Here is a 192,717-nt window from a genome sequence, read left to right on the forward strand (position 1 = left end):
AATTTGGCTTTGACCGAGACGTATAAAATCAATTCGAATTTAGTTAACGGACCACTTTACAAAGAAATTAAAATTGAAAAAAATACAGTAGAAGTTTCTTTTGACTATGCTGAAGGATTGTATTTTAAGAATAAAAATTCTAGACAATTTGAAGTTGCCGGAGCTGATGGAGTTTTCTATTTTGCCGAAGCATCAATTAAAAAGAGTCAAGTTGTTTTGATGTGCAAGAAAGTTGATAATCCTCTCAAAGTTAGATTTGCTTGGGGAAATATAATACAATCTGACTTGTTTAATGAAGCAAATCTGCCAGCTTCTTGTTTTATTACAGAGTAGAAGGGATTTTTTAAAGTTTTTTGCAGCTTTAAGTTGTTTTGTGTTTTTACCTGACAAGATAAAGCTGAAACTGGCAATGAATAATACTTTAAGTGTAAGTTTTTATTTATATCTTTGAAAGACAGCGGTATAAGAAGAGTTGAGAAGCGGTTTTTATAACGTTAGTTTTTAAAGGTAAGCTGAAAACTTTATAGAGTAGGCACGATTTTAAAAGTATACTTATGGAAAACTCTTTATTTAAAAAAGTAAAAAAAGCTATTGATTACTGGTATATTCCGTTGTTAGTGGGATTGCTGTTTGTTGGAATCGGAATTTGGTCTTTTATGACGCCGTTGGCAGCTTATTTAACTCTTGCTTTTCTTTTTAGTATTTCGTTTTTAGGAAGCGGGATTTTTGAAATCATTTTTGCTCTTTCAAACAGAAAGAAAATTGATAACTGGGGATGGACATTAGCATCAGGGATTATAGGTTTAGTAGTTGGAATAATGCTGGTTATTAACCCGCTGATCTCAATTACTCTACTTCCGCTTTATGTAGGTTTTGTAATTCTATTTCGCTCTATAATGGCTATAGTTATTGCTTTTAATTTAAAGAGTTATGCAGTTTCTGATTGGGGAAATCTTTTGATTTTAGGAATACTCGGAACTATATTTTCGTTTGTATTATTATGGAACCCAGTTTTTGCGGGACTTTCATTAGTATATTGGACAGCTTTTGCTTTTATTGCTCTTGGAATTTTTTATATTTATTTTTCTTTCAAATTAAAGAGAATACATGATATGCATTAAAATATAAAAAAGATGTTTTGTATTTTATAAAGTAAGCCCGATAGATTTTAAAATCTGTCGGGTTTGTTTTTGAGTCGAAAAAAAAAAATAGGTATCTTTCGATGGTTAAACTTAAAAAGGCTATTAAATCTTTTTAGGGTTATTTGGTAGAATATTTAATCTCAATTTTAGATAATGAAATACAACAGATGCGGAAAAAGCGGGTTATTACTGCCTGAAATTTCCTTAGGATTATGGCATAACTTTGGGTCGGTAGATAATTTTGAAAATGCTGAAAGTATTGCTGTAGAAGCTTTTGATAAAGGAATTACACATTATGATTTGGCTAATAATTATGGCCCGGTTCCGGGTTCTGCTGAAACAAATTTTGGTAAAATTTTATGGCATAATTTTCAAGGAAATTTACGTGATGAAATTATCATTTCAACCAAAGCAGGTTATACAATGTGGGATGGGCCTTATGGCGATTGGGGATCTAGAAAATATTTGCTGTCAAGTTTAGATCAAAGTCTAAAAAGAATGAAGGTGGATTATGTGGATATTTTTTATTCACATCGCCCTGATCCCGAAACACCAATTGAAGAAACAATGATGGCTCTGGATTATGCGGTAAGAAGCGGGAAAGCACTTTATGTTGGAATCAGTAATTACTCGGCAGAGCAAACTCGTGCAGCGGTTGATGTTTTAAAGCAATTAGGGACACCCTGTTTAATTCATCAAGCAAAATACTCTATGTTAGAACGCTGGGTAGAGGATGGTTTGTTGGATGTTTTAGAGGAGAAAGGAGTGGGCTGCATCGCATTTTCGCCTTTGGCACAAGGACTTTTAACGGACAAATATTTAAATGGAATTCCAGAAAATTCTAGAGCACATAATCCAAACGGGCATTTGAAGGAAGATGAGGTTACACAAGAACGCATTCAGAAATTGGTTCAATTAAATGAAATTGCTAAAAACAGAAATCAATCTTTGGCACAGATGGCACTGGCTTGGCTGCAAAAGGATAAACGAATTACGTCTGTTTTGATTGGCGCGAGCTCAGTAAAGCAATTAAACAATAATATAGATTGTTTGCAAAAATTAGAGTTTGCCCCCGATGAATTGAATGCCATTGAAAAGATATTAGCATAAAAGAATATTTGATTTAGATAAATGTTGAAAACGCACTGCAATAGCAGTGCGTTTTTTGTTATATGTATAGTAGTATAATCTGCGATACTTAATTGTGTCTCCATTGTTACTGTAAAAGTTTTTGAATACTAAGCGTTTTAAAGCTATTTCTGTTTTTTCGAGATACAAAGAGTATGGAATAAAAGTGCGTGAAATTTAAATAAGGTATAACTGTTAAGAATAGAATCGTTTTTTTGTGGTTTTGAAACCTGTTCAAATTTTGGACAGGTTTTTTGTTTTTAAAAGGTGATTGGTCGTTTAAAAAGAGACCTTTTTTAAAGTATTCAGGGCTTTTATTTTTGTAGGAATTTTTACGATCTGTTTTTGATAAACTCTGTTGTTTTGTAAAAAATATGTTTTTATTGATATTTTAGTATATTTTTTTATACCCTATTTTTTAGTGGGTATAGTTGTTTTTATGTGTTTAAAAATGTTATTTTTTACACTTTGCTGTTGTTTGTTTTGGTTTTTACCCTTGTTTTTGTGTTCTTGTTTGTTAAATTGAGTTGTTGAATTTTTAAAAACAAAACCTTATAAATGTCAAATAATGATTATTGATGTTTTAATTTTTGTAATCCGTAATTCTTCGTTTAAAAAGCCAAAAAAGTAGTTTTCAATTGTTCTACTCATGCAAAAGTTAATAAATTCGCTAATGAAAATGAGGAGGTTTTAGAGGCGGATTCAAGGTTTTAAAAATGACTTATACTATTAAATAGATATATAAAAGATTAACTAACCAAAATCAATTAATAACTAAAAACCAATTAACACATGAAAAAAGTATTTTACATTTTAGCCGCGACGTTAACGAGTTCTTTTGCTTTTGCCCAAGATGATGAAACAAAAACTTCGCCGGCAACAACTTGGGGAGGGTCTGCAGATGCTTACTATAAATATGATTTTTCGAAACAAATGAACGGATTAACGAGCTTTACCAACTCACAGGATTCGTTTGAATTAGGAATGGCGTCGATAGAGGCAGGACATACATTTGGAAAAGCTTCTGTTTTTGTAGACTTAGGATTTGGAAAAAGAGCAGGAGAGTTCTCCTATAATGAAACAACTGATAAAGATATAACAGCAAAATTTTTGATAAAACAATTGTTTTTTACTTATCAAATCACAGATAAATTTAAAGTCGTAGCAGGTAGTTTTGGAACTCATATTGGATACGAAGTTTTAGATGCTGTCGATAATAAAAACTATAGTATGTCTTATGCTTTTTCTTATGGTCCATTTTTTAATACTGGTGTAAAAGCACAATATACTTCAGGAAAGTTTACTGCAATGTTTGGTATAACAAATCCTACTGATTTTAAATCGGCTATGGATGCGGGTTCTACTCAAAAAACATATATAGGTCAATTAGGATATATTGGTGAAACTGGAAGTGCTTATTTGAATTTTACTTCAGGCAGCAGTAATCCATCTTCTTTAGAGAATAAAACACAGTTTGATTTTGTTGCATCAAAAACAATAAGCGACAGCTTTGGACTTGGATTTAATGCAACGTACGCTAAAACTAAAAATGATATTTCAAGCGTAGATGATGGTGAGTGGTTTTCTTTAGTAGGTTATGCAAACTATGCATTTTCTCCATCATTACTTTTAGCTTATAGAATGGAATATTTTGATGCAAAAAGTGCTGCTCCAAGTTTAGGAACTCTAACTGGATCAAATGTTTTTGCTAATACAGCCTCTTTAAATTATAAAGTTGGAAAACTGACTATTATTCCAGAGATAAGATACGATGCCGCATCAGAGGACATTTTTTTAGATAAAGATGCTGCTCCAACTGGCGGATCATTCTATGCTCTCCTTGCTACAACATACTCTTTCTAGAGATAAAGATTGATATTTTTTTTTTTTTTTGGAGCTGTCGAAACATATTAATGTTTTGGCAGCTTTTTTATTTGAATGTCTTGCTCTTTTGTTGCAGATAAAAAAAAAATGGAAAAAGATTTACGCACTTTATTTAGTGTTTTTGCCGTAGTATGTTAATTATAGGTAATTAAGGAAATGTCATAGTATGAGGATTTCTAATCTGCATTTAAACTCGTTTTTTAAGTTTTGATAATTGGTGTTTGTGCTGGCGGATTATGGAAACTAAAAGGAACAAAAAAAGCGCATTTCTAAAATTGTAGAAATGCGCTTTTTGTATTTTGTGAATACAATTTATTGAACTTGTTTTTTATAAATCGAATAAATAGTGTCTATTGTTTTTCGGTCTAAAGTGGCAGTCACATCAGTTTGAATGTAGTGCAGTTTAAATGCCATAATAGCTGCCGAAAGATTTTTGGTGTTATATCCTATTATTCTAAGTGCAGGTTCTATTTTAAAGTCAAAAGGAGCTTCTTCTAATACAACATCAGGCCAAATTCCAAAACCTTTTTCGGCTAAAGTTTTCCAAGGAAACAAAGCACTTGGGTCTTGTTTTCTACCAGGAGCAATATCAGCATGTCCTAATATGTTTTGTGTTGGAATATTGTAATCTTTTTTAAGCTTGGTTAAAAGTGCTACTAAGCTGCTGATTTGAGCTTCAGTAAAAGGCTTGAATCCATTGTTGTCAAGTTCAATACCAATTGAAGTAGAATTCAAATCAGTATTTTTTCCCCAAGTAGCATTTCCTGCGTGCCAAGCTCTTAGATAATCGTTTAGCATTTGAACTACTTTTCCATTTTCAGAAATGATATAGTGCGCGCTGACTTGCGTTTTAACTTTAGTAAAAGTATTAATCGTTTGCTGAAGTGAATCTTGAGCAGTGTGATGAATGATAATAAAGCTTGGTTTTCTTAAGTTAAAGTTTACTGTACCAACCCATTCTGTATTTATTCCATTTTGTAAAGCAGTAGATCCTGTTTTTGATAAAGTATCTTTAATAATGCCTAATTGAGCAGCATAAGAAGTATCAATGATTACTGGAGTTATTGGCGGAATTGATTGTGGTTCTTTGCTTGTAATCTGATTTTCCAGGGTTTTAAGCTGTTGATCATAAGCTTTTTCGGTATTCTTGTAAGGATTTGTTGAGCAAGAAGTAATTATAATTGCTAAAAATAGATAACAAAAATGTTTTTTTGCCATGGTTAGTTACATTTTATCGTGAAGTTTGAGCAATTATTCTTGCGCTTTTTCTACAGGTTTGTCTTCTTCTTTTTCTTTGTTATCTTTTGAATCTTTTTTCTTTTTTGATTTAGAAGGTTTTTTGATTTCTTTAAAGTTTTCCATGAAAGTCGTATACTTTGTAACTTGATCAGGATTTAAAAAAGCACCTATTTTTTTATTTGTACTTTCTCTTAGAGCTTTTATTTGTTCAATTTTTACTTCTTGACTGCTGCTTTCATTTTTTAAAAGAATGCCTTGTTCTCTCATACTGTCGGCCAAAACATTTGTTATTGCAATTACCTGCAATTCATCTAAGTTAACAGCTGGTTTCATTTGTTCAACAATTAGTGCGGCAGTTTCTTCTACAGGAACTTCTTTAGGTTTGCTTGGGGTGCTTTGTGGTCCTTGCATCATGCTTCTGTCCATGCCCATTCCGCCGCCTCGTCCGTAACCATTTCCATAACCGTTTCCGTAACCATTTCCATAGCCATTTCCATAACCATTTCCGTATTGAGCTGAAACAGAATTGAAGCAGAATATGGTGAAAACCAAAAGAAATAAAGATTGTGTAGCTTTCATATAAAAAGTTTTTATCTAAAATTGATAATTATTTAGGTAAATTTAAGCAGGTTCTCCGTATAAATCAAATTCTGTAGCTTCAATTATGCGTATGTTAACAAATTCTCCTGTTTTTACATAATGTTTAGAAGCGTCTATTAAAACTTCATTGTCAACATCAGGGCTGTCAAATTCTGTTCTTCCTACAAAATGTGCGCCTTCTTTTCTGTCGATAATGCATTTGTAAACTTGTCCTACTTTTTCTTGATTTAAATCCCATGAAATTTGCGACTGTAATTCCATAATTTCATTGGCTCTTGCTTGTTTTACATCATCTGGAACATCATCTTCAAGTAAGTAAGCATGTGTGTTTTCTTCATGAGAATAAGCAAAACATCCCATTCTGTCAAATTTCATTTCCTGAACAAAATCTTTCAAAATTTCAAAATCTTCCTGAGTTTCACCTGGATATCCAACAATTAAAGTGGTTCTGATTGCCATTCCAGGAACTGCAGCGCGGAAATCTTTTAATAATTGTGTTGTTTTAGCTTGTGTTGTACCACGACGCATTGATTTTAAAATAGAATCTGAAATATGCTGTAATGGAATATCAATGTAGTTACAAATTTTAGGTTCGCGTTTCATTAATTCCAAAACATCCATCGGGAAACCAGTAGGATAAGCATAATGCAGACGAATCCATTCAATGCCTTCAACTTTTGCTAATTCTTCTAATAATTCGGCAAGATTTCTCTTTTTGTAAAGGTCTAAACCGTAGTATGTTAAGTCTTGAGCAATTAGTATTAATTCTTTAACGCCGTTTTTTGCTAAACCTTGTGCTTCTTTAACTAATTTTTCAATTGGTTGTGAAATATGTGATCCACGCATCAACGGAATTGCGCAAAAACTGCAAGGTCTGTCGCAGCCTTCGGCAATTTTTAAATAAGCGTAATTTTTAGGAGTTGTCGTTAATCTTTCCCCTAATAATTCATGTTTATAATCGGCGCCTAAAGCTTTTAACAGCTGCGGTAATTCTGTTGTACCAAAGTATTGATCTACATTTGGGATTTCTTTTTCTAAGTCTGGTCTATAGCGTTCAGATAAACATCCAGTTACAAAAACTTTATCAACTAAACCTTTGTCTTTTTTGTCAGCATATTCCAAAATCATATTAACCGATTCTGCTTTTGCATTATCAATAAACCCGCAAGTGTTGATTACAATAATGTTTCCTTCATCCTTAGTGGCTTCATGAGTAACTTCTTTACCATTTGCACGAAGTTGTCCCATAAGGACTTCACTATCATATACATTTTTTGAACACCCAAGAGTGATTACGTTAATTTTGTTCTTTTTTAAAGACTTGGTTCTCATACTTTTATAAATTGGAGTGCAAAATTACACTTTTTTATTCAAACAGCGCTTGTTTCGATTCTATTTAGGTGTTTTTTGTGACGTAAATTGTGTTGTGCGCTGCGTTTTTTTTGCCTCGAGACAGGCTTTTTTTGTTGGGGATAAAAAAAATCCGTCAAGCAGGAACTTGACGGAAGTTTTGTTATTTAGTTTGTTTTCAAATTACAATTCAAATAATAAAGTCAAAGTAACATTGTTGAGTTTTGATGTGATATTGGCGCCGTCCGTAAAACCTTTGCTAAAGAAACCTTGGTTTGATTTTCTTTCAGCATAAGAATAAGCTAAGTCTAATTTTGTACCTCCAAAATTATAACCTAATCCTCCAGAGTAACTGTTTAGTTCTCCAATTGTAGTTTTGTTTTTATAAGGGCTTCCTTCGTATCTGTATCCGCCTCTTAAGCTCAATTGGTTTATTTTGTATTCTGCTCCAATTCTTAGTTCTCCATTATTAGTCAGCTGATTGCTGATGTCATTGTTTACACCTCTAAAACCTGGATCGTTAGTAGGTTTGTATTTAGTGTTTCCATAATCTTTAATAGCATAATCAACACTGATTAAACCTGATTTTCCAAATATATACGCTGCGCTAAAAGTTGTTTTTCCGGGAGTTTGCAAAGTGTACGACTCGTAAACATTAATAACGTTAGGGTTTATGTCTGCAAATTTCTCAGGTCCATTTGCGGCTTGTGTGGTTGTATGAAGACTTTGAGAAACTTCATCATAAAGTTCGTACCAAGTGTTTGATTCGTAAGCTAATCCAAGTCTGAAAGAGTCTGTTACTTTGGCAATTGCACCAAGCTGGAACGAAAATCCGTTTCCATAAGTATAAAGTTCGTTGTTAAAACGTAAATTAGAAATGGTTTCAGTAGGTTCTAATGGGTTTGAATTGTCTTCATAGAAACTGCTTGATCTTCTGTAATCAGTAATGTGAGCGTTTAAATTTGCTCCAAAATAAATACGATCTTTATAAGAAGTTGAAATATTAAAGCTTAATTTACTGTTGTATCCTCTCGCGTAAATTTCGTTTTCGTGATAGTAATTTCCGCCTGCAGGAACGTTAGAAGTGTATTGAGTATTGTTTTTGTCTAATGGATTTACTGGGTTTATGACAAAACCATAATATCCAAAATAAGCTTGCTGCTCATCGTAAAATTGATTTTTATAAGGTATTCCAGTAATGTCTCCTAATGGAATTCCGTTTGCATAAGTAAGGAAGTAGTTGTCTATAGAATTAGTTGGATTTGTTCCAGCTGAGAAAACATTGTTGTTGAAGTTGTTGGTGTTTTCGTAGGTTGCTCCAATCGCAATTTTTTTCCAATTGTTGTTTGGATTCCTGTCATTAAAAACAAAGATGGCGCCCACTTGATTTAGGATAAATGAATTGTCTTTATCGGAAGTTTGGGTTCCAAAGTAATTAGAATTATTTTTAATATTCTGATTGCTAAAAGTTACACCCATCTGATTGTTTATGAAAATTGCAGATCCTGCAGGATTTACGCTAATTGAGGATAAATCCCCGCCTAAAGCTCCAAATGCTCCGCTCATTGCTCTAAATCTCGCCGTTCCTGTTAAGTTGTCTTGCGAAAAGCGTAAAGCATCAGAAACTTCCTGAGAATGTGAGATGCTGACAGTTAGTCCTGTAATTAATAGGAAGAGTATTTTTTTCATTTTGGTATGTTTTTGTGTGATTTTAGATTGGTAAAAGGGAGGGGAAGGTTATCTTCTTCCTCCTCCGCCTCCACCGTAAGATCTTCCGCCACCGCCACCGCCGCCAGACGATCTCATGCTTCCTCCGCCGCTGTTCATTGAACGTGATGGGCTAGGAGAGTAAGTTCTAGACGGGCTGCTATTGGTATTGTTGTAGCTTCTATTAGTTGTAGAGCTTGATCTTCTATTTGAATAATCGTAGCTGTTACTTTGTCCTTGTGTTGTGCTTCTTCTGTTTGTAAATGTTGGGCTTGTTGTGTAGTTTCTGCCGTTTGCATTAGAACTTCTTCTGTAGTCAGAATAGCTGTTTGTTCTGTTCGTGTAGTTTCTATCTGTTGTATAGCTTCTGTTGTTATAGCTTCGGTTGTTGAAACTTCTGTCAGTATAATTTCTGTTTGAAGAGTAGTTTCTTCCAGAAGCAAAGTTTCTGTTTGAGCTGTAGTTTCTACCGCTTCCGTAGTATGCTGCAGAACCTCTTCTTCCGTAATTGTAAGAGTAGTTTCCATAATAACGTGGTCCCCAATATCCAGGATAGCCCCATCCAGGTCCCCAGTATCCAGGATATCCCCAAGCATAACCAGGGTATCCCCAGTATCCGCCGTAGCCCCATCCGTAGTATGGATATCCGAAACCAAAACCAAATCCAAGTGACCATGTTGGGTCAGAATATACATTTATAGAAACTTCAGATGGACTGCTTCCCCATGCTGGATAAGCGTTTGATGCAACTTGTGTACTGTCATTTTGAGAGTAGTTGCCGTAGCTGTCTACATCTGTAAAAATTTCCGTAGGCTGGTTGTCGTCTTGAAGAGATCTGAAATAATCTTTATATTGATTGTTTGTGTTAGATGTGTTTGTTTGAACGTATCTAGTGGTTGAATTACCATAGACTCCGTCATTATCATTATAAGATGTGTTTTGGTAAGAACCACACGAAGCAAGCAGAAAACTCAATAGTCCAATTAAGTAAAAATGACTTGAGTTTTGACGTAGAGTAATATAAGTTTTCATATCTGTGGTGTTTTTTATTGTTGCACATTACAAAAATAGTTAGTTTTGTCAAACTATTTAGTTAAAATAATTAAAACAAAATTTGTGCCAAACTATATAATATGAGTAAGAACCTCACTACAAGATCAGAAGATTATTCGAAATGGTATAACGAGCTGGTTGTGAAAGCGGATCTAGCTGAAAATTCAGGAGTTAGAGGCTGTATGGTAATTAAGCCATATGGTTATGCGATTTGGGAAAAAATGCAGGCTGAGTTAGATCGAATGTTTAAAGAAACAGGACATCAAAATGCTTATTTTCCTTTATTTGTTCCAAAAAGCATGTTTGAGGCTGAGGAAAAAAATGCAGAAGGATTTGCAAAAGAATGTGCTATTGTTACGCACTATAGATTAAAGAATGATCCTGATAAGCCGGGGAAATTAATGGTTGATCCAAATGCTAAACTAGAAGAAGAACTTATTGTTCGTCCAACAAGCGAGGCAATTATTTGGTCTACATATAAAGGGTGGGTACAGTCTTATAGAGATTTGCCATTGCTAATTAATCAGTGGGCAAATGTTGTTCGCTGGGAAATGCGTACGCGTTTGTTTTTAAGGACCGCAGAGTTTTTGTGGCAGGAAGGGCATACGGCTCATGCAACTAAAGAAGAAGCTTTGGAAGAATCTGAGAAAATGATGAACGTTTATGCTGATTTTGCTGAAAACTTCATGGCAATTCCAGTTGTAAAAGGTTTTAAAACCGAAACAGAGCGTTTTGCAGGTGCTGATGAAACTTATTGTATTGAAGCATTAATGCAGGATGGAAAAGCTTTGCAAGCAGGAACGTCTCACTTTTTGGGGCAGAATTTTGCAAAAGCATTTGATGTGAAGTTTGCAAATGCCGAAGGAAAGCAAGAACACGTGTGGGGAACTTCTTGGGGTGTTTCTACTCGTTTGATGGGGGCTTTGGTTATGACGCATTCAGATGATCAAGGATTAGTGCTTCCTCCTAATTTAGCGCCAATACAAGTAGTGATTGTTCCAATTCATAAAACAGATGAGCAATTGGCTCAAATTACAACAGCTGTTAATGAATTAACTGCTAAATTGAGAAAGCTTAAGATTTCTGTGAAATATGATGATAGAACAACTCAAAAACCTGGATTTAAATTTGCGGAGTGGGAGTTGAAAGGTGTTCCTGTTAGAATTGCAGTTGGTCCAAAAGATTTAGAAAACGGAACATTTGAAGTTGCCAGACGTGATACTTTGACAAAAGAGGTTGTTTCTGCTGAGGGAATCGTAAATTATGTAAATGATTTATTAGAGCAGATTCAAACGGATTTATTTAACAAGGCATTAGGGTATCGTAATACGCATATTACGGAAGTAAATAGTTTTGAGGAATTTAAAGAAGTCTTAGAAGGAAAAGGAGGGTTTATCTCTGCTCATTGGGATGGTACTGCTGCGACTGAAGAGAAGATAAAAGATTTGACAAAAGCAACGATTCGATGCATTCCTTTAGATGCTGTTGAAGAGGCTGGATCCTGTGTGTTTACTGGGAATCCATCTTCAAAAAGAGTGCTTTTTGCTAAGGCATATTAAAAAAAAATAAAAAATTTTGCATCAGCTATTGTACAGCTAAAAAATAGATGTATCTTTGCATCCGCATTAGAGAAATACATGGTCCGTTCGTCTATCGGTTAGGACGCCAGGTTTTCATCCTGGTAAGGGGGGTTCGATTCCCCCACGGACTACTTTTTTTTCTGCGAATAAGTTATTTAACTTGATGTAATGGTCCGTTCGTCTATCGGTTAGGACGCCAGGTTTTCATCCTGGTAAGGGGGGTTCGATTCCCCCACGGACTACAAATTCAATTTTATATAAATTGAAGAAAACTTAGAGGAAAATTGGTCTGTTCGTCTAGGGGTTAGGACTCCAGGCTTTCGTCCTGGTAACAGGGGTTCGATTCCCTTACAGACTACAAAAATTAGTTGTGAATAAGTTTTGTAAAATAAAAATTGGTGTCTCGGTTTTTGTTTTATTAGTTAAAACCAAAGTGATTGTTTTGCAATTGTGGGAGGTTTTTCTTTTTTAACTAGTACTTATAATAATTATTACATCTAAAAATTAAAACAAAATGGCAAATCATAAGTCAGCATTAAAAAGAATCAGAAGTAACGAAAAAAGAAGAGTTCTTAACAGATATCAACACAAAACTACTCGTAACGCTATTAAAGCATTAAGATTAGCTACTGATAAATCTGATGCTACTGCAAAATTATCAACTGTAATTTCTATGATTGATAAATTAGCTAAAAAGAACATCATTCATGATAATAAAGCTTCTAACTTGAAGTCTAAATTAACGAAACATGTTGCTAAATTGTAATTAATTACAATTTCCTAAATATTAAAAAGTCCTCTTTTAGAGGACTTTTTTGTTGTTTAAAAATGAAAATCTTAAATTCAGTTTTAGGAGAGTTTTGAGTTTAATATTCTCTAATTGTATCTTTTGTTCGATTTTAGGAGTTAGTAATATCTGGTTTTTAATCGATGTCTATTTTCTTTTTGAGATATTCTAACATGGCCAGCGTAATTGGTTTTGAAAGAAAATCTATTATTATAGGGTATTTTTTTGCTTTGGCTAAATCGTCAGGATCAATTGTAGAAGATAATACAATGACTTTTGCACTGTTGAACTCTTTGTAGTCAGGTGAAATAAAATGATCTAGAAATTCCCATCCACTCATAACGGGCATGTTTAAATCTAAAAAAATCAGCTCTGGTTTTTTGTTTACCTTATTTTTATTATTGGTGTATTTTAAGGTGTTGAAATGGAGTAGTGCTTCTTCACCATTTTGAGCAGTGATAATTTCATGTGAAAATGATGATCTTGAAATTACTTTTTTGCATAGCATTAATGTAATTGGGTCGTCGTCAATGCATAAAATTTGCTCAAGCATGGTGTTTAGTTTTTAAATGTTATCGTAAATGTTGTGCCTTTGTTGACTTCGCTCTCAATACTAATCGTTCCGCCCATGGTTTCTACTTGAGATTTTACAAGATATAAACCTAGTCCTTTGCTGTCTGGATAATTGTGGAATCTCTGATAAAGGCCGAAAACCTTATCGCGATTTCGGTCTAGATCTATTCCAATTCCGTTGTCTTTAAAGGTTAATGTAACTTGTTGGTCAATTTGTTCGGCGGTTATCGATATTTTTAATTTACGGTTTTCGGACTTGTATTTTATTGAGTTTGTAAGCAGGTTGAGTAAAATGCTTTCAATGTAAGCCTTGTTTGTATTTAATAAAGGGACTTTTTCGAATTTTAATTTAATAATTGGTTTATGTAGTTCAATTTGAAAAGAAAGCTGGCTGAAAACATTTTCAAAAACTTCTTTTAACGAAACTTCTTCTTTTTGCATAGAAGGATTGTCTTTTATAATTATGACTTTTACTAAATCATTAATTGTTTCATTTAATAAATGAGTTGATTTTGTAAAACCTCCTAAAATCTCTTGCAGTTCAGTATTCTCGATAGGAATATCTTCAATAAGATTTAAAAGTCCAATTAAGTTAGATAATGGAGCTCGTAAATTATGTGATGTGATGTATGAGAATTGTTTTAAGTCCTTATTGTTTTGTGTTAGTTCACGAATTAAATGCTCTTTTTCAGTTTCCAGTGTCTTTTCGTCAGTAATATCCCTTTGAATAGAAATCCAATGTGATATCAAACCTTCGTTATTAAAAATAGGAATCATAGAGAAGCGTACCCAGTATTCTTCTTTTTTCTTAGTGTAACTAATTGTTTCTATCAAGCATTCTTCTTCATTTTTGATGGCTCTTAAGAGTTTTTTTAGTTCATCTGAGTCTGATTTTGGTCCTTTGAAGATATTTGGAGATTTTCCGATTATTTCATTTGATCCATAGCCAGACATTTGAGAAAAAGCTGGGTTAACATAAACTATTTTTGGTATTTTACGATCGACAGAATTGGCTTCGGTAATTAAAATTGAATCTTTAGATTGTGTGATTACGGTTTCTAGTAGTTTTAATCGTTGTTCTTCTTCTTTTTGTTTGGTAATATCTTGAATTGCACCAATCATTCTGATGGCTCTTCCGTTTTCATCTTTTAGTAAAAAACCTCTGTCTAAAACATATTTGTAACTTCCATCCGCACATCTAAAACGGTATTGATCCTGCCATTTTTCTGTTTTTTGCTCAATAAAAGAGTACAGTTTAATAGACATTCTAATACTATCTTCTGGATGAATTTTGTCAAACCACCACTTTGAAGTTTTTCCAACTTCTTCAGGGTTGTATCCAAAAACGCTCTCAATTCCTTTGTTCCAATTTATTCGGTCTTCTTGTATTTTCCAATCCCAAATAGTATCACTTGTTGCTTTTGCAACGATGTCATATTTTTCGTTGGATTCTTTTATTTCTTCGTTTGTTTTTTTTAGTTTCTTAAAAATAGAAATATTTCTATTTTTATTTTTTGTGAGTATGTATTTGAAAATAAGTCCTGTAGTCAGGATAAGAAAAATGTCCTTTAAATAAAATAAATAAGAATATTTTGACTGAAAAAAGTATTTAATGAGTAGATTATGGCACACTGTTGCCATAATTAGTGATATGATAACGTAAACAAGAGTAATTAGGAGAGTTTTACTTTTCATTACTCAAATATAGTTAAATTAACCATAACTAAACAATAAGTAAAGTTCATTTTGATGCCTAATTTAACATTGATTTAATGAACTAATTACTTGTATATACGCAAACTATCACAGAAACGTTTTTTTTTAGAAAATAAAGTGTACTTTTGCACCCATTAAAAAACACAAATGGAATCTATTAGAAATATTGCAATTATTGCCCACGTCGATCACGGTAAGACCACTTTGGTTGATAAAATTATGTATCACTGTCAATTATTTCGTGACAACGAAAACACAGGTGATTTAATTCTTGATAATAACGATTTAGAGCGTGAGAGAGGTATTACTATTACTTCTAAAAACGTTTCTGTTCAATACAAAGGAACAAAAATCAACATTATCGATACTCCTGGCCACGCGGATTTTGGAGGTGAAGTAGAACGTGTATTGAACATGGCCGATGGTGTATGTTTATTAGTGGATGCCTTTGAAGGTCCTATGCCGCAAACTCGTTTTGTATTACAAAAAGCTATTGATTTAGGTTTGAAGCCTTGTGTAGTTATCAACAAAGTTGATAAAGAAAACTGTACTCCTGAAGAAGTTCATGAAAAAGTTTTTGACTTAATGTTTGAATTAGGTGCTACAGAAGAGCAGTTAGATTTTCCAACTGTTTATGGTTCTGCTAAAAACAACTGGATGTCTGACGATTGGAAAAACCAAACAGAAAACATTGAGCCTTTATTAGACATGGTTATTGCTAATGTACCAGCTCCTAAAGTTTCTGAAGGTACTCCGCAAATGTTAATTACATCTTTAGATTTCTCTGCTTTTACTGGGCGTATCGCAATTGGTCGTTTAGAGAGAGGTATTTTGAAAGAAGGTATGGCAATCTCTTTAGTAAAGAGAGATGGTACTATTACAAAATCAAGAATCAAAGAATTACATACTTTTGAAGGTCTTGGACGTAAAAAAGTAGCAGAAGTAATTGCTGGTGATATTTGTGCCGTAGTTGGTATTGATGGTTTTGAAATTGGTGATACTATTGCTGATAACGAAAACCCTGAAGGTTTAGCTTCTATTGCTATTGATGAGCCTACAATGAGTATGTTGTTTACAATTAATGATTCACCTTTCTTTGGTAAAGAAGGTAAATTTGTAACTTCTCGTCATATTAGAGAAAGATTGACAAAAGAATTAGAGAAAAACTTAGCAATGAAGTTAGGTGAAACTGATTCTGCAGATAAATTTATGGTTTTTGGTCGTGGTGTACTTCACTTATCTGTTCTTATTGAAACAATGAGAAGAGAAGGTTATGAGTTACAAATTGGTCAACCGCAAGTTATCATCAAAGAAATCGATGGTAAAAAATGTGAGCCAATTGAAGAATTAACAATCGATTTACCAGAAAACCTTTCAGGTAGAGCAGTTGAATTCGTAACAGTTCGTAAAGGTGAAATGTTAAGTATGGAGACTAAAGGTGAGCGTATGATCATTAAATTTAATATTCCTTCACGTGGAATTATTGGTTTAAGAAATCAATTGCTTACTGCTACGGCTGGTGAAGCTATTATGTCACACCGTTTCATTGGATATGAGCCTTACAAAGGAGAAATTTCTGGACGTAACAAAGGTTCATTAATTTCTATGGAAAAAGGAAAAGCTATTCCTTATTCTATCGATAAATTACAAGATCGTGGTAAGTTTTTTGTTGAACCAAATGCTGAAATTTACGAAGGTCAGGTAATTGGAGAAAACTCTCGTAGTGATGATATGTGTGTGAATGTAACTAAAGAGAAAAAACAATCTAACGTTCGTTCATCTGGAGCTGATGAAAAAGCTAGAATTATCCCTCCAATTATTTTCTCTCTTGAAGAAGCTTTAGAGTACATTCAAAAAGATGAGTATGTAGAGGTTACACCAAAATCTATTCGTCTAAGAAAAATCTATTTGACTGAAACTGATAGAAAAAGATTTAAAGTTTAATAATTTTAAATTTCAATATAAAAAATCCCAAATTCCAGTATGGAGTTTGGGATTTTTCTTTATGGTTTAAATTCGAATTTTATGTAATTTGAATTTAAAATTTAGGTGTTAGATTTAAATGTTTTATCTTTTTAAACTAAAATGGCCTTTTACGCTTTTACCATTTACAAAGGTCAAAGTAAACCAATAATCATCAGAGGGAAGCTGCTGACCATTAAAAATACCATTCCAGCCAATGCTGTTTTGATTCATTTCTTTCAGTAATTTTCCGTAGCGATCAAAAACATAAATTTTAAAATTTGGAAGATGTTCGATGTCATTGATAAACCATAAATCATTATAACCGTCTCCGTTTGGTGTGAAAAATCTTGGATAATCAAGTACATATATAGTAATGTTATTTGATAATCCGCAGCCATTTTTGTCTCTGGCAATAGCATTATAAGTGCCGGCAGCTACTCTGGTAAATAACGGATCATCTTGAAACGTAACACCGTCTAATGAAAATTCGTAGTCTCCAACTCCAGTATATTCTAACAAAACTGAATTATCGTTTCCTGAAAAATCTTTTACAGTCGACCCTGTCAATGTTGCAGGTTCTGATAAAATAACTTTGAAGGTTTTAGTTTTTTTACAGCCATTTGCATTTGTTACAGTTACAGCGTAATCTCCCGGTGCAGTAACAGTTAATGAATTTGTGGTATTTCCCGGTGCAGTATTCCAAGAATAACTGTTAAAACCAGAATCTACAGTTAGCGTTACATCACTATTTTTACATACAAAAACAGATTCATTTTCAAAATTTGGCGGGTCAAATGTGTTTATCACAAGAGGAACTGGAATAATGTCGTAGCAATCTGGTCCGTTTACAACTCTGCCATAAATAGTTTGATTGAATGCAGTTGTGTTTCTAAAAATATTTGGTAACTGATTTGTTTCTGTTACAGCATCATTTGCGGTTGCATAGTAATTAACAGTTAATCCAGTTGCAAGACCAAGCTGTTGTGTAACATCTCTATCCAAATCAAATTGATACAATCCGTCTTGAATTTGATCTTGGTCACAAGTACTTATCGGATTTGGGTCAGTAATAGATGTATTTGCAATTTCTAAAGTTACTTGAGCAATTTTAAAGCATCCAAATTGATTTTCAAGACGAGCGTAAACAATTTGATTAGGTGCATTATTAATATATCGGTTTGGAGATGCAATTCTATTTGTTTTGTTCTGAGCATCAGTCAGTGTTTCATAAAAGCCTTCATTTAAAATCGAAGCAACATTATTTTTTACGATATTGTTTACTTTGTTTAAATCAAAAATAGAAATGCCATCTGTATTATCATCACATTGTAGTAGAGAGGTATCTGTTGACTGTATTTCTAAAGCATAGTCTATTTTTATTTCTCCTGATAATATGCACGTTGTACTTATTACGGTGGCTTCAACTACATAATTTCCTGCGTCTGTAACTTCATAAGTTGGATTTGTACTTAATGTAATAGAAGGATCGTCTTTTTTATACCATTTAAAAGTATAATCTGCAGCTGATAGTTTACTGTCTAAAGTAATTCTTTCTCCAAAACAGGCAGGATTGTTATTTGCAATTGTTCGATCTTCTCCAAGAACAATTTTAGAAGCAAAACTTCCTGCTTCAAGAAAAATTGCTGAAGTTTGGTATCTAACGTCAGCATCGCCGATTACAAGTTTTACATGATATTTTTTTCCTGCAGTTACCGTGCTGCTAGCAGTCATTACGACAGTTTGTCCAGCAAAATTTATAGGACTTGTATTTGTATTTCGTCCGTTAAAGTAACTTTCATTTGAAGCTGCACAGCCAGGATAGCTAATGCCGCCAACACTTGATCCCGGATCAATTTTTGGATGAATATTTACTGAAGAAACAGGCGTATTTGTATTAGGGATTACTGCTAAATTTTTATAAGGGTCTGCAGTTCCAACTTCTTTGATTAAAAAAGCAAATCCATCAGAATATCTGCATGGAAAATCATATTGATATTCATTTGAAGCAAAAATATAATTAAAGCTCAAGGAACTTGTGTTTGCAATAAAATCGAATTCCAGCACCGTTGTATTTATTGAATTAATACCAAGTGTTTGATCCAGATCGGTGTCACGACCCCATGAAATACTATCATCAGAACCGTCATTTGGGTTACTAACAAAGGGGCCGATTGCACTTTGAGCTGTTGAAGTTGCCAAAACGATTCCTTCTCTAAAAGGAAAACTACTTCCGTTACTATTAAAATAAGCGAAACTCTGTTTTCCAGGTCTAAAATTATCGCCGCGACCTGTTGAATTTGAGGCATTGGCACATGAACTATTAACTAAAATATCTTCAATTAACTGTGTTGGTGTTTTTGTATCGTCAATAGTTATAACCTGCGCATTCATCTTTGCGGATAAACAGCATAAAAATAGAATAAATAAAAAACGTTTTGCTGGAATCATAGTATAACAAATATACTATAAATCTCGATTTTTTAATAGTTTGTAAGAAAAGTAAATAAACAAAAAAGTCCAGATTAAAACAATCAATATCGAAGTATAACTTACACTGTAATCTTTGACATCATTTACGCCCATTTGCGCTCCGATATTTTTAATAACTGAAAGTCTTGAAAAGGGTTCTATAATTAAGTTTGACATTGCTTCCAGTGGAAAAAACTTCATTATAGTATATCCAGTCGTGCTTTCAGGAAATATTTTGAAAACTAATAGACCTTTTGCAATACCTTCAAGGATACTCCAAACTAATAAAAATCCCAAAGCAAATGCAGATCGTTTTACCAAGATTCCTAAAAACAAACAGAAAGAAAAGAAACCAACCAATTTTACAAAAAAGGCAAGCAAATAATCTAAATCCATGAAAATGACATCAAATTCAGTGTACGATGAAAAGCTTAATCCAAGCAGTAAACTCATTACAAAAACAAAAATGGTAGAGCATAATGCAAAAAGCACAACCGTAAGAAACTTAGATAGAATAAACTCTTTTTTGCTTAAACCATCAATTAAATTTTGTTTTAATGTGCCGTAGCTGTATTCATTTGCCATCATTGAAACAATTACAATAGCAAGAAAAAATTTCAGCCATGCTGCGATATAGGTGTTAAAATGCCAGATAAAAGGAAAGTTAAAGATTCCCATTTCGGCCAAATGAAATTTAAAAACACCTAGATCAAATTTTATAGATGCAATTAATGCAATAAATGAAAGAAGGATAAAATAAGTTAAAGTAAGAATCTTGCTGGCTTTATTTTTCCAAATTTTCTGTAATTCTATAGAGACAAGTCTGTTCATGGCTTAGTTATTTTTGATGGTGGCTTTTTGAGTTAGTTCTAAAAATTGTGCTTCTAAACTATTTTTGCGTTTTACCAAATGGCTCAAAGCAATATTTTTAGAGAACAAATACAAATTCAGTTCAGAAGCTGATAAATCGGATTTCAGATTTACCAAAATTTTTCCATCTGATTCTTTGATTTTATCTACAGCTGGATGCTCTGTTAGAACTGATTTTAAAGCTAAATTATCATTTGCCTGTAATTCGAAGAAACTTTCATTAGCAGACATGCCATCAACTGATCCTGAATATAAAATTTCGCCTTTGCGAAGAACAACAACGTGCGAGCAAACTTTTTCGACTTCGTCTAGTAAATGCGAAGCCAATAAAATGGTTGTTCCGTGCGATGCAATTTCTTTAATAATATCTCTAATTTGATGAATTCCCTGTGGATCTAAACCATTTGTAGGTTCATCTAAAATTAGAATTTCTGGATCATTTAATAGTGCCGATGCAATTGCAAGACGTTGTTTCATTCCTAAAGAAAAAGTACTGAATTTGCTGTCTTTTCTTTCGGTTAAACCTACAAGAGTCAGTTTTTCATTTATTTTAGAATAATCAATGCTTTTTATTTTGCAAACCAGTTTCAGGTTTTCTTCAGCAGTCATGTACGGGTAAAAGTTGGGACGTTCTATAATAGCGCCAACCTTTTTTAAAGCTTCGTGCGTTTGCACTTTACCGTCAAACCATTTGTAATCGCCGGAAGTTTTATTTACAACATTCAAAACGATTCCTAAAGTGGTTGATTTTCCGCTTCCGTTTGGACCTAAAATTCCGTAAACATGTCCTTTTTTAATGCTAAAAGATACATTTTGAAGCGCATTAATGCGTCCGTACCTTTTGCTGAGATTCTCGATAGTTAATATGGTTTCCAAGTTAATTGTGGTTTTAGTTTTTTAGTAAGACGAAGCAAGTGGGATATTGTTACGCCAAATTTATTTTTATCATCTTATTCGTGTAAATTTGTAATAAAGATATTCAAAATGAGCGAACCATTAATGGTGCTAAAGAAACCTACTTACCCTTTAACACGTCCATTATTAAGTTATTTAGAACGATACGAACGAATTTCGAAAGTATCTGTGTTCTATGATGACTTATTGCGTTTTTCGGGCTCGGTCAATGTATATGATAAAAATGAAACGGATACTTTGTGGATTCGGGTTTATTACAGCGAGTTCGAAAGAAATGAAATCGATTTGAATCTGAAGAAAATTTATTCGCTTTTACATTCTGATGGAAATAGTGATATCATTCAGTTTTTAAATATTGATGCAATTGACTATTGTACTTTTGGAAACTCAAAACCGTTTCGAATTAAAGTTCGTAATATTTTGAATGACAATTATGTTCATTTTTATATCAAAAAAGCAGATGCTTCTAGGATTTACGGACTTGAATTGGAAGATATTCTTTCGCCTGATAAAATTAACTTTTTGGTTTATAAAGACACTTTAATCGAAGAGCATATTATAGGTATTCCGGGCGATGTTTTTATGGATACTTTATTGCACAATTGTACTGAAACCGAAAAATCTCAGATTGCAAAGGAGTTTGTAAAGTTTAATGAACGTTGTATGATTAGGCTTTTAGGCGATATGCGTGCTTATAATTATGTAATTGTGCCCATTCACGATTTTGATCAAGTAGTTTATAAAATTCGTCCAATCGATTTTGATCAGCAGTGTTACGAAGGAAATTTTAAAGTGTATCGTCCGCAGTTTTTTAAAGAAAATTATCCAATGATGCAGCTCATAAAAGAGAAATTAGAAGATCGATCCATTATTCAGTATAAAGATGAAGAAAGAGCGATTCTAGCAAAGCGTATACATTCAGCCGAAACGAGAATACATAAATTGCTGAATATAATGTGTCACGATACCATTTCGACCGAAGAACATTTGAATCAATTGAAAATGGAATTGTATCGATATACAAACGATATGAAATTTAAAAATGCTAAATCGATGGGGCATATTATGCATGCAGCATTCGAATTTATTACGCGTAATTTTAAAAACACAAACTTAGTTTAAAAGGATAAACCATATAAGTTATATAAGTTCATAAAGGCAAAATTTGAATTTCTCTATATGATTTTAAAAAATCAATTCAAGCTATATTCACAAAGCAAAACTTAAATTTTCTTATATTACTTATATGGGTCAAAAAAAAACTCAATCTTATGAAAAAATCTTTTTTAGTAGCCGCTTCTATTGTTTTATTAGCGTGTCAGCAACAAACAAATAGTGATTTAAAAACGCTTTATTCACTTCCAAAAAAGTTAAAAGAAGTTTCAGGAATAACTTATTTTCCTGAGACAAATTTACTTTATACTTTAGAAGACAGCGGAAACAAAAATGTAGTTTATGCATTAAATGCCGAAGGGAAATTAGCAAAAACGATTACGATTTCAAATGCCGTAAATGTGGATTGGGAAGACATAACAAAAGATAAAAAGGGGAATCTTTATATTGGTGATTTTGGAAATAACGATAACGAACGTAAAGATTTATGCATTTATAAAGTAGATAAAACTCAATTGGATAAAGATGTGGCTTCTGCCGAATATAAAATTTCGTTCTCTTATCCAGAACAAACTGAATTTCCTCCAAAGAAAAAAGAAATGTTTTATGATGTTGAAGGTTTTTTTGAACACGACGGTTACTTTTATCTTTTTACCAAAAATAGAAGCAAAGGTTTTGACGGAACTGCTTTTATCTATAAAATAAAAAATGCAAAAGGAACTCAAAAAGCGGTTAAAATAGGGGAGTTTAAAACCTGTGATAACTATAATCATTGTGTACTAACCAGTGCAACGATTAGCCCTGACGGAAAAAAAGTGGCTTTGTTAAGTCATGATAAGATTGTCTTATTTAAAGATTTTAAGGGAGATTTATTTCATAAAGGAACTCAGACTGAAATTGAACTCAATCATTTTTCTCAAAAAGAGGCCGTTGTTTTTAAAGACAACAATACTTTGCTTATTGCCGATGAAAAAGCGAACAAGACAGGAGGTAATGTTTATGAATTTAAACTAAAATAATTTGAATTTCTGAGATACATCTCAACGAATTGTATTTAAAAAGTCAGCCTCGAATTCACGAATTTTAATCATAATTAATTCGTGAATTCGAGGCTGTTTTTTGATTGGGATCTAGGAAAAAACTTAGCACCTTAGCATCTTAGAACCTTAGTGCCTTTTTTTAGAAACTATATGCAGCCCCAAAAATAACTCTTCCTACTTCGTCAGGAGATTTAAAATAAGAGATTCTGGCTGTTAAAACATTGATTGCATTCAACCAAAGACCGCCGCCGTAATCGTGATGCCATTTTCTTGAGTTTTCCCCATCAAGCCAGATTCTTCCGTAATCAAAACCGCCTAAAATTCCGTAAGTCAAGGGAGCAACCGTACGTTCGATTTTACCAAGACTTAATCGAAGATCAGAGCTTTGAGAGAAATACGAATTACCTAAAAAGCGATCGTTTCTATACCCTCTTAAATCAGTGTCACCTCCTAAAACTGCACCTTGATAGAATTCATAATTATTATTTAAAATGGCTTTTCCTTTAACATAAGTCGCTAAAACTAGTTTTCCATTATGATCAATTTTATGAGTGAAGCCTAAAAAACTTTCAAGTGTAGGGAAATTTTGTTTCGTGTCACTCAAATTTGTCGTCCAAGTAGCGGCAATCATAAACGCCATTCCTAAAGTTGGTTTTGCAGCAAAATCAGAATTTTTAAATTGATATTTCACTTTCAAACCTCCAAATGTCTGGCTGTCAAATACCATTGGGTTTACGATATTTGGAATGTCAATATATCTGTTTTCGGTTTCTTCAACTGTCATTTTCTGAAAAATAGGCTGAACACTGAATTCACTTCCGTATCGTCCTACGTGTCTAATAGCACCTGATACATTAAATTTTCGAATACGGACTCTGTTGTAATCCATTCCAAATTCTTCGTCATTGTTCTGACTTTCGTTTCCATATCCAAAATAGTTCATGGCAAAATTTGGAGTTGTGTACTGCGATTCAACATCAATAACCCATTTACCCAGTAATCCAGGGAAATGTGCGGCATAATTAAATTCTAAACCGCCGGTAGCAAAATAGTAAAAACCGTTTAATACATGTTTTTGAGTATAAGGATTCTGTTTAAAATTGTTCACGGTATAATTTACATTAAAACCTAATTTTACACCATCATCAGGGTTGTATCCAATGTTTGGCAAGCCTGAAATTACATTGTATTTTGGTTTTTCGTAATTGTATAAGTTAACATCGTAGTCATCAGTTAACTGAGTTTTAGTTTTTGAGTCTAAGTTATAGGTGTTTTCTTTTGATTTAAAATCGTAAACAATAACCTTTCGTCCGTTTTCAATAGTATAAACATCATTATTTTGACCGCCGATTAAACGAATTTTAATTTTCGATTTATGATCGCCTTTTACTTCAAAAACATCATTATCATCTAAACCATAAATCCATAAATTTTTGGTTTTAGCATCGTTTATCATTTTGGTGTATTGTAACTTGTCGCCATCTTTTTTCATTCTGATAACCTGAAGTTCAATTTTGTTTTCAGCAATATGATTCAATACAAATTTGTCTTTTTTGTCAGTTCCAGCAATCATAATTGTTTTGCTTAAAACATCAGAATAACGTACTGCATATTTTTGAAGTTCTTTTTTTCTGCTTTTTAGTTTCTGCTTAATTTCTTCAATCGTTTCATCTTGAACTTCTTTTGGTAAATTTTTAAAAGCATTTTCAATATCGCTGTCAGATAAGTTTTCTTGAATAAATTTTGCCTGCTCAATCCAGTCTTTTTCTTCAGCCGTTTTTAAAAATGCCAAATCTAAAGGATAAGGTTCTCTGTTAAGCCATTTTACATTATCGATTGAACTTTTAAAAGTACGCATATGACGCAGTGCTGGAATATTCATTAAAAGCGAAAGTAAAGTTCCGTCATATTTTACAAACGCCTGATCACGATCTCTCGGAATTGGTTTGTAAATTACTTTTCCGTCTTTTTTGTGCTCACCCCAACGCCATTGATCACTGTGTCTGTCCCAATCACCAATCAGCATATCAAACAAACGTGCTTTAATATATTCTTTTTCATCGACAGCATATTTTTCATCTTTATGAAGATTAGTCATCATGTCGCTTGTACTTATTATATCACTCGGATTTCCAAAGTTTTTGGCATCAATATGATTGTCAGCAGGTCTTTCTTCAACCATATATAAACCATCTCCAAAGCTTGCATTAAATTCTTTTAAGCCATTTTGCCTAGGAATATAGTATAAAACAGGATTGGTGTGCGATAATCCTATTTGGTCTGATAAATTGCCAATCGCAAAGCTTGTATACGGGTGAGATGTAGTGTAAAAATCTAATAAGAAATTCTCTGCATAAGTATCGGCAAAATCGTTTACAACATATTGATCTTTAAAAGCAACTGATTGTAAAAAAGCTGTTGCACTTTTTTTCATGGCGCGCATTACGTATTCGCGGCCTTTTGGATCTGACATTCTAAGTGAAACTGATTGATGTCCGCCGCCTTCTCGAATAGGTTTTAAGCCTCCCATTAAAGTATCAACTGTAGCCGTTTTTACTTCGATTGGCATACTGTAATATTTTCTATAATGCTGTCCGAACAAGAATTTATGAAAGATACTTTTTTCAGTCATTTTTGGCGGATAGATAGAAGTCGTAATTTTTGGCGGAAAGTTATTCGGAATATCTGCCGCCCAGTTAATCTCTTTAGCTTTAATTATTTCACGTTCAAAAAGCAGTTTTTCTTTATTGTTTTCATTTCCATAAAAAGAAACTTTTGCATCGCCGCTTTTAAACAAGGTTAAAGTTGCATAACCATTTCCGCCATACGAAAAATCGTAGGGATTTACAGCTCTCGCAGCTTCAGATTTTGATCCGGCTCCGCTTATAATCTGCTGAATATTTTCTTTGCTGATGTATTGCAGATTATGATCGTGTCCAGAAACAACAATCACATTTTTCTGTTTCTGTAACAGCGTTTTAATTCTTTTGGTGTAAATGGTATATTGCTTATTTTGAATATCCTGCGGACTTACACCAGATGTTTTTCGAAGTAAATTAATATATGATCCAATAACTGGAAGCGGAATTTTATTCTCAAGAGGAAATAATTGCTTTTCCATAGAAAATTGTCCGCCATGCGTTCCATTGCTTAACAAAGGATGATGAATTGCCAGAACAACTGTTTTTTCTTGATTTTTGTTTAAAATACTTTCCAGCTCATCAAAAAAATCTTCTCGTGTTTTTATAGAACAATTATCGTTGATAGTAGGATGATCGTCCCAGTTTTCAAGAAACCATTCACTATCAACGGTTATTAACGTTGTAGTGCTGTCAATTTTTACGCCTTCAATAGGGCATGATTTTCTTGGTAAAAAAGCTTTTTTGTCATTTAAATAATTAGTTACAAAATCAGCTTGTCGTTCTAATCCTTTTATACCGCTGTACCAATCGTGATTGCCGGGAATAAAAATAGTTTTTCCCTTAAATCCTTTAGTTAGTTTTAATTGATTGGTAAGTTTAGTTTCTGCAAGTGCTTTATCATCAGGGTTTTTATCACTCGGAAAACCTTTTGGATAAATATTGTCTCCTAAAAACAGTAAAGTTGATTTTTTACTGGCTTTTTTTAATTTTTGATGTAAAAGTTCCAGTGTTTGTTGTGCTTGTTTTTCATCAGCATTTCCAGCATCTCCAACAAGATAAAATGTTTGGGCAATTTTTATGGTATCAGTTGCGTTTTCTGTTTCGTTGGCGCTTACATTTTTTCCGTATTGAGGTTTATGCGTTGCGCAAGAGCTGATTAATATAAGAGTGGTAATTGCTAATAAATAGTTTTTAATCTTAGCAATGAAATGATTTTCCAAAAACAATTTCATAATTTAGTGGTATAAAAATATTCTTTATGAATCTAATAGATCAATCCGAAGATTTCGTCAGTAATTTACTCAAAGATAAACTTTCTAATTTATATTCTTACCATAATTTTAACCATACATTAACTGTTGTTACTGCAGTTAAAGAACTATGCAAGAAAGAAGAAGTAAGTGATAGTGATAAAGAAGTTCTTATAATTGCGGCTTGGTTTCACGATACAGGTTATGTACATGGTTATGATAATCATGAGAAAGAGAGTGTGAAAATTGCAACTGCTTTTTTGAAAGAAAAAGGGCAGTCAGAAGAGTTTATCGCAGCTGTTGCCGATTTGATTTTGGCAACACAGAAAGAATACGTTCCTAAAACGCACTTAGAAAAAATTATTAAAGATGCAGATTATGCGCATCTTATGGGAACAGAATACGTGACCACTTGCGAGCTGCTGCGTTTAGAACTAAAAAATACGGGAAAAATATCGTTCACAAATGCGGAATGGGCTAAAGAGAATTTGAATTTTTTATTGAATAAACACCGTTTTTACACGGATTATGCACTTAGAAAATGGCAGCCGCTTAAAGAGAAAAATTTAGTTCTTATTCGAAAAAAAATAGATAAACAAGAATTAAAAGCGGCCGAAGCAATAGAGGAGGAGATCAAAAAGAGAGAAAAACTCGAAAAACCAGATCGAGGCATTGATACTTTGTTTCGTGTTACTCTTGGAAATCATACACGTTTAAGCGGTATTGCCGATAGTAAAGCTAATATTCTGTTATCTGTTAATGCAATTATTATTTCGATTGCACTTTCGTCTATTATTCCAAAACTAGACAGTCCAAAAAATGCACATTTGGTATTGCCAACATTCATTATGTTGATTTCAAGTGTGGTTACCATTATTTTTGCGATACTTTCTACGCGGCCAAAAGTAACCTCTGGTTTTTTTACGCGCGCTGATGTTGAAGAGAAAAAAGTGAATTTAATGTTCTTTGGAAATTTCTATAAAATGCCTCTTGAGGATTACGATTGGGCCATGAATGAAATGATGAAAGACCGTGATTATTTGTACTCAACAATGATTAAAGATTTATATTACCTAGGATTGGTTTTACAGCGAAAGTACAATTTACTGCGCATTGCATACAACCTTTTTATGGTAGGAATTATTATTACAGTAATTGCGTTTGTAATCGCTTTTAAGTCTATTTAAATTTTAATCAATCTAAAGGTTCAAAAAAAAGCTCAACTAATTTAGTTGAGCTCATCTAATAAATCCTGATAGGTTATTTTTTTTACCTCTGAATTCGAAGTATTATTAATCACTTTCACTCGAATTGCTCGCAAGCCAGAAACGCCTTGAAGATCTTCGACTTCAAATTGTTCTATTGCGGGTTCAAGAACTTTCGTGTGCTGCAGGTATTTGATATATTTTAAATACTCAGCTTCTTCGCTGTTTTGCGAATACACGATTGTTATTTTTTCCTTTTCAGTAATACGTTCGTTAGTTCCTTTTATATTTGCTTTGTCAATTCGTTTTTTAACAACTTCATATCTGGCATTATAAGTTCCGTCAACATCAAAACGTTTTTCATCCATTCTAAAACGTATTGAAAGCGGAGAACTAAATACCAAGATCAACGAAGTAACATCTAATTCGTATGGCAATGATTCTTTTAACTGATGATGAGCCAATTCCATTTCGCATAAAGTTTGCAGCTGCCATAAACGCAAATTATGCAGATACATTATATCAAATGGTTTTGTTGGTGCAATTGAAGCTCCAATATATAAGTTATGTTCAACACCGTCAGTTTTAAAACGTTCGTAATAATGCGGATAAATTTGCTGTGCCTCGATTTGTTTTTTATCTAGAACAGAAGCTAATCTTTTATTGATAATCGACATAGCATTGTCGAACTTCTTTCTTTCCTGATAAAACATTCCTGTTTTTTCATCCAGAGTTTCAAAGTACAATTCTTCCAATTTTACATTTTTAGCATTGTCTTTTGTGTTTTTCAATATCGGATGAATTTCTTCTTCGATATAGCGCTGAATATGCTGTTCAGTATCTGCTTTCAAAGGAAATTCTAATTCGTCTCGAAGCGATTCTAGTTCAAATTTTCTCTGCTCTAAAAGAACTAAATTAGAGTTGGGTTTTTGATTATTAAAAATTTCTAATAGTGCTGTAAGTTGATTTTGAAGATCTATTTTTACAGTTTCATTTCGATGTTCAGATGAACTTTTAATATCAATTTGTCCGTATAACGGGAATACATTTTTAAACACAATTTCTTTAAAAATATAGTCTTTTGTATGATTTATATTTTGAAAGTAATTTTGCGATTCTTTTTTGAATTTCCAATAAACACTTGGGTGAATTGTTGTATACTCACGCTGAATAATAGCTTCAACCTGATGCTGCATATCGGTATTATAGCGATCGATAGTATCTGTTAAGTACGGTAAAACTAATTCCAGTTTTGTAGCATTTACGCTGTTTAGTTCTCTTGCATTTTCAGAAACTAATTCGACTACACCCAATAAATGACCATCTTTTATAACCGGAGCAAAAACACAGCTTTGAATTCCTTGTTTTAAAAGATGTTCACCAAGTTTTTTGTTTGAAGAATCTTCGATGAATTTTTTAACATTAGATATAACAAGCGGCTCTTTTTTGTCTAATAAATTTTCAAAAGAACATCCAAAAAAAGCATTTTTACAATCTACTTCCTGATCTGATTTTAATAAAAAACTGGTAAGTTGATTGTCAAACTTTATTGGCCTGATGAATTTTTCTTCTTCAGGATTATAGATTATAAAACCAACTTTTAAATTAGAAATTTTAAATATCGATTTAAAAATGTTTTCAATTATTTCTGTCGAAGCAACTCTTGTCGTTTCGGGTTTTAATAAATTACTTTTTAAGTTTGAAATAGCACTTTCGGTCGTTGCATCAAACAAAGAAACAATGCCAAAACCTTTAAGAATCCAGCTTCCTTTAGGGAATTTAGATTTCCATAAATCAATATCGTTATAATTATCAATAAGAAGATCGATATCGTCCTGTGTTAAATGTATTGCTTTTTCTGTTGGAGTAATTTCCATAAAATCGGCATTATATAAAATTCTATAATGCTTTTCTATGCCGTTTTCGTCTGGAATATCATAGAAAAAAGGTCTGTTGAAATCGAGATTTTGTTTGTAGTAATCGCCTAAAATCAAACAGCAATTGTTGATGTAAAATTGATGTTCATCAAAATCACGAATTTCCATATAAAATTCGTCGCCGGCGTTACGTAAAATTTTCTTGAATCGTTCGGTATAATTGAACGAAACGTTTTGAAAAGGAATTGTAATTGCCTTTATCTCGTTATGTGTAAGTGCAGTTGGAAATAAATCAGCAACTAAGTTTTTAATTAAACCTTCATTATTTTTAATAATAGAGTAGTCGTGAATTCCGGTTCTAAATTCCGGATATGCTTCAACCTCTTTTAAAATGGCTTTAGCGTAATTAGATCGATAATCAACATCAGATAAAGCAATTTCTTCAAAAGATTCAATCAGCTTATGAAATGAGATTATCGTTTCGAAAGGACTTTCGTTGTGTAAAAGACGATCCATCTGTTTTGGTTTTAAAACACAAAATTAAGCATAAATTAAGAATCTTTAGCATTTTGCGATTTCTTTCGTTTATAGTACTATCGAGTTTAATTGATATTTTGAAAAGAAAAACTTTTATAACGTAAAAAGGTCAATAAAAAACGGCAGTTACAAATTGCAACTGCCGTTTTTCGTTTTAAGTAAGTAATAGAAAATGAATAACTCTTAGCTTTTTTCTTCTTTATTGAAGTAAACTAAGTAGTAATACATTTGTTTTTCTTCATCCCAGCCTTTTTCAACAAATTTCTCTGCACTTTCAGGATTGATAAAATCCATTTTAATCTGGATATGCGTATCTAGATTAATAACGTTTTTAATCGATTTTCTAGCGTCAGAAACTGCTGCATTTGCAATTGGGAATGAGGTTACATCTTCGATGCTGTATTTTTCTCCTTTATCAACTTTATAGTTTTTGAATTCAGGAATTAAGTCAGGATTGTCAAGTACTTCATTCAAGAAATTTTGTTCTTCAAACTGATCGTTTTTAGCGAAGTAATTCACAGAACGGTTCATGAACATAACTTCTTCTTTTTTGTCTTCTGCTGGTAAAACAACATCTTTTGCGAAGTTTTGACAGAATTTCAAGTACTTTTTAGTGATGAAGTTTTCATCTTCAAAAGCATCAACAGATAAAAAGTGCTCTAACCAATAACGTGCATCATAACGATTGCTGTCTACAGTCAGGATTTTATATCCTTCTTCTTTTTTATAATTAAAAATTAAGCATCCTTTGTCTAATTTACTCAAGTTGATCCCTTGTTGTAAAATCATTTCAAGATTGCTGTCTTTTTCTTCAAATTGTAAAAAGTCAGCCTGTAACTCACTTTTAAAAATTCCGATAGCATCAACTACATTATTATCGATACTTAAATTGGTTAAGTACGTAACATAAACCTCTCCGTTTTTAATATGCGGATGGTTAGACTGCTCGTACAAATGCTTTGTGATTTTTTTTGAAACTTCCTGAACATTCCCAGGATTATCAAAAATTTCAGAAGCATACTTAAACATATCATTATAATCCAAATCTACTTCGTGCGCAAACTGATAATAGTTTTCTTCCTTTTCTCTAAAAGGTTTAAAGAAATACTCTTTTATCAAAGGCACAATTTCGTCATTTAAATTAAATGGCTGTTCTGATAAAAAAATAGCTTCGTTACGGCTTTTGTTCCCTACGCGGTGTATCGAAAGCGTCTCGATGTGAGTGTTGAATAAGTTGATCATATTTTTTTAAGGTGCTGAGGTTCTGAGATGCTAAGGTACTAAGGTTTAGTTCTGTCTTTTATTTTTTTTATAAAAGAAACTAACATTCTTTCTACTTCGCGACTGTCCTCATATAAGTTGTTAAAATCGTTTTCTTTTAAGTAATATATGTTTTTTGCAATTTCTAATTGAGTCTGCATTTCGAATAAAGAGCCAATAGAAATGTTTAAAAAGCGTAAAAGATCTTTATCACTTTCTCTGCCAAATCCTTCTGCAATATTACTAGGGATAGAAACCGAACTGCGTCTAATTTGTGAAGTTAATCCGAAGATTTCTTCTTTTGGAAAATTGTTTGTTGAAGAATAAATTTTGGTTGTTAAGGCCATTGATTTCTGCCAGATAAGCAGGTTTCTAAAATTACTCACGATTATATATTTTTAATTTGAAAAATTAAAAATAAGAAAAAACCTTCAAAATAAAAACCTTAGAACCTTAGCATCTCAGAACCTCAGAACCTCAAAAAAAACTAATTCCAATTCTCCTCAAATCCAAAATCTTCAAAGCTGTCATCGCCTTCAAACATATCTAGATCGTCTTCGTCTAGATCATCTTCAAATTCGCCGTAGATATCGTCGTGCATATCAGCTTCAAAATTTTTCTCGCCAGAATCATCAGGCATTTCTCCATGAGAGAATAAAGTTTCTGGGTAAACAGCTCCAACAGATTGCTCTTCAATAGCAGCCAATTCAACTAAGAAAGTCCACATATGAATGAAATCGTAAACATAAATGATTTTGGTGTTTTCTTTATCTAAGATAGAAGATAATGGATAATCGCCCATAGTTCTTTGCTCACCAGGAACATCGCCAGTATCAAAAAGCGGAATTTCATCTTCTTGATTCCAAGTTTCATCGCAGGTGTAGAACGAAGCCACTTCCATTCCGTCAAAACCAAAAGCGTTGAAGATTGCATTGTGTAAATCTTCAAGAGTATCTTCTTCAAGAATAGCAATGTCTCTAAAAATATCTTCTTCGGCGTCTAGAATTACTCTAAATTTATAAACCATAATCTTTGTTTTTATTGAGAGGTCAAAGGTAAAATATAAAAAACAAAATACGAATTGTGAATTACGATTTGTTGAAAAGATTTTAAGCTGTTGTTTTCCTGTGATTTAGTGTGTTTTGTGAATGTACTGAATCTTTAGAATCTTTTTAGTTTTCAATGTTTCCTAAAATTATAGCTGCAAGTTCATGAAAACAGTACTGGAACAGTTGAAGCAATTACTGCTTACCAGTTAATCTTTTTTTGATTTTATGATAATGTTTGTGGTATGTGCTGTGGCTGGGATAACTTCTGCTTGACGTCATATTGTTAAAAAGTAAAGCTGTCAAAAGCAAAATTAGTGTGCCTACAAGAACCGGTGAAACCACATAAAAATAACCCAAAGCCTTAATTTTATCTGAACCAATAATAGCAATCAAAGCTGTTGCGCCTCCTGGCGGGTGCAGAGTTTTAGTAATCTGCATGAAAATTATTGCCAGCGAAACTGCCAAAGGTGCCGCAATCCAAATAATATCTGGTGCTAGTTTATGAACTGTAACGCCTATAAAAGCTGAAATTACGTGTCCGCCAACTAAATTTCTAGGCTGCGAAAATGGACTTTGAATAATTCCGTAAACCAAAACGCTCGAAGCTCCAAAAGAACCAATCAAGTAAACGGCATCATTTCCTGTAAAATGTATCGATTGTACATAAGCTAAAATCCCAATACCAACAAATGATCCGAGAAATGACCAAAAATGTTCTTTGTAGTCAATTAAAGTTTCTTTATAAAGAATATAACGAGTTTTGCGATAGCTTCTTTTAATTCTTGGAGTGGGCATAATTATTTAATGTTTGTGTATTTTACTAAGAAAGGGTTAAAGATTAGTATTTAAATCTGTGAGATTTGTGAGTTGGTTTCTGAATTGTTATTTTGTTAAACTTGGAGCATACGTATAAACAGTATGTGGATAAATCATTTTTGCGGTGTATTTAGAAATTAGACACACTACAAGAATTGGTAAAAACAAGGTATAATCGTTTGTTAAACCGCATACTAAAAATATTGCTGTAAAAGGGGCATGAATACTTGCGCTTAATACCGCAGCCATACCAATAATCATAAAGTTTACTGGAATTACATGCAGATTGAAAAAGGTGTTTAAAACCGATGCAAGTAATAATCCTAAAAAGGCACCAATAAAAAGGCTCGGAGCAAAAACGCCGCCATCACCACCAGAAGCCAATGTAATTGAGGTAACTATTGGTTTTAGAATTAAAATACCAATAAATGTTAAAGCTAATGTCAGGGTTAAAGGGATTTCTGTCGAATTTCCAAAAATACCTTTTATAGCATGATAACCTTCTCCATATAATTGAGGAAAAATAAATAACGAAATACTTAAAACTACTGAACCGATAAGAATTTTATAATAATGTGTATCGATTTTTCCAAATTGAGATTTGAAAAATAATACACATCGTGTTAAATACACTGAATTCATTCCAGCTAAAATTCCCAAAAGAATAAAATACGGAATTGCTTTTAAATGCCAAGTTGTAATAGAAACGGCAAACAAAGGTTCTTCTTTTAAAATTGAAAGTAAACCGAATGCAATAGAAACAGCAATTACATTTGAAATAATAAACGCACGTGTTACTTTTCTCGAAATAACTTCAAAAGCAAACAAAATTCCTGCAATTGGACTGCTGAAAAGAGCAGTAACTCCAGCTGCGACACCAGCGCAAATTAATTCCGTTTTATATTGTCTGAAGACATTTTCTTTCTCATGAGCAACAGATCCAATTGTTGCTGTGGCTACAACTGTAGAAACTTCAATTCCTGTTGATCCACCGAAAATAACAGTGATTAAACCGTTTATAAAATGTGATGGAATTTTATAAGAAGGAAGATTCTTTTTCGTTTTTGTACTTTCAAAAACTTCTTTGATTCCTTTATTTTCCTTTTTCTTAAAAAGATACTGTCTCAAGAAATAAATTACAGACAATCCGAAAACAGGAAAAATAATATAGAATATTGGATGAACCGAAACTTCGTGAAAGAAGATTTCCTCGTAATATTCAGTGATTTTTTTAAGTGAAATTCCTAAAAAGGCTGATAGAAAGCCAATTAAAACAGATACAATAACTAATTTTCGGAATTTGATAAATTGATGATTTTTTTTGATTTTCGCCGTTTTGTTCATCAGAAGTAAGTCGCAGCTTTTTTATGCGGATTACAAAATTAAGCATCAAAATTGGTTTTTAATAGAAAATCTTCAATATAGTGTGTTAAAATGTGTATAAACAAGAAAATTCTTTCAGTGTGTTTTTCTTTGTATATCGCTTGTTTAGGGGCAAAGGTTCAAAGGTGCAGAGGGACATAGTTTTTAGTTTAACGGAATAAGTTTGTATGTAAAACCTTTGTTCCTTTGAGCCTCTGCATCTTTGCCTCTTTATTTCTATCTTTCATAAAACTCAATTGGCAATAAATCAGGATCAGCAATAAAAGTAAAACGTTTTTCAGTCGTTTCATCTATTCTGATAGGTTCCGCTTCTATATTTTTTGATGTTAAGAAAGCAATAGTTTCTTCTAAATTAATTACTTCAAATGCTAAGTGTCGTAAACCAACTGCCTCTGGTCTCGATGGACGCTGCGGCGGATTTGGAAAAGAGAATAATTCTACTACATAAATGCCATTTAATGCCAAATCAAGTTTGTATGACTGGCGTTCTTCACGATAGATTTCTCTAATAATAGTAAGTCCTAAAACTTCGGTATAAAAAGTTTTAGATTTTTGATAATCCGAGCATAAAATGGCAATATGATGGATTTTGTTTAGGGTAAGCATTAGTTTTTTTGTTGAGGTTCTTGATTTAATTTTCGAATTACTTTAGCAGGATTTCCAACTGCAAGAGAATTATCAGGAATATCTTTTGCAACAACAGATCCCGCGCCAATAACACAGCCTTTGCCAATTGTTACGCCGGGACAAATAACGGAGTTTCCGCCAATCCAGCAATCGTCACCAATTGTAATTGGTTCTGCATTTTCTAAAGATTTTCTCAATTCAGCATCAAGCGGATGAGTTGCGGTGTAAATTTGAACATTTGGTGCGAAAAAAACATTTGATCCAATACTTACAGGACAACTATCAAGAACAACACAGTTAACATTAAAATAAACATTGTCACCGCAAGTTATATTGTACCCATAATCGCAATGAAACGGAGGTTCGATATAAAAATTACTGCCAGAATTAGGAATTAACTCTTTTAAAATTTCTTTTGCTTTTTTGGTCAAGCGGTATTCTTTTACATTTAATGTATGTAATAATATTTTTGCTTTTCGGCGGTCTTTTACTAAAACAGGATCTCCTGGTAAGTAATATTCTCCCGCAATCATTTTTTCTTTTTCTGTTTTCATATAAAGAGATTACATTTTAGTCTTGGCAATTTTTTCGTGAATTTTTACCGTTTCCTGCAAAGCCGCACTCGAATACCACGGTGTTAATTCAGCTTCAAGCAAATTGGCTTTTATGGCAGGATCTGTCGCAACAAGAGCTTTTGCTTCGTCAACAGTTTCTACATTGAAAATATAAATACCGCGATAATTTCGATCGTTTTTCATAAAAGGGCCGGCAACAACTAGTTTTCCTTCTTTGGCTAGTTTATTGATATTTGCCATATGACCTTCAAACAGTTTTTTGGTTTCTTCTTTTGAAGCCGTTTTGTTTGTTCCAGATTTCAATAAACAAAAAACGTATTTTTTCATTCCATATTCATCTGCATTCAACGATTTTGCTAAATTTTCATCAAATTTAACTTCCGTTTCCTGTGCGAATCCAATTGCATTTATTAGTAAGAAAGCGAATAAAAAGAAAGAGTTTTTCATAACACTATTTTTAAAGAAGTTTTTTCAAAATAACAATCTGGCCTAAATGATAAACATCATGCTGAATAATTCCGTGAAGATGTTCGTAATAGGAATGACCGTTGTTGACATATATTTTGGCTAAATGCGCGTCATCAAAATCTTCAAAAAAAGCATTCCAAGATTCTTGTGATTTTGCCAATGTCTGAAGCGATTGTTCCCAAGCAGCCTCAGAAGGATCTAAAACGGGTACAAAATAATTATGATCGGGAGTTATGATAACCTCGCCGTTCATGCGCTCTAGAATATTTCGCCTCCACTGTATAAGGTGATTTACAATTTCCCAAATGGTGTTCAAATTAGGATTTATCTTTTTATAAGCCTGCTCAGCGGTTACATTTTGCAAAGTGCCGGCCAGAGTAACCTCCAGCCAAGGATTTCCATCATAAATGGATTGATATAGATTTGAAATTCTTTTGCTTTCTGACATAATTGATAGTTTTGCAATTCAAAGCTAATATACAAATAAAGTAAATTACAACTCAGGCATAAATTTCTACAGTTCAGTTATTATATATTTTTTAACGATAATTGATAAAATACATTTGCTTCAACAAAAACCAATGTTATGAAAACCAAGTTATTTTTTACAATTACTTTTTTACTTTTTACCGTTTTTATTTTTGCTCAAAATACGATTTCTGGAAAAGTGCTTGACCAAAAAGGAAGACCGGTTCAAGGCGCTAATATTTACCTAGACGGAACATACGACGGAGCAACAAGCTCTGCAACGGGTGAGTTTTCTTTTGAAACAAGTGCGATTGGAAATCAATTTCTTGTAGTGAGTTTTTTGCTTTTTGAAACCTACAAGAAAGAAATTGATGTTACTAATTATAAAGATCAAACGGTTAAACTTAGAGAAAATATAAATACGCTTGATGCTGTTGTAATTACGGCAGGAACTTTAGAATCTGGAGATAAAGCGAGAGTTTCGGTTTTAAAACCTTTAGATATTGTAACTACAGCTGGTTCAGCTGGAAATATAATTGCGGCTTTGCAGACTTTACCAGGAACACAATCTGTTGGTGAAGACGGGCGTTTGTTTGTTCGTGGTGGAGAAGCAAATGAAACGCAGACTTTTGTAGACGGAATTAGAGTTGCACAGCCTTATGGAGCGACAACAAATAATTTGCCAACTCGAAGCCGATTTTCTCCTTTTTTGTTTAGCGGAATCTCTTTTTCGACTGGAGGTTATTCTGCAGAATATGGCGAAGCATTATCGAGTGTTTTACTTTTAAATACACAGGATGAAGCAGATCATAATAAAACTGATATTGGCTTAATGACGGTAGGTTTGAGTTTAGGAAATACTCAAAAATGGAAAAAGAGTTCTTTAAGTGTAAATATGGCTTATATAAACTTAGCACCATATCAGGCGGTGATTCCTCAAAATGTAGATTGGAACAATCCGTATCAGTCTCTGGGAAGTGAAACGGTTTACAGGTATAATTTTACAAACGGAATCTTTAAACTTTACGCGGCTTTTGATTCGGAGAAATTCGATTTGAATCAGAAAAATATCAATTTCGAGAATCCTATTAGAACAGATTTGAATAACAATAATTTTTATTTGAATTCTTCTTATAAAGGAACTTTTGGAACTGGATGGCAGCTAACTACAGGAATTAGTTATGGATACAGTAAAAACAAAACAAAATATGATATAAATGATATTGATGCTGATGAAAATGCAGCACAATTGAAATTGAAGTTTGGTAAGAAAGTTTCGAACTATTTTAAAGTATCTTTTGGAGCGGATTATTTCATTACAAAATTCAATGAAAATTTTAATGACAATATTTCAATCGATGTTACAAACGGATATGATTCAAACATTTTTGCAGCTTATACAGAAGGAGATATTTTATTTTCTAAAAGGTTAGCAATGAAAGTTGGTTTAAGATATTCTAACAACAGTTTATTAAATGAAAATAATATTGCACCAAGAGCTTCAATAGCCTACAAGTTTTCTAAAACCAGCCAGCTTTCATTTGCTTATGGAGATTTTTCGCAGACACCAGTTGTAGATTATATTAAATATTCAAAATACCATCAGTTTGAAAGCGAAAAAGCAAGTCATTATATTTTGAATTATCAATTTACAAAACCGGGACAGATTTTTAGAGCAGATCTTTATTATAAAGATTATAGAAATTTAGTTCAATACGATACAAAAGATATAAAATACAATTCAGTTTTCAATAATAACGGTTCAGGTTATGCAAAAGGTTTAGAATTATATTGGAGAGACAGTAATTTGTACAAAAACTTAGAATATTGGATTTCGTATTCTTATATCGATTCTGAGCGACAATACAAGAATTTTCCAACAATGGCTGTGCCAAGTTTTATTGCAAATCATACTGTATCTGTAGTAACAAAATATTTTATTACAGATTGGAAATCACAAATAGGTTTTACAAACAACTATAGTTCAGGGCGCCCGTACAACGATCCAAATCAGACACAATTTATGAACGGAAAAACAAAATCATACAATAGTTTGAGTTTTAACTGGGCCTATTTACTGACTACACAAAAAATCCTTTATTTCTCCGTTTCAAATATTTTAGGAACACAGAATGTTTTTGGATATGATTATGCCAAATTGCCAGATCCAAGCGGAGTATATCAAAGACAAGCAATTACGCCAACAGCAGATCGATTTTTCTTTGTTGGTTTCTTCTGGACAATCAGCCAGAATAAAAATGAGAATCAGTTGAAGAATCTTTAGTTTGAGGTTCAGAGTTGCAAAGGCTCAAAGGTTCAGAGGCTTCTAAAATGTAAAAATCGTTGTTGCTTTGAGTTCAAAAAAGAAAAAACTTTGCCCCTTTGTAACTTTGCCTCTTTGAACCTCAAGAAAAAAAACAATTCAGCAGCAAAAATCAACAACTCAGTATCATTTAATTTTAAAACAGTAAAATCCGATATACTTTTGAAGTGTAATTAACAAGTTACTAAGCGGCTAAGGTTCTAAGGGACTAAGTTTTAAAAAAAAAACAGAAAAAAGAGTTTTAATCATCAATAAGAAAACCTAAGAACCTTAGCAGCTCAGCCCCGAAAGTTATCGGGGCAGAACCTAAAAAAACAACAACCTTAAAAAAAAGAAATCATGACCAAGATTATTACCATTATCACATTATTTATCTGCAGCTTATTATCTGCACAAACACAGTTTGAACAAGGAATGACAAAAGCTTTCGGACTTTGGAAAGAAGGAAAAAATGCTGATGCTTCGGCATTGTTTGAAAGAATTGCAGCGGCCGAAAAAAATAGTTATCTGCCTAATTATTATGTAGCTTTAATTAACACGACATCGGCTTTTGGTGAAAAAGATAAAACCAAAGTTGATTTGTTATTGACAAAAGCGCAAGATGCTGTTGATGCAGAAATGATAAAAGATTTAAACAATTCAGAGTTGTACGTAATGCAAGCTTTAATTTACACGGCTTATGTAGCTTCTGATCCAATGACAAACGGAATGAAGTATTCGGCTAAAGTGATGGAAGCTTATGCAACTGCTAAAGCATTAGATCCAAACAATCCGAGAGCTGTTTTTGGTGAGGCTGATTATCAACTGGGAGGAGCGAAATGGACAGGGGTTGATACAAAGCCACTTTGTGAACAAGTTAACAGATCTATCGAACTTTTTGGTACTTTTAAGCCTGAAACGCCTTTTTCTCCTAAATGGGGTTTAGAAAGAGCGTTGGAAATTCAAAAAACCTGTAAATAAAAAATAGTAATAAATTAAGTTAATTATAATGAAAGACCATAGAAATGCATTTGCTGATTTGAAAAGTGGAACCATAGTGTGTTTCAAGATTTCTATGATCTTTACAGTAATATTCTGCGCTCTTTTAGGTACTGATTTAAATGTAAAAAATGTTGTACTAACATTTCTTTTAAGTTGTCTTTATTCGTTTGGACTTGGTTTTGGAAATGGTTTTATCAGCGTTCTCTTAGATCGAAAATGGGATTGGCTGGAGCAGACTAATTTAAGAGTATATTACGGAATTTTAGTAACTGTTTTATATACAGTTCCTGCAGTGTTAGGAATTAATTATATCATTTTTGTTGTCGTTCAGAAGCTTCCTATAGATCAGTTTTTTGGCAATAGAATGATTTGGAATCACGTTTTTTATATTGTTTTATCGTTTGGAGTTTCTACTTTCATGCAAGCCAGAAGTTTTATGGTAAAATGGAAACAAGCTTCTAAAATTGAAATAACGCAGCAAAAAATTATTGCAGGAACGGCAAATGCACAATTTGAGAGTTTAAAAAATCAGATCGATCCGCATTTTCTTTTTAACAGCTTAAATGTTTTAAGTTCCTTGATCGAAGAAAATCCTGATAACGCACAGCGTTTTACGACTTCTTTGTCAAAAATTTACCGCTATGTTTTAGAGCAGAAAGATAAAGAATTGGTTTCTGTAGAAGATGAATTATCATTTGCAAAAACCTATATGAATCTGTTGAAAATGCGTTTTGAGAATAGTTTATTCTACGAATTGCCAGCCGAGAACATAAATCCGGATGCAAAGGTAGTTCCGCTTTCACTACAGCTTTTGCTTGAAAATACAGTAAAGCATAATGTTGTAAGTGAGCAAAAACCGCTTCATATTCGAATTTTTATTGACGGTGATTACTTAGCAATTCAAAATGATCTTCAGAAAAAAGAAGTTCTTCAGGATAGGCAGGGAGTTGGATTACAGAATATTGTAAATCGATATGCAATTGTGACCAACAGAAATGTGATGATTGAACAAGATGAGAAAAATTTCACGGTTAAGATTCCAATTTTAACAAAACAAATTAATGTTATGGAAACAAACGCAGATTATAACGATGAAACTAAAGCTTATTTTAGAGCTAAAAAAAGAGTAGAAGAATTAAAAGGGTTTTATGGCAATGTAATTTCATATTGCTGTGTAATTCCAATATTAGCTTTTGTTAATTTAAGATATTCTCCAGGGTTTCAATGGTTTTGGTTTTCAGCTTTGGGCTGGGGATTTGGAGTTGTAATGCATGCTTTTAAAGTATATGGCTACAGCACAGGTTGGGAGGAAAGAAAGATTAGAGAGATTTTAGAGAAAGAAAAAAACAAACAAACTTGGAAATAATCATGAAGCCAAATTATACAGAAGCGGAACGCTATTATCAGGCTCAGAAAAAAGTAAAAGAAATTAGAGGATTTTACGAGCATTTGGCTGTTTTTATTTTCGTAACCATAGTTTTAGTTGTTATCAACCTTGTGACTTCTCCAGAATATTTATGGTTTATTTGGTGTATTGGAGGCTGGGGGATAGGAGTGGTTTTTCATGGATTGAAAGTTTTTGGATATTCACCATTTTTTAATAAAGAATGGGAAGAACGAAAGATTCAAGAGATTTTAGAAAAAGAGAAAAATCAAAAAACTTCAAATTAAAGATGAAAACGAATTATAATAGTGATCAAGAAGAATATGAATTACAACAGTTAGCCAGCAAAAAGGTTGTAAAGCTTAAATCATTTTATATTCATTCATTTTTTTACATTATAGCGGTAGTGCTTTTTATTTTAAAAGAGTATTATAAATTGCCTTTGAATGTGTTTCCGGCTAAATTTTTAAATGGAGTTGTAATGATTGTTTGGTCAACCGTATTTTTTGGTTCAGCGATTGATTTATTTGTCTCTGCTAAAATTTTTGGAGATAAATGGGAGAAACGTAAAATGAAAAGGATTTTAGAAAAAAGAGAAAAAAAACAAAAATGGGAGTAATCATGGAAATGAAATACAGCGAAGAGGATAGATATTTTTTGGCTAAAAAGAAAGTCGGAGATATTAAAGGATTTTATGGAAACTTGGCATCTTATATATTTGTAAATGCAATTTTGATTTTCGTTAATTTGTACACATCACCAGAATATTTATGGTTTTTTTGGCCTTTATTGTGGTGGGGAATTGGAGTAGTTTTTCACGGATTAAGGGTTTTTGAAGTATTTCCGGCTTTAGGCAAAGACTGGGAAGAAAGAAAAATCAAAGAGTTTATGGAAAAGGAAAAATGGAATAAAAGTAAATGGCAATAATTTTTAAATCATAATAAAATGGGACGATTTAGAAGACGTATGTATGAAGAATACGGAGATGAATTTAGTACAGATGAAAGCTTTAATGCTGCCTATAGAAAGGTAAGAAGAATAAAAGGATTTTATTCGCATCTTAAGGTTTATATTATAGTAAATATTATTATCATTATTTCAAATTTGAATAATGGATTTATAGGCAATCGTATCGAAATTAGAGGTTTTCGAGATTGGGAAGTTTATTCAACCGCATTTTATTGGGGGATTGCTTTAGCTATTCATGCTTTTACTGTTTTTGGCCCGGATATTTTTTTTAATAAAGATTGGGAAGATAGAAAAATCCAAAAATATATGGAAAAAGAGGCTCAGAATAAGAAAAAATGGGAGTAATTTTAGCTTGTATATTTTAAACCTTGTATTGTATTAAATGACCACATTAATTATAGAAGACGAAAAACCAGCTGCACGTTTATTACAGCGAAAACTTGAAAAATTAGATATAACTGTAAAAACAATGCTGCATTCTGTAGAAGAATCACTTCATTGGTTTACAAATAATGAACATCCAGATTTGATTTTTTTAGACATTCAATTATCAGATGGTTTATCGTTTGAGATTTTTGAAAAAATAAATATTCAAAGTGCCATAATTTTTACGACGGCTTATGATGAGTATGCTTTGAAAGCTTTTAAATTGAATAGTATTGATTATCTTTTAAAACCAATTGATGAAGATGATCTAGAGGCCGCAGTAGTAAAGTATAAAGCACGAATTCCTAAAGCTGATGAGGTAAATCATAATCTGCAGCTAGACTTTGAGCAAATACGTCAAATGCTGTCAAATCCTTTTGAAAAGAGTTTCAAAAAAAGATTTACCGTTAAAATAGGACAGCACTTAAAAGTAATAACGACCGAAGAGATTGAATGTTTTTTTAGTGAAAATAAAGGAACGTATATACATACTTTTGATAATCGAAACTATTTAATCGATTCGACTTTAGAAATTTTAGAACAGGAACTAGATAAAAAGGATTTCTTTCGCGTAAGCAGAAAATTTATTGTACCACTGCAGGCAATTAAAGAAATTCAGGTATATACAAATTCTCGTTTGAAAGTTATTTTACCAACTTATAAAGAAGATGAGGTAATAGTAAGCCGAGAAAAAGTGCAGGATTTTAAGAGCTGGCTGGGGTAATAGATTTAAATTTTATCAAATGCTCCACCGGAACGTATGTGTTTATGATTAACATATCTGACGGATTGAAATCCGTCTCTACAATATAGATCGTTCCTTCGGAACTTTTCGTGACGTATGATTATTCCATATAAAGGGCCGCAGGCTCGATTCATTTTGTAGGGCCGGATTTTAATCCGGTTTAACGAAACGTAAATTTTCAAACGAATCTTAAGTAAAATACATAAAATAAAAAAAGAGCCGAAATTTTCAGCTCTTTTTTTATTTTATTCAAAACATTATTTACTCAATCGATGCAATGTAAAAGTCATAGCACTTAAAAGGAAAAATGCCATAATTTGATGAATTAATCCTAAAGCCAAAGGCACGCTGTATAATAACGTGAAAACTCCTAGAAGAAACTGTATAAATACAAATACTACCAAAGTTTTAATTCCGTTTGACTGCGTATTGGTAAGCGTATATTTTTTACTTTTAAAATATAGGAAAAGTATAATGGCAACTACTACGTAAGCAAAAGTTCTGTGTACAAACTGAACACCGCTTTTACCTTCAATTAAATTTTTTATTAAACTTGATTGCTCAATAAGAACAGATTCGTGCATAAATTCTCCATCGCTCATTAAAGGCCAGTGATTGTGAATTAATCCTGCGTTTAATCCTGCAACAAACCCGCCATAAATAATTTGTATTAATAAAGCGGCCAATGCATAACGTGCAATAGCGCGTAATGGTAATATTTTGTTGATATTTCTTTCTGGATAAATCAAATCCAGTGCTACCCAAAGTGTATAAGCAAAAGTTATAAAAGCAAAAGTTAAATGAAGCGAAAGTCTAAAATGACTTACATCTGGATTGTCAATTAACCCGCTTCTAACCATAAACCATCCAAGGAAACCTTGAAAACCACCCATTGCTAAAAGTACGATACATTTTTTAATCGTTGCTGTATCTAATTTCTTTTTGATTAAGAAATAAACAAAAGGAACAAAAAATACCAACCCAATAATACGACCGATGAAACGGTGAAACCATTCCCAGAAATAAATAAACTTATAATCTGAAAGCTGAAAATCGTTATGAATATTGATTTTTTGATACTCAGGAAACTTCTTGTACTGCTCAAAAGCCTCATTCCATTTTGCATCTGTTAAAGGCGGGAAAGTATCGGTTACCAAATGCCAATCGGTCATTGATAAACCTGAGTTGGTCAAACGAGTAATTCCTCCAACAACAACCATTAAAAATAATAAAACACAACCTGAAAGCAACCAAATGATTACTGATTTATTCTCTTTTTTCATTTTATTAAATACTTATTCTTATACTTTTTTTAAGCCCATTTTTTCGGCTCTTTTAATTACAAAATCATAAGCCGCCTGATATTCATTCGGAATATCACCTTCTAAAATTGCTTCTTTCACTGCTTCTTTTAGAACTCCAATTTCACGTGATGGCTGTAAATTGAAAATCGCCATAATTTCTTCACCAGAAATGGGCGGCTGAAAATTACGAACATGATCGCGCTCTTCCACTTCTACAATTTTCTTGCGAACGATTTCAAAGTTTTTATGATATTTCTTGAATTTCGATGGATTTTTGGTTGTAATATCAGCCTCGCACAAAGTCATTAAATTTTCAACATCTTCGCCAGCGTCAAAAACCAAACGACGAACTGCACTGTCGGTAACAATATCCTGTGCCAAAACAATTGGACGAGAACTCATAATAACCATTTTTTGAACAAATTTCATTTTATGATTTAAAGGCATATGCAGGCGTTCGAAGATTTTCTTCGCCATTTTTCCGCCCAAAAATTCATGTCCATGAAAAGTCCAGCCTTGCTTTTTGCTGAAACGTTTTGTTGGCGCTTTTCCAATATCATGTAATAATGCTGACCAGCGCAGCCAGACATCATCTGTATTTGGACAAATATTATCAACTACTTCAAGGGTATGATAAAAGTTGTTTTTATGTGTGTGACCTTCAATTTCTTCGACCTGATTCAGCGCTGTTAGTTCAGGTAAGATTAAATCTAAAAGTCCCGTTTTGTATAAAAGTAAAAATCCAGTTGAAGGTTTATCTGTAGAAAGAATTTTATTCAATTCATCTACGATTCTCTCACCAGAAATAATCTTGATGCGATCAGCATTTTTGGTAATTGCATTCAGTGAATTTTCTTCAATTTCAAAATTCAACTGTGTTGCAAAACGAATCGCACGAAGCATTCGAAGCGGATCATCAGAATAAGTAATGTCTGGATTCAGCGGTGTTTTTATCGTTTTATTTTCTAAATCATTCAAACCGTCAAAAGGGTCTAAAAGATCTCCAAAATTAGTTGAGTTTAAAGATAAAGCCAATGCATTGATTGTAAAATCACGACGGTTTTGATCATCCTGAAGCGTTCCGTTTTCTACAATCGGATTTCGACTGTCGAAATTATAAGATTCTTTTCGAGCGCCGACAAATTCAATATCGGTATCTTCAAAACGCAGCATCGCAGTTCCATAAGTTTTAAAAACCTGAACTTTTGGTTTGTTAGGAAGTAATTCAGAAACTTTTAAAGCCAATTCGATTCCGCTGCCAACAGCTACAACATCAATATCTTTTTTAGAACCTCGATTTAAAAGTAAATCTCTAACAAAACCACCAATAACATAACTGTCAACGTTTAGTTCCTGAGAAGCTTTCGAGATGATATCGAAAATTTTATTTTGTAAAGCTGTTTTATAATTTGTTTGTATAGCCACGAATTCACTAATTTTTGAATAAAAACACATTTCAAATTTCTAAGAAATGAAACGCATGCAAATTTACAACATAGAAAATGCCTATTACAATCTATCGCTCACTTTTTTGAAGAAATTAATAGTTTTTGATGTTGATTTTTATGAATTGGGAAAGGTTTGTCACTAATTACACTAATTTCCACGAATTACTTTTTTTTGAGCCACAGATTACAGGATTAAAAGGATTAAAAAAATCTGTGTAAGTCTTTTATCCTGATAGCTATCGGGAGTGGCAAAAAATCTTCGCAACCTGCATGAAAGAAAAATTTGTGGAAATTAGTGTAATTGCTTCGCCAGTTCGCTATCGCTCGGGTCGTGGCGAAAAAAACTATACCTCAATAAAACAAATCAATTGCGATAATCAATTTTTAGAAATGCAATTTGTATTTTTGAATCATACAAAAAAGTACAAATGAAAATAGTTATATCGCCAGCGAAGTCTTTAAATTTTGAAAAAGAATTGCCAACTTCTCAATATACAGAACCATTATTTTTAAAAGAAGCAAGAGTGGTTCATAAAGTTGTAAAACAAAAAAAGCCAGCTGAATTGTCTGAGTTAATGTCGATTTCAAGCAAACTTGCCGATTTAAACTGGAAACGAAATCAAGAATGGAAAACGCCTTTTACACCTGAAAATGCGCGTCCTGCGGTTTTTACTTTTGACGGAGATGTTTACACAGGTTTAGACGCTTATACAATTCCATTAGAAAAATTAGAGGTACTTCAAGATAAATTAAGAATCTTATCAGGACTGTACGGGCTTTTAAAACCTCTTGATTTAATGCAGGCATATCGTTTAGAAATGGGAACAAAAATGCCGGTTGGTGAATATAAAAGCCTTCATGAGTTTTGGAAACCTGTGGTTACAAAAGCTTTAAATAAAGAATTGAAAAAAGGCGAGTTGTTCGTGAATTTAGCGAGTAATGAATACTTCTCTGCAGTTGATGTAAAAGCTTTGAAAGTTCCAGTAATTACACCAGACTTTAAAGATTATAAAGATGGAAAATTAAAAATGATCAGTTTCTTTGCAAAAAAGGCGAGAGGCATGATGGTACGTTATATTCTTGACACCAATGCTGAAACTATCGAGGACTTGAAAGGATTTAATTACGAAGGATATCAGTTTGATGCTAATCTTTCTAAAGGGAATCATTTGGTTTTTACAAGATAGATTTTTTTAAGATGCTAAGGTTCAGAGTTGCTAAGATGCTAAGGTTCTAAGGTTTTTATTAGAGAGCCGTAGGCTCGGAACATATTGTAGGCAGGGATTTCAATCCCTGCAGATTTCAACAATATTGATGAAGATTTCAATCCCTGAAGATTTAGCACATTTAATTTATTTATTAATAAATATCAAAAAAAATAAACGCCGAATTCTAAATGATGAATTCGGCGTTTCTGCGTATTATAAAATTATTATTATTAATGCATTGCGTCGGCTGCACTAATTTTGTTCTTCCCTTTTTTGATAAAGAGAATAATCGGTATGCAACATAAAAACATGATTCCAAGATACAAGAAAATATCCATGTAAGCCATTACAGTACTTTGTTTCATTACTGAATATTCTATAGCTTGATAAGCTTTCTTTAAAGCAACATCTGCGCTGTATCCTTTTGCCATAAAAGCGTGCTGCATTCCTGCAATACGTTGTTGGACATCATATTTTGCAGGATCTAAATTGTTAATTAGATCTACTCTGTGTGTCTGACTAAAACGTGTGATGAAAGTCGTAATAATAGCAATACCAAAAGATCCGCCTAACTGACGCATCATTCCAGTAAATGCAGCTCCTTCACCAATTTGTTTTCCTTTTAAGGTAGAAAGCGAAAGTGTAGTAATAGGAACGAAAAGTAATCCTAAACCAATCCCTCTCAAAATTAAAGGCCAGTACATATGTTCAACACCAGTGTCTGGAGTCATACGGCTGTACATCATAAAGGTAAACAAGAAGAAAATAAAGAATCCAACTCCCACCATATAACCTTGCGGTACACCTTTCTGAATCATATTTCCAACAAACGGCATCATAAGAGCTGTGGTAATAGATCCTGGAATTAATAACAATCCTGCATCAGTAGCTGTCCATCCTAAAATCGACTGCGTGTAAATTGGGATAATTAAAGTTGAACCGTATAAACCGAAACCAAGAATAAAACACATTACAGTTCCAATTCTTAAATTTCCATCTTTTAAAACACTTAAGTTTACAATTGGGTGTTTGTATGTCAGCTCTCTCCATATAAAAAGAACCAATCCTAAAACTGTCACAACACTTAGAGTCACAATTGTTGAATCGTTAAACCAGTCATCTTGTTGTCCGTGTTCAAGTACGAATTGTAAAGAACCAATAAAGGCGCTCAACAAAATAATTCCCCACCAGTCAACCTGATTGGCTTTTAATTTTTCTCCATATTTCGGACTTCTCACAAAAGTTAAAGCCAAAATAGTTGCGATAATCCCTAATGGAATATTGATATAGAAAATATAAGGCCAAGAATAATTATCTACCAAATACCCCCCCAAAGGCGGTCCAAGAGTAGGTCCAACAATTACACCCATTCCGTAAATAGCTTGTGCCATTCCACGTTTTGCAACCGGGTAACTTTCAGTAATAATCGTTTGGGCTGTTACTAGTAATGCTCCTCCGCCCATACCTTGTACGAATCGGAAGGCTACAAGTTCCCAAATATTGGTGGCATTACCACACAAAAAAGAACAGACCGTAAATATAATGATAGAAGCCACAAAATAATTACGTCTTCCAAATTGCTGTGATAGCCAGCTTGTCATCGGTATTACAATAACATTCGCAATTGCGTATGCTGTAATTACCCATGCCACATCAGTCAAGGTAGCACCAAGACTTCCGCGCATGTCTGTCAGCGCTACGTTTACAATCGTCGTATCAACAATTTCCAGCAGTGCACAAAGTACTGCCGTAATCGTAATGATTACACGTCTATAACCGTATTCTACTAAATCGTCGTCTCCTTGTACTGCTCCTGCCATGTTTTATTTTAAATGTACGTCTACGTCAACATTCATTCCTGGTCTTAAAAGTTTTACTTTTTCAGGATCGTTTGATTCATCTAAACTAATTTTTACTGGTAATCTCTGAATTGTTTTTACGAAGTTTCCTGTTGCATTATCAGGAGGTAATAATGAAAAACGAGATCCTGTTGCTGGAGAGAAAGAAGTTACTGTACCTTTAAACTCATAGTTAGGGTAAGCATCAACTTTTAAACTTACTTTTTGACCTACAATCATTTTGTTTAATTGTGTTTCTTTAAAGTTTGCTACGACCCAAGCTTCGTTATTATTGATAATGTAAAACAAAGATTGTCCTGGTTGTACCAATTGTCCCGGCTGAATATCAACTTTTGAAACTTGACCGTCAATCGCTGCAGTAACTACAGTATAAGAAAGGTTTAAGTGAGCAACATCAAGCATTGTTTTTGCTTTTTTGATGTTTGCAGCAGCAACTTCTGTTTGTTTATCTGAAGCTTTAGATTTAGATTCAATTACCGATTTTTGGTAAGAACTTGCTCTTTGTTGTTGTTGTAAAACACGTACTTGATTTTCTGCTTCCTCCTTTGCAGTCAAAGCTTGCTCATATTGTTGTTTGGTAATAGTATGTGTTTTATACAAATTATTATAACGGTTATAATCGTTTGTAAGTTGTCTCAATCTAATTTTAGCACTTTCGATAGAACCGCTTGCCGATTTCATGTTGGCATCAGAAACAGAAATACTTGCATATGCACTTCCAATATCAGCTTTTGCAGCCTCGTATTGTCCTTCAGCTCCTAACAAAGCAGCATTTGCTTCGTCAATTTTTAATTGATAGTCTCTCTTATCGATAGTAAATAAAGTATCTCCTTTTTTTACATAATCATTATCTTTCACATAAACTTTACTGATGTATCCTGAAACTCTCGGAATAATCGGGTTCATTTTTTTCTCGATTTGAGCATCATCTGTTTCTTCGTGAGCTTGTGAGTGAATATATTTTGATATTCCATACGTTCCGCCCACTAAAACCAATACGGTTAGTATGATGATGAATTTTTTATTTGTCTTTTTCTTTTCCATGAGAGCTGTCGATTATATTTTAGAAAGATTGAATGATTGTGATAATTGTCCTGATACTGAAAGTAATTCGTAATATTTTTGAATAATTGCCGCTTTAGAAACAGCAGTATTTATTTTGGCACTTAATTGCTCAACATCAGCTTCAACCAAATCATTAGTATCAGCCAAACCATTGTCGAACTTATCTTTTACAAGTCTGTAGTTTTCCGCTGCCTGCTGTAATGCTTCATTATAAACCACACTTTGATTAATGGCTAAATCATAATCTTCGATAGATTTTTGAACCTCTACCTTAATACGATCAGTCATAATAGCTTCAGTGTTTTTTACTTCTAGAGCTCTGCTTTCAGCTTCTTTAACGTGTGCGCTGTTTTTTAAGATTCCTGATAAATCATACGATAAACCTAAACCAAAGTTCATAGCATATTTTACCGTTACAATATCTTTAAGATCAAAAGCGGTGTAACCTCCAAGTAAAGAAATAGAAGGATAGTATCCAGCTTTTGCTACTTTAATACTTGCTTCAGAAGCTTTTTGCTGTAAGCGAACAGCCTCAAGATCTTTTCTGCTCTCCAAAGCAATTGCATCAGATGTTGGTGCATTGTTTGTTTTTAAATTAAAGAAATCATCTTCATTAACCTGAAGTTTTGTTTCAGGAGCTAATTTCAATAAAGTGGTCAGATAAAAATTGATGTTGTTTAAGTTGTTCGTAGCTTCATCAATAGATAATTGTGTTTTTGAAACTAATAATTGTGCTTTCAACAAATCGTTTCTCGGAATAATTCCGTTTTTCTCCAATTCTATAAAATCAGTAACACGCTGTTTAGCACTTTTTTGATTCTCATTTAAAACATCAAGTGTTTTTTGAGCTTTGTATAGTGCCGTATAATAAGTAATTACTCTTAATGCAACATCTTCTTTAGTTTTTGCTGCATTGGCAGTTTCCGCTTCGTATAAGTTATCGTAAGCATCAATACTGCTTTGAATTTTGAATCCTGCAAAAATAGGTAAACTCAAATTTGCCATTCCAAGCATTGCACGATCAGGAGATGCTAAAGAAGCACTTTTATCCTGATTAGGCATATCAATAGATGCTTTTGTAAGACGCTGATATTGACCAGAAACTTTTAAATCAGGATATTGATTGTTTTTTACGGCTGTAAGCTCGTGTTTTTTTGTGTTTACCTTAGTATTGGCAAGCGTAACTTCGTTGCTTTTTTCCCAAGCCATTTTTACGGCTTCGTCTAAGGTTAAACTTGTTTTTTCTTGTGCTTCTATTGAAGATATTCCGATAAAGAATACTCCAAAGAGCATTAATTGACTAATTTTCATAAACAAGTAGCGCTTTTATAGTTTGTTGAATGTGCTTTGTGAGACTGGTTTTAATATAATCATTGTACAATGCTTCTGTATTTAAGTTCAGTAACTCTACGAAGAAAGGTTTATTCATATGAAAGTGAAAGTACGTTCCTATGATAGTTGGCGTAATTAGCGGAATAATTACATCTTTTCTAAAAACACCTTTTTCCTGACCTTGAGTAATAATACTCTCAACAGATTTTAGATTCCCTTTTTTTAATTCTGTAAATGCAATAAAACTTTTTTCTCTTTTTTTTGCGTTAATTTCAAAGTGTAAAACTCTGAAAATCCCTTTGTTACAACTGATTCTGTTAATGTAAATTTCGATTAATTTATTGACTTTTTCAATCGGTTCCAGATTTTCTTGTAATAAATTTTCGAGTTGTAATTTTAAATCAGAAGTTTTGTAAATGATCAAAGATTCCAGTAATCTTTCTTTGGAGCCAAAATAATACGAAATCATAGCAATGTTAATTTTTGCTTCTTTCGAAATATCCCGTATTGACGTCCCCTCAAATCCTTTTTCAGAAAACAACCTTTCGGCAACGTTTAGAATCTGAATTTTTTTATCGTTTAGTTCGATGTGTGACATGATGTTGTTTCTAATCGAATGCAAAATTAAACACTTGTTTAAATTAAACACTTGTTTAATTTTATTTTAACACAATATTAACATAAAATGTTTTCGGTAATTTATGTTAAATCGTGCAGTAATTAGTTAAAATAAAAAAGCCTGAAACTCTATTTTTTCAGGCTTAATATTTTAATTAATCTTTAGGCAGCTTTACTTGTTTGAAAATCCCTATATTAGAAAATGAGCTAATTTTAGTTTTGTTTTTTGGTGTTAGATCATATCGAATATTAGAAATAATTTCATTTTTTTGAGATAGTTTTAAATCTTCAATCAATATGGTAGAAACAATATTTGAGGCTTTAGTCCTAATGAAAATATTTGTCTTTTTGAATTTTAAAATATCCAAATGTTCAGGTTCTAAACTCTTAATGTCATTTAAATTATAAAAGAAAATACTATCGCGAGATTCTTTAAATGTTTCAAATTGATATTGTTTGTAACCTTGATTTCTAAGTGAAAAACCTTCATTTTGAAAAATCTTAGCTCTAATTTTAATTCCTTTTTCTTCACTATCCTTAATTTTTAAAGGTATAAAGATTTTGTTAGGAGTTATTTGATCATCAGGTTCTTCGGGGATAACACCAGAAATATTTTGTTTTGTCGGAATGCTTTCAAAATATTGAAAAGGTATTGACTCAATATTATTAATATCAAATACATCGGTTGAATCTAGAATAGCATATCCAAATTTGTATGAATCGCGTCCTCCCCAAGCGTCATATTTATAAATAACTTTAGAGGAATTTTCAATTTTTTGAACAAAAAGTTCTGAAATTTTCCAACTGAAATCACAACTCATATTTAAAAAGAGAACTGTTATAAATAAGAAACTTTTAAAATATTTCATTAATTTTTTAAAATCTAATTATCGAATCTCTCCAACAAATTCTGCAATTTTTCGACTGCCGTTTTCACTCAAATGTTTGATAAAAGCACTTCCAATAATAGCACCTTTTGCATATTTAGTAGCTTGATTGAAAGTTTCTTTATTCGAAATTCCAAAACCTACGATTTGAGGGTTTTTCAAATTCATGTTTGCAATTCTTTCAAAATAACTTTCCTGAACATTTCCAAAACCAGATTGAGAACCTGTAACGCTTGCAGAACTTACCATGTAAATAAATCCGTTTGAAACGCTGTCGATAAAACGAATGCGTTCCTCCGAAGTTTGTGGTGTAATCAAGAATACATTAAGCAATCCGTATTTTTCGAAAATTGCTTTGTATTCATCAGCATAAACATCAACAGGTAAATCTGGAATAATTAATCCGTCAATTCCAATTTCAGCACATTTTTTGCAAAAAGCTTCAACGCCGTATTGTAGCATCGGATTAAAATATCCCATAATAATCAACGGAATTTTTACGCTTTCGCGGATGTTTTGCAGCTGATCAAAAAGAATTTGAGTTGTCATTCCGTTATGAAGCGCCGTTGTAGAACTCGCCTGAATCGTTGGTCCGTCTGCCAAAGGATCACTAAACGGAAGTCCAATTTCGATTAAATCAACGCCGTTTTTTTCTAAATCCTGAATAATCTGCACGGTATCATTTAAGTTTGGATATCCAGCAGAAAAATAGATCGAAAGAATCTTTTTGTCTTCTTGTAATTTTTGTGTTATTCTATTCATTTTTATGTTTTTTATCCTGACAGGTTTTCAAAACCTATTAGGTGTTTTAAGTTTTCTCTGTTACAGATTAAGTGATTTTAAATGGTTTTTCTGTAAGAAGTAATCTGTGAAAATCTATTTAATCTGTGGCATTAATTTTTTATAATCTTACTTGTCCAATTTTTATTTTGCTTTTCTACGACTAATAAACCAGAATCTGAATCATTCATTTGCCCAACTAATTCTCCTTTACTATTCCAAAAAGCACTTTGACCTGCTGACGGGCTTCCCCAGGATTCTCCGCTGAAATTCGACATCAAAACATTCATTTTATGTTTCTCAGCATAATTTTGTAAATCCCGATACGCATTCGGAATTCCGTTTGGCGAAAAGAAAATACTGGCTATATAAATATCAGTTCCTTTTTTCTTAGCATTTTCCGGATGAAGAAGATTATCAATATCGGCACAAATGGCAAATGAAATCTTTTGATTTTCAATTTCAAGTATCGGATTGTAATCGAAAGAAGATTGAAAAAAATCATCTTCTCCTTCATGCAAAAACTGCTTGGTATAAATTGAAACCGAATTGTCTGGAGAAATTACAAATTCGCCAATAAACAATTTTGATTCAATTTCAATTGGTGCGCCCGCAATAATTGTAATGTTATTTTCAGAAGCTAATTTTTTTAAATGATTCAAACGCAAATCTTCTTTTTTAAAAGCCAGTTTTCGTGCATTTTCTCTTTCGTAGCCGGTAATCGACATTTCGGGAAAAGCGATTAATTGCGCTTTATTTTGCACAGCCAGCTCAATAAGGCGGTAATGATCCTGTAAATTAGTTTCAATATTTCCTCGAGTTGGTTTTGTTTGTGCGGCTGCTAGAATCATTTTCTGTTTTTACAACTGTTAGTTTTCTGTATAAACCCAAGCAGAAATTCCAGAGTTCAATGTTACTTTAACCCTTTTGTAAGCATTCGATTCAAATAAATCTACTTTAGCTAAATCTGCCAGAGTAACATTAAAAACAACGCCATGAATAACATCTGAAAGGCTTTCACTTGCTATTGCGACAACATAATCTGCCATTCCAAATTCTTCTTCAATTTTGAGGCTTTTTAATTTGTAGCCATTTAGCTGATCGGGAGTGCCAGTTAATAGTTTTCTAAAAACTCGCATCTGAATTTCTTTTGAACGTAATGTTCCGTAAGAGAATAACTGTTCCATAATTATTATTTTTCTCGTTGTTTGTCTGCGTTAAATATCTTTAAATCCGTTGCTGTAGAAAACGCTCCAAATTACGATTTTTATTACAATTTAAAATAATCAATATAATTATCTAAATCTTTATCGCCGCGGCCTGAAAGACTGATTACTACAATATCTGAGGGTTTAAATTTCTTTTGATCCAAAACTGCAAAGGCATGCGCGCTTTCAATTGCAGGAATGATTCCTTCTAATTTTGTCAGCTGTAAACCTGCATTCATAGCGTCGTCGTCAGTAACTGAGAAAAACTCGCCGCGTCCAGTTTGTGCTAAATGCGCGTGCATTGGGCCAACACCAGGATAATCTAAACCTGCAGAAATAGAATACGGTTCTGTAATTTGTCCGTCAGGAGTTTGCATTAAAAGTGTTTTACAGCCATGAATAACACCTACTTTTCCTAATTTGCTAGTTGCAGCACTATGACCACTGTCAACACCTTTTCCGGCAGCTTCAACAGCAATAATGCCTACTTCAGGTTCATGCAAAAAGTGATAGTATGTTCCTGCAGCATTACTTCCTCCGCCAATACAAGCTACCACATAATCAGGATTCTCACGACCTTCTTTTTCTTTTAACTGCCATTTTATTTCCTCAGAAATGACACTTTGAAAACGCGTCACCATATCAGGATAAGGATGAGGTCCAATAGCTGAACCAATAATATAATGTGTGTCAATCGGATTATTAATCCAATCACGAATGGCTTCGTTTGTAGCATCTTTTAAAGTTCTTGAACCCGAAAGTGCTGGACGAACTTCTGCGCCTAACATTTTCATACGAGCAACGTTTGGAGCTTGACGTGCGATGTCTATTTCGCCCATATAAACAATACATTCCATTCCCATTAAAGCACAAACTGTTGCTGTTGCAACTCCATGCTGACCAGCTCCCGTTTCGGCAATAATTCTTTTTTTGCCTAAACGTCTGGCAACTAATATCTGTCCAATCGTATTATTTACTTTATGAGCGCCAGTATGATTTAAGTCTTCTCTTTTTAAGTAAATTTTAGTGTTGTATTTTTCAGATAACCGATTTGCAAAATAAAGCGGACTAGGACGGCCAACATAATCTTTTAAAAGTTTATCAAACTCAGCTTTAAAATCAGGTTCGCTGGTTATTTTTAAGTAGTTTTGGCGTAATTCCTCTACATTTGGATATAGCATTTCTGGAATATAAGCTCCGCCAAATTCTCCGTAATATCCTTTTTCGTTAACGTTAAAATTCATTTTATTCCAATTTTAAAAGTTGGCAACATCAAATTTTCGTTTGAAATTGCTAAATAGATTTTTGTTTTTAAGCCCCGGTTCGATTTCAAATTTACTATTTACATCGACAGCGTAAATAGGTAAATTTGTTTTTGAAATTTCTTCAATGGCTTTTAATTCGTTAATCCCGATTCCGCCGCTCAAAAAGAATGGTTTATTCGAATTGTATTTTTTTAATATAGTCCAGTCGAATGTTGTTCCGTTTCCGCCCGGCAGTTTGCCTTTTGTGTCAAACAGAAAATAGTCAGCGACAGGTTCAAAAGGTTTTATAACTTCAAAATCGAAGTTTTCATCAGCCGAAAATACTTTTATGATTTCGATTTCTTTTGGCAGTTGTTTTTTTAGTTCTGATAAAAAATCAACCGATTCATTTCCATGTAACTGAACGGCTTGCAAATTATATGTTCTTACTTTTTCCAGAATTTCTTCCTGACTTTGATTGACAAAAACACCCACTTTTTTGACTGTTTTTATTAGTTCGGGAATGGCTCCGTTAAAATATCGCGCGGAGTTGTCCCAGAAAATAAATCCCATATAATCGGGCAGGAGCGCTCCAACTTCTAGAATGTTTTCGGGGTATTTCATACCGCATATTTTGAGTTTCATTTTATTGATGCTTTAAGCTTTAAGCTTTAGGCTTTAGGCTAAATTAGTAATATTATGAAGGCTTATTGCTTACAGCTTAAAGCCTATAGCTGTTTTATAAATTCAGTTGCCGCTTTTCCGGCGTTGTCGGTTTTCATGAAGTTTTCCCCAATTAAAAACCCTTTGTATCCGTAAGGTTTTAGTTCATGGATGGCTTCGATTGATGAAATTCCGCTTTCAGAAACTTTTACAAAATCATCCGGAATTTGCGATGCCAGTTGTTTGCTAAAATCTAAGCTTACTTCAAATGTTTTTAGATTTCTGTTGTTTACTCCAATCATATCTAAACTTGGCATAATTGATTTTTCTAATTCTTCTTGATTATGAACTTCAAGTAAAACTTCTAATCCTAGTTTTTTTGCAAATTCAGACAGCGATTTTATTTCTTCTCTCGTTAAAACCGCCGCGATCAAAAGAATTAAATCGGCACCAAAAGCTTTTGCTTCAAGAATCTGGTATTCATCGACAATAAATTCTTTTCGCAAAAGCGGAATATTCACACTCGCTCTTGCTAAAAGTAAATCGTCAAGTGAACCTCCAAAATATTTTCCGTCTGTTAAAACAGAAATTCCACAAGCCCCTGCGTTTTCGTATCCTTTAACGACTTCTTCAACTGTAAAACTTTGATTGATAATTGATTTTGAAGGAGAGCGACGTTTGTGTTCGGCAATAATTCCAGTTGAACTTTGTCTAAGCTTTTGACTTAATGAAATGGTTTCTTTTCCAAAAAAGACCGAAGCTTCTAACTGAGTAACCGGAATGATTGATTTTTTAAGAATGACTTCTCTTTGTTTATCGAAAATTATTTTATCTAGAATATTCATTTTGTAAGGTGCTAAGTTTCTGAGGTACTAAGTTTTTGATTTTAAAGAGATAGCTCTTGTAATTTTTTAAGCGCTTGATGTCCTTTTCCAGACAATAAACTTTCTTTTGCTAATTCAAAACCTTCTTGTGGAGAACATTTTGTAACAGTCGAAATTGCCATTGCAGCATTGGCACAAACTACATTATTTTGAGCTTCGTTTCCTTTTCCTGAAATAATATTTGTGAAAATTTCTGCTGATTCTTCGATCGTTTTTCCACCCTCGATCTCGTTTTGTAATAAAAGACGAACGTTAAAATCTTGTGGATTCAACATTCCTTCCATATGACTTGTTATAATTTTTGTCGGACCAGTCAAAGAAATTTCGTCGTAGCCGTCAAGCGAATGTAAAATGGTGAAATTCACATTGGTATTTTGATATAAATAGGCATACATTCTAGCTAATTCTAAATTGAAAACACCAACTAACTGATTTTGCGGGAATGACGGATTTACCATTGGTCCTAACATATTAAAGAATGTTTTTACTGCCAATTCTTTTCTAATTGGACCAACATTTTTCATTGCTGGGTGAAATAGGGGAGCATGCAAAACACAAATTCCAGCTTTATCGATACACTTTTCTAAAAAGGAAGGATCGTTGCTAAATTTAATTCCCATTTTTTCCATGACGTTGCTTGATCCTGAAATTGATGAAACACCATAATTTCCATGTTTGGCAACTTTAATTCCAGCTCCTGCTGAAACAAATGAAGCTAAAGTCGAAATATTAAAAGTGTCTTTTCCGTCACCGCCCGTTCCACATAAATCGATGGTGTTGTAAGCTGATAAATCAACACGAATACACAAGTCTAATAAAGCTTCACGAAAACCCGAAAGTTCATCGATTGTTATGCTTCGCATCATAAATACGGTCAAAAATGCCGAAATCTGACTTGGATTGTATTGACCGCTTGAGATATTAATCAATACGTTTTTTGCTTCTTCTTTAGTAAGAACTTCGTGATTGATTAATTTGTTTAATATAGTTTTCATTCTGTTTGAGTCTTAAAGTCATAAAGTCGAAAGTCTTAAAGTCTTCTTATTTTTGACGTTTATTTTTAAAATTGATTAATGTTTTTTAGTTTTAATAGGAAAGACTAAGTTTTTAATATTTGACTTTATGACTTTCGACTTTAAAACTTTTGACTAACTTCTAATCCAATTTTCTAAAATCCTTTTTCCTTTTGGTGTCAGCACACTTTCTGGGTGAAACTGAACGCCTCTTACATCAAATTTTTTGTGACGTAACGACATAATTTGTCCGTTTTCGTCAACAGAAGTAGCTTCAAGAACTTCTGGCAGATTGCTGTCTACAACCCATGAATGGTATCTTCCGACTTCAAATTCATTTCCTAAGCCTTCAAATAAAATCTCGTCTGAGACTACTGTTTTTACATTTGTAGCAACACCATGATATACTTTGTCAAGGTTTGAAAGTGTTCCGCCAAAAACTTCTCCAATTGCCTGTTGTCCTAAACAAACGCCAAGAATGCTTTTTGTAGGTGCGTATTTTTCAATTACAGCTTTTAATAAACCTGCTTCGTCTGGAATTCCAGGTCCCGGCGAAAGTAAAATTTTATCAAAAGAGGCGATTTCGTCAATTTCGAATTCATCATTTCGGTAAACGGTTACTTCGCAGTTTAAATCTTCCAAATAGTGCACTAAATTATAAGTGAAACTATCGTAATTGTCTATAACTAATATTTTTTTCATTTTTTTTGAGGTTCTAAGTTGCTAAGGTTCTGAGGTTCTAAGTTTCACTATCTTGAAACTTGAAACAAAGAAAACCTGAAACTAAATTTTCTTATTTTTCTCGAACGTATTTTTCGACTATAATTCGATCAACGCCTAATTTTTCTACTTTTTCAATTCCTTTTTGAATCAACGTGTCATTTTTGATTTTTACTGTAAATTCAAATTTGTTGTTTTCCCATTCTCTATTATTAAAAAACTCCAAGTTTTCAGTGTAAGTACTGTCTTTTAAGGTGTACTTTCCGCCGCCGCCGAAAAATAGTGCGGTACTGTCTTTTCCATTATTTAAATCATGATTGAAAAATGCAAAATGAGTGTCATTTATAATTTTAATCATTTTTGTTTTTGAATTGAAAGTAGAAAATGTAGAATCTTTTTCAGTTGTTTCTGCTGATATAAGACGCCAAGTTCCTGCTATCGGAATCGCATTTGATTCTTTTTTCGTTTCACAAGATGTAAATAATAAAACTGCAACAGCAAATGGAATTAATTTTTTCATAGTTTTTTGTTTATGGTTTTTAGGTTTGTTTTTTTATGGGATTTCAGGTTCTATCGATTTGAAATTAAATTTTCTCTGCCATTTCTAAAGCGGTGTTTAAAGCTCTTAATTTGTTGTAAACTTCCTGCATTTCACTTTCTTCGTCAGAACTTGCAACAATTCCAGCACCTGCCTGACAATGCAATTGATGATTTTTGCTTAGGAACGTTCTAATCATAATGGCATGATTAAAATTGCCTTCAAAATCCATGAAGCCAATTGCGCCTCCATAAAAATTACGGTTGGTTTTTTCGTAATCTTCGATTAATTGCATCGCTCTGTGTTTTGGTGCTCCGCTCAAAGTTCCTGCTGGAAAAGTATCTGCAACAACCTGCATTGTAGTTGCTTTGTCGTGTAAATGTCCAGTAACTTTTGAAACCAAGTGAATTACGTGCGAGAAAAACTGAACTTCTCTGTACTTCTCTACATTTACATCATGACCGTTGCGGCTCAAATCGTTTCTTGCCAAGTCAACTAACATTACGTGTTCGCTGTTTTCTTTTTTATCTTCAGATAGTTCTTTGGCTAAAAGTGCATCGCGTTCGTCATTTCCTGTTCTTTTAAAAGTTCCTGCAATTGGATGAATTTCAGCTTTTCTATTTTTTACAATAATTTGTGCTTCTGGTGAAGAACCAAATATTTTGAAATCTCCATAATCAAAAAAGAATAAATAAGGAGATGGATTAATACTTCTTAAGGCTCTATAAACATTAAATTCGTCACCTTTGAAACCTTGTGTAAAACGACGTGATAGAACCAATTGAAAAACGTCTCCGCGGAAACAATGTTTTTTAGCTAAAGCCACATTATGTTTAAATTCTTCATCGGTTAAGTTTGAGAAACCTTCACCTTCTTTAGTAAATTTATAAGAAGCAATATTTCTAGACTGAAGTAATTGCTCAATTTCTGAAATGTTATTTCTTCCATCAACACTGTGACAGAATATATAAGCTTCATTTTTAAAATGATTGATGGCAATTATATTTTGATAAACGGCATAAAAAACATCTGGAATTACAGTTGCATCGTCTTTTTTTGCAATCGAAACTTTCTCAAAATAACGAACAGCATCATAAGAAATGTATCCAAAAAGACCGTTATTGATGAATTTGAAATCATTTTTTTCTGATTTAAATTGACTTGAAAATTCCTGAATTACTTCGGGAATATTAGTTGTCGCATCAATAGAGATTTGTTTTGTGGTCCCGTCAGGAATAGTTTTTGAAATGATTTCGTTTTCAATTTTAATTGTTGCAATTGGGTTGCAGCAGATGTAAGAGAAACTGTTGTCATTTCCGTGATAATCACTACTTTCTAGTAATAAACTATTTGGGAATTTGTCTCTTATTTTAAAATAAATACTAACTGGCGTAATCGTGTCAGCCAGAATTTGTTTATAATGTGTATTGAGTATAAAAGGTTTCAAAGTATGTTGTTTTATAGTTTTTAATTTCGTTTTTGCTTGAGTTTTTATCAAAAAAAAAGGCTTGTCGTGATGACAAGCCTTTTATGTTTATAGTTTTACAGTACCATAGGAAGCTTCGTTCACGACGTTTGACGTAAATTCTTCCACCACCAAGTATTGTTCATTATTGTTTTCAATTTCTTATTTTGATGTCACAAAGATATAAATGTAATTTGGAATAGAACACATAAAAATTCAAAAAAAACTTTTCTAAATTTAGAAATTTGTTAAATTTTAAAATGTAAATTCTGTTTAATGCCTTAATTTCCAATAGCCAGAGTATTGTTTACGTTTGCTCTAAAATCTGGATTACTTTTAATATTTGGCAGCATAAAAAGCGCTGTATTTTTAGATTTTGTGTATTCTATGTTAGATTGAGCAGCATTAAAATAGTTTTGAATTATCGAATTACTGGCAGAAGATTCACTTGTAATTCCACCCGTGCAATTGTTTACAATTAGATTTTTAAACGTTAGTTTAGACAAATTTACTTCGCCATTTCCGATATTTCCTTCTAATAAAACAAAAGGAGAGAAGCCAGAAACAATGCTGTTGTTTAAATTGAAAAACGTGTTTTCTCTCACATAAATAGATTCTCTTACTAAACCTTGATTGTTTTCTTCAAGATTAACTAAGGTAATATTGTTTGCGTTTATTTTTGTCATCTTTTTTGTCATATCGGTATTTTCAACCTTATCATACGAATCGACTTCAAAACATCTTGATCCTGAAATGTCTGATGAAAACGGATGACGAATTGCGATACTGTTATTAATGTTGATTTGTGCACCTTGAGTAAAATCAAAATCATCATCAGTAGTTCGATAAGAAATAAGATTGTTTAGGTTTAAATCACCTCCATAACATTCAAAAGAATCATCATTTGAATAACTGACTTGAATATTGCTTAAAATAGTTTTTCGCCCAACACCAGCCAATGAAAGTCCGTTTAGTTCTTTTAAAGCACTTAATTTACGACCAGAATATTCGATACGCACATATTTTAAAATTCCAGAATTATCCTCGGCATCAGAACCGCCATAGTGATTTAACATAGGTTCTAAATTGAAAGGAAGAATGTGAACACCGCCAAGAGTATTTATTGGTGCTTTGCCCAGAATGATAATTCCGCCCCAATCGCCTGGACGTCTTTCCGAAATTTCTTTGTTTGATGTAAAAACGATAGGATCCGTTTCAAGACCTTCGGCTATAATTTTGGCTCCATTTGTTACGACAAGTGTACCACAAGTTTTATCATCTCCTCGAATAACGGTTCCAGGTTCGATAGTTAAAGTGGCATTATTTGTTACGTAAACAACTCCAACTAATTGATAAGTATTGCGTTTTACTAATTTAGTGTCTTTGTCAATATTTCCTGCAATAATATTGGTAGCTTCATTATATTCTGTATTCGCTGGTTTAAAGTTAGTCCAATTGTTCATCCAGTTTGAGCTGCCAATAATTCCTTTAGGCTGTTGTTGCGCTTGAAGAAGAAAAGCGTTTAGAAGCGTAAAAAGTACAATATGTATTTTTGTTTTCATAACTACGATTTTGATTTCTAGTTTTTGATTTTTAAGATGCTCAAAAGTAGAAGCCGAATGTTAATTAAAACGGCTGTAGTTATTATGAAAGCGTTATTCTAGTATTAAGAACGTTATGTTTTTGAAAAGTTAAAAATAAAAAACCCTAACAGAATCAATCTGTTAGGGTTTTTCTTATAGATGAATTAGTAAGGCTTAAATTAGAATTTTAAAGCTACAGCTAATTCGAAATCATCATTGATAGTTTTGTCTCCTAAGTTTTCGAAGAAGTTACCAGAGTTGTATTTGATATCGTATTTAGTTCTGTCAACTTTAAATGCAGTTGTTGCAGTGTTTCCTTTTACAGTGATATCAAAAGTTACTGGTTTAGTAATTCCTTTAATAGTTAAGTCTGCAGTTACAGTATAAACGTCAGTTGCTTTAGCTCCGATAGTTTTGAAAACTAATTTTGCAGTTGGGAATTTATCAGTTCCAAAGAAATCGTCAGCTTTCAAGTGACCGTTTAATTTTCCTTGGTATTCTCCAGTTAAGTCAGTTGCAGTTAATGAAGTCATATCAACTGTAAAGCTTCCTCCAGTTAATTTTTTTCCTTTGAAAACTACAGCTCCTTCTTTAAAGTTTACTGTTCCAGAGTGCTCTCCAGTTACTTTTTTACCTACCCATTTGATAGTAGATGCTTTTACGTCGATTTTTTTAGTTTGAGCATTTACTGAAATACTAGCCGCTGCTACGAATAATGCTATTGCAATTGTTTTTAAATTTTTCATGTTGTTAAAATTGATTTTGGATTAATAATAATTATATAGTGATAAATAACTCTTCTTGAGATTTTCTAACTTTTTTGTAATGTTGAGCTTCGTCCTCATCATGTCTGTAACCTACAGTTGCGATAACAGCAGCATTTAAGCCTAGTTTATCGAAACCTAAAATTTCATTGAATTGTGCTGGATTGAAACCTTCCATTGGTGTTGCATCGATTTTTAATTCAGCAGCAGCAGCCAATAAAGTTCCTAAAGCGATATAAGTTTGTTTTGAAGTCCAGATATTTTTAGCCTCTTGTGATAAGTTCGAGATCACTCCGTTCATCATATCTGCAAATCCGCCTAAAGCTTCAGTTGGAAGACCTCTTGTTTCGCTTATGTTTTTAATGTAAGCAGCTACAGATTCTGGTCCTGCATTTAAGTCATTTGCAAAAACAAATAAATGAGAAGCATCTGTGATTTGAGTTTGTCCCCAAGCCGCAGCTTTTAATTTTTCTCTAATTTCTGGATTTTCTACAAGAACAACTTTAAAAGGTTGTAATCCGTATGAAGAAGCAGCTAATCTAACAGCTTCTTTTAATGTATTTAAATCTGCTGGAGCTATTTTTTTGGTAGCATCAAACTTTTTTGTTGCATATCTCCAGTTCAAATTGTCTAATAATGTGCTCATAATATTAATTTTGTTGAGTTCTGTATTTTTCTAATAATTGATTTAATAATTCTAATTCTTCAGGATTTATATTCTCGGCAAACGCGCGTTCATGCTCATCTACTTTCGGATCTAATTCTTTTAAAACGTCTAATCCTTTCTGCGTAATTGAAACTTCAATTTTTCGTCTATTGTTCGGACAAACATTTCGAGTAACAAATTCCTTTAGCAGTAATTTGTCAACTAATCGTGTTGTGTTACTTGTTTTTGCCAGCATGCGTTCTTGTATGACACACATATTAGCAGGATTTCCTTTTTGTCCTCTTAGTATACGTAACACATTATATTGCTCTCCAGATAAATCATACGGTTTTATCAACTCGTTGAAATGATCCTGAATCACATTCTGTGTGTACATGATATTCAGAATAACTTTTTTCGCATTATCCATCTTAACTGTACTCTTAATAACCTCTTCAATTGTCATAGTCGTAAGTGTATAATTTGTATATACAAATGTATAACTTTTAATAGTTGTATATACAAATGTTGTGTTAATTTTTTGTTAATTGAAATAAAACGAAATAACAAGTTCATAAACTCGATATAATCAGTATAAAAATAGAGTAAAATTTTAGTTTAAAATGTTGCTGTATTGATATTTAACGATTGTTTAAAATTAAAGGGAAGAGGTAAGATTATTTTTTTTGGAGTTCTAAAGTTGTAACGTAAAGTAAACCCGACAGTCCCGAAGCTTCGGAATTAAACTTGTCGGGTTTGAATATCAAAGTGTGAAGGAGTTTACATTAAAAGGAATGATTAATTTAGAAGAAGATATAAAGCAGCAGCTAAACTAGATCCAATTATTGGTCCTACAATTGGAATCCAGGCGTATCCCCAATTGCTGCTTCCTTTTATAGGTAATATAGTGTGCATAATTCTTGGGCCTAAATCTCTTGCCGGATTTATGGCGTAACCCGTGGTTCCTCCAAGAGATAAACCAATTACCCATACCAATATTGCTACTGGAAGTGCTCCAATGGTTCCTAAACCAATTACAGCATTAGAATCAGTTGCAATTTTTAAACTTGGTCCGGCAATATAAAAGATTGTAAAAATTAAAACGAAAGTTGCAATTATCTCACTGATTAAGTTGGATACATTGTTTTTGATTGCTGGTGATGTAGAGAAACAGGCGAGTTTTGTTCCTTCATCTTCTGTTATTGCAAAATGATCTTTATGAGATAACCAGACTAAAAAGGCTCCTGCCATTGCACCAATCATTTGAGCCAGAACATAAGCAGGAACTAAATTCCAATCAAATTTGCCAATAAGAGCCAAACCGAGCGTAACAATAGGATTTAAATGAGCGCCGCTAATTGGTCTGGCAACAGTTACGCCTACAAAAACAGCAAATGCCCAAGCTGTTGTGATAACAATCCAACCTGAGTTATTTCCTTTAGTGTCTTTAAGTACAACGTTTGCAACAACGCCGTTTCCTAGTAAAATCATTAACATCGTGCCTAAAATTTCTGCTGTAAAAGGAGTCATATTTTTGTTTTTTAATTTTATTCTTCAATCCAGTCTGATGCACGTCCAATGGCCTTATTCCAGTTTTTTACCAATTTATTCACTTCTGGTTTTGGCATTTGTGGAGAAAATACGCGATCGATTGACCATTGTTCTTTTAGATCGTTTAAGCTTGACCAGTATCCTACAGCAAGTCCAGCTAAATATGCGGCACCCAAAGCTGTAGTTTCGAGTGTTTTTGGTCTTGTAACGGTTTTTCCATAAATGTCTGACTGAAATTGCATTAGTAAATTATTGGTTGCTGCACCGCCATCCACTCTTAATTCTTTTCCTTTTCCTCCATAATCTGCTTCCATAGCTTTTAGCAAATCATTAACCTGATAAGCAATTCCTTCTAAAGTAGCTCGGGCAATATGTGCACTGGTAGTTCCTCTTGTTATTCCAAAAATTGCACCTCTAGCATATTGATCCCAATGGGGAGCTCCTAAACCAGTTAGTGCTGGAACAAAATAAACACCTCCGTTATCAAGAACACTGGCTGCCAGAGTTTCTATTTCTTCTGATGTGTTAATCATTTTTGCACCATCTCTTAACCATTGCACAGCTGCACCTCCAACAAAAACACTTCCTTCTAAAGCATAGGTTGTTTTGCCTTTAATTTTCCAGGCTACAGTAGTCAATAAATGGTTTGTGGAACGAATTGGCTTTGTCCCCGTATTCATTAACACAAAACAGCCAGTTCCATAAGTATTCTTTATCATTCCTGAAGTTGTACACAACTGACCAAAAAGTGCTGCTTGTTGATCTCCTGCAACACCGGCAATAGGAATTTTTGTTGAAAATAGGGTAGTAGAGGTCTCGCCATAAATGGTACTGCTTTCTTTTACTTCAGGCAGCATGGCTCTTGGAATATCAAAAAGTTCTAATAACTCATCATCCCATTCTAAAGTGTGTATATTGAATAGTAAAGTTCTGCTGGCATTAGAAACATCCGTCATAAATAATTTACTTCGGGTTAATTTCCATATAAGCCAAGTGTCTACAGTTCCAAAACAAAGTTTTCCTTCTTCCGCTTTTTTTCGTGCTCCGGGAACGTTATCTAAAATCCATTTTACTTTAGTTCCAGAAAAATAGGCATCCAGAAGTAATCCGGTTTTTGTCTGAATCATTTCGGCATGTCCTTGTGCTTTTAGTTTGTCACAATATTTTGCAGTTCTGCGATCTTGCCAAACAATAGCATTGTATACAGGTTCACTGGTTTCCCTGTCCCAAACAATAGTAGTTTCTCGCTGATTGGTGATGCCAATTGCAGCTATTTCTCTGCCCGAAATTCCAACTTTAGCAATTACTTCTGCGGCTACACTAATTTGAGAAGACCAAATTTCGTTTGGGTTATGTTCAACCCATCCTGGTTTTGGAAAAATTTGCTTAAAAGTTTTTTGCGAAATGCTTACAATTTCTCCTCCATGATTAAAGACTATAGCTCTAGAAGAAGTTGTTCCTTGATCAAGCGCCAGAATTAGTTTATTTTGCATGACTTATATTTTCTTAAGTTAGTAAAAGTCTATTGAAATTCTTTTAAAAGAAAACCTTTCGAAATTCCTTTAAAATTTGAAATCTCTTTGTGTATCCAAGCTTCATCATGTCCGAGTTCTTTTGCTAATACTCTTGCCACTTTTTCTGAAGATTCAATTGCTGCTCTAGCATCTAAGAACAACAAGCGTACACGTCTTGCTAGAATATCATCAACAGTTCTTGCCATTTCATATCGAATTGCCCAAACGACTTCTGCCATTGTAAATTCATGATCAGAATGAAGTTTCTCTTTTAAGTCGGGTTCGTTTTTTTGCAATTCTAGTATTTCAGGAAGATCTGAGCCATAGATGTACATATGATTCATTCTGTTTAAAGTCGTAGTAGGTTTATTTCCATGAATAGAAAGATGTTCTGTAACACAAGGTTTATTGGGTAATTTGCCTTTTTTGATTGCTTTATTTATAATGTCTTCCGCAATTTTTCTGTATGTTGTCCATTTGCCTCCGGTAATTGTTATTAAACCGGTTTCAGAAACAATGATTTTATGACTTCGAGAAACTTCTTTGGTACTTTTTCCTTCCTCTTCTGGAGCAGCTAAAGGTCTGAGGCCTGCGAAAACAGATAAAACGTCAGCCCTTGTTGGTTTTTTGGCTAGAAAACGCTGTGCATTTTCCAATACAAATTCAATTTCGCTTTCAAGAGCAATAGGTTCCAGACTGTGTTTTCTAATTAAGGTATCAGTTGTACCCACTACAATTCTGTTGTGCCAAGGTACCGCAAATAAAACCCGTCCGTCACTTGTTTTAGGAATCATTAAAGCGTGATCGCTTGGCAAAAATGATTTGTCAAATACAAGATGAATTCCTTGACTAGGAACAATATATTTCTTGTAAACCGTATCGTTCAGTTTCATAATGGCATTTGTAAAAACGCCGGTTGCATTAATAATTGCTGTACCTTTTATTTCGTAATGATCACCAGTTTCATGATCTATTGCTTCAACACCAATAATTTGGTTATTATCATCTTTTAATAAGTTTACAACTTTAGAATAATTTAAAAGACAAGCTCCTTTTTCTACTGCAGTTTGAGCAATGTTTATAGCCAAACGTGAATCATCAAATTGTCCGTCATGGTAAATAACGCCATTTACCAAACCTTTTTCTTCTACTGTTGGCAGCATTTCGATTGTTTTTTTCTTCGAAATATATTTTGATCGGCCTAAGCTTAAGCGTCCCGCCAATAAATCATAAATAGTCAATCCAGTGGTATAAAACAGTCCGCCCCACCAATTATAATTCGGAATTACAAAAGATTGATTTTTAACTAAGTGACCAGCATTTTTGGCTAATAAACCTCTTTCTTTTAAGGCTTCTATAACTAAGTGTATATTTCCCTGTTCTAAATAGCGAACTCCGCCGTGAACTAATTTAGTACTTCTGCTTGAAGTTCCTTTTGCAAAATCGACTGCTTCAAGTAAGATTGTTTTATAACCTCTGCTTGCCGCATCAAGAGCAGTTCCAAGACCGCTTGCTCCACCACCAATTATAATTACATCCCACTGTTGGGTATTTTTTAATTTCGACAATTGCTCTGAACGTTTCATAATAGTATCGATTTATTGGAGTTTTTTGTAAGATAAAATCTTGTATAGTAAACTTAATAAAACTTAATGAAACAAAAATGCAGAAATACTCTTAATAAGAAAATTTGTCTTTATAGAAGCTGCGAACCTAAGTTCTGGAAAAAAGGAAACCCGACAAATTTCGAAATCTGCCGGGTTTATACTATGTGGAAAGAATTTTATTTAATGTGGAAGTTTGTCTTTAATCAAACCATAAAACCAAGTTCCAGCGATGGCACTTAATAAGGTTACTGCAATTACAGTTGCGCCAGTACCAATTTGAGCGAAAAGCGGCCCAGGACAAGCTCCAGTTATTGCCCATCCAAAACCAAATAATAAACCGCCGTAGATTTGTCCTTTACTGAAAGTCTTTGGCTGAATTTCGATTTTTTCGCCTTGAAGGGTTTTAATATTGAATTTTTTAATGATAAAAACAGATATTACGCCAACAACAACAGCACTTCCAATTACACCATACATGAAGAAAGATTGTAAGTGAAACATTTCCTGAATACGGAACCAGCTGATGATTTCGGCTTTTACGAATACAATTCCAAAAAGAATTCCAACAATAAGATATTTAAGGTTTGCAAATCCAGAATCTTTTATTTGACTTCCGTTGATTCCTTCTGTGTCTGTATTTTTATTTTCTAAATTGCTCATTTTTGAAATTTTAAAGTGAAAGAATATAAGGTAAAATCAAAAGTGACATTACAAAACCGCCAATCATAAAACAGATTGTTGCTACTAATGAAGGCCATTGTAAATTTGAAATTCCCATAATGGCGTGTCCGCTCGTGCATCCGCCGGCATAACGCGTTCCAAAGCCAACTAAAAATCCGCCTACAACAATCATTACAAATCCGCGAAGCGTTAATAAACTTTCCCAAGAAAATAATTGTGCAGGAACTAAACCAGAATGATCTGTGATTCCGTAAGTCGCTAATTGCTCTGAAAGTTCAGGAGTAATTTGAACAGGATTTGGATTTGAAAGGAAATTAGCTGTGATAACTCCGCCAAGAAAAATTCCAAAAACGAAGAATAAATTCCAGCTTTCTTTTTTCCAATCGTATTTAAAAAACGAAATATTTGCCGGAATACAAGCCGCACAAATATGACGAAGCGAAGAACTAATCCCGAAAGATTTATTTCCGATAATCAATAAAATAGGAACGGTTAAACCAATCAATGGGCCTGAAACGTACCAAGGCCAAGGTTCTTTTAAAATTTCTAACATATTTTTAAGGTTCAAAGGTTCAAAGGTTCAAAGGTTCATAGGGGCAGAGGTTCAAAGGTTCAGATTCAAAGAAATAACTTTGTTCCTTTGAACCTTTTCCTCTCTGTACCTCAAATTTATTTTAATATTTTACTCTGACAAACAAAATCTGACTTTGGAATATCTGTTTTTGAGATCGCTCCAAAACCGCCGTCAATTTCAGAAAAATTTCTAAATCCGCGTGCTTGTAAAATCGATGCTGCAATCATACTGCGGTAACCGCCGGCACAATGCAGATAAAAATGTTCATTTGGGTTAATGTCTTTTACCCAGTCATTAATATAGGCAAGAGGTTTGCTGTAAGCATCTTCAATATGTTCAGCTTCATATTCAGTTTCCTTTCGAACATCAATAACTTTATCTTCTTTAAGGTTGAATTCTTTTGAAAATTGTTCTGCTGAGATTCTGTTTACAGTATCAATTTCAAAACCAGCTTTCTGCCAAGCTTCAAAACCGCCTTCTAAATGTCCGATAATCGAATCGAAACCTACGCGGCTTAAACGCGTAACCGTTTCTTCTTCAAGACCTACTTCGGTTATCAATATAATAGGTTGTTTTACATCGCCAATTAAAGTTCCAACCCACGGCGCAAAATCGCCATTGATTCCAATATTAATAGACTGTGGAATAAATCCTTTTGCAAAATCACCGCTTTTGCGAGTATCTAAAATCAAAGCTCCAGTTTCTTCGGCAACAGCCTCAAATTCTTCGACTTTAATTGCTTTCATTCCGTTATGTAAAACCGTTTCAAAGCTTTCGTAACCGCCTTTGTTCATTGCCACATTCATGCTGAAATAAGCAGGAGGAGGCAATAAACCATCAGTAACTTCCTTAATAAACTCTTCTTCGGTCATATTGGCGCGCAAAGCATAATTGGTTGCTTTTTGATTTCCTATGGTCGAAACGGTTTCTTTGCTCATGTTTTTTCCGCAGGCACTTCCGGCACCATGCGCTGGATAAACAATTACATCATCTGCAAGAGTCATTATTTTATTTCTCAGCGAATGATACAAAATTCCTGCTAGCTGATCTTGAGTCATTCCTGCCGCTTTTTGAGCTAAATCAGGACGTCCAACATCACCTATAAACAAAGTGTCTCCAGAAAAAATAGCGTGATCTTTTCCGTTTTCGTCAATCAGTAAAAAAGTAGCGCTTTCCATAGTATGCCCAGGAGTGTGAAGTACTTTTATGGTTACTTTCCCAACTTTAAATTCCTGACCGTCTTTTGCAGAAATGCAGTCAAATTCGCAGGCAGCATTTGGTCCGTAAACAATTGGTGCTTTCGTTTCTTTGCTTAAATCAATATGTCCTGAAACAAAATCGGCGTGAAAATGCGTTTCGAAAATGTATTTCAATTTTACTTGATCGCGTTCAAGACGATCCAAATAAGGCTGGATTTCTCGTAACGGGTCAATAATCGCGGCTTCGCCGTTTGAAGTAATATAATAAGCACCTTGTGCAAGGCATCCGGTGTAAATTTGTTCTATTTTCATGATATGAATTCTAAAAATATAGGGAAGACAAAGGTAACCTAGTTTTTTCTTAAAATGGGTGACTAATGTTACAGAAATTTGATTTTAGCGAAAAAACTTAAAATTAAATTTGAGTATTAAATGCCGTGAAAGTCAATTTAATTAAGGAAAGCATTTTGTAATTTTACGGAATTACGAAAATTATTGATATGAACACATCAGCCTTATTAGATCAAATTGCTTTTATAAAAGAAATTGATAAAGTAAAATACATTCAGCGCAAGACAAAATTATTCAACAGCGATCGATGCGAAAATGATGCTGAACACAGCTGGCATTTAGCTTTAATGACGATTGTTTTGGCAGAACACTCAAATGAGCCAATTGATGTTTTAAAAGTAGTAAAAATGGTTTTGATACATGATATTGTAGAAATTGATGCAGGTGATGTTTTTATATATGATACGGTAAAAAGTCATGATAATACGGATGAGGAACGATTGGCGGCGAATCGCATTTTTGGTTTACTTCCAAAAAGTCAAGCAGAAGAATTAATTTCTATTTGGGAAGAATTTGAAGCTGGAGAAACCAACGAAGCGAAATTCGCAAGATCAATGGACAGATTAGAGCCTTTATTGCAGAACACATCTAATAACGGCGGAACATGGAAAGAGTTTGACGTGAATTATGATAAGGTTTACGAGAAAAAAAGTGTAATTAAAAATGGTTCAACTTCTTTATGGAATTACGCAGAAGGCTTAATTAATGAAAGTGTTGAAAAAGGAATTTTGAAGAAAGAATAAAATGCTTTACACAATCTTGTCATTTCGACGAAGGAGAAATCACACTAGTAACTCTGCAACGTAAACCCAATCTTTGTTGATTATCGCGTATGATTTCTCCTTCGTCGAAATGACAAACTTTGGTTAGATTGTAATAAATCATAAGTGTAATTCATACTTTTAAATTGTTGAAAAGTTTAACGAATATTGGGAGATAAACTTTTTTTTAAGAGGCTTTGTTCGGGTTGTAATGGTTAAATTTGTGGAACTTCATAAACAAATTACCAATTATGGAAGAAATGCTCTTTTATGACCGAATGCAATTTGCCTTCACCATTACTTTTCATTATCTTTTTCCACAGCTTACAATGGGACTTTCTTTGATCATTGTGTACTTCAAATGGAAATATTTAAAAACTAAAAACGAACAATACAATCACGCCACCCATTTTTGGATGAAAATCTTCGCCCTCAATTTTGCAATGGGTGTTGTAACGGGAATTCCAATGGAGTTTCAGTTTGGAACCAATTGGGCAAAATTCTCCGAATTAACGGGAGGAATTATTGGTCAGACGCTTGCGATGGAAGGAATGTTTTCATTCTTTTTAGAATCTTCTTTTCTAGGTATATTTTTATTTGGCGAAAAACTTCTTGGGCATAAATGGCATTTTGTAACCGGATTATTAATTTGTATTGGTTCATGGGCCAGCGGATTTTTAATTATCGCGACACATTCATGGATGCAGAATCCTGTAGGTTATGAAATTCTCGAAAACGGAAAATTTGTACTTAATAATTTTCAAGCTTTGTTTTTAAATCCTTGGCTTTGGCCTTCTTATCTTCACAATCAGGCGGCTTCTATGGTAACAAGTTCTTTTGTTGTTGCTGGAATTGGAGCTTTTTATATTTTAAGTAATAAGAATGCTTCTTTTGGAAAATTGTTCTTGAAAACAGGAGTGATTTTTGGATTGATTTCGAGTATAATTGTTGCAATACCAACAGGTGATTTACTGGCAAAAAATGTCGTGAAATATCAGCCCGTAACTTTTGCTGCAATGGAAGGAATTTTTCATACAGAAAAGAAAGGTTCTGAAATTGTTTTAATAGGTCAGCCTGATGTAAAAGACAAAAAATTGGATAATAAAATTGCAGTTCCTAATATTTTAAGTTTCCTGACTTATGGAAACTGGGAGCAGGAAATAAAAGGTTTGGATCAGTTTGAAGAAGATTTACATCCAACTAATATTTCTGGATTATATTATGCCTATCATATTATGGTGGGACTTGGAACGGTGTTTATTGGTTTAATGATGATTTCACTTTTTCAATTAATCAGAGGAAAATTGTTTGAAACCAAATGGATTTTGTGGTCGTTAATGTTTATGACGCCATTTCCGTACATTGCTAATACAACAGGCTGGTACACGGCCGAATTAGGAAGACAGCCTTGGCTTGTTTACAATTTAATGCGAACTGCAGCTGGTGCTTCGCCAACAGTTTCATCTGGTAATACTTTGTTTACATTGCTTGGTTTTATTGGTTTATATCTTTTACTTGGAATGTTGTTTTTGCTTTTGATTGGAAAAATTATCAATAAAGGCCCTCATCAAGAAGGCATAACTGAAAATATATAAGTATGGAATTTTTTTGGTACGTAGTTTTAATGGGAATTTTGGCTGTTTATCTGGTTTTAGACGGTTATGATTTTGGAGCAGGAATTATTCATTTATTTTTTGCAAAAACAGAAAAAGATAAAAAAGCAATTACAAGTGCTATTGGTCCGTTTTGGGATGCTAATGAAGTTTGGCTGATTGCGGCGGGAGGTGTTTTGTTTTTTGCTTTTCCAACTTTATATGCTTCTTCTTTCAGCGGATTTTATCTGCCTTTGATTATGATTTTGTGGCTTTTGATTTTTCGTGCAATCGGACTTGAAATGCGCGGGCAGATTCATCATCCAATGTGGGAAACAATTTGGGATAAAGCTTTCGGGATAGCAAGTTTACTTTTGGCGCTTTTCTTCGGGATTGCTTTAGGAAATATTGTTCGTGGTGTAAATCTCGGAATGGTGCAAAACGGTGTTTCTACACAAGAAGCACACTTTTTCTTTCTGCCTTTATGGAATCCAACTTTTAGTCCGCAGGCAAGTGAATTGGGAATTATAGATTGGTTTACACTTTTTCTGGGTATTGTGAGCGTCGTGGCGCTAACGATTCATGGTGCAAACTGGATTATTTACAAAACAAATTCAGTTTTGAATCCGCAGCTTAAAAATGTGGTATTTAAGTTGAATATTGTACTCTTGGTTTTAGTTTGCATCTCTTTGCAAATTTGGCATTTTATAGAACCTAAACCGTTTCATAATTTCATAGAAAATCCTATTCTTTGGTTTTTTCCGCTTTTGACTTTTGTTGGAATTCTAGGATTGTTTAAAGTGCGTTCGTTTAAAAAAGATGGTCACGGATTTCTGTTTTCAACCTTGTTTTTATTGGGCGGATTTGCTTCAACAGCGGTTTCAATTTTCCCGAATGTTTTACCTTCAACAAATAATGTAAATCCTTCGCTGACAATTTACAATACTGCAGCTCACGAATATGGATTAAATGTTGGATTGAGCTGGTTTTTTATTGCTTTGTTTTTAGTTATAATTTATTTTATTATTCAGTATAAGGTTTTTAGCGGGAAAATGGATGATATTGGATATGGAGAGCATTAAGATGTTTTTATAGCCACGACTCGAGCGATAGCGAATTGGCGAAGCAATTGCACGAATTTTCACGAATTAATTATATGTATAGCCTTCAGTTTTAGCTGGAGGTTTTTTTTATTCATATGTGACAGGCTTTAGCCAAAAAGCGCTAAAAACTATTTAAATTGAAAAAGATAATTGATTTTAAACATGAAGTTATTTTGTTCAGAAAGATAAAAGAGATTCAATTAAATGCTGGATGACCATGTTTTAAATAAACTGGACTATAAAGTTGTTTGATCTTTAAGATATTTTCGCTTTTTTAATTAAAACATTTTATAATAATGGATTACAAAATCAAAAAAGCAAGTCTTGAAGACCTCAACGAAGCAGCAGAACTTTTTAATCTTTATCGTGTTTTTTATCGTCAGGAATCTGATGTCGAAAAAGGAAAAGCATTTCTTAAAGAGCGATTGTTAAATAATGAATCAGACATTTTTCTAGCGGTCACAAACGGAAAAGCTGTAGGCTTTGTACAGCTTTATAAACTATTTCATTACACAAAATTGCAAAAACAATGGCTGCTTAGTGATCTTTTTGTACATCCTGATTATCGTGGTAAAGGATTATCTGTTGCATTAATTGACCGCAGCAAACAATGGTGCGAAGAAACAAATGCCTGCGGTTTGATGTTGGAAACAGAAAAAACAAATGATATAGGCAATCAGTTGTATCCACGTTGTGGGTTTGAATATGACGGATTACATAATTATTATCATTGGTGGCGAACAGATAAATAAACAATAAAGTTTAAGCTGTTGGTTTTGGTTGCTGCTTTAAAATTAAAAGTAATACTATCACGAATATATCAGCCTAAAAAGAATCCGTTTATTTGTCAAAATAAACGGATTTTTTAGTTTCATCTTTGTCAAAGTTTAAAACTTTGACAAAGATTACTCTACAAGTAAACTAAATTGGAAATATTTAAAAAGTTACACAAATCTGTTGAATTTGTGTGAAACTAATACACTTAAAATAAGACTTCTTTTGTAATAATATAAAACCCCATTACGAGAACAAACCAGCCAAAAAGCGGTTTTAATTTTGTTCCGTCTATTTTTTTAGAAAGCTGACTTCCGACAAACATCCCTAAAAGTGCCATTGCTGAAACACCTAATAAAAAAGTATAATCAATAGGAGTTCCAATGTATAAATCGCCACCAAAACCTATTGAAGAATTAATGGTAATAATCAATAATGAAGTTCCTACGGCTTGTTTCATGGGTAAATTGGCAAAGAATAAAAGTGCAGGAATGATTAAAAATCCACCGCCGGCTCCAAGAAATCCTGTTACAATTCCGACCAAAAAGCCAATGAAACTTAATTGCAGATAATTGGTTTCGGCATTTTTTATTTCTGGCTGCGGTTTTCGAATCATCGAAATCGCCGCTGTTATCATCAAAACCGAAAATACAATCATAATCAGAAAATCTTTTGAAACAGAATATGAGGCAATGGAAAATAGGGTAGAAGCAATTTTAGGAAAAATGACTTCACGAATAATCAAAATCGAAATTACAGAGGGTACTGCAAAATAGAATGCCGATTTGAGTTTTAGATTTCCCATTTTATAATGACTGTAACTGCCAAATAAAGCCGTTAAGCCAACAATAAATAAAGAGTACGAAGTTGCTTGTTCTGGATTTACTTTAAACAAATACACTAAAATAGGAATAGTCAAAATAGAACCACCGCCGCCAATTAAGCCTAGTGAAATTCCGATAATGATTGAAGCAAAATAGCCTAAATATTCCATTGTATTTATTTTTATGCAAAGTTGCTTCGGAAATTAGAGATCTACAGTAACATTTATCACAGAAGAATGTTTTTGTTTTTTGCCACTAATTACACGAATTTTCACGAATTTGATTTGTTGAAAAGATTGTCAGTTCGAGCGCCCCGAGGGTTCGGGTAAGAAGCCACAAAGCATTTCGACTTCGCTCAATGTGACAGTATAATTCGTGAAAATTCGTGTAATTGCTTCGCCAGTTCGCTATCGCTCGAGTCGCGGCAAACTTATTTCAAAAGTTCAATTTGATTTCGGTTGAGTTTGACTAAACCTCGCTGTTCCATTTTTTTTAGTAATCTCGAAACAACTTCACGAGATGTATTTAATTCTGTTGCTATTTCCTGATGTGAAAGATTAACTTGTGAACAGCCGCAGGCATCAGAATGTCTTTTTAAGTAAAATTCTAAACGTTCGTCCATAGAACGAAAAGCAATGTTGTCGACAACTTCCAGTACTTCCTCAAAGCGGCTTCTATAAGTTTCGATTACAAATTCGTACCAAGATCTGTGCTCCATCATCCATTTGTCCATCATTTGCAAGGGAATCATCATAACAGAAACGTCTTCGACTACTTTGGCCATAATCTGGCTTTTTTCGCTTTTAGCGGTACAAATCATCGAGATCGCGCAGGCTTGTCCAGGTTGAAGATAATACATTAAAAATTCACCTCCATCTTCGCCTTCGCGATAAATCTTGATTTTTCCTTTAGTGATCAAAACCGTGTTTTTAATGTACTGTCCGGTACGCATTAAAATAGTTCCGGCTTCAAAATCTTGAAGACTTCCGTTTTCTTCAATAGTAGTAATAAGTTCACTGGAGAAATTAGGAAAGGTATTTTTTAAGGAATGTTGCATTGTATCGTCTTTTTTCCTAAAATTTCACAAAATCACACTAATTAATTCGTGAGAATTTGTGAGATTTTAGGCTGGTATTATTGTCAAAATCGAATTAAAAATTATAATTTTTTACAAAGATAATGGATTCTGCTGGCATTAATTGTGGTAAAATTATAATTAACAGGTATTTTACTTAAATGAAAAAATCCTATTTTCTATCGATTTTATAGGTTATATTTTTAAAAATAGTGAGTAAATTTGCCTTTCACTGATTATAATAATTTCTCTAAAACGTTTTCTGAGAATAATAATCGAAATCGCATTTGGTACGTTTTTCATGAGTAGAAACGTCGTAATTTTACAAAAACACATTTATTATGAATTTATCACAAGAAGATTGGGTTAATCAGCTGGCTGCTGACGAGAATGCAGTTATACTGGACGTAAGAACTGAGGACGAATTTAATGATGGCTATATTGAAAATGCTTTAAACATTGATATCAATAAAGGTCAGGGTTTTATTTATGAAATTGAAGAATTAGATAAAAACAAAAATTACTATGTGTATTGTCGTTCTGGAGCTAGAAGTGCCAAAGCTTGTCAGATTATGAACGAATTGGGTATCGAAAATGCCTATAATCTGCTTGGTGGTATACTGGATTGGGAAGGCGAAACCGTACAACCATAAAAGAGAAGAAGAGGCAATTAAAGCCTCTTTTTTCATTATAATGCTATTAATAACCAAATAATAAACAACCAAATTATGAGTTTAATACCCGAAGAATTTGAAATTAAATCCCTGATAAATCAAGATACTTACCTTGTAAATGGAGAATTAAAACATTGGGCAGGACAAACTACGCCTGTGTTTTCAACGATTTCTTCTACAGAAAAATATACGCCTACTTTATTAGGTTCTATACCATTTATGGGAGAAGCTGAAGCTGCAGAAGTTGTTGAAGCTGCAAATAGTGCTTATGATAAAGGACAGGGTTTATGGCCAACAATGAAAGTGGCTGACCGTATTAAGTGTATGGAGAATTTCGTTAAACAAATGAAAGAAACCCGCGAAGAAGTCGTGAAATACTTGATGTGGGAAATTGGAAAATCATTGGGAGATTCTCAAAAGGAGTTTGACAGAACGGTTGAATATATTTACGATACTATAGCAAGTTATAAAGAATTAAACGGACGCAGTTCGCATTTTGAAAAAGTACAAGGTGTAAATGCAATGATTCGACGCGGGCCTCTTGGCGTTGTGTTGTGTCTTGGACCTTACAACTATCCTTTAAACGAAACTTTCTCTTTATTGATTCCAGCTTTAATTATGGGGAATACTGTGATCTTTAAGCCGGCTAAACATGGTGTTTTATGTATTTCGCCATTGTTAGAAGCTTTCAGAAGCAGTTTTCCAAAAGGCGTTATTAATATCGTTTACGGTCGTGGTCGTGAAGTGGCTTCTCCAATTATGAAATCGGGTAAAATTGATGTTCTAGCATTAATTGGAAACAGTAAATCAGCAATTGCTTTGCAGGATCAGCATCCAAATAAAAATAGACTGCGTTTGATTTTAGGTTTAGAAGCTAAAAATCCTGCTATTATTTTACCTGATGCCGATTTAGATTTGGCAATTCAGGAATGTATTACCGGAACTTTATCTTTTAACGGACAAAGATGTACAGCATTAAAAGTTCTATATGTTCATGAATCAATTAGAGAAGAGTTTAATAAAAGATTCTCTGAAAAAGTTGATGCATTGCAATTTGGAAATCCATGGGAAAAAGGAGTGTCGTTAACACCGCTTCCAGAAACAGATAAACCACATTACATTCAAGGATTAATCGACGATGCTGTTCATAAAGGAGCTGAGATCTTGAATGAAAAAGGAGGAAAACACGCAGATAATTTTATTTTTCCGGCCGTTTTATATCCAGTAAACAGCAAAATGCGTGTGTACCATGAAGAACAGTTTGGTCCAGTAGTTCCAATTATTTCTTTTAAAGATATTCAAGAACCTTTAGAAGATATGGCTGAATCAAATTACGGACAGCAGGTAAGTTTGTTCGGAAAAGATATTAAAACTCTTGCGCCGCTTATTGATGCTTTAGTAAACTTAGTTTGCAGAGTAAACCTCAACAGTTCTTGCCAAAGAGGACCAGATGCATTCCCTTTTACAGGTCGTAAAGATTCAGCTGTGGGTACTTTAAGTATTCCAGATGCTTTACGTTCTTTCTCCATTCGTACGTTTGTCGCTTCAAAAGATATCGCTTATAACAATGAAATTCTGCAGGAATTGCTAAACAGCAAAGAATCGAATTTTATAAATACCGATTATATTTTGTAGCATCAAGGTTATATATTAATTGTAGATACCGTCCTTTTCTTTCTAGAATTGGGCGGTTTTTATTTTTAATAGATTCGATAAGAACTAATTAGCTTTGGTGCTATGTATTTTTTAATTGTAATTTTATAAAGTTTTGTAACATTGTTTTGAAAAATGGGTCTTATATAAATCAATTTAAATTATCAAATCAAAAACCAGTTTATGAATAAAAGATTATTGCATTTTGCATTTATTGCTTTTTTGTTTTTGACGCAAACAGGCTTTGCACAAGAACTTTATATGCCTAGAAATATAAAAGAGGCTTACGAAAAAGGAACTCGTTCTATGGACGGAAAGCCTGGAAAAAACTATTGGCAGAATCACGGAAAATATACAATGGATATTACCGTAGATGCTAAAACAAAAGTAGTAAGCGGAACAGAAACTATTGTTTACGAGAATAACAGTGATAAATCATTAGATAATCTTGTTATTCGATTTGTAAATAATCTGCATAAACCAACTTCACCAAGAGGAGGTGATGTAAGCGATGACTTTTTAAGCAGCGGATTAACGATTACTTCTTTAAAAGTGGATAATGAAGTTTATAAAGAAGATGCTAGAAGTTGGGGAACTGTGGGGAATGTAAAACTAAAAAAAGCAATCGCACCAAAATCGAAAGTTATCATTAATATCGATTGGAATTATCCTTTATCAAAAGAAAGCGGAAGAGAAGGGCAAATTGACGAAACTACTTTTTTTGCAGCTTACAGCTATCCTCGAGTTTCGGTTTTTGATGATTATAATGGCTGGGACAGAATACCTCATACAGATCGTCAGGAATTTTACAATGACTTTAATGATTATACTTATTCGGTAAAAGCGCCTAAAAATTATGTGGTTTATGCGACTGGAGATTTTTTAAATCCCGATGAAGTTTTACAGCCTGAGTTTGCTGCACGCTTGAAAAAATCATATGTGACAGATGAAATTCTGCATATAGCAAATGAGCAGGAAATGAAAAGCGGAATCGTAACGAAACAAAACGATTGGAACATCTGGAAATTTGAAGCAAACAATATTACTGATGTTTGTTTTGGTTTAAGCGATCACTATTTATGGGATGCCAGCAGTGTTTTGGTTGATAAAAAAACAAATCGTCGTGCAAGTGTTCAAGCTGCTTATAATATTACAGGAACTGATTTTGTAAATTCGGTTAAAAATAATCAGTTTGCTTTAGATTGGTTTTCAAATAATTGGCCGGGAATTCCATATCCATATTCAAAAATGACAGCTTTTCAAGGTTTTGCAGATATGGAGTACCCAATGATGTGTAACGATTCGCACATGGGAGATCCTCTATTAGCACAATTGGTTCAAGATCATGAAGTAGCACATACTTATTTTCCGTTTTTTATGGGAATCAACGAAACGCGTTATGCTTTTATGGACGAAGGCTGGGCTACAACTTTTGAATATTTGATTAAAATTGCTGAACATGGAAAAGATGAGGCGGATAAATTTTATAAAGGGTTTAGAGTAAAAAAATACATTACCGATTTATCGACAGAAGAAGATCAGCCAATAATTTCAATGTCGACACAAGTTTCTGGAGCAGGATACGGAAACAATTCGTACGGAAAAGCATCTCTATCTTATTTAGCTTTAAAGGATTTGCTTGGAGATGATTTATTTAAAAAGTCGCTTCATCATTATATGGATACTTGGAATGGGAAACATCCAATTCCATGGGACTATTTTTATTCGATGAATACAGGTTCAGGAAAAAATTTGAATTGGTTTTTCAATAACTGGTTTTTTACAAACAATTATATTGATATTTCGATAAAAGAAGTTTCAAAAAATGTTGTTACTATAACAAATTCAGGAGGTTTTGCGATTCCGTTTGATGTAAATGTGATTTATGAAGATAACGCAGCAGAAACGTTTCATCAAACTCCTGCGGTTTGGGAGAAAAATCAAAAGACAGCAAGGATAACGATTAATACTAAAAAGCAAATTAAAAAAGTTACTCTAGACGGTGGCATTTTTATGGATGCGACGCCAATAAATAATAGCTGGTCCGCTAATTAATAAATAAAAACAAGTCGTCTTTCTAAATTTAAGACGGCTTTTTTTTTATTAATTTAGAATAATCTGTTGGGAGTAATTAATTTTAACACATAGAAAAATAGGCTCTTACTTATAAAAAAGGCGTTTCACTTAATTAAAATACACAGAGTATGTCTATGTGAAAGAAATGTGTTTCTTTTTGTATTCTTTTCTAGGCGTAAAATCTATGTTTCTATGTGTTTAAGTAAAATATTTAAGATCCGAGTGAAGCGAATAGACGAAATAATTAAATCTATCATCAGGATTAATGCAGAATTTTTTATTATTCAAAATAAACAAAATCAATTATGAAAATAAGTTTACAGAATATCTTAAGGAAAAAAGAAATCGTGGTATTTGTGCTTTTTATGCTGACCAATTTTGGTTTTGCTCAAAGCAAAACGAAAATTGAAATTGGAACAATTGATAGTGTTTTTTCTAAAGTTTTGAATGAGAATAGAAAAATTTGGATACATCTGCCTAGAAGTGCTCAAAGAACAGGATTTGCAAAACAAAAATATCCAGTTGTTTATCTGCTTGACGGCGATGCGCATTTTACCTCAACAGTTGGAATAATTGAGCAGTTAAGTGAGATTAACGGCAACACAAATTGCCCGGAAATGATTGTTGTCGGAATTACAAATACAAATCGAAATCGTGATTTAACTCCAACACATTCAGATATAGATCTTCCGTTTGTACCTAAAAATTTAAGCGAACAATCTGGTGGCGGAGAAAATTTTGCGGTATTTCTAGAAAAAGAGTTGATTCCATACATAGATAATAAATATCCAACCGCACCTTATAAAATCTTAATAGGACATTCGTTTGGAGGATTAACAGCTCTAAATATCTTAACCAATCATACTCGTTTATTCAATTCATATGTTGCTATTGATCCAAGTATGTGGTGGGATCATCAAAATTTTTTGGCAGTAACAACAAAAAAATTAGAAACTAAGAATTTATCGAATATTTCTCTGTTTATGGCAGCAGCTAACACAATGGATGAAAACATGAATATCGTAAAGGTAAGAAGAGATACTACGGTTTTTACGAGGCACATCAGATCGATTTTAGATTTTAATGATTTTTTAAATAAGAATAAAAAAGGCAATCTTAATTATGATTACAAATATTATAACGACGACAATCATGGTTCAGTGCCTTTAATTGCAACTTACGATGCTATTCGTTTTATATTTAAATTTAATCAATTAAAACTTTCTATACCAGAGCAAATCAATTTCAACAAAACTGTTTTTACTAAAATTGAGAAACATTTTACCGAAGTTTCAAAGCATTTAGGTTACACAGTAAGCGTACCAGAAAGCATGGTTAATACCTATGCGTATCAGTCGCTTGGTAAAAAAGATATGGAATTAGCTGGATATTTATTTAAACTTAATGTTGCCAATTATTCGCAAAGTCCAAATGTTTATGATTCTCTTGGAGATTTTTATACTGCAAACGGTGAGAAGGAAAATGCAATATCTAATTATAAAAAAGTGCTCGTTTTGGATAAAGATTTTCCAGAAACAAAAGAAAAAATAGATCGACTATTGAAATAATTAATCTTTAAAACTAAACTAAAATGTCAGGAGAAAAAGATTTACAGAAACTGCTTAAAAACATGAAGCCAGAACATAACTCTGGTGATTATGTTTTTTGTAAAATTGAAAAAGTTGAGAATATAAATCTAAATGAAATTGAAATGCTTTTTAAGGAGAAAGAGGCTTTTACGCTGATTCTTAAAAAAGAAAATGCTGAAAAATTAAATTTAGAATATTCGGTAGTAATGTCGTGGATAACGCTCTCTGTTCATTCCTCTTTAGAAGCAATTGGATTGACAGCAGCATTTTCTAATGCTCTTTCAGAACATGAAATAAGTTGTAATGTTGTTGCAGCATATTATCATGATCATATTTTTATTGATAAAAAAGATACTGTAAAAGCAATGGAGATTCTAAGTTCGTTTTCTGGGTAATTTTGAAAAAATATTTTCAAATTCATTTTTTTGGGAGTTATAAATATCAATAACGAAAAATTTGTTTTATTGTAAGCCTTTATATTGTTAAAAAGGTAATTAATTGATTGAAATCATAATCGGATACTAAATTAATTGTTACGTTTGCAAGAAAATAAAAAGTAACTTACCTCCCCAAATTAATGAAAAAATTATTACTCTTAGTCGTTCTGCTTATTTCGATGAAAAATGCAGCACAAAATGATGCCAAATGTAAATTTCAAAAAAACAAGTACGAACTGGCACTTTCATATTTGAAAAATTCAGATTACCCAAATGCATTAGATCAATTTTCGATAGCTTCAAAACTTAAGCCTGAAAATGAAATAGGGCAAGAGTCTTTAAAAAGAATTGATACTTTAAAAGAAATTCTTAGAAGTGATATTTTAGAAAAGGCATACGGAACTTGGGTAATGACAGGTGATAAACCAAGTTGGACTATTGAAGCTCAAAATAGTTTTAAAAATAAAACGGTCGATGAGCTGGTAGAAATAAATCAGAATGAAATTTTATTTTTTGAACAAGACCGTAAATCAAAAGTAAAAAAGCTTCTTAAAAAAGAGAATTTGGTTTATTATAATAAAGACAAATCAGATGCTTTGTTCTCTGCAATTATTTTATCAGATGGTACAATCTGGAGCTGTTCTGTTGATGAAAAATCTAAAGTACTGCATGTTGTAAATATTGGAAGACAGAATGAAAATGGTTTTGAAAAAATTACAGATGATAATTTAGAGAAATATTTTTCAAGAATGTAATGTAAATCAATAGTTTAAAAAGTATAAAAAAAGAGAATCTATTAAATGCAGATTCTCTTTTTTTTATTATAAAAACTTAAAGCCGAGCGAGAAGTTTGAAATACCAGTTTTTAAACTTGCACCAGAAGGGTCAAGATCTGATATTCCTGCCAGATAGCGATAATCTAAAGTAAGTTTCCATAAATCAACTCCAACGCCGCCAAGAATACTGCTGTTATTTTTTTCGATTGCAATTAAATTGAGGTTATTGTTTGTTTTAATGCTCGAATAATTTTTCCAGTTGTAACCTGCAAAAATGCGAATATTTCCTAATTTTCCTAATGGAACTACTTTAAAACCCGCAATAAGAGTAGCATCCGTTCCAGATAGTTCATAGTCAGTACTGCTGGCTCCGGTTTGTGAAAGGCTGAATTTAGATTGTGTGTATCCTATTTCTCCCTGACCATAAAAAAGCAGTAAATTTACTCTTGCAAATCCCGCAACACCCATTGCAGTTCCTGAGCTTTTTGAGCTGTAATCACTTGAAATAGGAGAAGTGATGTTGTAAGAAACCTGAGGTCCAAATTGTATCAATTGTGCAAAACTGTTCATACTAACGCATACAAATAATGCTAAAATGAATTTTTTCATAACTGGTTTTTATTTGTTTTTAGATACTATAAAAGTAGAGATTAATTAATTATACTAGAAGTTTTTTCTTTCTTTTTTTTATGAATCATGTTGGTAATTAAATCAATACATTTTAATTGCAGATCAAAAGAAAAGAAAATTGAAAATTCATTTAAATTTGTTTTTCAAATAATATGCAATGGAAATTAAAGAAATAACAGCTTCAGAAACTTGGGATATTAGACACAATGTAATGTGGCCAGATCAACCCTTTGAATTTGTACAACTTGAAGAAGATAATTCAGGATTTCATTTTGGAGTTTTTACAAATAATAAATTGGTTTCTATAGTTTCTTGTTTTATAGCTGGAGAAGAAATGCAGTTTCGAAAATTAGCGACTTTGCAAGAATATCAAGGAAGAGGAACTGCTTCTCAACTTTTGAAATATATTCTGCAGTTTGCAAAAGAAAAGAATATTAAGAAAGTTTGGTGCAATGCCAGAAGCAATAAAAAATCATTTTATGAGAAATTTGGAATGAAAGATACTTTTAAAACTTTTACTAAAGCCGGACAAAAATTTACAATAATGGAAATTACATTTTAATGTGTTTTTTAAGTATTTGATTTGCAGGTAACTAAAATTCGAGCTATCAGTAAAAGTAAGTTTTTTAATAAAACTCTTGAATATTAAAAGAATGAAAACGTTTTCGTCTTGTATAACTGTTAAACCTTGTTAAAAATTCTTTTTTTGTTTTAATACTTTTATTACTTTCGCACCCAAATGAGAAAGTTAATAGTATTTCTAGTATTCATGAATTTGCTTCTGCTGGGCGGAGGCCAATATCTTAATGCTAATACTTTTTCTCATCATCATCTTCAACAGAAACACAGAGTTAAATTTACAAGTCAAGATCGTGGAACTTCAATTATTGAAGATGCAGATATTGATCTTGAAGAAGATCTTCTGGGAAATGATGATACCAATTTACTTACGAACAAGTTTTTTGCTGTTTCGTACAGTTTGGTAGACACTTTGTATCTGGCACTTTCAGATCAGTCTGCTGCGAATGATTCCAATCGTTTAAAAATTTCTACGCCTCTCTTTGGGCATTCAAATCCTATCTATATTACTCAACGAGTATTAAGAATTTGATTTTAAAGTATACATCGGTTACCTAGTCGTGATCTGCATATCTCGTTGATGTATATTTATTTTTTACTTCTTCTTATATGAAAGTTAAGCTCTGACTTAGGCTGGCTGATGCATTTAATCATCCAAAAGGAATTTTTATTCCAAGCATTCAATCGCTTAATTTCCAAACTAAATCATGAAAAGAATTATCTTGTTCACAGGCTTTATGGCCTTAGTGTGCTTAACTAGCTGTACATCTAAAAAAGAAGAGAAAGAAGAAGCAGAAAAATTCACGGTTACAAATCCCGTTAGAATCGACACTTCATTTACTAAAGAATATGTTTCGCAGATTAAATCTGTTCGAAATATCGAAATCCGAGCCCAGGAAAAAGGGTTTTTACAAAACATTTATGTTGATGAAGGGCAATTTGTAAAAAAAGGGCAATTGTTGTTTAGAATTATGCCAAATATGTATCAGGCAGAGTTGCTTAAAGCGCAGGCAGAACAAAAATCAACTGAAATTGAATTACAGAATGCTAAACTTTTAGCAGATAAAAATATCGTTTCTAAAAACGAGTTAAGTGTTGCACAGGCTAAACTGCAATCAGCAAAAGCCGAAGTTTCACTGGCAAAACTTCATTTATCATTTACAGAAATCAGAGCTCCATTTGACGGAACTATCGATAGAATTCCTTTAAAATTAGGAAGTCTTATTGACGAAGGCGAATTATTGACAAGCCTTTCAGACAACAGTCAAATGTTTGCTTATTTCAATGTTACGGAACCAGAATATCTTCAATATCAGACTAACGTTAAAGACCGTGCTGATAATAAAGTAAATTTAGTTTTGGCAAATGGTGAAACATTTAAATATAAAGGAAATGTTGAGGTAATTGAAAGTGAATTTAACAATGAAACTGGAAATATCGCTTTTAGAGCAAGATTCCCAAATTCCGAAAAATTACTTAGAAATGGTGAAACAGGTCAAGTTCAAATGTTCCTGCCTCTTAAAAATGCCATTGTAATTCCTCAAAAAGCTACTTACGAAATTCAGGATAAAAAATATGTCTTTGTTGTAGATAAGAATAACAAAGTGACATCAAGAGAGATTACTATTACAGGTGAAGTTCCTGATTTGTATGTAGTAAGAACTGGTCTAACTGAAAATGATAAAATCTTGCTTGAAGGAGTTCAAAAAGTAAAAGAAAATGATAAAATCAAGTATGAACTCCAATCGCCTAAAGAAGTAATAAATCATTTGCGTACAAAAGCAGAATAGGTTTAATCATTAAAAAAGATATACAATGTTTAATAAGTTTATTCAAAGACCAGTACTGTCGATAGTAATATCGCTGATAATTGTCTTTTTAGGGGTTTTGTCGGTATTGAATTTACCAATTACTCAGTTCCCTACAATTTCACCTCCAATGGTGAATGTCACTGCAGATTATCCTGGATCTAATGGTGAATTAATGATCAAAGCGGTTGTTATTCCACTGGAAAGAGCTCTAAATGGAGTTCCAGGAATGAAATATATGGCTTCAGATGCCGGAAATGATGGTGAAGCTACGATTAAGGTAGTATTTAATTTAGGTACAGACCCAAATCAGGCGGCGATTAACGTTCAAAACCGTGTGGCTTCAGTTACCAATAAACTACCTCCTTTAGTAATTAGAGAAGGTATTAAAATTACCCGCGAAGTACCAAGTATGTTGATGTACGTGAATCTTTACAGTACAGATAAAAATACCGACATGAAGTTCTTGTACAACTATGCCGATATCAACGTACTTTCTGAATTGAAAAGGGTTAATGGTATTGGTGCTGGAGATATCTTAGGAACACGTGAATATGCAATGCGTATCTGGTTGAAACCAGATCGTATGTTAGCCTATAAAATTTCTGCAGATGAGATAATGGAAGCCTTATCAAGTCAGAGTTTGGAGGCTTCTCCTGGAAAAACGGGAGAAAGTTCTGGTAAACGTTCACAGGCATTTGAGTACGTATTGAAATATTCTGGGCGTTTTACAACTAAAGAACAATATGAGAACATTGTAGTAAAAGCAAATCCAAATGGAGAGCTTTTAAGATTAAAAGATGTTGCCAAAGTCGAATTTGGAAGTTCGATGTACGATATTTATTCGAACTTGAACGGAAAACCATCTGCTGCTATTGTATTAAAACAATCTTTTGGAAGTAACGCCAATCAAGTTATTGAAGAAGTTAAAGCTAAGCTGGAAAAAATTAAAACAAGATTTCCAAAAGGAATGGATTATGAAATTTCGTATGACGTTTCTAAATTCTTAGATGCCTCTATTGAAAAAGTAATTCATACTTTGGTTGAAGCATTTATTCTAGTAGGTTTAGTCGTTTTCCTTTTCTTAGGAGACTGGCGTTCAACAGTTATTCCGGCAATTGCGGTACCTGTATCGTTAATTGGAACTTTTGTGTTCATGACATTCTTTGATATTTCATTGAACTTAATCACATTATTTGCCTTAGTATTAGCAATTGGAGTCGTCGTCGATGATGCGATTGTAGTTATTGAGGCCGTTCACGCCAAGATGGAAGAGGAACATCTTTCGGCATTTAAAGCGACTAAAAAAGCAATGCACGAGATTGCAGGAGCAATTATCGCTATTACGTTCCTTATGGCTGCGGTATTTATTCCAGTTGCATTTATGTCTGGTCCTGTTGGAATATTTTACAGACAATTCTCTGTGACTATGGCAACTGCGATTATCCTTTCGGGTATTGTGGCTTTGACATTGACGCCAGCGCTTTGTGCAATGATGTTAAAAAATAATCACGGACAGCCTAAAAAGAAAACACCAGCAAATAGATTTATAGATGCTTTCAACGAAAAATTCAATTTAGCACAAGGCAAATATCAAAATCTGTTAGGTAAAATTGTCAACAGAAGAGTGGTTACTATAGTTGCACTTCTTGTTTTCTGTGCAGGAACATGGATTATAAGCAGTACTGTTCCTTCAGGATTTATTCCTAATGAAGATCAGGGAATGTTTTATGCCGTAATTCAGACACCGCCTGGTTCTTCTTTAGAAAGAACTAATAATATTGCAGAGAGAGTTCAAAAAATTGCCGAAGATATCGACGGTGTAAAATCAGTTTCCTCATTAGCAGGTTATGAGATTTTGTCTGAAGGTACAGGAGCTAACTCAGGAACGTGTTTGGTTAATTTGAAAGACTGGAGTGACAGAAAAGAATCTGTTGTTGAGATTATGCATGACATGGAGGAAAAATGTAAAGATATTGCGGGAGCTAATATCGAATTTTTCCAACCGCCTGCTGTACCAGGATATGGTGCTGCCGGAGGATTTGAGCTTCGATTGTTAGATAAAACCGGTTCTGTAGATTACAAAAAGATGGAACAGGTAAACAACGATTTTGTTGCTGAATTGAATAAGCAGCCAGAATTATCTAACGTGTTTAGTTTTTACAGTTCTAGTTTCCCTCAATACATGATGAAAGTTGACAATGACTTGGCACAGCAAAAAGGTGTTTCTATCGAAAACGCTATGAATACCTTGTCAACACTTGTGGGAAGTAATTACGAAATCAGTTTTATCAAATTTGGTATTAACTATAAAGTTATTGTTCAGGCTTCACCAGAATATCGTGCACAGCCAGATGATATCTTAAAATTGTACGTGAAAAATAATCGTGATGAAATGGTGCCTTTTTCTGCTTTTATGAAATTAGAAAAAGTGTACGGGCTTTCGGAAATTACACGTCATAATATGTATACCTCAACTCAGATTAGTGGTTCTCCGGCTGCAGGTTATAGTTCTGGTACAGCGATTAAAGTAATTCAAAAAGTGGCTGCCGAAAAACTGCCAAGAGGATATGATATTGACTGGGCAGGTATCTCTGCCGATGAGGTTGCTCAAGGAAATCAAGCTATTTGGGTATTCTTAATTTGTTTAGGATTCGTTTATTTAGTTTTAGCAGCTCAATATGAAAGTTTTATTCTGCCATTATCAGTGATTTTCTCATTGCCTGCAGGTATTTTTGGAGCATTCCTTTTATTAAAACTAACAGGATTAGAGAATAACATTTATGCGCAAGTTGCCATGGTAATGCTTATCGGTTTATTAGGTAAAAATGCCGTATTAATTGTAGAGTTTGCTATACAAAGGCATGCAGCAGGCAAATCAGTTTTAGATGCTGCAATGGAAGGTGCAAAAGCAAGGTTCCGTCCAATTTTGATGACCTCATTTGCTTTTATTGCGGGATTATTGCCGCTTACATTTGCAACAGGTCCGGGTAGAATTGGTAACAGAACAATTGGTACTGCTGCCGCTGGAGGTATGCTTATAGGAACCATTTGCGGTGTATTTGTAATTCCGGGCTTGTATTTCATTTTTGCCAAAATTGCCGAGAAACACAAATTGGTAAAACATGAAGAAGAAAATCCATTAACAGAAGAAATTGACAACAATCATGTATAAATTCAAATCATATCAATATGGTATTGCATTAGGTATTTGTCTTACGGTTGCAGGGTGTAAAGCCCCTGCGCCTGAGGCAGCAATAACTACAAGCACGCCAGTTCCTGAATCATTTGGAACAACAGCTCCAACTCAGGATGCAAATAATAATACAGCAGCTTTAGCTTGGAAAGATTACTTTAAAGATCAGAATCTTGTAGATTTAATTGATATTGCACTGAAGAACAATCAAGAGTTAAATATAACTTTACAGGAAATCGAAATCGCAAAGAACGATATTCGAGTAAAGAAAGGACTTTTATTACCAACAGTTGGGGTTCGCGCCGGAGCTGGAGTAGAAAAAGTGGGTAGATATACCAGTCAAGGTGCAGGTGATGCTTCTACAGAAATTAAACCTGGAAAAGAAACGCCGGATCCGCTTGGCGATTTTACCATTTCGGCGTATGCCAACTGGGAAGTAGATATTTGGAAAAAACTGCGTAATTCTAAAAAAGCAGCTTTAAACAGATATTTAGCTACTGTTGAAGGTAAAAACTTTGTAATTACAAACCTCATCGCTGAAGTTGCCGATTCTTATTATGAATTAATGGCCTTAGACAATCAGTTGGATATTGTAAAACAAACGATCAAATTGCAGACAAATGCTTTAGAAATTGTAAAGATTCAAAAGCAGGCGGCAAGAGCAACTGAGTTAGGAGTTAAGAAATTTGAAGCTGAGGTTTTAACTTCGCAAAGTATGGAGTTTGATATTTTACAGCAAATAAAAGAATCTGAAAACAAAATCAACTTTTTGCTGGGTAGATATCCACAAGAAATTAAAAGAACAAGCAATACTAATTTCTTAAGTTTATTGCCGGCTGCTGTAAGTTCTGGAATTCCATCGCAATTGTTAGCGAATCGTCCAGATGTGAAGCAAGCAGAATTAGAATTAGTAGCTGCAAAATTAGATGTAAAAGTAGCTCGTGCTGAGTTTTATCCTTCTTTAGATATTACTGCGGCAATTGGAGTAAATGCATTTAAACCTTCTTATTTGTTTACCATGCCAGAATCACTTTTGTATTCATTGGCTGGTGATCTTGTTGCGCCTTTGATTAACAGAAATGCAATTAAAGCCGAATTTGCGAGTGCAAATGCAAGACAGCTTCAAGCGCTATACAATTATGATAGAACAGTTTTAAATGCCTATTTAGAAGTTTCAAATCAATTGTCTAAAATTCAGAATCTTCAAAAAGGTTATGATCTTAAATCAAAACAAGTAGATGCTTTAAATACTTCAATAGATGTTTCAAACGATTTGTTTAAGTCAGCAAGAGTAGATTATTTCGAAGTTTTGATGACGCAGCGTGATGCACTAGAAGCTAAACTAGAATTGGTGGATACTAAAAAAGAACAATTAAATGCTGCAGTCCATGTTTACAGAGATTTGGGCGGCGGATGGAAATAATATTGCCTGTTAATTTGTAGAGAAAAAGCCTTTCTGGAGTGAAATCCTGAAAGGCTTTTTTGTTTTAAACAATTGTAATTCCTGCATTTTTGTATGCTTTCAAAGATTCTTCTTCTGGTGAAACATTGGTTACTAAAACATTAATATCTTTAATTGGACACACAAAATACGATTCTGCAGTTCCTACTTTTTCAATAGAACTTAAGGCGATAACAAAGTTGGAGTTCTGAATCATATTTTTTTTCAGCATAGAATCATCGTATAAAATTCCCGTAATGCCCCGTTCATGATGAATGCTGCAGATTCCTAAAATGAAGATGTCTGCTCTAAAATTCCTAAAGAAATCAATAGTTTCAATACTCGAAGTTGCGAAAGAAGTTTTGCACATTTTTCCTCCTGCAAAAATCAAATCAATGTTGGGCAAATCTTCAATCAAAGCCGCAACAGGAAAACTATTTGTTATAACCGTTAACTTTAAATCATAAGGAAAGCTAGCCACTAAAGCGAGCGAAGTTGTTCCTCCGTCTATAAATACAACCTGTCCGTCTTTTAATAAAGGAAGGGCTTTTTCTGCAATAATCTTTTTATTCTCAAGATCGTGTTTTTCTCTATTTCTAAAGTGAAGCGGAATTGGTGACGGCGCAACTGCACCACCTCGAACTGCTTTTAATAAACCTTGATCCGAAAGTTCTTTTACGTCTCGTCTAATTGTATCTTCTGAGACATTTAAATACTCGCTAAGTCCCTGTAAAGTAACGCGATGCTCTTTTGATAAGTATTCTAAAATTACTTTTTGACGTTCTTCTTTTTTCATCTATTGCAAATTTATATTGCAAAAATAAGTTAAAAATTGCAAAGTTTTGCAATTTTTGCATAATTTTACCGCAAAATTAAAACTATGAAAAAGAAAACTATTGCCGTTGACATGGATGGCGTACTTGCCGATATAGAATCACAAATGATTGAACAATTTAATAAAGAATACGGAATGAACCTTTCGAAAGAAGGAATTCAGGGATTAAGTGAAGAAGAAGCTTTTAAAGGAAGAGAGCTTTTACACGGAATTTTAAATAAAGGTAACTTTTTTAGAAGCCTGCCTGTTATGCCGGATGCTGTTGAAAGTTTGCAGAAGCTGCAAGAGAATTTTGAAATTTTTATAGTTTCGGCTGCGACCGAATTCCCAATTTCACTTGCTGAAAAAGTAGCTTGGCTTGGCGAACATTTTCCTTTTATTAAATGGGAAAATATTGTTTTGTGCGGCAGCAAACGAATCATCAATACAGATTATTTGATTGATGATCATAGCAAAAATTTAGATTACTGCATGGGTAAACCTATTATGTTTACGGCATTTCACAATATAAACCAAACGCATCACTTAAGAGTGAACAACTGGAAAGAAGCAGTTGCGGTTTTAAACGAAACATTATAAGCTTAAAAGGTTATAATAGTTGTTTTTTGAAGATAAAAGCCTTTCGGAAGAAATTCTGAAAGGCTTTTTATAAAACAGTACTATTTAGTTTATTTAGGTATCGATATTTTGACTTTAAACCCTTTGTCAGGCTCCGTTTCAAAATTAATAGTTCCTTTAACGGCTAGTATACGGCTTTCTACGTTTTGGAGACCATTTTTAGAAATCTTTGTTTTCTCGCAGCCTTTACCGTTGTCAGTATAGTTTATTAGAATTGATTTTGGATCATTTTCAAATTTTATTACAACCAAGCTTGCGTTGCTGTGTTTTTTCATATTCACCATTAATTCCTGTAAAATTCGGCTGATAGCGATCTTTTTTACATCATCAATACTTTCCCAGTTTATATTCTCTAAGTTAGTAGCAATGATATTTGTTGCGTTGGTATTATACATCGAAAGCATTTCTTTTATGCTGTTGGTAAAATTGGTCCCAGTATCAATTCGATTGTTTTCTTTAGAAATTCCTCTCACACGTCCGTAAATATCATCTAATTTTTGAAGCAGGTTTTCTTTGGTACTTTCGGCAGATAAAGGTTGAGACTCCGCAAAAGCAATCACATGAAATACATCGTTTGCTAATTCATCGTGGATTTTTTTAGCAATTCGAGTTTCAGTATTATACGAAGTCTTAAATTCTATCGCTTTATTTTTATTTTTATAATAGCGTATTAAGATGGCTATTAATAGGACTAGAAAAATAAAAAGAATTACAAATCCAATTCTCAGATAGTTGGCTTTTTGCAGTGCTAATTGGTTTTCTGCTTTTTCTAAACGGAGTGTTGCATTTTCATCTTTTTCCTTTTTAGCATCGTATTTAATTTTAGCAAACTTGTTTTTAAAATTATTTCGAACTTTAATTATACTGTCGTTTAATGTAAAATACTTTTGTACATATTTGCTGTTTGTGGCACCGTGATTATTAGAAATTAGAATTTGCAGTGCTTCTAATCTTTCATCGACACTATTTAATTTTGTGGCTGTATTATAAGCAGCTTGAGCATTTTCATTTGATTTTTGAATATCCTTTTTAGAATAATAATCGGCAAGGTGCAGATAACTTTCAATGCTTCCGTAGGTATCATTAACTTCGTTTCTTAGTTGAAGACCTTCATTCATTAATTGGAATCCTTTTTCATCGATGCCTTTTTTAAAATAGGCATAGCCTAAATTGTCAATAATTATAGACAGCTTAGCAGCTTCGGTTTTCTCATTTAATATTTTTTTTCTTAAAAGGGATTCTAGAAGAGCAATTGCTTTGTCATATTTTTTTTGATGAATATAAACAACGGCAATATTATTTAAAGCCATTTGCTTTCCAAGAAGACTTGTTCCGCTATTAACGGCTTCTTTATAGTTAAAAACGGCATCATTATAAAGAGAGAGTTCTTTGTCAGCAATACCTAGTAGATTATTTATCTCAGCTATATATTGTGCATTTTTTTTAGCATAAGGCAACGCTTCGGTTACAGTTTCCTTACTGCCATAATAATCTCCATTGACTTGTTGAATTAAAGCGATTTGAATAAGTATATACCCAATATTAGCACTGTCTTTTAATTTTTCATAAAGTTGTTTAGATGTATTAAACTCATAAAAAGCGGAATTGAAGTTTTGTTTCTTATAATTTTCAATTGCTTGATTTCTTAAAGTAAGTGCCTCTTTTCGTGTAGAGTCGGTATTGGTGGTAATGGTCTTTTTTTCTTCACAGGAAAAAAGAAAAAGGAGTATTATAAAATAAAAAAACGGGGACCGTAACATACAAGTTTACTTTCCCCGAAAATAGTAATTTATTAGATACTAAAAATATATTTTTATTATGGTTTTGGCGGTGTTGTACTACCTGTCCCATCTCCAGGACCATCAGCGTCATCTGGAGGAAGATCTTCACCAGGTCCTGCAGCAAAGCCATCTTTTTTTTCTATTTTTTTAGTTGGCTGCGTTTCATACTCGTCTGGAGTACAAGAAAATATAGTGAATAATAACGCAAAAGCGATAAATAGTATAAGTTTTTTCATTTTGATTTATTTTTAGAAATTAGACATAGGTAGGGCCGTCTGGAGTTGATCCAGAATTTTTTAAGGCAATACCAAATAGGTTTTGGGAAGTAAAGTGTGGAGAACAGTAAGACGTTGTTTATACTTCCCGAATAAACTTGGTCTTACAGTTTTTCACGCTGTAATTAGAACTAGTTTTTAATATTGTTTTAGTCTGCAGACAAAACTTGAACTAATTTCTTGGTGCAAAGTAAAGGCGCTTTAAAGCCTTTACTGGCAAGGGATTCCCAGAATTCCCGCGTATTCCTGAGATTCCCGAGAATTCCCAGAAAAAAAGTATACAAAGTCTAGTTTAAATTATTAAATGGTATTTAAGTTCAAATAAATCTATAATAGTATAGATGCAAAAAGTCCGATAAAAGTTGGTTTCGAACGATTAAAAAATGCAGAAATAATAGAGAGTTGAAACAAAAATTGAAAATGAGGATAAGAGTTTACTTGTAGAAGTCAAAAATAATGGCATATAAAAAAATATTTTGGTGAATAATAAAAATGAGGCGTCGAAAGAACATTCCCAAAAGGGAAATCTTTTCTAAATTGTACGTTTATATTTTCTAGAAAAATGAATCAGAAAATATATCCGAGAAAAAAAATTAAGGTTGAAAAAGGAGTAATCGCTCAGCTATTTTCTGCAAGTTTGAACTTTGTGCAGAAGAAAGATTAGGCAGCATATTTTCTAAAGGAAATCGAAAAGCATTTTGAAGAGTAAAATGCGTAAAAATGTAATTTTTTAAAGGGCAAATAAGGCGTGTAAATTGCTTGTTTTTTGGCATATATGATCTGTTATTTATACTATAAAGATAAGAAAAAATAATCAGTAAACCTAATAAAAACCAGTAAAATAAGTGATTTTTTTTGCTTTTTTAGCGATAAATTTTCTGGATTTTTCCCTTTTAGCAATTTTCTTTTTCAAAGAAGTAAAACTCGTTTTTATAGCGGATCGATTGTCATAAAATTATTTATATTTATAAAATAATAATAGAGATTTTAATTTCTAGTCTCTCTTAATTTAAAAACATCTTTTTATGAAAAAGCTTCTATTAGTATTAATTGTGTTATGCATGTTTGGCTGTAAAAAATATGTTGTTTCGTTCGAACAACCTACGAATAGTAAACTTGATAACGTAAAGCTGGAAATACTTCTGGACAAAGAGAAAGTTCAGGAAATTAACTTAAAAGCGGCAAGCGGAATTCCGGGTTATGAAACGGTAGAACTGCCAATATCAGAAGAAGGGAAACATCTGCTTCAGATTAAAGCAAAAGATACAACTTTTAGTTATGATATAAAATATCCCGAAGAGCAATATATTAGAGTAGTATCGCATTTAAAAGCGAATGGTAAGCTTCATGTTGGAATCTTAAAAAGGCAATACAATTTTTAGATTAGATCAATCGTTGAATTTGTTTAAAATAGAAAAAGCCTTTCGCAATTTAATTGTGAAAGGCTTTTTCTATTTTCGAACATGAGGTTTACGACAAAAAATCTTTAAACCATAAACCTGAGTTTTTAATGGTTCGTTTTTGAGTATTAAAATCCACATGAATTAATCCAAAGCGGGCATTGTAACCTTCAGCCCATTCGAAGTTATCTGTTAAACTCCAGACAAAGTAGCCTTCGACGTTTAAGCCTTCTTCTTTTGCTTTTAAGATTTGTTCTAAATGATCTTGAATATAATGCGTTCGTTTAATATCAAAAATTTTTCCGTTAGTGATCGTATCGGCAAAAGCAGCGCCATTTTCGGTAATAATTATTTTTTTGATGCCTTTGTATTCATTAAACTTTTTTAGGACATGATACAATGCAGGCGGATATACTTCCCAACCCATTTCGGTTGAAATGACATTTCGTTTATCAGCGCTTACCAATTCTGCACCAATGTAGGGAATCAATAAAGACGATTTTACAACTTCGCGCGTGTAACATTGAAGACCAATAAAATCAAAATGAAAATCGAGATTGTTTAAATCATCTTCCAGAATATAATTATTGAGTTTTTTAAGCACTGGAAGATCTTTCTGCGGATAACCAAGTCCTAAAATTGGCTCTATGAAAGTTCTGTTCAGTAAAGTATCTACACGTTTCGCGGCTTCAATATCTTTAGCATTTTGTGTAGCAGGTTCGATATGAGTACAGGAAAAAGTAGTTCCAATATTTGCGTCAGGAATTGCATTTCGCAATACTTTTGCACCTTTTGCAGTTGCCAGTGTTACGTGATGCATGGCTTTTAGGTAATTGGAAATTCCTTTTTTTCCTGGTGCGTGAATACCTAAAAAATATCCAGCTCCAGTAAACACTGAGGGTTCATTGATAACCATCCAGTTTTTTACACGATCTCCAAAATAATGAGCGCAAACAGCCGCATAATCCGAAAACCAAGTAACAGATTCTCGGTTCGTCCAGCCTCCCTTTACTTCTAAAACATGGGGTAAATCCCAGTGATAAAGCGTAATCCAAGGTTCGATTCCAGATGCAAGCAGCGAATCTATAATTTTATTGTAATAATCGATTCCAGCTTGATTTACAGGATGAACACCAGTGGGCATGATTCTGGGCCACGAAATAGAAAACCTAAAATTAGGAATATTTAATTCGCGAATTAAATCAATATCTGTTTGGTACGAATTATAGAAATCGCAAGCGGTTATGGCATGATGATCGTTTTTTATTTTTCCTTTTTGAGAAGTAAAAACGTCCCAAATAGAAGAGCCTTTTCCGTCAGCATCGTGTGCGCCTTCAATTTGGAAAGCGGCGGTAGAAACACCCCACAAGAAATCTTCACCAAATTGGTTTTTGTTTAGAAATGAGTTTTCAACTTTATTCATTCAATCGGATTTTCCTTTATTTAAAGTCTATTTATTAATGAAGGAAAGAGGACTGCATCGCTCTTAAAAAAAGCCATTCTTTGAATGAAACTAGAAAATTTAGATTAAAGAATTTCATGATATTTAGTTTTAATCAAATTAATAAAACTAATGTGAATTTATTGTAAAGTGATTATTATCAAATAATTAAATATAAAATAAGATAGGGTTTTGTTCATTGACTTTTAGTTTTTAAATGCAGATTTCAAATGCGATTTATGTAAATCATTCTTATAATCATGAAACTTTTTGTAGGTATATACTTTTAATTTAGTCATTATAACTTTTAACGAAAAACCGACATGAAAAATAGAAAAATAATATTCGTACTAGCCTTAAGTTTTGGAATGTTCGCTGTTTCTTGCAGCAGTGATGATAATGAAGGAGAAACAATAATTCCGATACAAGGAAAATATAACTTAAGCAAAACAGGAAAAATTGTAGGTGGAGAGGAAGTATTAATTGATGCTCCAGAAAATGCAGCAGGATGTACTAGAGATTATTTAGAACTTAGATTAAGTAATACAGCAGTTATAGGTGATTATGAAGGTACTGAATGCAGCTTAACAGAAACCAGCGGAACTTATGTACGATCTCATAATGATTTAACAATTACTATTGGTAATTTAAGTACAACCAGCGATATTATGAACCTTACTAATAAGGAACTAAAATTGAAGGATAAAACTACTGGTGAAATAACGGTTTATACCAGATAACATCTCTTATTTTGAATAAAAACGGAAATATCTTAAAAGTTATTTCCGTTTTTACTTTTATAACGATGCCTTAATTTTTTTACTAAATATTCAAGGCAATTTTATCTTAAATTGATCGTTATAGTATTACATTACACTTCTTCGTAATTGAAAAAATCCCTTTATTTTCAGCGTCTTCAGCACACAATTAGTGTGTAAACTGTTTACAAGTGTAAAAAAAATACACACTTCATTTTTGTAGCTTAATTTGTAACATCCTAAAATTCAGCTAAAAGCTATTATGGCACGTAGCTTGTAAATTGGGTACATGTCAATCTTTTATAAAAAATAAATTTTAGCGCTTATTTAAGTAAATGCACAAAATCAATATCATTTTAATAAAAGCCAATAAACAGAATTAATACAACAAATAAGACATGGAAAGTGAATCAATTATCTCAAAGCAATTTTATGCCGGCAGCGATATAAGCAAAGACGCACAAATAAGCACTTCAATTTTTAAGAGCAACAATACTAAAACAAAAAAACATATAGAACGACCAACAAGTCTATTTGGATTGATGGTACTTGCAGGAACTTTTTTATTAATGCTTACGGGCGCATTTTTTGTATTTCAGTTTCAACCTGATTTTGACCAGCTTCATTTTGAAAGAATAAATTCGACTGGCGGACTTATTTTTTTAGGAATCACCGTATTTCTGTTTGTCTTTAAAGGCGGTATTTTTCTTTATAATTTATTTCTATACTTGAAATACAAACCAGTAGAATCAGTATCTGATGAGTTATTGCCAACTTGTACGGTAATTGTGCCTGCATACAACGAAGGTAAATTGGTTTACGATACTTTGATGAGTTTAGCCAATAGTGATTTTCCTGAGCATAAATTGCAGCTTCTGGCAATTGATGATGGAAGCAAAGATGGTACTTGGTATTGGATTCAACAAGCAAAAGTAAAATTAGGTGATCGTGTAGCCATTTTTCAACAGCCTAAAAATCAAGGAAAACGCCACGCACTTTACCGTGGTTTTAATTTGGGAACAGGGGAGATTTTTGTAACTGTCGACAGTGATTCGATCGTTAAAAAAGATACTTTAAGAAATTTAGTAAGTCCGTTTGTTACTAATGAAAAATGTGGTGCAGTTGCTGGAAATGTTCAGGTTTTGAATAATAAAAAAGCAATTTTACCAAAAATGCTGAATGTGAGTTTTGTAATGAGCTTTGAGTTTATGCGTTCTGCCGAAAGTATGCTGGGTTCTGTTCTTTGTACGCCGGGAGCTTTGGCTGCATATCGCAGTACGGCAGTTTTTGAATGTCTGCCAGAATGGATTGAGCAAACTTTTATGGGACAACCGTCGGACATTGGAGAAGACCGCGCTATGACAAACATGATTTTAAAACAAGGAAAACATGTATTATTTCAACGAAATGCTATTGTACTTACAAATGTTCCAGAAGATTATACTGGATTGTATAAAATGTTTATAAGATGGGGCAGAAGTAATGTTCGTGAAAATATTATGATGCTGAAATATGTTTTTAAAGATTTTAGAAAAGAATCTAAATTTGGAGCCAGATTATTATGTACCGATCAATCATTGCGAATCATTATGACCTATCCGTTTTTGATTTTTATGTTTTATTTTATAGCAACACATCCTTTATTGTTTATCAGCGCAACGCTTTTAGGAATATTGATTGTGTCAAGCTTTTCAATGTTGTTCTATGCAAAAAGATATTCTTTGGCAGAATCATTTTGGGCTTATTCATACAGCGTTTTTTATACCTTCGGATTATTTTGGATCGCTCCATATTCAATAATTACCGCTCGTAAAAAAGGATGGCTTACTAGAGGTTAATATTTCCACAAACTACTATTTATATTTAATTCTGAAAACTCCTGTCTACCACTAAACAGGAGTTTTTTTTATGTCTTGTCTTTTTTTCCAAATATAAACTGTAGAAGCATTTGTAAAAGCTAAGATCCACAAAACCGGACTTGTAAAAAAGGTTTCGTAACTCCTGCCGTTTGGAATTTCAACGTATGGCACTGTTATAAAAACATCTAGAATTAATGCTGTAACAGACATTATAATTCCTAATTGTAAACCACTCATTTTATATTCTTTCAGATAATAAAACTTTGCAGCTCCAATGGCAAAAAATATAATAAAAATTATGATAAGCATCGACTGCCATAAAAATGACTGTTCTAGAAAATAAACTTTTTCTAATGCATAAAAGGAAAGACTTACTGCGATCCAAACTAAAATTCCCGAAAAAACGGCTCTAAAAAATCGCATGATTTTAATTTTTTGGATTCCAGATTCCAGTCTTGGCAGTTTCTTTTGCATAAGCGCTGAAGTCTTTTGCTTTTCGTCCAAGTATATTTTCAATATCTTGAGTGATATTAGAATTTCTTCCGTCTAAAACCTGCTCAAAGAGATAGTTTACGAGCCAGATATGATCTTCAGGAACCTGATATTCGCGCAACATCTGAGTATATTCTTCCAGCGATAAACTTTGAAAAGTTATGTTTCTACCGCTGGCTTCCGCAATTTCATTTACGGCCTGTTTAAAAGTCAGTAATCTTGGACCCGTTAGTTCATAAGTTTTTCCGTTATGGCTGTCATTCAAAAGCGCAGTTGTAACAACATCGGCAATATCATCGGCATCTGTAAAAGGTTCAAGTGCTTCGGCTCTTGGTAAAGCAACAATTCCATAAAGAATTGGATCTAAGAAAAAGCTTTCGCTAAAATTTTGATTAAACCAGCTTGCACGGATAATCGTCCAATATTTGGCATTTTTCTTTACGATTTCTTCGCAAACTTGAGCTTCTTTTTCGCCTCTTCCAGAAAGTAAAACTATTTTTTGCACACCGTTTTTTGTGGCAAGTTTGGTAAAATTTTCGATCGCTTCTGCGGCAAAGGGCACAGCTAAATCGGGTTGAAAAGTAATATAAACGGTGTCAATATCTTTTACGACATTTTTCCAGGTTTGAGGATTTTCCCAATCAAATGGAATTTTCTCGTTTCGCGAACCTAAACGAATTTCGACTTCAGGATTATTTTCTAATCTTGCGGCAACTCTGCGTCCTGTTTTTCCATTGGAACCCAGAACTAAAATTTTCTTTTTCATATCAATATCTTTTTAAATGAATACTGATACAAAGTTGCTTAGATTAAGAATGAATCATTTGTTGTAAAAGAATTATGATTTGTTTGAAAAGAATTGGTGTTTTACATCATTTGGGCGCATTCCGAATTTTTTCTGAAAGGCATTCGAAAACGAACTTAAACTTTCATAACCTACTTCCCATGCTGATTCTTGAACTGTTTTTTCGCTTTCTCGGAGTAATTCATACGCTTTATTTAATCGTTCTTCCTGAACATATTTAAAAACGGGAACGCCGAAAAGCTCTTTAAAATTCTTTTTCAATTTGTTACTATTGAGTCCCACCATTTGTGATAATTGAGTTATCGATGGCGGTGTTGAATACTGAGTCGTGACGATTTCTTTTGCCTGAAAGAGTTTGTTTTTATCCACTTCAGACAACTCCGATTTTTTTTCAGAAGCTAAAAGCGCATAGAAGTGGGCTAAAAGTTCATTTACCTGACTTTTTAAAAATAATAAACGTGTATTTCCTGTATAAGAAGTATTAAATATTTTTTGAACTGCCAATTGCATTTCGAGCGTCATATAAAACGACGGGCCTTTTACAAAATGTTCTTTAGGGTTTAATAACTGCGGCAGATGATTTTCAAAAATTTCTTTTTCGGCTTGCGAAAGAGAATTTAAATTTTTGAGTTTTGTAAAAATACTAATAGACTGCAGTGGTTTATCAGGCTCTATTTTATGAGAGAATTCTACTTTTTGATTTCCAAAAAAGCAAATTGCTAAACCTGTTGTGTTTACCAAATATTTTGTCTGATTATTGTGTTTAATTTCCAACTCAACATTGCCGGAGCCATAAAAGGCAAAACCTAGAGCATCGCCGTCAATTTCGCATTTTTGAATTATTGTTTTTGTGGTATTCGAGTGCTCGATTAAAACAATACAATCGTGTAATTCTAAAATATCTGTTGTCATAGCAGGAAGATACAGTTTTGAAAAAGTAGGATAAGGTACTATTTATTTTTTAATCCTGTATTTTGTAGTGTCTTGCTTTGTAAACAAAATAGAATGATAACAAATTTGTTTTTATAGTTTTAAAGAAATTAGCTGCATGAAAAATGGATTTAACATTTTTATTTTAAGGGTAAATCTGTTAATGTTTTGCTAAAATTTTTAAGAGATTCTTTTTTTTACTTCAAAAGCATTGACAAATTTATATTTTGAGGCATGCATTTTTAAGTTATTTTAGAAGAGATGTAAAATTGGTTAAAATCAAAAATAAATGTTAAAAATACAACAAAAGCTCTTGGTTCATAACAAATTAAAAATATTCAAATATTTTATTATGTTTGCTGAAACTTACCTATTCAAACTAATAAACAATTGTCAAAACCAGACCTAAATCAAGATGTCATTTTAATAGACCGCTTACGTAATGGGGATGAAACTGCGTTGACTGAACTGTACAATAAATTTTGGCAGTCTTTGTTTATGTCTTCTTATAATGTGTTAAAGGATAGGGAATTGTGTGAGGATATTATTCAGGATATATTTATGAATATCTGGCACAATCGCGAGAAACTTGAAATTCATATTTCGTTAAAAGGATATATGTATGCCTGTGCCCGATATCAGGTTTTTAATCATATAAGAAAGAATAAAGACAAAATTCATGTCGAACTTTTTGATGATTTAGAAAAACGTTTTCAATATACCACGCCCGAGACCCAATTGATGCACGACGAATTGGTGTACCACATTAATTCTATAGTTGAGAATCTTCCTGAAAAATGCCAATTGGTTTATAAATTAAGCAGGGAAGAACAGCTAAGTCATAAAGAAATTGCTGAGCGCCTGAATATTTCTACAAAAACTGTCGAAAATCACATTACAAAAGCACTTCATACCATTCGTTTGTCAATGGGCAGCGCTCTGAGTGTGACAATGATTTTGTGGCTTTCTAAAAATCTTTAGAAGAAAGCTGAAATGATTACCAATTATAAGTCTAAACCGTTGAATTTTCTTATTTCTTACGGGACTTTTCTTAAAAAGATAAAAAAAATAAAAAAAAATACAATTTGGACTAGGGGGTAAATATCTTTTTAGATACTTACTTAATATACTCCCGCATTAATAGTAAAAAAAATGAAAAAAGAAGAATTCTTAACGTTATTAAACAGATATCTTTCTGGTGATACTAATCGGGAGGAGAATAAACAATTACTGCATTTTTACGAAAGTTTCCAGACTTCAAAAGAATGGGATGATTCTTTGGGGGCTAAAGATGAACTGGAACATAAAATGAGAATGCGTCTTCAAGAAACAATTCAGTCGAACGAAACAAAAACAATTCCGCTTAAACCATTTTATACTACAACTCGATTTAAGTTTATTGCTATGGCAGCGTCATTGTTATTGCTGATTTCGATTTCGATAATTGTTAATAAAACCAATCCACTCAAAATTGAAACCCCTGTTGTGGCTCACAAAGAAATTTTGATAGGAAGTGATAAAGCAACTTTGACATTAGAAGACGGTTCTGTAATTACATTAGAAAAAGGTAAAGCTTACAATAAAGGAAATGCTTCAAGTAATGGAGAAAAATTGGTTTACAATTCAAAAGATAATAAACCTGCGGGAATTAGAAATAACTTTTTAACGATTCCGAGAGGGGGACAGTTTTTTGTACAGCTGGCAGACAGCACAAAAGTCTGGTTAAACTCAGAATCACAATTAAGATATCCGGTTGCTTTTGTTGATGGAGAAACCAGACAAGTAGAACTGGTTTATGGAGAAGCCTATTTTGAAGTGTCACCAAGTACAAAACATAAAGGTTCCAAATTTAAAGTAAAAACCCAAATGCAAAATGTTGAGGTTATTGGTACCGAGTTTAATATTAAAGCCTACAAAGACGAAGCAGCAATTTATACCACATTGGTAAAAGGTAAAGTTGCCGTAAGTAATTCAAGCAATAAAGAAATTTTAACGCCAAACGAGCAATCAACAATTAGTAACAACAACGATCATATTGCTATTGCTCAGGTCGATGTGTACAATGAAATTTCCTGGAGAAAAGGTTTATTTGTTTTTAAAGGAATGCCGCTTAAGGAGATTGCAAAAGTACTGTCGCGATGGTACGATGTAGATATTGTGTTTGCAGATCCGGCACTTGGGAATGTGAAATTTAACGGTGTTTTGAATAAAAATCAAAAACTAGAAGACATATTAACGACAATTAAGAATATTAATTTTATTAATGCCTATGAGAAAAAAGACGATAAGATTATTATCAAGTAAAAAGAAAAGGGATTAAAGTTCAGACCTCTCACCGTACAGCACTTTATCCCTTTCTATGTATCAATCCATTGATCAGTTTTAATAACCAACCAACCAATTAACATGTAAATTTATGAAATTTAAATTAACCAGTGCCTATTTCTATCTTAGAAAAGGGCTAATTATTAACATTATGAGAACTTTTGTATTCTTGTTTTGTACTACAATTTTTGGTTTTTCGCCCGTAAATCTATTTTCACAAAACACAAAAGTTGTAATTGCCGCTGATAAAACAGTGTCTGTAGATGAAGTTTTTGAAATCATTAAAAAGCAGACAGATTATACTTTTATTTATCAGGAAGATTTATTTAAAAAATTGCCTAAAGTACATCTTAAAAAAGGAAAAATCCGTGTGAATGACCTTTTAGAAAATACCTTTTCCAGTAAAGATTTTGATTTTAGTTTTTCAAATGGAAATACAATTATAGTTAGAAAAGTACCAAAAGAACATGAACTTGTCTTTCAGTCAAAATTGATTGAAATAAAAGGTACTGTTACCAATGATAAAGGAGATCCTATTCCAGGTGTAAATATCAAAGTAAAAGGTACAGGTGCAGCCACTCAAACTGATTTTGACGGGAAATATAGTATTACAGCTCCAGAAGACGGACAAGTTTTGTTTACTTATATTGGACATCGTGCGCAGGTTGTTGATGTTAATAAAAGAAAAGTAATTAACATTAAACTTTCTGAAGAAAGAAACGAATTAGAGGGTGTTGTTGTCAATACCGGAGTTACTGTACGTAAAAAGGAATTGATTACTGGAGCAGTTTCGACCTTTAGAGGCGAAGAGTTAAGACAGATTTCTACACAAAATGTGGTTCAAGCTTTAAAAACTTTGGATCCTTCTTTTATTGTTTTGAGTAACAATATTGCGGGGTCTAATCCAAATGTATTGCCTGTAATTGAGGTGAGAGGGCAAACAAGTTTATCTGTTAATCAGGTAGACGATCAATTTAAAGAAGATCCAAACCAGCCGTTGTTTATTTTGGACGGATTTCCAACTACTTTACAACAGATTGTTGATTTAGATATTAATAGAATTGCAAGCGTTACTTTACTTAAAGATGCGGCTTCTACAGCATTATACGGTTCACGTTCAGCAAATGGAGTTGTTGTTGTTGAAACCAATAAACCCATTCCTGGACAACTACAGCTTTCTTATGTTTATAATTCCTCTTACGAATTAGCAGATTTGAGTGTTTATAATTTAATGAATGCAGAGCAAAAACTAGAATTCGAAAGAATCTCGGGAGCTTATACTCCAAGTCCTGGAACTCCTTTACAAACCGTTTATAAATGGAATGATGTTTATAACCAGCGTTTGGCGGCAGTACGTCGTGGCGTTAATACCTATTGGCTTAACGAACCTATTCAAATGGGATTAACATCTGGACACAGTTTGACCATTGGCGGAGGATCAGAAGAACTTCGATTTAATTTGGCTGGAAATTACAAAACTGTTTCAGGAACTATGAAAGGTACTGAACACAATACCTGGGGTTATAGTGCCAATGTAACATACAAACGAAAAAAATTAAGTATCAATAATAATCTATTGGTTTCAGGAGCTGACAATCAGGAGTCTCCTTATGGCGATTTTGCTACTTGGGCAAGGGTGAGTCCATACTATGAAAAATATAATGAAAATGGTGTAGCAACCCGTTATTTAGATGGATCTTCATTACCATTGCAGCCAGGCGAACTGATTATTAATCAGCCGGAAAATCCTTTGTACAATGTTAGATTGAATAGTTTTAACAAGAGCGGTGAATTTAATTTCACGAACAACTTTGCGCTTAATTACGATTTCAATCCACATATAAAAACAACTGCCGCAATTTCTGTCACAAGAATTGACAAACAAAAAACAGAATTTGTTTCGCCGGATGATACACGATATATATTAGATATTCCATCTGAGAAAGGAAAATATAGAAGAAGAGATTATTTGACTAATAAATGGAATGCAAATATTGGAGGTACCTATTCAAATGTTTTTAATAATGTTCATTCTATAAATTATACAATGCGAGCTTCGGCATACGAAACAAACTATGATGCTTACGGTTCTATTTTGAGAGGATTTCCTTTAGGAGTTCCAGGAAACCCGTCTTTTGCTTTTGGATTTGAAAAAAACTCACAGCCGTTTGTCGATTATGAATTAGTTAGAAGTGTCGATTTAACTAATCAGGTGAACTATGCTTACGACAGAAAATATTTGTTCGATTTTACGCAGACAATTTCAGGAGCGACAAACTTTGGGACAAACAAAAAATATTCGCCGTATTGGGGTGTTGGTTTAGGATGGAACATCAACAACGAGTTTAAGATGGATCAAAATATTGTCAATATTTTTAAAGTTCGTGCCAATTTTGGACAAACTGGAAATCAAAATTTAGTAGGATATGCGTCCCATGATATTTACGAATACGATCCTAACACTAATATTTTTGGAGCAGGATTAAATATTACCCAATTATCAAATGCTGATTTAGAACCTCAGAAAACAGAAGATTTATCTTTAGGATTAGATCTGGCAATGTTTAGAAACAGGCTTACACTGACTTTGGGAGCTTATAAGCGTCAGACTTCACCACAAATTGTTGCTATAGATCTTGCTGCTTCTACCGGAGTAACTGCTTATCCGTTAAATGTAGGTTATATCACGACCCGCGGATTAGAACTAAAAGCAAATTATAATATCATCAACAACTTAAGACAGAATATTATTTGGGGTCTCGGATTAACAGCAACCACAAACGAAAATGAATTAGGAGGTTTTAATAATGCACTGGCTTCTTTAAATGATGCCGCTAAAAAAACTACTAGTCTTACCAGATATTATGATGGCGCAAGTACAAATGATCTTTGGGCCGTACCTTCATTAGGAATTGATCCTGGAACAGGAAGAGAAGTTTTCTTAAAGAAAAATGGAGAAACCACTTTTGTATTAGATAAAAAAGATGAGGTTGTAATGGGAAATTCGAGAGAAATAGCCACCGGAGTTGTTTCTACAACTTTTAATTATAAGAACTTTAATATCGGAGTTTTCATCCGTTATAGTTTTGGTGCAGATAGATTTAATACTGCATTGTACAGCAAAGTAGAAAATATCGATTCAGATAATATTTTTGAAAATCAGGATGCGAGAGCATTTTTGGATCGTTGGACTACGCCAGGACAAATGGCTCAGTTCAAGGCAATCAGTTTGACGAGTGTAACTCCTATTTCATCCCGTTTTATTCAAAAAGATGATTATATAGCCGGAGAAGCTCTTCGTATAGGATACAGAGTAACCAACAGAGAATGGCTGAAGAAATCAGGAATGGCCGGATTAGGATTTAATGCCTATGCCAATGATTTTTTCAAAGTTTCGACTATGAAAGCCGAACGAGGAATCAGCTATCCTTTTTCAAGAATTTTTTCTTTAAGTCTAAGCGTAACATTTTAATACCATTATTATGAATCAGTATTTAAACAAAATTGCATTATCAATCCTGATAGCGTTTTCGGCAGTAAGCTGCAGTAATTTTCTGGATGTGGTGCCTCAGGATAAAATTTTAGAATCTCAAATATTTAAAGATGAAGCCGGAATGCAGAATGTGCATAACGGACTTTATATGATGCTTGCATCTGATGAGCTTTATGGCAGACAGCTTACTATGGATGCGGTAGATATTTTAGGGCAGCAGTATAACATGCCGGCTTCGCATACGAAAACCAAAATGGCTTTATACGCTTATGCAGAAGCCAATCCAAAAAAAGTTTTCACAGAGATTTGGCAAAAAGCGTTTACTACAATTCTGTCGGCCAATAAATTTCTGGAAAGTTTGGAAGAACATAGTGGAATTGCTTCTCCGGAAAAAGCAAATCTTTTAAGAGGTGAAGCAATTGCCATACGTGCAATGCTGCATTTTGATATGCTGCGATTATATGGCCCAATTTACAAAGTAGATCCTTCTATGCCTGCAATACCCTATTATGATGCACCTGTGACTTCAAATAATCCAATTTTGTCAGCAAAAGATGCCATGAGCAAGATATTGGCAGACATTGATGCAGCATTGACGTTGTTACAAAAAGATCCAATCCTGACAACAGGAAAGTACAAAGCCACTAATGACTATGATGCAAATCCTTATTATTCTCAAAATAGAGGTATGAGAATGAATTATCTTGCTGTAAAATGTTTAAAAGCACGTGTACTTTTATATGCCGGAGATAAAGCGGGAGCATCGACAGTAGCAAACGAAGTGATTACGTTTACAAAATCGACGACGTTTTTTCCGTGGACCCCATTTTTAGATGCTACGAATGCTGCAAATCCCGACAAAATTTTTTCTTCAGAGAACTTCTTTGCTTTAAGTGATTACACTTTGTATAAAACGCAAGAAGATTTGTTTGATTCTAAGTTAGGAGACGCCATGATTTATGCTCCATTATTGAACAGATTAAATACAGTTTTTGAGTCAAATGATAACGATTACCGAAGCCTGCCGAGTTGGAAGATTCCTGTTGTGGGCGGAAAAACGCAAAAAACATTTTTTAAATATGCAGATGTGCCAGACAGCAGAATGGTTTTTCGCTTGCAGATCCCAATGTTCAAGCTTTCAGAAATGTATTTAATTGCAGCAGAAACGGCAGCAGTACCCGCAGACGGTATTGCTTTACTAAATACGCTTCGTTATAACAGAGGATTAACAAACCTGGCTGCGACAGCAGTTTTGGCAACAGAAGTGACAAAGGAATACAGGAAAGAATTTATGGGCGAGGGACAGCTGTTTTTTTATTACAAAAGAAATAATACCACAGCAATACCAAATGGCTCAGCAGCTTCCGGAAACGTTACAATGGGAGCGCTTCAGTATGTTGTGCCTTTGCCGGATGCCGAAATCAACTTTCAATAATTTAAAAAGATAAACATGAAAAAAATATTGATTTTAAGCTTTGCATTTTTATTCTTTTTAGGATTTACTTCATGCAATCAGGAAGAAATAGAAACCTATCACGATACAGATAACATTTATTTTTCGCCATCTGTTTTTACAATTCCGGCAAATGGGATGTTAATTACTACAGATAGTACAGGATTTAGTTTTGCGCTGGATAAAGCAGCAGTAGTAGATCGTATTTACAAAATTCCCATTAGAGTACAGGGAAAGGTAAGTGATGTCGACAGAAAAGTAAAAGTTGTAATCGATTCAAAAAGTACAGCTGTAGAAGGAACTCATTTTAAGCTTCCGGATAATATTGTTATGCATGCCGGCAAAGAAGTTGATTCAATTGAAGTGAAAGTGTTCAGAACCGCTGATATGAAAACGAATAGCTTTTTGCTGATCTTAAATTTAGAAGAAAACGAATCGTTTACTACTAATATGAAAAGCAAAGTAATCAATTCGCTTACCAACAAAACCATGAGTCATATTTCATACAAATTAACATTTGATGATAAATTATCGCAGCCGCCAGGATGGTTTGCAGGTTTTTTAGGCATTTTTACAGCAAAGAAATTTTTCTTAATGTGCGATTTAATGCATTTAGATCCAAGTATGTTTAATCAGAAATTGGGATCAACAGGATTGTCAATTCCAGATATTCAGTATTATCAAAACTATATGAAACGCTATCTGGCAGATCAAAAAGCAGCGGGAAATATTATTTATGAAGATGATGGAAAAGAAATGATTTTTCCTTAAAACGCATTTATTTTAAACTAAAAAATACAACAAAATGTTAAAAAATATAAAAATTCATTTAGCTCTTTCAGCATTGCTTGTTTTGGTTTGCAGTTGTGCCGATGATGAGGGAAATTACAATTATAACGAAATCAACGAAATAAAAGCAACCGGAATAGAAGCATCGTATACTGCTTATACGGGTGAAAAACTTAAAATTACACCAAATTTAAATGCGACCTTAGACGATAGTACTGATCCTGACCGCTATACATATGAATGGGTAGCTATCAATCCGGTAAAACTTGTAATGGACTCTAAAACTGTGATAGGTACAAATAAAAATTTTGATGCCGAATTAAAGTTACCACCTGCAAAATATACCGTTTATTATTTTGTAAAAGACAAAGTGACCGGAATAACCTGGAAGCATGAGCCTTTTACTTTAAATGTTGTTTCTTCCATTTATGAAGGTTGGATGATTATTGGTGATGTTGACGGAAAACCACGTCTGGATATGATATCAATTCTTCCTGGCGTAGCAACGCCGCGTATTATTACAGATGTATTAGATGTTGCAGGTTCAGCTCTTAAGTTAACAGGAAAAGCAGTAGATGTAGAATGTTTTAATCAACCTATATCTTCACCATTAATTTATGGAATTTATGTAACTACAACAGAAAACGGAACGGCAAGATTAGATCCGGATTCTTTTGGATGGACACTAGCGCAAAATTTAGCGTACGAAACGGTAGGAGGATCGCTGCCTACCAATTTTGGAGTCGATTTTATGAAATCTAATGGAAGCGGAGAAAATTTGATTTATAGTAAAGGAGATATTTACTACTATTATAGGGTATTGCAAATAAAATACGGTCTACCCCAAAACAAATTAGAATCTGAAACTAAAACTTTTTATGCAGCACCATTTATTGCAGAGAACGGAGGTACGTTTGGAACGCCAGTTTTTTATGATCAGACCGCCAGACGTTTTGTAAGATACTCGACTTCAAAAGGAACATGTGCGCCAATGCCCCCTGTTACAGGATCAGAAACCGCTTTAGATTGGAATAATACCAATTCTGATTTGGTTTATATGACCACTTCTGCCTTCAATCAAGATGAGAACTTTGCAGTTCTTAAAAACCTGACTTCTGGAAAATTCAATTTGCTTCGTTTCAACAGAGCTTTGGCACAAGTGTATTACAAAGAAATTTTGAACGCGCCTGATTTTGGTAAAGCCACAAAATTTGCTGTCAGTCCAGATTCTGGATATTTATTTTATGCCGTTGGAGGTAAATTATATGAGTATGATAACGGAACCCAAACAGCTAAATTGATGCTGGATAAAGGTGCCGAGGAAATTACCTATATCAATTTTAATCCAAGAGCTACTAATAAATCCAAATATTTGATTGTTGGAAGTTATGGAACAGCCGGAAAGTTAGAACTCTATGAAGTTCCTCCAGTAAATGGCAATTTAATTTTATTAAACAAATACGAGGGTTTATGCAAAATTGTTGATGTTGCATACCGCGGTAGATAACTAAAAAAAACTTAAACAAAGCCGAATGAAGAGGAAAATTCATTCTTCATTCGGTTTCTTAAAAACTACATTTTATGAAACGATTTTTTAAAATCGCAAGCGCTTTTTTGCTGCTTGCCTGTCCTTCTATTGCCTTAAAAGCACAAGCACAATCAACTGATGAAAGTTGGGAATCAGTCAAAAAACAAGCTCAAACAGAGAAGAAATTAATTTTTGTCGATTTGTATTTTACGGGTTGTATGCCGTGTGCACAAATGGATAAAGAAGTATTTCCTGATCCTAAAGTAGCCGCTGTTTTAAGTGCTGATTTTGTCACTTTCAAATCGGATATTTTGAAAGAAGAAATCGGTAAAAAACTATGTATGAAGTATGGCGTTACTGGATTTCCAACTTTTTTATTTATGAATGCAGATGGAAAAGTAATTGATACTGAAGGCGGTTTTCAAAACGCAGCACAATTTACAGCCTTACTGCAAAATGCAAAAGAAGCAGCTAAAAAAGGAAATTTCAAAAAGTACAGTACAGAAATTCAGGAAAAAGAGTATCCTGATTTTTACAAAGAGGCTTATTTGAACGGAAAAAGAAATGTTTCTTTTGAAACTGCCGATGCCTATTTAAAAGCTCAGCCTTCATTAACTGCCGAAGTTCCTTTTGTTATTATAAGTGGTTTAAGAATCGGACGTCAATACGATGACTTTTATTTAAAGAATGCAAAACAGCTTTATAAAGACTACGGTTCTGGAAGCGTTTCTAATCATGTGTTTACCATTTTACAGCGCAAGAAAAAAGAGTTCGAAAAAACGAATGATTTACCAGCTTTCAAGAAATTGTTAGAAGAAATGAAACCGCTTTATTCTGTAGAAGACTGGACAAAATTTGAGGGTATTTTATTGAAAGATTTTGGCGTAGAAAAAGTGGTAACTAATCCCTATACTTTACAAAAGTAGTTCGAAATGAAAAAAATATTCTTGTTTTCGATATTGATTTTTGGATATTCAGTTTGCGCTCAAAATAGCGCTCAAAAAGCTATTGAATCTTTCGAAAAAGCCTTTCAAAATAAAAATTATAATGATATGAAAAATCTTCTGGCGCCCGAATTTACCGTTGGTGCCGGGGATTCATCTTCGAATGAATTTTATTTAAACACTATTTTTAATGCTTTTCCGGTTTTAGATTCTATCCAAATTGGAAAATCGGTAACAATTAAAAATGAAACTTTTGTTTTAGCTGATTTTTGTTTTAATGGAAAAGAAAAAAAGCCAACACAAATTGTTTTCAATTCAGAGAATAAAATAGCGTATGTGACTTTTTTTGATGGGTTGTATAGAGTCGACCGAAATGCCCAAGTAAAAGAAGTTGCTAGTATTCCGTTTGAAATTGTAGAAAACGGAATTGCCATCAAAATAAAGTTAAACAAAGCCGACAGAGAATTTTTAATGCTGTTTGATACAGGCGCAGACGGAATGGCTCTAAATCCGGACAGTGCTTATAAAGCAGGAGTTGTAGTTACGAAAAGCAAATCGGCATCTGTGGTTGGCGGAAGTCAGCAAGTGCAATACTCGGCAGACAATACCATTTACATTGGCGATCAGGTTTTAAAAAATCAAGGTTTGGTTATTTTCCCGAAACATGGTGTTTATGATGGATTATTTGGCGCCAATTTACTGCGCAATTATATCACATCTGTCAATTTTGATACGATGACAATTGATTTGTACAATTTTGGAAATTTCAATTATTGGGGAAAAGCAAAACCATTAGTTTTTGATTATAAATCGGGACTTCCAGTAGTAAAAATGAACTTGACTTTTGATGATAAAAAAACAGTCGAAGGCAGTTTCACTTTTGATACCGGTGCTGGTTATGATTTAATTGCTTACGGACCTTTTAATCATAAAAACAATCTGGAAGCCAGTTTAAAAACCGAATATACATCTGTTAATTACAGTTTAGGAAAACAAACTAAAATTGTAGGCGGCGCAATACCAAATATTGCTATTAATGGAAATAATTTTTCAGATGTAACAATTGCAGTTCAAGAATATGACGAAGCCAATAAAAACTGGGCTTTTGCCGATGGATCTCTGGGAATTGATTTAATAAAACGTTTCAATTTTACAATTGATGTACTCCATAAAACGGTTTATTTAGAACCAAATAAAAACTTTAAAAAGAGACCTTTATTTTATATCGCCGGACTTGGTTTGGATTTTGACGAAAACCAGAATCTTATAGTAAAACGAATTATAGACCAGCAAAATGAAGACTTGAAGCAAGTCAAAATTGGGGCAAAAATTACTCAGATTAATGATTTTGAAGCCAAAGATCTAGTGAAACCAGAAAATCTTAAAAAACTAAAAGACAATAAAGAAAGTAAAGACCTGATTATTGAACAAGGTGATCAGTCGATGCGTATTACAATTTAAAACAATCAAAAAACAAATAACTATCATGAAAAAACACATTTTTTATTTCATTTTGACCTTTATTACGGTTCAAATGAGTTTTGCAGGCAGCATTTCCGAATATGCCGTAATTAAAGGAACGATTTCGATTCCTGATTTTCAGGCTAAAGAAGTTACACTTTACAATGTTGAAGATGGAAAGCCAGCCGTTGCTGCTACCGCTAAAGTTAATCCGCTTGGGGAGTTTGGCTTTATGACACCAGTTTCAGCTGCTGGCTTTTATTATATTGATTATGGACAATTTAAATCAAGAAATCAGTTAATTCGTTTGTATTTAGAACCAAAACTAGATATCAATTTGGTTATTAATAAAGAGCATTATGTTTTGAGCGGAAAAAATGTAGGTCAGAATGTTTTGGTTCAAAAAGCAAATGAAATTTATAATGAATTTGCGCCATTTGCAAGACTTGGAGGAAATATAACTTACGTAGATTTTTATCCTTGGCTTGATAAAGGTGTAGCAAAAGCAAATGAATTTTCGAAAACAATAAATACAAAAGATGCTAATTTTAATAAGCTATTAAAACTGGCTGTGGCAACAGATGTTGAAGAATCGACTTATACTTTTTTCAGAATGCCTAGAACTGCATTTCCAGATAAAGACGATCGTCCGGCAGTGATAAAAACTTGGCAGACAGATAAAAAGTTTACAGATCCAGATTTGTTAAAATTACATAACGGCGTTGCTTTAATGTCAAATTATTTCTTTTATATAAGTGTAAACGGTGCCGCAGTTCCAAAACGTTTAGATATTGTTGAAACATTAAATCATATTACAGATCCTGCTCTAAAAGATGTTTATTTACGTGATGCAGTGTCAACTTCAAGAATGAAAATCGAAGAATATGAAAAAATAGCACCGAGTATAAAACCGTATATGATTTCTGAGACAAGCAAAACATTTTTATTAGATTATGAAAAAGTGCTTCATAAAAGTGTAGGTCAAAAAGGATTAAATTTTTCGTATAATGACATTAATGATAAACCAGTTTCATTTTCAGATTTCAAAGGAAAATTTGTTTATATCGATTTATGGGCAACTTGGTGCGGACCTTGCAAGGCTGAAATTCCGCACATGAAAAAAATTGAAGAAGATTATCACGGAAAAAATATTGTATTTATAAGTCTTTCATTAGATAAACCAAAAGACGCACAAAAATGGAAAGATTTCGTTACCAAAGAACAATTAAAAGGAATTCAGTTAATGGCTGATAAAGATTTCAATTCTGATGTTGCTAAAAATTATGAAGTAAATGCGATTCCGAGATTTTTATTATTTGATACCAAAGGAAACATTATCAACACCGATGCTTTCCGTCCGTCTAATCCTGAATTGAGAGAACAACTGGATAAACTATTGAAAGGTTAACAAGTAAACTTTATGAAATACAGCAAAAAAATATCAGTTTTACTGCTTTTTATCGGAAGCTTGACATTCGCACAGAATTACAAGACAAATGACCCAATCGCAGTCAATCAGAAAATAAAAAAGGGAGTTCTGCCAAACGGAATGACGTATTATATTTACCCAACTGAGGTAAATAAAAATACAGCAAGTTATTATATCATTCAAAATGTAGGTTCAATTTTAGAAAACGACCAGCAGAAAGGTTTGGCGCATTTTCTGGAACATATGGCGTTTAACGGAACCAAAAATTTTGAAGGAAAAGGCATTCTGAATACACTTCAAAAGCAAGGTGCTGTTTTCGGGAAAAATATCAATGCATATACAAGTACAGACGAAACGGTTTACAACTTAGACAATATTCCGTCAAAAGATGGAGGTGTTGTTGATACCTGTTTATTGGTTTTGCACGATTGGTCTAACTTTTTGTCTCTGACAAATGAAGAAATCGATGCCGAACGCGGTGTAATTACTGAAGAATGGCGTACCAGACAAAATGCGAGAGCAAGAATTTACAATCAGCTGGCACCGTATTATTACAACAATTCGCTGTATGCAGACCGCATGCCGATTGGAGATATGGATATTGTAAAGAACTTTAAATACCAAGTTTTAAGAGATTTTTATAAAGATTGGTATCGTCCCGATTTACAGGCAATAGCTATTGTTGGAGATATTAATGCAGACGAAATTGAAGCCAAAATAAAAAAGCTTTTTGCTGATATTCCGACGCCAGTAAATCCTAAAAAGCGTTTTGAAATTGCAATTCCAGAGAGAGCAGAACCAACTTTTAAACTGGCTTTAGATAAAGAAATTTCAGCTTCAAATATCAGCTTTATGATTCGTCATAATGCTGAAAAACCAACAGGAACTTATGCCGATTTAGAAAAATCAACACAAAGAAGTATCGCTTTTTCTATTTTGAATAACCGTTTGGGAGAAATGGCTCAAAAACAAGAATGCCCATTTAAAGGCGCACAAATAGGATATCAAAAATATTCTCGTTTAAATGATGTTTTTGTTTTAAGTATAAGCCCAAAACCTGGAAAACAAGCAGAAGCTTTTACGGCTGTGATGAACGAATGGGTTCGTGCTTACAAATTTGGTTTTTCAAAAGGCGAAATCGAAAGAGCAGTTACCGAAACCATTTCTGGATATGAAAACTATTTAGAAAAACTAAATGAGATTTCGCATAAACAAGTAATCGGAATGGTGAAAGACGATTATTTAAATCACGAAGTTATTGCTGATCCTGCAGCAGAATTTGAAATGACAAAAAGCATTTTAAAAAATCTGGACAGTAAAATTCTTCAAGAACAAGTTTTAAAATTATACACCAAACAAAATCGAGTTGTAACTGTAACAGGTGTAGAAGGTGAAGAAAATCTAAATCAGGAAAAAGCTTTTGATATTATTGAGAAAGCAGAAAATGATCCATCGTTACAGCCGTATGTAGATGCTTTTGTTGCTAAATCTCTTATGGATGGAGCAGATTTAAAACCCGGTAAAATTGTTTCTGAAAAAGAAACGAAAGAAATTGGAGCAACGACCTACATATTAAGTAATGGTATAAAAGTACATTATAAATTTGCTGATAAGAATAAAAAATCGGTGACGCTGAATGCAAAAAGTTTTGGAGGATCTTCGTTATATTCCTCTAAAGATATACCCTCAATAGCTGGTGCTGCAAATCTGGCAATGATGTCAGGTGTTGCATCATTTTCGAGTACCGATTTAGAAAAAGTACTAAAAGGAAAGATTGTAAATGTTTTGGCAGATATTGATAATTTGTCAGAAAGAGTTACGGGTAATGCAAATACAAAGGATACAGAAACGATGATGCAATTGGTTTACTTACGTTTTGTCAAACCAAGATTTGATCAGAATCAGTACAATTTGTTAAAACAAAACATGCAAAATTCTTTAAAAAACAGACAAAATGATATTTCATCTAAAATGAGCGACAGTTTAAGTTTTGCTATTTATGGTAAAAACAATCCAGATGTTCGGATAGTAAACCAACAATTTATAGACGATTTATCTTTTGATAAAATGAAATCTTTCTATCTAGATCGTTTTTCAGATGCAAGCAATTTTACATTTTATATTGTGGGTGATATTAAACCTGAAGTTTTAAAACCTTTATTAGAAAAATATATTGCAAGTATACCTGGAATAAAAAGGAAAGAAAAGTTTAAGGATAATACAGTTGAATGGGTTTCTAATAAAATAGACAAAGATGTTTTTATAAAAATGGAAACGCCAAAGAGTTCCGTTAAAATTAAGTTTCAGGACAACTTTACTTACTCTCAAAAAAATAGAATTTTGGCTTCATTTTTAGGTGATATTTTAACTTTAAGATATACCGAAAGCCTGAGAGAAAAAGAAGGAGGAACATATGGAGCGCAGGTTAGTGGAAGTTTAGTGAAGCTTCCTAAACCTACTGTTAACCTTAATATAGCATTTGATTGTGACGCAGATAAAGTAGAACATTTATTGCCAATTGTATATCAGGAAATTGATAAAATCCGAAAAGGAGATATTTCGAATGAAGATATTGAAAAAACAAGTAAGAACTATATCAAAGCAAAAGCAGATCAGCAAAATTTTAATTTTAACAGTATGGATCTAATTTCCAATTATTTCGAAAATAATATTAATATGGATGATCCAAAAAATTACATTGATATTGTAAATGCAGTTACAGTAAAAGACATTCAGGATTTTGCAAATACTTTTTTTAAGAATGCAAAATCTTACGAAGTTGTTTTCAAACCATTAAAATAATTTCATCAGTTTTTTTAATAATAGAGTTTAATTGTTTTCCCTATCAATTATTATTTTGAATTAGTAAGCAAATTAGTTGTTATAGAGGATTGTCAAGAGGGTTGTTTTTTGCTATTCAACCCTCTTTTTTTAAAAATTTAAACCATGAACAAGAACATATTTTTAGGGAGTCTTTTGTTGTTGTTTTCAATAATAACACAGGCTCAAATTTATAATCCGTTAAAATGGAAAACCAGTATCGAGAAAATTTCCGATACAGAATACGAGTTGCAGGCAAAAGCAATAATCGAATCAGGCTGGCATTTATACAGTCAGGAAGTTTCAGACGGGGGCCCGATTCCTACTCGTTTTACTTTTACAAAAGCACCCGAATTTCAGTTAATTGGTGCCGTAAAAGAAGAAAAAGGAAAAACCATCAACGATCCGATTTTTAAAATGCTGATTAAGTTTTTTGAGAAAGAAACCACTTTTAAACAGCGTGTTAAAATACTTTCAACAAAACCTTTCAAAATCAATGCAGAAGTTGAATTTATGGTTTGCAATGATGAAAACTGTCTTCCGCCAAGTTCAGACGAACTGGAGTTTTTCGTTAGTCCATCTGCGAAAGCGGTAGCATTAATAGAAAGTGATGCGAAGAAAGAAATTAAAACAGCAGAGATTGATTCCTCTGCCACTGTTGTAAAAGAAAAGACAGAAGAAATAATCCAGACAGAAGCTGAAAAAACACCCAAAAAAGAGCCGAAAAAACAGCAGTCTGAAACGGAATCAAGAAGTTTGTGGTCGATTTTTTTATTGTCTTTTTTCTCTGGATTTGCGGCCTTGTTGACACCTTGTGTTTTTCCAATGATTCCTATGACGGTAAGCTTTTTTACCAAACAAAGTAAAACTAAGTCTCAGGGTATTAGAAAAGCTGTTTTTTACGGAATTTCGATTATCGCTATTTATATCTTTTTGGGTGCAATTGTAACCTGGTTTTTTGGTGCAGATTCTTTAAATGCACTTTCAACGAACGTGTGGTTTAACCTTATATTTTTTGTGCTTTTAATGTTTTTTGCTTTTTCGTTTTTAGGAGCATTCGAAATTATGCTTCCAAATGCATGGGCAAACAAAGTAGATTCGCAGGCAGATAAAGGCGGAGTTGTTGGAATTTTATTCATGGCTTTGGCATTGGCGATTGTCTCTTTTTCTTGTACGGGACCAATTGTTGGAACTTTACTTGTTGAAGCAGCTTCGCGCGGGGGGATTGCACCTTTTGTTGGGATGTTTGGTTTTTCTTTGGCTTTGGCATTGCCTTTTACTTTATTTGCTGCATTTCCGGGTTGGTTAAATTCACTTCCAAAATCTGGCGGCTGGTTGAATTCAGTTAAAGTGTTTTTAGGATTTCTGGAAATGGCATTAGCTTTTAAATTTTTGTCGAATGCCGATTTAGTTTTGCAATTGCATTTGCTGGAAAGAGAAACTTTTTTAGCGATTTGGATAGCAATTTTCGGGACATTGACTTTTTATTTATTCGGAAAAATTCAGCTGCCTCATGATAGTCCGGTTTCGAATATAAGTGTTGGAAGACTTGGATTAGGAGTTTTGGTTTTGGCTTTTACTATTTATCTGATTCCTGGAATTTGGGGTGCACCTTTAAAAATGATCAGCGGTTTTCCGCCGCCAATGCATTATAGTGAAATCCCGAATGGATTAAGTAATTCTGAATCGCGAGAAATAACAGAAAACCTGCCTGCAGGTGCGGAGCTGGGACCTCACGATATTATGGCTTTTAGAGATTACGATTTAGGAATGCAGTATGCCAGAAAAATGGGCAAGCCGGTTATGATTGACTTTACAGGGCACGCTTGTGTAAATTGTCGTAAGATGGAAGACAACGTTTGGTCTGACGATAAGGTTCAGAAAATTCTAAAAGGCGATTTGGTTTTGATTTCTTTATATGTTGATGATAAAAGAGAATTGGCTTCACATGAACAAAAGGTTTCTGAATTAACCGGAAAAAAAATAAAATATATTGGACAAAAATGGAGTGAATTTCAAACCATAAAATATAAAACAAATGCACAGCCTTTTTATGTATTGGTGAATAATGAAGGAGAAAAGTTAAACGAAACTTCAGCTTATAATCCTGATATTGATGACTATTTAGAATGGCTGAATACTGGAATTTCTAATTTTAAGAAAAGTTGATTTTGTTAATTTTTTATCGAACAGAGATTTTAATAGGCATAAGGAATTTTAGGACAGTACTACGTTTTTATATACTAATTTAACCCGTTGAGTGTAATTGTAAAAAATAATAATCTAACACATAGTCCCGATAGCTATCGGGACTATGTGTTGAAAGTAATTGCGTCTAACGGGCTTAATTTATTGTTATTGCTAGATTATAGTGCGTTTTATAAAGTAAGAATTTGGGGATAGTAATAGCGAGTTTCGGGATGCACATTATCTTCAGGCTAGTCTTAACTTTGAGTAAATCAAAAATAGATTAGTTATGAGTTCTACCACTTCAAAATTCGATAAATTACTTAATGGTTCTCAAGAATATGGAAATGTGAACCACAAACCGGACTCTAGTAAAGAGGTTCAGATTAACACACCTGAAAAAACAATGCCTTTTTCAGATCAAATTGGAAATTACCAGCGAAACAAAGGAATTCCTTCAAAATCGTACAAAGACAGTAAAATTTATATTGTTGGAAGCGGTATTGCAGGAATGGCAGCGGCATATTATTTTATTCGTGACGGTCATGTTCCGGGAGAAAACATTATTTTTCTAGATCAGCTTCACGTAGATGGCGGATCACTTGATGGTGCTGGAAATACTACAGACGGTTACATTATTCGCGGCGGACGTGAAATGGACATGACCTACGAAAATCTTTGGGATATTTTTCAGGATATTCCTGCTTTAGAACTTCCTGAACCTTACAGCGTATTAGACGAATACCGTTTGGTCAATGATAATGATCCTAATTATTCTAAAGCAAGACTGATTCATAATAAAGGACAAATTAAAGATTTCAGCAAATTTGGATTAGAGAAAAAAGATCAGCTTGCGATTATAAAATTGCTGCTGAAAAAGAAAGAAGATTTAGACGATTTAACTATTGAAGATTATTTTAGTAAATCCTTTTTAGAAAGTAATTTTTGGTTCTTTTGGCGTACCATGTTTGCCTTTGAAAACTGGCACAGTTTATTAGAATGTAAATTGTATATGCACCGTTTCCTTCACGCGATCGACGGAATGAAAGATCTTTCGTGTCTTGTGTTCCCAAAATACAATCAATATGATACCTTTATTACGCCGCTTCGAAGATTTCTTCAGAGCAAAGGCGTGCAGATCGATTTAAACACACTCGTTAAAGATTTAGATATTCACAGCAATACAGAAGGTAAAGTGGTGGAAGCTATTATTACCGAAAAAAAAGGAAAAGAGGAAAGAATTCCAGTAGGTAAAGACAATTATGTAATTGCCACAACAGGTTCTATGACCGAAGATACTTTTTATGGAGATAATAAAAATGCCCCAATTATAGGTTTAGACAACAGTACCAGCGGACAAAGTGCTGGATGGAAATTATGGAAAAACCTGGCAGCTAAATCACCTGTTTTTGGGAAACCTGAAAAATTCTGTGGTAACATTGCAAAATCTTCTTGGGAATCGGCTACACTTACCTGTAAACCTTCTGCTTTTGTAGAAAAAGTAAAAGAACTTTGTGTCAACGATCCGTACTCAGGAAAAACAGCAACAGGAGGAATTGTAACCATCAGCGATTCAAAATGGTTAATGAGTTTTACCTGTAACAGACAACCTCATTTTCCAGACCAGCCAGATGATATTTTAGTAATTTGGGTCTATGCCCTTTTTATGGACAAAGAAGGTGATTACGTCAAAAAAACAATGCCGCAATGTACCGGAGATGAAATTTTGGCTGAATTAGCATATCATTTAGGAATCATCGATCAATTAGACAATATTGTAGAAAATACCATTGTTAGAAGTTCTTATATGCCGTATATAACTTCTATGTTTATGCCGAGAGCAAAAGGAGATCGTCCGCAGGTAGTGCCGGAAGGCTGTACCAATTTAGGATTAGTTGGGCAATTTGTGGAAACCAATAATGATATTGTATTTACGATGGAAAGTTCTGTGCGAACAGCCAGAATCGCCGTTTACGACTTATTGAATCTGAACAAACAAGTACCGGACATCAATCCGCTGCAATATGATATTCGTCACTTGCTTAAAGCTGCACAATCATTAAATGATTACGAACCAATAGTAGGCGAGGGACTTTTAAGAAAATTTCTAAAAGGAACTTACTACGAACATCTGCTTGTTGAAAATGCTGATGACGGGCAAGAACACGAATCCTTTTTTAATGAACAATTAAATAAATTAAAACACTGGATAGGAGGAATCAGGGACTAAAAACGTAATAGAATACAAATATTACAATTCAAATAAATGGCGTTGAGGCTTTTGCTTTAGCGTCATTTTTGCATGAATTAAGTTTAATTAATTATTAAAAGGGCACATTTTATAAGGAATTATACCTATAAATGCTTATTTTTATGCGTAAATTAGTTTTCCAAAAACAATATTTAAGCAGCATTTATATAGGATGGATCAACCTTACGATAAAATAAGAGATACATTGGCCTATTTTGAGGTTGATAACAATTTACCCTATTATGTTTCTTCGGGGAAAAAACAAATGGAATACCCGCAGAAGCCTTTTCGAATGGATTATTATTCGTTGTGTATTTGTACGGAAGGAGATATCGCTATTGCTATTGACGGACATCAGCATTATATCAAACAATTTACTTTATTAATTGCACGGCCTGCAACCATTATTGCTTTTCATAATAACAGCGAAGACTTTAGAATGAAATTGCTGTTCTTTGAAAAAGAGTTTCTTCTTAAATACATATCTGATCCTTTTATTATCGAAAGACTGGCTTTTTTTAAAGACAGATCATTTGAGCTCATTCAGCTGAAAGAACAAGATGCCAAAAAGCTGATTAAATTGATGAAATACCTTGAAAGTAAAATTGAGGCCGATTTGAAATTTAAAGATGAAATTGTCAGAACCATTATATTCAATCTGCTTTTAGAAACAGCCGAATTATTACCAAAAGAAGCACCTCAAACAGTTTCAATTACTAATAATCCGAAAGACACTTATTTTCAGTTTCTTAATCTCGTTATGAATAATATTACACAGCATAAGGGAGTAAGTTATTATGCTCAAAAATTACACATTTCAAACAAATACCTGATTCAGATTGTAAAAAAAGCGGCAGACAAAACCCCGCACGAAATTATCGATGCACACTTGTTAAAAGAAGCTGTCGTATTATTAGGAAACCCTTCCATTAATATAAGCGACATTGCTTATCGACTTAGATTTAATTCAGTTTCTGCTTTTGGACGCTTTTTTAAAAAACATTCTTCTATTTCTCCCACAGATTATCGCCGACTTCAAAATTTATAGAAATCAGTAGATTACATTTCTTTTTCTCTTTTTACGCGAAAGATTATTCTTAATTTAAACAGCGTTTTTATTCCATTATATTTATTTTTTTCTACAAAGTATTGCTGTTTAATTTATTTTATTATTTTTACTAAATCGATTTAGGAATTTTTACTCTCTCAAATTATCTTATGAAAAATACATTTTTTAGCTGCTTCTTTATATTGTTTTTAGTCGGATTTGTTACTGCGCAAGACCTTAAGTCTCCAAATGGTAACTTAACAATGAAATTTCATTTGGATCAAAACGGAACACCGGTTTATACTTTAAACTTTAAACAAAAAGCAGTAATTCAAGAAAGTAAAATGGGTTTTGTCATAAAATCTGATATTTTATTGAATAGTGGTTTTCAAGTTGCCGAAACCAAATTTCAGTCAGAAAATAGTACCTGGAAACCCGTTTTAGGAGAGCAAAAAGAAATACAAAATCAATACAACGAATTAAAAGTTGATCTTGTACAAGAAAAGAGCAAACGAAAAATGTCTATTTACTTTCGTTTGTTTAATGATGGTTTAGGTTTTAGATATGAATTTCCGGTGCAAGACAATTTGCGCCACTTTATTATTCAAGAAGAAACAACTGAGTTTAATTTAACAGGAGATCATAAATTATTCTGGATTCCGGGTGATTATGATACTAATGAATATAGTTATTCAACTTCAAAAATATCAGAAATGCAGTCTTTGGTTTACGATGCGACTCATGTTCCATTAGCTGCGCAGACAACAATTAAAAATTTAGCTGCTCAAACGCCTTTAATGATGAAGACAAATGAGGGGCTTTATATTAATATTCACGAAGCCGCTCTAAAAAACTTTCCAGCAATGTGTCTTAATGTAAATGATAAAACATATTCATTAAGTTCACATTTAGTTCCAGATGCAGTAGGTAATAAAGGATATATTCAAACAGGAAGTTTCACGCCATGGAGAACTATTGTTGTAAGCGATGATGCTAGAAATATTTTATCATCAAAGATGATTTTAAATCTAAATGAACCTTGTGCTTTTGATGATGTTTCTTGGATAAAACCAGTAAAATATATTGGAGTTTGGTGGGAATATTTTACAGGAGGCGGATCAACTTGGGCGTATTCAGACAATCAAGATGTTGTAATTGGTAAAACAGATTTTTCTAAGTTAAAACCAAATAATACACATGGGGCGAATACTAAACATGTAAAAGAATATATAGATTTTGCTTCATCAAATGGTTTTGATGCTGTTTTGGTAGAAGGCTGGAACGAAGGCTGGGAAGATAATACCGCTTTTAAAAAAGAACACATTTATAGTTTTACTAAAGCATATCCAGATTTTAATGTGAAAGAACTTAGCGATTATGCTGCTAAGAAAAACGTAAAAATCATTATGCATCACGAAACAACATCATCAGTTTCTGAATATGAAAGACAGTTGAAAGATGCTTTAACTTTTATGGTTGATAATAATTATAATGCTGTAAAAACAGGATATGTTGGGCCAATTATTCCAAGAGGAGAACATCACGACGGGCAGCAAATGGTAAATCATTATACTTATGTAGCAAAAGAAGCGGCGAAGCATAAAATTATGGTAGATTCGCATGAAGCCGTTCGTCCAACAGGTTTACATCGTACTTATCCAAACTGGTTCGCACAGGAATCAGCTCGTGGAACTGAGTTTGAATCGATGGAAGGAATTCATCCAGATCATACTACAATTTTGCCTTTTACAAGATTAATGGGCGGGCCAATGGATTACACTCCAGGAATTTTTCAAGGTGATTTATCTGTTTACGGAGCAAAGAAAAATAAATTGAGCACAACACTTGTTAAACAATTGGCATTGTATGTTACCATGTACAGTCCGTTACAAATGGCTGCCGATTTACCAGAAAATTATATAAAATTTAATGACGCTTTTCAGTTTATAAAAGATGTTGCCTTAGATTGGGATGAAACTTATATTCTAGAAGCTGAACCGGGTGATTATATTACTATTGCCAGAAAAACAAAAGGCAAACAAGAATGGTTTGTGGGCGCAATTACAGATGAAAATTCGCGTACAGCTTTAATTGATTTTAGTTTTCTTCCAGCAGGAAAAAACTTTACAGCAACAATTTATGAAGATGGAAAAACGGCAGATTATAAAACTAATCCGCAATCGTACAACATTCGTAAAGTAACAGTAAACAGTAAAACAAAACTAAAACAAAAACTAGCTTCAAGTGGAGGCGCTGCGATTTCTATAAAGTAGAAAAGTTGGAGAAATGGTACGCGGATGACGTGGATTCGTTATCGGGATACAAGAATTAAAATGATTTTGTTTTCACGCTCCCGATAGCTATCGGGATGGCAGATTAAGCAGATTTAAGTTATGTGCAAATTGATTAGTGATAATTAGTGACTCGAGCGACAGCGAATAGACGAAGTAAATTAGTGGCGAAAAAAAAATAAAAAATAAAAAGTAAAAAATATAAAAAATGAATACGAAAATGTACCCTTTACAGTTTGAACCAATTTTGAAAGAAAGAATTTGGGGAGGCGAAAAATTAAAAACGGTTCTTAATAAACCTATTGTATCTCCTATTACAGGAGAAAGCTGGGAATTGTCTACAGTAGAAGGTGATGTAAGTGTGGTGGCAAATGGAGAATTAAAAGGAAAATCATTGACAGAACTTATTGACAAGTCTCCAAATGATATTTTAGGAAAAAACGTTTATGCTCGATTTGGCAATCAATTTCCATTACTTTTCAAATATCTAGATGCACGCGAAGATTTATCAATACAAGTACATCCGAATGATAAATTAGCAAAAGAACGTCATAACTCTTTTGGTAAAACCGAAATGTGGTACGTTATGCAGGCTGATGCTGATGCAAGAATTATCGTTGGTTTTAAAGAAGATTCAAGTAAAGAAGAATATTTAGAAAATCTAAATAATAAAACTTTGGTTTCGATTCTTGACGATGTAAAAGCAAAAGCAGGCGATGTATTTTTTCTAGAAACAGGAACTGTGCACGCAATTGGAGCAGGATTGGTTGTTGCAGAGATTCAACAGACATCTGATATTACATATCGTTTGTATGATTTTGACCGAAAAGATGCTCAAGGAAATACAAGAGAATTACATGTTGATTTAGCACTTGATGCCATCAATTACAATAAAGTAGATACCCATAAAAAGTACGAAACAGTATCTAATCAATCAAATGTAATTGTAGATTGTCCTTATTTTGCAACAAACATTATTCCGCTAGACGGCAAGATTGAAGGAAACAAAAACGGAGAAACTTTTACGGTTTATATGTGTATTGAAGGAGCTTTTGAGATTAGATATGAAAATGTAAGTTATCAATATAAAAAAGGCGATACCGTTTTAATTCCTGCAGGAATGCGTAATTATGTGTTAGAAGGAGAAGCTTCAATTTTAGAAGTTTATATTTCGTAAAACTATAAGTGTTAATTTGATTTAAAATAACTGCAAACCAAAAAAAAGAGTTAAATTGCCCGTTCATAAATTCAGTAAAGATACTTAGTAAAAAGGGAATTCTATTAATATTATGCCGTTTTTATCTGATTAAAAATAACGATTAATGCTAAAAACGCATACAATTACTGTTAAATATGATTATTATTGGCTTTAAAATAATGATTTGTTTAAAATAATATCTACAAAATCGTTTTAGTAACTATTTTTAGTTATATTTGTGATATTGTTAATAACAGCTTAATGTAAAATTAACTCTCTAAATGAAAAAAATAACTATTAAGGATATTGCAACAGAAGCTGAGGTTTCTATATCTACGGTGTCTTTTGTTATTAATGATAAAGGAGAGAAGATGGGAATAAGCCCGGCGGTAATTAAAAAAGTACAGCAAGTTGCTGAAAAACTTAATTATCGGCCAAGTATGATAGCGACAAGTCTAAGAACAGGTAAAACGAGATCTATCGGGTTAATTGTTGAGGATATTTCGAATCAGTTTTTTGCTGATCTTGCTCGGGTAATAGAAGAGGAAGCAAGAAATATTGATTATCGCGTTTTTTATTGCAGTACAGGTGGTAATGATGAACGTTCTGAAGAGTTAATACATAGTTTACTGCAGGCAAATGTGGATGGGTTTATTATTACGCCAACACAAAATATTGAAAGCAGTATTGATTTGCTTTTGAGATTGAAAAAGCCGGTAGTATTAATTGACCGATATTTTGCAGGACAAAATGTGAGCCATGTTGTAATGGATAATTATGAAGCATCAAATTCTGCAGCAAAATTTTTGATCAATAAAGGTCGTAAGAACATAGCTATTGTAAACATCACTTCCGAAATGATTCAGATGAAATCACGAGAAGATGGATGTCGAGATGCATTAAAAGAGGCTGGTATTTATAATGATTCGCTGGTGCTTCATATGGAGTACAACAGCACTGAAGAAACGAGAGTTGCAGCAATTGTAAGTTTTTTAGAAAAAAATCCGCAAATTGATGCCGTTTTGTTTTTAACAAACTATATGGGGCTTGCAGGTTTACAGGCTTTTAAAAAGGTTGGGAAGACAATACCAGAGGATGTTTCGGTTATTAGTTTTGATGATCATGATAGTTTTAAACTTCATACACCAAAAATAACAGTTATTTCGCAGCCTATTAATGATATTGCGGTCAAATCAATACAATTGTTATTGAGTCAGATGACCAATATGGAGAAATTTGAAATAGAAAAAAGTCTCAAAAAAGGAGAATTGATTGTTAGAGAATCAGTTTAATTTTTAAGAGCATAATCATAAAAAAAGAAAAAAAACGATTCGTTTTTTTTTAGGAATTTTACTAAATCGTTTTAGTAATTTAAGGTCAAAATATTCGATCATTGCGTTATTTTTTTGAGCTGTTTACTATATCGATTGCTAAGAGTTATAGGAATGTTTACGTTGCTATTAAAGCATTGTATTTGTTGGGCGCAGAGCTTATGAGTGCAATATTAAAATTGAGTTCAAATTTTTATTAATTATTTAAAAACAATCACGTTAAAACAAAACAAATTACCAATTACCAAAAAAAAAGCTTATGAAACGAATATTAGCAGTGTTAGGAATGGTATTGTTGTGCAGCTTAGGTGCTGTGGCGCAAAATCGATTAATAACAGGCGTAGTGGCAGATGCACAAAACAGAGGAGTTATTGCTGCATCTATCGAGGTTCAAGGAAAACCGTTTAGTGCAATTACAGATACAGAAGGTAGATTTAAAATGAATGTTCCAGAAGGAGCAGTTACTTTAAATGTATCTTCGATAGGTTTTACATCAAAAACGATAGTACTTCAGCCAGGTGAAAATAAAATATCAGTTGTATTATTAGAAAATGTACAAGAATTAAAAGATGTTGTTGTAACATCATTTGGAGTTAAAAAACAAAAGAAAAGTTTAGGATACGCTGTTGGGGAACTTAAAGGAGAAGAACTAACAAAAAACAAAGAAATTAATTTAGGAAATGCATTACAAGGTAAAATTGCCGGTGTTAACGTTTCTGCACCAGTTTCTGGACCATCAGGTTCTAGCCGTGTTGTAATTCGTGGAGCAACTTCGGCTTCTGGATCAAACCAGCCTTTGTATGTTGTAGATGGTATTCCAATAGATAACACGCAGCAAGGAAATGCTGGTATGTGGGGTGGAGCTGATAAAGGAGATGGTATGTCTTCTTTCAATCCAGATGATATTGCTTCTATGTCAGTACTTAAAGGTAGTGCGGCTTCTGCTCTTTACGGGTACAGAGGATCTAATGGTGTTATCTTGATTACAACTAAAAAAGGAAAAAGCGGAACTGGTCTTGGTGTAGATTTTAGTACAAACTCTACATTCAATACACCAATAAGCCTTTTAGATTGGCAAGATCAATACGGATCAGGAGAGCCTGTTAATGGAGTTCCTTCAAGATTTGGCAGTTTATCAGAGCTTAGAGAAAAATATGTATTGGCTTGGGGAGATAAATATGACGGAAAACAAACTATTGCACTTGATGGAACTACTAGACCATATCAAGCAAATGGGAAAAATAACGTAAAAAACTTCTACAGAACGGGATATTCTTTCAGTAATACTTTAGCAATTTCTGGAGGAAACGAAACAACTAATTTTAGATTGTCTTTCGGAAATACAAAAGACGAGTCTATTTTGCCAGGAACAAATTTTGGAAGAAACAACGTGGCTTTAAGTTTGAACTCGTCTCCGAATAAAAAAATCAGCATTGAAACAAATGCACAATATATTACAGAGAAAAGTCAAAACAGACCTTATTTGAACGATTCTCCTAGAAACGCTTCGTATACTACAACATTCTTAAACCCTGGAGCAGATATTAGATGGTTAAGTAATGGTTACGATGAAAATGGAGGTGAAGCTGATTATTTTGGATCAAACACTTACCAAACGAATCCATATTTTGCAACGCAAGAAGATTTAAATAGTGATCTTAGAAAACGTTTTATTGGTTCTGCTAAAGTAAATTATAACATTACAGATAAAATTTACGCAAAAGGTGTTATTGGTATGGATGATATCAACTACGAATACACTGAAATCGAACCTACAGGAATTAACTACAAGACTGGAGGGGCATTAGAGAACAGAGTAGAAGGACGTACAGAATATAATGCTTCTGCTTATTTAGGATACAAAGGTAATATCGTAGAAAACCTTTCATTAGATGCTTTCATTGGAGCTAACCGTCAACACAACAGATTCAGCGGAATTAAAATGAAGGGAAATAATTTTATTGTTCCATTCAAATATTTCTATGGAAATACGCAACCTGAAAAAACAGAAAAATTATTCTCTGAAAGCGAAGTTAACTCACTTTTTTATTCTGCCGATTTAGGATACAAAGATTTCTTATATGTTAGTTTAACAGGTCGTCAAGATTGGTTTTCAACTTTAGATCCATCAAGTAACAGTACTTTTTACCCATCTGTAAGTACCAGTTTAATTTATTCTGAAATTATTCAATTGCCAGAATGGATGTCTTATGGTAAGATTAGAGCAGGTTGGGGTAATGTTGGCGGAGCTTTGCCAGACGCTTATGCTTTAGCATTAACGTATTCTGCACCTGATGGACAAACAGATTCTTTAGGTCAGCCAATTTTAGGAGTAAATGGAGATACAGTTCCAAACAGAGGTTTAAGACCTTACAACGTTAGTACAATCGAATTTGGTTTCGAAAATACATTCTTCAATAATAGAGTGAGTACAGATTTGACTTTCTACAGCAAGAAAACAACTAACGACATTACTGATGCCGATATTTCTCAAGCATCTGGTTATAGAACAACAAAAATCAACGTGGGAGAAATCCTGAACAAAGGGGTTGAATTTGCAATCAATGTAAAAGCGATTAAAACACCAACTTTTGCATGGAATGTTGGATATAATTTTGCTTACAACGATAGTGAAGTACTTAATCTTTCTGATAAAATTACAACAAAAACACTTGAAGGAAACAGAGATTCAAAAGCTTCTGTAGTTTTAGAAAAAGGACAGCCATTTGGAATAATCAAAGCTTATGATTATTTAAGAGACGCAAAAGGAAATATTGTACTTGATACAAACGGCAGATTCATGAGAGGAGATTTAATTAATGCTGGACAAGGTGTTGCACCATTATCTATGGGATTCTCAAATGATTTCTCTTATAAAAATTTCACACTTTCGATTTTTGTTGATGCTAAATTTGGAGGAGAAATCTATTCAGCAACAAACCAGTTAGGAACTCGTTACGGATTAACTGAGCAAACACTTGGCGGTCGTGAAGGCGGAGTTGCAGTAAGTGGTACAGATGTTAACGGTAATCCTGTAAATACTACAGTTTCTGCATATGATTACTGGAGAAGTTATGCAGAGGTGACATCAAATTTTGTTTACGATGCTGATTTTATCAAGTTGAGAGCAGTTTCTTTCAGCTATAATTTTCCAAAAGCAAATCTTGCAAAAACACCATTTCAATCGGTTAGTTTAGCATTTTCTGCTCATAACTTATGGACAATTTATGACAAAGTGCCAAACATTGATCCAGAGTCTAACTACTCTAATAGTAATGCACAAGGTCTAGAAAGAGCATCTATGCCATTGACAAGAAATTTTGGTTTAACTCTTAATGTTAAATTCTAATAACGAAAATTGAAAGATGAAAAATAAATTTATAAAAATATTCTGTGTTGCAATTGTTGGTGCAATGACACTAGCTTCATGCGACAAAGGATTCGAAGAATTGAATCAGAATCCAAATGCTTTGACAGATCCAGCTGTAAAATCTATGTTTACACTTGCTGAGATTTATGTTGACGGACAAGACTTTTCTAATACAAGAGGAAACAATATTTATGCAGCGCAAATTGTACAGCAATTTTCATCCTTAAGTGGTTCAGGGTCAAAATATACCTATTCATCTGAATATTCAGGAGCACTTTTTGGAGAAACGTATGGTAAAGGATTGAATCAGATTTTTCAATTATTATCTGTTATAAAAGATACACCAGAAAATGCTAATGCTATTCAGGCTTTAAGAATCATGAAAGTTTTCTTGTTTCAAAAGTTAACAGATACTTATGGTGAAATTCCATATTTTGAAGCTGGAAAAGGATACAATGGAGGAGTTTATGCTCCAAAATATGATACTCAAGAAGCAATCTACAATGATCTTTTAAAAGAATTGGATGAAGCAGGTGACGCTTTAGATGCTAATAAAGCATTTGTAGGCAATGCTGATTTGTTTTATCAAAGTGATGTGGCTAAATGGAAAAAATTAGCTAACTCAATGATGTTAAGAGTTGCAATGCGTTTATCTAAAGTGAACCCTGCAAAAGCACAACAATATGTAGAGAAAGCTGTTGCTAAAGGTGTTTTTACATCAAATGATGACAGTTTAGTTTTAAGACATGACTCAGGACCACAAGGAGTTAAAACAAATCCAATTACTTCTTCATGGGTTATAAATGACTTGAATAAAGGAGATGCAAATACAAAATTCAGTAAAACGTTTATCGATAATTTGAAAAACAATAACGATCCACGTTTAAGAATTTTAGCAAAACTTGAAGCAACTGGAGACAATTCTCCTGCAAGCCAGCAAGGTCTTGCAAACGATGCAAGAGAATTTCCTGGCGGAGACAAAAAACTTTTCTCTGATCCTAATACATCAACAGTATTGCGTTTAGATGCTCCTACATTGATTATGTCTTATGCTGAAGTAGAATTTATTTTGGCTGAAGCAGCTGTAAAAGGATGGAATGTAAACGGATCAGCACAAAAACATTATGAAGATGGAGTAAGAGCTGCAATGCAGATTCTGACTATTTTTGGAGACAAAGTACCAGCAGTTACTCTTACAGAATACAACGATTACATGACAGCTCATCCTTTTAAATCAACAGGAACTGAAGCTCAAAAAATCGAACAAATTATTACTCAAAAATGGATTGTATTGTTGTTTAATGGTTTTGAAGCGTTTTCAGAATACAGAAGAACAGGATATCCTGTTTTAGTTCCAGTTAATGATCCAACAGGAGAAACAAAAGGAACAATTCCTAGAAGATTAATTTATGATCAGTCTGAGTTAATCACTAATAATGTGAATTATAAAGAAGCAATACAACGCCAAGGGTTGGATTTAATGACAACTAGAATTTGGTGGGATAAGTAGTTTTAAAATTTTGGTTAGTTAAGTTGAATAAGCTCGGGAGGAGTATGAGTACCTCCCGGCTTATTTTTAATTTTCTATTTCAATTTTCATTAAATTAGAGGGTTTGTATCACAAATTAGTTCGGTAGTTTTAATACCCTTTTTTTCGCAAAAGACAAAAGAGCTTATGCTGAAAAAGATGGAATTACTTTCAAAAAGAACATATAATTGAAGGATTAAAATAGTTTAATTATTGAAGTGTAGTAGTAAATCTAAATCAACAATCTAAAAGATAAAACTTGGCAGCTGTAAAAGGGAAAATGATTTTCAGAATATTTTGTTAGTTACTGTTATTCCGTATTAAAAGCCCAAAAGAGAGGGAGGATTGTGGAAACGTAGTTTTCCTTCTCAAACTGCCAACAATTAAGTTGCAAAAGCATAATAATTAAGTATTGAGTTATAATGGAGTTTAAAAAGAACTTTTATTGGGTTTTGAGTATTTGTCTAGCAAATTTTTCATTTGTAGCAAAGGCGCAAAATATGGAATTAAAAAAAGGATGGCAGTACAGAGAAACCAAAACAACAAAATGGTATCCTGCTTCTGTTCCCGGTGAAGTTCATACCGATTTACTCAACAATAAATTAATACCAGATCCATTTTACAGAGACAATGAAAAAAAGCTGGAATGGATTGAAAAGAAAGATTGGGAGTATAAAACCACTTTTGAAGTAAGTACCGCAACATTAAATAAAAAAAGTACCGAATTAGTTTTTGACGGATTAGATACTTACGCATCCGTTTACTTAAACAATCAATTGGTTTTAAAGGCTGATAATATGTTTCGTCAATGGCGTGTTGACGTGAAAAAGAATTTAAAACCGGGAAAGAATGATTTAGTAGTCGTTTTTAAATCGGCACAAAATGTTGTTGATTCGCTTGCTAAAAAAGATTTTCCGTTTGTAATTCCAGATAATCCTCGTGCCTATGTGCGTAAGGCACAATACCATTTTGGATGGGATTGGGGACCAAAATTCACAACTTGCGGAATTTGGAAAACGCCAAGATTAGAAGCATATGATGTAAAAACTCCGGAGAAACCATATGTATTAGATCGCAAAATCGAATTGATACAACAGCCTGACGATAAAGGAACATCATTTTACTTTAAAATTGATGACAAGCCGGTTTATATGAAAGGGGCAAATTATATTCCATCGGATGCATTCCTGTCGCGAGTAACAAAAAAAGAGTATGAAAAAGTAATTGCACTTGCCAAAGATGCCAACATGAATATGCTGCGTGTTTGGGGAGGCGGGGTTTATGAAGATGATTATTTTTATGATTTATGCGATAAAAACGGAATCTATGTCTGGCAGGATTTTATGTTCGCTGGAACAATGGTGCCAGGTGACGATGCTTTTTTTGACAACGTAAAAAAAGAAGTTCAATATCAAGTAAAACGTCTTCGTCATCACAAAAGCATAGTTTTATGGTGCGGGAACAATGAAATTGATGAAGCTTTCAAAAGTTGGGGATGGCAAAAAAGCATGAAAATGTCGAAACAAGATTCGACTAGATTATGGAAAGACTACGTTCGTTTGTTTCAAGATAGTATTCCAAAATGGGTAAAAGAAGTCGATAATAAACGACCATACTTAAGTTCTTCGCCTTTATTTCACTGGTCAAAAGCAAAAAGTATTACAGAAGGCGACAGCCATTATTGGGGAACTTGGTGGGGACTTGAAGATATTGAAGCGGTGCAGAATAAAACGGGACGTTTTGTAAGCGAGTACGGAATGCAAGCTATGCCAAATTATTCTTCAATAGAAAAATTTACATTACCAGAAGATCGATATTTATATTCAGATATTTTGCAGGCACATCAAAAAGCGGGCAAAGGATTCATGAAATTAGATTCGTATTTAAATCGCTACTTTATTAGTTCAGACAAAATAAAGAAAATGAATGTTGAGGATTATACTTACCTCTCACAATGTTTACAATACTATTCATTAAAAAATATTATAGGCATTCATCGTTCAAAAGCGCCTTATAATATGGGAACATTAGTTTGGCAGCTTAATGATTGCTGGCCTGTTGCAAGTTGGAGCGTGACTGATTATTATGACAGACAGCCAAAAGCAGCTTGGTACGCTATGAAAGAAGCGTATAGAGATGACAAAACACCAGAAATTGACCTCACACGTCCAATTGATTTAAAATTGGAAAACCCAAATATAACTTGGGAAGTGAAAGGAAATAAAGTGATTTTAAAAGCTTCAAAAGCCGCAAAATATGTATACGTTTCTATAAAAGGCTATACAGGAAAATGGAGCGATAATTATATAGACTTAAAAGCAGGCGAAGAAAGAATTATTTCTTTTGAAGGCAAAGTAACAAAGCCAGTCCTGAAAGTTTATTCTCTATATGATGTTTTGAAGAGGTACTAAGTTGCAAAGGTTCAAAGGTTTTTGTGTAGAGACGCACTTTAGTGCATCTGTTTACCTTGCGAACTTAGCGAGAGTCATTGCGCTCTTTGCGGTTATTTTTTGTGTTCTAGATTATTCTTTTGAGAGTAAAATAAGAAAACGAGCCGTGAAAGTCTAGTCTCTATATAATGTTTTGAATAAGTATAAATAAAAAGCTTCTAAGAAGCTAAGGTTCTGAAGTGCTAAGTTTAATTAGCAAGTCTTAGAATATCAGACCCTTAGAACCTCAGAATCTAAATAAAAAAAATATGTTTACAAAGTACAACAAAATTGCTTTTAGCGGTATTTTAGCTCTAAACCTGTTTTTTGCCAATCCTGCTATTTCACAGGAAAAAAAGGTAAAACAAACAAATTCAGATTATACCCAATATGTAAATCCGTTTATTGGCTCTGCCGGTCACGGTCACGTATTTGTGGGTGCCAATGTTCCTTTTGGAGCCGTGCAGTTAGGACCAGTAAATGTTTTTGAAGGCTGGGATTGGTGCAGTGGATACAATTATGCAAGTAATACTATTTTAGGTTTCACACATACCCATTTAAGCGGAACAGGAATTGGAGATTTAAACGATATTCTTTTATTGCCAGTATCAGGAAAAGTGCCTTTAACAAAAGGAACAAAAGAAGACATGGCAACTGGTTATGGCTCTTATTTTTCTCATGATAATGAAGTAAGCAAAGCAGGATATTACAGTGTGCTGCTTGATAAATATAAAATTAAAGCCGAATTAACGGCAAGCGAAAGAGTTGGTTTTCATAAATACACTTTTAATAGTGCTCAAGACAATCACGTTTTATTAGACCTTGCAGACGGTGTGGGATGGGATAAACCCGTAAAAACGTTCATAAAAAAAGTAAACGAAACTACACTTGTAGGATATAGATATTCAGCAGGATGGGCAGCAGATCAACGTATCTTTTTTGCGATTGAATTTTCTGAGCCAATTTCAAATATGGCATTGTACGATGATAAAACTTCTGTAAGCGGAAACGAGGGTGAAGGTCTAAAAATGAAAGCAGTTTTAGATTTTACAACTTTAAAAAATAAAGAAGTTCTAGTAAAAGTTGGAATCTCGCCTGTAAGCTATGAAAATGCAGTTATCAATATAAAAGCCGAAATTCCAAATTGGGACTTTAATGCTGTAGCAAAACAAGCGACTTCAAAATGGAATGCAGCGTTAAATAAAATTCAGATCAAAGCTGATGATAAAACAATGAAAGTTTTTTACACCGCTTTGTATCATACCATGTTTGCGCCTTCAATATTCAATGATGTAAACGGAGATTATAGAGGAACAGACAAAAAAGTGTACGAAAAAGCAAACTTTACCAACTACACTACTTTTTCACTTTGGGATACTTACCGTGGTTTACATCCATTGTATACTATTACACAACAGGAAAAAATCAACGACATCGTAAAATCATTTTTAGCGATTTATCAGCAGCAAGGCAGATTACCAGTTTGGCATTTAATGGGTAACGAAACCAATACAATGAACGGAAATCACTCGATTGCTGTAATTGTTGATGCTTACATGAAAGGATATAGAGGTTATGATGTTGCATTAGCCTATGAAGCCATCAAAAAAACAGCGATGCAAACACGTGAAGGAATGGATTACGTGCAAAAACTAGAATACATTCCTGCAGATAAATTGTTAGAGTCTGTTGGAAATGCTTTAGAATATGCAATCGACGATTATTGTATAGCGTTAATGGCGAAAGATCTTGGTAAGACAGAAGATTATAATTATTTCTCAAAAAGAGCCAATTTGTACAAACTTTATTTCGATAAAGAAACTACATTCATGAGAGGTAAATTAACAGATGGAAATTGGAGAACACCGTTTAATCCCCTTTCATCAGCACATAGAAAAGATGATTATGTAGAAGGAAATGCATGGCAATACACTTGGTTAGTTCCTCAAGACCCATATGGTTTAATCGAATTGTTTGGAAGTGAAGATAAATTTATTAAAAAATTAGATTCATTATTTTTAATAACAGATAAAGTAGAAGGCGAAGAAATATCTCCAGATATTAGTGGTTTAATTGGTCAATATGCACAAGGAAATGAGTCAAATCATCATATTCCATATCTTTATGCATATGTTGGACAACCTTGGAAAACAGCCAAATTAATTCGAGAAATCGACGAAAAATTCTATTCAACAAAGCCTGATGGATTGTGCGGAAATGAAGATTTAGGACAAATGTCTGCTTGGTATGTTTTATCATCAATGGGATTCTATTCTGTAAATCCTGCAAATGGAATATACGTTATGGGAAGTCCGTTAGTAAATTCGGCAGTAATTCATCACAAAGAAGGAATTTCGTTTGCAATAAAAGCAATCGATAACAGCAAAACCAATATCTATATTCAGAAAGCCGAGTATAACGGAAAACCATATACAAAATCATATATTACACATGATATGATTGTAAAAGGCGGAGAATTAAAATTGTATATGGGAAGTAAACCATCGACAACTTTTGGAGTTAAAAAAGCAGACAGACCGCTTTAATTTTAGATTTCAGTCCCGATAGTTATCGGAATTAGATTTATGACAACTTTGTCAAAGTTTTAAACTTTGACAAAGCTTAGACAAACAAGATTTAGATTAAAGAAATAGAAAGTTCAGCCACAGTTTTTAGCTTAAAGCTTATTGCTTAAAGCGTAAAGCAAAAAAATAAAAATATGAAAATAAAAAGTTTAATTTTTTTAGGAGTATTACAATGCTGCATTTTTGTCAATGCACAGGTTAAAGTATTGAATCCAGTAGAATATGTAAATCCGTTAATGGGTACACAATCTTTACATAGTCTTTCAAACGGAAATACCTATCCCGCAATCTGCAGACCTTGGGGAATGAATTTTTGGACTCCGCAAACAGGTAAAATGGGAGACGGATGGGCTTACATTTATACAGCAGATAAAATTAGAGGATTTAAACAAACACATCAGCCTTCGCCTTGGATGAATGATTACGGACAGTTTTCTATCATGCCGGTTACTGGAAAATTAACTTTTGCAGAAGATGAAAGAGGAAGCTGGTTCAGCCATAAAGCCGAGGTTTCTAAACCATATTACTACAGCGTTTATCTTGCAGATTACGATGTTACAACAGAAATAACTGCAACAGAAAGAGCAGCGCATTTTCAGATTACATTTCCAGAAAATGAACAGTCTTCAATTGTAATTGATGCTTTTGATAAAGGTTCTTATATTAAAATTATTCCATCAGAAAATAAAATTATTGGTTACACCACTCGCAACAGCGGCGGAGTTCCTGAGAACTTTAAAAATTATTTTGTATTGCAGTTCGACAAACCTTTTGCAACCAATTATACTTGGCATGATAAAGTTTTAGAAAAAGGCAAATTAGAATTAAAAGACGATCACGTTGGTGCAGTTGTAGGTTTCAAAACTAAAAAAGGAGAAATTGTAAATGTAAAAGTTTCCTCTTCTTTTATCAGTCAAGAACAAGCTGAGTTGAATTTGAAAAATGAATTAGGAACTGCTTCTTTTAAAGAAACTGTAGCAGAATCTAAAAAAGAGTGGAATAAAGTTCTAGGAAAATTAACTGCAGAAGGCGGAAGCGATGAGCAATTAAAAACATTCTACTCTTGTTTATACCGTACCGCATGTTTCCCACAAAAACAATACGAAATAAACGGAAAAGGAGAAATTGTACATTACAGCCCATACAATGGTAAAGTTTTGCCAGGTTATATGTATGCAGGAACAGGCTTTTGGGATACGTTCCGTGCCTTATATCCATTGTTGAATTTAGTTTATCCTTCTATAAATAAAGAAATGCAAGAAGCATTAATCAACGATTATAAAGAAGGCGGTTTCTTGCCAGAATGGTCAAGTCCGGGCTTTAGAAATGTAATGGTTGGTAATAATTCTGCTTCTGTAGTTTCTGATGCTTACATCAAAGGATTACGAGGGTATGACATTAACAAGTTGTACGAAGCTTTATTACATGGTGCTAACAACGAAGGACCAATGGATGCCGTTGGAAGACGCGGCGTAGAGTATTACAACACTTTAGGTTATGTGCCTTATGATGTAAAAATTAATGAAAACGCAGCCAGAACATTAGAATATGCTTATGATGACTTTACGATTTGGAAATTAGCAAAAGCATTAAATCGTCCTAAAAAAGAAATTAGTTTATTCGAAAAAAGAATGATGAATTATAAAAATCTTTATAATCCATCAATCGGATTAATGAGCGGTAGAAATAAAGACGGAAGCTTCCCTAAAGATTTCAATCCGTTTAAATGGGGAGATGCTTTTACCGAAGGAAATGCGTGGCATTACAGCTGGAGTGTTTTTCATGACGTACAAGGTTTGATTGATTTAATGGGAGGACAAAAGAAATTTACGGCAAAATTAGACGCAGTATTTTCGACACCGCCAATTTTTGACGACAGTTATTATGGATCAGTTATTCATGAAATCCGCGAAATGCAGATTATGAATATGGGACAATATGCGCACGGAAATCAGCCCATTCAACACATGATTTATTTGTATAATTATGCAGGCGAACCTTGGAAAACACAATATTGGTCGCGTGAAGTAATGAACCGTATGTACAAACCAACTCCAGATGGATATTGCGGTGATGAGGATAACGGACAAACATCGGCTTGGTATGTATTCTCTGCAATGGGATTCTATCCAGTTTGCCCGGGAACAGAAGAATATGTTCTTGGAGCGCCATTGTTCAAAAAACTGACATTACAATTAGAAAATGGAAAAGAATTGGTGATTAACGCACCAAAAAATTCTGAAACTAATAAATATGCTCAGGACTTAAAATGGAACAATGCAGCTTACTCAAAAAACTATATCAATCATTTTGATGTATTAAAGGGCGGCGAATTAAATTTTGACATGAGCGATACACCAAATTTACAAAGAGGAACTTCAGCGAACGCTTTTCCATATTCTTATTCAACTTCAAAATAATATTATGCAATCACGTAGAAAATTCATAAAAAACGCTGGGATATTTTCAGCAGGATTATTGGCCATTCAAACAGATGCTTTCGGGATGCGATCAGATGCTTTCAATTTTGCATTAAAAGATTTTATTACTAAAAGACCTCCTGTAGCCGAGAGAAAGTTTACAAGTAAAGCGATTGAAGCTGCTATTGTAAGAATCAAAAAACAAATAGCTAATCCAGAACTGGCTTGGTTATTTGAAAACTGTTTTCCAAATACATTAGATACTACTGTCGATTTTGAAATTATCGACGGTAAACCAGATACTTATGTAATTACAGGTGATATTGATGCCATGTGGTTACGTGACAGTACAGCTCAAATTTGGCCGTATATTCCGTTTGTAAAAGAAGATAAAAAATTGGCTGAGTTGGTAAAAGGAGTAATCAACCGTCAGACAAAATGTATTTTATTAGATCCTTATGCAAACGCTTTTTACAAAGATTTTAATCAGGTAAGCGAATGGAAAAATGACATGACTAAAATGCAGCCGGGAATCCATGAGCGCAAATGGGAAATTGACAGTTTATGCTACCCAATTAGATTGGCACACGGTTATTGGAAAGAAACTGGAGATATAAGTTTGTTCGACAGCAAATGGAAAGAAGCCATGTTGTTGGTTTTACAAACGTTTAAAGAACAACAGCGCTGGACAGATAAAGGACCATACAATTTTCAAAGAGTTACAGCTTGGGCTACAGATGGTGTGCCTTTAGGAGGTTACGGTTATCCAGTAAAACCATGCGGATTAATTGTTTCGACTTTTAGACCAAGTGATGACAGCACTTTATTTGGATATTTAATTCCAAGTAATATGTTTGCAATTGAAGTGTTAGGATACCTTCAGGAAATTTTCTCTTTGCCAGCTTTATTAGATAAAGATTTAGTTGCCAAAGCAAAAGAAATGCAAGCGCAAGTTCAGAAAGGATTGGAAGAAAACACAATTATCGAGCATCCAAAATTCGGAAAAATCATTGCTTTTGAAGTAAACGGATACGGAAGTTTCCATATGATGGATGACGCTAATGTACCGTCATTATTATCATTACCATATTTAGGAGCAATTGAACCAGATAGTCCCCTTTATTTAAACACAAGAAAAGTAGTGCTTTCAGAGAATAATCCGTTTTTCTATAAAGGAAAAGCCGGAGAAGGGATTGGCGGTCCGCACACAGGAACCGATACAATCTGGCCAATGAGTATTGTTTTGAGAGCCATTACAAGTGTTGATGAAAAAGAAATAAAAGCATGTATTAGCAATTTAATCAAGACAAATGCAGATACTGGTTTTATGCACGAATCTTTTCATAAAGATGACGTAGCAAAATTTACTAGAAAATGGTTTGCTTGGGCAAATACACTTTTTGGAGAAATGATCGTACACACCAGTATACATTATCCACAAATTTTAAAAGACAAAAACATTTAAAACAATAATTTGCCATCAAGAGATTAAGAAAAATAAGTAGTTAGACTTAATCTCTTAATGGTAAAAAAGAATCAAAACTAAAATTTAGTTAACCCCTAAATGGTTCAATTCCAAAAATAAAAAAACAAGAATGAATAAAGAGTATGCCGTTGGCTTAGATATAGGAGGCACACATATCACCGCAGCGATAATTGATATAGTAGATATGAAGGTGATGGATTTTTCACTGCACAAAGAGTCTTTTGATTCTAATATGCCGGTGGAAGAAGTTATGACTATTTGGGAAAAAGCAATACGAACATCATTCAAAAATTCTAAAGTAGAAAAAACTTCAGGATTAGCAGTTTGTATGCCGGGACCATTTGATTATACAAACGGAATTTGCTGGATAAAAGACCAATCTAAGTACGAACATTTTTATGGGTTGAATGTACGTGATTTGTTTCAGGACAAACTAGATCTTTCTAGCGATTTTCCGATTCTTTTTGAAAATGATGCTGTTTGTTTTGGAAAAGGAGAAGTTTTTAAAGACTCCGAAAATCTTTCTAAAAAAGTAATGGCGATTACACTTGGCACAGGACTTGGCGCTTGTTTTATAGACAAAGGAGAATCAATCAGCACAGGTAATTCAGTACCAAAAGAGGGCGAAATTTACGATCTTCCATACAAAGAAGGTATTGCTGAGGATTACGTTTCAGTTCGCGGACTTTTGGCTGGTTATTTCGCTTTAAGCGGAAAAAAAGTAAACAATGGTTTAGAGCTTTTTAATTTAGCGGAAAACGGTGACGAAATGGCTGTAAAAGTATTTGAACAAATGGGACAAGACTTGGCAGAAATCGTTCTTCCGTGGTTAGAAAAATTTGGTGCCGACAGCTTTATCATTGGAGGAAAAATTGCAAATGCAAGCGAATTCTTTTTACCTGTTTTCAATCAAAAAATTAAAGAAGCTGGAAGTGAAATTGAAGTTTCAATTTCTACAGATAATGAGAAAGCAGCTTTATTAGGTGCTACAAGCATGCTTTATAAAGCGTAATATCAATTATAGAATATATTATTTTTAAAAGCTGTCCGAAATATAATTTCGGACAGCTTTTTTTATAAATACTAAATACTAGCACTCCAAGTTAGACCGCTTATGTCAGTTAAAGTCAGCGTGTAATGCTCTTTGTCAGATGTCTTTTTACGATCGATCGGAAGCCGCATTGTTGCTTTTGCACCAAGCGGAATAATCAAGCTGTGAGCACCGGGTTTTATTTTGGCAACATAATGATTGTCAATAGTTGTGGCAGGTAATTTTGCTAAATCAGCTCCATGCAATTGTAAAAGATATTTTCCAGATGAATCTTGAAGCGAAATACCAATCAAAAAAGAGCCATAAACATCAACACCTTCAACTCGATAAACATCAAAACTCATTTCTGTATTCTGCATTTTAAAATTGCTTATTTCCAGTTTTGGTTTTACTGATTTATTGTGCAATGTTCCAAAAACGCCTCCATGAAAATATTGATTAGTATATAAAGTAAGACCTGTAATAAAAGCTGCAGTTACTAAAATAAGCCGCTTGTTTGCCACTAAATTCAGCGGTCCAGAACCCAGAAATTTAAACCATTTTGTTTTAGTAAAAGGAAACTTTCTCGAAATAAAATAAGAATCTAACGAAAGATAGTTACTGCCGGTTAAAAATAAAGTAAATCCAGCCGCCAAGCCTAAAATTCCTATTTGCCATTCGTCTAAACAAGTTGTTCCAATCCAGCCGGAAGCGAGTAGAATCCCGAATGCTAATAAGAATATTCCAATACTCATTAAACGAGTGAAAAAACCGAGAATTAATGCCAAACCTACAATTCCCTCAACAATAGTAAAAGTTACCATTGCATACCATAAAGCCTCGGGATGCGTAACTAAATATTCGATTATGGGTTTTAGTCCCAGCGAATTGGGTAAAAAATGATTGAATTTCTCGCCAATATAACCTGCTTCTTCAGGGATTAATTTGTTTTCTAAAATAAGACGTCTCCAAAATGCCGAAAAATAAGTCCAGCCAACTACCAATCGTAACGATAAGGTAGCCATAGAAGCAGTGTCAAAAGATTTCTTTTGCTGTATCATGCAGTATAAAATTTAAAAATAAAAAATTGTTTTAAGCTGTAATAGAATTCGCTTTTAGTGCAATTTTTAGATTTTTAAATACGATAAACATAGGTGGATAAGTCGTAGATTTTTTACCAAATTCGAAAGCAGGACGAATTTGAACTTTAGTAAAAACAGTATTCTCATTTACAGGAGAATAAAACGACAGTGTTCTAGGTATAATTGGAATTTGTGGTGCAGAAATAACCTTTTTTACAAAAGTATTTTTATGCATTAAACCACTGCTGCAAGATCCAAACTGCGGTAATTGAGTTTGGTTTTTCTGAGAAAATTCGATTGAATCGATAGCAGTAAAATGCAGAATAGTTTTTTTAATCTGACAATTAGAAAAAGCATACACCAAACTTACAACTAACAAAAGCTGCTTAAGATGTCGAAAAAAAGTGATGTAATTTTTCCAATTCATTTTATAAAAATAACTCTAAAAAACGGTACTCGCATTGATTTTAGATAACATTAACAGCTATTTCAGCCCAATAAACAAGTTCAGCGTTTATTTTTATTATTCCGGATTTAAAACCGTGATAATGTTTTCTCTCAAACCCGTCTTTAAATTGATAATTTCAAATCTTTTTGCCGCCGAAAACGAACCAATATCACTGTCGCTGTTAATTAAAATTGCGCCAACAAGAATGATGTATTTACAATTATATTTCGTTGCCGCGATCAGTTCTTGAATACGATTGTCTATAGCTTGATAGATCACTTCGGTTGCCTCGATCAATGGAAGTTCGGAGTTTAGAATTTTATCTTTTTGCTTGAATAAAATTTGCTCAATAATATTCATTTGATAATCCAATTCCGTTACATTTCCTAGTTTTATGGTATTATCTGCTAATTTGTTAAGAGCACCAGTTGCCGCTCCACAGCAAAGAGACTTTTCAGTTTGTCCGATACGGTTAATTTTTCCAACAACTCCTTCTTTAGAAATACCAATATGGGGACCATAATAAATAAAAACAGCTCCATCATCAGGCACATGGCTTGCAAAAGCTGCCATACCGCTTAATCCCGTAAACGGAAAACCGTCTAAACCACCCATTTTAAAAGGACCTAAAAACTCAAGAGCTCTTGCTGGATATTGAATACTATTTACGTCATCACTGCAAATACTATCTGCTAATATAATTTGCGAAGGTTCTAAATCTAGTTTTTCTTCAACATAATCAATTACTTTATTGATATAATCAATAGTAGTTAAAGCATAAGGATAACGTTTTCGGATAATTTCTAATTTTTCTCTTTTTTTCATTGATCAGTTCGTTATGTAAAAAAAGTTCTGACGGTCAAAAAAAGCTCATGCAAATTTGTACGCAGGTTCTGTTTTTTGTATTTTTTTATAAAGGTACAGTTAAAAATTAAGTTCTCTTTTTACTTTTAGGATATATTCGAATTTCAAATTAGATACCATTTAAGATTATACGTTTATGAGATTTTAGAACTGATATGCTCAAAAAGAATATTAAATTTATCGCCGAGTTTTTTCTTAAGACGTTGTTTTGATTTTTTTACAGCATCAGGCGTTATTCCTAATAATTCAGAGATTTCAGTATTATTAAAATTTAGTTTTTGCAGCAACAAAATTCGTTTATTAGAATCTGTAATTTCTGGAAAATCTTCTTCCAGTAAACGATGAAATTCAGGATGAACTTTTTGAAATTCTCTTTTAAAATTTTTCCAGTTTTCCTCCGTCATCAAATGTGATTCTAGTAAAATGCTCAGATTTTCTTTTTCAGAATCGCTGTTAGACGAATTTTTAATTTGATTTATCTCAGATCTTAAAATTTTTATTTGATTGTTTTTTTCTTTCAAATGAGCGGCATGCGCATCTAAATTTTCTTTTGCTTCGGATAATTTTTGCTCATTTTTTATTTTCTCTGTCTTTAACGAAAAAACTTTTTCACGATATTCAATTTGTCTGTTTTTTAAATGCTTTTTAAAATTAATAATAAGAAAAATTAATAAGGAAAGAGCAAGGATAATAATAACAGCATAAACATTTTTTATCGAAATTTCATTTTTGTATTGTTCATTAGTACGATTAATATTTTGCTGAAATTTTTCTTTTTGAATCATCCAGTTTACTTTGTTGATAGCCATGTCGCCATCTTTATTTTTAAGAGAATCTTCAAGAACAAGCATTCGTCTTCTTAAAACCAATTCTTCATCCGTTTTGTTTTGGTGCTGCAGGATTCTCAATTTAAGTTGAATGATTTGAAGTTCTGATTTTTCAAAATAGGTTTTTGAGTAGACAATATTCTGTGCCTCTTTCAAAGCTTGATCTGCTTTAATAAAATCGTTGTCATCTAAATATAGTTCTGCTAGTAAAATGAAAGCATACATCGTATTCTGGTAGCTTTTTTCAGCTTTTGAGATGTCGATATCTTTTTTGACTAATGAAATTGCCGATTTAAAATCGCCTTGTTTTTGTTTTACCAGTGCCAGATCTCCCAAAGCTTTAGCATAGCGCACTTGATCCTGAATTTCCTGCGCTAATTTGGCAGTTTGTAAAAAATAATATTGCGCTTTTTTAAGATCAGAAGTATGCAGATAATTCATGCCAATAGCATTTGTTATCGAAGCATATTCGATGCTTTTTTTAGGAGCATTTTTTTTGGCAAGATCTAAATAGTATGCCGCCTCTTTATAATCACCAAGCGTTTGCATAATCCACCCAATTTTTTTGAAGGATTCACCCGGTAAGATTATTTTTTCGGCTGGCAGTTTTTCAATCTTATCAATTACTTTAAGAAGGAGCGGAGTCATTTTTATGAAATCTCTGTAGTGATATAGATAACTTACATAATTAAGCTGTGTCCAAATTTCAATGCTTTGTTCTTTTGAAAGTGCAGCCATTTTAATCGACTGCTGATAATGAAAATCACTTTTTTTAGTTACTGTATTATAAAAAGTGCTGTATCCATTGGCAAGTAATGCCTCATAAAAAACTTTGTAGTTTTTATTTTGATACAGTGGTTTTAAAAAGTTTTTTAATGCCAGTGTATCCTTGTCAAAAGATTTTTCCTGATTTAATACGGCCTCATAATTTTTAATTTCATTTTCGGAAAAAGAAATTTGAATAGGAGCGTTTTGTGCTTTTAATAGAAAGGCAAAAAAGACTAAAATGATGCAGTAGATTTTCTTTGAAAACATTTTTTCTTCGTTGTGGTTTTTGTTTTTGGGAACGTAAAAATAACAAAAAAGAATCGTCTGTTAAACCTAAAAACAGAATGTATTGATTTTGTTAGATTTCTAGATATAAATGTCCCCCATTTGTCCCCCTCAATTTTTATAGTATGAATTCTTTCTAGAGTAGTTTTGCCGAAGCAATATCCGAATTTGAAAAACCTCGTATATGCAGCAAATTGAGATGTTTTTGCTGCCTTATTTTTCAGCGTTAGGAACTGCTGTGGTAACCGTAGAAAATTTTATTGCCCCAACTGTTCTCCCCCAAAACAGTCCAATTCGATTTTACAGGAAATGCAGCACAAGTTCCTGCGCTGATTAACAACGACGAAAGTTACTGTAATTGAATGTTCATTACTATTGTTCGTAAAGAGGTATAAACTCTGAAAGGGAATTTAGTTGAGAATTGAATTTATTTAATGATACTTAAATCTTTAAAAATAGATTTTGTTATATCTTTTCTGCAATTTCTGAAAGCAGTATTATTATTTTTTCAATCTTGTAATAAACTTGTGGCAAAAAAAATAAAGACTTTTATACCTTAAAAATCAAATTCTTTTTATAGAAAATCCATAAAATCAAGGACCAGAAAATGGCATAAGAGATTGCGTAAGCCAGTGACGAATTCAATGGATTTTCAAAGCAAGGCACAATCCAAAATTTGTATATTAAGGTTTGAAGATTGATTTCTTCTCCAGTTAAATCTGGGCTTTGCATTTTTATAGAACTCATTACTCTCGGAATTACACCAGAAAAGTAAAACACAATCATAGGATTTACACCCCAGATCAAGAATAATTTTGTCCATTTTTTATAGTTGGCTACATCAATAATATAATACAGCAAGGTTAAGCATATTGTTGCAATTCCGGCCGTATATAAAACGTATGAACTTGTCCAAAGTGATTTATTTATTGGGAAAATAATATTCCAAAGTAAACCAAGAGCCCACAAAATAATTCCCGAAATGGCAAGTTTCTTTATGATTTCAGTTTTAGAAATTTGTAAGTTTAAAATCTGCCCAATAAACATTCCAAGGATTCCTGTGCCAATAGCAGGCAAAGTGCTTAAAATTCCTTCAGGATCCCAAGTTTTAGACACGCTCCATAAATGACCATTTAAAACTAAATTATCTAACCATGCTGCCAGATTAGTTCCTTTGTCAAAATTAGCAGCGCCAACTCCGGGAACGGGAACAAAAGCCATTAAAATGTAATAACCGACTAATATCGAAGCAACAATTAAAAGCTGTGATTTTAAATTTGTTTTTAAATACAATAACGAAGCGAAGAAATAAACAATTCCAATTCGTTGAAGAACGCCTGGAATTCTAACATCTTCAAAAGCTTCTAATTTGCTATAAGCTAGAAAAATCATCAACGCAAAAATTCCAGAAACAAGATAGGTTTTAACCTTTAAAGTAAAGTTTCCTAAAAGAGCATAAGCAACAGCAAAAGTTATGGCTAATCGAACGAGTAATAATGGAATTCCTTCTAAATCAAATAAATGGATTCTGCTGAAAAAGTTTAAAGATAATCCCAAACAGAAAATTCGCAGAGAACGAACCAAAATTTTATTGAATACAGCGGCATCAAAATGCTTTGTTGGCATTGCAAAAGGTATTGCAGTTCCCATTATAAAAACAAAAAACGGAAAAACTAAATCAGTAGGGGTACAGCCGTGCCATTCAGCATGTTCTAAAGGCGGATAAATTGAAGCCCAGCTTCCAGGATTATTGACAATAGTCATTAATAAAATGGTAAATCCTCTAAATACATCCAGTGAGGTTAAACGTTCTTTTGTCATTAGGTTGGTTTTTGGTTTGGTTTATTGTTTAAAAGAGAACTTTTAAAGCTGCTGTGTGGACACAATTATAAAAAGTAACATGGATTGCACTAATTGTCACTAATTTGTTTGCGAAATTAATTTCACAAACAAGATTAACCTATTAAAATTAGTGACAATTAGTGAAATTTGTGTTCAAAATTGTTTTTAATATTTGTGTTCATACGGTAGACTTTTAGAGTATTTTTTATGATGGAAAAGAAATTTTTCCCATTGACACTGATGGAATTCCTTTGCGAGATCCAAAATCAGAGTTTCCGCCAGAAACTGTTTCATTGGCTAAAATGGCAAATAAGATTGCTTCTTTTGCATCGCCCGAAATTCCCAGCGAATCAGTATTAGTAAAAGTACAAGACAGTAATTCTTTCAGCCAGCCTGTTAATAACGGATTATGAGCACCTCCGCCGGACATATAAATAGTAAAACTTTCTATTGGATAAGTTGTATTGCTGATTGTCGAATTTATGGCTTCTGCTATCGTTTCTGCACTAAATCGGGTTAAAGTCGCTAATAAATCTTCAGTAGAAATGTTTTCTGTACCGCTTTGTGTTTGAGCATTTCTCACATATTCAATACTAAAAAGCTCTGGACCTGTAGTTTTTGGAAATGGTGCTTGAAAAAAATCGTCAGCTTTTAAAGCTTCTAAAAGAGATAGATTTACAGTTCCTTTTTTAGCAATTGCTGCATCTTTATCATAAGCTTTATCAGGGAATGAAAGTCTGGTCAAAGCATCAATCAAAGTGTTTCCTGTTCCGGTATCAGTAACAAAAACTTCTTCTGGATTATGATTGGAAGGTAAAAACGTAAAATTGGCAATACCGCCCATGTTTAGCATAATACGATTTTCGCTTTTTTTACTGAATAAAAAATAATCTCCATAAACGGCTAATGGTGCGCCTTCACCACCCGCAGCTATATGTTTTTGTCTAAAATCAGAAATGGTTAAGATTCCAGTTTTTACAGCAATATGATCTCCATCGCCAATTTGTAAAGTACCATTTGTAAAGTTTTCTAACTGGTGCAGGATTTTTGGAGCATGAAAAACGGTTTGTCCGTGCGACGCTACTAAATCAACTTTTGAAGCTGGAATTTTCCAACGGTTTAAACAATCAAGAATCATATCAGCATGAAGAGTCCCGATCCATTCATTCAATAAAACTAGTTTCTGAAAATCAATAGTAGGTTTTGCAAATACGCTTCTGATTTCTGATTTTATTTCTTCTGAATAATCGACTGTGTCAAATTCTAATAGTTGAACTTCAGTAGTTTCTCCAGAACCAGTAATTTTGCATAAAGCCACATCTAAACCATCTAAAGAGGTGCCAGACATTAACCCAACAATAATTCGGGAAGGCTTTTTTGCGATTTCATACAGTGCTTCTAAATTTGCATTCATGATCTTTTTTTTTAGTTTAACTAAATAGAAATGTTCCTTATTTGATAACAGCTTCCTGAATTATCTTTTGAATATCTTCTCTAATTTTTCCTTTAGATAATTTATTCTCATCATTCACTACCTCTGGATAAGTTCTATTGGATAAAAATACGTAAACAATTTCTGTTTCTGGGTCAACCCAAGCTATGTTTCCTGTAAATCCAGTATGACCAAAACTCGCCTCAGAAACACAACTGCAAGTTGGTCCGCCTTTACCAACTCTTTTGTCAAAACCTAAACCTCTCTGAATTCCTTTGTCTTTATAATAGCAAGTATTGAAAGCATCAAATGTTTGCTCAGAAAAATAGTGTTTACCGCCGTAATTTCCTTTTTGTAAAAACAGCTGCATCATTTTGGCAACATCCATAGCATTAGAAAAAATTCCTGCATGACCAGCAACTCCGCCTTCCATAGCGGCAGCCATATCATGAACGTATCCCTGAATAAGCTGATGTCTAAAGTAGGTATCAATTTCAGTAGGAGTGATGCTGTTTTTATCAAATTTATTTAGCGGATTGTAAAGTGTATTGTTCATGCCAAGTGTGCTGAAAAAGTTTTCTTTACTTAGATCTTCTAATTTTTTATGTGTTTTCTTTTCTAAGTATTCTTTCAAAATAATAAAAGTAAAATCACTGTATTTGTATTCTTTTTTAAGAGCTACTGGGCTTTTTGCAATAATTTTCATGATAGTGTCATGATAATCATTTCGAATAAAAAGACTGTCTGCAACTTTTGTCGAAAAATTAGAATCAGCTGTTTTGCGATAGTATTTTGCAGAAGGTTTTCCATCACTGTCTAGTGTTGCTTTGTAAAACGGAATCCAAGCCTGCAGTCCTGCGTAATGCGTTAACAAATCCTTGAAAATGATGTTTTCTTTATTTGTTTTGGCAAAAAACGGAACCATATCTTTTAGTTTGGTATCTAAAGTTACTTTGTTTTTATCATACAATTGCATCACATTTGGCAGCGTAGAAATCATTTTCGAAATCGAAGCAACATCATATAAATCTGAATTGGTAACCTTTTTTTGATTGTCATAGGTTTGATAACCGTATGATTTCTGAAAAAAAACTTTTCCTTTTCGGGCAGCCAATACTTGCATTCCGGGAGTCATTTTTCCGTCAATTGCTTTTTGGGCAATCGCATCTATTTTAGATAAAACAGCAGAATTCATTCCCACATTTTCTGGAGTTGTAAATCCTAAACGGTTTATTTTTTCGGTTGATAATCCATCATTAACTTTAAACGAATCATTAATAGATACAGGCAGTTTTCCTTTTGCATCGACAGCACCAAATAGTATTTCTGCAGAAACTACTTGACTTATATTTGAGTTTTGATACGAAACAACTAATCCTTCAATATCATCAAAACTTGTAATAGGCAGCAACGAATAAGGCTTAGTGAAAATATCCAAAATCACTTTGTTGTGTTTGGCAATTTCTTGTAACCAAAGCAATTCAGTATCTGTGAAATTCTGCTTTTCCCAAGTTTTATTTAGTTTATGAAAACCAATAATTACCGTGTCGTAATTTTTTAGTTCTTGATTTAAACTGTCAATATTAGTATTTGATACTTCTGTAACTTCAGTATATTTTTTTAAAGTAGTTACAAAAGTGCTGTTAACATCATCTCCTAGTTTTACATACGCTATTTTTTGATCTAGGTTTTTGATAGGAAGAATTTCTTTTTCATTTTTCAAAACCGTAATTGCATTTTCGTAAAGTTTATAATGCAAAGCGTCGTTTTGTATTGGATTAAGATCACCGTTGATATTATTCATATCGATCGGTTTGTACTTGTTTAATCCCGCTTTAAATTTATAATGCAATATTTTTTTTACTGAATGTGCCAAACGTTCTTCGGTAATTACACCTTGAGCATAAGCTTCTTCTAATTTCTGAAAAGCTTCGGGTACATTATCAGGACCAAGAAAAATATCATTTCCAGCAAGAAGAACAGCTATTTCTAAATCGCCGGGACCTTTAAAATCAGTCGCGCCTTTCATGGCTAAACCATCAGTAAAAATCAAACCGTTGAAGCCTAATTCTTTTTGAAGCAGATTAGTTACAATGTTATAAGAAGCAGAAGATGGAATGTTAGTTTGCGGCTCTAAACTTGGAATATTTAAATGCGCAACCATTACAGAAACTAAACCTTCGTCGAAGGTTTTTTTGTACGGATATAATTCAACCAATTCAAGTCGCTCTTTCGAAAAATCAATTAAAGGTAATGCTTTGTGCGAATCTACAGATGTATCGCCATGACCCGGAAAATGTTTTCCTGTGCAAAAAACACCTTGACCTTGCACACCATTCATTAAAGCAATGGCTCTATTGCTTACATTGACTTTGTCTTCGCCAAAAGAACGGTTGCCAATAATTGGATTTTTTGGATTGGTATTAATGTCCAGAACAGGAGCAAAGTTGAAATGAATTCCGATACGTTTGTTTTCATTGGCCATATTTCGTCCCACATTCTCAATTAAACTCAAATCCTGAATGGCTCCCAAAGTCATATTCCAAGGATAAATATAAGTTGAATCTAAACGCATGCCTAATCCACATTCACCGTCAATAGCAATAAATAAAGGTACTTTTGCTTTTGACTGATACAGGTTCGTTAATTTTGCCTGACGAACAGGTCCTCCTTGGAAAAAAATTAATCCGCCTACTTTATAATCTTGAATTAATGCACTGACTTCTTTTGTATGCAGGGAATCTCTATTAGAATAGGCCGAAATCATAAACAACTGACCTATTTTTTCTCTTGCCGACATTTTGTTGTAAATACTATCTACCCAAGCAGTTTCTTTATCAGAATCTTTAAAAAAAGTTTTTTTCTCAGATACAGGCTTGGCTTTGTAAACAACGGTATCTTTTACAGGAATATCTGTTTTTACAGCAGTAATTGCAGTGTTTTTTTTAGAAGCACAATTGGTAATCAAAAAAAGAAATGCGGCGTATAGGCTGATTCTTATGAAGTAATTTTTCATAATATATTTTGTTTTGAACGAATAGACTTTAATTAGCTTCTACCCATTAAAAGATGTTTTTCAATGGGTGAGCTTTTATTTTATTTAGCAAATTGGGCTTGCTTTTTATATAGTTTAAAAAGATATTTTCTCGCTGCTTCGTGAACTTGTCAGGTATAATCCTAAGTAAGTTATTAACCCGTTTATCACTATTAATTCATTATCAAAAACATATCCTGAAAATAATAATTTCGAATTTTCATTGATTAAATAGGTAAAGAAAGGAGACAGTAAACATAGTACTGGAACTAATTTATCATTTACATGTCTTGATTTTTGGAACAATCCAAAAGCATACAAACCTAATAGCGGACCATAAGTATAAGAGGCAACTTTAAATATCATTCCAACAACTGAACTGTCATTGATAGTATTGAAAATAATGATTACAAAGAAAATCAATATCGAAAAACTAATATGTACTAAATGTCTTGTTCTTACAGTGTTTTTTTTGTTGTTTTCGGCTTTGTCCATTCCTAGAAAGTCAACACAAAAAGAAGTCGTTAATGCGGTCAAAGCTGAATCTGTTGTTGCAAAAGTAGCAGCAATAATACCTAATAAAAATACAATTGCGGGAACAACAGCTAAATGATTCAGTGCAATTTCAGGAAAAAGTAAATCAGTTCTTGGTTTGCCTGTGATTAAGTCAGTTGGAATTGCGATTCCATTTTTATCAGCATAAATATACAACAAGGCTCCAACGCTTAAAAAGAAAATGTTAATGATAACAAAGATTCCTGTAAACGTAAACATATTTTTTTGTGCTTCGCCAATATTTTTACAGCTCAGATTTTTTTGCATTAAATCCTGATCCAATCCAACCATAGCAATAGTCACAAACATTCCGCCTATTATTTGTTTTATAAAATGGAATTTACTTCCCATGAAATCATCAAAAAAGAATATTTTAGAGTAGTTACTGTTTTTAACTTCTTCAAATGCTCCAATGGCACTTAAATCCATACGGTCGCAAATAAAATAAATGGTAAGAAAAACTGATGTTACCAAGAAAAATGTTTGTAAAGTATCTGTGATAATTATGGTTTTTAAACCGCCTCTATAGGTATACGAAAAAATAAGAATTAATGAGATAAATACCGTAAATGCAAAAGGAATATTATAAAAATCAAATACAAATCGCTGCAATACAATTACAACCAGATAAAGTCTGAAAGCAGAGCTTACGGTTCTGCTTATCAAGAAAATTAAAGCTGCCGTTTTGTAGCTGTAAACACCCATTCTTTGCTCGATATAGCCATAAATTGACGTTAAATTCATTCGGTAATATAGCGGTAACAACAATTTTGTAATTATTATAAAACCTATTGCATTCCCCAATACAAACTGAAAATATTTAAACTGCTCACCGCTTACTGCTCCAACTTCTCCGGGAACTGATATAAAAGTTACTCCTGACAGAGCAGTTCCAATCATTCCAAAAGCAACTAAGTACCATTTTGAGTTTTTATTAGCTGTAAAAAAGGCATCATTTCCACTGTCTTTTTTACTCACTTTATGCGAGATATAGAATAATGTTCCGAAATAAATGATAATAAGAAGGAGGATGGTGCTTGGTGTCATTTTATAGTTTTAGTGGTTTTGGTTTTGTGAATAGGGAGGCTTAAAGTTTAAAAATCAGTACTACTTTGTAGATTAAACCCAACAGACTATAAAAGCTGTTAGGTTTAGGTTTAAACTTTTAGTTGTATAAATCTATAAAAGATTTGAATAGTTTGGTTATTAGATTTCTAGATTTTTATTCTGTGCTAATAAAACCGCTCTTACGCTTTTGTGTTTTTTTAATAAATCAGAAGCTGTTTTTTCATCAATCTGCAGTTCCTCAACGATCATTTCTACACCTCTTTGAACTAATTTTTTGTTAGACAACTGCATGTCGATCATTTTGTTGCCGTAAATTCTTCCTAGTTTAATCATAACTGATGTTGAAATCATGTTTAAGACTAATTTTTGAGAAGTTCCTGCTTTCATTCTAGTACTTCCTGTTAAGAATTCCGGTCCTACGATTAGTTCAATAGGATGATCTGCTTGTTTAGAAATCAAACTGCCGCTATTGCATGAAATACTGCCGGTTATGATTTTGTTTTCACGTGCTTTTTTCAATCCGCCAATAACGTAAGGAGTATTTCCAGAAGCAGCAATTCCTATCACTACATCTAAACTAGAAATATCATAAGCAGATAAATCTCTCCATGCTTGATCGACATCGTCTTCGGCATTTTCTACCGCTTTTCTAATAGCAGAATCTCCGCCGGCGATAATACCAATAATCCAATTGTCTGGAACTCCAAAAGTAGGAGGACACTCAGAAGCATCTAAGACCCCAATTCTCCCTGATGTTCCTGCTCCAATATAAAAAAGTCTTCCGCCAAGTTTCATTTTCGTAACGATTGCGTCGACTAATTTTTCAATGTTCGGAATTTGTTCTTCAACAATTGCGGCTACTTTTTTATCTTCATTATTTATATTTGAAAGCAGTTCGTTGGTACTCATTTTATCTAAATTTGAGTAAAGAGATTCTCTTTCTGTATCTGGATTTGCTTTTGACATTTTTGATTTTTTTTAATTTTTAATTTTTCTTTACTGCATTAAAATTTATTGGTAGATCAGATATTTCATTCTCATTTTTTTGAAGGCTTCTAAGTCCTTCCCCCAGCTTTTTCTGATAGTATCTTCAGAAATTCCGCTTTCAATTTGTTGTTGCAATTTCTTAGTTCCCGCCAGTTTTGTGAAAAAAGGATTAAAGAATTTAGTTTTATCACTGGTATTTTGATATGCTTTAAGCAGCCATTTCAATTCCAGTTGTTTTAGTTTAGGATAAGTAGTCAAATCTTCGCCAAAACATTCTACACCATTATAGACTGGATCTTTGGCTCCAAAATTAGGTTTTGGAGTAAAACTGAAGTTTGTTTTTACTAAGTAAGGCGAGCCGTAAATTTGGAATTGTTTTTCTGTTCCTCGTCCCATGCTTACATTCGTCCCTTCAAACAAACACAAACTTGCATATAAATTTATAGATTGATCGTTTGGCAAATTTGGAGATGGTTTTGCCAATAAACTATAATCCATTTTTCTGTTATAATTAACGCAAGGAATTACAGTTAGTTTACATTGCGCTGCATTTTTAAGCCATTTTTCTCCATTGATCATTTTTGCATATTCGCCAATAGTCATTCCGTGGAGCAGCGGAATAGGGTGCATACCTACAAAACTTGTAAACTCTTTTTCTAAAAGAGGTCCGTCTACAATACCGCCATTTGGATTTGGTCGATCCAGAATTATAAGCGGAACATTATTTTCAGCGCAAGCTTCCATTACATAATGTAAAGAAGAAATGTAAGTGTAGAATCGCGCGCCTACATCTTGTAAATCAAAAATCATGACGTCGATTCCAGATAATTGTTCTGGTTTAGGTTTTTTATTGTCTCCGTAAAGAGAGATTATCGATAATCCCGTTTTAGAATCTTTTCCGTCAACTATGTGTTCTCCCGCATCAGCAGTTCCTCTAAAGCCATGTTCTGGTGCAAAGATGGTTTGAATGTTTATTTTTTTCTCTAATAGAAAATCTACAACGTGCTTTTTGTTTGATAAAAGACCAGTTTGATTGGTAACAATGCCAACTTTTTTATCTTTTAATAAAGGAATATATTTTTCGAAATTATCAGCTCCTGTTTTTATTTCATTACTGATACCATTGATTTTATTTTTAATAGTTCCTGTTGACGAATTTGCATTCGACGCATTAGAAACAATTAAAAATAGAATAAAAGTGATTTTTTTAAAGGCTTGAAACATAATACAAAAGTTTAAATTACAATTAAAATTACGCTTAATAAAGGGAAAAAAACAAAATAGGATAATTAAATCGAACCACTTTAATCAAAAAGTGGTTCGATTTTTAAGTTTATTTATTTGTTATGAAAGTAACAGATGGTGCATTTAAAGTTGCAGATGGTAATCCACCGATAATTCCTCTGCAATAAATTGTGTAAACTCTTCCCGCTCTAGGAACAAAAGCAGTATTTGCTGGTGAATTGGCAAGATTCGCAATTGTAGTTCCTGTAGTTGTTCCCGGAACATTTGTTGGAGAACCTGCAACACGAACCTGCAATTGATATCCTCTTGTATCTATTGGGTCTTGAGGCTCAATAGCAATGTATTTCTCGTTACCGCCCTTAAATGTTACATTTCTATAAGTATAAACTTCTTTTGTAGTAACTGGCGTTGCACCAATAGTTGATGTTTCTTTAATTAATCCCAAATCATAACCTGCAGGTGCGGAATTGCTGATAACATTTATAAAACGAATATAGGCTTTAGTCTTGTCTAAATCAGCAACAGCTAAATCATCATTTAATTGATAAAGAGAATATACCGGCGGCGTAACAGACGGCGGTGTTGATACTAAGAAACTCGTATAATATTTTCCCGTTTCAGTAGTAATATTTCCATTGAAAATGCTAACTGCAGGAGTTGCAGGCGTTAAAACACTCAAAGGCTGTGTTCCCGGTTTCATCAAAACATAATTAATTGGCACTGGATATTGAGCGCCATAACTCATTCCGATTTGCACTCCGGTTGTAGAACTTACAGCCGAAATTTTTTCAGTTCCTGTAAAGTAATTAATTTGAAAATTAGTTCCATTTGGACCAACAGCTGTGTGAATAAATTTTACGTTAGAAGCATTTGCAATTCCTTCTTTACTCTGATAAGGAGTCTGGTCGTTTTCGTCGCCGCAGGATGTAAATGCAAGCACTCCAAGAATTGGAATAATTGACTTTTTTATGGTGTTAAATATATTTTTCATCTAATAGATTTTTAGTTTTTAAGAAATTAATTTTTAGAAAACCACATTTCTTGAGTATGGTAATCTACCTTATCTGCTCCAATCGCTTTTAAAGCATCAAAATTCCAAACATATTCTGAGTTAAATCTCGGACGAACTCTGTATGGTAATTTTCCATTATTGTCAACAAATACACCTCCGTTTGGTGTAAAATTCATTGTTCTGTAAATATTTACATCATAATGATATTTACGCAAATCTGTCCAAGTTTCTAGCATGCCGTAACCAAATAAAGCTACATATTTTTGAAGCATGATATGGCTGATTGTCAAGTTTGCAGCCGTTGGAACGATATTGACATTGGTTAAGAATGCTGTTTTTTCAGCAGCAGTAATTGTCGATGTAATAGGGAAAATTGTACTTACAACAGTATTTGAATTTACAAAATCGATATTGGCGTCAATTGCTTTTTTGTAAGCATCTAAAGCCATGGCTTTGTCTCCTTTTATAAAAGCTGCTTCAGCTTTAATAAATTGAATTTCTGAATACGTCATTAAAGGGAAATTTGCTTTATCTCTAAAAATATATCTTCCCGGAGTTGTAATAGTTCCTGCAGCATACGTTCCATAAATATTTGGAATTCTGCTTACGTTTGTTGCAACTGTAGAAGCTGTAGTATTTAACGGGTTTCCATTAAAAGTATATTTACTCGGATCTGGATTTGCAGCAGATGCCGGAGCTAATTCAGATTGACCTACAGACGGTGCTAAAACTCTAGAAATTCTAGGATCTTTTGCGCCTCCAAAAAGAGTTCCGTCCATTGTTCTCACAGCAAAATCAGTTTGACGGTAGGTATTGAAGTTATTTCTTCCAGGACCATAAAAATTGATGTCTGCAGCTACTGTTCCGTTGTATCTAATTAAAGCATTATCTGCATTAGAAGCCAATGATTTATCGCAGTACTCAATTACTTTATCTGGGTTGTACGAAGCTTTATTGATTTGATTGTTTAAGTTTCTAGCCAAAACTCCATAAGCAAACTTAACCCATTTAGAGCGGTCTCCGCCGTACATTTTATCTCCTCCAGCAGTGTAAGTCTGAGAAACACTTCCGTCTGTACGGTTTAAATCTATTAAACCTTCATTTAATAAACGAACCACTTCAGCATATACTTGTTCCTGAGGAACATAATCAAAAGAAAGACGTGAAGTAAAAACTTGATCAAAATTAATTAATTCAGAATGATAATCTGTTGCAACCTGCCAAGTCCAAGCTCTAATTACTTTTGCAATACCAGTAATATCATGGCGTTGTTCCGAAACTGCTTTTTCTTGTAATTTGGTTAAGTTTAAACCAATAGAAAAATAAGCCATTTTCCAGATTTCGCCACCTGTATCACTATTTGATTGATATCCAAAACGATCCCATTCACTTCCTACAGCACCAGCCGTAGCAGTACTGAAATTTTGAGTGTATCGTCCTAAACATCTGTTGTCAAATTGTAATCCCACAGCCATTTGCTGCTCGATTGGAGGCAGTAAAGCTGGTGCCGAAACATCAACAGGAAAACTTGGATTTACGTTTATATCTTCTAAGTCGTTGCAAGAAATCATTGTGGCTACAAGACCTAATGCGGCTATATATGTTTTAATATTTTTCATGGTCAATTAATTAAAGTCCGATTTTTAATCCTAAGTTCAAACCTCTTGGTGTAGAAACTACTCCAAAGTCAAAACCTGTTCCTCCAGCACCTCCAGTTGAAGCATTAGTTCCATTAACCGAAGGATCAGCTCCAGTATAATTTGTAATGATAAAAACATCGGTCATTGTTACATAAAGAGAAAGTGCGTTAATGAATGTTTTTTTCAATATTTCAGAAGGCATTTTATAGCTTAAAGTAATATCTCTCATTCTTAGCCAGTTGATGTCTTTTTCGACAAAATCAGCGTCGATAGCACCAGTTCTGTAATATTCGTTTTGAACGCTTGGTCTTACCGGAATATTATTTTGTGTTGGAGTAGCTGAGTTTTCTAAACCATCTCTTAAAACACCTTTTACAATTCTTGTTTGTTCACGATCTAAAGTTTTAGTCGATAAACCGTTTTGGTACAAATAGAATTCAGTTCCGTTGTAAATATCGCCGCCTTTTCTTATGTCTAACAAGAATGATAAACTAAGATCTTTGTATGTAAAAGTATTTTGTAAACCAAGCATAAAATCGGGATTTCTGTCTCCAATAATTTTAAAGTTTGGATCTTTTAAAGCATAACCGCTATTTGGATCGATTAATGGCTCGCCTGCATTATTTCTCAAATAATCATTTCCTGTTAAAGTCGTTAATGGATTTCCAACAGTTACACCGCCGCGAACATTTCCGTAAAGCCAAGTGTCTGAAACATAATATTCAGAAATAACAGAAGGAAGATTTAATAATTCAGAACGTGTTTTGCTGAAGTTAGCACTTACATTCCAAGTAAAATTATCATTTTGTATTGGTGATGCGTTTAAAGTAATCTCTAAACCTTGGTTTTGTAAATCTCCAAAGTTTGCAGAAGTTACAACGAATCCTGTTCCGTAGCTTAAACGCATATTTCTTAGAATCGGATCGATTGTTTTTGTGCTGTAAACCGCAACATCTAATCCAACGCGGTTGTTAAAGAATTTTAATTCTGTACCCAATTCAAATGATTTACGGAATTCAGGTTTCAAATTCGCATTTGCTCCAGTAACACCATACGCATAACCACCGTCTGTAGTTAATTGCGGATTGAAAACGGGTTGTGCAGAATATGGAGAAGGGATATTAGCTGCTTCTGCATAAGAAGCTCTCAATTTTCCATAAGAAAGTGTTTCTTTATTTTTCAATCCGTTTAAGTTTGTGAAAACAAAACTCGTTGAAACAGAAGGATAGAAAAACGGATCTGGTAATACAGAAGTCCAGTCTTCACGCCCAGTTAATGTTAAATAAACGGTTTTGTCATAATCTAAACTCAACTCAGAAAAGAAACCAATAATTTTACTTTGAATAATTCTCTCCTGAGATCTTTGCGTTGTAGCATCAGTATTGTTGATAGAGTAGAAGTTAGGATCAAAGAATCGGCTTCCTGTTGTAGATAAAATTCTAAAATCATTATCATTAACTGAATTACCCACCATAAGTTTGGTATTGAATTTTCCGAATGATTTTTTAGCGGTAGCCAATAAAGTAGTGTTTAAATTACTGGTATTAGAATAGTACGATTCGATGTAACCTCCTGGAGTAATACCCGCAGCAGATTCTGGATGAATGGCTCTGTAACCTTGGGCAGAATTCACATCCCAGCCCACACGACCTGTAAAGTTAAGCCAAGAAGTTGGGTCGTAAATCAATCCAACATTGGTAACAAAACGATTATTAAAATCTTCAGATAAGTTTTTGTTTACATCCCAGAACGGATTATCAGTTTCGGTATCTAAAACACCAGTCGTAATTTTTCTTCTCGTTCCGTCAGCATTTAAATAATTGCTGGCGTCATCATTTGCCGGCCATGTTAAAAGCGAAAGTAAATATCCTGCATCTCTTACACCTGGAATTTGAACAGCAGATCCAGCTCCTTTTGCTGCTTTTTGATTGTCTGATTTTGTAAAACTAAAACTAGCTTCAGATTTTAACTTTGAAGATAATTTTGCAGTAGCATTTAAATTAGCAGTCAAACGGCTGTAACCTGTATTCGGAACAACACCTTCTTGCTCTAAGTTTGAAAGAGATAATCGGTACGAAGTAGTTTCTGTACCCGCTTCAAATGAAAGATTATGATTGGTCGAAACGGCAGTCTTGAAGAAATTTTCAACATTATTATAAAATTGAGTTCCCGGTTCGTAAGCCGTTCCAAATTGTCTTCTATAGTCTGGATTGTTTACACCGTCAGAACCTCTTTGATATACTTTTTGAGTTTCTGGAAAACGGTATAAATTGTCGAATCGTGTATTAGTAGAATAAGTAAGTCTTCCAACGCCTTTTTTACCTTTTTTAGTAGTAATTACGATTGCACCATTTCCAGCCTGCATTCCGTAAAGGGCTGCTGCCTCCGGTCCTTTTAAGATAACCACAGATTCAATATCTTCTGGGTTGATATCTGCACCTCTGTTGGTGTAATCCTGCGTTCTGTTTGGAGCATTAGAAATAGTCAAAGCTTGATCCATTGTTTCGTTGCTTACCGGTAAGCCGTCTACAACATACAAGGGAGAGTTGCTTCCACTAAGCGAATTTACTCCTCTTAACTGAATCGCTGCCGAAGCACCCGGAGCACCAGAAGTGCTTGTTACATTTAAACCTGCAACACGACCTTGTAATGCAGTAGCAAAGTTAGGACGCTGTGTGTCTGCAATTTCTTTACCTTTTACTTCCTGAACAGCATATCCTAAAGAAGATTTATTACGTACAATACCCATTGAACCCACAATTGTTACGTTGTTTAAGGTTTGTGCACTTTCAGAAATAACAATTTTTAAATCATTTCCGTTTACAATAACTTCTTTGTTGTTAAAACCGATGTAAGACACTTGAAGAACATCACCCTGACGGGCTTTTATCGTAAAAGTTCCATCAGCTCCTGTAGAAGTTTGATCTTTAGATCCCTGCACTAAAATGTTTGCTCCCGGCAATGAGTTTCCACTACCATCTGTGACTTTACCTTTTACGGTTGAATTTTGGGAATAACCTGCGAGTATTCCGAAAAAGAAAAGTAAAAGAACTAAATACTTTTTTTTCATATTGGCTTAATTGTTTTGGTTAGAATGGCGAAATTTAGAAAATATTTTCAAATAAATGCGGGATTGTGTATTTTTTTTCAAAAAATTATTCAAATACTGCAAAATAACGCACTATTTGAATGTTTATTTTTTCTGATTTTACTTTTTAAGCTTTAAAATGCAAACTATTGCGGTTTTTTGTGGAACATCTTCCTGCAATTGAAATATTTGATATATTTGTGTTGAATTTTAACATTTTCAAAATATGCTGAAAGCCGAGAGACATAAATATATAATGACTAAGCTCATTGAAGAACAGAAAGTTGTCACCACAGATTTGGCTTTGGCTCTGGATTTGTCAGAAGATACAATTAGAAGAGATTTGAATGAATTGGATAGTAAAAAACAGCTGGAGAAGGTGTATGGCGGGGCTATTCAGGTAACAGAGAAATCTGTTGATCTTTTTAATATTGCAATCTCTGCCGAAGACGAAAAGAAAAAAATTGTTACTAAGGCATTGTCATTATTGCATGATGACCAGGTTATTATAATGAGCGGCGGAAGTACCAATTTGGTTTTTGCAAAATTAATTCCCTCAGATTTAAAAGCAACTATTTATACATACAGTTTACCAATCGCAATGCAATTGTCACAACATCCAAATATTGATTTAATATTTATTGGAGGTAAAATGCAAAAAAACGCAATGGTTACAATTGGTATGGACGTAATTCAAGTTGTGTCTAAAATTAAAGCCGACATTTGCTTTATTGGAGCCAGCAGTATTAATATCAAACAAGGTCTTACGGAAGTTGGGTATGAGATTTCAATTGTTAAGAAAGCTATGATAGAAGCTTCTGATAGAGTTGTTTCAATGTTTTCTTCAAATAAATTAAATACTAAAATGCCTCATGTTGTTTGTGATCTTAATCAATTAGACACCATCGTTACAGAATTGGATCCTGAAGATGCAAGGTTGGAAGAATATAAAAAATCAGGCGTTTTTATATTGTAACTAACTTTTTGATTAGGATTTACTGCATTATGTTGCGTTATTTTGATTTTATTTTGTTAAATCACGCAAAATAATGAAATTGGTTTGTTTTTTGTATATATTTGTTAAATTAAAGTTTGTCATTTGTATCAAAAAACAAAACTCATTCAATGCCCGATTCTCTCCAATTACAACAATTATCCGATTCTCTAGAAGGTACTCTTTTATATGATGATCTTCATAAGAAACTGTATGCAACAGATGCTTCTGCTTATAGAATTATGCCAGAAGCCGTTGCGATTCCTAAAACAGAAGAAGATATTGTAAAAATCATTCGCTTTGCTTCAGAAAACAATATTTCAATAACACCTAGAACCGCAGGAACTTCTTTGGCGGGTCAAACCATTGGAAACGGAATTATTGTAGACGTTTCTAAACATTTTACTAAAATTGTTGCTTTTGATGCCGAAAAGAAAACCATAACAGTTCAGCCCGGAGTAATTCGCGATGAATTGAATTTATATTTAAAACCTCACGGATTATTTTTTAGTCCAACCACTTCAACCACAAATCGATGTATGATTGGTGGAATGGTTGGAAATAATTCATCAGGAACTACCTCAATACGTTACGGCGTTACCCGCGATAAAATTGTAGAGTTAAAAACAGTTTTAAGTGACGGAAGTCTTGCCGTTTTTAAGGATTTGACTTCAGCAGAATTTATAGAGAAAACAAAAGGCGATTCTTTAGAAAGTAAAATCTACCAAACCATTTACAAGGAACTTTCGAATAAAGAAAATCAGGAAGAAATTAAGAGAGAATTTCCAAAACCTGAAATTCATCGAAGGAATACAGGTTATGCAATTGATGCATTATTAAAATCAGAACTTTTTTCGGGCACTGAAAATACAATCAATTTAGGGAAATTACTTTGCGGAAGCGAAGGAACTTTGGCATTTACAACCGAAATTACTTTGAAAGTTGATGATTTGCCGCCCGTAAACAATATTATGGTGGTAGCACACTTTCATACCATTCATGAAAGTTTGGAAGCTGTGGTTACAGCAATGAAACATCATTTGTACACTTGCGAAATGATGGATGACACTATTTTAGATTGTACCAAAACGAATAGAGAGCAATCTAAAAACAGATTTTTTATTGTGGGAGAACCAAAAGCAGTTATTATGCTTGAAGTAGGATCGCATATTAGTATGGAAGATGCCGAATTACAGGCGGATGCTTTGATTAAGGATCTTCAAGATAACAATTTTGGATATGCGCTGCCTAAAATTTACGGAGCCGATATTGATAAAGTAAATGAGGTTCGAAAAGCAGGTTTAGGGCTTTTAGGAAGTATTGTAGGCGATGATAAAGCAGCCGATTCTATCGAAGATACTGCAGTTGAACTCAGCGATCTTCCAAATTACATTGCTGATTTTGCAGCCATGATGGAAAGGCACGGACAAAGTGCAATTTATTACGCTCATGCGGGAGCGGGAGAATTGCATTTACGCCCGAAGATAAATTTAAAAACAAAAGAAGGGTTACATCAGTTTAGAAATATATCTACTGAAGTGGCTCATTTGGTAAAAAAATATAAAGGTTCATTAAGCGGTGAACATGGCGATGGAATTTTAAGAGGAGAGTTTCTGCCTTTTATGATTGGTGACAAAAATTATGAACTGCTGAAACGAATAAAAAAAGCATTTGATCCCAATACCATTTTGAATGTTGGAAAAATTGTAAATGCTTCTAAAATGGATGAAAATCTTCGTTTCGAGGCTGGCAGAGTAGAACCAGAAATTAAAACGATTCAGGATTTCTCTGATAGTTTAGGAATTTTGCGTGCTGCCGAAAAATGCAACGGTTCTGGAGACTGTCGAAAATTACCTTCGGCGGGAGGAACTTTGTGTCCAAGTTATCGTGCCACACGAAATGAAAAAGATACCACTCGTGCGAGAGCAAATGCGTTGAGAGAATATTTAACCAATTCTGAAAAAGAAAATAAATTCGACCACGAAGAATTATATAAAGTATTTGAGTTGTGTGTAAGCTGTAAAGCCTGCGCCAGCGAATGTCCGAGTAATGTAGATGTAGCAACTTTAAAAGCCGAATTTTTATACCAATATCAAAAAGCAAATGGATTTTCTGTTCGCAGTAAAATTTTTGCGTTCAACTCGAAATTGAATAAGTTTGGAAGTATTACGCCATCAATGACCAATTTTGTTGCCAATTTATCTTTGGTTAAAAAGAGCATGGGAATTGCTCCTGAAAGACAAGTACCGCTTTTGGCATCCAAAACTTTTAAAAAATGGTACGGAAAAAATAAAAAAACAGCAGAAAATAATTCTTTTAAAAACGGAAAAGTATATCTTTTTTGTGATGAGTTTACCAATTATTACGATGTTTCTGTTGGTATCGATGCATATGAATTACTGACAGCTTTAGGTTACGAAGTAATAATTACAGATCACGAAGAAAGCGGAAGAGCCTTTTTGTCAAAAGGTTTCTTGGAAGAAGCGCAGGAGATAGCCAATAAAAATGTGACTATTTTTAAAGATTTAATATCTGAAGAAATTCCCTTAATAGGAATCGAACCATCGGCGATATTGACGTTTAGAGATGAATATCTCCGATTAGCAAAAGATAAAGAAAGTGCCGAAAAGCTGTCAAAAAATGTTTTTACAGTCGAAGAGTTTTTCAAAAGAGAAATTACAAAAGGAAAAATTCATTCAGGGCAATTTTCTGATACAGCAAAAACGATAAAGATTCACGGACATTGTCATCAAAAATCATTAAGTACTGTTGAAGCTTCATTTACAATGCTTAATGTGCCCAAAAATAGTTCGGTTACAATTTATAATTCGGGCTGTTGCGGAATGGCAGGTTCATTTGGTTATGAAAAAGAGCATTACGAAATTAGTATGCAAATGGGAGAGGATACTTTGTTTCCAAAAATTCGTGCAACCGATTCAAGAACGGCAATCGCGGCTGCAGGAACCAGCTGTCGTCATCAGATTTTTGACGGGACAAATAGAAAAGCAATGCATCCCGTAACAATTTTAAGAGATTGTTTGAAATAAGTTTTTCAAATTTGATCTTCTAACAGTTTAAAACAAGATTTTATGAAAAAAGCAATCTGCACTTTACTTCTGACACTCGTATTTTTTTCTGCAAAAGCGGCTAAAATTGATACTATTCAGGTTTTTAGTGCTTCGATGAATAAGAACATAAAAACCTGTGTAATTGTTCCTGATGGATATAAAAAAAGCAAAAAGAAATTTCCGGTCGTGTATCTGCTTCATGGATACAGCGGGAATTATGCCACTTGGGTAAAAAGTTTTAAAGATGTTGGTAAACAAGTTGATCAATACGGCTTTATTGCCATTGGTGTTGATGGGAATTATTCAAGTTGGTATTTTGACAGTCCGATAGATCCTGCTTTCAAATACGAAACTTATGTTATCAATGAATTAGTTCCTTTTATAGATAAAAAGTACAAAACAGTTGCAACTCGCGAAGCTAGAGCCATAACAGGTTTAAGCATGGGCGGACATGGAGCTTTGTATTTATCTTTTAAACATCAGGATGTATTTGGTGCAGCAGGAAGTATGAGCGGCGGTGTAGATTTTCGTCCGTTTCCTGAAAAGTGGGATATCAAAAAGCGACTTGGTGCTATAACAGAATTTCCTGAAAATTGGGATAAGAATACGGTAACCAATATGCTTGATTTGGTAAAAAACAGCCATTTAAAATTGATTATAGATTGTGGTGTAGATGATTTTTTTATTGATGTAAATAGAGAGCTGAATAAAAAAATGCTGGCGTTAAAAATAAATCACGATTATATCGAACGCCCCGGACAGCATAATACAGAATATTGGGAAAACTCTTTAAAGTTTCAATTGTTGTTCTTTAATAATTTTTTCAATCAGAAAAATTAAAGTTAAGTAAGAGATTGTGTGTTGTGATGTTGTAAAATGAAAAAGAGCGCATATATTTTGGTTGGTTATCCTAACAGGTTTCAAAACCTGTTAGGTTTTTTAGTTACGAATTAATCTAGCTAAATCTGTGTAAAAAAACAGCCACTGATTAAAAGGATTTTTGTTTGCCACTAATTACACGAATTTCCACAAATTAAATCTGCTTGATCTGCCATCCCGATAGCTATCGGGAGCGTAAAAAAAAAATGCACAAAGATTAAAAGACAAATTAAAGATAACTTAGCGAACTTTATGTGAATTTTTACTCCCTATAGCTATCGGGATTGCGGTTAAATTTTTCAACGATAAATACAAACTATACTAAATAACCAAAAATAGTACTTATGAAAAGTCTAAAATTTTTACTACTGATACTACTGTTTCAAACGAAACTTTTCAGTCAGGAATCACCAAAAAGAGAGATGCGTGCAGCTTGGATATCGACCGTAGATAATATTGATTGGCCATCCAAACCGGGATTGTCAGACAAGCAGATGAAATCTGAAATGATTACCATTTTGGATAATTTACGATCTAATAATTTGAACACTGTAATTTTTCAAATTCGTCCAACTGCCGATGCGTATTACAAGTCGACAAAAGAGCCGGCATCGCATTGGATAACAGGAACTCAAGGCGTTGCTCCTGGATTTGATCCGCTGCAAATGATGATTGATGAAGCGGGAAAAAGAGGAATGAATGTTCATGTTTGGCTAAATCCGTATCGTGTACAAAAGGATACAGTTAAAGAAGTATTGGCTAAAACTCATTTGTATTTTAAGAAACCAGAATTATTTTTGACATATGGAAAATCGAGATATTTTAATCCAGGGTATAAAGAAACCAGAGATTTTGTTGCTTCTGTAGTAGGTGAAATAGTTCGAAATTATGATATTCAAGCGATACATATGGACGATTATTTTTATCCATACAAAATCGAGGGACAAGAGTTTCCAGATGAAAAAGCTTTTGCAAAAGAACCGCGACAATTTAGAGACAAAGACGACTGGCGAAGAGACAACGTCGATTTAATAATCAAACAAATTCGAGATACCATAATTGCTAATAAACCCGAAGTGGAATTCGGAATTTCACCTTTTGGCATTTGGCGAAATATTGCAAAAGATTCAGACGGTTCTGATACCAGAGCGGGAGCTACTAATTATGACGATTTGTATGCTGATATCTTGAAATGGCAGAAAGAAAACTGGATCGATTATATTACACCGCAATTGTATTGGCACATTGGTTTTGACAGAGCTAATTTTGAAGTTTTGGCAAAATGGTGGGCAGCGCACAAATACGGAACTAATGTGTATATCGGTCACGGCGATTATAAAATTTCAAAAACGGCAAAAGAACCAGAATGGAGAAGTCCAGATCAAATTGTAAAACAGATTGAAATGATTCGCACGATGCCTCAAATAGACGGTTCGATGCATTTTACGGCAAACTCATTTCTTAAAAAAGGAGATACATTAAGAAATGCTCTTATCGAAAAACAATACAAGTATATTGCTTTAACGCCCGAAGCAAACAGAATTACAAGAATAAAACCACAACCGCCTACAAGCGCTTCGATTGCTCATAAAGGCGATAAAGCAACGCTTACATGGAAGGCAGGAATCAATGACAAGAAATACGTAATTTATAAATTCCCAAAAGGAAAGATAACTGATTTTTCTAATCCAGCGAATATTTACTACGTAACAACAGCCGTAAAATTAGAAGTTCCAAATGCTGATTTAGAAAATTATATTTATGCTGTTTCCGCGTTAAGCCAGACGCAAACGGAGAGTGCTCCAGTCGAATTTATAAAGAAATAAAACAATGAGAAAAAGTGTATTACTGGTTGCTGTTTTTCTTATTTCGTTAAATACGATACAAGCACAGAAATTTGAGTCGGCAAAAGTAGAACAAAACGACGTTTATATTGATTCGATGATGACTCATGCGCTCGAAAAAGGTTTTTTTCCAGGAGCTCAGATTATTGTAGGTACAGGAGATTTTAATCTGATATCCAAAAATTATGGTTACCATGATTATACTAAAAAACAATTAGTAAAAACAGACGATGTTTTCGATTTGGCTTCGATGTCTAAAGTTTTAGGAGCAACGCTTGTTACCATGCGTTTGGTTGGAGAAAGCAAAATAAAGCTTACTGATCAAGTTGGCAAAATTGTTCCGTTTTATAAAAATACTGCCATTGCCGATTTAACACTTTTTGAATTATTAACGCATACTTCAGGATTAAAAGCAAGTATTACTTTTTATCAAAGTTTGCTTTCAACACCTGATGGTTCTCCTTTATTGAGTGATAAAAAATCAGAGAATTATCCCGAATTGTTTGATACAATGTATGTAAACAAGAATATTGTTTATGATTCGAATTATCTTTCTTTTGTTCCTAAAGAAAATTGGATTCAGATTTATAAAAATATGTGGTTAAATCCTGAATTTTATAAAACGGTTTACGAGCAAATTTCGGTTGCAAACACTAACACACGAGGGAAATATGTTTACAGCGATCTGAATCTGCTTTTGGTAAAACAAATGATCGAAGCAAAAACGGGAAAGAAACTAGATCAATTGACAAATGAAATTTATACTGAATTAGGCATTTCGAAAATTGGATATAATCCGCTAAAATGGACTTCGATAGAAAATGTAATGCCAACTGAACTGGATAATTTTTTTAGAAAGGACACCATTAAAGGATATGTTCATGATGAAGCGGCTGCTATTTTTGGCGGTGTTTCTGGAAATGCAGGTTTGTTTGCAAATGCAGAATCGATTGCTGTCATCTGCAAAATGTTAATGAACAATGGAAACTACAAAGGAAAGCAAATCCTAAAAGCAAAAGTGGTAAAAGAATTTACAGATTCGCCTCTTGCTAAAGAGGGAATTTACCGCGGACTTGGTTTTGATAAACGAAAACCAGACGAATTTTTTAAAGCGAATGATTTTGGACATACTGGTTTTACAGGAACTTTTTTCTTTATGAATCGTGATACTAATCGATTTTTGATTATTCTGACCAATCGCGTGAATCCTACACGAACAAACAGGTTAATGTATAAAGATGATTTTAGTACCAAAATTTGGAGACAAATCAATAAGTAAAAGGTTAGCCGTCGATAAAATAGATTAAAATGGATTTTTGTTTGCCACGAATTACACAAATTTCCACAAATCAAATCTGCTAAATCTGCCAAATCTGCGTGAGAAAATACAGCCACAGATTGAAAGGATTAAAATGATTTTTTTTGCCACGAATTTACTTCGTCTATTCGCTGTCGCTCGAGTCACGAATTATCACAAATTAAATCTGCATAATCTGCGTGAAATAAAAATAATTCGTGAAAATTAGTGTAATTGCTTCGCCTGTTCGCTATCGCTCGAGTCGTGGCAGATAAAGTGGCAAATTAAAGTAGTTTACAATGGACAAGAATGTTTTTTGTATCTTTATTCATAGGATGAAATGGAAGTTTGGGTGTCAAACTTTTTTCTGAAAGAATAAACAAAAGAGCTCAATTCTAAAAGTAACTATGATGACAGTAACTACAGAGCAGAATAATGAAGCGATTAAAAAGGTTCTCCCCATTATTTTAGCGACTTCTATTTTTATGCAGATGCTGGATTCGACAATTTTGAATACTTCGCTGCCTTCTATTGCTAAAGATCTGCATGAGTCTCCGCTGGATATGCAAAATGCAATTATCAGTTATGTTTTAACTTTGGCGCTTTTTATGCCGGTAAGTGGTTTTTTATCGGATAAATTTGGTACGAAGAAAGTTTTTATTTTTGCTTTGTTTTTATTCAGTCTCGGTTCTTTATTTTGCTCACTTTCTCAGAATTTGACGCATTTAGTTTTAGCTCGAATCGTTCAAGGTGTCGGCGGAAGTTTGATGACGCCCGTAGGAAAGCTGGCACTTATTAAAACATTTCCTAAAAAGGAATTGCTTAAGGCGATGAACTTTGCCATAATCCCTGCTTTAATTGGGCCGGTTTTAGGACCTTTGGTAGGAGGTTATATGGTTGATTATTTGTCGTGGCATTGGATTTTTTTGATCAATATTCCGTTTGGACTTATCGGAATTCTTTTAAGTTTGAAATATATGCCCAATTATAAATCTAAGATTATTGATTTTGATTTAAAAGGCTTTTTCATCTTTGCGGCAGCTTCACTTTTATTGTCTATTTCGTTGGAATTATTTGGTAATACGGTTCGTGTTTCGCCGGTTTTAGTGATATTAATGTCGGGATTTTTAATGCTGTATTGGTATTATCGACATGCTTCAAAAGACAATAATCCTATTTTTCCTTTAAATTTATTTCAGGTACGAACGTTTAGAGTGGGTATTGTTGGTAATTTGGCTACCCGTTTAGGGATTAGTTCAGTTCCGTTATTATTACCAATGATGATTCAGATCGCTTACGGACAATCGGCTGTGGTATCTGGATGGATTGTAGCGCCTATGGCTCTGACCGCGATGTTTGGAAAATCGGCGGTGATTGGTATTTTGAACCGATTTGGTTATCGAAAAACGCTAATGGTGAATACTTTTATTATTGGTGTTTTAATTTGTTGTATGGCTATTCCATCTATTCATACTTCTATATATTGGTACGTTCCTATTATTGCGGTATTGGGTTTCTTTAACTCGATACAATTTACTTCGATGAATTCAATTTCTATTGCCGATTTAAGGCAATATCATACAAGCAGCGGTAATTCATTAATTTCGGTAAATCAGCAATTGGCGATTGGGTTTGGTATCGCTTTTGGATTGCTGGTTCTTAAAATTTTTCAAGGTGATGTAAAACTTATTCATAACGAAATTCATAATGCTTTTAGATACACTTTTCTAGTGGTTGGTTCTTTAACTATTTTATCTGGATTGGTTTTTAGAAGACTGCATTTTAAAGATGGTGACAATTTGAAACCAGCCGATTAATACTAAATAAAAGCCTGTAAATTTTTAGTTTACAGGCTTTTTAAAATTTGAAAGCAATCTTGATTAACTGCCGGATTTAATAAAATTTAGATAATTTTCTTCTGATTCAAAATAAGCGACATTTCCTTCTTCGTTTAACGAAATAATATAAGCGGAAGCTTTATCCACTTTTTTCCCAGTATGCGGATCTACAGCTGTTCGAACACTTTCTTCGTTTGAAATTCGTTCTACACACATATTGCAGCAGCCGTAATACATTTTTCCTTCAAACGGAACTTCCATTTGTTTTTTGCCCATATGAATGTTGTTTACCATACAGACTTCTTCATTAGTTACATGAATTCCTTTTGGTGCAGCAAAAGTTTCTTTTACAGGTTGTTCAATGCTTTTTTGCGCAATAGTTTCTTGTTTTTTCTCTTGTTTTTGACATGATGCGATTACCAAAGCTATTGCTCCGATAATAAGGTATTTATTTACTCTTTTCATTTTTTTGTTTTTTAATATTTGTTCCTTCTAGTATTTCTTCAGTAGCTTTCATTAAAATTTTATCTTCTTCATTCAGTTCACCAAAAACTTCAACTTGATCGGCTAAAGCACGCCCTTTGGTTACGGGAATATTTTTAGTCAAACTGTTTTCAATTCGAATTACATAAACGCCGGTATTGCTTTCTACTAATGCTGTTTTAGGCACAAAAAAAGTAGGTTCATTTGCCTGCAGCGGAAGCATGGCTTCTGCAACCATTAATGGTTTTAGTTCTTTATGAGCCTGCATAATATCGGCTTCAATTTTCTCAGAACGAAGTTTGAAATCTAAAACTCCCGATTTACGTGAAATTTTTGCCATGTACTTTTTATTAGGAATAGAATTTATCTTAAAATGTATAGAATCTCCTAATTTTAAATACGGTGTATTGGCTTCGGGTATCGAAAGTGAAATACGCAGTTTTTTGTTGTCCTGTATAACTAATAACGGCTTGTCTGAACCTTTCCCCATTGGTCCAACATACGAACCTAAATCTACATTTCGTTCTGCAACAATTCCGTTAAACGGCGCTCTGATTATCAAATAATCGTTCATGACTTGTATTTCCTGATAGGCTGATTTTGCGGCTTCGAGTTGTGCTTGATCAGATAATTTTCGGGCTGTTATTTGATCTAATGCATCTTTTGCAATAGCACCTTTTGTTTCATTAGCCTTAAACATTCTGTCATAATTCGATTTTGTTGCTATATATATGGCTTCCTGCGCTTTCCATTTTGATTTAGCTGCAGCTAATTGTGCTTGAATTTCGGGTGCTTCCAAAACCATGATAACTTGCCCCGCAGTAACTGTTGAACCAATATCTACTGACATCTTTTTTACATAACTATTGACTTTTGCATAAATAGAAGTTTCACGATCAGAGATTAATTCGCCCGCAAGTTTTAAGGGAACTAATGGATTGCTTTTTTTTATAGAAATAGTTTCAAAACTTTGCATCATCATTGGCATTGCTGCCATTTTTTCTTCTTTCTGAGGTGTTGAATTGCATGATGCAAATACAATTCCTATTAAGATATAATATACTATTTTCATGATTTATTTTTCTAATGTTATATAATGAATGCTGTTTTCGTCTTCGGGATCTAATGAAGATGATTGTGTAGAGGTTTTGTTTTGTATCCAAACAAATACTAATGGCAATAAAAGAAGTACACTAAACGAAGAGGCAATAAGTCCTCCAATTACTGCTCTTCCTAAAGGAGCAACTTGATCACCGCCTTCGCCATGTCCAATTGCCATTGGAAGCATTCCTGCAATCATGGCTAACGTTGTCATGATAATAGGACGAATACGCAATGATGCTGCCTGAATGGCTGAACTTAGAGCATCGCCATTTTGTAAACGAAGCGATTCTGCATTACTAATTAATAATACCGCATTTGCAATTGATACTCCCACAGACATAATGATTCCCATATACGATTGCAGGTTTAATGTCGATCCAGTAATTTTCATTAAAAGCAATGAACCTAAAATTACAAATGGCACTGTTGTTAAAATCACCAATGACACTTTGAAGGATTGAAAATTGGCAGTCAGCATTAAGAAAATTACAATAACGGCGATTAGTAATCCTGTTGCTAGACTGTTCATCGTTTCATCAAGTACAGGAACCATTCCAGATACTTGAATATTTACTCCTTTTGGTAATTCTCCAAGAGATTCTATTGCAGCTTGTACATCTTTTTGAGCGCGGCCAAGATCTGCATCATGAATATTTGCTGTTACTGGAGTGTAAGCCATTGTTCCCAGATTATAACTTTCGCCTAACACTTTGGTTGGTGTAATTGTAGCAACATCACCAAGAACTGGGCGGTCTGAGTTTTTTCCTAGTGGAACGTTCATCAGTTCGTCTTTGGTGTTTAGAATGTTTTGCGGCGTTTGCACTTGCACATCATAAGCAATTCCCATCATTCCGCCAACCCACATATTTTTACTGGTATAACGAGAAGAAGCGGTGATTGGAACTAAGGAACGCGCGATGTCTTGCGCATCAATTCCTAATTGAGCAGCTCTTACACGATCAATATTAATATCAAAAGCGGGATAGTTTAGAGACTGCGGAATTTGCTGATCTCGCAAATAGTCAATTTCTTTTAGTTTAGCCAAAAGTTTATTGGCGTACATAACGTTCATCTTTTTCATCATTCCCGAAAAACGCACTTCGATAGGCGTATTGGTTCCTTGACTTAGTATTTTTTCGGTAAGTTCTATTGGTTCGAAAGAAAAATGCAATTCAGGCATTTTCTCTTTCATATGTTTACGAATGACTTCTTTTAAAGCATTGGTATTTCCATCATAATCTTTTAGTGCAATTTGCATTAATGCTTCGTGCGGACCTGCATTGTATAAGTAAATAGGACTTACCGCAAATGAAGAAGGATGCTGACCAATAAACACAGATGAAATACTAATGTGTTCTTTGCCAATAACGGTTTCAAGTTCCTTTAAAACTTGTTTTATTTTTAGTTCTGTTTTTTCAATTCGAGTGCCTTCAGGAGCTTTTATACGTACTTGAAACTGACTTGAATTTACGGTTGGCAATACATCTTTTCCGGTATTGTTGTACACTAAGAATACACTAAGCGCCGCAATAATGAAACTTGCAATTAATATTGGTTTTCGCTTTGGCATTATAGATTGTAAGAACTGTACAAAACGATTTTTAAAGCCATCAAATTTGTCTTCTTTGTGCGTGTGGTTTTCATTGTTTTTCATTAACCAGTTTGCTAATACAGGAACAAATGTCTGCGATAGAATAAAGGAGAATATCATTGAAAAACCAATTGCCAATGCTAATGGCATAAACAATGAACCTGGTATGCCGGTCATCATAAATGCTGGAGCAAATACGGCAAGAATACACAATAGAATTAATAGTTTAGGAAATGCAATTTCTTTACAAGCATCTAAAATTGCTTTGGATTTTGTTTTTCCCATTGCTAAATGCTGATGGATATTTTCGATCGTAACCGTACTCTCATCAACCAAAATACCAATGGCTAGTGCTAATCCAGATAATGACATAATATTGATGCTTTGTCCAAATAATTTTAGGAATAGTACTCCTGATATAATTGAAATTGGAATTGTAAGCACCACTATTAAAGCGGCTCTTTTGTCATTTAAAAATAATAATACCATTAATCCCGTTAGTACGGCTCCCAAAACGCCCTCGGTAATTAAACTTTTTACGGCATTAATTACATAAACAGATTGATCAAATTCATAGGAAATAGTGACATCATCTGGTAAATTGTTCTGAATGGTCGGAATCGCTTTTTTAAGATTTTTTACGACTTCCCAAGTAGAGGCATTTCCTGATTTTGCAATGTTTATATATACGGATCTTGTACCATTAATAAGGGCATATCCAGTCGTAATATCGGCACCATCTTTTACGGTTGCTACATCACGAATGTAAACATTATCAACTCCTCCTTTAAAAATTGGAATATTACCAAAATCTGCCACCTCCTTTATAGTATTGTTAGTAGGCGTTAAGTAATTAATATCGTTCACATAAATATTTCCTGATGGCGATGTGATATTATTTCTGCTGATAGATTCAACAATCTGCTCAGGAGTTAATTGATGTGTACGCAGTTTATTAGGATCAATGTTAATTTCGATAGTTCTAGGACTTCCGCCAAAAGGAGGTGCCGTTGTTAATCCTGGAATTTTAATTAAAAATGGTCGTGCTGTAAAATTGGCAATATCCTGCAGTTCATTATTTGTTTTCGAATTACTTTTAAAAACCAATTGTTCAACTGGCTGCGACGACGCATCAAATCGAATGATAAATGGAGGCGGAGCGCCCGGGGGTAAAAATACCTGCGAACGATTAGAAAGTGCATTGATTTCGGCAATTGCCTGTCCCATATCAGTACCTTCATAAAAGTTAATTTTCATTAAAGTAAGTCCTTGAGTATTTTTAGTTTCAATACTTTCTATTCCGCTTGTAAACAGCATCATGTTTACATACATTTTTGTAAAATAACCTTCCATTTGTTGTGGTGTGTAACCATTAAATGAATGGGCGATGTATACGACAGGAAGATTCATGTCAGGTAAAATATCGACTTTAATTTCTTTAGCAGCTTTGATCCCGAAGAATAAAAGCCCCAGCACTATCACCATAATAGAGATAGGCTTGCGCAAGGCAAAACGTATTAAGTTCATAATTTCGGGTTTATTGAATTTCGTTGAGTAAAATGTTTAAGTCGCCAGCTGCTGCTGCTTTAATCCATAAGGCCTGCCAAATATTGTTTTGAGCAATTTCGTATTCGATTTCGGCTCTATTCAATGTGTAGAAAGATTGTGTTAAGTCTACAATAGTGGTAAGCCCATTTTGATACAAAGCTGAATGTTGACGATAGGCATCTGCAGCAGCAGTAACTTGTGTTTTACTTTGCTCAAAAGTGGCGTAAGCATTTTTAAGTTTATCTTCAGCCAATTTTTGCTGCGCTGTTAACTCTTGACTCATATATTCATATTCATTCTGTAAAGACTGCGTTATGAATTTTTGTTCCCGTTTTTTAGAAGACTGACGGTATAGATTTGTCAGGTTCCAGCTTAGGTTTATTCCAACAAGATAATTACTGCGGTCTATTCCCACGCCATCAAGATAAGATCGATTAAAAGCCGAATTGTCTTGTACATAATTCCAATCAAAACCGGAACCACGTCCTTGCATTACTCCAAATGCAGAGATGCTCGGCAGACCAAGAGATGTTTGCAATTTCTCTTGATTTTCACTTTTTAAAACAGCACTTTTCTGCCATTCTAATAGGGGATGTTTGCTAAGTTCTACAGTCGATTCTAAAAGCGAGACAGGTGTTGTAGTTGTAAAAAGACTGTCGAGTTTATAAGTTTGATAGTTTTCGCCCAACATTACAGCCAGCGATTTAGAATGGTCGAGTTCCATATCGTAAGCCTTTATAACTGCTGCTTTTGTATTGGCAACTTCAGCTTTGGCTAATGAATAATCGACCTCTGGAAGTAAACCGCTTTCAGTACGGCTTTGTGTAGTAGTTTCTACAACTAGAGCGCGATCAAGATTTTTTTCCTGTACGTATTTAATACGCTGTGCAGCGAGCAGGTTTAAGTATGCTGCGCCTACTTTTACTTGATGCTGGAATTTTACCTGATCCAGATCTTTTTGTGCCTTGTTTTCATCAGCTTTGGCAATTCCTATTTGGTTTTTAATTTTTCCAAAAGTGAATAAATTCCAATTGATATTAGCCAGGTAAAGAGAACCAAAAGCAGCATTCCAGTTTTGATCCTGTAATGGCATAGACGTTGCAGCACTGCCCAATCCGCCAAAACTGTACATTGGTCCGTTTATGGCATTAATAGTACCATAACTTTGCTGTGCCATTAGGGTAAAGTCTGGTAAATAAGTGCTTTTTTGGTAAGTGATATTTTCTTTGGCAGCTTTTACAACTGCTTCTTTAGCTTTTATTTTTTCAAAATTCTGAATCGAACGTTCAAGAGCATTAGATAATGTTACCGTTTGTGCAAGCAGATTTTCTGAGACAAAACTGAACACTATCAATGCAAAGCATTGCATTTTCATGATGTGTATTTAAAAATTAGACAATAGAAATCTGACAACATTTCTTTGAAAAATGCTGCAGTTTATTCAATTGCTAAAAATCAAATTCGGTAAACGCAGTAAAAAATATAAAGCGGATTGCTTTTTAGAGGAATAAATGCACTAAAAAAATAGTTTGGTTTATTTACTTTAGGTAATAGAAGACCAAGTATTGTCTCATGAATCGAAACAGGTACTGGCAGATCTAAAGTTTTAAAAGCAACATCTTTAACAACTTTTTGGTGTGCTTTTTCAGTAATTTGGTTCAGCTGTGTTTTATGTTTACAGCAGTTTTTGCTTTTTGGTAAATTTTTTGCCGCACATTTTGGACATATTTTTCCTGTATGTGCGCCCGAAAAAAGACTTGTTTCCTGCTTTACTCCTTTGCAAAAATGGGTGATCGTGGTAAACCCTGACGACATTACCAGATAAAAAACAGAAAGAAGTATGAGAAGTGCTTTTTTCATAATTAACTGCAAAGTTGAAGATATTAAGGGATAAACAATTGTATAATTTTGGAAGAATTTTGTAAAATTTATGAGGTGAATTTTAACGGCAAAAAGGGGAATAATCGTTAGATTATTCCCCTTTTTAATACTTGTATTTAGAAAATTATTTTACTCTAAAAGTAACTCTTCTTACTAGTTTTCTAGCTCCATCAGAATCTTTGTTTACTGAAGTGTCTTCACCAGCTCCAATAACATTTAATCTTGACGGATTGATATTAGCTTTTATCAATGTGTTTTTTACATTGTTTGCTCTTGCAGTCGATAATTTATCATTGTGAGCAGATTTACCAATTTCGTCAGCGTGCCCAATAATGTCAACTGAAGCAGTAGGATTGTTTCTTAAATAAGTTAAGATGAAATCGATACCTTCTGTAGAAACATTTGTTGGAGTAGATTTTCCAAAATCAAAATAAGTACAAACGTAGTTACTGTTGATTAAGTTTTTAACCAATTCATTGTTGTTTAAAATTGGCGATTTATCAGTGTTACTTCCGTAAGTTTTTAATAAATAGCTTTCTAATTCGTCAGGAACATTGTTGTTGTTTACATCAATAGATTTTCCTTTTGTGTTAACCATTACACCAGAAATTGTGTTTGGTTCCTCATCTAAATAATCAGGCACACCATCTTTATCAGTATCCAGCATAGAAGTCTCGATATCGGTAATTCTTTGCTTCAATTCGTCAATTTCAGATTCGTTATCGATTACCCAGTCAGCATGTTTTTCATTTTTACCTAAATAAACTGTTACACCAACAGTTCCGTTAAAAATGATTCCTGAAAAACCTCTAGAATTAGAAGGCGTTGCAGCATCAAAAGTTACGTTTTGAGATGCGTTAAGAATAGTTGTAAAATCTCCAGTCAAAGCAACTCTGTTTGATAATTTAATTTGACCTGTAATACCAGCCATGAAGTTACCCATTCTATCTTTTACAGCTGAATTCTCGTCTTCTAATTGTGCCAATCCAAAACCAGCATGACCAAGTAAACCAATTGTATTAGTCCATGATTCAAAATTCATGATGCGGCCTAAGTTAGCTACAGCCTGAATATCTGCTCTGTAGTATTTAGTATCAAAATCTACAGAGTTATTTTTTCCTGTAAAACTGTTGTAACCAAAATCAGCTTTAAGACCAAATTTGTTATTAAACATATATCTAACTCCTAAATCTACTACATAAGGACTTGGTGTAGAAGTGAAATAGTTTGCAGACATAGGTCTTTGTGGTTTATTAAATCCTCCTCCTAATTCAATAGACCATTTATTGAAGTCATTTTTCGTTGTTTTCTCAGTTTTAGTCTGAGCACTTACAGTTGTTATTGCAGAAGCAAACAAGAAAGTAATTATGAATCTTTTCATTTTCATTAATTTTTTAAAATTTTCGGCAAAACTAAAAGACAATGTTGGTTCCAAAAAATGGGCAGTAAAAATTGAAGAGGATTTAAGAGCAAAACAAGCTGGAAGATGAAAATAATTTGAAAAATAAAAATCAGTTATTCAGATTGTTAGGGTTGATGTTTGAGAAATGTTATTTTTTTTCATTTTTTTTGCTGAGACAAGTTTTTTGGAATAACAGAATTATTGGTTCTCTGCTTTCGATAGTAGATCTATAATCGTTTGTTGGGGCTTAACATTTTTTTATCGATTTTTATGAAAAAGCTATTCATAAAAAAGAGTAGTTTTGTAGAACAAATTCTACAATAACTGTAATAATGTTCTACGTAGAATTTTATTAAATCAAACTACTTTCGCAGTTGATTTAAAATAAAAATTAAATATTTTAAAAAAAGTGAATTAAAATATGTAACTTGTTAAGGACATATTTTTTCAATTAAAAGACTCCCCAAATCTTTTAAATATTTATTGGCGATAATAGTTTATGTTGGTTTTACAAGGCTGTACTTTATTTTTTGTATAAAGCGGTTTTGATTTAACAGGTAAGTATTGTCGTCTCAGAATTAAAATAGGCAGTCCTGATTTAAGATCTAAAAAAAATAATTATTTAAGTTGTAGTACATCATTCATGATGGTATTGTAGTAACCTAGTATTAAAACAATTTTATGAGTTAATGATTTTATAACTCATTAATTTTTTTATCATTTTAAAATCTAAAATTTTGGTTAGAAAGCATTCCTTGAATAATACATTTAGTTTATTAAAACTAAAATTCAAACATAGAAAAATAATTCACTATACTTTATTGGTATGTATTATTTTGCTGCAGATAATTGCCATTGTCATTTGGAACAATGAAACTTCAAATGAAACTGAAATGTCAAAAGCATTGAGTTCTATGAATTCTATGAATAAGATTTCGAGTTTCACAAGCAAAATAAATAATTCGTTTTTAAATTCTCAAAAAGACTTTACTAATTACAGGGCTAATAAGAATAAAGCTTCTTTAGAGCAGTATACTGCGTCGTTGAATGAAATAAGCCGTTTGCTTGACAGTTTGAGTTTATTGACAAAAAACAATAAAGAGTTTGAAAAAATTCTGTTGGAGAAAAAACATTCAGAATCTAACATTCAAACGTTAAAATCTGAGATCGATTCTATTATTAGTTTACAGCATAATCCTGATAAAAATAGTGTTTCGAACGTGTTCAAATTAAATAAGTTTGAATACAAGAAAATTTTAGACAGCATTAAAACCGATACTTATACAAAAGTTGACAGTGTTTCTAAAAAAGGATTGTTTTCAAGACTAGGAGCGGCATTGGCAGGAAAAACTGATGTGCAGAAAGAGCAGTTAAATGTTACTGTTACAATGAAGTACAAAGATAAAGTAGTAACTGGAAGTATTGAAGATCAGATTGCTAATTTGTTTACTACAACAAATAACTACTACGAAGGGCAGTTTAAAAATTTGAAAAAACATTTTGAGAGCTTAAAAAATCAAGATTCGAAATTAACGGAGCTTAATAATAAACTATTAGCTTTAGAGAGCGAAATAATGCCAGTTTATAATAAGTCATTAAACGCTCTTCAGGAGAGCACTCAAAAACAGCTGCAAAATCAGTACGATTCTAATAAAATTGCCAGAAGTTATACACTCGCAGTCTTAATTGTTTTAATGCTTATAATATCGATTACCATTTTCTACTTTACTAGAATGGCATTTCAATATGAAAAACGATTGACAATTGCTCAAGCTCAAATTAAAGAAAGTTTAAACTTTAAAAATAGAATTATGGGAATGATCAGTCATGAAATTAGATCTCCGTTGAGTTTAATTTCTATTTACAGTAAAATGATCAGTTCTTCGATAAAAGATGCCGAAATAAAAGAAACTTTTCAATCCATTCAATTTACAACAAATTCGCTGCTTTTGTTAGCGAACCAAATTTTAGAGTATTCTAAAGATGAAAATCGTTTGCTGAAATTAAACAATAATAATTTTCAGTTAAAAACAGAGATAAATCAGATTGTTTCGTCAATGGGTTCATTAGTTGAAAGCAAAGGAAACAAAATTGCGGTTACATCAAATTTAGCTGATTATGAAGTTTTTTCGGATGCTGTAAAAATTCATCAGCTTTTTTATAATATAATTGGTAATGCCAATAAATTTACAAAAGAAGGACTCATAGCGATTGCAATAGATGCTGAAAAAGCTGGAGACAAAAAGCTTAACTTAAAAGTAGCGATTCAGGATAATGGAAGCGGAATTTCTGAAAATGATTTGAAGAATATTTTTGAACTTTATTATCAAGGAACAGTTTCTGGAAAAGTAAATGATTTAGGAGTTGGTTTAGGTTTGAATCTTTGTAAAGAAATTGTTGAATTATTTGGCGGAGCAATAAATGTTGAAAGTAAGCAAGGAAATGGGACGAAAGTTAGTTTCAATTTGATTTTAAATTTAGTTTAAAATGCAAATAAAAAAATCGTCGATAGGTGTTTTACATACCGATGGTTGATAAGTAAAGAACCAAATCTACTAAAAAAATAATTTATTCAAATACAAATGAAATCATCAAATAGCTATAGTTTTTTAATTGCCGATGATCATAGTGTGGTTAGACAAGGAGTTTCCCTAATTATAAAAGAGCTGTTTTTAAATGCAGCAATTTATATGGCAGGGAATTTTAAAGATATATTTACTAAACTAAATGAAGTTAAGATCGATTTATTGATTTTAGATGTAAACTTTCCAGATGGTAACAGTATAAATGTATTGTCTGAAATAAAAGCAATTCAGCCCGATATTAAAATCTTAATATTTTCGGCCTACGATGAAAATATTTATGCAATATTTAAATGCCGGAGCATCTGGTTATTTAAATAAAGAAACTTCTGAAGAGGAAATGAAAAATGCCATCAATTCGATGATGCTTTCTGGAAAATATCTTACGCAGAATGTTAAAGACAGGATTCTGGATTCGTATATCACTAAAAAGCCGACAAATCCGCTGGATCTTTTGTCGAATAGAGAAATTGAGGTGGCACAATTACTAATAAAAGGATACGGAAATCTGGAAATTTTAGAATTGTTGAACATAAAAAAAACGACAGTAAGTACTTTTAAAAACAGAATTTTTGAAAAGCTGGAGATTGATAATCTGGCTGATTTAATTCGGTTTTTTCAGTTGTATTACGACGAATAGCTAATATTCAATTATTTAGACATTATAAAGTATTAAGAAAAACAGGGATTTTTAAATCCCTGTTTTTTTTTGCAGAAAAGTTTCGATTTAAATCTCGTTTTCCTTGTAGAAATAATTCTACAAGAGGATGGTCAATATTCTATAAGCTATTGATTTTATTGGGAGTATTTTTGTATTGTCAGGAAGAGACAAGAGAATTGGAGAATAAAAAAAGACAATATTGAAAAATGTTTTTTAAAATTATTTACGCCCAATTTTCTGTTTTTAGGAATGATTTTTTTTGATGCTGGCAGTATTGTTTATGTTTTTTGGAATTTAACATTTAAGTCAATTTTGTTTTTGGAGAACAGCCGTTTGATCAACATTGAGTTGTTCATTTAATTAAAGAAAATTAGAATTGACGATGTAAGAATTTAGGGGAGAGAGAATGTGTGTGTGATATGAATTGAATGAATTTCGTTGTGGTAATTGAATTCAAGAAATCTCTCCTTTCAATTTTTTTATGCTGTGAAGTTTTTTATGATGTTATAGGATGCGGTTTTTAACTTGATTGAATTTTTTAAGAAAAATTTGATTGTAAAAATGTAATGATGATGATAAAGAAAAGAGCACTTATATATGGCAATCAAAAATGTTTTTCAAAATTTTTAAAATGCAAATTTCAAGACGTTTTGATGCTTGATATCTGTAGAGATTTCAGGAGCCTAAATGACGAATTAGATGTTTATGCAGCAATTGTATTTGTTGTTTACACAGAAGAAGATTTCCTTGATTTTTTAAGAGTATACGGAAAAGGAATTCCACTGGTTGTTTGTTCTTTTAATAAACGAATATCAAATGTATTGATTGATTTGGATGATGTTTTTTTACTTGATACTTCAAATGTACGATCACAAATATTAAATCAGTTAAATCTTCATTTTGAAGAAACCATACTTAATACCCAAATGCCTTACTGTTGACTAAAAAGAAACTGTAATCAGGTTTTTATTAGTCATAAACTACTAAATACTAGATCATGGAATTCGACTTTTATAAAGCAAGAAAAAATAAAACAATTAATGAATTGAAATCTAAATTGTTTGATGAAATGGAAGATGCGCTTTTTGTTTTGACGATTTCGCCGCAAAACGATTGTGCTTTGCCTTTTGTTACTGATTCTGCATATAGAATGTTTGAAATTTTATCTGATGAATTGGTTACCAATACCATGTTTTCTGTTTATGACAGAGTTCATAAAGAGGACAGGAACTCGGTAAGGAAGTCTTTAATTGATTCTTTAAAAAAGGGGAAAAAATGGAATTCGGTTTTCAGAGTGCAATTGCCTATGAAAGGTTTATGCTGGTTTAAGGTTTCATCAAAAAAAGAAACAAACAGCGATGGAACATTGGTTTTATATGGAAGAATTGCTGATGTAACAGAGTTGAAAACATTAGAAACGAAACTTAAAATTTCTGAGGAACGTTTCAAATTTGCTCTTGAAACATCGACTTCTGGGGTTTGGAATTGGGATATTAAAGAGAATACCGTTTTTTATTCGCCGCAGTCTATAAAAATATTGGAACTAGAATCTGTAAAAAATATTGATTCTCCAGAACGATGGAATGAAATTATACATCCAGAAGATCTTGATAAATATTTCACAGCTTTACATAATCACTTCGAAAATAATACCCCTTTTTATGAAAACTTTCATCGGGTATTAACATTAAATGGAAATTATAAATGGATTTTAAACAGAGGTAAAGTGATTCAGCGTGATGAAAATGGTAAACCGTTGAAAGTAATTGGAACGCATACTGATATTTCATCGCAAAAAAGAAAAGAATTAGAGCTGCAAGAAAGAATGGAGCTGTTTAGTGAAAAGAATGACAGACTGCTGAATTTTTCGCACATAGCATCTCATAATCTGAATTCGCATGCAGGAAATTTTAAACTGCTTCTGGATATGATTGATTTAGAAGAAAATTTTGCCGAGAAGCGAGAAACAATAAAGTATCTGCGAATGGTTTCAAATGATTTAAATCGAACAATTGAAGATCTATCGCAAATAGTCAACATTCAAAATAATACAGAAATTGCTGTAGAACCCTTGAATTTGAATGTTTATTTAAACAGGGTGCTTAACATTGTCAGCGCTTACAGCCATCGAAATAATGCAACAATTATAAACAACATCCCAGAGGATGCTGTGATTAATTTTAATCCTGCTTATCTCGAAAGCGTATTGCAAAATTTATGTACGAACGCAATAAAATATGCGAATCCAGACAAATTTTTGGTAATCGAATTTAACTTTTTCATAGAAAATGAGAAAAAGGTATTGACGATAAAGGATAATGGTTTGGGAATCGATCTTAAAAAATATGGTCATTTATTATTTGGAATGTATAAAACATTTCATAAGCACGAAAAGGCAAATGGAATAGGCTTATACATTACAAAAAACCAGATTGAATCAATGAACGGAAGGGTTACAGTTGAAAGTCAGGTAGGAAAAGGAACAACTTTTAAAATCATTTTTAACGATTAATTAAAAATGATTTACAATTTAAATTTATTAGCAACAAAGAGAAAAGATTAGTTTTTAAAATGGAAAAATTTGTAATTAATAAAAAAACAAATGGAGAATTTCAGTTTGATTTTATAGACAATAAAGGAAAGGTTATTTTAAGCAGCGGAGTTTATACAAGAAAATTAATGTGCTTTAAAGGAATTGAATCTGTAAGGCGCAATTCGCAAGATAATGTGAAGTTTTTTAGAAAGACATCTCGAAACAATGAAACTTACTTTAATCTGAAAGCATTCAACGGAAAAATTATTGGAGTAAGTAAAATGTTTAAAGATAGATTTTCTCGAGATAAAGGAATTGAAGCATTAAAAAAGAAAGCACCAAATGCTTCTATCGAAGATCGATCAAAACAATCTTTCAAATTAATCTGTACCGCATCTTACAATATGGCAGGCTAGAAAGCAATGCTGTAAAGCCAAACAAACAAATATTTATTTGTTCTAATATCTATCCTTCAATTTACGAAGGTCTTCACTAAAAAATACGGTTTTTTAATTCTGCTTTTAACAATTAAACAGCAGTGTATGGTAATGGGCTTTTTTTAAGAAATCTAGTTTCTTAAGAGTGTTTGTTTATAACATTGTAATTATCAATTGCTACTTGTTTTTTGTGTTTTTTGCATGTTTTTTCTGTAGAAAAAGTTCTACAAGGCAAGGTTAAGGGTTCTACAATTTTTTGATTTTTAGTCTTTTACATTTGCCCCCAGATAGATGTAAGATCAGTTTATTTTTTAGAGGTTCCCCAAATCTTAAAAAACAACCTATTTATGATCAGTGAAATGAGAATTAGCAGTGTTCAATTTTTTCATTTGAATTAGTTCTTATTAAGGTTAATCGTTTTTAAAAGATTTTTTATGAAAAATTATTACTTTTTATTCCTTTTAGGATTGAGTTTTTGGAGTCATGCACAAGTAGGTATTGGAACTTCACTTCCTAACGCTTCAACACAGCTTGATGTTGCAGCAACAAATAAAGGTATACTTATACCTAGAGTTTCATTAACCAGTACATTAGACAAAACGACTATTGCAGGTGGTAATGTAAACAGTCTTTTGGTTTTTAATACGCAGACAATCAGTGATATTGTTCCAGGCTACTATTACTGGTATACAGATAAATGGTACCGTATGGGAAGTGCTGATACGGAGACTATTACAACTTTGGTAGACAATAAAAACGGTACGATCACTTATACAAATGAAAAAGGCCTGCCAGTTACAATAAATTTAGCATCAGGTCCGCAAGGAATTCCTGGAACCAATGGTGTTGATGGAAAATCTGCCTATGAAATTTGGAAAGAAATAACTAAAAATAATACAGCAACAATTACAGACTATTTAGCAGCTGTAAAAGGTGATACTGGTGTAGCAGGAACTAACGGAAAAGGAATTACAACTACAGTTGATAATGGAAACGGAACGTTTACATTTACGTATACTGACGGATCAACTTTTACCACTTCTAACTTAACAGGAGCACAGGGAATTGCAGGAACAAATGGTATTGATGGAAAATCAGCTTTTGAAATTTGGAAAGAAACGACCAATAATACAACAGCAACTATTACTGATTATTTAGCAGCTATAAAAGGAGATACAGGAGCGCAAGGTCTTCAAGGAACAGCTGGAAAAGGAATTACAACTACAGTTGATAATGGAAACGGAACGTTTACAATTACGTATACTGATGGATCAACTTTTACCACTTCTAACTTAACAGGAGCACAGGGAATTGCAGGAACAAATGGTATTGATGGAAAATCAGCTTTCGAAATTTGGAAAGAAACGACCAATAATACAACAGCAACTATTACGGATTATTTAGCAGCTATAAAAGGAGATACAGGAGCGCAAGGTCTTCAAGGAACAGCTGGAAAAGGAATCACAACTACAGTTGATAATGGAAACGGAACGTTTACAATTACATATACTGATGGATCAACTTTCACGACTTCTGATTTAACAGGAGCGCAAGGAATTGCTGGAAAATCAGCTTTTGAAATTTGGAAGGAAACGACCAATAATACAACGGCAACTATTACGGATTATTTAGCAGCTATAAAAGGAGATACAGGAGCACAAGGTCCTCAAGGAACTGCTGGAAAAGGAATTACAACTACAGTTGATAACGGAAATGGAACATTTACAATTACGTATACTGATGGATCAAGTTTTACTACTTCTAACTTAACAGGACCAAAAGGAACTGACGGAGCAAAAGGAGAAATTGGAGCGCAAGGTCCTCAAGGAACAGCTGGAAAAGGAATCACAACTACAGTTGATAATGGAAACGGAACATTTACAATTACGTATACTGATGGATCAAGTTTTACTACTTCTAACTTAACAGGACCAAAAGGAACTGACGGAGCAAAAGGAGAAATTGGAGCGCAAGGTCCTCAAGGAACAGCTGGAAAAG

151 protein-coding genes, 3 tRNA genes and 2 pseudogenes (1 of these 156 cut by a window edge) are annotated in these 192,717 nt (G+C 33.3%); 78 read left to right on the forward strand and 78 right to left on the reverse strand.

Annotated elements, in window-relative coordinates:
- The 4 genes from ACHRVL_RS16140 to ACHRVL_RS16155 all read left to right on the forward strand — a co-directional run.
- On the forward strand, positions 1-333 hold the 3' portion of the coding sequence (locus ACHRVL_RS16140) for a hypothetical protein (RefSeq protein ID WP_395414385.1). Its footprint begins 78 nt before the window's first position; the window shows 333 of its 411 coding nt (coding positions 79-411); its start codon lies off the left edge, out of view; the stop codon is at positions 331-333.
- Positions 334-554: 221 nt separating this feature from the next.
- A complete protein-coding gene (locus ACHRVL_RS16145) occupies positions 555-1,121 on the forward strand; it encodes an HdeD family acid-resistance protein (RefSeq protein WP_395414387.1) in 567 nt (188 codons plus the stop codon).
- A gap of 174 nt (positions 1,122-1,295) precedes the next feature.
- A complete protein-coding gene (locus ACHRVL_RS16150) occupies positions 1,296-2,252 on the forward strand; it encodes an aldo/keto reductase (protein WP_395414389.1) in 957 nt (318 codons plus the stop codon).
- 810 nt (positions 2,253-3,062) lie between these two features.
- Positions 3,063-4,133: an outer membrane beta-barrel protein gene (locus tag ACHRVL_RS16155; protein WP_089052950.1), complete on the forward strand. Its 1,071-nt coding sequence runs from the start codon at positions 3,063-3,065 to the stop codon at positions 4,131-4,133.
- Positions 4,134-4,466: 333 nt separating this feature from the next.
- Here ACHRVL_RS16155 and ACHRVL_RS16160 read toward each other — a convergent pair whose 3' ends face one another.
- The 5 genes from ACHRVL_RS16160 to ACHRVL_RS16180 form a co-directional block, all read right to left on the reverse strand.
- Positions 4,467-5,372, reverse strand: coding sequence for an N-acetylmuramoyl-L-alanine amidase (locus ACHRVL_RS16160; RefSeq protein WP_089052951.1), 906 nt, complete (start codon positions 5,370-5,372; stop codon positions 4,467-4,469).
- Between the two features lie 33 nt (positions 5,373-5,405).
- The gene (locus ACHRVL_RS16165; RefSeq protein ID WP_395414391.1) at positions 5,406-5,972 is read right to left on the reverse strand and encodes a hypothetical protein; all 567 of its coding nucleotides are present in this window, start codon (positions 5,970-5,972) and stop codon (positions 5,406-5,408) included.
- A gap of 42 nt (positions 5,973-6,014) precedes the next feature.
- Positions 6,015-7,325, reverse strand: a complete 1,311-nt coding sequence (gene rimO / locus ACHRVL_RS16170; RefSeq protein ID WP_089056222.1) for a 30S ribosomal protein S12 methylthiotransferase RimO — start codon at positions 7,323-7,325, stop codon at positions 6,015-6,017.
- Between the two features lie 201 nt (positions 7,326-7,526).
- A complete protein-coding gene (locus tag ACHRVL_RS16175; RefSeq protein WP_395414394.1) occupies positions 7,527-9,032 on the reverse strand; it encodes an OmpP1/FadL family transporter in 1,506 nt (501 codons plus the stop codon).
- Between the two features lie 48 nt (positions 9,033-9,080).
- Entirely contained in the window at positions 9,081-10,082 is a 1,002-nt protein-coding gene (locus ACHRVL_RS16180; protein WP_395414396.1) for a hypothetical protein, read from the reverse strand.
- Between the two features lie 101 nt (positions 10,083-10,183).
- Here ACHRVL_RS16180 and proS point away from each other — a divergent pair, with 101 nt between their 5' ends.
- The 5 genes from proS to rpsT all read left to right on the forward strand — a co-directional run bounded on the left by proS (position 10,184) and on the right by rpsT (position 12,449).
- Entirely contained in the window at positions 10,184-11,662 is a 1,479-nt protein-coding gene (gene proS, locus ACHRVL_RS16185) for a proline--tRNA ligase (RefSeq protein ID WP_395414399.1), read from the forward strand.
- Between the two features lie 80 nt (positions 11,663-11,742).
- Positions 11,743-11,814 (forward strand) — tRNA-Glu (locus ACHRVL_RS16190).
- 39 nt (positions 11,815-11,853) lie between these two features.
- A tRNA-Glu gene (locus tag ACHRVL_RS16195) sits at positions 11,854-11,925 on the forward strand.
- Positions 11,926-11,969: 44 nt separating this feature from the next.
- Positions 11,970-12,041: transfer RNA gene (locus ACHRVL_RS16200), tRNA-Glu, on the forward strand.
- A gap of 156 nt (positions 12,042-12,197) precedes the next feature.
- Positions 12,198-12,449, forward strand: coding sequence for a 30S ribosomal protein S20 (rpsT, locus tag ACHRVL_RS16205; RefSeq protein ID WP_089052957.1), 252 nt, complete (start codon positions 12,198-12,200; stop codon positions 12,447-12,449).
- Positions 12,450-12,606: 157 nt separating this feature from the next.
- On the opposite strand, the gene ACHRVL_RS16210 is transcribed toward rpsT, so the two are convergent.
- Positions 12,607-13,023: a response regulator gene (locus tag ACHRVL_RS16210; protein WP_395414401.1), complete on the reverse strand. Its 417-nt coding sequence runs from the start codon at positions 13,021-13,023 to the stop codon at positions 12,607-12,609.
- A gap of 5 nt (positions 13,024-13,028) precedes the next feature.
- Positions 13,029-14,738 carry a PAS domain-containing protein gene (locus tag ACHRVL_RS16215; RefSeq protein ID WP_395414403.1) on the reverse strand — a complete coding sequence of 570 codons (1,710 nt, stop codon included), beginning with the start codon at positions 14,736-14,738 and terminating at the stop codon, positions 13,029-13,031.
- A 168-nt stretch (positions 14,739-14,906) separates the two neighbouring features.
- Between ACHRVL_RS16215 and typA the strand changes: the two genes are divergently transcribed.
- On the forward strand, positions 14,907-16,703 hold the full coding sequence (gene typA / locus ACHRVL_RS16220; protein ID WP_395414406.1) for a translational GTPase TypA: 1,797 nt from the start codon (positions 14,907-14,909) through the stop codon (positions 16,701-16,703).
- Positions 16,704-16,826: 123 nt separating this feature from the next.
- On the opposite strand, the gene ACHRVL_RS16225 is transcribed toward typA, so the two are convergent.
- Genes ACHRVL_RS16225 through ACHRVL_RS16235 form a run of 3 tightly spaced genes read right to left on the reverse strand, consistent with a single transcriptional unit; the run spans position 16,827 to position 20,939 of the window.
- Positions 16,827-19,172 (reverse strand): choice-of-anchor L domain-containing protein, encoded by a 2,346-nt coding sequence (locus ACHRVL_RS16225; RefSeq protein ID WP_395414408.1) that lies wholly within the window; start codon positions 19,170-19,172, stop codon positions 16,827-16,829.
- Positions 19,173-19,187: 15 nt separating this feature from the next.
- The gene (locus tag ACHRVL_RS16230; RefSeq protein ID WP_395414410.1) at positions 19,188-20,024 is read right to left on the reverse strand and encodes an ABC transporter permease; all 837 of its coding nucleotides are present in this window, start codon (positions 20,022-20,024) and stop codon (positions 19,188-19,190) included.
- A 3-nt stretch (positions 20,025-20,027) separates the two neighbouring features.
- The gene (locus ACHRVL_RS16235) at positions 20,028-20,939 is read right to left on the reverse strand and encodes an ABC transporter ATP-binding protein (protein ID WP_395414412.1); all 912 of its coding nucleotides are present in this window, start codon (positions 20,937-20,939) and stop codon (positions 20,028-20,030) included.
- A gap of 108 nt (positions 20,940-21,047) precedes the next feature.
- On the opposite strand from ACHRVL_RS16235, the gene ACHRVL_RS16240 reads away from it, so the two are divergent.
- Positions 21,048-22,100 (forward strand): hypothetical protein, encoded by a 1,053-nt coding sequence (locus tag ACHRVL_RS16240; protein ID WP_089056212.1) that lies wholly within the window; start codon positions 21,048-21,050, stop codon positions 22,098-22,100.
- A 149-nt stretch (positions 22,101-22,249) separates the two neighbouring features.
- Complete coding sequence (locus ACHRVL_RS16245; protein WP_395414414.1) at positions 22,250-23,110, forward strand: SdiA-regulated domain-containing protein; 861 nt, start codon at positions 22,250-22,252, stop codon at positions 23,108-23,110.
- Positions 23,111-23,270: 160 nt separating this feature from the next.
- Here ACHRVL_RS16245 and ACHRVL_RS16250 read toward each other — a convergent pair whose 3' ends face one another.
- Positions 23,271-27,005, reverse strand: coding sequence for a metallophosphoesterase (locus tag ACHRVL_RS16250; RefSeq protein WP_395414416.1), 3,735 nt, complete (start codon positions 27,003-27,005; stop codon positions 23,271-23,273).
- A 26-nt stretch (positions 27,006-27,031) separates the two neighbouring features.
- Between ACHRVL_RS16250 and ACHRVL_RS16255 the strand changes: the two genes are divergently transcribed.
- Entirely contained in the window at positions 27,032-28,210 is a 1,179-nt protein-coding gene (locus ACHRVL_RS16255; RefSeq protein ID WP_395414418.1) for a Pycsar system effector family protein, read from the forward strand.
- 41 nt (positions 28,211-28,251) lie between these two features.
- Here ACHRVL_RS16255 and ACHRVL_RS16260 read toward each other — a convergent pair whose 3' ends face one another.
- From ACHRVL_RS16260 to ACHRVL_RS16305, 10 genes are all read right to left on the reverse strand, one after another.
- Entirely contained in the window at positions 28,252-30,621 is a 2,370-nt protein-coding gene (locus ACHRVL_RS16260; protein ID WP_395414420.1) for a GAF domain-containing protein, read from the reverse strand.
- 204 nt (positions 30,622-30,825) lie between these two features.
- A complete protein-coding gene (locus ACHRVL_RS16265; RefSeq protein WP_089052970.1) occupies positions 30,826-31,884 on the reverse strand; it encodes a nucleoid-associated protein in 1,059 nt (352 codons plus the stop codon).
- Between the two features lie 38 nt (positions 31,885-31,922).
- Complete coding sequence (locus ACHRVL_RS16270; RefSeq protein WP_395414422.1) at positions 31,923-32,288, reverse strand: four helix bundle protein; 366 nt, start codon at positions 32,286-32,288, stop codon at positions 31,923-31,925.
- A gap of 101 nt (positions 32,289-32,389) precedes the next feature.
- A complete protein-coding gene (locus ACHRVL_RS16275) occupies positions 32,390-32,929 on the reverse strand; it encodes a hypothetical protein (protein WP_395414424.1) in 540 nt (179 codons plus the stop codon).
- Positions 32,930-33,143: 214 nt separating this feature from the next.
- A complete protein-coding gene (locus ACHRVL_RS16280; RefSeq protein ID WP_089052973.1) occupies positions 33,144-33,746 on the reverse strand; it encodes an HPP family protein in 603 nt (200 codons plus the stop codon).
- Between the two features lie 87 nt (positions 33,747-33,833).
- Positions 33,834-35,111, reverse strand: coding sequence for a chloride channel protein (locus ACHRVL_RS16285; protein ID WP_395414427.1), 1,278 nt, complete (start codon positions 35,109-35,111; stop codon positions 33,834-33,836).
- 255 nt (positions 35,112-35,366) lie between these two features.
- Entirely contained in the window at positions 35,367-35,756 is a 390-nt protein-coding gene (locus ACHRVL_RS16290) for a VOC family protein (RefSeq protein ID WP_089052975.1), read from the reverse strand.
- On the reverse strand, positions 35,756-36,331 hold the full coding sequence (locus tag ACHRVL_RS16295; RefSeq protein ID WP_395414430.1) for a sugar O-acetyltransferase: 576 nt from the start codon (positions 36,329-36,331) through the stop codon (positions 35,756-35,758). Before ACHRVL_RS16295 ends, ACHRVL_RS16290 begins: the two co-directional genes overlap by 1 nt.
- Before the next feature lie 9 nt (positions 36,332-36,340).
- Entirely contained in the window at positions 36,341-36,799 is a 459-nt protein-coding gene (locus ACHRVL_RS16300; protein ID WP_089052977.1) for a YciI family protein, read from the reverse strand.
- 10 nt (positions 36,800-36,809) lie between these two features.
- The gene (locus tag ACHRVL_RS16305; protein ID WP_395414432.1) at positions 36,810-37,268 is read right to left on the reverse strand and encodes a DinB family protein; all 459 of its coding nucleotides are present in this window, start codon (positions 37,266-37,268) and stop codon (positions 36,810-36,812) included.
- A gap of 138 nt (positions 37,269-37,406) precedes the next feature.
- On the opposite strand from ACHRVL_RS16305, the gene ACHRVL_RS16310 reads away from it, so the two are divergent.
- The 8 genes from ACHRVL_RS16310 (at position 37,407) to ACHRVL_RS16345 (ending at position 44,095) form a co-directional block, all read left to right on the forward strand.
- Positions 37,407-39,572 (forward strand): TonB-dependent receptor domain-containing protein, encoded by a 2,166-nt coding sequence (locus ACHRVL_RS16310; RefSeq protein WP_395414435.1) that lies wholly within the window; start codon positions 37,407-37,409, stop codon positions 39,570-39,572.
- Between the two features lie 378 nt (positions 39,573-39,950).
- Positions 39,951-40,571: a hypothetical protein gene (locus ACHRVL_RS16315; RefSeq protein WP_395414438.1), complete on the forward strand. Its 621-nt coding sequence runs from the start codon at positions 39,951-39,953 to the stop codon at positions 40,569-40,571.
- Positions 40,572-40,599: 28 nt separating this feature from the next.
- Positions 40,600-41,958, forward strand: coding sequence for a histidine kinase (locus ACHRVL_RS16320; protein ID WP_395414440.1), 1,359 nt, complete (start codon positions 40,600-40,602; stop codon positions 41,956-41,958).
- 2 nt (positions 41,959-41,960) lie between these two features.
- Positions 41,961-42,263, forward strand: a complete 303-nt coding sequence (locus tag ACHRVL_RS16325; protein WP_129052692.1) for a 2TM domain-containing protein — start codon at positions 41,961-41,963, stop codon at positions 42,261-42,263.
- 2 nt (positions 42,264-42,265) lie between these two features.
- Positions 42,266-42,595, forward strand: a complete 330-nt coding sequence (locus tag ACHRVL_RS16330; protein ID WP_395414443.1) for a 2TM domain-containing protein — start codon at positions 42,266-42,268, stop codon at positions 42,593-42,595.
- Complete coding sequence (locus ACHRVL_RS16335; protein WP_089052984.1) at positions 42,586-42,903, forward strand: 2TM domain-containing protein; 318 nt, start codon at positions 42,586-42,588, stop codon at positions 42,901-42,903. Before ACHRVL_RS16330 ends, ACHRVL_RS16335 begins: the two co-directional genes overlap by 10 nt.
- 18 nt (positions 42,904-42,921) lie before the next feature.
- Entirely contained in the window at positions 42,922-43,290 is a 369-nt protein-coding gene (locus ACHRVL_RS16340; protein WP_395414446.1) for a 2TM domain-containing protein, read from the forward strand.
- 37 nt (positions 43,291-43,327) lie between these two features.
- Positions 43,328-44,095 (forward strand): LytR/AlgR family response regulator transcription factor, encoded by a 768-nt coding sequence (locus ACHRVL_RS16345; RefSeq protein ID WP_395414449.1) that lies wholly within the window; start codon positions 43,328-43,330, stop codon positions 44,093-44,095.
- Between the two features lie 278 nt (positions 44,096-44,373).
- Here ACHRVL_RS16345 and ACHRVL_RS16350 read toward each other — a convergent pair whose 3' ends face one another.
- Both ACHRVL_RS16350 and ACHRVL_RS16355 read right to left on the reverse strand, forming a co-directional pair.
- The gene (locus tag ACHRVL_RS16350; RefSeq protein WP_395414452.1) at positions 44,374-45,399 is read right to left on the reverse strand and encodes a COX15/CtaA family protein; all 1,026 of its coding nucleotides are present in this window, start codon (positions 45,397-45,399) and stop codon (positions 44,374-44,376) included.
- 18 nt (positions 45,400-45,417) lie between these two features.
- The gene (locus ACHRVL_RS16355) at positions 45,418-46,875 is read right to left on the reverse strand and encodes a CCA tRNA nucleotidyltransferase (RefSeq protein WP_395414455.1); all 1,458 of its coding nucleotides are present in this window, start codon (positions 46,873-46,875) and stop codon (positions 45,418-45,420) included.
- Between the two features lie 421 nt (positions 46,876-47,296).
- Between ACHRVL_RS16355 and yaaA the strand changes: the two genes are divergently transcribed.
- Positions 47,297-48,055: a peroxide stress protein YaaA gene (gene yaaA / locus ACHRVL_RS16360; RefSeq protein WP_395414457.1), complete on the forward strand. Its 759-nt coding sequence runs from the start codon at positions 47,297-47,299 to the stop codon at positions 48,053-48,055.
- 251 nt (positions 48,056-48,306) lie between these two features.
- On the opposite strand, the gene ACHRVL_RS16365 is transcribed toward yaaA, so the two are convergent.
- The 25 genes from ACHRVL_RS16365 to ACHRVL_RS16485 all read right to left on the reverse strand — a co-directional run bounded on the left by ACHRVL_RS16365 (position 48,307) and on the right by ACHRVL_RS16485 (position 72,783).
- Positions 48,307-49,896, reverse strand: a complete 1,590-nt coding sequence (locus ACHRVL_RS16365) for an MDR family MFS transporter (protein ID WP_395414459.1) — start codon at positions 49,894-49,896, stop codon at positions 48,307-48,309.
- A 3-nt stretch (positions 49,897-49,899) separates the two neighbouring features.
- A complete protein-coding gene (locus ACHRVL_RS16370) occupies positions 49,900-50,979 on the reverse strand; it encodes an HlyD family secretion protein (protein ID WP_089052990.1) in 1,080 nt (359 codons plus the stop codon).
- Positions 50,980-50,991: 12 nt separating this feature from the next.
- Positions 50,992-52,311, reverse strand: coding sequence for a TolC family protein (locus ACHRVL_RS16375; protein ID WP_395414462.1), 1,320 nt, complete (start codon positions 52,309-52,311; stop codon positions 50,992-50,994).
- A complete protein-coding gene (locus ACHRVL_RS16380; protein WP_089052992.1) occupies positions 52,301-52,930 on the reverse strand; it encodes a TetR/AcrR family transcriptional regulator in 630 nt (209 codons plus the stop codon). Before ACHRVL_RS16380 ends, ACHRVL_RS16375 begins: the two co-directional genes overlap by 11 nt.
- Before the next feature lie 175 nt (positions 52,931-53,105).
- Complete coding sequence (locus tag ACHRVL_RS16385) at positions 53,106-53,819, reverse strand: hypothetical protein (protein ID WP_395414465.1); 714 nt, start codon at positions 53,817-53,819, stop codon at positions 53,106-53,108.
- 18 nt (positions 53,820-53,837) lie between these two features.
- Positions 53,838-54,599: a tryptophan synthase subunit alpha gene (gene trpA, locus ACHRVL_RS16390; protein WP_395414467.1), complete on the reverse strand. Its 762-nt coding sequence runs from the start codon at positions 54,597-54,599 to the stop codon at positions 53,838-53,840.
- Positions 54,600-54,730: 131 nt separating this feature from the next.
- The gene (locus ACHRVL_RS16395; RefSeq protein WP_395414469.1) at positions 54,731-55,468 is read right to left on the reverse strand and encodes a carbon-nitrogen hydrolase family protein; all 738 of its coding nucleotides are present in this window, start codon (positions 55,466-55,468) and stop codon (positions 54,731-54,733) included.
- A gap of 18 nt (positions 55,469-55,486) precedes the next feature.
- Positions 55,487-55,804: a gamma-glutamylcyclotransferase family protein gene (locus ACHRVL_RS16400; RefSeq protein ID WP_089052994.1), complete on the reverse strand. Its 318-nt coding sequence runs from the start codon at positions 55,802-55,804 to the stop codon at positions 55,487-55,489.
- Between the two features lie 83 nt (positions 55,805-55,887).
- Positions 55,888-57,069: a tryptophan synthase subunit beta gene (gene trpB / locus ACHRVL_RS16405; protein WP_395414472.1), complete on the reverse strand. Its 1,182-nt coding sequence runs from the start codon at positions 57,067-57,069 to the stop codon at positions 55,888-55,890.
- 12 nt (positions 57,070-57,081) lie between these two features.
- The gene (locus ACHRVL_RS16410) at positions 57,082-57,714 is read right to left on the reverse strand and encodes a phosphoribosylanthranilate isomerase (protein ID WP_395414474.1); all 633 of its coding nucleotides are present in this window, start codon (positions 57,712-57,714) and stop codon (positions 57,082-57,084) included.
- 83 nt (positions 57,715-57,797) lie between these two features.
- Positions 57,798-58,577 (reverse strand): indole-3-glycerol phosphate synthase TrpC, encoded by a 780-nt coding sequence (trpC, locus tag ACHRVL_RS16415; protein WP_395414477.1) that lies wholly within the window; start codon positions 58,575-58,577, stop codon positions 57,798-57,800.
- 41 nt (positions 58,578-58,618) lie between these two features.
- Positions 58,619-59,611, reverse strand: a complete 993-nt coding sequence (gene trpD, locus ACHRVL_RS16420) for an anthranilate phosphoribosyltransferase (RefSeq protein WP_395414479.1) — start codon at positions 59,609-59,611, stop codon at positions 58,619-58,621.
- A gap of 153 nt (positions 59,612-59,764) precedes the next feature.
- Positions 59,765-60,331: an aminodeoxychorismate/anthranilate synthase component II gene (locus ACHRVL_RS16425; RefSeq protein ID WP_129024281.1), complete on the reverse strand. Its 567-nt coding sequence runs from the start codon at positions 60,329-60,331 to the stop codon at positions 59,765-59,767.
- 91 nt (positions 60,332-60,422) lie between these two features.
- The gene (locus ACHRVL_RS16430) at positions 60,423-60,869 is read right to left on the reverse strand and encodes a hypothetical protein (RefSeq protein WP_129052705.1); all 447 of its coding nucleotides are present in this window, start codon (positions 60,867-60,869) and stop codon (positions 60,423-60,425) included.
- Between the two features lie 64 nt (positions 60,870-60,933).
- Complete coding sequence (locus ACHRVL_RS16435; RefSeq protein WP_395414483.1) at positions 60,934-62,334, reverse strand: anthranilate synthase component I family protein; 1,401 nt, start codon at positions 62,332-62,334, stop codon at positions 60,934-60,936.
- A gap of 299 nt (positions 62,335-62,633) precedes the next feature.
- Positions 62,634-63,914, reverse strand: a complete 1,281-nt coding sequence (locus tag ACHRVL_RS16440) for a hypothetical protein (RefSeq protein WP_395414486.1) — start codon at positions 63,912-63,914, stop codon at positions 62,634-62,636.
- A 200-nt stretch (positions 63,915-64,114) separates the two neighbouring features.
- Entirely contained in the window at positions 64,115-64,681 is a 567-nt protein-coding gene (locus tag ACHRVL_RS16445; RefSeq protein WP_089053003.1) for a YceI family protein, read from the reverse strand.
- 31 nt (positions 64,682-64,712) lie between these two features.
- Complete coding sequence (locus ACHRVL_RS16450) at positions 64,713-65,345, reverse strand: NAD(P)H-dependent oxidoreductase (protein ID WP_089053004.1); 633 nt, start codon at positions 65,343-65,345, stop codon at positions 64,713-64,715.
- Positions 65,346-65,349: 4 nt separating this feature from the next.
- Positions 65,350-65,811 (reverse strand): MarR family winged helix-turn-helix transcriptional regulator, encoded by a 462-nt coding sequence (locus ACHRVL_RS16455; RefSeq protein WP_089053005.1) that lies wholly within the window; start codon positions 65,809-65,811, stop codon positions 65,350-65,352.
- Between the two features lie 332 nt (positions 65,812-66,143).
- Positions 66,144-66,875, reverse strand: a complete 732-nt coding sequence (locus ACHRVL_RS16460) for an MIP/aquaporin family protein (RefSeq protein WP_395414489.1) — start codon at positions 66,873-66,875, stop codon at positions 66,144-66,146.
- A gap of 17 nt (positions 66,876-66,892) precedes the next feature.
- Entirely contained in the window at positions 66,893-68,389 is a 1,497-nt protein-coding gene (glpK, locus tag ACHRVL_RS16465; protein WP_395414491.1) for a glycerol kinase GlpK, read from the reverse strand.
- 29 nt (positions 68,390-68,418) lie between these two features.
- Positions 68,419-69,996, reverse strand: coding sequence for an FAD-dependent oxidoreductase (locus tag ACHRVL_RS16470; RefSeq protein ID WP_395414493.1), 1,578 nt, complete (start codon positions 69,994-69,996; stop codon positions 68,419-68,421).
- A gap of 201 nt (positions 69,997-70,197) precedes the next feature.
- On the reverse strand, positions 70,198-70,677 hold the full coding sequence (locus ACHRVL_RS16475; protein WP_129024289.1) for a DUF6691 family protein: 480 nt from the start codon (positions 70,675-70,677) through the stop codon (positions 70,198-70,200).
- A 10-nt stretch (positions 70,678-70,687) separates the two neighbouring features.
- The gene (locus tag ACHRVL_RS16480; RefSeq protein WP_395414495.1) at positions 70,688-71,251 is read right to left on the reverse strand and encodes a YeeE/YedE family protein; all 564 of its coding nucleotides are present in this window, start codon (positions 71,249-71,251) and stop codon (positions 70,688-70,690) included.
- A 116-nt stretch (positions 71,252-71,367) separates the two neighbouring features.
- Complete coding sequence (locus tag ACHRVL_RS16485) at positions 71,368-72,783, reverse strand: rhodanese-like domain-containing protein (RefSeq protein WP_395414497.1); 1,416 nt, start codon at positions 72,781-72,783, stop codon at positions 71,368-71,370.
- Between the two features lie 188 nt (positions 72,784-72,971).
- Between ACHRVL_RS16485 and ACHRVL_RS16490 the strand changes: the two genes are divergently transcribed.
- The 4 genes from ACHRVL_RS16490 (at position 72,972) to ACHRVL_RS16505 (ending at position 77,030) form a co-directional block, all read left to right on the forward strand.
- A complete protein-coding gene (locus ACHRVL_RS16490; RefSeq protein WP_395414499.1) occupies positions 72,972-73,565 on the forward strand; it encodes an HD family hydrolase in 594 nt (197 codons plus the stop codon).
- 269 nt (positions 73,566-73,834) lie between these two features.
- A complete protein-coding gene (locus tag ACHRVL_RS16495) occupies positions 73,835-75,178 on the forward strand; it encodes a cytochrome ubiquinol oxidase subunit I (protein ID WP_395414501.1) in 1,344 nt (447 codons plus the stop codon).
- Positions 75,179-75,180: 2 nt separating this feature from the next.
- A complete protein-coding gene (gene cydB / locus ACHRVL_RS16500; RefSeq protein ID WP_395414504.1) occupies positions 75,181-76,257 on the forward strand; it encodes a cytochrome d ubiquinol oxidase subunit II in 1,077 nt (358 codons plus the stop codon).
- 317 nt (positions 76,258-76,574) lie between these two features.
- The gene (locus ACHRVL_RS16505) at positions 76,575-77,030 is read left to right on the forward strand and encodes a GNAT family N-acetyltransferase (RefSeq protein WP_395414507.1); all 456 of its coding nucleotides are present in this window, start codon (positions 76,575-76,577) and stop codon (positions 77,028-77,030) included.
- A 230-nt stretch (positions 77,031-77,260) separates the two neighbouring features.
- Here ACHRVL_RS16505 and ACHRVL_RS16510 read toward each other — a convergent pair whose 3' ends face one another.
- Both ACHRVL_RS16510 and ACHRVL_RS16515 read right to left on the reverse strand, forming a co-directional pair.
- On the reverse strand, positions 77,261-78,046 hold the full coding sequence (locus tag ACHRVL_RS16510) for a sulfite exporter TauE/SafE family protein (RefSeq protein WP_395414510.1): 786 nt from the start codon (positions 78,044-78,046) through the stop codon (positions 77,261-77,263).
- 260 nt (positions 78,047-78,306) lie between these two features.
- Positions 78,307-78,933 (reverse strand): Crp/Fnr family transcriptional regulator, encoded by a 627-nt coding sequence (locus tag ACHRVL_RS16515; RefSeq protein WP_395414513.1) that lies wholly within the window; start codon positions 78,931-78,933, stop codon positions 78,307-78,309.
- 359 nt (positions 78,934-79,292) lie between these two features.
- On the opposite strand from ACHRVL_RS16515, the gene ACHRVL_RS16520 reads away from it, so the two are divergent.
- From ACHRVL_RS16520 to ACHRVL_RS16545, 6 genes are all read left to right on the forward strand, one after another.
- Positions 79,293-79,604 carry a rhodanese-like domain-containing protein gene (locus ACHRVL_RS16520; protein ID WP_071634709.1) on the forward strand — a complete coding sequence of 104 codons (312 nt, stop codon included), beginning with the start codon at positions 79,293-79,295 and terminating at the stop codon, positions 79,602-79,604.
- Positions 79,605-79,679: 75 nt separating this feature from the next.
- Complete coding sequence (locus tag ACHRVL_RS16525) at positions 79,680-81,260, forward strand: NADP-dependent glyceraldehyde-3-phosphate dehydrogenase (protein WP_395414516.1); 1,581 nt, start codon at positions 79,680-79,682, stop codon at positions 81,258-81,260.
- Positions 81,261-81,461: 201 nt separating this feature from the next.
- Positions 81,462-83,333, forward strand: a complete 1,872-nt coding sequence (locus ACHRVL_RS16530; protein ID WP_395414519.1) for a M1 family metallopeptidase — start codon at positions 81,462-81,464, stop codon at positions 83,331-83,333.
- A gap of 326 nt (positions 83,334-83,659) precedes the next feature.
- Positions 83,660-84,922: an alpha/beta hydrolase-fold protein gene (locus ACHRVL_RS16535; protein ID WP_395414522.1), complete on the forward strand. Its 1,263-nt coding sequence runs from the start codon at positions 83,660-83,662 to the stop codon at positions 84,920-84,922.
- 23 nt (positions 84,923-84,945) lie between these two features.
- A complete protein-coding gene (locus tag ACHRVL_RS16540) occupies positions 84,946-85,338 on the forward strand; it encodes an ACT domain-containing protein (RefSeq protein ID WP_395414525.1) in 393 nt (130 codons plus the stop codon).
- A 182-nt stretch (positions 85,339-85,520) separates the two neighbouring features.
- Complete coding sequence (locus ACHRVL_RS16545; protein WP_395414528.1) at positions 85,521-86,135, forward strand: hypothetical protein; 615 nt, start codon at positions 85,521-85,523, stop codon at positions 86,133-86,135.
- A gap of 66 nt (positions 86,136-86,201) precedes the next feature.
- Here ACHRVL_RS16545 and ACHRVL_RS16550 read toward each other — a convergent pair whose 3' ends face one another.
- Positions 86,202-86,765, reverse strand: a complete 564-nt coding sequence (locus ACHRVL_RS16550) for an outer membrane beta-barrel protein (protein WP_395414531.1) — start codon at positions 86,763-86,765, stop codon at positions 86,202-86,204.
- A gap of 178 nt (positions 86,766-86,943) precedes the next feature.
- Between ACHRVL_RS16550 and ACHRVL_RS16555 the strand changes: the two genes are divergently transcribed.
- The 5 genes from ACHRVL_RS16555 to ACHRVL_RS16575 all read left to right on the forward strand — a co-directional run bounded on the left by ACHRVL_RS16555 (position 86,944) and on the right by ACHRVL_RS16575 (position 93,792).
- Complete coding sequence (locus ACHRVL_RS16555) at positions 86,944-87,348, forward strand: GNAT family N-acetyltransferase (protein WP_395414534.1); 405 nt, start codon at positions 86,944-86,946, stop codon at positions 87,346-87,348.
- Positions 87,349-87,525: 177 nt separating this feature from the next.
- Positions 87,526-87,897: a hypothetical protein gene (locus tag ACHRVL_RS16560; RefSeq protein WP_089053024.1), complete on the forward strand. Its 372-nt coding sequence runs from the start codon at positions 87,526-87,528 to the stop codon at positions 87,895-87,897.
- Positions 87,898-88,072: 175 nt separating this feature from the next.
- Entirely contained in the window at positions 88,073-89,155 is a 1,083-nt protein-coding gene (locus ACHRVL_RS16565) for an efflux RND transporter periplasmic adaptor subunit (RefSeq protein WP_129022805.1), read from the forward strand.
- Between the two features lie 25 nt (positions 89,156-89,180).
- Positions 89,181-92,348 carry an efflux RND transporter permease subunit gene (locus ACHRVL_RS16570; RefSeq protein ID WP_129022804.1) on the forward strand — a complete coding sequence of 1,056 codons (3,168 nt, stop codon included), beginning with the start codon at positions 89,181-89,183 and terminating at the stop codon, positions 92,346-92,348.
- Positions 92,341-93,792 carry a TolC family protein gene (locus ACHRVL_RS16575; protein WP_395414539.1) on the forward strand — a complete coding sequence of 484 codons (1,452 nt, stop codon included), beginning with the start codon at positions 92,341-92,343 and terminating at the stop codon, positions 93,790-93,792. Before ACHRVL_RS16570 ends, ACHRVL_RS16575 begins: the two co-directional genes overlap by 8 nt.
- Positions 93,793-93,856: 64 nt before the next feature.
- On the opposite strand, the gene ACHRVL_RS16580 is transcribed toward ACHRVL_RS16575, so the two are convergent.
- A complete protein-coding gene (locus ACHRVL_RS16580; protein WP_395414542.1) occupies positions 93,857-94,606 on the reverse strand; it encodes a DeoR/GlpR family DNA-binding transcription regulator in 750 nt (249 codons plus the stop codon).
- 84 nt (positions 94,607-94,690) lie between these two features.
- Here ACHRVL_RS16580 and ACHRVL_RS16585 point away from each other — a divergent pair, with 84 nt between their 5' ends.
- Entirely contained in the window at positions 94,691-95,224 is a 534-nt protein-coding gene (locus tag ACHRVL_RS16585) for a 5'(3')-deoxyribonucleotidase (RefSeq protein ID WP_089053033.1), read from the forward strand.
- 89 nt (positions 95,225-95,313) lie between these two features.
- Here ACHRVL_RS16585 and ACHRVL_RS16590 read toward each other — a convergent pair whose 3' ends face one another.
- Both ACHRVL_RS16590 and ACHRVL_RS16595 read right to left on the reverse strand, forming a co-directional pair.
- The gene (locus ACHRVL_RS16590; RefSeq protein ID WP_395414545.1) at positions 95,314-97,023 is read right to left on the reverse strand and encodes an ATP-binding protein; all 1,710 of its coding nucleotides are present in this window, start codon (positions 97,021-97,023) and stop codon (positions 95,314-95,316) included.
- Positions 97,024-97,079: 56 nt separating this feature from the next.
- Complete coding sequence (locus ACHRVL_RS16595; protein WP_395414548.1) at positions 97,080-97,280, reverse strand: hypothetical protein; 201 nt, start codon at positions 97,278-97,280, stop codon at positions 97,080-97,082.
- A 1,064-nt stretch (positions 97,281-98,344) separates the two neighbouring features.
- Here ACHRVL_RS16595 and ACHRVL_RS16600 point away from each other — a divergent pair.
- Positions 98,345-98,701, forward strand: a complete 357-nt coding sequence (locus ACHRVL_RS16600; protein ID WP_395414551.1) for a hypothetical protein — start codon at positions 98,345-98,347, stop codon at positions 98,699-98,701.
- Between the two features lie 88 nt (positions 98,702-98,789).
- On the opposite strand, the gene ACHRVL_RS16605 is transcribed toward ACHRVL_RS16600, so the two are convergent.
- Complete coding sequence (locus ACHRVL_RS16605) at positions 98,790-100,142, reverse strand: GH1 family beta-glucosidase (RefSeq protein ID WP_395414554.1); 1,353 nt, start codon at positions 100,140-100,142, stop codon at positions 98,790-98,792.
- Between the two features lie 341 nt (positions 100,143-100,483).
- On the opposite strand from ACHRVL_RS16605, the gene ACHRVL_RS16610 reads away from it, so the two are divergent.
- Positions 100,484-100,900 (forward strand): lipocalin family protein, encoded by a 417-nt coding sequence (locus ACHRVL_RS16610; RefSeq protein ID WP_395414557.1) that lies wholly within the window; start codon positions 100,484-100,486, stop codon positions 100,898-100,900.
- Between the two features lie 416 nt (positions 100,901-101,316).
- Positions 101,317-102,756 (forward strand): glycosyltransferase, encoded by a 1,440-nt coding sequence (locus ACHRVL_RS16615; RefSeq protein ID WP_395414560.1) that lies wholly within the window; start codon positions 101,317-101,319, stop codon positions 102,754-102,756.
- A gap of 51 nt (positions 102,757-102,807) precedes the next feature.
- Here ACHRVL_RS16615 and ACHRVL_RS16620 read toward each other — a convergent pair whose 3' ends face one another.
- From ACHRVL_RS16620 to ACHRVL_RS16630, 3 genes are all read right to left on the reverse strand, one after another.
- The gene (locus ACHRVL_RS16620) at positions 102,808-103,200 is read right to left on the reverse strand and encodes a DUF5367 family protein (protein ID WP_395414563.1); all 393 of its coding nucleotides are present in this window, start codon (positions 103,198-103,200) and stop codon (positions 102,808-102,810) included.
- Positions 103,201-103,204: 4 nt separating this feature from the next.
- Positions 103,205-104,035: an NmrA family transcriptional regulator gene (locus ACHRVL_RS16625; protein WP_395414566.1), complete on the reverse strand. Its 831-nt coding sequence runs from the start codon at positions 104,033-104,035 to the stop codon at positions 103,205-103,207.
- Positions 104,036-104,107: 72 nt separating this feature from the next.
- A complete protein-coding gene (locus ACHRVL_RS16630) occupies positions 104,108-104,986 on the reverse strand; it encodes a helix-turn-helix domain-containing protein (RefSeq protein ID WP_395414569.1) in 879 nt (292 codons plus the stop codon).
- A gap of 408 nt (positions 104,987-105,394) precedes the next feature.
- Here ACHRVL_RS16630 and ACHRVL_RS16635 point away from each other — a divergent pair, with 408 nt between their 5' ends.
- From ACHRVL_RS16635 to ACHRVL_RS16745, 23 genes are all read left to right on the forward strand, one after another.
- The gene (locus ACHRVL_RS16635; protein WP_395414572.1) at positions 105,395-105,985 is read left to right on the forward strand and encodes an RNA polymerase sigma-70 factor; all 591 of its coding nucleotides are present in this window, start codon (positions 105,395-105,397) and stop codon (positions 105,983-105,985) included.
- A 171-nt stretch (positions 105,986-106,156) separates the two neighbouring features.
- The gene (locus tag ACHRVL_RS16640; RefSeq protein ID WP_395414575.1) at positions 106,157-107,308 is read left to right on the forward strand and encodes a FecR family protein; all 1,152 of its coding nucleotides are present in this window, start codon (positions 106,157-106,159) and stop codon (positions 107,306-107,308) included.
- Positions 107,309-107,420: 112 nt separating this feature from the next.
- Complete coding sequence (locus tag ACHRVL_RS16645; protein ID WP_395414578.1) at positions 107,421-110,801, forward strand: SusC/RagA family TonB-linked outer membrane protein; 3,381 nt, start codon at positions 107,421-107,423, stop codon at positions 110,799-110,801.
- Between the two features lie 10 nt (positions 110,802-110,811).
- The gene (locus ACHRVL_RS16650) at positions 110,812-112,257 is read left to right on the forward strand and encodes a RagB/SusD family nutrient uptake outer membrane protein (RefSeq protein WP_395414580.1); all 1,446 of its coding nucleotides are present in this window, start codon (positions 110,812-110,814) and stop codon (positions 112,255-112,257) included.
- Positions 112,258-112,272: 15 nt separating this feature from the next.
- The gene (locus tag ACHRVL_RS16655; protein ID WP_395414582.1) at positions 112,273-113,046 is read left to right on the forward strand and encodes a DUF4843 domain-containing protein; all 774 of its coding nucleotides are present in this window, start codon (positions 112,273-112,275) and stop codon (positions 113,044-113,046) included.
- A 34-nt stretch (positions 113,047-113,080) separates the two neighbouring features.
- A complete protein-coding gene (locus tag ACHRVL_RS16660) occupies positions 113,081-114,571 on the forward strand; it encodes a PKD-like family lipoprotein (RefSeq protein ID WP_395414584.1) in 1,491 nt (496 codons plus the stop codon).
- A gap of 74 nt (positions 114,572-114,645) precedes the next feature.
- Positions 114,646-115,518 (forward strand): thioredoxin family protein, encoded by an 873-nt coding sequence (locus ACHRVL_RS16665; protein WP_395414586.1) that lies wholly within the window; start codon positions 114,646-114,648, stop codon positions 115,516-115,518.
- Positions 115,519-115,524: 6 nt separating this feature from the next.
- The gene (locus ACHRVL_RS16670) at positions 115,525-116,997 is read left to right on the forward strand and encodes a retropepsin-like aspartic protease (protein WP_395414588.1); all 1,473 of its coding nucleotides are present in this window, start codon (positions 115,525-115,527) and stop codon (positions 116,995-116,997) included.
- 25 nt (positions 116,998-117,022) lie between these two features.
- Positions 117,023-118,405, forward strand: coding sequence for a TlpA family protein disulfide reductase (locus tag ACHRVL_RS16675; protein ID WP_395414590.1), 1,383 nt, complete (start codon positions 117,023-117,025; stop codon positions 118,403-118,405).
- Positions 118,406-118,417: 12 nt separating this feature from the next.
- On the forward strand, positions 118,418-121,228 hold the full coding sequence (locus ACHRVL_RS16680) for a M16 family metallopeptidase (protein ID WP_395414592.1): 2,811 nt from the start codon (positions 118,418-118,420) through the stop codon (positions 121,226-121,228).
- 144 nt (positions 121,229-121,372) lie between these two features.
- A complete protein-coding gene (locus ACHRVL_RS16685) occupies positions 121,373-123,415 on the forward strand; it encodes a cytochrome c biogenesis protein CcdA (protein ID WP_395414594.1) in 2,043 nt (680 codons plus the stop codon).
- Positions 123,416-123,722: 307 nt separating this feature from the next.
- Positions 123,723-125,663, forward strand: a complete 1,941-nt coding sequence (locus tag ACHRVL_RS16690; protein ID WP_395414596.1) for an oleate hydratase — start codon at positions 123,723-123,725, stop codon at positions 125,661-125,663.
- A 193-nt stretch (positions 125,664-125,856) separates the two neighbouring features.
- Positions 125,857-126,732, forward strand: coding sequence for a helix-turn-helix domain-containing protein (locus ACHRVL_RS16695; RefSeq protein ID WP_395414598.1), 876 nt, complete (start codon positions 125,857-125,859; stop codon positions 126,730-126,732).
- Between the two features lie 170 nt (positions 126,733-126,902).
- Positions 126,903-129,005 (forward strand): glycoside hydrolase family 97 protein, encoded by a 2,103-nt coding sequence (locus ACHRVL_RS16700; RefSeq protein WP_395414600.1) that lies wholly within the window; start codon positions 126,903-126,905, stop codon positions 129,003-129,005.
- A gap of 226 nt (positions 129,006-129,231) precedes the next feature.
- Positions 129,232-130,200, forward strand: a complete 969-nt coding sequence (locus ACHRVL_RS16705) for a type I phosphomannose isomerase catalytic subunit (protein ID WP_395414602.1) — start codon at positions 129,232-129,234, stop codon at positions 130,198-130,200.
- 302 nt (positions 130,201-130,502) lie between these two features.
- Positions 130,503-131,513, forward strand: a complete 1,011-nt coding sequence (locus ACHRVL_RS16710) for a LacI family DNA-binding transcriptional regulator (protein ID WP_395414604.1) — start codon at positions 130,503-130,505, stop codon at positions 131,511-131,513.
- 298 nt (positions 131,514-131,811) lie between these two features.
- Positions 131,812-134,901, forward strand: coding sequence for a SusC/RagA family TonB-linked outer membrane protein (locus tag ACHRVL_RS16715; protein ID WP_395414606.1), 3,090 nt, complete (start codon positions 131,812-131,814; stop codon positions 134,899-134,901).
- Between the two features lie 16 nt (positions 134,902-134,917).
- Entirely contained in the window at positions 134,918-136,432 is a 1,515-nt protein-coding gene (locus tag ACHRVL_RS16720; RefSeq protein WP_395414608.1) for a SusD/RagB family nutrient-binding outer membrane lipoprotein, read from the forward strand.
- Between the two features lie 518 nt (positions 136,433-136,950).
- Positions 136,951-138,861 carry a glycosyl hydrolase 2 galactose-binding domain-containing protein gene (locus tag ACHRVL_RS16725; protein WP_395414610.1) on the forward strand — a complete coding sequence of 637 codons (1,911 nt, stop codon included), beginning with the start codon at positions 136,951-136,953 and terminating at the stop codon, positions 138,859-138,861.
- Positions 138,862-139,148: 287 nt separating this feature from the next.
- Positions 139,149-141,425: a GH92 family glycosyl hydrolase gene (locus ACHRVL_RS16730; RefSeq protein ID WP_395414612.1), complete on the forward strand. Its 2,277-nt coding sequence runs from the start codon at positions 139,149-139,151 to the stop codon at positions 141,423-141,425.
- A 173-nt stretch (positions 141,426-141,598) separates the two neighbouring features.
- Complete coding sequence (locus tag ACHRVL_RS16735) at positions 141,599-143,884, forward strand: GH92 family glycosyl hydrolase (RefSeq protein WP_395414614.1); 2,286 nt, start codon at positions 141,599-141,601, stop codon at positions 143,882-143,884.
- A 4-nt stretch (positions 143,885-143,888) separates the two neighbouring features.
- Positions 143,889-145,349, forward strand: coding sequence for a glycoside hydrolase family 125 protein (locus ACHRVL_RS16740; RefSeq protein WP_395414616.1), 1,461 nt, complete (start codon positions 143,889-143,891; stop codon positions 145,347-145,349).
- A gap of 130 nt (positions 145,350-145,479) precedes the next feature.
- Positions 145,480-146,382, forward strand: a complete 903-nt coding sequence (locus tag ACHRVL_RS16745; protein ID WP_395414618.1) for an ROK family protein — start codon at positions 145,480-145,482, stop codon at positions 146,380-146,382.
- Positions 146,383-146,453: 71 nt separating this feature from the next.
- Here the strand turns inward: ACHRVL_RS16745 and ACHRVL_RS16750 are convergent, their stop codons facing one another.
- The 14 genes and pseudogenes from ACHRVL_RS16750 to ACHRVL_RS16815 all read right to left on the reverse strand — a co-directional run bounded on the left by ACHRVL_RS16750 (position 146,454) and on the right by ACHRVL_RS16815 (position 166,559).
- Positions 146,454-147,461, reverse strand: a complete 1,008-nt coding sequence (locus ACHRVL_RS16750; protein ID WP_395414620.1) for a TQO small subunit DoxD — start codon at positions 147,459-147,461, stop codon at positions 146,454-146,456.
- Between the two features lie 31 nt (positions 147,462-147,492).
- Positions 147,493-147,909: a hypothetical protein gene (locus tag ACHRVL_RS16755; RefSeq protein ID WP_395414622.1), complete on the reverse strand. Its 417-nt coding sequence runs from the start codon at positions 147,907-147,909 to the stop codon at positions 147,493-147,495.
- A 96-nt stretch (positions 147,910-148,005) separates the two neighbouring features.
- Complete coding sequence (locus tag ACHRVL_RS16760; RefSeq protein ID WP_395414624.1) at positions 148,006-148,755, reverse strand: hypothetical protein; 750 nt, start codon at positions 148,753-148,755, stop codon at positions 148,006-148,008.
- Between the two features lie 173 nt (positions 148,756-148,928).
- Complete coding sequence (locus ACHRVL_RS16765) at positions 148,929-150,656, reverse strand: tetratricopeptide repeat protein (RefSeq protein WP_395414626.1); 1,728 nt, start codon at positions 150,654-150,656, stop codon at positions 148,929-148,931.
- A 445-nt stretch (positions 150,657-151,101) separates the two neighbouring features.
- Positions 151,102-151,212, reverse strand: a pseudogene (locus tag ACHRVL_RS16770) (class D beta-lactamase); the annotation flags it as partial.
- An 11-nt stretch (positions 151,213-151,223) separates the two neighbouring features.
- Positions 151,224-152,495, reverse strand: a complete 1,272-nt coding sequence (locus ACHRVL_RS16775; RefSeq protein ID WP_395414628.1) for an acyltransferase family protein — start codon at positions 152,493-152,495, stop codon at positions 151,224-151,226.
- Between the two features lie 226 nt (positions 152,496-152,721).
- Positions 152,722-153,930 (reverse strand): anhydro-N-acetylmuramic acid kinase, encoded by a 1,209-nt coding sequence (locus ACHRVL_RS16780; RefSeq protein WP_395414630.1) that lies wholly within the window; start codon positions 153,928-153,930, stop codon positions 152,722-152,724.
- Between the two features lie 37 nt (positions 153,931-153,967).
- Complete coding sequence (locus tag ACHRVL_RS16785) at positions 153,968-156,964, reverse strand: glycoside hydrolase family 3 N-terminal domain-containing protein (RefSeq protein WP_395414632.1); 2,997 nt, start codon at positions 156,962-156,964, stop codon at positions 153,968-153,970.
- Positions 156,965-157,078: 114 nt separating this feature from the next.
- Positions 157,079-158,584: a sodium:solute symporter gene (locus ACHRVL_RS16790; RefSeq protein WP_089053074.1), complete on the reverse strand. Its 1,506-nt coding sequence runs from the start codon at positions 158,582-158,584 to the stop codon at positions 157,079-157,081.
- Between the two features lie 159 nt (positions 158,585-158,743).
- Positions 158,744-159,571 (reverse strand): N-acetylmuramic acid 6-phosphate etherase, encoded by an 828-nt coding sequence (gene murQ, locus ACHRVL_RS16795; protein ID WP_089053075.1) that lies wholly within the window; start codon positions 159,569-159,571, stop codon positions 158,744-158,746.
- Positions 159,572-159,616: 45 nt separating this feature from the next.
- On the reverse strand, positions 159,617-160,816 hold the full coding sequence (locus ACHRVL_RS16800; RefSeq protein ID WP_395414635.1) for an exo-beta-N-acetylmuramidase NamZ domain-containing protein: 1,200 nt from the start codon (positions 160,814-160,816) through the stop codon (positions 159,617-159,619).
- A gap of 109 nt (positions 160,817-160,925) precedes the next feature.
- Positions 160,926-161,828 carry a hypothetical protein gene (locus ACHRVL_RS16805; RefSeq protein ID WP_395414637.1) on the reverse strand — a complete coding sequence of 301 codons (903 nt, stop codon included), beginning with the start codon at positions 161,826-161,828 and terminating at the stop codon, positions 160,926-160,928.
- 26 nt (positions 161,829-161,854) lie between these two features.
- A complete protein-coding gene (locus ACHRVL_RS16810; RefSeq protein ID WP_395414639.1) occupies positions 161,855-163,468 on the reverse strand; it encodes a SusD/RagB family nutrient-binding outer membrane lipoprotein in 1,614 nt (537 codons plus the stop codon).
- A 10-nt stretch (positions 163,469-163,478) separates the two neighbouring features.
- Positions 163,479-166,559, reverse strand: coding sequence for a SusC/RagA family TonB-linked outer membrane protein (locus ACHRVL_RS16815; protein WP_395414641.1), 3,081 nt, complete (start codon positions 166,557-166,559; stop codon positions 163,479-163,481).
- A gap of 244 nt (positions 166,560-166,803) precedes the next feature.
- On the opposite strand from ACHRVL_RS16815, the gene ACHRVL_RS16820 reads away from it, so the two are divergent.
- The 6 genes from ACHRVL_RS16820 to ACHRVL_RS16845 all read left to right on the forward strand — a co-directional run bounded on the left by ACHRVL_RS16820 (position 166,804) and on the right by ACHRVL_RS16845 (position 176,476).
- Entirely contained in the window at positions 166,804-167,553 is a 750-nt protein-coding gene (locus ACHRVL_RS16820) for a DeoR/GlpR family DNA-binding transcription regulator (RefSeq protein ID WP_129022747.1), read from the forward strand.
- A gap of 149 nt (positions 167,554-167,702) precedes the next feature.
- Positions 167,703-170,618: an FAD-binding and (Fe-S)-binding domain-containing protein gene (locus tag ACHRVL_RS16825; RefSeq protein WP_395414643.1), complete on the forward strand. Its 2,916-nt coding sequence runs from the start codon at positions 167,703-167,705 to the stop codon at positions 170,616-170,618.
- A gap of 42 nt (positions 170,619-170,660) precedes the next feature.
- Complete coding sequence (locus ACHRVL_RS16830) at positions 170,661-171,479, forward strand: alpha/beta hydrolase (RefSeq protein WP_395414644.1); 819 nt, start codon at positions 170,661-170,663, stop codon at positions 171,477-171,479.
- Positions 171,480-171,862: 383 nt separating this feature from the next.
- Complete coding sequence (locus ACHRVL_RS16835) at positions 171,863-173,344, forward strand: glycoside hydrolase family 10 protein (protein WP_395414645.1); 1,482 nt, start codon at positions 171,863-171,865, stop codon at positions 173,342-173,344.
- Positions 173,345-173,348: 4 nt separating this feature from the next.
- Positions 173,349-174,641: a serine hydrolase domain-containing protein gene (locus ACHRVL_RS16840; protein ID WP_395414646.1), complete on the forward strand. Its 1,293-nt coding sequence runs from the start codon at positions 173,349-173,351 to the stop codon at positions 174,639-174,641.
- A 425-nt stretch (positions 174,642-175,066) separates the two neighbouring features.
- Entirely contained in the window at positions 175,067-176,476 is a 1,410-nt protein-coding gene (locus ACHRVL_RS16845; RefSeq protein WP_395414647.1) for an MFS transporter, read from the forward strand.
- A gap of 63 nt (positions 176,477-176,539) precedes the next feature.
- On the opposite strand, the gene ACHRVL_RS16850 is transcribed toward ACHRVL_RS16845, so the two are convergent.
- The 6 genes from ACHRVL_RS16850 to ACHRVL_RS16875 form a co-directional block, all read right to left on the reverse strand.
- Complete coding sequence (locus ACHRVL_RS16850) at positions 176,540-176,962, reverse strand: hypothetical protein (protein WP_395414648.1); 423 nt, start codon at positions 176,960-176,962, stop codon at positions 176,540-176,542.
- Complete coding sequence (locus ACHRVL_RS16855) at positions 176,946-178,052, reverse strand: efflux RND transporter periplasmic adaptor subunit (protein ID WP_395414649.1); 1,107 nt, start codon at positions 178,050-178,052, stop codon at positions 176,946-176,948. The genes ACHRVL_RS16850 and ACHRVL_RS16855 overlap by 17 nt, the downstream gene beginning before the upstream one ends.
- Before the next feature lie 3 nt (positions 178,053-178,055).
- On the reverse strand, positions 178,056-181,202 hold the full coding sequence (locus tag ACHRVL_RS16860) for an efflux RND transporter permease subunit (protein ID WP_395414650.1): 3,147 nt from the start codon (positions 181,200-181,202) through the stop codon (positions 178,056-178,058).
- A gap of 10 nt (positions 181,203-181,212) precedes the next feature.
- A complete protein-coding gene (locus ACHRVL_RS16865; protein ID WP_395414651.1) occupies positions 181,213-182,598 on the reverse strand; it encodes a TolC family protein in 1,386 nt (461 codons plus the stop codon).
- A gap of 80 nt (positions 182,599-182,678) precedes the next feature.
- The gene (locus ACHRVL_RS16870) at positions 182,679-183,083 is read right to left on the reverse strand and encodes an HYC_CC_PP family protein (RefSeq protein ID WP_395414652.1); all 405 of its coding nucleotides are present in this window, start codon (positions 183,081-183,083) and stop codon (positions 182,679-182,681) included.
- Between the two features lie 145 nt (positions 183,084-183,228).
- Entirely contained in the window at positions 183,229-184,485 is a 1,257-nt protein-coding gene (locus ACHRVL_RS16875; RefSeq protein WP_395414653.1) for an OmpA family protein, read from the reverse strand.
- Here ACHRVL_RS16875 and ACHRVL_RS16880 point away from each other — a divergent pair.
- From ACHRVL_RS16880 to ACHRVL_RS16915, 8 genes and pseudogenes are all read left to right on the forward strand, one after another.
- Positions 184,472-184,594 (forward strand): hypothetical protein, encoded by a 123-nt coding sequence (locus ACHRVL_RS16880; RefSeq protein WP_256371859.1) that lies wholly within the window; start codon positions 184,472-184,474, stop codon positions 184,592-184,594. The genes ACHRVL_RS16875 and ACHRVL_RS16880 overlap by 14 nt on opposite strands.
- A 667-nt stretch (positions 184,595-185,261) precedes the next feature.
- On the forward strand, positions 185,262-186,992 hold the full coding sequence (locus ACHRVL_RS16885; RefSeq protein ID WP_395414654.1) for a sensor histidine kinase: 1,731 nt from the start codon (positions 185,262-185,264) through the stop codon (positions 186,990-186,992).
- Positions 186,993-187,088: 96 nt separating this feature from the next.
- Positions 187,089-187,409 carry a response regulator transcription factor gene (locus ACHRVL_RS16890; protein ID WP_395414655.1) on the forward strand — a complete coding sequence of 107 codons (321 nt, stop codon included), beginning with the start codon at positions 187,089-187,091 and terminating at the stop codon, positions 187,407-187,409.
- Positions 187,369-187,728 carry a LuxR C-terminal-related transcriptional regulator gene (locus ACHRVL_RS16895; RefSeq protein ID WP_395414656.1) on the forward strand — a complete coding sequence of 120 codons (360 nt, stop codon included), beginning with the start codon at positions 187,369-187,371 and terminating at the stop codon, positions 187,726-187,728. The genes ACHRVL_RS16890 and ACHRVL_RS16895 overlap by 41 nt, the downstream gene beginning before the upstream one ends.
- 674 nt (positions 187,729-188,402) lie before the next feature.
- Positions 188,403-188,690: a hypothetical protein gene (locus ACHRVL_RS16900; protein WP_395414657.1), complete on the forward strand. Its 288-nt coding sequence runs from the start codon at positions 188,403-188,405 to the stop codon at positions 188,688-188,690.
- Positions 188,691-188,746: 56 nt separating this feature from the next.
- Positions 188,747-190,261, forward strand: a complete 1,515-nt coding sequence (locus tag ACHRVL_RS16905; protein WP_395414658.1) for a PAS domain-containing protein — start codon at positions 188,747-188,749, stop codon at positions 190,259-190,261.
- A 59-nt stretch (positions 190,262-190,320) separates the two neighbouring features.
- Positions 190,321-190,698, forward strand: a complete 378-nt coding sequence (locus ACHRVL_RS16910) for a YegP family protein (RefSeq protein WP_395414659.1) — start codon at positions 190,321-190,323, stop codon at positions 190,696-190,698.
- A gap of 455 nt (positions 190,699-191,153) precedes the next feature.
- Positions 191,154-192,717 (forward strand): annotated as a pseudogene (locus ACHRVL_RS16915) (hypothetical protein); the annotation flags it as partial.

Origin of the sequence: Flavobacterium sp. FlaQc-28, assembly GCF_044007415.1 — a bacterium.
Taxonomy (GTDB): domain Bacteria; phylum Bacteroidota; class Bacteroidia; order Flavobacteriales; family Flavobacteriaceae; genus Flavobacterium.

Coding starts and splice junctions, on each gene's coding strand:
- ACHRVL_RS16540 (WP_395414525.1), top strand. CDS start 84,946: ATGTCAGGAGAAAAAGATTTACAGAAACTGCTTAAAAACATGAAGCCA.
- trpD (WP_395414479.1), bottom strand. CDS start 59,611: ATGAAAACTATATTAAACAAATTAATCAATCACGAAGTTCTTACTAAA.
- ACHRVL_RS16605 (WP_395414554.1), bottom strand. CDS start 100,142: ATGAATAAAGTTGAAAACTCATTTCTAAACAAAAACCAATTTGGTGAA.
- proS (WP_395414399.1), top strand. CDS start 10,184: ATGAGTAAGAACCTCACTACAAGATCAGAAGATTATTCGAAATGGTAT.
- ACHRVL_RS16775 (WP_395414628.1), bottom strand. CDS start 152,495: ATGACAAAAGAACGTTTAACCTCACTGGATGTATTTAGAGGATTTACC.
- ACHRVL_RS16430 (WP_129052705.1), bottom strand. CDS start 60,869: ATGAAAAAATTAATTCCATTTGCTGTTGCAGTTTTATTATTTACATCT.
- ACHRVL_RS16565 (WP_129022805.1), top strand. CDS start 88,073: ATGAAAAGAATTATCTTGTTCACAGGCTTTATGGCCTTAGTGTGCTTA.
- ACHRVL_RS16660 (WP_395414584.1), top strand. CDS start 113,081: ATGTTAAAAAATATAAAAATTCATTTAGCTCTTTCAGCATTGCTTGTT.
- ACHRVL_RS16680 (WP_395414592.1), top strand. CDS start 118,418: ATGAAATACAGCAAAAAAATATCAGTTTTACTGCTTTTTATCGGAAGC.
- ACHRVL_RS16525 (WP_395414516.1), top strand. CDS start 79,680: ATGAGTTTAATACCCGAAGAATTTGAAATTAAATCCCTGATAAATCAA.
- ACHRVL_RS16290 (WP_089052975.1), bottom strand. CDS start 35,756: ATGCTTACCCTAAACAAAATCCATCATATTGCCATTTTATGCTCGGAT.
- ACHRVL_RS16825 (WP_395414643.1), top strand. CDS start 167,703: ATGCCCGATTCTCTCCAATTACAACAATTATCCGATTCTCTAGAAGGT.
- ACHRVL_RS16695 (WP_395414598.1), top strand. CDS start 125,857: ATGGATCAACCTTACGATAAAATAAGAGATACATTGGCCTATTTTGAG.
- ACHRVL_RS16280 (WP_089052973.1), bottom strand. CDS start 33,746: ATGCCCACTCCAAGAATTAAAAGAAGCTATCGCAAAACTCGTTATATT.
- ACHRVL_RS16755 (WP_395414622.1), bottom strand. CDS start 147,909: ATGAATTGGAAAAATTACATCACTTTTTTTCGACATCTTAAGCAGCTT.
- ACHRVL_RS16810 (WP_395414639.1), bottom strand. CDS start 163,468: ATGAAAAATATTAAAACATATATAGCCGCATTAGGTCTTGTAGCCACA.
- ACHRVL_RS16315 (WP_395414438.1), top strand. CDS start 39,951: ATGACCAAGATTATTACCATTATCACATTATTTATCTGCAGCTTATTA.
- ACHRVL_RS16895 (WP_395414656.1), top strand. CDS start 187,369: ATGCAATATTTAAATGCCGGAGCATCTGGTTATTTAAATAAAGAAACT.
- ACHRVL_RS16475 (WP_129024289.1), bottom strand. CDS start 70,677: ATGAGCAATTTAGAAAATAAAAATACAGACACAGAAGGAATCAACGGA.
- ACHRVL_RS16250 (WP_395414416.1), bottom strand. CDS start 27,005: ATGAAATTGTTTTTGGAAAATCATTTCATTGCTAAGATTAAAAACTAT.
- ACHRVL_RS16780 (WP_395414630.1), bottom strand. CDS start 153,930: ATGAATGCAAATTTAGAAGCACTGTATGAAATCGCAAAAAAGCCTTCC.
- ACHRVL_RS16735 (WP_395414614.1), top strand. CDS start 141,599: ATGAAAATAAAAAGTTTAATTTTTTTAGGAGTATTACAATGCTGCATT.
- ACHRVL_RS16560 (WP_089053024.1), top strand. CDS start 87,526: ATGAGAAAGTTAATAGTATTTCTAGTATTCATGAATTTGCTTCTGCTG.
- ACHRVL_RS16730 (WP_395414612.1), top strand. CDS start 139,149: ATGTTTACAAAGTACAACAAAATTGCTTTTAGCGGTATTTTAGCTCTA.
- ACHRVL_RS16850 (WP_395414648.1), bottom strand. CDS start 176,962: ATGAAAAGAGTAAATAAATACCTTATTATCGGAGCAATAGCTTTGGTA.
- ACHRVL_RS16445 (WP_089053003.1), bottom strand. CDS start 64,681: ATGAAAAATTTAAAAACAATTGCAATAGCATTATTCGTAGCAGCGGCT.
- yaaA (WP_395414457.1), top strand. CDS start 47,297: ATGAAAATAGTTATATCGCCAGCGAAGTCTTTAAATTTTGAAAAAGAA.
- ACHRVL_RS16295 (WP_395414430.1), bottom strand. CDS start 36,331: ATGAAAACAGAAAAAGAAAAAATGATTGCGGGAGAATATTACTTACCA.
- ACHRVL_RS16380 (WP_089052992.1), bottom strand. CDS start 52,930: ATGTCACACATCGAACTAAACGATAAAAAAATTCAGATTCTAAACGTT.
- ACHRVL_RS16255 (WP_395414418.1), top strand. CDS start 27,032: ATGAATCTAATAGATCAATCCGAAGATTTCGTCAGTAATTTACTCAAA.
- ACHRVL_RS16640 (WP_395414575.1), top strand. CDS start 106,157: ATGAAAAAAGAAGAATTCTTAACGTTATTAAACAGATATCTTTCTGGT.
- ACHRVL_RS16595 (WP_395414548.1), bottom strand. CDS start 97,280: ATGAAAAAACTTATACTATTTATCGCTTTTGCGTTATTATTCACTATA.
- ACHRVL_RS16395 (WP_395414469.1), bottom strand. CDS start 55,468: ATGATTCTAGCAGCCGCACAAACAAAACCAACTCGAGGAAATATTGAA.
- ACHRVL_RS16285 (WP_395414427.1), bottom strand. CDS start 35,111: ATGAACAAAACGGCGAAAATCAAAAAAAATCATCAATTTATCAAATTC.
- ACHRVL_RS16490 (WP_395414499.1), top strand. CDS start 72,972: ATGAACACATCAGCCTTATTAGATCAAATTGCTTTTATAAAAGAAATT.
- ACHRVL_RS16705 (WP_395414602.1), top strand. CDS start 129,232: ATGAATACGAAAATGTACCCTTTACAGTTTGAACCAATTTTGAAAGAA.
- ACHRVL_RS16225 (WP_395414408.1), bottom strand. CDS start 19,172: ATGATTCCAGCAAAACGTTTTTTATTTATTCTATTTTTATGCTGTTTA.
- ACHRVL_RS16580 (WP_395414542.1), bottom strand. CDS start 94,606: ATGAAAAAAGAAGAACGTCAAAAAGTAATTTTAGAATACTTATCAAAA.
- ACHRVL_RS16460 (WP_395414489.1), bottom strand. CDS start 66,875: ATGACTCCTTTTACAGCAGAAATTTTAGGCACGATGTTAATGATTTTA.
- ACHRVL_RS16310 (WP_395414435.1), top strand. CDS start 37,407: ATGAAAACCAAGTTATTTTTTACAATTACTTTTTTACTTTTTACCGTT.
- ACHRVL_RS16150 (WP_395414389.1), top strand. CDS start 1,296: ATGAAATACAACAGATGCGGAAAAAGCGGGTTATTACTGCCTGAAATT.
- ACHRVL_RS16210 (WP_395414401.1), bottom strand. CDS start 13,023: ATGCTTGAGCAAATTTTATGCATTGACGACGACCCAATTACATTAATG.
- ACHRVL_RS16370 (WP_089052990.1), bottom strand. CDS start 50,979: ATGGAAAAGAAAAAGACAAATAAAAAATTCATCATCATACTAACCGTA.
- ACHRVL_RS16620 (WP_395414563.1), bottom strand. CDS start 103,200: ATGCGATTTTTTAGAGCCGTTTTTTCGGGAATTTTAGTTTGGATCGCA.
- ACHRVL_RS16480 (WP_395414495.1), bottom strand. CDS start 71,251: ATGTTAGAAATTTTAAAAGAACCTTGGCCTTGGTACGTTTCAGGCCCA.
- ACHRVL_RS16765 (WP_395414626.1), bottom strand. CDS start 150,656: ATGTTTTCAAAGAAAATCTACTGCATCATTTTAGTCTTTTTTGCCTTT.
- trpB (WP_395414472.1), bottom strand. CDS start 57,069: ATGAATTTTAACGTTAACGAAAAAGGATATTACGGAGAATTTGGCGGA.
- ACHRVL_RS16845 (WP_395414647.1), top strand. CDS start 175,067: ATGATGACAGTAACTACAGAGCAGAATAATGAAGCGATTAAAAAGGTT.
- ACHRVL_RS16740 (WP_395414616.1), top strand. CDS start 143,889: ATGCAATCACGTAGAAAATTCATAAAAAACGCTGGGATATTTTCAGCA.
- ACHRVL_RS16655 (WP_395414582.1), top strand. CDS start 112,273: ATGAAAAAAATATTGATTTTAAGCTTTGCATTTTTATTCTTTTTAGGA.
- ACHRVL_RS16180 (WP_395414396.1), bottom strand. CDS start 10,082: ATGAAAACTTATATTACTCTACGTCAAAACTCAAGTCATTTTTACTTA.
- ACHRVL_RS16905 (WP_395414658.1), top strand. CDS start 188,747: ATGGAATTCGACTTTTATAAAGCAAGAAAAAATAAAACAATTAATGAA.
- ACHRVL_RS16425 (WP_129024281.1), bottom strand. CDS start 60,331: ATGAAAAAAATATTAGTTATAGACAATTACGATAGTTTCACTTATAAT.
- ACHRVL_RS16805 (WP_395414637.1), bottom strand. CDS start 161,828: ATGAAAAATATATTTAACACCATAAAAAAGTCAATTATTCCAATTCTT.
- ACHRVL_RS16865 (WP_395414651.1), bottom strand. CDS start 182,598: ATGAAAATGCAATGCTTTGCATTGATAGTGTTCAGTTTTGTCTCAGAA.
- rpsT (WP_089052957.1), top strand. CDS start 12,198: ATGGCAAATCATAAGTCAGCATTAAAAAGAATCAGAAGTAACGAAAAA.
- ACHRVL_RS16145 (WP_395414387.1), top strand. CDS start 555: ATGGAAAACTCTTTATTTAAAAAAGTAAAAAAAGCTATTGATTACTGG.
- ACHRVL_RS16320 (WP_395414440.1), top strand. CDS start 40,600: ATGAAAGACCATAGAAATGCATTTGCTGATTTGAAAAGTGGAACCATA.
- rimO (WP_089056222.1), bottom strand. CDS start 7,325: ATGAGAACCAAGTCTTTAAAAAAGAACAAAATTAACGTAATCACTCTT.
- glpK (WP_395414491.1), bottom strand. CDS start 68,389: ATGCAAAATAAACTAATTCTGGCGCTTGATCAAGGAACAACTTCTTCT.
- ACHRVL_RS16840 (WP_395414646.1), top strand. CDS start 173,349: ATGAGAAAAAGTGTATTACTGGTTGCTGTTTTTCTTATTTCGTTAAAT.
- ACHRVL_RS16625 (WP_395414566.1), bottom strand. CDS start 104,035: ATGAAAAAGAAAATTTTAGTTCTGGGTTCCAATGGAAAAACAGGACGC.
- ACHRVL_RS16585 (WP_089053033.1), top strand. CDS start 94,691: ATGAAAAAGAAAACTATTGCCGTTGACATGGATGGCGTACTTGCCGAT.
- ACHRVL_RS16535 (WP_395414522.1), top strand. CDS start 83,660: ATGAAAATAAGTTTACAGAATATCTTAAGGAAAAAAGAAATCGTGGTA.
- ACHRVL_RS16870 (WP_395414652.1), bottom strand. CDS start 183,083: ATGAAAAAAGCACTTCTCATACTTCTTTCTGTTTTTTATCTGGTAATG.
- ACHRVL_RS16375 (WP_395414462.1), bottom strand. CDS start 52,311: ATGAAAATTAGTCAATTAATGCTCTTTGGAGTATTCTTTATCGGAATA.
- ACHRVL_RS16910 (WP_395414659.1), top strand. CDS start 190,321: ATGGAAAAATTTGTAATTAATAAAAAAACAAATGGAGAATTTCAGTTT.
- trpC (WP_395414477.1), bottom strand. CDS start 58,577: ATGAATATTCTAGATAAAATAATTTTCGATAAACAAAGAGAAGTCATT.
- ACHRVL_RS16570 (WP_129022804.1), top strand. CDS start 89,181: ATGTTTAATAAGTTTATTCAAAGACCAGTACTGTCGATAGTAATATCG.
- ACHRVL_RS16710 (WP_395414604.1), top strand. CDS start 130,503: ATGAAAAAAATAACTATTAAGGATATTGCAACAGAAGCTGAGGTTTCT.
- ACHRVL_RS16175 (WP_395414394.1), bottom strand. CDS start 9,032: ATGAAAAAAATACTCTTCCTATTAATTACAGGACTAACTGTCAGCATC.
- ACHRVL_RS16665 (WP_395414586.1), top strand. CDS start 114,646: ATGAAACGATTTTTTAAAATCGCAAGCGCTTTTTTGCTGCTTGCCTGT.
- ACHRVL_RS16215 (WP_395414403.1), bottom strand. CDS start 14,738: ATGAAAAGTAAAACTCTCCTAATTACTCTTGTTTACGTTATCATATCA.
- ACHRVL_RS16815 (WP_395414641.1), bottom strand. CDS start 166,559: ATGAAAAAAAAGTATTTAGTTCTTTTACTTTTCTTTTTCGGAATACTC.
- ACHRVL_RS16275 (WP_395414424.1), bottom strand. CDS start 32,929: ATGGTTTATAAATTTAGAGTAATTCTAGACGCCGAAGAAGATATTTTT.
- ACHRVL_RS16875 (WP_395414653.1), bottom strand. CDS start 184,485: ATGAAAAGATTCATAATTACTTTCTTGTTTGCTTCTGCAATAACAACT.
- ACHRVL_RS16485 (WP_395414497.1), bottom strand. CDS start 72,783: ATGAAAATAGAACAAATTTACACCGGATGCCTTGCACAAGGTGCTTAT.
- typA (WP_395414406.1), top strand. CDS start 14,907: ATGGAATCTATTAGAAATATTGCAATTATTGCCCACGTCGATCACGGT.
- ACHRVL_RS16165 (WP_395414391.1), bottom strand. CDS start 5,972: ATGAAAGCTACACAATCTTTATTTCTTTTGGTTTTCACCATATTCTGC.
- ACHRVL_RS16670 (WP_395414588.1), top strand. CDS start 115,525: ATGAAAAAAATATTCTTGTTTTCGATATTGATTTTTGGATATTCAGTT.
- ACHRVL_RS16675 (WP_395414590.1), top strand. CDS start 117,023: ATGAAAAAACACATTTTTTATTTCATTTTGACCTTTATTACGGTTCAA.
- ACHRVL_RS16440 (WP_395414486.1), bottom strand. CDS start 63,914: ATGAAAACAAAAATACATATTGTACTTTTTACGCTTCTAAACGCTTTT.
- ACHRVL_RS16300 (WP_089052977.1), bottom strand. CDS start 36,799: ATGAAAAACTCTTTCTTTTTATTCGCTTTCTTACTAATAAATGCAATT.
- ACHRVL_RS16575 (WP_395414539.1), top strand. CDS start 92,341: ATGTATAAATTCAAATCATATCAATATGGTATTGCATTAGGTATTTGT.
- ACHRVL_RS16760 (WP_395414624.1), bottom strand. CDS start 148,755: ATGAAAAAAAGAGAAAAATTAGAAATTATCCGAAAACGTTATCCTTAT.
- ACHRVL_RS16645 (WP_395414578.1), top strand. CDS start 107,421: ATGAAATTTAAATTAACCAGTGCCTATTTCTATCTTAGAAAAGGGCTA.
- ACHRVL_RS16855 (WP_395414649.1), bottom strand. CDS start 178,052: ATGAAAATAGTATATTATATCTTAATAGGAATTGTATTTGCATCATGC.
- ACHRVL_RS16630 (WP_395414569.1), bottom strand. CDS start 104,986: ATGACAACAGATATTTTAGAATTACACGATTGTATTGTTTTAATCGAG.
- ACHRVL_RS16725 (WP_395414610.1), top strand. CDS start 136,951: ATGGAATTAAAAAAAGGATGGCAGTACAGAGAAACCAAAACAACAAAA.
- ACHRVL_RS16260 (WP_395414420.1), bottom strand. CDS start 30,621: ATGGATCGTCTTTTACACAACGAAAGTCCTTTCGAAACGATAATCTCA.
- ACHRVL_RS16335 (WP_089052984.1), top strand. CDS start 42,586: ATGGGAGTAATCATGGAAATGAAATACAGCGAAGAGGATAGATATTTT.
- ACHRVL_RS16650 (WP_395414580.1), top strand. CDS start 110,812: ATGAATCAGTATTTAAACAAAATTGCATTATCAATCCTGATAGCGTTT.
- ACHRVL_RS16340 (WP_395414446.1), top strand. CDS start 42,922: ATGGGACGATTTAGAAGACGTATGTATGAAGAATACGGAGATGAATTT.
- ACHRVL_RS16495 (WP_395414501.1), top strand. CDS start 73,835: ATGGAAGAAATGCTCTTTTATGACCGAATGCAATTTGCCTTCACCATT.
- ACHRVL_RS16365 (WP_395414459.1), bottom strand. CDS start 49,896: ATGGCAGGAGCAGTACAAGGAGACGACGATTTAGTAGAATACGGTTAT.
- ACHRVL_RS16900 (WP_395414657.1), top strand. CDS start 188,403: ATGCTTGATATCTGTAGAGATTTCAGGAGCCTAAATGACGAATTAGAT.
- ACHRVL_RS16685 (WP_395414594.1), top strand. CDS start 121,373: ATGAACAAGAACATATTTTTAGGGAGTCTTTTGTTGTTGTTTTCAATA.
- ACHRVL_RS16265 (WP_089052970.1), bottom strand. CDS start 31,884: ATGATCAACTTATTCAACACTCACATCGAGACGCTTTCGATACACCGC.
- ACHRVL_RS16615 (WP_395414560.1), top strand. CDS start 101,317: ATGGAAAGTGAATCAATTATCTCAAAGCAATTTTATGCCGGCAGCGAT.
- murQ (WP_089053075.1), bottom strand. CDS start 159,571: ATGTCAAAAGCAAATCCAGATACAGAAAGAGAATCTCTTTACTCAAAT.
- ACHRVL_RS16350 (WP_395414452.1), bottom strand. CDS start 45,399: ATGAAAAAAGAGAATAAATCAGTAATCATTTGGTTGCTTTCAGGTTGT.
- ACHRVL_RS16510 (WP_395414510.1), bottom strand. CDS start 78,046: ATGGAATATTTAGGCTATTTTGCTTCAATCATTATCGGAATTTCACTA.
- ACHRVL_RS16385 (WP_395414465.1), bottom strand. CDS start 53,819: ATGAAATATTTTAAAAGTTTCTTATTTATAACAGTTCTCTTTTTAAAT.
- ACHRVL_RS16470 (WP_395414493.1), bottom strand. CDS start 69,996: ATGAAACGTTCAGAGCAATTGTCGAAATTAAAAAATACCCAACAGTGG.
- ACHRVL_RS16600 (WP_395414551.1), top strand. CDS start 98,345: ATGAAAAAGCTTCTATTAGTATTAATTGTGTTATGCATGTTTGGCTGT.
- ACHRVL_RS16830 (WP_395414644.1), top strand. CDS start 170,661: ATGAAAAAAGCAATCTGCACTTTACTTCTGACACTCGTATTTTTTTCT.
- ACHRVL_RS16155 (WP_089052950.1), top strand. CDS start 3,063: ATGAAAAAAGTATTTTACATTTTAGCCGCGACGTTAACGAGTTCTTTT.
- ACHRVL_RS16355 (WP_395414455.1), bottom strand. CDS start 46,875: ATGTGTTTTTATTCAAAAATTAGTGAATTCGTGGCTATACAAACAAAT.
- ACHRVL_RS16785 (WP_395414632.1), bottom strand. CDS start 156,964: ATGAAAAATTACTTCATAAGAATCAGCCTATACGCCGCATTTCTTTTT.
- ACHRVL_RS16410 (WP_395414474.1), bottom strand. CDS start 57,714: ATGAAACTCAAAATATGCGGTATGAAATACCCCGAAAACATTCTAGAA.
- ACHRVL_RS16835 (WP_395414645.1), top strand. CDS start 171,863: ATGAAAAGTCTAAAATTTTTACTACTGATACTACTGTTTCAAACGAAA.
- ACHRVL_RS16745 (WP_395414618.1), top strand. CDS start 145,480: ATGAATAAAGAGTATGCCGTTGGCTTAGATATAGGAGGCACACATATC.
- ACHRVL_RS16230 (WP_395414410.1), bottom strand. CDS start 20,024: ATGAACAGACTTGTCTCTATAGAATTACAGAAAATTTGGAAAAATAAA.
- ACHRVL_RS16345 (WP_395414449.1), top strand. CDS start 43,328: ATGACCACATTAATTATAGAAGACGAAAAACCAGCTGCACGTTTATTA.
- cydB (WP_395414504.1), top strand. CDS start 75,181: ATGGAATTTTTTTGGTACGTAGTTTTAATGGGAATTTTGGCTGTTTAT.
- ACHRVL_RS16325 (WP_129052692.1), top strand. CDS start 41,961: ATGAAGCCAAATTATACAGAAGCGGAACGCTATTATCAGGCTCAGAAA.
- ACHRVL_RS16690 (WP_395414596.1), top strand. CDS start 123,723: ATGAGTTCTACCACTTCAAAATTCGATAAATTACTTAATGGTTCTCAA.
- ACHRVL_RS16530 (WP_395414519.1), top strand. CDS start 81,462: ATGAATAAAAGATTATTGCATTTTGCATTTATTGCTTTTTTGTTTTTG.
- ACHRVL_RS16160 (WP_089052951.1), bottom strand. CDS start 5,372: ATGGCAAAAAAACATTTTTGTTATCTATTTTTAGCAATTATAATTACT.
- ACHRVL_RS16330 (WP_395414443.1), top strand. CDS start 42,266: ATGAAAACGAATTATAATAGTGATCAAGAAGAATATGAATTACAACAG.
- ACHRVL_RS16240 (WP_089056212.1), top strand. CDS start 21,048: ATGAGCGAACCATTAATGGTGCTAAAGAAACCTACTTACCCTTTAACA.
- ACHRVL_RS16305 (WP_395414432.1), bottom strand. CDS start 37,268: ATGTCAGAAAGCAAAAGAATTTCAAATCTATATCAATCCATTTATGAT.
- ACHRVL_RS16400 (WP_089052994.1), bottom strand. CDS start 55,804: ATGGAACAGTTATTCTCTTACGGAACATTACGTTCAAAAGAAATTCAG.
- ACHRVL_RS16455 (WP_089053005.1), bottom strand. CDS start 65,811: ATGACAATTGAAGAGGTTATTAAGAGTACAGTTAAGATGGATAATGCG.
- ACHRVL_RS16750 (WP_395414620.1), bottom strand. CDS start 147,461: ATGATACAGCAAAAGAAATCTTTTGACACTGCTTCTATGGCTACCTTA.
- ACHRVL_RS16820 (WP_129022747.1), top strand. CDS start 166,804: ATGCTGAAAGCCGAGAGACATAAATATATAATGACTAAGCTCATTGAA.
- ACHRVL_RS16550 (WP_395414531.1), bottom strand. CDS start 86,765: ATGAAAAAATTCATTTTAGCATTATTTGTATGCGTTAGTATGAACAGT.
- ACHRVL_RS16505 (WP_395414507.1), top strand. CDS start 76,575: ATGGATTACAAAATCAAAAAAGCAAGTCTTGAAGACCTCAACGAAGCA.
- ACHRVL_RS16720 (WP_395414608.1), top strand. CDS start 134,918: ATGAAAAATAAATTTATAAAAATATTCTGTGTTGCAATTGTTGGTGCA.
- ACHRVL_RS16800 (WP_395414635.1), bottom strand. CDS start 160,816: ATGTTTCAAGCCTTTAAAAAAATCACTTTTATTCTATTTTTAATTGTT.
- ACHRVL_RS16700 (WP_395414600.1), top strand. CDS start 126,903: ATGAAAAATACATTTTTTAGCTGCTTCTTTATATTGTTTTTAGTCGGA.
- ACHRVL_RS16790 (WP_089053074.1), bottom strand. CDS start 158,584: ATGACACCAAGCACCATCCTCCTTCTTATTATCATTTATTTCGGAACA.
- trpA (WP_395414467.1), bottom strand. CDS start 54,599: ATGAATAGAATAACACAAAAATTACAAGAAGACAAAAAGATTCTTTCG.
- ACHRVL_RS16515 (WP_395414513.1), bottom strand. CDS start 78,933: ATGCAACATTCCTTAAAAAATACCTTTCCTAATTTCTCCAGTGAACTT.
- ACHRVL_RS16545 (WP_395414528.1), top strand. CDS start 85,521: ATGAAAAAATTATTACTCTTAGTCGTTCTGCTTATTTCGATGAAAAAT.
- ACHRVL_RS16520 (WP_071634709.1), top strand. CDS start 79,293: ATGAATTTATCACAAGAAGATTGGGTTAATCAGCTGGCTGCTGACGAG.
- ACHRVL_RS16715 (WP_395414606.1), top strand. CDS start 131,812: ATGAAACGAATATTAGCAGTGTTAGGAATGGTATTGTTGTGCAGCTTA.
- ACHRVL_RS16245 (WP_395414414.1), top strand. CDS start 22,250: ATGAAAAAATCTTTTTTAGTAGCCGCTTCTATTGTTTTATTAGCGTGT.
- ACHRVL_RS16610 (WP_395414557.1), top strand. CDS start 100,484: ATGAAAAATAGAAAAATAATATTCGTACTAGCCTTAAGTTTTGGAATG.
- ACHRVL_RS16860 (WP_395414650.1), bottom strand. CDS start 181,202: ATGAACTTAATACGTTTTGCCTTGCGCAAGCCTATCTCTATTATGGTG.
- ACHRVL_RS16555 (WP_395414534.1), top strand. CDS start 86,944: ATGGAAATTAAAGAAATAACAGCTTCAGAAACTTGGGATATTAGACAC.
- ACHRVL_RS16890 (WP_395414655.1), top strand. CDS start 187,089: ATGAAATCATCAAATAGCTATAGTTTTTTAATTGCCGATGATCATAGT.
- ACHRVL_RS16450 (WP_089053004.1), bottom strand. CDS start 65,345: ATGAGCACATTATTAGACAATTTGAACTGGAGATATGCAACAAAAAAG.
- ACHRVL_RS16880 (WP_256371859.1), top strand. CDS start 184,472: ATGAATCTTTTCATTTTCATTAATTTTTTAAAATTTTCGGCAAAACTA.
- ACHRVL_RS16590 (WP_395414545.1), bottom strand. CDS start 97,023: ATGTTACGGTCCCCGTTTTTTTATTTTATAATACTCCTTTTTCTTTTT.